At 71.7% G+C, this 225247-nt stretch carries 217 protein-coding genes, 7 tRNA genes, 1 pseudogene and 3 riboswitches (1 of these 228 only partly in view); of the genes and pseudogenes, 101 read left to right on the top strand and 124 right to left on the bottom strand.

Annotation, left to right across the window (positions count from 1 at the left end):
- Nucleotides 1-734 carry the beginning of an EcoAI/FtnUII family type I restriction enzme subunit R gene (hsdR, locus tag NYE39_RS13310; protein WP_341012946.1) on the bottom strand. Its footprint begins 1660 nt before the window's first position, so 734 of the gene's 2394 nt are visible here — the first part of the coding sequence; it begins with the start codon at nt 732-734; its stop codon lies beyond the left edge, outside the window.
- 87 nt (nt 735-821) lie between these two features.
- Between hsdR and menE the strand changes: the two genes are divergently transcribed.
- Both menE and NYE39_RS13300 read left to right on the top strand, forming a co-directional pair.
- On the top strand, nt 822-1970 hold the full coding sequence (gene menE / locus NYE39_RS13305) for an o-succinylbenzoate--CoA ligase (RefSeq protein WP_445667075.1): 1149 nt from the start codon (nt 822-824) through the stop codon (nt 1968-1970).
- A gap of 22 nt (nt 1971-1992) precedes the next feature.
- Complete coding sequence (locus NYE39_RS13300; RefSeq protein WP_072623660.1) at nt 1993-2883, top strand: 1,4-dihydroxy-2-naphthoate polyprenyltransferase; 891 nt, start codon at nt 1993-1995, stop codon at nt 2881-2883.
- 113 nt (nt 2884-2996) lie between these two features.
- Here NYE39_RS13300 and NYE39_RS13295 read toward each other — a convergent pair whose 3' ends face one another.
- Genes NYE39_RS13295 through rsmI form a run of 7 tightly spaced genes read right to left on the bottom strand, consistent with a single transcriptional unit; the run spans nt 2997 to nt 8845 of the window.
- Entirely contained in the window at nt 2997-3314 is a 318-nt protein-coding gene (locus tag NYE39_RS13295; protein ID WP_084449927.1) for a DUF4229 domain-containing protein, read from the bottom strand.
- A gap of 8 nt (nt 3315-3322) precedes the next feature.
- The gene (ccsB, locus tag NYE39_RS13290) at nt 3323-4291 is read right to left on the bottom strand and encodes a c-type cytochrome biogenesis protein CcsB (RefSeq protein ID WP_226282933.1); all 969 of its coding nucleotides are present in this window, start codon (nt 4289-4291) and stop codon (nt 3323-3325) included.
- Complete coding sequence (gene resB, locus NYE39_RS13285; protein ID WP_341012944.1) at nt 4288-5823, bottom strand: cytochrome c biogenesis protein ResB; 1536 nt, start codon at nt 5821-5823, stop codon at nt 4288-4290. The genes ccsB and resB overlap by 4 nt, the downstream gene beginning before the upstream one ends.
- 26 nt (nt 5824-5849) lie before the next feature.
- Nucleotides 5850-6626 (bottom strand): cytochrome c biogenesis CcdA family protein, encoded by a 777-nt coding sequence (locus tag NYE39_RS13280; RefSeq protein ID WP_341012943.1) that lies wholly within the window; start codon nt 6624-6626, stop codon nt 5850-5852.
- Nucleotides 6623-7213 carry a TlpA disulfide reductase family protein gene (locus NYE39_RS13275; protein ID WP_341012942.1) on the bottom strand — a complete coding sequence of 197 codons (591 nt, stop codon included), beginning with the start codon at nt 7211-7213 and terminating at the stop codon, nt 6623-6625. The genes NYE39_RS13280 and NYE39_RS13275 overlap by 4 nt, the downstream gene beginning before the upstream one ends.
- A gap of 9 nt (nt 7214-7222) precedes the next feature.
- Entirely contained in the window at nt 7223-7990 is a 768-nt protein-coding gene (locus NYE39_RS13270) for a histidine phosphatase family protein (protein WP_341012941.1), read from the bottom strand.
- Nucleotides 7991-8008: 18 nt separating this feature from the next.
- On the bottom strand, nt 8009-8845 hold the full coding sequence (gene rsmI, locus NYE39_RS13265; RefSeq protein WP_072626079.1) for a 16S rRNA (cytidine(1402)-2'-O)-methyltransferase: 837 nt from the start codon (nt 8843-8845) through the stop codon (nt 8009-8011).
- A 28-nt stretch (nt 8846-8873) separates the two neighbouring features.
- Here rsmI and NYE39_RS13260 point away from each other — a divergent pair, with 28 nt between their 5' ends.
- The 5 genes from NYE39_RS13260 to NYE39_RS13240 all read left to right on the top strand — a co-directional run bounded on the left by NYE39_RS13260 (nt 8874) and on the right by NYE39_RS13240 (nt 14211).
- Nucleotides 8874-10421, top strand: coding sequence for a dolichyl-phosphate-mannose--protein mannosyltransferase (locus NYE39_RS13260; protein WP_341012940.1), 1548 nt, complete (start codon nt 8874-8876; stop codon nt 10419-10421).
- A gap of 84 nt (nt 10422-10505) precedes the next feature.
- Nucleotides 10506-12026, top strand: coding sequence for a TM0106 family RecB-like putative nuclease (locus tag NYE39_RS13255; RefSeq protein ID WP_341012939.1), 1521 nt, complete (start codon nt 10506-10508; stop codon nt 12024-12026).
- Between the two features lie 27 nt (nt 12027-12053).
- Nucleotides 12054-12854, top strand: a complete 801-nt coding sequence (locus NYE39_RS13250; protein ID WP_341012938.1) for a DUF3152 domain-containing protein — start codon at nt 12054-12056, stop codon at nt 12852-12854.
- A gap of 9 nt (nt 12855-12863) precedes the next feature.
- Complete coding sequence (locus NYE39_RS13245; RefSeq protein ID WP_341012937.1) at nt 12864-13451, top strand: hypothetical protein; 588 nt, start codon at nt 12864-12866, stop codon at nt 13449-13451.
- A 58-nt stretch (nt 13452-13509) separates the two neighbouring features.
- The gene (locus NYE39_RS13240; protein ID WP_341012936.1) at nt 13510-14211 is read left to right on the top strand and encodes a YcnI family copper-binding membrane protein; all 702 of its coding nucleotides are present in this window, start codon (nt 13510-13512) and stop codon (nt 14209-14211) included.
- Between the two features lie 23 nt (nt 14212-14234).
- On the opposite strand, the gene NYE39_RS13235 is transcribed toward NYE39_RS13240, so the two are convergent.
- The 4 genes from NYE39_RS13235 to NYE39_RS13220 all read right to left on the bottom strand — a co-directional run bounded on the left by NYE39_RS13235 (nt 14235) and on the right by NYE39_RS13220 (nt 17443).
- Nucleotides 14235-14822 (bottom strand): dihydrofolate reductase family protein, encoded by a 588-nt coding sequence (locus tag NYE39_RS13235; RefSeq protein ID WP_341012935.1) that lies wholly within the window; start codon nt 14820-14822, stop codon nt 14235-14237.
- Between the two features lie 31 nt (nt 14823-14853).
- Nucleotides 14854-15363, bottom strand: coding sequence for a DUF1990 family protein (locus tag NYE39_RS13230; protein WP_341012934.1), 510 nt, complete (start codon nt 15361-15363; stop codon nt 14854-14856).
- A 10-nt stretch (nt 15364-15373) separates the two neighbouring features.
- A complete protein-coding gene (locus NYE39_RS13225) occupies nt 15374-17083 on the bottom strand; it encodes a hypothetical protein (RefSeq protein WP_341012933.1) in 1710 nt (569 codons plus the stop codon).
- A 284-nt stretch (nt 17084-17367) separates the two neighbouring features.
- Nucleotides 17368-17443, bottom strand: a tRNA-Ala gene (locus tag NYE39_RS13220).
- 89 nt (nt 17444-17532) lie between these two features.
- On the opposite strand from NYE39_RS13220, the gene NYE39_RS13215 reads away from it, so the two are divergent.
- On the top strand, nt 17533-18795 hold the full coding sequence (locus NYE39_RS13215) for an AI-2E family transporter (protein ID WP_341012932.1): 1263 nt from the start codon (nt 17533-17535) through the stop codon (nt 18793-18795).
- Between the two features lie 14 nt (nt 18796-18809).
- Here NYE39_RS13215 and NYE39_RS13210 read toward each other — a convergent pair whose 3' ends face one another.
- From NYE39_RS13210 to NYE39_RS13200, 3 genes are read right to left on the bottom strand one after another with little or no spacing between them, the layout of a single operon-like run.
- Nucleotides 18810-19655, bottom strand: a complete 846-nt coding sequence (locus NYE39_RS13210; RefSeq protein ID WP_341012931.1) for a hypothetical protein — start codon at nt 19653-19655, stop codon at nt 18810-18812.
- A gap of 41 nt (nt 19656-19696) precedes the next feature.
- On the bottom strand, nt 19697-20350 hold the full coding sequence (locus NYE39_RS13205) for a GNAT family N-acetyltransferase (protein WP_341012930.1): 654 nt from the start codon (nt 20348-20350) through the stop codon (nt 19697-19699).
- The gene (locus NYE39_RS13200) at nt 20347-21744 is read right to left on the bottom strand and encodes a UTP--glucose-1-phosphate uridylyltransferase (RefSeq protein WP_341012929.1); all 1398 of its coding nucleotides are present in this window, start codon (nt 21742-21744) and stop codon (nt 20347-20349) included. The genes NYE39_RS13205 and NYE39_RS13200 overlap by 4 nt, the downstream gene beginning before the upstream one ends.
- Before the next feature lie 23 nt (nt 21745-21767).
- On the opposite strand from NYE39_RS13200, the gene NYE39_RS13195 reads away from it, so the two are divergent.
- Nucleotides 21768-22343, top strand: a complete 576-nt coding sequence (locus NYE39_RS13195) for a 5-formyltetrahydrofolate cyclo-ligase (protein ID WP_192911409.1) — start codon at nt 21768-21770, stop codon at nt 22341-22343.
- Here the strand turns inward: NYE39_RS13195 and NYE39_RS13190 are convergent.
- Complete coding sequence (locus NYE39_RS13190) at nt 22309-24885, bottom strand: penicillin acylase family protein (RefSeq protein ID WP_341012928.1); 2577 nt, start codon at nt 24883-24885, stop codon at nt 22309-22311. The genes NYE39_RS13195 and NYE39_RS13190 overlap by 35 nt on opposite strands.
- A gap of 49 nt (nt 24886-24934) precedes the next feature.
- Between NYE39_RS13190 and NYE39_RS13185 the strand changes: the two genes are divergently transcribed.
- The 4 genes from NYE39_RS13185 (at nt 24935) to mscL (ending at nt 27726) form a co-directional block, all read left to right on the top strand.
- Nucleotides 24935-26455, top strand: a complete 1521-nt coding sequence (locus NYE39_RS13185; RefSeq protein ID WP_072623644.1) for a potassium/proton antiporter — start codon at nt 24935-24937, stop codon at nt 26453-26455.
- A gap of 11 nt (nt 26456-26466) precedes the next feature.
- A complete protein-coding gene (locus NYE39_RS13180; protein ID WP_072623643.1) occupies nt 26467-26778 on the top strand; it encodes an FmdB family zinc ribbon protein in 312 nt (103 codons plus the stop codon).
- Between the two features lie 41 nt (nt 26779-26819).
- Complete coding sequence (locus tag NYE39_RS13175; RefSeq protein ID WP_072623642.1) at nt 26820-27254, top strand: hypothetical protein; 435 nt, start codon at nt 26820-26822, stop codon at nt 27252-27254.
- 109 nt (nt 27255-27363) lie between these two features.
- Complete coding sequence (mscL, locus tag NYE39_RS13170; protein ID WP_192911406.1) at nt 27364-27726, top strand: large conductance mechanosensitive channel protein MscL; 363 nt, start codon at nt 27364-27366, stop codon at nt 27724-27726.
- Nucleotides 27727-27757: 31 nt separating this feature from the next.
- On the opposite strand, the gene NYE39_RS13165 is transcribed toward mscL, so the two are convergent.
- Genes NYE39_RS13165 through NYE39_RS13155 form a run of 3 tightly spaced genes read right to left on the bottom strand, consistent with a single transcriptional unit; the run spans nt 27758 to nt 32815 of the window.
- Nucleotides 27758-27928 (bottom strand): hypothetical protein, encoded by a 171-nt coding sequence (locus tag NYE39_RS13165; protein WP_159451192.1) that lies wholly within the window; start codon nt 27926-27928, stop codon nt 27758-27760.
- Nucleotides 27925-31566: a DUF4011 domain-containing protein gene (locus NYE39_RS13160; RefSeq protein ID WP_192911405.1), complete on the bottom strand. Its 3642-nt coding sequence runs from the start codon at nt 31564-31566 to the stop codon at nt 27925-27927. Before NYE39_RS13160 ends, NYE39_RS13165 begins: the two co-directional genes overlap by 4 nt.
- Before the next feature lie 10 nt (nt 31567-31576).
- Nucleotides 31577-32815 carry an MFS transporter gene (locus tag NYE39_RS13155; RefSeq protein ID WP_192911404.1) on the bottom strand — a complete coding sequence of 413 codons (1239 nt, stop codon included), beginning with the start codon at nt 32813-32815 and terminating at the stop codon, nt 31577-31579.
- A 60-nt stretch (nt 32816-32875) separates the two neighbouring features.
- On the opposite strand from NYE39_RS13155, the gene NYE39_RS13150 reads away from it, so the two are divergent.
- A tRNA-Arg gene (locus NYE39_RS13150) sits at nt 32876-32947 on the top strand.
- An 8-nt stretch (nt 32948-32955) separates the two neighbouring features.
- Here NYE39_RS13150 and NYE39_RS13145 read toward each other — a convergent pair.
- Nucleotides 32956-34431 carry an HNH endonuclease signature motif containing protein gene (locus NYE39_RS13145; RefSeq protein ID WP_341012927.1) on the bottom strand — a complete coding sequence of 492 codons (1476 nt, stop codon included), beginning with the start codon at nt 34429-34431 and terminating at the stop codon, nt 32956-32958.
- Nucleotides 34432-34621: 190 nt separating this feature from the next.
- Between NYE39_RS13145 and NYE39_RS13140 the strand changes: the two genes are divergently transcribed.
- Genes NYE39_RS13140 through mnhG form a run of 6 tightly spaced genes read left to right on the top strand, consistent with a single transcriptional unit; the run spans nt 34622 to nt 40709 of the window.
- Entirely contained in the window at nt 34622-37441 is a 2820-nt protein-coding gene (locus NYE39_RS13140; protein ID WP_341012926.1) for a Na+/H+ antiporter subunit A, read from the top strand.
- A complete protein-coding gene (locus NYE39_RS13135; protein WP_341012925.1) occupies nt 37438-37881 on the top strand; it encodes a Na(+)/H(+) antiporter subunit C in 444 nt (147 codons plus the stop codon). The genes NYE39_RS13140 and NYE39_RS13135 overlap by 4 nt, the downstream gene beginning before the upstream one ends.
- Nucleotides 37878-39509: a Na+/H+ antiporter subunit D gene (locus tag NYE39_RS13130; RefSeq protein ID WP_341012924.1), complete on the top strand. Its 1632-nt coding sequence runs from the start codon at nt 37878-37880 to the stop codon at nt 39507-39509. Before NYE39_RS13135 ends, NYE39_RS13130 begins: the two co-directional genes overlap by 4 nt.
- Nucleotides 39506-40072 carry a Na+/H+ antiporter subunit E gene (locus tag NYE39_RS13125; RefSeq protein ID WP_341012923.1) on the top strand — a complete coding sequence of 189 codons (567 nt, stop codon included), beginning with the start codon at nt 39506-39508 and terminating at the stop codon, nt 40070-40072. The genes NYE39_RS13130 and NYE39_RS13125 overlap by 4 nt, the downstream gene beginning before the upstream one ends.
- Nucleotides 40069-40335, top strand: coding sequence for a monovalent cation/H+ antiporter complex subunit F (locus NYE39_RS13120; RefSeq protein ID WP_341012922.1), 267 nt, complete (start codon nt 40069-40071; stop codon nt 40333-40335). The genes NYE39_RS13125 and NYE39_RS13120 overlap by 4 nt, the downstream gene beginning before the upstream one ends.
- On the top strand, nt 40332-40709 hold the full coding sequence (mnhG, locus tag NYE39_RS13115; protein WP_341012921.1) for a monovalent cation/H(+) antiporter subunit G: 378 nt from the start codon (nt 40332-40334) through the stop codon (nt 40707-40709). The genes NYE39_RS13120 and mnhG overlap by 4 nt, the downstream gene beginning before the upstream one ends.
- Nucleotides 40710-40769: 60 nt before the next feature.
- Here mnhG and NYE39_RS13110 read toward each other — a convergent pair whose 3' ends face one another.
- The 3 genes from NYE39_RS13110 to NYE39_RS13100 form a co-directional block, all read right to left on the bottom strand.
- A complete protein-coding gene (locus tag NYE39_RS13110; RefSeq protein ID WP_341012920.1) occupies nt 40770-41669 on the bottom strand; it encodes a C40 family peptidase in 900 nt (299 codons plus the stop codon).
- 2 nt (nt 41670-41671) lie between these two features.
- A riboswitch (cyclic di-AMP (ydaO/yuaA leader) is annotated at nt 41672-41847 on the bottom strand.
- A 125-nt stretch (nt 41848-41972) separates the two neighbouring features.
- Complete coding sequence (locus tag NYE39_RS13105) at nt 41973-42689, bottom strand: metal-dependent transcriptional regulator (RefSeq protein WP_341012919.1); 717 nt, start codon at nt 42687-42689, stop codon at nt 41973-41975.
- Nucleotides 42690-42696: 7 nt separating this feature from the next.
- A complete protein-coding gene (locus tag NYE39_RS13100) occupies nt 42697-43893 on the bottom strand; it encodes an MFS transporter (RefSeq protein ID WP_072623629.1) in 1197 nt (398 codons plus the stop codon).
- Nucleotides 43894-43964: 71 nt separating this feature from the next.
- On the opposite strand from NYE39_RS13100, the gene NYE39_RS13095 reads away from it, so the two are divergent.
- Both NYE39_RS13095 and NYE39_RS13090 read left to right on the top strand, forming a co-directional pair.
- Nucleotides 43965-44702 (top strand): SDR family NAD(P)-dependent oxidoreductase, encoded by a 738-nt coding sequence (locus NYE39_RS13095; protein WP_192911400.1) that lies wholly within the window; start codon nt 43965-43967, stop codon nt 44700-44702.
- Between the two features lie 12 nt (nt 44703-44714).
- Nucleotides 44715-46010 (top strand): hydroxyacid-oxoacid transhydrogenase, encoded by a 1296-nt coding sequence (locus tag NYE39_RS13090; RefSeq protein ID WP_341012918.1) that lies wholly within the window; start codon nt 44715-44717, stop codon nt 46008-46010.
- A 6-nt stretch (nt 46011-46016) separates the two neighbouring features.
- On the opposite strand, the gene pdxH is transcribed toward NYE39_RS13090, so the two are convergent.
- The 3 genes from pdxH to NYE39_RS13075 are packed head-to-tail and all read right to left on the bottom strand — an operon-like array spanning nt 46017 to nt 50734.
- Nucleotides 46017-46721, bottom strand: coding sequence for a pyridoxamine 5'-phosphate oxidase (pdxH, locus tag NYE39_RS13085; protein WP_341012917.1), 705 nt, complete (start codon nt 46719-46721; stop codon nt 46017-46019).
- 21 nt (nt 46722-46742) lie between these two features.
- Nucleotides 46743-48722 (bottom strand): acyltransferase family protein, encoded by a 1980-nt coding sequence (locus NYE39_RS13080; protein WP_341012916.1) that lies wholly within the window; start codon nt 48720-48722, stop codon nt 46743-46745.
- Nucleotides 48719-50734: an acyltransferase family protein gene (locus NYE39_RS13075; protein WP_341012915.1), complete on the bottom strand. Its 2016-nt coding sequence runs from the start codon at nt 50732-50734 to the stop codon at nt 48719-48721. The genes NYE39_RS13080 and NYE39_RS13075 overlap by 4 nt, the downstream gene beginning before the upstream one ends.
- A gap of 91 nt (nt 50735-50825) precedes the next feature.
- On the opposite strand from NYE39_RS13075, the gene NYE39_RS13070 reads away from it, so the two are divergent.
- Genes NYE39_RS13070 through NYE39_RS13055 form a run of 4 tightly spaced genes read left to right on the top strand, consistent with a single transcriptional unit; the run spans nt 50826 to nt 55448 of the window.
- Nucleotides 50826-51935: a citrate synthase 2 gene (locus NYE39_RS13070; RefSeq protein ID WP_072623623.1), complete on the top strand. Its 1110-nt coding sequence runs from the start codon at nt 50826-50828 to the stop codon at nt 51933-51935.
- Nucleotides 51935-52831, top strand: a complete 897-nt coding sequence (locus NYE39_RS13065; protein WP_072623622.1) for an LppX_LprAFG lipoprotein — start codon at nt 51935-51937, stop codon at nt 52829-52831. The genes NYE39_RS13070 and NYE39_RS13065 overlap by 1 nt, the downstream gene beginning before the upstream one ends.
- Nucleotides 52828-53946: a phosphoserine transaminase gene (serC, locus tag NYE39_RS13060; protein WP_072623621.1), complete on the top strand. Its 1119-nt coding sequence runs from the start codon at nt 52828-52830 to the stop codon at nt 53944-53946. The genes NYE39_RS13065 and serC overlap by 4 nt, the downstream gene beginning before the upstream one ends.
- Before the next feature lie 8 nt (nt 53947-53954).
- On the top strand, nt 53955-55448 hold the full coding sequence (locus NYE39_RS13055; RefSeq protein WP_341012913.1) for a glycosyltransferase family 39 protein: 1494 nt from the start codon (nt 53955-53957) through the stop codon (nt 55446-55448).
- A gap of 60 nt (nt 55449-55508) precedes the next feature.
- On the opposite strand, the gene NYE39_RS13050 is transcribed toward NYE39_RS13055, so the two are convergent.
- The 3 genes from NYE39_RS13050 to NYE39_RS13040 form a co-directional block, all read right to left on the bottom strand.
- The gene (locus NYE39_RS13050) at nt 55509-56792 is read right to left on the bottom strand and encodes an MFS transporter (RefSeq protein WP_341012912.1); all 1284 of its coding nucleotides are present in this window, start codon (nt 56790-56792) and stop codon (nt 55509-55511) included.
- Entirely contained in the window at nt 56789-57226 is a 438-nt protein-coding gene (locus tag NYE39_RS13045) for a MarR family winged helix-turn-helix transcriptional regulator (RefSeq protein ID WP_072623618.1), read from the bottom strand. The genes NYE39_RS13050 and NYE39_RS13045 overlap by 4 nt, the downstream gene beginning before the upstream one ends.
- A gap of 162 nt (nt 57227-57388) precedes the next feature.
- On the bottom strand, nt 57389-58873 hold the full coding sequence (locus NYE39_RS13040; protein WP_072623617.1) for an NCS2 family permease: 1485 nt from the start codon (nt 58871-58873) through the stop codon (nt 57389-57391).
- 73 nt (nt 58874-58946) lie between these two features.
- Here NYE39_RS13040 and NYE39_RS13035 point away from each other — a divergent pair, with 73 nt between their 5' ends.
- Nucleotides 58947-59132 (top strand): DUF2530 domain-containing protein, encoded by a 186-nt coding sequence (locus NYE39_RS13035; protein ID WP_072626077.1) that lies wholly within the window; start codon nt 58947-58949, stop codon nt 59130-59132.
- Here NYE39_RS13035 and NYE39_RS13030 read toward each other — a convergent pair.
- Together NYE39_RS13030 and NYE39_RS13025 are read right to left on the bottom strand one after the other, a co-directional pair.
- Nucleotides 59129-59866 (bottom strand): DUF3027 domain-containing protein, encoded by a 738-nt coding sequence (locus NYE39_RS13030; RefSeq protein ID WP_072623616.1) that lies wholly within the window; start codon nt 59864-59866, stop codon nt 59129-59131. The genes NYE39_RS13035 and NYE39_RS13030 overlap by 4 nt on opposite strands.
- A 1-nt stretch (nt 59867) precedes the next feature.
- Nucleotides 59868-60263 carry a cold-shock protein gene (locus NYE39_RS13025; RefSeq protein WP_072623615.1) on the bottom strand — a complete coding sequence of 132 codons (396 nt, stop codon included), beginning with the start codon at nt 60261-60263 and terminating at the stop codon, nt 59868-59870.
- 126 nt (nt 60264-60389) lie between these two features.
- Here NYE39_RS13025 and NYE39_RS13020 point away from each other — a divergent pair, with 126 nt between their 5' ends.
- Nucleotides 60390-61700 carry an MFS transporter gene (locus NYE39_RS13020; protein WP_072623614.1) on the top strand — a complete coding sequence of 437 codons (1311 nt, stop codon included), beginning with the start codon at nt 60390-60392 and terminating at the stop codon, nt 61698-61700.
- Nucleotides 61701-61714: 14 nt separating this feature from the next.
- Nucleotides 61715-63913: a helicase-associated domain-containing protein gene (locus NYE39_RS13015; protein ID WP_083545961.1), complete on the top strand. Its 2199-nt coding sequence runs from the start codon at nt 61715-61717 to the stop codon at nt 63911-63913.
- A gap of 15 nt (nt 63914-63928) precedes the next feature.
- Here NYE39_RS13015 and NYE39_RS13010 read toward each other — a convergent pair whose 3' ends face one another.
- Nucleotides 63929-64867, bottom strand: a complete 939-nt coding sequence (locus NYE39_RS13010) for a hydroxymethylglutaryl-CoA lyase (protein WP_072626075.1) — start codon at nt 64865-64867, stop codon at nt 63929-63931.
- Nucleotides 64868-64937: 70 nt separating this feature from the next.
- Between NYE39_RS13010 and NYE39_RS13005 the strand changes: the two genes are divergently transcribed.
- Together NYE39_RS13005 and NYE39_RS13000 are read left to right on the top strand one after the other, a co-directional pair.
- Nucleotides 64938-65375 (top strand): hypothetical protein, encoded by a 438-nt coding sequence (locus NYE39_RS13005; RefSeq protein WP_072623613.1) that lies wholly within the window; start codon nt 64938-64940, stop codon nt 65373-65375.
- A 2-nt stretch (nt 65376-65377) separates the two neighbouring features.
- Nucleotides 65378-67012, top strand: coding sequence for a DNA repair helicase XPB (locus NYE39_RS13000; protein WP_072623612.1), 1635 nt, complete (start codon nt 65378-65380; stop codon nt 67010-67012).
- Between the two features lie 4 nt (nt 67013-67016).
- Here NYE39_RS13000 and ehuA read toward each other — a convergent pair whose 3' ends face one another.
- The 4 genes from ehuA to ehuB are packed head-to-tail and all read right to left on the bottom strand — an operon-like array spanning nt 67017 to nt 70057.
- Entirely contained in the window at nt 67017-67772 is a 756-nt protein-coding gene (gene ehuA / locus NYE39_RS12995; protein WP_072623611.1) for an ectoine/hydroxyectoine ABC transporter ATP-binding protein EhuA, read from the bottom strand.
- A gap of 34 nt (nt 67773-67806) precedes the next feature.
- On the bottom strand, nt 67807-68475 hold the full coding sequence (ehuD, locus tag NYE39_RS12990) for an ectoine/hydroxyectoine ABC transporter permease subunit EhuD (protein ID WP_072623610.1): 669 nt from the start codon (nt 68473-68475) through the stop codon (nt 67807-67809).
- Nucleotides 68475-69173: an ectoine/hydroxyectoine ABC transporter permease subunit EhuC gene (ehuC, locus tag NYE39_RS12985; protein WP_341012911.1), complete on the bottom strand. Its 699-nt coding sequence runs from the start codon at nt 69171-69173 to the stop codon at nt 68475-68477. Before ehuC ends, ehuD begins: the two co-directional genes overlap by 1 nt.
- A complete protein-coding gene (gene ehuB, locus NYE39_RS12980) occupies nt 69170-70057 on the bottom strand; it encodes an ectoine/hydroxyectoine ABC transporter substrate-binding protein EhuB (protein ID WP_072623608.1) in 888 nt (295 codons plus the stop codon). Before ehuB ends, ehuC begins: the two co-directional genes overlap by 4 nt.
- Nucleotides 70058-70234: 177 nt before the next feature.
- Here ehuB and NYE39_RS12975 point away from each other — a divergent pair, with 177 nt between their 5' ends.
- The 5 genes from NYE39_RS12975 (at nt 70235) to NYE39_RS12955 (ending at nt 76285) form a co-directional block, all read left to right on the top strand.
- The gene (locus tag NYE39_RS12975) at nt 70235-70948 is read left to right on the top strand and encodes a response regulator transcription factor (RefSeq protein ID WP_072623607.1); all 714 of its coding nucleotides are present in this window, start codon (nt 70235-70237) and stop codon (nt 70946-70948) included.
- A gap of 7 nt (nt 70949-70955) precedes the next feature.
- Nucleotides 70956-72428, top strand: a complete 1473-nt coding sequence (locus NYE39_RS12970; RefSeq protein WP_192911385.1) for a sensor histidine kinase — start codon at nt 70956-70958, stop codon at nt 72426-72428.
- Between the two features lie 86 nt (nt 72429-72514).
- Nucleotides 72515-73768, top strand: a complete 1254-nt coding sequence (locus NYE39_RS12965) for a S1C family serine protease (protein ID WP_341012910.1) — start codon at nt 72515-72517, stop codon at nt 73766-73768.
- A 250-nt stretch (nt 73769-74018) separates the two neighbouring features.
- Entirely contained in the window at nt 74019-75935 is a 1917-nt protein-coding gene (locus NYE39_RS12960; protein WP_164513551.1) for a DUF2339 domain-containing protein, read from the top strand.
- A gap of 53 nt (nt 75936-75988) precedes the next feature.
- Nucleotides 75989-76285 carry a WXG100 family type VII secretion target gene (locus tag NYE39_RS12955; RefSeq protein WP_072623604.1) on the top strand — a complete coding sequence of 99 codons (297 nt, stop codon included), beginning with the start codon at nt 75989-75991 and terminating at the stop codon, nt 76283-76285.
- Nucleotides 76286-76354: 69 nt separating this feature from the next.
- Here the strand turns inward: NYE39_RS12955 and NYE39_RS12950 are convergent, their stop codons facing one another.
- The 15 genes from NYE39_RS12950 to NYE39_RS12880 all read right to left on the bottom strand — a co-directional run bounded on the left by NYE39_RS12950 (nt 76355) and on the right by NYE39_RS12880 (nt 94285).
- A complete protein-coding gene (locus NYE39_RS12950; protein WP_072623603.1) occupies nt 76355-78889 on the bottom strand; it encodes an ABC transporter permease in 2535 nt (844 codons plus the stop codon).
- The gene (locus tag NYE39_RS12945) at nt 78889-79629 is read right to left on the bottom strand and encodes an ABC transporter ATP-binding protein (protein WP_072623602.1); all 741 of its coding nucleotides are present in this window, start codon (nt 79627-79629) and stop codon (nt 78889-78891) included. Before NYE39_RS12945 ends, NYE39_RS12950 begins: the two co-directional genes overlap by 1 nt.
- A 100-nt stretch (nt 79630-79729) precedes the next feature.
- Entirely contained in the window at nt 79730-81385 is a 1656-nt protein-coding gene (locus NYE39_RS12940; RefSeq protein WP_341012909.1) for an alkaline phosphatase D family protein, read from the bottom strand.
- A 53-nt stretch (nt 81386-81438) separates the two neighbouring features.
- Nucleotides 81439-82197: an SRPBCC family protein gene (locus NYE39_RS12935; protein ID WP_341012908.1), complete on the bottom strand. Its 759-nt coding sequence runs from the start codon at nt 82195-82197 to the stop codon at nt 81439-81441.
- A gap of 10 nt (nt 82198-82207) precedes the next feature.
- The gene (locus NYE39_RS12930) at nt 82208-83059 is read right to left on the bottom strand and encodes an FAD binding domain-containing protein (RefSeq protein ID WP_341012907.1); all 852 of its coding nucleotides are present in this window, start codon (nt 83057-83059) and stop codon (nt 82208-82210) included.
- Nucleotides 83056-85572, bottom strand: coding sequence for a xanthine dehydrogenase family protein molybdopterin-binding subunit (locus NYE39_RS12925; protein WP_341012906.1), 2517 nt, complete (start codon nt 85570-85572; stop codon nt 83056-83058). Before NYE39_RS12925 ends, NYE39_RS12930 begins: the two co-directional genes overlap by 4 nt.
- Nucleotides 85569-86063: a (2Fe-2S)-binding protein gene (locus tag NYE39_RS12920; protein ID WP_192911378.1), complete on the bottom strand. Its 495-nt coding sequence runs from the start codon at nt 86061-86063 to the stop codon at nt 85569-85571. The genes NYE39_RS12925 and NYE39_RS12920 overlap by 4 nt, the downstream gene beginning before the upstream one ends.
- Nucleotides 86064-86148: 85 nt before the next feature.
- Entirely contained in the window at nt 86149-87279 is a 1131-nt protein-coding gene (locus NYE39_RS12915; RefSeq protein ID WP_341012905.1) for an XdhC/CoxI family protein, read from the bottom strand.
- Nucleotides 87272-88402 (bottom strand): vWA domain-containing protein, encoded by a 1131-nt coding sequence (locus tag NYE39_RS12910; protein WP_341012904.1) that lies wholly within the window; start codon nt 88400-88402, stop codon nt 87272-87274. Before NYE39_RS12910 ends, NYE39_RS12915 begins: the two co-directional genes overlap by 8 nt.
- Complete coding sequence (locus tag NYE39_RS12905) at nt 88399-89271, bottom strand: AAA family ATPase (protein ID WP_072623595.1); 873 nt, start codon at nt 89269-89271, stop codon at nt 88399-88401. The genes NYE39_RS12910 and NYE39_RS12905 overlap by 4 nt, the downstream gene beginning before the upstream one ends.
- Before the next feature lie 82 nt (nt 89272-89353).
- Nucleotides 89354-90988, bottom strand: a complete 1635-nt coding sequence (groL, locus tag NYE39_RS12900) for a chaperonin GroEL (protein WP_072623594.1) — start codon at nt 90986-90988, stop codon at nt 89354-89356.
- Between the two features lie 246 nt (nt 90989-91234).
- Nucleotides 91235-91804 (bottom strand): hypothetical protein, encoded by a 570-nt coding sequence (locus NYE39_RS12895; protein ID WP_341012903.1) that lies wholly within the window; start codon nt 91802-91804, stop codon nt 91235-91237.
- Between the two features lie 100 nt (nt 91805-91904).
- Nucleotides 91905-92369, bottom strand: a complete 465-nt coding sequence (locus NYE39_RS12890; protein WP_341012902.1) for a hypothetical protein — start codon at nt 92367-92369, stop codon at nt 91905-91907.
- A 151-nt stretch (nt 92370-92520) separates the two neighbouring features.
- Complete coding sequence (locus NYE39_RS12885) at nt 92521-92820, bottom strand: DUF3263 domain-containing protein (protein ID WP_094078806.1); 300 nt, start codon at nt 92818-92820, stop codon at nt 92521-92523.
- 106 nt (nt 92821-92926) lie between these two features.
- Nucleotides 92927-94285: a pyridoxal phosphate-dependent decarboxylase family protein gene (locus tag NYE39_RS12880; RefSeq protein ID WP_341012901.1), complete on the bottom strand. Its 1359-nt coding sequence runs from the start codon at nt 94283-94285 to the stop codon at nt 92927-92929.
- A gap of 108 nt (nt 94286-94393) precedes the next feature.
- On the opposite strand from NYE39_RS12880, the gene NYE39_RS12875 reads away from it, so the two are divergent.
- The 7 genes from NYE39_RS12875 (at nt 94394) to NYE39_RS12845 (ending at nt 99269) form a co-directional block, all read left to right on the top strand.
- Nucleotides 94394-94627, top strand: coding sequence for a three-helix bundle dimerization domain-containing protein (locus NYE39_RS12875; protein ID WP_072623590.1), 234 nt, complete (start codon nt 94394-94396; stop codon nt 94625-94627).
- A 67-nt stretch (nt 94628-94694) separates the two neighbouring features.
- Entirely contained in the window at nt 94695-95372 is a 678-nt protein-coding gene (locus tag NYE39_RS12870; RefSeq protein WP_341012900.1) for a uracil-DNA glycosylase, read from the top strand.
- Nucleotides 95369-96187: an SGNH/GDSL hydrolase family protein gene (locus tag NYE39_RS12865; RefSeq protein WP_341012899.1), complete on the top strand. Its 819-nt coding sequence runs from the start codon at nt 95369-95371 to the stop codon at nt 96185-96187. Before NYE39_RS12870 ends, NYE39_RS12865 begins: the two co-directional genes overlap by 4 nt.
- A gap of 73 nt (nt 96188-96260) precedes the next feature.
- A complete protein-coding gene (locus NYE39_RS12860; protein WP_072623587.1) occupies nt 96261-96662 on the top strand; it encodes a TOBE domain-containing protein in 402 nt (133 codons plus the stop codon).
- On the top strand, nt 96659-97426 hold the full coding sequence (gene modA / locus NYE39_RS12855) for a molybdate ABC transporter substrate-binding protein (RefSeq protein WP_341012898.1): 768 nt from the start codon (nt 96659-96661) through the stop codon (nt 97424-97426). The genes NYE39_RS12860 and modA overlap by 4 nt, the downstream gene beginning before the upstream one ends.
- On the top strand, nt 97423-98202 hold the full coding sequence (locus NYE39_RS12850; RefSeq protein WP_192911368.1) for an ABC transporter permease: 780 nt from the start codon (nt 97423-97425) through the stop codon (nt 98200-98202). The genes modA and NYE39_RS12850 overlap by 4 nt, the downstream gene beginning before the upstream one ends.
- Nucleotides 98199-99269, top strand: a complete 1071-nt coding sequence (locus tag NYE39_RS12845; protein ID WP_072623584.1) for a sulfate/molybdate ABC transporter ATP-binding protein — start codon at nt 98199-98201, stop codon at nt 99267-99269. The genes NYE39_RS12850 and NYE39_RS12845 overlap by 4 nt, the downstream gene beginning before the upstream one ends.
- Here NYE39_RS12845 and NYE39_RS12840 read toward each other — a convergent pair.
- Both NYE39_RS12840 and NYE39_RS12835 read right to left on the bottom strand, forming a co-directional pair.
- Nucleotides 99262-100389 (bottom strand): LCP family protein, encoded by a 1128-nt coding sequence (locus tag NYE39_RS12840; protein ID WP_192911367.1) that lies wholly within the window; start codon nt 100387-100389, stop codon nt 99262-99264. The genes NYE39_RS12845 and NYE39_RS12840 overlap by 8 nt on opposite strands.
- 18 nt (nt 100390-100407) lie before the next feature.
- On the bottom strand, nt 100408-101034 hold the full coding sequence (locus tag NYE39_RS12835; protein WP_192911366.1) for a PepSY domain-containing protein: 627 nt from the start codon (nt 101032-101034) through the stop codon (nt 100408-100410).
- A 135-nt stretch (nt 101035-101169) separates the two neighbouring features.
- On the opposite strand from NYE39_RS12835, the gene NYE39_RS12830 reads away from it, so the two are divergent.
- Nucleotides 101170-102330: an acyl-CoA dehydrogenase family protein gene (locus NYE39_RS12830; protein ID WP_084451422.1), complete on the top strand. Its 1161-nt coding sequence runs from the start codon at nt 101170-101172 to the stop codon at nt 102328-102330.
- A 13-nt stretch (nt 102331-102343) separates the two neighbouring features.
- Here the strand turns inward: NYE39_RS12830 and NYE39_RS12825 are convergent, their stop codons facing one another.
- Nucleotides 102344-103684: an MFS transporter gene (locus tag NYE39_RS12825; protein WP_341012897.1), complete on the bottom strand. Its 1341-nt coding sequence runs from the start codon at nt 103682-103684 to the stop codon at nt 102344-102346.
- Between the two features lie 143 nt (nt 103685-103827).
- Between NYE39_RS12825 and NYE39_RS12820 the strand changes: the two genes are divergently transcribed.
- From NYE39_RS12820 to NYE39_RS12810, 3 genes are read left to right on the top strand one after another with little or no spacing between them, the layout of a single operon-like run.
- Nucleotides 103828-104748, top strand: a complete 921-nt coding sequence (locus NYE39_RS12820) for a hypothetical protein (RefSeq protein ID WP_192911364.1) — start codon at nt 103828-103830, stop codon at nt 104746-104748.
- Nucleotides 104745-105122 carry a GntR family transcriptional regulator gene (locus tag NYE39_RS12815; protein WP_192911363.1) on the top strand — a complete coding sequence of 126 codons (378 nt, stop codon included), beginning with the start codon at nt 104745-104747 and terminating at the stop codon, nt 105120-105122. Before NYE39_RS12820 ends, NYE39_RS12815 begins: the two co-directional genes overlap by 4 nt.
- A 20-nt stretch (nt 105123-105142) precedes the next feature.
- The gene (locus tag NYE39_RS12810; protein WP_226283374.1) at nt 105143-105397 is read left to right on the top strand and encodes a hypothetical protein; all 255 of its coding nucleotides are present in this window, start codon (nt 105143-105145) and stop codon (nt 105395-105397) included.
- A gap of 4 nt (nt 105398-105401) precedes the next feature.
- Here the strand turns inward: NYE39_RS12810 and NYE39_RS12805 are convergent, their stop codons facing one another.
- From NYE39_RS12805 to NYE39_RS12795, 3 genes are all read right to left on the bottom strand, one after another.
- Complete coding sequence (locus tag NYE39_RS12805) at nt 105402-106064, bottom strand: hypothetical protein (protein WP_192911362.1); 663 nt, start codon at nt 106062-106064, stop codon at nt 105402-105404.
- Nucleotides 106065-106138: 74 nt separating this feature from the next.
- Nucleotides 106139-106999: a dihydropteroate synthase gene (folP, locus tag NYE39_RS12800; RefSeq protein ID WP_341012896.1), complete on the bottom strand. Its 861-nt coding sequence runs from the start codon at nt 106997-106999 to the stop codon at nt 106139-106141.
- Nucleotides 106996-107952, bottom strand: coding sequence for a glucosyl-3-phosphoglycerate synthase (locus NYE39_RS12795; protein WP_341012895.1), 957 nt, complete (start codon nt 107950-107952; stop codon nt 106996-106998). The genes folP and NYE39_RS12795 overlap by 4 nt, the downstream gene beginning before the upstream one ends.
- Before the next feature lie 32 nt (nt 107953-107984).
- On the opposite strand from NYE39_RS12795, the gene NYE39_RS12790 reads away from it, so the two are divergent.
- Entirely contained in the window at nt 107985-108395 is a 411-nt protein-coding gene (locus NYE39_RS12790) for a hypothetical protein (protein WP_084451433.1), read from the top strand.
- Between the two features lie 469 nt (nt 108396-108864).
- On the opposite strand, the gene pyrE is transcribed toward NYE39_RS12790, so the two are convergent.
- On the bottom strand, nt 108865-109398 hold the full coding sequence (gene pyrE, locus NYE39_RS12785; protein WP_072623573.1) for an orotate phosphoribosyltransferase: 534 nt from the start codon (nt 109396-109398) through the stop codon (nt 108865-108867).
- Nucleotides 109399-109802: 404 nt separating this feature from the next.
- Here pyrE and NYE39_RS12780 point away from each other — a divergent pair, with 404 nt between their 5' ends.
- The 3 genes from NYE39_RS12780 (at nt 109803) to istB (ending at nt 113857) form a co-directional block, all read left to right on the top strand.
- A complete protein-coding gene (locus NYE39_RS12780; RefSeq protein ID WP_083545956.1) occupies nt 109803-110294 on the top strand; it encodes a lactococcin 972 family bacteriocin in 492 nt (163 codons plus the stop codon).
- A 1242-nt stretch (nt 110295-111536) separates the two neighbouring features.
- Nucleotides 111537-113084, top strand: a complete 1548-nt coding sequence (gene istA, locus NYE39_RS12775; protein ID WP_341012641.1) for an IS21 family transposase — start codon at nt 111537-111539, stop codon at nt 113082-113084.
- The gene (gene istB, locus NYE39_RS12770) at nt 113081-113857 is read left to right on the top strand and encodes an IS21-like element helper ATPase IstB (protein ID WP_341011666.1); all 777 of its coding nucleotides are present in this window, start codon (nt 113081-113083) and stop codon (nt 113855-113857) included. Before istA ends, istB begins: the two co-directional genes overlap by 4 nt.
- Nucleotides 113858-113967: 110 nt before the next feature.
- On the opposite strand, the gene NYE39_RS17315 is transcribed toward istB, so the two are convergent.
- On the bottom strand, nt 113968-114252 hold the full coding sequence (locus NYE39_RS17315; RefSeq protein ID WP_445667074.1) for a GNAT family N-acetyltransferase: 285 nt from the start codon (nt 114250-114252) through the stop codon (nt 113968-113970).
- Here NYE39_RS17315 and NYE39_RS12765 point away from each other — a divergent pair.
- The gene (locus NYE39_RS12765; protein ID WP_083545953.1) at nt 114200-114577 is read left to right on the top strand and encodes a tyrosine-type recombinase/integrase; all 378 of its coding nucleotides are present in this window, start codon (nt 114200-114202) and stop codon (nt 114575-114577) included. The genes NYE39_RS17315 and NYE39_RS12765 overlap by 53 nt on opposite strands.
- Nucleotides 114578-114597: 20 nt before the next feature.
- Here NYE39_RS12765 and NYE39_RS12760 read toward each other — a convergent pair.
- The 6 genes from NYE39_RS12760 to NYE39_RS12735 all read right to left on the bottom strand — a co-directional run bounded on the left by NYE39_RS12760 (nt 114598) and on the right by NYE39_RS12735 (nt 120499).
- Nucleotides 114598-114670 (bottom strand) — tRNA-Thr (locus NYE39_RS12760).
- Nucleotides 114671-114744: 74 nt separating this feature from the next.
- The gene (locus NYE39_RS12755) at nt 114745-115470 is read right to left on the bottom strand and encodes a transglycosylase family protein (RefSeq protein ID WP_341012894.1); all 726 of its coding nucleotides are present in this window, start codon (nt 115468-115470) and stop codon (nt 114745-114747) included.
- A gap of 254 nt (nt 115471-115724) precedes the next feature.
- Nucleotides 115725-116519, bottom strand: a complete 795-nt coding sequence (locus NYE39_RS12750) for a transglycosylase family protein (protein ID WP_072623569.1) — start codon at nt 116517-116519, stop codon at nt 115725-115727.
- Nucleotides 116520-116686: 167 nt separating this feature from the next.
- A complete protein-coding gene (locus NYE39_RS12745) occupies nt 116687-118285 on the bottom strand; it encodes a threonine/serine exporter family protein (protein ID WP_341012893.1) in 1599 nt (532 codons plus the stop codon).
- Nucleotides 118282-119997, bottom strand: a complete 1716-nt coding sequence (locus NYE39_RS12740; RefSeq protein ID WP_341012892.1) for a serine/threonine-protein kinase — start codon at nt 119995-119997, stop codon at nt 118282-118284. The genes NYE39_RS12745 and NYE39_RS12740 overlap by 4 nt, the downstream gene beginning before the upstream one ends.
- A 73-nt stretch (nt 119998-120070) precedes the next feature.
- A complete protein-coding gene (locus NYE39_RS12735; RefSeq protein ID WP_192911357.1) occupies nt 120071-120499 on the bottom strand; it encodes a CBS domain-containing protein in 429 nt (142 codons plus the stop codon).
- An 88-nt stretch (nt 120500-120587) separates the two neighbouring features.
- Here NYE39_RS12735 and NYE39_RS12730 point away from each other — a divergent pair, with 88 nt between their 5' ends.
- From NYE39_RS12730 to NYE39_RS12715, 4 genes are read left to right on the top strand one after another with little or no spacing between them, the layout of a single operon-like run.
- Nucleotides 120588-122024 carry an alpha,alpha-trehalose-phosphate synthase (UDP-forming) gene (locus NYE39_RS12730; RefSeq protein WP_341012891.1) on the top strand — a complete coding sequence of 479 codons (1437 nt, stop codon included), beginning with the start codon at nt 120588-120590 and terminating at the stop codon, nt 122022-122024.
- Between the two features lies 1 nt (nt 122025).
- Entirely contained in the window at nt 122026-122778 is a 753-nt protein-coding gene (otsB, locus tag NYE39_RS12725; RefSeq protein ID WP_072623565.1) for a trehalose-phosphatase, read from the top strand.
- A 20-nt stretch (nt 122779-122798) separates the two neighbouring features.
- Complete coding sequence (locus NYE39_RS12720) at nt 122799-124082, top strand: DUF4032 domain-containing protein (RefSeq protein ID WP_404813230.1); 1284 nt, start codon at nt 122799-122801, stop codon at nt 124080-124082.
- Entirely contained in the window at nt 124079-124771 is a 693-nt protein-coding gene (locus NYE39_RS12715) for an RDD family protein (protein ID WP_072623563.1), read from the top strand. The genes NYE39_RS12720 and NYE39_RS12715 overlap by 4 nt, the downstream gene beginning before the upstream one ends.
- Before the next feature lie 66 nt (nt 124772-124837).
- On the opposite strand, the gene rlmB is transcribed toward NYE39_RS12715, so the two are convergent.
- Together rlmB and cysS are read right to left on the bottom strand one after the other, a co-directional pair.
- Nucleotides 124838-125791, bottom strand: a complete 954-nt coding sequence (gene rlmB, locus NYE39_RS12710; RefSeq protein ID WP_072623562.1) for a 23S rRNA (guanosine(2251)-2'-O)-methyltransferase RlmB — start codon at nt 125789-125791, stop codon at nt 124838-124840.
- Nucleotides 125791-127224, bottom strand: a complete 1434-nt coding sequence (gene cysS / locus NYE39_RS12705; RefSeq protein WP_072623561.1) for a cysteine--tRNA ligase — start codon at nt 127222-127224, stop codon at nt 125791-125793. The genes rlmB and cysS overlap by 1 nt, the downstream gene beginning before the upstream one ends.
- 40 nt (nt 127225-127264) lie before the next feature.
- On the opposite strand from cysS, the gene NYE39_RS12700 reads away from it, so the two are divergent.
- On the top strand, nt 127265-127600 hold the full coding sequence (locus tag NYE39_RS12700; RefSeq protein WP_072623560.1) for a hypothetical protein: 336 nt from the start codon (nt 127265-127267) through the stop codon (nt 127598-127600).
- 9 nt (nt 127601-127609) lie between these two features.
- On the opposite strand, the gene NYE39_RS12695 is transcribed toward NYE39_RS12700, so the two are convergent.
- Together NYE39_RS12695 and NYE39_RS12690 are read right to left on the bottom strand one after the other, a co-directional pair.
- Complete coding sequence (locus tag NYE39_RS12695; RefSeq protein ID WP_341012890.1) at nt 127610-128239, bottom strand: MBL fold metallo-hydrolase; 630 nt, start codon at nt 128237-128239, stop codon at nt 127610-127612.
- Complete coding sequence (locus NYE39_RS12690) at nt 128236-129324, bottom strand: S-(hydroxymethyl)mycothiol dehydrogenase (RefSeq protein WP_072623558.1); 1089 nt, start codon at nt 129322-129324, stop codon at nt 128236-128238. The genes NYE39_RS12695 and NYE39_RS12690 overlap by 4 nt, the downstream gene beginning before the upstream one ends.
- Before the next feature lie 93 nt (nt 129325-129417).
- On the opposite strand from NYE39_RS12690, the gene NYE39_RS12685 reads away from it, so the two are divergent.
- Together NYE39_RS12685 and NYE39_RS12680 are read left to right on the top strand one after the other, a co-directional pair.
- Complete coding sequence (locus NYE39_RS12685) at nt 129418-129624, top strand: hypothetical protein (protein ID WP_072623557.1); 207 nt, start codon at nt 129418-129420, stop codon at nt 129622-129624.
- A complete protein-coding gene (locus tag NYE39_RS12680; protein WP_072623556.1) occupies nt 129621-130319 on the top strand; it encodes a type 1 glutamine amidotransferase in 699 nt (232 codons plus the stop codon). The genes NYE39_RS12685 and NYE39_RS12680 overlap by 4 nt, the downstream gene beginning before the upstream one ends.
- On the opposite strand, the gene ispF is transcribed toward NYE39_RS12680, so the two are convergent.
- On the bottom strand, nt 130314-130826 hold the full coding sequence (ispF, locus tag NYE39_RS12675; protein WP_072623555.1) for a 2-C-methyl-D-erythritol 2,4-cyclodiphosphate synthase: 513 nt from the start codon (nt 130824-130826) through the stop codon (nt 130314-130316). The two genes, NYE39_RS12680 and ispF, sit on opposite strands and share 6 nt — an antisense overlap.
- Nucleotides 130827-130880: 54 nt before the next feature.
- Between ispF and NYE39_RS12670 the strand changes: the two genes are divergently transcribed.
- Nucleotides 130881-131945, top strand: coding sequence for an NAD(P)-binding domain-containing protein (locus tag NYE39_RS12670; protein WP_341012889.1), 1065 nt, complete (start codon nt 130881-130883; stop codon nt 131943-131945).
- 21 nt (nt 131946-131966) lie between these two features.
- On the opposite strand, the gene ispD is transcribed toward NYE39_RS12670, so the two are convergent.
- A complete protein-coding gene (ispD, locus tag NYE39_RS12665) occupies nt 131967-132635 on the bottom strand; it encodes a 2-C-methyl-D-erythritol 4-phosphate cytidylyltransferase (protein WP_341012888.1) in 669 nt (222 codons plus the stop codon).
- Between the two features lie 44 nt (nt 132636-132679).
- A complete protein-coding gene (locus tag NYE39_RS12660) occupies nt 132680-133162 on the bottom strand; it encodes a CarD family transcriptional regulator (protein ID WP_007927253.1) in 483 nt (160 codons plus the stop codon).
- Nucleotides 133163-133316: 154 nt separating this feature from the next.
- On the opposite strand from NYE39_RS12660, the gene NYE39_RS12655 reads away from it, so the two are divergent.
- Complete coding sequence (locus NYE39_RS12655; protein WP_072623552.1) at nt 133317-133832, top strand: hypothetical protein; 516 nt, start codon at nt 133317-133319, stop codon at nt 133830-133832.
- A gap of 76 nt (nt 133833-133908) precedes the next feature.
- On the opposite strand, the gene NYE39_RS12650 is transcribed toward NYE39_RS12655, so the two are convergent.
- Both NYE39_RS12650 and NYE39_RS12645 read right to left on the bottom strand, forming a co-directional pair.
- The gene (locus NYE39_RS12650) at nt 133909-134589 is read right to left on the bottom strand and encodes a response regulator transcription factor (protein ID WP_072623551.1); all 681 of its coding nucleotides are present in this window, start codon (nt 134587-134589) and stop codon (nt 133909-133911) included.
- On the bottom strand, nt 134589-135800 hold the full coding sequence (locus tag NYE39_RS12645) for a sensor histidine kinase (RefSeq protein ID WP_341012887.1): 1212 nt from the start codon (nt 135798-135800) through the stop codon (nt 134589-134591). Before NYE39_RS12645 ends, NYE39_RS12650 begins: the two co-directional genes overlap by 1 nt.
- A gap of 153 nt (nt 135801-135953) precedes the next feature.
- On the opposite strand from NYE39_RS12645, the gene phoU reads away from it, so the two are divergent.
- Complete coding sequence (gene phoU / locus NYE39_RS12640; RefSeq protein WP_072623550.1) at nt 135954-136628, top strand: phosphate signaling complex protein PhoU; 675 nt, start codon at nt 135954-135956, stop codon at nt 136626-136628.
- A 3-nt stretch (nt 136629-136631) separates the two neighbouring features.
- Here phoU and NYE39_RS12635 read toward each other — a convergent pair whose 3' ends face one another.
- Genes NYE39_RS12635 through NYE39_RS12620 form a run of 4 tightly spaced genes read right to left on the bottom strand, consistent with a single transcriptional unit; the run spans nt 136632 to nt 139957 of the window.
- Nucleotides 136632-137366, bottom strand: coding sequence for a phosphoglyceromutase (locus NYE39_RS12635; RefSeq protein WP_072623549.1), 735 nt, complete (start codon nt 137364-137366; stop codon nt 136632-136634).
- Between the two features lie 22 nt (nt 137367-137388).
- Entirely contained in the window at nt 137389-137913 is a 525-nt protein-coding gene (locus NYE39_RS12630; RefSeq protein WP_072623548.1) for a type III secretion system chaperone family protein, read from the bottom strand.
- Nucleotides 137910-139163 (bottom strand): D-inositol-3-phosphate glycosyltransferase, encoded by a 1254-nt coding sequence (mshA, locus tag NYE39_RS12625; RefSeq protein WP_185222254.1) that lies wholly within the window; start codon nt 139161-139163, stop codon nt 137910-137912. Before mshA ends, NYE39_RS12630 begins: the two co-directional genes overlap by 4 nt.
- A 41-nt stretch (nt 139164-139204) precedes the next feature.
- Nucleotides 139205-139957: a hypothetical protein gene (locus NYE39_RS12620; protein ID WP_185221408.1), complete on the bottom strand. Its 753-nt coding sequence runs from the start codon at nt 139955-139957 to the stop codon at nt 139205-139207.
- Nucleotides 139958-140017: 60 nt separating this feature from the next.
- Here NYE39_RS12620 and NYE39_RS12615 point away from each other — a divergent pair, with 60 nt between their 5' ends.
- Nucleotides 140018-140839 carry a class I SAM-dependent methyltransferase gene (locus NYE39_RS12615; RefSeq protein WP_185221407.1) on the top strand — a complete coding sequence of 274 codons (822 nt, stop codon included), beginning with the start codon at nt 140018-140020 and terminating at the stop codon, nt 140837-140839.
- Here NYE39_RS12615 and NYE39_RS12610 read toward each other — a convergent pair.
- The 7 genes from NYE39_RS12610 to ygfZ all read right to left on the bottom strand — a co-directional run bounded on the left by NYE39_RS12610 (nt 140827) and on the right by ygfZ (nt 145358).
- On the bottom strand, nt 140827-141192 hold the full coding sequence (locus tag NYE39_RS12610) for a phosphomannose isomerase type II C-terminal cupin domain (RefSeq protein WP_072623546.1): 366 nt from the start codon (nt 141190-141192) through the stop codon (nt 140827-140829). The two genes, NYE39_RS12615 and NYE39_RS12610, sit on opposite strands and share 13 nt — an antisense overlap.
- Nucleotides 141193-141238: 46 nt before the next feature.
- On the bottom strand, nt 141239-141532 hold the full coding sequence (locus NYE39_RS12605) for a DUF2516 family protein (RefSeq protein WP_185221406.1): 294 nt from the start codon (nt 141530-141532) through the stop codon (nt 141239-141241).
- A 9-nt stretch (nt 141533-141541) separates the two neighbouring features.
- Complete coding sequence (gene dtd, locus NYE39_RS12600) at nt 141542-141970, bottom strand: D-aminoacyl-tRNA deacylase (RefSeq protein ID WP_185221405.1); 429 nt, start codon at nt 141968-141970, stop codon at nt 141542-141544.
- The gene (locus tag NYE39_RS12595; RefSeq protein ID WP_341012886.1) at nt 141967-142956 is read right to left on the bottom strand and encodes an asparaginase; all 990 of its coding nucleotides are present in this window, start codon (nt 142954-142956) and stop codon (nt 141967-141969) included. The genes dtd and NYE39_RS12595 overlap by 4 nt, the downstream gene beginning before the upstream one ends.
- Nucleotides 142957-143013: 57 nt before the next feature.
- The gene (locus tag NYE39_RS12590; protein ID WP_341012885.1) at nt 143014-143640 is read right to left on the bottom strand and encodes a hypothetical protein; all 627 of its coding nucleotides are present in this window, start codon (nt 143638-143640) and stop codon (nt 143014-143016) included.
- Entirely contained in the window at nt 143637-144263 is a 627-nt protein-coding gene (locus NYE39_RS12585; RefSeq protein ID WP_341012884.1) for a helix-turn-helix domain-containing protein, read from the bottom strand. The genes NYE39_RS12590 and NYE39_RS12585 overlap by 4 nt, the downstream gene beginning before the upstream one ends.
- Nucleotides 144264-144338: 75 nt before the next feature.
- Nucleotides 144339-145358 carry a CAF17-like 4Fe-4S cluster assembly/insertion protein YgfZ gene (gene ygfZ, locus NYE39_RS12580; RefSeq protein WP_341012883.1) on the bottom strand — a complete coding sequence of 340 codons (1020 nt, stop codon included), beginning with the start codon at nt 145356-145358 and terminating at the stop codon, nt 144339-144341.
- Between the two features lie 54 nt (nt 145359-145412).
- On the opposite strand from ygfZ, the gene NYE39_RS12575 reads away from it, so the two are divergent.
- A complete protein-coding gene (locus tag NYE39_RS12575) occupies nt 145413-146411 on the top strand; it encodes an LCP family protein (RefSeq protein ID WP_072623539.1) in 999 nt (332 codons plus the stop codon).
- Here NYE39_RS12575 and NYE39_RS12570 read toward each other — a convergent pair whose 3' ends face one another.
- Both NYE39_RS12570 and NYE39_RS12565 read right to left on the bottom strand, forming a co-directional pair.
- Nucleotides 146412-146909 carry an FABP family protein gene (locus NYE39_RS12570; RefSeq protein ID WP_072623538.1) on the bottom strand — a complete coding sequence of 166 codons (498 nt, stop codon included), beginning with the start codon at nt 146907-146909 and terminating at the stop codon, nt 146412-146414.
- Between the two features lie 34 nt (nt 146910-146943).
- Nucleotides 146944-147786, bottom strand: a complete 843-nt coding sequence (locus NYE39_RS12565) for a hypothetical protein (RefSeq protein ID WP_125932757.1) — start codon at nt 147784-147786, stop codon at nt 146944-146946.
- Nucleotides 147787-147826: 40 nt separating this feature from the next.
- On the opposite strand from NYE39_RS12565, the gene NYE39_RS12560 reads away from it, so the two are divergent.
- The 8 genes from NYE39_RS12560 to pstB all read left to right on the top strand — a co-directional run bounded on the left by NYE39_RS12560 (nt 147827) and on the right by pstB (nt 156918).
- Nucleotides 147827-148531, top strand: a complete 705-nt coding sequence (locus NYE39_RS12560; RefSeq protein WP_072623536.1) for a response regulator transcription factor — start codon at nt 147827-147829, stop codon at nt 148529-148531.
- Nucleotides 148528-149421, top strand: coding sequence for a mycothiol synthase (mshD, locus tag NYE39_RS12555; protein WP_226282894.1), 894 nt, complete (start codon nt 148528-148530; stop codon nt 149419-149421). Before NYE39_RS12560 ends, mshD begins: the two co-directional genes overlap by 4 nt.
- Before the next feature lie 5 nt (nt 149422-149426).
- On the top strand, nt 149427-151706 hold the full coding sequence (locus NYE39_RS12550) for an RNA degradosome polyphosphate kinase (RefSeq protein ID WP_341012882.1): 2280 nt from the start codon (nt 149427-149429) through the stop codon (nt 151704-151706).
- Nucleotides 151707-151708: 2 nt separating this feature from the next.
- Nucleotides 151709-152665, top strand: a complete 957-nt coding sequence (locus NYE39_RS12545; RefSeq protein WP_072623534.1) for an NUDIX hydrolase — start codon at nt 151709-151711, stop codon at nt 152663-152665.
- Between the two features lie 194 nt (nt 152666-152859).
- Nucleotides 152860-153972: a phosphate ABC transporter substrate-binding protein PstS gene (gene pstS / locus NYE39_RS12540; protein WP_205703091.1), complete on the top strand. Its 1113-nt coding sequence runs from the start codon at nt 152860-152862 to the stop codon at nt 153970-153972.
- Nucleotides 153973-154091: 119 nt separating this feature from the next.
- Nucleotides 154092-155051 carry a phosphate ABC transporter permease subunit PstC gene (gene pstC / locus NYE39_RS12535; RefSeq protein WP_226282872.1) on the top strand — a complete coding sequence of 320 codons (960 nt, stop codon included), beginning with the start codon at nt 154092-154094 and terminating at the stop codon, nt 155049-155051.
- Nucleotides 155051-156115 (top strand): phosphate ABC transporter permease PstA, encoded by a 1065-nt coding sequence (gene pstA / locus NYE39_RS12530; RefSeq protein WP_072623532.1) that lies wholly within the window; start codon nt 155051-155053, stop codon nt 156113-156115. Before pstC ends, pstA begins: the two co-directional genes overlap by 1 nt.
- A 23-nt stretch (nt 156116-156138) precedes the next feature.
- Nucleotides 156139-156918 carry a phosphate ABC transporter ATP-binding protein PstB gene (gene pstB / locus NYE39_RS12525; RefSeq protein WP_072623531.1) on the top strand — a complete coding sequence of 260 codons (780 nt, stop codon included), beginning with the start codon at nt 156139-156141 and terminating at the stop codon, nt 156916-156918.
- A 99-nt stretch (nt 156919-157017) separates the two neighbouring features.
- Here pstB and NYE39_RS12520 read toward each other — a convergent pair whose 3' ends face one another.
- The 7 genes from NYE39_RS12520 to NYE39_RS12490 form a co-directional block, all read right to left on the bottom strand.
- Nucleotides 157018-158019: an inorganic phosphate transporter gene (locus NYE39_RS12520; protein WP_341012881.1), complete on the bottom strand. Its 1002-nt coding sequence runs from the start codon at nt 158017-158019 to the stop codon at nt 157018-157020.
- Nucleotides 158020-158024: 5 nt separating this feature from the next.
- Nucleotides 158025-158654 carry a DUF47 domain-containing protein gene (locus tag NYE39_RS12515; RefSeq protein ID WP_341012880.1) on the bottom strand — a complete coding sequence of 210 codons (630 nt, stop codon included), beginning with the start codon at nt 158652-158654 and terminating at the stop codon, nt 158025-158027.
- Nucleotides 158655-158885: 231 nt separating this feature from the next.
- Nucleotides 158886-159488, bottom strand: coding sequence for a hypothetical protein (locus NYE39_RS12510; protein WP_341012879.1), 603 nt, complete (start codon nt 159486-159488; stop codon nt 158886-158888).
- Nucleotides 159489-159490: 2 nt separating this feature from the next.
- Nucleotides 159491-160213: an enoyl-CoA hydratase/isomerase family protein gene (locus NYE39_RS12505; RefSeq protein ID WP_072623528.1), complete on the bottom strand. Its 723-nt coding sequence runs from the start codon at nt 160211-160213 to the stop codon at nt 159491-159493.
- 24 nt (nt 160214-160237) lie between these two features.
- Nucleotides 160238-161296, bottom strand: a complete 1059-nt coding sequence (locus NYE39_RS12500) for an ABC transporter substrate-binding protein (protein ID WP_341012878.1) — start codon at nt 161294-161296, stop codon at nt 160238-160240.
- Nucleotides 161293-162093 carry an ABC transporter ATP-binding protein gene (locus NYE39_RS12495; RefSeq protein ID WP_341012877.1) on the bottom strand — a complete coding sequence of 267 codons (801 nt, stop codon included), beginning with the start codon at nt 162091-162093 and terminating at the stop codon, nt 161293-161295. Before NYE39_RS12495 ends, NYE39_RS12500 begins: the two co-directional genes overlap by 4 nt.
- Nucleotides 162090-163148: a FecCD family ABC transporter permease gene (locus tag NYE39_RS12490; RefSeq protein ID WP_341012876.1), complete on the bottom strand. Its 1059-nt coding sequence runs from the start codon at nt 163146-163148 to the stop codon at nt 162090-162092. The genes NYE39_RS12495 and NYE39_RS12490 overlap by 4 nt, the downstream gene beginning before the upstream one ends.
- A gap of 41 nt (nt 163149-163189) precedes the next feature.
- A riboswitch (cobalamin riboswitch) is annotated at nt 163190-163367 on the bottom strand.
- A gap of 71 nt (nt 163368-163438) precedes the next feature.
- Here NYE39_RS12490 and NYE39_RS12485 point away from each other — a divergent pair.
- Nucleotides 163439-165133, top strand: coding sequence for a S8 family peptidase (locus NYE39_RS12485; RefSeq protein WP_072623524.1), 1695 nt, complete (start codon nt 163439-163441; stop codon nt 165131-165133).
- Nucleotides 165134-165184: 51 nt separating this feature from the next.
- Here NYE39_RS12485 and NYE39_RS12480 read toward each other — a convergent pair whose 3' ends face one another.
- Both NYE39_RS12480 and NYE39_RS12475 read right to left on the bottom strand, forming a co-directional pair.
- On the bottom strand, nt 165185-166378 hold the full coding sequence (locus NYE39_RS12480; protein WP_192911339.1) for a MarP family serine protease: 1194 nt from the start codon (nt 166376-166378) through the stop codon (nt 165185-165187).
- Between the two features lie 24 nt (nt 166379-166402).
- A tRNA-Lys gene (locus NYE39_RS12475) sits at nt 166403-166475 on the bottom strand.
- 621 nt (nt 166476-167096) lie between these two features.
- Between NYE39_RS12475 and NYE39_RS12470 the strand changes: the two genes are divergently transcribed.
- Entirely contained in the window at nt 167097-167312 is a 216-nt protein-coding gene (locus tag NYE39_RS12470; protein WP_072623522.1) for a hypervirulence associated TUDOR domain-containing protein, read from the top strand.
- Nucleotides 167305-167841, top strand: coding sequence for a DUF488 domain-containing protein (locus NYE39_RS12465; RefSeq protein ID WP_027588059.1), 537 nt, complete (start codon nt 167305-167307; stop codon nt 167839-167841). The genes NYE39_RS12470 and NYE39_RS12465 overlap by 8 nt, the downstream gene beginning before the upstream one ends.
- 256 nt (nt 167842-168097) lie before the next feature.
- On the opposite strand, the gene NYE39_RS12460 is transcribed toward NYE39_RS12465, so the two are convergent.
- The 6 genes from NYE39_RS12460 to NYE39_RS12435 form a co-directional block, all read right to left on the bottom strand.
- Nucleotides 168098-168553 (bottom strand): hypothetical protein, encoded by a 456-nt coding sequence (locus NYE39_RS12460; protein ID WP_341012875.1) that lies wholly within the window; start codon nt 168551-168553, stop codon nt 168098-168100.
- Entirely contained in the window at nt 168553-169155 is a 603-nt protein-coding gene (locus NYE39_RS12455) for a winged helix-turn-helix domain-containing protein (protein ID WP_341012874.1), read from the bottom strand. The genes NYE39_RS12460 and NYE39_RS12455 overlap by 1 nt, the downstream gene beginning before the upstream one ends.
- A gap of 158 nt (nt 169156-169313) precedes the next feature.
- Complete coding sequence (locus NYE39_RS12450; RefSeq protein WP_341012873.1) at nt 169314-169571, bottom strand: hypothetical protein; 258 nt, start codon at nt 169569-169571, stop codon at nt 169314-169316.
- Between the two features lie 29 nt (nt 169572-169600).
- Nucleotides 169601-170092, bottom strand: coding sequence for a hypothetical protein (locus NYE39_RS12445; protein WP_341012872.1), 492 nt, complete (start codon nt 170090-170092; stop codon nt 169601-169603).
- A 312-nt stretch (nt 170093-170404) separates the two neighbouring features.
- Nucleotides 170405-171013, bottom strand: coding sequence for a TlpA family protein disulfide reductase (locus NYE39_RS12440; RefSeq protein WP_341012871.1), 609 nt, complete (start codon nt 171011-171013; stop codon nt 170405-170407).
- A 26-nt stretch (nt 171014-171039) separates the two neighbouring features.
- Nucleotides 171040-171675 (bottom strand): recombinase family protein, encoded by a 636-nt coding sequence (locus tag NYE39_RS12435; RefSeq protein WP_341012870.1) that lies wholly within the window; start codon nt 171673-171675, stop codon nt 171040-171042.
- Between the two features lie 317 nt (nt 171676-171992).
- A riboswitch (TPP riboswitch) is annotated at nt 171993-172089 on the top strand.
- On the opposite strand from NYE39_RS12435, the gene thiM reads away from it, so the two are divergent.
- From thiM to NYE39_RS12415, 4 genes are all read left to right on the top strand, one after another.
- On the top strand, nt 172081-172908 hold the full coding sequence (gene thiM / locus NYE39_RS12430) for a hydroxyethylthiazole kinase (protein ID WP_072626064.1): 828 nt from the start codon (nt 172081-172083) through the stop codon (nt 172906-172908). (Overlaps the previous riboswitch by 9 nt.)
- The gene (gene thiE, locus NYE39_RS12425) at nt 172905-173552 is read left to right on the top strand and encodes a thiamine phosphate synthase (protein WP_006590956.1); all 648 of its coding nucleotides are present in this window, start codon (nt 172905-172907) and stop codon (nt 173550-173552) included. The genes thiM and thiE overlap by 4 nt, the downstream gene beginning before the upstream one ends.
- The gene (thiD, locus tag NYE39_RS12420; protein ID WP_006590957.1) at nt 173549-174394 is read left to right on the top strand and encodes a bifunctional hydroxymethylpyrimidine kinase/phosphomethylpyrimidine kinase; all 846 of its coding nucleotides are present in this window, start codon (nt 173549-173551) and stop codon (nt 174392-174394) included. The genes thiE and thiD overlap by 4 nt, the downstream gene beginning before the upstream one ends.
- On the top strand, nt 174391-175092 hold the full coding sequence (locus NYE39_RS12415; protein ID WP_017824196.1) for a TenA family protein: 702 nt from the start codon (nt 174391-174393) through the stop codon (nt 175090-175092). Before thiD ends, NYE39_RS12415 begins: the two co-directional genes overlap by 4 nt.
- A gap of 213 nt (nt 175093-175305) precedes the next feature.
- Here the strand turns inward: NYE39_RS12415 and NYE39_RS12410 are convergent, their stop codons facing one another.
- From NYE39_RS12410 to NYE39_RS12385, 6 genes are all read right to left on the bottom strand, one after another.
- Nucleotides 175306-176544, bottom strand: coding sequence for an HAD-IIA family hydrolase (locus NYE39_RS12410; protein WP_341012869.1), 1239 nt, complete (start codon nt 176542-176544; stop codon nt 175306-175308).
- A 290-nt stretch (nt 176545-176834) separates the two neighbouring features.
- Nucleotides 176835-177467 (bottom strand): recombinase family protein, encoded by a 633-nt coding sequence (locus tag NYE39_RS12405; RefSeq protein ID WP_017824194.1) that lies wholly within the window; start codon nt 177465-177467, stop codon nt 176835-176837.
- Between the two features lie 81 nt (nt 177468-177548).
- Complete coding sequence (locus tag NYE39_RS12400) at nt 177549-178820, bottom strand: TniQ family protein (RefSeq protein ID WP_341012868.1); 1272 nt, start codon at nt 178818-178820, stop codon at nt 177549-177551.
- Nucleotides 178817-179749, bottom strand: a complete 933-nt coding sequence (locus NYE39_RS12395) for a TniB family NTP-binding protein (RefSeq protein WP_445667073.1) — start codon at nt 179747-179749, stop codon at nt 178817-178819. Before NYE39_RS12395 ends, NYE39_RS12400 begins: the two co-directional genes overlap by 4 nt.
- Nucleotides 179746-181455, bottom strand: coding sequence for a Mu transposase C-terminal domain-containing protein (locus NYE39_RS12390; RefSeq protein WP_072623515.1), 1710 nt, complete (start codon nt 181453-181455; stop codon nt 179746-179748). Before NYE39_RS12390 ends, NYE39_RS12395 begins: the two co-directional genes overlap by 4 nt.
- 322 nt (nt 181456-181777) lie before the next feature.
- Complete coding sequence (locus tag NYE39_RS12385; RefSeq protein ID WP_341012866.1) at nt 181778-182365, bottom strand: recombinase family protein; 588 nt, start codon at nt 182363-182365, stop codon at nt 181778-181780.
- Nucleotides 182366-182684: 319 nt separating this feature from the next.
- Here NYE39_RS12385 and merA point away from each other — a divergent pair, with 319 nt between their 5' ends.
- The 5 genes and pseudogenes from merA (at nt 182685) to NYE39_RS12360 (ending at nt 188473) form a co-directional block, all read left to right on the top strand.
- Nucleotides 182685-184130, top strand: coding sequence for a mercury(II) reductase (merA, locus tag NYE39_RS12380; RefSeq protein WP_192911334.1), 1446 nt, complete (start codon nt 182685-182687; stop codon nt 184128-184130).
- A gap of 45 nt (nt 184131-184175) precedes the next feature.
- Nucleotides 184176-184832 carry an organomercurial lyase MerB gene (merB, locus tag NYE39_RS12375; RefSeq protein WP_072623514.1) on the top strand — a complete coding sequence of 219 codons (657 nt, stop codon included), beginning with the start codon at nt 184176-184178 and terminating at the stop codon, nt 184830-184832.
- Nucleotides 184833-184924: 92 nt separating this feature from the next.
- Entirely contained in the window at nt 184925-186274 is a 1350-nt protein-coding gene (locus NYE39_RS12370; protein ID WP_072623513.1) for a dihydrolipoyl dehydrogenase family protein, read from the top strand.
- A gap of 126 nt (nt 186275-186400) precedes the next feature.
- A pseudogene (locus tag NYE39_RS12365) lies at nt 186401-188248 on the top strand (glycoside hydrolase family 15 protein).
- Nucleotides 188249-188323: 75 nt separating this feature from the next.
- Nucleotides 188324-188473, top strand: a complete 150-nt coding sequence (locus NYE39_RS12360; protein ID WP_341012865.1) for a hypothetical protein — start codon at nt 188324-188326, stop codon at nt 188471-188473.
- Here the strand turns inward: NYE39_RS12360 and NYE39_RS12355 are convergent.
- Together NYE39_RS12355 and NYE39_RS12350 are read right to left on the bottom strand one after the other, a co-directional pair.
- A protein-coding gene (locus NYE39_RS12355; protein WP_341012864.1) for an IS3 family transposase occupies nt 188465-189762 on the bottom strand; the annotation gives its coding sequence in 2 pieces (ribosomal slippage) (nt 188465-189468 and nt 189468-189762; 1299 coding nt in all). The two genes, NYE39_RS12360 and NYE39_RS12355, sit on opposite strands and share 9 nt — an antisense overlap.
- 84 nt (nt 189763-189846) lie before the next feature.
- Complete coding sequence (locus NYE39_RS12350; RefSeq protein ID WP_072623507.1) at nt 189847-190377, bottom strand: glyoxalase superfamily protein; 531 nt, start codon at nt 190375-190377, stop codon at nt 189847-189849.
- Nucleotides 190378-190971: 594 nt separating this feature from the next.
- Between NYE39_RS12350 and NYE39_RS12345 the strand changes: the two genes are divergently transcribed.
- Entirely contained in the window at nt 190972-192228 is a 1257-nt protein-coding gene (locus NYE39_RS12345) for an NAD(P)/FAD-dependent oxidoreductase (protein WP_341012863.1), read from the top strand.
- 65 nt (nt 192229-192293) lie between these two features.
- On the opposite strand, the gene NYE39_RS12340 is transcribed toward NYE39_RS12345, so the two are convergent.
- Nucleotides 192294-193550, bottom strand: coding sequence for a DUF445 domain-containing protein (locus NYE39_RS12340; protein ID WP_341012862.1), 1257 nt, complete (start codon nt 193548-193550; stop codon nt 192294-192296).
- A 41-nt stretch (nt 193551-193591) separates the two neighbouring features.
- Here NYE39_RS12340 and NYE39_RS12335 point away from each other — a divergent pair, with 41 nt between their 5' ends.
- The 8 genes from NYE39_RS12335 (at nt 193592) to NYE39_RS12300 (ending at nt 201228) form a co-directional block, all read left to right on the top strand.
- On the top strand, nt 193592-195028 hold the full coding sequence (locus NYE39_RS12335; RefSeq protein WP_341012861.1) for a GuaB1 family IMP dehydrogenase-related protein: 1437 nt from the start codon (nt 193592-193594) through the stop codon (nt 195026-195028).
- A 4-nt stretch (nt 195029-195032) separates the two neighbouring features.
- The gene (locus NYE39_RS12330; protein ID WP_341012860.1) at nt 195033-196082 is read left to right on the top strand and encodes a PHP domain-containing protein; all 1050 of its coding nucleotides are present in this window, start codon (nt 195033-195035) and stop codon (nt 196080-196082) included.
- 97 nt (nt 196083-196179) lie between these two features.
- Nucleotides 196180-196252: transfer RNA gene (locus NYE39_RS12325), tRNA-Glu, on the top strand.
- Nucleotides 196253-196288: 36 nt separating this feature from the next.
- Nucleotides 196289-196362 (top strand) — tRNA-Asp (locus NYE39_RS12320).
- A 26-nt stretch (nt 196363-196388) separates the two neighbouring features.
- Nucleotides 196389-196462, top strand: a tRNA-Phe gene (locus NYE39_RS12315).
- Nucleotides 196463-196810: 348 nt separating this feature from the next.
- A complete protein-coding gene (locus tag NYE39_RS12310) occupies nt 196811-197029 on the top strand; it encodes a hypothetical protein (RefSeq protein WP_341012859.1) in 219 nt (72 codons plus the stop codon).
- Between the two features lie 174 nt (nt 197030-197203).
- Nucleotides 197204-199030, top strand: a complete 1827-nt coding sequence (locus NYE39_RS12305; RefSeq protein ID WP_341012858.1) for a glycosyltransferase family 2 protein — start codon at nt 197204-197206, stop codon at nt 199028-199030.
- A gap of 41 nt (nt 199031-199071) precedes the next feature.
- Nucleotides 199072-201228 carry a glycosyltransferase family 4 protein gene (locus tag NYE39_RS12300; protein ID WP_072623500.1) on the top strand — a complete coding sequence of 719 codons (2157 nt, stop codon included), beginning with the start codon at nt 199072-199074 and terminating at the stop codon, nt 201226-201228.
- A gap of 68 nt (nt 201229-201296) precedes the next feature.
- On the opposite strand, the gene NYE39_RS12295 is transcribed toward NYE39_RS12300, so the two are convergent.
- The 3 genes from NYE39_RS12295 to NYE39_RS12285 form a co-directional block, all read right to left on the bottom strand.
- A complete protein-coding gene (locus NYE39_RS12295) occupies nt 201297-203414 on the bottom strand; it encodes an acyltransferase family protein (RefSeq protein WP_341012857.1) in 2118 nt (705 codons plus the stop codon).
- Nucleotides 203411-204511, bottom strand: a complete 1101-nt coding sequence (gene wecB, locus NYE39_RS12290; protein ID WP_185221382.1) for a non-hydrolyzing UDP-N-acetylglucosamine 2-epimerase — start codon at nt 204509-204511, stop codon at nt 203411-203413. Before wecB ends, NYE39_RS12295 begins: the two co-directional genes overlap by 4 nt.
- 86 nt (nt 204512-204597) lie before the next feature.
- Nucleotides 204598-205734, bottom strand: coding sequence for a hypothetical protein (locus NYE39_RS12285; RefSeq protein ID WP_341012856.1), 1137 nt, complete (start codon nt 205732-205734; stop codon nt 204598-204600).
- Nucleotides 205735-205767: 33 nt separating this feature from the next.
- Here NYE39_RS12285 and NYE39_RS12280 point away from each other — a divergent pair, with 33 nt between their 5' ends.
- The gene (locus NYE39_RS12280; RefSeq protein ID WP_072623497.1) at nt 205768-206310 is read left to right on the top strand and encodes a hypothetical protein; all 543 of its coding nucleotides are present in this window, start codon (nt 205768-205770) and stop codon (nt 206308-206310) included.
- Here the strand turns inward: NYE39_RS12280 and NYE39_RS12275 are convergent.
- Entirely contained in the window at nt 206292-207716 is a 1425-nt protein-coding gene (locus NYE39_RS12275) for a glycosyltransferase (protein WP_341012855.1), read from the bottom strand. The genes NYE39_RS12280 and NYE39_RS12275 overlap by 19 nt on opposite strands.
- A 125-nt stretch (nt 207717-207841) precedes the next feature.
- On the opposite strand from NYE39_RS12275, the gene NYE39_RS12270 reads away from it, so the two are divergent.
- The 3 genes from NYE39_RS12270 to NYE39_RS12260 are packed head-to-tail and all read left to right on the top strand — an operon-like array spanning nt 207842 to nt 211741.
- Nucleotides 207842-209098: a nucleotide sugar dehydrogenase gene (locus NYE39_RS12270; RefSeq protein WP_072623495.1), complete on the top strand. Its 1257-nt coding sequence runs from the start codon at nt 207842-207844 to the stop codon at nt 209096-209098.
- Nucleotides 209095-210000 carry an ABC transporter permease gene (locus NYE39_RS12265; RefSeq protein WP_341012854.1) on the top strand — a complete coding sequence of 302 codons (906 nt, stop codon included), beginning with the start codon at nt 209095-209097 and terminating at the stop codon, nt 209998-210000. The genes NYE39_RS12270 and NYE39_RS12265 overlap by 4 nt, the downstream gene beginning before the upstream one ends.
- Nucleotides 209993-211741 carry an ATP-binding cassette domain-containing protein gene (locus NYE39_RS12260; protein ID WP_341012853.1) on the top strand — a complete coding sequence of 583 codons (1749 nt, stop codon included), beginning with the start codon at nt 209993-209995 and terminating at the stop codon, nt 211739-211741. The genes NYE39_RS12265 and NYE39_RS12260 overlap by 8 nt, the downstream gene beginning before the upstream one ends.
- Before the next feature lie 75 nt (nt 211742-211816).
- Here NYE39_RS12260 and NYE39_RS12255 read toward each other — a convergent pair whose 3' ends face one another.
- Nucleotides 211817-212959 (bottom strand): glycosyltransferase, encoded by a 1143-nt coding sequence (locus NYE39_RS12255; protein ID WP_226282861.1) that lies wholly within the window; start codon nt 212957-212959, stop codon nt 211817-211819.
- Between the two features lie 203 nt (nt 212960-213162).
- On the opposite strand from NYE39_RS12255, the gene NYE39_RS12250 reads away from it, so the two are divergent.
- Nucleotides 213163-213360 (top strand): DUF3073 domain-containing protein, encoded by a 198-nt coding sequence (locus NYE39_RS12250; RefSeq protein WP_084452915.1) that lies wholly within the window; start codon nt 213163-213165, stop codon nt 213358-213360.
- Between the two features lie 22 nt (nt 213361-213382).
- On the opposite strand, the gene NYE39_RS12245 is transcribed toward NYE39_RS12250, so the two are convergent.
- From NYE39_RS12245 to NYE39_RS12230, 4 genes are all read right to left on the bottom strand, one after another.
- Nucleotides 213383-213982, bottom strand: coding sequence for a response regulator transcription factor (locus NYE39_RS12245; RefSeq protein ID WP_192911319.1), 600 nt, complete (start codon nt 213980-213982; stop codon nt 213383-213385).
- A gap of 8 nt (nt 213983-213990) precedes the next feature.
- Nucleotides 213991-215121, bottom strand: a complete 1131-nt coding sequence (purM, locus tag NYE39_RS12240) for a phosphoribosylformylglycinamidine cyclo-ligase (protein WP_341012852.1) — start codon at nt 215119-215121, stop codon at nt 213991-213993.
- Complete coding sequence (gene purF, locus NYE39_RS12235; RefSeq protein WP_341012851.1) at nt 215118-216641, bottom strand: amidophosphoribosyltransferase; 1524 nt, start codon at nt 216639-216641, stop codon at nt 215118-215120. Before purF ends, purM begins: the two co-directional genes overlap by 4 nt.
- An 85-nt stretch (nt 216642-216726) precedes the next feature.
- On the bottom strand, nt 216727-216960 hold the full coding sequence (locus NYE39_RS12230) for a hypothetical protein (protein WP_072623489.1): 234 nt from the start codon (nt 216958-216960) through the stop codon (nt 216727-216729).
- 22 nt (nt 216961-216982) lie between these two features.
- Here NYE39_RS12230 and NYE39_RS12225 point away from each other — a divergent pair, with 22 nt between their 5' ends.
- Complete coding sequence (locus NYE39_RS12225) at nt 216983-218041, top strand: Gfo/Idh/MocA family protein (protein WP_341012850.1); 1059 nt, start codon at nt 216983-216985, stop codon at nt 218039-218041.
- A gap of 58 nt (nt 218042-218099) precedes the next feature.
- Here NYE39_RS12225 and NYE39_RS12220 read toward each other — a convergent pair whose 3' ends face one another.
- Complete coding sequence (locus tag NYE39_RS12220) at nt 218100-218477, bottom strand: sterol carrier family protein (protein WP_084452907.1); 378 nt, start codon at nt 218475-218477, stop codon at nt 218100-218102.
- Between the two features lie 146 nt (nt 218478-218623).
- On the opposite strand from NYE39_RS12220, the gene NYE39_RS12215 reads away from it, so the two are divergent.
- The gene (locus tag NYE39_RS12215; RefSeq protein ID WP_341012848.1) at nt 218624-220969 is read left to right on the top strand and encodes a bifunctional metallophosphatase/5'-nucleotidase; all 2346 of its coding nucleotides are present in this window, start codon (nt 218624-218626) and stop codon (nt 220967-220969) included.
- 26 nt (nt 220970-220995) lie between these two features.
- Nucleotides 220996-221811, top strand: a complete 816-nt coding sequence (locus NYE39_RS12210; RefSeq protein WP_341012847.1) for a spermidine synthase — start codon at nt 220996-220998, stop codon at nt 221809-221811.
- Nucleotides 221812-221859: 48 nt separating this feature from the next.
- Here the strand turns inward: NYE39_RS12210 and purL are convergent, their stop codons facing one another.
- From purL to purS, 3 genes are read right to left on the bottom strand one after another with little or no spacing between them, the layout of a single operon-like run.
- Nucleotides 221860-224133, bottom strand: coding sequence for a phosphoribosylformylglycinamidine synthase subunit PurL (purL, locus tag NYE39_RS12205; protein ID WP_341012846.1), 2274 nt, complete (start codon nt 224131-224133; stop codon nt 221860-221862).
- Nucleotides 224130-224801 (bottom strand): phosphoribosylformylglycinamidine synthase subunit PurQ, encoded by a 672-nt coding sequence (purQ, locus tag NYE39_RS12200; protein ID WP_084452899.1) that lies wholly within the window; start codon nt 224799-224801, stop codon nt 224130-224132. The genes purL and purQ overlap by 4 nt, the downstream gene beginning before the upstream one ends.
- Nucleotides 224798-225088, bottom strand: a complete 291-nt coding sequence (purS, locus tag NYE39_RS12195; RefSeq protein WP_084452897.1) for a phosphoribosylformylglycinamidine synthase subunit PurS — start codon at nt 225086-225088, stop codon at nt 224798-224800. Before purS ends, purQ begins: the two co-directional genes overlap by 4 nt.
- Nucleotides 225089-225247 lie beyond the last annotated feature (159 nt).

Below are 225247 nucleotides of genomic sequence, written 5' to 3'. Positions count from 1 at the left end.
CCACCGAAGGCCACCCGGAAGGTCTTGTCCATGGGATCGGCGACCAGCGCGTCGCGGTCTGCGAGGTAGAGGACCCGGTAGTTGCGCTCGGGGGTGACGACCCGCGCATGCTCCCGCACCAGATGCACGATCTGCATGGCGGTGAAGGTCTTGCCCGTGCCCGTGGCCATGAGGAGCAGAACCCGGCGCTCACCTCGAGCGATCTCGGTGAGCACCCGGCGGATCGCGACGGCCTGGTACCAGCGGGGCTCCTGCACATCTCCTGAGGCCAGCCTCTGCTGCCGGTTGAAGCCACGCGCCTGCAGGTCCGCTCCACCAGGGTCGAGGTCGTGCAGCCGAACGAAGCTCGACCACGCTTCCGGCGGAGTAGCAAATCCGTCGACACGACGCTCATGGCCCGAGACCATGTCCCGCTCGATGATCTCTGCACCGTTGGTGGAGTACGCGAGCGGCACGTCGAGCTGCTGCGCGTACCGCACCGCCTGCTGCAGGCCGTCCGACGCCGATCGGTAGGCGCGCTTGGCCTCGACCACAGCCACGGGTACCTGGTCGACCTCGAGCACGTAGTCGACGAAGCCGTCACCCAGCTCTCGCCTGCGCCGCCCCAGCCGCAGGCTCCTGGTCGCCTTGACCGGGTACTGCTCTCGGATGTCCGCCGGGTCCCACCCGGAGGAGTGCAGCGCCGGCACGACGACGTCCCGACACGTCTCGCTCTCCAGAGGCCCCTGACTCACGAGGTCAATCTACGAGCGGAGTCAAGATTTCCACCGAGGACCTCGGGTGGCCGAGCACGCCAGCGACGATGGGAGAGGATGAGTCCCGTGCCGATCACCCCCCTCCCCCTCCCCGCCGGCCTGGCCGCGCTCGACGCGCTGCCCGCGCTCGAGCAGGCACTGACCGGCACCGCGCCGATCCACCCGCACGCGCCCGGCGAGACCCCGAGCCTGCCCGAGGGCGAGCTGCCCGCCGACCTGGCCGTCGCCATCGCGACCTCCGGCTCGACCGGCACGCCGAAGCTCTCGCTGCTCACCGCCGCCAACCTCATCGCGAGCGCCGAGGCGACCGCGCAGCGGCTCGGCGGGCACGGTCAGTGGCTGCTCGCGCTGCCGCCGCACCACATCGGCGGTCTGCAGGTGCTGCTGCGCAGCATCGCCGCCGGCACGACACCGGTGGCGCTGGACCCGTCGGGGGTCACCCCCTTCGCGCTGGTGGAGGCGACGGCCGGCATGCACGCCGAGCGGCGCTACACCTCGCTCGTGCCGACCCTGCTCGCCCGGCTCGTCGACGACCCGCTCGGGCTCGAGGCGCTGCGACGCTTCGACGCGATCCTCGTGGGCGGGGCCGCCACTCCCGGGGCGCTGCTCGACCGCGCGCGCTCAGAGGGCGTGCGCGTGGTGACCACCTATGGCATGTCCGAGACCGGCGGTGGTTGCGTCTACAACGGCCAGCCGTTGCAGGGCGTCGCGGTGCGCACCGACGCCGCCGGTGCCCTCGAGATCGGTGGCCCGGTCGTCGCCCACGGCTACCTCGGCGCGGACACCGGCGCCTTCCGCAGCGAAGGGGGCCAGCGCTGGTTCCGCACCGGCGACCTCGGCAGCGTCGACGACAAGGGTCGGGTGAGCGTCACCGGCCGCGCCGACGACCTCATCAACACCGGCGGCCTCAAGGTCGCACCCCGCGTCGTCGAGGAAGCCGTCCTCGCCCACGTGCCCGCCGTGACCGAGGCGGTCGTCGTCGGCGTCCCCGACCCCGAATGGGGCCAGGCCGTCGCGCTCGTCGTGGTCACCTCGCCCGGCGGCCCGCCGGTCGGCCCGGTCCCCGACGCCGGGGTCGGCGAGATCCGCGAGATGCTCCGGCCGCACCTCGAGGCCGCCGCGCTCCCCCGCCGCGTCGTCGTCGTGCCCGAACTGCCGATGCGCGGGCCGGGCAAGCCGGACCGTGCCGCCGTGGCGCGTCTGCTCGGGGGCTGACCGCCTCGTAAGATCGCCTCTCGTGGCCACCATCAAGCAGTGGGTCGCCGGCGCCCGTCCGCGAACCCTCCCCGCAGCACTCGCCCCCGTCATCGTCGGCACCGCCGCCGCAGCAGCCAACCGGGACGTCGAGGAGGGGACGAAGGGGGCCAACCTCGGCCTCGCGCTGCTGGCCCTGATCGTCTCGTGCTGCCTGCAGGTCGGCGTCAACTACGCCAACGACTACAGCGACGGCATCCGCGGCACCGACGAGGAGCGGGTCGGGCCGGTGCGGCTCGTCGGCCAGCGCCTCGCCGACCCGGCCAACGTCAAGCTCATGGCCTTCACCTTCTTCGGCATCGGCGCCTTCGTCGGGTTCGCGCTCGTCGCGCTCAGCCAGGCGTGGATCATGATCCCCATCGGTGCCTTGGCGATCCTCGCGGCCTGGCGCTACACCGGCGGCGACAACCCCTACGGCTACCGCGGCCTCGGCGAGGTCTACGTCTTCATCTTCTTCGGGCTTGTCGCGACGCTCGGCACGCAGTACACCCAGATCGGCTCGATCACCGCGGTCGGTGTGCTCGGCGCGATCGGCGTCGGCGCCCTCGCCAGCGCGATCCTCGTCGCCAACAACCTGCGCGACATCCCCACCGACTCGGTGACCGGCAAGACCACGCTCGCGGTCCGGCTCGGTGACACGCGCACCCGTCAGCTCTACCTCGGGCTCTTCGGCGTGACGATCCTGTGCACCCTGCTCATGGCGATCTGGCGCCCGTGGGCCCCGATCGGCCTGCTGGGCCTGGTCATCGCCTGGCCCGGGATCCAGGCGGTGCGCTCCGGCGCGACCGGCAAGGCACTCATCCCGGCCCTCGGGCTCACCGGCTTCGCTGAGCTGATGTGGGCGATCTGGCTCTTCGCGCCGCTCGCGCGCTGACCCCCCTTCGGCACTCCGCAAGAGAAACTGCCCCTTGGCAAGAGTTTGAAACTCTTGCCAAGGGGCAGTTTCTCGGGTGACCCGGAAATCGTGGGGCGAGCGAGGTCCCGACCTCAGCGGAAGGTCTCGGGCTCCTCGGCCTCGGACCCGGTCTCGGCCTTGCCCTCGCTCGATCCCCGGCCGTCCTCGACGGCCTCGTCGGTGTCGGGGCGGGCGGCCCGGGCGCGGGCCTTGGCCTCCTGGCGGTCCTGGATCTGCTGGACCATCTCGGCGCGGAAGGGCTTGAGCACGACCATCGAGATGAGCATCGAGGCGATCGCCGCGGTGACGACGAGCCAGGGCAGCTCGGTGGGCTCGCGCAGGCCGACGAGCCACAGGGCCGCGAGGCAGCCGAAGAAGATCATCAGGCGGAGCAGGGTGTAGCGGACCATGTAGTGCCTCACTGGGCGTAGCTGTGCATGCCGATGAAGTAGAAGTTCACGACCGTGTAGTTGATGATGATGCACACGAAGCCCGCGATGGCGATCCAGTTCGCCGTGCGACGTGGGGTGTTCTTCGTCGCGCGGGCGTGCAGGTAGGCGGCGTAGACCGTCCAGATGACGAAGGTCCACACCTCCTTGGGGTCCCAGGTCCAGTACGCGCCCCAGGCCTCGCGGGCCCAGATGGCGCCGGCGATGAGGGTGAAGGTCCACAGCGGGAAGCCGATGATGTGCAGGGAGTAGGAGAACCTCTCCAGCGCCGGAGCTGACGGCAGCTTGCGCCAGAACCGCTCGCCACCGACCTCGCGGTCGCTGAGCAGGTAGAGCCCGCTGACGATGGCGCCGACGGTGAGGACACCGACGGCGAGGGTGGCGACGGTCACGTGGATCGGCAGCCAGTAGGACTGCAGCGAGGGCACGACCTCGTCGGCCTCGACGTACCAGGAGGTCGAGGCGATCATGAGCAGCAGCACCACGAAGGCCGTGACGAAGACCCCGAGCCAGCGCAGGTCACGCCGCGACTTGGCCACGCTGAACGTCGCCATGGCGAAGAAGGCTGCGCCGATGCTGAACTCGAAGAGGTTGCCCAGGGGGAATCGGTCCACCGCGAACCCCCGCAGCGCGAACGACAGCAGCAGGAACCCCGCACCGAGCCACGAGAGGGAGCCGGCGACACCGGCGGCCTTGCGCGCCCGCATCGGGGTCTCCACAGCGGTCGCGGTGCCGGTCTCGGCGGGTGCGTCGCCCCCTTCGTCCGTGGCAGGAGCGCCCACAGCAGCAGGGACTTTGGCTGCCACCTCGTCGCGCTCGCGCACCGGCACCGCCTGCGCGAGGTACAGGGCGTAGCCGAGCATCGCCACGGTGATCACCAGCGCGGCCGCGGCCAGCGAGTAGTTGGCGTACTGGGCCAGCATCGCGTTCGTCATCATGTCCTCGATTCTCCCACGAGCTCGTCGCGGATCTCCTGGACCACCCCGAGGATGCCCTCGTCGTCGTCCTTGCTCATACCAGCGACCTCCACCCGCACGACCTCGCCCACCTGGACGAGACGCACGAAGACGCGGCGGCGCTTGATGGTCAGGGTCGTGATCAGGCCAGCCAGCGCAGCGAGCGCCGACCACAGGGTCAGCCCCTTGCCCGGGTCGTGCCGCACGGAGAGGCCGGCGAAGCGCTCCACCCCGTCGAAGCTGATCGTGCCGCGCCCGTCGGGCAGCTTGGCCCCCTCGCCGGGCTCCAGCCACAGCCGCAGCTGGTCGGTGCCGTCGGCATTCTCGACCTTGGCCATGGAGTCGGTGTCGAGCGTGAAGACCGACTGCGGCGCCCCGCCGGGGTAGAGCTCGCCGGTGTACATGCTGAGCGCGAGCGCCGGGCTGCGGGTGTCGGGGAAGACCGAGATCGGGCCCTGGTCGGGGTCGATGTAGGAGGTCGGCAGGAAGAGCCCCATGAAGCCGAACTGCTCCGGCGAGGCGGCCCCGACCTTGATCGCGCCGGTCGAGCGGTAGTTGCCGTCCTGCGCGAGGAAGGGGGTGGCCCCCGAGTACAGGACCTTGCCGTCGGCGTCCTTGACGGTGACGACAGGCGCGTAGCCGTTGCCGAGGAGGAAGACGGTCGCGTCCTCCATCTCGAGGGGGTGGTTGACCTTGATGACGTCGCTGAACTCATCGCCGTCGGCGGTCGTGCCCGTGACGTGCGCCTCGAAGTCGCGCGGTTGCCCGAAGGTCTGCGTCCCGGGCTCGCGGTCGTTGAAGTCCGCGGTCATCTTCGTGACCGTCATGCCGAAGGGGGCGAGGTCCGACTCGTCGACGAGCGGCCCCGGCGCGAAGGTGTCGTAACGCGTCACGGTGTTGACGAAGGAGTCCCCGGCGGGGACGACGATATCGGCCTTCCAGCCCCACAGGTGCCCGACGGCGACGCCGATGATCAGCGTGACGAGGGCGGTGTGGAAGACGAGGTTGCCCGTCTCCTTGAGGTAGCCGGTCTCGGCGGAGACGGAGGCGTCGTCGTGGCTGGCGACGCGGTAGCGCCGCCGGCGCAGCACGCGGGTCGCGGCCTCGCGCACCTCGGCGAGGTCGCCCTCGACCTCGCCGGCGGCGTGGGCCTCGAGCCGGGCGAGCCGCTTGGGCGCACGAGGAGGCTTGTCGCGCATGGCCTTCCAGTGCACGGCGGTGCGCGGGACGATGCACCCGATGAGCGAGATGAAGAGCAGCAGGTAGATCGCGGAGAACCACGGCGAGCTGTAGACCTCGAAGGCGCCGAGCTTGTCGAGCCACGGCCCGGTCGTCTCGTGCCGGGAGATCCAGTCCTCGGTGCGCGCCGGGTCGATGCTGCGCTGCGGGAAGACCGAGCCGGGGACGGCGCCGATGGCGAGGAGCAGCAGCAGGAAGAGCGCCGTGCGCATGCTCGTCAGCTGCCGCCAGCCCCACCGCAGGTAGCCGACGACGCCGAGCCGGGGTTGGGTCACGGTGGACCTGTCGGGCCGGTCCGCGCTCACAGGATGACCTCCGTGTCGCTGATGAGATGGATCTGCAGCCACTGGGTCATCGCGTCCCAGCCGCCGGTGAGCAGGAGCAGGCCGACGGTGATGAGCAGCACCGCTCCGGCGATCTGGATGGCCCGCTGGCGACGGCGCAGCCACGCCGAGACCGGCGCCCAGCGCTCGTAGGCCGCGGCGATGAGCAGGAAGGGCAGGCCCAGACCGAGGCAGTAGGCGACGGCGAGGACGACTGCGCGGGTCGTCGACGCGTCACCGGTGAGGTTGAGGGCGAGGACGGCGCCGAGGGTCGGCCCCATGCACGGGGCCCAGCCCAGGCCGAAGACCGCGCCGAGCAGGGGCGCCCCGGCCAGCCCGGTCGCCGGTTTGATGGGCAGGCGCAGGGTGCGCTGCGAGCCGGCGCCGAGGAAGACGAGGGCCATGAGGATGACGAGCACGCCGCCGACGCGCGTGAGCAGCTCACGGTGCTCGACGAGCGCCCGCCCGGCGGTCGCGACGAACATCGACGCGAGGACGAAGACGACGCTGAAGCCGAGGATGAAGAGCAGGGTCCCCAGGACCATCCGGCCGCGGCTGCGCTCCTCGAGGGCGACGTCGGACAGGCCGGTGACGTAGCCGAGGTAGCCGGGCACGAGCGGCAGCACGCACGGGGTGGCGAAGGAGACGAGGCCGGCGAGCGCCGCGACGAGCACGGCGAGGGGCAGCGCCCCGTCGGCCACCTGGTCGCTCAGTCCGCTGGCGAGCGCCGGGAGCGAGGTGTATGCCGTAATCATCCCTTTTCGGCCAGGGTGTCCTCGACGAGCCCGACGAGCGTCGAGGTGGTCACGGGCCCGAGGACGACGGCCGCGATCCGACCCTCACGGTCGAGCACGGCGGTGGACGGCGTGGCGGTCATCTTGCCCTGCATGGCCAGGGCGCTCTGGCCGGACTTGTCGTAGACGGAGGGCCAGGTGAAGCCCCACTCCTGCGCCTGCGCCCGGCCGGTCTCCTTGGAGGACTCGCGGAAGTTGATCCCGACGAACTCGACGTCCTCCCCCTTCGTCTCCTGCTGGGCCTCGACGAGGTGCGGCGCCTCCGTGGCGCACGGACCGCACCAGCTCGCCCAGCTGTTGACGACGACGACCTTGCCGCGCTCGTCGGCGCTGTCCCAGGTCTTGCCGTCGATGGTCTCGCCGGACAGCTCCACCGGCTTCGCCCGGTCGGCCTCGGCGATGAGGCGCGTCGAGCCGTCGCCGTTGCGGGAGCCGAACTCCTTGGCCGCCTTTTCGGAGGGCGAGTCGCTACAGGCGGCGACGCCGCCGGCGAGGGCCAGGGCGCTCGCCGTCGCGACGAGGGTGCGGGTGATGCGGTGTCGTCTCATTGAAGGGGGTCACGCTCCAGGGGTCTTCGCCGCGTGCGCGTAGAGGTGCGCGGCCGGCTCGCTGTAAGTGACGTCGACGATCTCGTCGCCGACGAAGGTCACCGAGGTGAGGGAGGCGAGGTTGCACTCGCGGCGGCGCGGGTCGTGCCACAGCGGGCGCTGCTCGAGGACGCTGCGGATGGTCCAGATCGGCAGCTGGTGGCTGACGACGAGGACCTCGCGGCCGCGGGCGTGGTCGCGGGCATCCTCGATGGCGGCCATCATTCGCTTGCCGATGGCGCGGTAGTGCTCGCCCCACGTGGGCTTGGTCGGGTCGCGCAGCCACCACCAGCGCCGCGGGTCGAGGAGGAGCCGCTTGCGGAAGCGGCGACCCTCGAACTTGTTGCCCGCCTCGATGACCCGCGGGTCGACGACCGCGGTCAGGCCATGGCGCTCGAGCGTCGGGGCCGCGGTCTCGGCGGTGCGCACGAGCGGGCTGTGGACGACGAGCGCGAGGTCGGCGTCGGCGAGGTGCTCGCCGACGACCTCGGCCATCTCTCGGCCCAGGGGCGAGAGGTGGTAGTCGGGCAGGCGGCCGTAGAGGATCTTGTCGGGGTTGTACACCTCGCCATGGCGCAGCAGGTGGACGACGGTGCGCTCGGTCCCGGGGTGGACGCCGTGCTCGGCGTGGGCCTCACGGGCGCCGGCGGCGGCCTCTCTCGTGGCCTCCGCGGCGACGGCGGAGGACTCCTCGTCGAAGGGCAGGTCGGTGCCGGAGTCGGGCATCGGCTCGGTCATGGCCGGGATTGTCCCATCTCAGTCTGAGTGCTCCCTGCGGTGGGCCAGCACGGCATCGTAGAGGGCCTTCTTGCTGTGCCCGGTGGAGACGGCGACCGCGGCGCACACGTCCTTGAGCCGGGCGCCCTTGTCCTTGCGGGCGATGACCTCGGCCACCGCGTCCTCGATCGAGATGCTCGTGCGCTCGGCACCGCCGACGACGACGGTGATCTCGCCCTTGACCCCCTCGGCGGCCCACTCGGCGAGCTCGGCGAGGCCGCCGCGGCGCACCTCCTCCCACGTCTTGGTCAGCTCGCGGCAGACCGCCGCCGGTCGGTCGGGCCCGAGGACCTGCGCCATCGCCTCGAGCGAGGCGGCGATGCGATGCGGTGCCTCGAAGAAGACCATCGTGCGTCGCTCCTGCGCGATCTCGGTGAGCAGCCGGGTGCGCTCGCCGGCCTTGCGCGGCAGGAAGCCCTCGAAGGTGAAGCGGTCGACCGGCAGCCCGGAGACCGCCAGGGCCATGAGCACCGCGCTCGGCCCCGGCACGCAGGTGACGACCTCGTCGGCGTCGATGCAGGCCCGCACGAAGCGGTAACCGGGGTCGGACACCGAGGGCATCCCCGCGTCGGTGACGAGGACGACCCGCTCCCCCGCGACGACCGACTCGAGCAGCTCGGCGGTCTTCGTCGCCTCGTTGTGCTCGTGGTAGCTCACGACGCGCTCGGGCAGGTCGACGCCGAGCTCGCCGGCCAGGCGTCGCAACCGGCGGGTGTCCTCGGCCGCGACGACGTCGGCCCCGGCGAGCTCCTCACGCAGCCGCGGGCTGGCGTCGCGGGGGTCTCCGATGGGCGTGGCGGCGAGCACGAGAGGCATGGCTCCATCCTCGCCTACGATGACGGCCATGGACCGGGGGGAGCAGCTGCGCGCGCGTCTGCTCGGCTTCCGTCCCACCGACGCCCTGTGGGGCTGGGCCGGTCCGCTGCTCTTCGCCGCGATCGGCGGCATCCTGCGCTTCTGGGCCCTCGGCCGACCCCACCAGCTGGTCTTCGACGAGACCTACTACGTCAAGCAGGGTGTCTCGATGCTCCAGTACGGCGTCGAGATGCGGTGGAAGGGCGAAGGGGAGAAGGTCGACCCGCTCTTCACCACCGGCAACCTCGACGTCTTCAAGTCCACCGAGGGCGACATGGTCGTCCACCCGCCGGTCGGTAAGTGGATCATCGCCGGCGGCGAGTGGCTCTTCGGCCCGACGTCGAGCTTCGGCTGGCGCTTCGCCGTCGCGCTCCTCGGCACGCTCTCGATCCTCATGGTCGGCCGGATCGCCCGCCGGATGTTCGGGTCGAGCTGGCTCGGGGCGATCGCGGCCTTCCTCATGGCCTTCGAGGGGCACCACTTCGTCCACTCACGCACCGGCCTGCTCGACATCATCGTCATGTTCTTCGCGCTCGCGGCCTTCGGCGCCCTGCTGATCGACCGGGACTGGTCGCGCGAGCGCCTCGCCGCCCGGGCCGCGGCACGCGGGGTCCGCGGTGCCGGCGCGATGCTGTGGTGGCGCCCGTGGCGGCTCGTCGCGGCGCTCTCCCTCGGCCTGGCCTGCGGCACGAAGTGGTCCGGCCTGTACTTCTTCGCCGCCTTCGGCCTGATGACCGTCTTCTGGGACCTGGGTGCCCGCCGCGCCGCCGGCACCCGGCACTGGGCCCTCACCGGCCTTTTCAAGGACGGCGTCTGGGCCTTCGTCACGATGACCGTCGTCGTCCTGGGCACCTACCTCGCCTCGTGGACCGGGTGGTTCGCCACGAAGACCGGCTACAACCGCACCTGGGCCATGGACCACCCCGGCGAGGGCGTCCAGTGGCTGCCGCCCGCCCTTCGCTCGTTGTGGCAGTACCACGTGCAGGCCTACGAGTTCCACGCCGGGCTGACCTCGCCGCACACCTACCAGTCCAACCCGTGGTCGTGGATGATCCAGTCGCGGCCGACGTCCTTCTTCTACGAAAACAAGGCGATGGGCGTCGACGGCTGCGAGGTCGACAAGTGCTCCAAGGCGATCACCTCGCTCGGCTCCGTGTCGATCTGGTGGCTCGCGACCGCCGCCCTGTTCTTCCTGGTGTGGCACTGGGCGATGCGGCGCGACTGGCGCGCCGGGGCGATCCTCGCCGGCTTCGTCGGGGGGTGGCTGCCGTGGTTCTTCCTGCAGCACCGCACGATCTTCACCTTCTACACGATCTCCTTCGAGCCCTGGGTGATCCTCGCGGTCGTCTTCATGCTCGGCCTGGCCCTCGGCCCGCCGGGCGCCGAGGCCCGCCGACGCCGCCTCGGTCACCTCGTCGTCGGCGCCTACCTGCTGCTCGTCCTGGCCAACTTCGCCTTCTACTGGCCGGTCTGGACCGCGCAGGTCATCCCCTACGACCACTGGCGCTGGCGCATGTGGTTCCCGAGCTGGGTGTGAGCCCGGGAGGTCTCGAGGGTCGACCGCCGGCGGCCTCCCACCTCGACCAACGGGGTGTCGGCGGCGCCTCGTACCCTCGAGGCCATGGACCTACCCCTCGTCGACGACCGGCCGCAGCCCGCGGTGCTCACAGCGGGTGACCTGCGCCGAGGTCGTGAGTGCGAGTTCGGCCTCCTCGTCGACCTCGACGTGCGGCTCGGCCGACGCGAGGCGGTCCCGGCCGAGGTCGACCCCGTGCGCGAGCGCTTCGGCGACCTCGGCCGTGACTACGAGCAGGAGGTCACCGACGAGCTGACCGCCGCAACCGGCGACGGCGTCGTCGACGCCGGGCGACTGTCGCCCGAGCAGCTCCTGCCGCTCCTGCGCGACCCCTCCGTGCGGCTGGTCCACCAGGCACCGGTCGCCGGCGAGCGCTTCCGCGGCCGTGCCGACCACCTGGTCCGACACGACGACGAGACCTGGGTCGTCGCCGAGACCAAGCTCGCCCGCAAGGCGCACACCCACGCCCTGCTGCAGGTGGCCGCCTACGCCGAGGCGCTGGCCTCCTCCGGGGTCCCGGTCGCCCCCTTCGTGCGCCTGATCCTCGGTGACGGGACCATCGTCGACACCCCGCGCGAGGAGCTCGCCGAGCCGCTGGGTGAGCTGCGCGACCGGCTGCTGGAGGTCATCGACACGCACACCGGCGAGACCGGCCCGGCCCGGTGGGAGGACCCGCGGTGGCGGGCCTGTCTCTTCTGCGACGCCTGCCGGGCAGAGCTGGCCGTCCGCGAGGACGTCGGGCTGGTCGGAGGGGTGCGCGCCACGACCCGGGCGCGACTGCTCGAGGCGGGCGTCACGACGATGACCGCCCTCGCCGAGCGCACCGAGCCCGTCGAGGGCATCGACGACGACCAGCTCGCCGTCCTGCGCAGCCAGGCGGGGCTGCAGCTCACCGAGCCGACTCCCGAGACCCCGCTGCCCTACGAGGTCTTCGCCCCCGAGGTGCTCGCCGAGCTGCCGGCGCCGAGCGACGGAGACGTCTTCTTCGACTTCGAGGGCGACCCGATGTGGCGGGGCTCGACGCCGACCGACACCGGGCTGGAGTACCTCTTCGGGTCGCTCACCGCGAGCGAGGAGTTCGTCGCCTTCTGGGCCCACGACCGGGAGCAGGAGCGGGCCGCCCTCGTCGGCTTCGTCGACTGGCTGCGCCACCGGCTCGAGCGCTGGCCCGACCTGCACGTCTACCACTACTCCGGCTACGAGCGAGCAGCCTTGTCCCGCATGGCCGCTCGCCACGGCGTCTACGAGGCCGAGGTGGCCCAGATCCTCGACGACGGCGTCTTCGTCGACCTCTACGCGGCGGTCAAGTCCGCCGTGCGCGTCGGCAGCCGCTCCTACTCGATCAAGCGGCTCGAGCCGCTCTACATGGGTGACGACCTGCGCGACGCCGACGGCGTCACCGCGGGCGGCGACTCGATCATCGAGTACAAGCGCTACCGCGAGGCGATCGCCGCGGGCGACGAGGCCGAGGCCGCCGCCCGCCTCGAGGACCTGCGCCAGTACAACGAGTACGACTGCCTGTCGACGCTGCGGCTGCGCGATTGGCTGCTCGCGCACGCGGGTTGACCACCGGGGCGGCCTACCCTGATGGACGTGTCCCCCCTTCGGTCCCTGGCCCCGGCGGGCGCAGCCCAGGCACGACGCCGACAGCTCGCGGCCGCCGGCCTGGCGCTGCTCGTCGTGGTCGCCCTCGTCGTCGGGCTGCGCTCGGCCTACGGCGCGCCCGACCGGGACGACCCCGGTGCCGGGGCAGCCGTCACGACGGCCACTTCCTCCTCCGCTCCCTCCACCACGTCGTCGAGCCCGACCTCGGCCTCCCCGACCCTGCCGGAGTACCGCTCGACGGGCCGCTACACCCGCATGCAGACCGGGACCCCGGTGCGCGGCCGGTCCGGGCGGGTGGTGACCTATCGCGTCGAGGTCGAGCAGGGCGCCGGGGTGACCACGCGCGAGTTCGGCCGGGTCATCGACCAGGCCCTCTCCCACGAGCGGGGGTGGACGGGTGACGGCCGGTGGCGCTTCCAGCGGGTCGCGCGGGCCCAGCCGGAGCTGACGATCCGGCTCGCGACCCCCGCGACCGTCGACAAGCAGTGCGAGGCGGCCGGCGCCGCCACCGACGGCTACACCTCTTGCCGCGCAGGGCAGTTCATCGTGCTCAACCTCGACCGCTGGTTCCTCGGGGTGCCGCACGTCGACGACCTCTCGCTCTACCGCACCTACCTCGTCAACCACGAGGTCGGCCACGGCCTCGGCCTGGGCCACGAGCGGTGCCCGGCCAAGGGCTGGCGGGCACCGGTCATGCTCCAGCAGACGCTCGGATTGCAGGGCTGCACGGCCAACCCGTGGCCGCTCGACGCCGACGGCAAGATGATCAGCGGGCCCCCCGCTGCCTAGGATCATCACGTGACCGAGCCGAGCAGGGGTGTGCTGCGGCTGGCGCGCACCCTTGCGTGGACGCTCGCGGCCGGCGGGCTGTCGACCGGCGCCCACCTCACTGCCGGAGGCGGGCTCCCTTCGACCGGCGGGATCGTGCTCGTCGTCGGGCTGCTTGTGTGGAGCGGCCTGCTCCTCACCCGCTGGCGGCTCGGCCGCGTGGCGCTGGCCGCCACGCTCGGCGGGGCCCAGGTGGTCCTGCACACCCTGCTCTCCGCCGGCCACCACGCCCCGACGTGCGCCGTCGGTGGTGGTCACCACGAGATGGTCGTCGGGTGCGTCGGCGGGGCCGAGGTGTCCCACACGAGCCCGGCGATGGTCCTGGCGCACACCGTCGCCGCGCTGCTGCTAGCCCTGCTCCTCGCCCGTGGCGAGGAGGCCGTGTGGTTCCTCGCCGGACTGCTGCGACCGGTCCTGCCGCGGCCTATCCGGCGGGTCGTCGACGCCGCGCCGTCCGAGATCCCGGCCCGCGCGGACCAGCGGCGACGGGCTCCCTTCGTCCTCGGTGGGGTGGGGCGGCGCGGTCCGCCGGTGCGGCCCGCTCCCACGCCTGCCTGACCCGTCCCTCGCCGTGAGGGCGCGGGCGGGCCCCGCACACCTCACCGAAGGACAACTCATGAACCGCACCACCCTGCGCTCCGGCGCTGCCCTGACCCTCGCCCTCGCCGCCACCGCCGCGACGGCACTGCCCGCCGCCGCCCACGTGCGCGTGATCCCCGAGGCGACGGCCTCCGGCGGCTACGCGGCGATCACCTTCCGCGTGCCCAACGAGTCGGACACCGCGTCAACGACCAAGCTCGTCGTCACCCTCCCCCAGGACCGGCCGCTCGCGACCGTCTCCATCCGCCCGGTCCCGGGCTGGACGGCGAAGGTCACGACGGCGAAACTCCCCGAGAAGGTCACCGCCAACGACCTCACGCTGACCGAGGCACCGCGGGCGGTCACGTGGACCGCCGACTCCGAGTCGGCCGGCATCGCGCCGGGCGAGTACGCGGAGTTCGCGATCAGCGCCGGCCCGCTGCCCACCCCCGGCGAGCTCGTCCTCCCGGCGAAGCAGACCTACTCCGACGGCGAGGTCGCCGACTGGTCGGACGTCGTCGAGGAGGACGGCGAGGAGCCGGAGCACCCCGCTCCGAGCTTCGAGGTCACGGCCGCCGAGGAGGGTGGCCACCACGCCACCACCGAGGACGACCTGAGCGAGGACGAAGGGAGCCAGACGGCCTCCGCCGACACCCTCGCGCGGGTGCTCGGCGGGCTGGCGCTCGTCGTGGCTCTCGTGGGCGCGGGCGTTGCCGTGGCAGGGCGACGCCGGGCCTGACCCGCCCCGGTGCGGCCCGGCGCTCAGGCGCCGGGCCGCACCACCCGGTAGCGCGAGGCGACGACGCCGTTGCCGAAGGTGCGGCTGCCCACGTGCTCGAGGTCGATCCGGTTCAACCCCTCGGGCCAGTAGGGCCGCCCTCCCCCGACGACGACCGGCAGGACGAAGGGGCGGTACTCGTCAACGAGGTCGGCGGCCTCGGCCGCCGCGGCGAGCTCTGCGCCACCGAGCGCGATCTCCCCTTCGTCGGACTCGGCTCGCAGGGCCGCGATCTCCTCGGCCAGGCCGCGGGTCGCCAGCCGGGTGTTGGTGCCGGTCACCTCGGTGAGGGTGCGGGAGAAGACGACCTTGGGCACCGCCCGCCACATCTGCGCCCACTCGACGGTGGAGTAGTCGGACTCTGGCTCCTGGTCGGCGGTCTCCCAGTAGCACATCGTCTCGTGCAGTCGGCGCCCGAGCAGGTGCACGCCGACCCCGCGCAGCTCGTCGGTGTGGGCGGCGAAGACCTCTTCGTCCGGCTCCGACCAGTCGAAGCCGCCGTCGGGTCCGACGATGTAGCCATCGAGCGAGATGTTCATCGAGTAGGTGACGAGGCGGGGCGTGGGTGCCATGGACCGACGCTACTGGCGAAGGGGGAGCCCGTCACCCCTCGTCGTCGGCGAGCGCCGACAGGTAGCGGCCGGTGATCCGCGACTGGACGCGCCGCCCCACCTGTCCCGCCAGGCGGGCCAGACGGGACGCCGGACGGGAGACGGCGGTGATGGCGAGGGTGACGTCGCCCGTTTCGCCCAGCTCCACGACGAACGACTCCTCGCCGCTCTCGGGGTGACCGGGCAGGGTGCCGTAGGCGAAGCCGCGACGGGTGGGCTCGTCGACCACGTCCACGACCCGCACTGGCGCGCGAACGCCTAGCCGACCCACGCCCAGGCGCAGTTCGGCGACCGCTCCGGTCTCGACCCGCGCGTGCAATGCCATCACCGCGATCCCGGCGCGACGGTGCATCTGCCAGGACAACAAAGCGTCGGCGGCCCGCTCGAAGCCGTCGCGCCCCGATCCGACCCGACGGCTGCGGCGCAGCTCGTCGAACCCGTCCGGCACCACGCCCGTGCGCGTGCACCCGACGGGGGCGTAGGTGACGGGGGGCTGGTCCATGTCTACGACCTCATCTTCGAACATCATCAGCATCGAGCTCGTCCAGGGTGAGAATGACAAGAGCTGAGGTCCAGCCGAGCGGCGCCGGCCCGCCTGGGTCGCCCTTCCAGTCGACCTTCTCGGGCAGAGAACCCCATTCCGTGCGATGCCTGTCCAGCCATGCGAGCCAGTGAAGCGCCGTCGACCTGTCGCCGGACGCCGCGGCGCTGTATGCGACAAGCGCGACTTCCGGTGTCCACGATGTCCCGTCCTTCTTCCACTCCGCACCCGGCGCGAGGCCTCCGGCCGGGCGAACGGCGTCCCGTTGGTACTTCGCCCAGGCATCGGCGACTCCCGGAAGAGGTTGGGGGTCGAAGGGAGGCATGAGCATGGCGCTCGACGCGTCGACACCTCCTTGGGTGGGCGATCGTTGGAAGCCCGGCCCAAAGATCTCGTTGACCTCAGCGCGCACTCCCTCTGCTGCCTGTTGAACAGTCTCGGCTCGCTGGGACTGGCCGAGCCTCCGGTAGTCGCTCGCGGCGAAGCGCAGGCCAGCGGCAACGGGTGCACTGGCGCCCAGGAGATATCGGTGGCTGGTCTGCTCCCAGTAGTCCTGCCCAGGTGACGGGAGGTGGCTTCCTCCGCCCGTAGACCTCAACAGCTGGTCGGTGCATCGGTCGCGGAGCCGGTCGATCTTCGACGTTGACCTGGCGTCCTGACTCGTCTCGTGGATCGCCCACAGCACCCAGCCGCACCCGTCAACTTGCGCCCGGCGGGGATCGAGGTAGACGCGTTCACCAGACAAGAGATACCGGGCGTCGAACCCATACATCGGGTCCAGGTAGAGAGTGCTGACACCCTCGAGCACACCTGTGGCCTCGAGCTCGTGCCCGGTGCGATGCAGTGCCACGGCCAGGAAGGCTCCGTCACGCGGCCAGAAGTAGCCCCACTTCTCGGATGGCCCTGCAGCCGGCAGCGCTCCGACCTTCAAGCCGTTGGTGGTCAGCAGGTGGAGGTCCCAGAGGGCGACTCGGCTCATCTCCTCGTACGGCCCGCCACTGCCAGGAATCGTCCCGTCCGCCAACCACACCGCGGCCTCGGGCGCGGGAGTGTCGCCCGCCGGAACATGGAAGCCCTTCCCAGCCACGGGGGTCGAGGCTCTGGGGTCAGTTGATTCGCCCGGCGCGGCGATAGCGGCACCAACAGCAACCACCGCGGCGAGGGCAGCGACCACGACCACCCTCCGCGACACCGGCGGGCGCCGAGCCCAGAGAGAGGTCGCGGCTATGCCAATAAAAGCCCCACAGGCCAAACCCATCCATGCGTGCACCAGATCCGGTGTCGAGCCGACTCTGGCCAGTGAGGGGACCACATACTGCAACACCTCGACGACAAGGGGAGTCCCGGCGGCCCAGAACAGCATGCGCGGCCGGCGGCCCACTAGCAGACCTGCCAGAAGCATCAGCACGATCCCCCCGAGTCGAGGGTCCGGCTGGAGCCACTGCCACGGCCACAACACGTGCTCAACCGGCAGGTCCCAGGTACGCGGGAGCCCCGACACCAGGCCGCGGCTCGGCGGAACAAGTTCCCGCACCACGATCGCTCCCAGCGGCCACGTGACCAGCCACGCCGTTGGGACACCCCGCCCTCGACCCCACATGACCGCCGCAGCGGCGACCCAGACCAGTGACCAGACGACCAGAGGCACGTCATAGCGGAAGAGCAGGTCGAGGCCAGTCACCGTCGCACCCTATGAGCGCTTCTCGCCATGCTTGGGGACGCCTTGCCGACGACGGTGGATTCCAGGAGCCGGACCAGTTCTCGCCCTCACGTCAACGTCCAGAATCAGGCGACAGGCTCGAGGGCGTGGCAGGTCGCACTTCCTGGGCACAGGAACCGATCGGGCGGGCGTCGACCTACTCAATGTCGAGGCGGGACCAACTCCCCTGCCGATGATGAGGGCGGCACTGTCGCGATGCGCCCCAGAACGGCGAAGGCCCCCGGCGCGACGCCGGGGGCCTTCGGTGGTGGAGCTGAGGGGATTCGAACCCCTGACCTTCTCATTGCGAACGAGACGCGCTACCAACTGCGCCACAGCCCCGAGAACGACGGCAACCATAACACCGGCGTGGCCGGGACTCGCAATCCGGGCGACTAGAGTCGGCAGACCATGGACCTGTGAGGAGCCGCATGAGCGACGAGCGCCGCCCGAAGGGAGTGCGGCTGCCCCGCATCCCCCGCCGCCTGCCCCAGCTGCCAGCGGCCCCAGCGCCTGAGCGGCAGATCGTCATCCAGACCACGCCCCCGACGCCATCGGCCCCAGCGACGGTCCCTCCGACCTTCCGGGCGGCCTCGGAGTGGGTGTGGCGCAGCCTGGTCATAGGCGTCGGGATCCTCGCGCTGCTCTGGATCATCTCGAAGCTGTCCGAGGTCGTCTTCCCGGTCATCATCGCGCTGCTCCTCGCGGCCCTCCTCGAGCCGCTCTACCAGCGGCTGCGCGTGGTCCTGCCCCGCGGGCTGGCCGCCGGCGTCACGGTGCTCGGCACCCTCGCCGTCCTCGTCGCGCTCTTCAGCTTCGTCGGCAACCAGTTCGCCGACCAGCTCGACGACATCGTCGGCCAGGTAACGCAGGGCATCGAGGAGTCGCGCGAGTGGATCGTCTCCACCTTCGGTCTCACCGAGGGCCAGATCACGACGTGGCTCACCGAGCAGTGGGCCAAGGTCGCGCAGGGCGAGGACCTCTCGGCCCGCGCGACCCAGGCCGGCCTGACCGTCGGCCACCTGCTCACCAGCTTCTTCCTGGCGATGTTCTCGCTCTTCTTCTTCCTCTACGACGGGCCCGGCATCTGGGCGTGGATCGTGCGCCTCTTCCCGCGCGGCGCCCGCGCCAAGGTCCTCTCCTCCGGCGCCATCGCGTGGAACCAGCTCAAGGCCTTCACTCGCGCGACGATCCTCGTCGCCGGCGTCGACGCGCTCGGCATCGGCCTGGGTGCCTTCGTCCTCGGCGTCCCCTTCGCCTCCGGCATCGCGCTGCTCGTCTTCATCGGGTCCTTCGTCCCGATCGTCGGAGCGCTCGTCTCCGGCTTCATCGCGGTCGCGCTGGCCTTCGTCGCCAAGGGGCCGGTCACCGCCCTGATCATGCTCGGTGTCGTCATCGCGGTGCAGCAGCTCGAGTCGCACGTGCTGCAGCCGCTGCTCCTCGGCCGGGCCGTGCGGGTTCACCCGCTCGCGGTGATCCTCGGCATCGCCACGGGCATCATCGTCGGCGGCGTCATCGGGGCCCTCGTCGCGGTCCCGACGGTCGCCGTGCTCAACGCCGTGGGCCACAACCTCCTCGACCCCGAGCCCGAAGACGTCGACGACCCCGCAGACCTCGTCGAGTCACGGGAGCAGGACGCGGAGATCCGTGAGGACGTCGCCGAGGACGACGAGCGCAGCCGCCTCGAGTCCTGATGGACGAAGGGGGCTCAGCCCCAGCCGGCGATGGCCGGCAGCTCGTCGTCCTCGACGTCGATGACCTGCGGCACGTCGTCTGCGGCCGCGGGTGCAACCGGAGCGGCGGTCGGCGCGGGAGCCGGCTCGGGCCGGTGGGCCGCGGCCTTCATCGTGTAGACGGGGCGCGGCACGGGGGTGGGCTGCCAGGTGCCCGGCTCCGGCTCGGCCTCGGCGACCGGGGTCGCGACCTCGGTCTCGGGCTCGGCGGCCGGGGCGGCGGCGGCGACGTCGTAGATGCGCTCGGGCGCGCGGGGCGCGGCGGCCGGAGCAGCGCTGGCCCGGGGGGCGCTCGGGCGTGCGGTGGCCCGCTCGCGTGAACGAGCCGCGGCCCGCTCGGCGGCACGGGCCCGACGCTCGACCTGCACGGCCTGACGCAGCCAGCCGAAGGCCGCGACGGTCCCGACGAGCCAGGCGAGCCCGACCCACCAGGGCAGCGGGCCGAAGGCCGCGACGAGGACGACGACGGGCAGCAGCACGACCATCGAGAGCAGCACCAGACCGCGCACCCGACGGGGAGCACCGACGGCCGGCTCGGCGAGGCGGCCGCGCTGGGGCGTCTCGGCGCGCTGCGGAGCCTCGGCGTGCTTGACGGTCACCTCGGGTCGCGCGGCACGCACCGGAGCGACGGAGTAGGAGCGCGGCGTCGGCTCGGCCGACTCACGACGCAGTCGGTGGTCGTCGAGGACCCGCATGGCAGCGGAAAACCGGTCGACGGACCGCACGGTGGAGAGGTGGTCGCGGCGCTTGATCCAGTACTGGAGGAGATAGACAGCCCAGATCGCCACGACGAGGACGAAGATGAGGCTGCTCGGCTGCACGAGGCCAACGCTATGAGGACGAGCACCGCGCGTGGCGCAGGCTACTCGGTGTGTCGCGCACGTGACGGATGTTGTGAGTGTGACAAGCGTGCCGTGAGCCCTCCGGGACCGAGCTCCTCGCGCACGACGGCGAAGCTGCAGTGGTCGCGCCAGTCGCCGTCGATGTGGAGATAGGCACGCCGCAGGCCCTCCTCGCGCAGCCCCAGCTTCGCCGCGACGGCCAGGCTCGCGGGGTTGTCCGGGCGGATCTCCAGCTGCACCCGGTGCAGGTTGCGGCCGCGCGGGTCCATGAGGTGGTCGGCGATCGTGGCGACCGCCGTCGGGGCGATGCCCCGGCCGGCGACCTCCTGACCGACCCAGTAGCCGAGGCTCGCCGAGCGCAGCGCCCCCTCGACGATGCTGCTCGCCGAGACCATGCCGACGATGCGGTCACCGACCACGATGACCAGGCTGAGCCCACCACCGGAGCGGGCCTCCGCCCGCAGCGCCCGCACATAGCCCCCGAAGTCGGCCGCGATGTCGCGTCGCGCCGGCCCGCCGGGCGGCACGGTGGGGTCCCACGGACGCAGCCAGTCGGCATTGCGCTCCCGCAGCGCGACGAACTCGGCGCGGTCCCCCCTTCGCACGGGACGAAGGGAGATCTCCTCGCCCGCAGGAGTGGTCCCGGTAAGGACGACCTCGCGCGAGCGCCTCACTGCGGCAACGTGACCCGGCCCTCGAGCCGGGTCCCGTCCGCCACCGTCGTCGGCTCGCTCGCGACGACCTCGACATCTCCCACGGCCACGACGTCGGCACCGAAGGTCACATCGCCCTCGACGGCGAAGCTCGTGCACTCGCGCAGCGAAGGAGCCCCGGCGGGGAAGCGGGCGTCGAAGTCGGCGAGGAACTTGTAGCTGCCGTCGAGGCTGACCCGCGGGTCCTTGCGCTCGATCCGCGAGACGACCCGCCAGGCCTCGTCGAGCTCGAAGACGTCGCTGCGCACGAGGAGCAGCTCGTTGGTCGTCTTGACCGGGCGGAAGCGCGAGCGCGGCACGCGCAGCGCGACGCTGCCCTCGAAGGCCTCGACGGCCGTGCCCATCGCCGACTCGATCTGGATGATCGGGGTGGAGTCGGCGCGCGTGGGGTCGACGGTCTTGCGGTTGATGATGATCGGCAGGCCGAGGACGCCGTCGCGCTCTCGCAGCAGGGCGTCGAGCTCGTCGAGGCCGACCCACAGGTTGTTGGTGTTGAACCAGCCGTGGCGCGAGGTGTCCTGGAAGAGATCCTCCTCGCCGTCGACGACCATGGCCGACTCGCGCAGGACGATCCGTCCGTCGCTGCGGCGCACGGCGACGTGACCACCCTTGCGGTCGTTGGCCGTGCGCTCGGCGACCTCGGCCGCGAAGGGGATGCCCTCGGCGAGCAGCCAGGCCGCGATGTCGGGGTCGCAGGTCGCGCCGAGGTTGTCGGAGTTGGAGATGAAGGCGTAGCGGATGCCGGCAGCGCGCATCTGGTCGAGCAGGCCGGAGGCGGCGAGCGAGACGTAGACGTCGCCGTGGCCGGGCGGGCACCACTCGAGGGTGGGGTCGTCGGGCCAGGTCACCGGCGCGAGGGTCGCGGCGTCGAGCTTGGGCTCCATGCTCTGCACGAAGTCGAGCGGCAGGTCCTGGCGCGCCAGCTGCGGGTAGCGCTCGAGGATCTCGAGCGACTCCTCGCGGGTGCGGAAGGAGTTCATCAGCACGAGGGGCGGGCGGGTGCCGTAGCGCTCCTCGAGGGCGATGAGCTGGCGGGCGATGATGTCGAGGAAGGTCAGCCCGTCACGCGCGACGACGGCCGACTTGGGCCCGGACATGCCCATGCTCGTGCCGAGACCGCCGTTGAGCTTGATGACCGCGACCTTGGCCATCGCGGCCCGGCGCTCGTCGTCGCTCACCTCGATGGCGGCGAGCTCGGGCGGGTCGACGAGAGGCTCGATGCTCTCCTCGGGGATCGTGCCCTGGGCGCCGTCGGCGAGCTGCTGCCAGTAGTCCTCGAAGACCGCCACAGCCCGCGGGTCCACCCCGCGCGCGGTCATCCTGGCGACGGCCTCGTCTCGCCCTGCTGCTCCCATGACGGTCACCCTACGATGCGCTCATGGCACCCGCCCGGAGGACGAAGGGAGAGATCCGTCGCCTCCTGCGGGCCCGGCGGCGGGAGCTGGCGGCCGCTCGAGACCTCACGGCAGACGGGGCGGCGCTGGCCGAGCACCTCCTCGACCACCCGCCGGCGGGCTGGCCCGGGGCGGCCGGGCGCACCGCCCCGACGACCGTCCTGTCCTACGAGTCGCTGCCCCACGAGCCGCCGACCGCCGGGGTCAACGCCGCCCTGCAGTCGGCCGGCCACCGCGTGCTCGTGCCGATCACCCTGCCCGACATGCAGCTGGAGTGGTGCGACCTCGCCGACCCCGACCGCACCCCGCTGGGCATCGATTCCCCCACGCGCGCCGACCTCGTCCTCACCCCGGCGCTGGCCGTCGACACGGCCGGCACGCGGCTCGGGCAGGGCGGCGGCTGCTACGACCGGGTGCTGCCGATGCTCGCGGAGGGCACCCCCTTCGTCGTCCTGCTCCACCCCGGTGAGGTCACCGACGAGCCGCTGCCCGCCGATGCCCACGACGTGCCGGTGGCTCTCGTGCTCACTGCGGACGGGTGGAGCCGGGCACGAGCGTGAGGGTCTCCTCGGTCGACTCCTCGACGGCGCGACGGGTGCTCGGCCAGGGATAGGTCTCGCCCGCGAGCCAGGCCTGCGTCTGGTCGTCGTAGTGGTCGCTGAAGGGGTGCCCCGAGGCCCCGGTCTGGTTGACCCACCGGGAGGCGTCGAGGTCGCCGAGGTCGACGACCATGCGCATCGACGGCGCATTGGTCACGCCGAATCCCTCGGGCGCGGTCCAGGCCATCGCGTTGACCGTCGAGGTGCCGCCGGCGACCGGGTGCGACCCGCCGTTGACAAGGCGGCGCACCGGCCCGGGGACGTCGTCGCCGCCGAGCACCTGGTGGCGGAAGGTCACCCGGTGCAGCTGGTCCCACCGCCACGTCGTCGGGTCCTTGCCGAGCTCGCGGGTCAGCTCGAGCCGGGCGTCGACGAGCGCGCGCCGCAGGATCTCGTCGCGGCCCTCGAGGACGCCGGGCGTCGTCCGGTCGTCCCACCAGCCGCTGCGCGGCTTGTCGAGCAGCTGCTCGATCGCGGTCCAGTAGGCCGACTCCCCGCTCGCCGGCAGCTCGGCGGGCAGGTCGTCGTCGAAGGTCAGCCGCACGAGCTGCTGCCACACGGCGTTGAAGTACATCGCGGCCGCGGCGTGCGAGCCCCCACCGGACGGCTGGCTGTCGTCCCAGTCGCGCAGCAGGTCCCGCGCGTCCTCGGTGAAGTCGTCGTCGAGGTCGATCTCGAGCAGCCGGTCGACGAGCACCGGCGCCAGCCCGTGGTGGGTGTCGAGCTGCACCCGCGCCATCTTGTCCGGGCTCACCCGCTCCTCGCTGAGCAGCAGGTCGCGGATGCGCTGCGACCGGTAGCCGTGGTCCCACTCCGTCGTGAGGAAGGGGGTGGTGCTCGCCGTGACCTGCTGGTTGGCCGTGACGACCAGGCCCTCCTTCGGGTCGAGCGTCCACGGCAGGTCCTCGAAGGGCACGTAGCCCGTCCAGTCGTAGGTCTCGTCCCAGCCCGGCGCCGGCAACCAGCCCGGCGGGTGGTCACCGACCCCCTGCCGGATCGGCACCCGGCCGGGCGCCTGGTAGCCGATGTGGCCGGCGGTGTCGGCGTAGACGAGGTTCTGGTTGGGTACGGCGAAGTCCTGTGCCGCAGCGCGGAACTCGTCGAAGTTGCTCGCGGTGTTGAGGCCGAAGATCGCGTCGGCGGTGCGCCCCGGCTCGAGCGCGGTCCAGGCGAGCGAGACGGCGTAGCTCTGCGTGCTCCGGCCCTCGACCTCGACCTCCTCCCCCGCCTCGGCGACCGTGGGGACGACGTCGGAGAGGATCGGACCGTGGCCGGTCGAGCGCACGGTGATCCGCTCCGTCTTGCCACCAGCGACCCGGATCCGCTCGACGCGGGTCTCGAGCGGCACGAGACGCCCCTTGCGCAGGTAGCGGTCGTCGGTGATCTGCTCGAGGTAGAAGTCGGTGACGTCCGGCCCGAGGTTGGTCAGGCCCCAGGCGATGTCGCGGTTGTGCCCGATGACCACGCCCGGCACCCCGGCGAAGGTGTAGCCCGACACGTCGAAGGGGCAGGCGTCGCTGACCTCGCGGCAGTGCAGCCCCATCTGGTACCAGATGCCCGGCTGCGTCACCCCGAGGTGCGGGTCATTGGCGAGCAGCGGCTTGCCCGTGGTCGATCGCTCCGCGCTCACTGCCCAGGCATTGGACCCGACACCCTCGCCGTGGCCGAGGAGCGGTGGGACGGCGTCGATCGCGGCGACCGTCTCGGTCATCGCGGTGCGGGCCTGCGAGGCACGAAGGGGGACTCCCTCCCCCTTCGTCGTGAAGGCGGGACGCTCCTGCGTCGACGGCCGCCAGTCGCTGCCGGACAGGATCGGGGCGTGCTCACGGGTCGGGTAGGCCGGGTAGAGGTCCTCGATCATCGCGTCGCTGACCCGGCCCTGGAGCAGCGCGCGGGTCAGCTCGCCGTCGTAGTTGCCGCGCAGGTCCCAGGCCATCGCCTTGAGCCAGGCGAGCGAGTCGACCGAGGTCCAGTGCTCGACCTGGTACTCCGGGAGGGTGAGGTCGAGGACGGTGTACTCCAGGGCCATCGACGCCGTGGAGCCGTGCTCGTCGATCCACGCATTGACCCCGGCGGTGTAGGCCGAGAGGGCCTGACGGGTCCGCGGGTCGAGCGTCGGCAGCTCGGCCTCGGCGACGCGCCGCCAGCCCATCGTGCGCACGACCTTGTCGGTCTCGACACCGGGTTCGCCGACGAGCTCGGCGAGGCGACCGGCGGTGATGTGCCGCCGCAGGTCCATCTCGAAGAACCGGTCCTGCGCCTGCACATAGCCCTGCGCCCGCATGAGGTCGCCGGTCGTGTCGGCGTAGACGTGGGGCACGCCCTGCGCGTCGCGCAGCACCTCGACCTTGCCGTCGAGCCCGGCCAGCTCGATCGTCCCGCTCGTCTGCGGCAGGGGTCGGCGGCCCTGACCGATGACGACGCCGGCGAGGACCACCGCGGTGACGAGCACGAGCGCCAGCACGACGACGAGCGTGCGGCGGACCTTACGCACGAGGCTCACCCTGAGAGACTATGCGCAGACGACGGGCGGAGGTGGTGTTCCGGTGACGATGGGCGATCCTGCGGCCGCGGGCTTCGACCTGTCACAGCTCTCGCTCGTCCTGCTCGCCGGGTCGCTCGTGCTCGTCGTCGCCGTCGCCGCCGTGCGGCTGGCCACCCACTCGGGCCTGCCGACGCTCCTGCTCTACCTGGCCATCGGCCTGGCGCTGGGGCGGGAGGGGCTGGGCATCCCCTTCGACTCCGAGCAGATGGCGCAGGTACTCGGCTACTGCGCGCTCGTGCTCATCCTCGTCGAGGGCGGCCTCACGACGAAGTGGTCCTCGATCCGCGCGTCGGTCGCCCCCGCGCTCGCCCTCTCGACCGTCGGCGTGCTCGTGTCCGTCGCCGTGGTCGCCGTCGCGCTGCACCAGATCCTGCACACCGACTGGCGGATCAGCCTGCTCATCGGCGCGATCCTCGCCTCCACCGACGCGGCCGCGGTCTTCTCCGTGCTGCGGGTGGTGCCGCTGCCGCGGCGGCTGTCCGGGATGCTCGAGGCCGAGTCCGGCTTCAACGACGCCCCCGTCGTCCTGCTCGTCACCGCCCTCTCGCTGCAGATCGCCCACCCCGCAGACGCCGAGCCGTGGTGGGCCATCGGCCTGCTCGCCGTCGCCGAGCTCACTGGTGGGGCGCTCATCGGTCTGGCGATCGGGTGGCTCGGCGGCAAGCTCATGCAGCGGCTGGCCCAGGGCACGTCCGGGCTCTTCTCCCTCGGGGTGGTGGCCATCGGGGTGCTCGCCTACGCGGCGGCCGCGACGGTGCACACCTCGGGCTTCATCGCCTGCTACCTCGCGGCGCTCGTCCTGGGCAACATGCACCTGTCGCACCGCCAGTCCGTCACCGGCTTCGCCGAGGCGCTCGGCTGGCTCGCCCAGATCGGCCTCTTCGTCATGCTCGGCATGCTCGCCCGCCCCTCCGGGATCGTCGAGGAGATCCCCCGCGCGATCGTCGTCGGCCTCGTCCTGCTCCTCGTGGCCCGGCCGCTGTCGGTGCTCGTCTCGCTCACCCCCTTCGGCATCCCGTGGCGCGAGCAGGCCTTCCTCTCGTGGGCAGGTCTGCGCGGGGCCGTGCCCGTCGTCCTCGCCACGGTGCCGGTGACCAACTCCGTGCCCGGCGTCGAGTGGGTCTTCGAGCTGGTCTTCATGCTCGTCGTGATCTTCACCCTCGTGCAGGCGCCCCTGCTGCCGTGGGTGGCCCGTCGGCTGCGGGTCACCGAGCCGGCGCTGGCGACCGGGGTGGTCGTCGAGTCGGTCCCGCTCGAGCAGCTCGGTGCCGAGATGCTCGAGGTCGCGGTCGTGCCCGGCTCTCGTCTGGCCGGCGTCGAGGTCTACGAGCTGCGACTGCCCCGCGGGGCCAATGTCTCGCTCGTCGTCCGCGACGAGGCGACCTTCGTCCCCGACGCGCACACCCGGCTGTGGACCGGCGACCGGCTCCTCGTCGTCACCCCCGGGGCGGTCCGCGAGGCGACCGAGGCCCGTTTCCGTGCCGTGTCGCGGGCAGGTCGACTGGCCGGGTGGCGGATCGACGTATGATATGGCCCGATATGCCTACCTATGCCTACGCCTGCGCCGACTGCGGCCACGCCTTCGACATCGTCCAGTCCTTCAGCGACGACGCGCTGACGGTGTGCCCGCAGTGCGACGGCACCCTGCGCAAGCAGTTCAACGCCGTGGGCGTCGTCTTCAAGGGCGGCGGGTTCTACCGCAACGACTCGCGCCCCAGCGACTCGTCCTCGAGCTCCAGCGACTCGTCCTCCTCGAGCGCGTCGGGGTCGTCGAGCAGCTCCTCGAGCGCGTCGAGCTCCAGCTCGTCCACAAGCTCGGGCACTGCGACCGCGTCGTCCACCGCCAGCTGACGCCTGCCCCGACCGGCCCGCCGCGCCCCTAGCGTCGGGCCATGGCCGCATCCGCTCTCGCCCAGCACCTGCCCTCGCTCTTCGGGCCCTCCCGACGTGCCGCGTGGCGCCTCTCGCTCGCCCGCCGGGCCCTCGCCGCCCTGTCGATCCTGGTCGCACTGCACCTGGCGCTCGGCGCGCTCGCGCCGGCCGAGAGCCTCGCCCCGAGCTCCTCGACACCCGCCGGCCCCGAGCTCTCCCTACCGCTGGCGATGCCCGCAGACCACCTCTCCCCCGGCGACCGGGTCGGCGTCTACCTCCCCGGCCGTGCGGAGCCCGTCGTCGCCTCGGCCCGGTTTCGCGGGGGCGACGAGGACGCGTCCGGGCGCAGCGTGGCTCGGATCACGCTGCGCGACAACGACATCGGCGCGATCCTGCGCCAGATGGGGGTCGACGGGCCGACCCAGGGCGGCTTCGTGCTCGTCCGCCACGGGTGATGCGACACGACGGGGAGCGCATGGCCGCCAAATGGCCTCCCCATGGTCCACACTGAAAGACGAGCGGCCTCGGTCGCGACCCCTGTTACCCAGTTGAAGGGAGACCCTCGTGAAGGGCTTCAAGGACTTCCTCATGCGCGGCAATCTCGTCGAGATCGCCGTCGGTCTGATCATGGCGACCTCGTTCGGCGCGGTCGTCGCGTCGTTCACCAGCCTGCTGCTGGCCGCGATCGCCAAGGTCATCGGCGCCAACCCCAACTTCGACGACTTCAAGCCGGCGGGCCTGCCGGTCGGTGCCTTCGTCACCGCCGTCGTCGCCTTCCTCATCCTCGCCTTCGTCGTGTACTTCTTCGTCGTGAAGCCGTACACCGCGATGCGTGAGCGCTTCGTCGCCGCCGAGGAGGAGACCACCGACGAGTCCGTCGAGCTCCTCCGCGAGATCCGCGACTCCCTGCGCGCCGGCCGCGCCTGAGTCACGCCACGAGCACGACCCGACGCCCGCCTCACTCCCAGTGAGGCGGGCGTTGCTCGCGCAGCCAGCGGTCGTGCTCGTCCTCGTCGGGGCGCTCGCCCCAGCCGCGGTCGGTGTCGTCGCGGGTCTGCTCCGGGCGGGTGCGCGGCCGAGGCGTCCGCGGCTGCTCCTCGGGTGCCTGCCCCTCGGGCGTCTCACTCATGACTGCTCCTGATCTCCGATGGCTTCGCGCACCGCTCGGGCGACCTGGGCCTCCTGACGTGCCGGGTCGGCGAAGATGTCCACGGCCCACAGCCGCAGGTGGTGCCACCCGAGGTCGGTGAGTCGCTCGACGAGGATCCGGTCGCGCTGCCGGGTCGACGCCAGGCCGGCGTAGCCGGGCCCGTCGACGTCGACGGCCAGGAGCATGCGCTCGGTGTCGCGGGGGTCGGCGACGGCGATGTCGATACGGTGCTCGCCCATGCCGACGCCGGTGCGCACCGACAGGCCGCCCTCGCGCAGCCTCTGGACGAAGCCGTCGAGCAGCGGGCTGAGCGCGGGAGGCTCGGCTTCCTCCTGCGGGGTCCGGTCGGCCAGACCGGCCAGCAGGGTGCGCAGCGCGCGATGCCCCGACCGGTCGCCGTGCTCGCCGGTGAGGTCGTCGGCCTCGAAGGTCGTCACCCAGGTCACGCTGAGACGAGCGCGCGTGGCCGCGAGCAGGACGAGCTCGCCCCCGGTGTCGCCGCTCAGGGCCCCGAGCCGTCGCACGACCCGGCCCTGCGGCGTGCGGCCGAACCCGACCGAGACGATGACCGCGTCGCGCTGCTCGCGCTGCCAGCGGTCGGCGGGCTTGATGAGCAGGGGCTCGGGCAGGTCGGCGATCGCCCGCGCGATGGCCGGGTCACCCTGGGCGAGCTCGGCCACGGCATCGGCGATCCGCTCGGTGTGCGCCCGACCGAAGGTCACGATGCCCACGGAACGCCCCGGGTGCCCGCTCAGCTGGCGGCGCAGCCTCTCGAGCACCGCCTCGACCTCGGCGGTCGAGCTCTCGACGAGCCCGGTGCGCTCGTCGAGGATGCCCAGGCCCTCGACGCGCACGAGGTGGACGTCTTCGTGGGCGAGGGGCGGCGGCGGGTGGACGAGCTCGCCGGCGGACGAGCCGTCGACGAGCAGGTTGGCGACCCGCGGGCGGGGGTAGGCGCTGTCCCGCAGCGCGGCGGTCGGGAGCACGTCTGCGGCGACGTCGGCGAGCGAGCGCTTCGGTGCTGCAGGTGCGGACACGCCGGCGTCCGCGGACCAGGTCGCGGGCGGCAGCTGGCCGCGGTCGCCGATGACGAGCAGCTGGCCGCCGCGGGCGATCCCGGAGAGGGTGCGGGCGAGCGAGGTGCGCGAGGCGTCGTCGACGACGACCAGATCGAAGCGCTCGTCTCCCGGCAGCACCTGCCCGATGACGAAGGGGGACATCGCCCAGGCGGGAGCCGCGGCGCGCAGCAGCCCGCCCCACGAGTCGAAGGCCCGGGTCCACGGCGGTCGCGCCACGATTCCCTCGTGGGCGGCGGCGACCTCACGCGCGGCGGAGCGGAAGCGCCGACCCTCGACGTGGAAGCGCTCCCGCTGCCGGGTAGCGATGCGAGCGACGTTGGCGCCCAGGCTCGCCCGGTCGGCCTCGACGAAGGTGCGCAGTGCCTCGTCGAGGCTCTCCCCGGTGATCGCCGAGTACCGCTCGTCGCGGCCGGCCTCGGCGAGGACCGAGGTCCACCAGACGAAGCGGACCTCGTCGGCGACAGCGTCGGGCGCGACCCGGCGGGCAGCGAGGTCGTCGAGCAGGTCGCCGAGACCACGGGCCCGCAGGTCGTCGAGATCCTCGATGACCTCGGGCACGGCACGCACGCCCGTCGTGTCCTTGGCGAGAGCGTCGAGGCGGGCGGTCAGCTCCTCCCACGGGGTGTCGAGCAGGTCGCCGCCCGCGTCGGTGTCGGCGAGCACGGACCCCACATGGGTCAGGTCGGCGTAGACGCGCTCGTAGGCGGTGTGCGCGCGGTCCATGTCGGCCGGGATGCGGGGGCGTCCGCCGCCACCGGTGAGGCGCGACCAGGAGCGACGCTGCTCGGCGGCCAGCCGCAGCGCGGCGTGGAGGTCCTCGGGCGGGCGACCCGGGCGCAGCAGTCGGCGGGCCTGACCACGCAGGCGCCGCCGCTCGATGGCGCCGAGCGCCTCGAGGTCGGGCGTGCCCTTGGGCGCGGTGGCCGCGAGCAGGTGGTCGAGCGGGGTGTCGAAGACCTCCGGCCGGAAGACCTCGAGGGTGTCGCGGATCTCCTCGATGCCGGCGAGGAACCGACCGAGGTCGGCCGGGCGCCCGGACCGCGGCTCGGCGATGTCGGCGAAGACGTCGCGCACCGTCGTGCGCAGCGACGCGAGGCTGCCGTCCTTGCCGCGCAACCGCTCCAGCGCCGCGAGCACCTCGTCGACGTCGGCCGTGGAGGTCAGCCGGGCGCCCTGCCAGGGCTCGTCGCTGCGCTCGGGGCGCCAGGCCTTGCGGGTCGCGACACCGGTGAGCTGCGCGGCGAGAGCGTCCCTCCCTTCGGCATCGAGGGCGGCGAGCGTGCGGCCGGTGATCCGGACACGGGAGCGGGGCGCCGGTCGGCACGTCGACAGACCGACGATCGCGTCCTGGGCGTCGGCGATGGACACGCCCCAGGGCTCACGCGGCTGGTGCATGGCGTGGGTGTGGCCGTCGAGGATGCGGGCGGCCGACGCCGCGCGCCGGCCCGGCTGGCTGAAGGAACGGTCTGAGTCCGGCAGCCCGCGGGGCCAGCGCTCGGTGACGATCGCGGGGTCGATCTCGGCGGCGGGGTCGGTGACGTGGACGAGCAGGTCCGCCAGGCCGGCTGGGCGCAGCTCGCCGGCGACGGCCTCGATGGCAGAGGCCTTTTCGGTGAGGAGCAGGACGGAGCGGCGCTCACCGGCGGCCTGCGCGATGACCGAGGCGACGAGCCGGGCGACACCGGTTCCGGGCGGCGCGTCGACGTAGAGGTCCTGACCGTCGGCGACGCGGTCGAGCACCGCCTGCTGGTCGGCCGTGACGTCGAGGACGGCGGAGTCGGCAACGCTCGGCGCCTCGGCCTCGGGCGAAGGGAGTGCCTCGCCCGCCAGCAGCGCCGCCGCCGGGCCCTGCTCGAGCGCACCCGACTCGGTGAGCCGGGAGAGGTCGGCGAGCGCCTCGGCCTTGCCGTAGGGGAAGGCCGCCAGGACGATCCGCGAGGAGATGGTGAGCTCGGGCAGGTCGGCGCACTGCTCCCGCAGGGCGTCGAGCACGGGCGTGGGGTTGAAGCCGCGACCGTCGCCGCGGCCGAGGTCGGCGAGGGCCTCGCCGTCGATGTCGCGCCTCAACGCCCGACGCAGGTAGGTCAGGAGCGCGGGGTTGATCTCGACCCGGGGGGCCAGGTCGAGGGCGAAGTCGGGCCCGGGCCGCAGCCGCCGCAGGGCGGCTCGGCGGAGCACGACCGGGGCGAGCGGGCGCTCCTCCTCGCCGGGCACGTGCCACGAGGCGGCGCCCATGGCGAGGAAGCAGGTGTGCACGCCGTGCTCCTCGGCGATCCGCTCGACGTGCTCGGTGAGGCTGGCCGCCCGGCGCTGGGCCCGCAGCAGGGCCCCGGGCTCACGGACGAGGTCGGACAGGCGGGCGTCGCGGCCGGAGAGGAGCATCGCCACGCCACCGGGGTGGGCGTTGGTCAGGTCGACGACGTGGGGATCGCGGGTCGGCCAGATGAGAGTGTTGGGGCCGCCGAGCTCCATCAGCTCGCGGCGCAGGGAGGAGACGTCGGCCGGCGCCTGGGCAGGGGTCGTCGGCACAGGAGTCACGACGCCAACGCTAACAACCGGAGCGGCGCCCCAGCGGGACCAACAGCCCGAGCAGCAGCGCCGCGCCGCCGGCGAGCAGCCCGAGCGCGGGATAGCCCCACCAGCCGACGACGACGCCCGCCAGGGCTCCCCCGCCACCACCGGCGAGGCCCATCGCGACGTCCGACAGTCCCTGGGCCGCAGGCCGCTGACGCAGTGGCACGGCGGCCGTCAGCAGGGTCGAGCCGGCGATGAGGGTGCAGGACCAGCCCATGCCGAGCAGCACCAGCGCCGCCGTCAGGCGAAGGGAGTGCCCGCTCGCGGTCGACGCGGCGAGCAGGCTCGCGGTGAGCAGCACCCCCGCACCGACCGCGATGACCGCCCGGGAGCCCCAGCGGTCGACGGCCCAACCGGTGAGTGGTGAGAAGGCGTACATCCCGACGACGTGGAGGGAGATGACCAGACCGATGATCTCGAGGCCGGCGTGGCCGTGCCGCATGTGCAGCGGGGTCATGATCATCACCGACACCATGACGACGTGACCGAGCGCCATGGCGACCACGCCCATGAGGGCGTCGGGTCGGGTGCGGATCACCGCCCAGCCGCGGGTCGCCTCCCCTTCGAGCCCGGCCGTCGGGTCCGGCTCGTCGTGGTCGACCTGCAGGCTGCGGGCGGTCAGGAGCGGGTCCGGCCGCAGCGCGGCCGTGAGGACGAGGGCGGCCAGGGCGATACCCACGAGCGAGAGGACGTAGGGCCCGACGAGCGCCGGCAGGTGTAGCTGGCGGGCGACCCACTGCCCCGGACCGGTGAGGTTGGGGCCGGCCACCGCCCCGATCGTCGTCGCCCAGACGACGACCGACAGGTGGCGGCCACGGTGCGCGTCGTCGGCCAGGTCCGTCGCGGCGAACCTCGCCTGCGAGTTCGCCGCCGTCGCCCCGCCGAAGAGGAGGAACCCAACGAGCAGCACCGCGAAGGAGCCCACCACCGAGGCGGCCACGATGAGTAGCCCGCCGAAGATCGCCATGAGGTACCCCGTGGTCAGGCCGGGGCGCCTCCCCTTCGCGGCCATGACCCGCGCGACGACGAGGGCGGCGAGCGCGCCACCCAGCGTCTGGGCGGTCCCGCCGAGGCCGGCCCAGGTCTCGCTGCCCGACACGTCGGCCGCGAGCAGGGCCCCGACCGCGGCGCCGGCGCTCACCCCCACGCCCCCGAGGACCTGCGACCCGGCGAGGGTGGTGACGGTGCGCCGCTGCAGGGCCGGGATGCTCACCGAAGGGAGTATGGCGCGTACCCTGTCCCGTGGCGTGGTCGCCTCACCGCACCGCGCCGGGCCTCCGTAGCTCAGGGGAAGAGCACTTCTCTCCTAAAGAAGGTGTCGCTGGTTCGAATCCAGCCGGGGGCGCCCAGCACCTACGCCGCGTCGAGCAGCGCCAGCAGCCGGGCCTCGAGCGCCGAGGGCTGCCCCACCACCGGCCGTCGCTCGCGTCGACCGAGGCCGAGCAGCGGTGGCGCGAGGCAGCGGACGTCACCCGCAGCGGGGGTCGTCAACCTCACCTCGTGCGACCCGCCTCCGGGGTCGAGCCCGGTCGAGATCACCTCGGCCCGCCAGCCGGGGGCCTCCTTGTCGAGGTTGTGCCGCTGGCAGACGCCCATGCCGTTGCTCGCGGAGGTCTCGCCGCCCCGGGCGACCGGGCGGACGTGGTCGACCTCGCGCACCGGCGCATCACACCACGGCACCCGGCAGGTCGCGTCGCGCAGCTCGATCAGCCGCCTCAGCCGCCCGGCGAAGATCCGCTGCCTCGAGTCGACGGCCACGAGATCGCGCCCGGCGGGCGCCGTCCAGAGCCGCCGCAACCAGAGCGCCGTCTCGCCGTCTCGGTCATCGCCCGCGTCGAGCAGTCGCAGGACGTGCTCGCGGGCGAGGTCACCGGCGAGCGCGCCGTGGCCCGGCACCTCGACCTCGTCGTCGGCGCCGCCAGCGCCGGCGCCGGCGCCCGAGCGCCCGCCCGGAAGGAGCACGCCCTCGCGCATCACGAGCCCGATCTCGACCGGCTGGGGCTGACCGGGCGCCCGCCCGGAGAGCAGCTCGAGCGCCGTGTCGGCCATCCACGCACCGCGACCCCGCGGGTCGGCGGCGGCAGCCGCATCGGCCTGCGGGTCACCGGTCGCCACGTGCCGCGCCTGCTCGGCCGCGCGCAGCGCGACGTGGGCGCCGACGACGTCGACGAGCGGCCCGAGGATCGACAGCCAGGCCATGCCGTCAGGCGCCGGGCGGACCGACACGTGCCGCGAGGCGGCGGCCCGACGCCGCCGCTCGACGACCGACTCCTGGTCGAGGTCGACGCACGCCCGGTGCGCCGCGGCAGCCAGCGCCCGGTCACCGAGGTCGCGCAACCCACCCGCCAGCCGGCGGTCGGCCTCGCGCCGGTGCTCCGGCGACAGGCAGGCCGTCTCGCGGACGACGATCGTCGCCCGCCACTCGCTGATCTCACCCGCGGTGAGCGCGGCCATCGTGCCGGGCAGCTCGTGGACGAGCGCCCGCGCGGCGCCGACGTGACGGTCGGCCTGACCCGGCGAGCACCGCCGCGCCAGCGCCACCTCGCTGCGGGTGGCCCGGCGTCGCAACGAGGCCTCGCGGCGGGAGATCTCCTCGGCGGCGGCCATCTCGGCCACCCGCGTGTCACGCTCCTCGACGAAGCGCGCGGTGGCGCGGGCCTGCGCGGCGGCCGCGGCCCCCTTCGTCATCTCGAGGAGGGCGACGACCTCGAGCAGCTCGACCTCGGTCAGCCCGTCGACGCCGGTGGCGGACACCTCGGCAAGGACGGTGCGCAGGCGCCCCGGGACCGTGGTCCCACTGACCTGATCGGTGATCGACTGCTGTGTCATGGCGCCTCCCCTCGCCCCTCCAGTATCGAACATGTGTTCGAAGAGTTCAAGAGGGTGGGCCGAGATTTCTTCGGGAGCTGCCGAGCCGGGCACCTACGGCACCGCGAGGACGCGCGTGCACCCCGGCCTCGGGGCGCCGGTCACCTGCCGTTAAACTGGCCTCCCGTCCCCGGACCCGTGAGAGGCCCTCGTGACCCTGCTGCTGCTTGCGCACTTCGCGGCGGCAGCAGTTGCGCCCGGCCTCGCCAAGTTCCTCAACCGACGCGCCTTCCTCGTCCTGGCCCTCGTGCCCGCCGCGGCCTTCGCCTGGCTCCTCGCCCAGACCGGCGACGTGACCGCCGGCCGGTCGATCGTCGAGGACATCGCCTGGGTCCCCTCGCTCGGCATGGACTTCGCGCTGCGGCTCGGCACCCTCCAGTGGCTCCTCGGGCTGCTCGTCACCGGCGTCGGTGCCCTCGCCCTGCTCTACTGCGCCTGGTACTTCAAGCCCGACGACCCCAGCCTGTGGCGCTTCACGGGCGTCTTCACCGCCTTCGCGGGCGCCATGCTCGGCCTCGTCCTCGCCGACAACCTGCTCGCGCTCTACATCTTCTGGGAGCTGACGACGGTCTTCTCCTACACGCTCATCGGGCACAACCCGGTGCGCTCGGCCAACCGCCGCTCCGCCACCCAGGCCCTGCTCGTCACGACCTTCGGCGGCCTGGCGATGCTCATCGGCACGGTGATCATCGGCGAGACGAGCAGCTACACGATCAGCGAGATGCTCGCCTCGCCGCCCCCGGCCGGCGCCCTGACGACGACGGCCGCCCTCCTCGTCCTCGTCGGCGCCCTCACCAAGTCGGCGCAGGTGCCCTTCCACTTCTGGCTGCCCGGCGCCATGGCCGCCCCGACCCCGGTGAGCGCCTACCTGCACGCAGCCTCGATGGTCAAGGCCGGCATCTACCTCATCCTGCTGCTCGAGCCGATCTTCGCGGACGTGCCCGGGTGGCGTCCGGTCCTGCTCGTCCTCGGCCTGTGGACGATGATCCTCGGTGGCTGGCGGGCCCTGCGTCAGGACGACATCAAGCTCCTCCTCGCCTACGGCACGGTGAGCCAGCTGGGCTTCATGACCGTCCTCGCGGGCGTCGGCACCCAGGCCGCCGGGCTGGCCGCCCTGGCCCTCGTCCTCTCCCACGCCCTCTTCAAGTCGGTGCTCTTCTTCAGCGTCGGCATCATCGACAAAGGGACCGGCACCCGCGACCTGACGCAGCTGCACGGCCTCGGGCGCACCGCACCGGTCCTCGCCGCCGCCGCAACCCTGTCCGCCGCCTCGATGGCCGGCCTGCCGCCCCTCGTCGGCTTCGTCGCCAAGGAGTCGGCGCTCACCGCCGTCATCGAGTCCGCCCACGGCCCCCTGTCGACGACCACCGGCTGGCTGGCCGTCGCCGGCCTCGTCACCGGGTCCGTGCTCACGGTCGCCTACTCCGCGCGGTTCGTCTGGGGTGCCTTCGCGACGAAGGGGGCGACCGGCGCCGCCCCGAGCCCCACCCCCTTCGCCGCCCCCCACGCGCTGCTCATCGCGCCGGTCCTGCTGTCGCTCACGACCCTGGCGTCCGGCTTCTTCGGTGACCCGCTCACCGAGCTCTTCCGCCCCTACACCGAGACGCTGCCGGGCGCCGAGCCCGAGCACCTCGCGCTGTGGCACGGCCTCACCCCGGCGCTCGGGCTGACCGTCGTGGCCATCGTCGCCGGCCTCCTGCTCTTCGTGGGGCGGGCCCCCTTCGCCCGGGTCCAGGCCGCGCTGCCCGAGGTGGTCAACGCCGAGCGCGTCTACCAGCGCTTCATGAAGGCCCTCGACCGCTTCGCCGTCGAGGTCACCGCCCTCGCCCAGGGCGGCTCGCTGCCGACCTACCTCGGCACGATCTTCCTCGTCGTCATCCTCCTGCCGGGCGTCGTCGCCGCCACCGCCCTGCCGGGCACCGAGGTCCGGCTGTGGGACACCTTCAGCCAGGCGGCCGTCGGGCTCTTCGTCATCGCCGCGGCGATCCTCGCCGTGCGCGGTCGCAACCGCCTCCAGTCGGTGATGTTCGTCGGCCTCACCGGCTACGGGCTCGCGCTGCTCTTCCACCTGCACGGGGCGCCCGACCTCGCCCTGACCCAGGTGCTCGTCGAGACCTTCTCCCTCGTGCTCTTCGTTCTCGTGCTGCGCATGCTCCCGCAGGACTTCCGCCGCCGCCCCCGCTCCGGCCGCCGCTCGCGCCGCCGGCTGTGGCGCCTCGCCCTCGCCGGGACCATGGGCGCGGCGATCTCCACCCTCACGGTCGTCGCGGCCAATGCCCGCATCCACGAGCCGATCAGCAAGGCCTTCCCCGAGCAGGCTTACGACTTCGGCCACGGACAAAATGTCGTCAACGTGACCCTCGTCGACATCCGCGCCTGGGACACCCTCGGCGAGATCTCGGTCCTCGTCGCGGCCGCGACCGGCATCGCCAGCCTGGTCTTCGTGCGCACCCAGGACGTCGAGCGCTCGTGGACCCGCCGGCGCAACCAGGGCCCGGTCACCGCGTCGATCCCCCGCGAGCGCCGCTCGGTCATCCTCGAGACCGCCACCCGGCTGGTCTTCCACGTGATGATCGCGCTCTCGCTCTACCTCCTCTTCTCCGGGCACAACCAGCCCGGCGGTGGCTTCGCCGGTGGCCTCGTCCTCGGTCTGGCGCTGCTCGTGCGCTACCTCGCCGGCGGTCGCGCCGAGCTCGACCGCGCCGCCCCGGTGAGCGCCGGTCTCGTCCTCGGGGCCGGTCTGGCCGTCGCGGCGATCTCCGCGCTCGCGCCGCTCGCCTTCGGCGGCACCGTCCTGCAGTCGGCGGTCGTGCAGTTCGACGTCCCCGTCTGGGGTCACGTCAAGCTCGTCACCGCGATGTTCTTCGACATCGGCGTCTACCTCATCGTCATCGGGCTCGCGCTCGACGTCGTTCGCTCGCTCGGTGCGGGTGTCGACAAGCAGGCCGAAGAGGACGGGGCCACCGCATGAACGCCGTCGCCCCCAACCTCAGCCTCGTCGTCGTCGCCGGCTTCCTCATCGCGACCGGCGTCTACCTGCTCCTCGAGCGAGCGCTCACCCGCCTGCTCCTCGGCATCGTCCTGGCGTCCAACGGCGTCGCCACGCTCTACCTCGTCGTCTCCGGACCGGCGAAGGGAGCCCCCTTCGTCGGTGCACGACCGGCCGACGAGATGAGCGACGCGCTCCCCCAGGCAATGGTGCTCACCGCGATCGTCATCGCCCTGGCCTCGGTCGGCTTCGTCCTCTCCCTCGCCTACCGCCAGTGGCGGATCACCGGCAGCGACGACGTCCCCGACGACGCCGAGGACGAGCTGATCAAGCGCCTCGCCGAACGCGACGAGGTCTCCAGCACCTACGACGACGACACCCAGTCCACGACCGAGGCCGAAGAGGAGGACGCGACCGCATGACCGTGGCCAACCTCCTGCCCATGCCGGTGCTGCTGCCGCTGCTCGGCGCCGCCCTCACCCTCGTCGCGCGCCGCCACCCCCGCGCGCAGGTCGCCATCAGCATCGCCGTGCTCGCCGCCAGCCTCGCCGTCGCCGCCACCCTCATGTGGTCCACCCACCACGACGGACCCATCGCGCTGTGGCTCGGGGCGTGGTCCGAGCCCTTGGGCATCGCGCTCGTCGCCGATCGGCTCTCGGCCCTCATGCTGCTCATCAGCTCCTTCGTCATCCTCGTCGTGCTCGTCTTCGCCATCGGGCAGGGCGTCGCCGACGGCGACGAGGACTCGCCGCTCGCGATCTACTTCCCGACCTATCTCGTGCTCTCGGCCGGCGTGTCCAATGCCTTCCTCGCCGGCGACCTGTTCAACCTCTTCGTCAGCTTCGAGATGCTGCTCTTCGCGAGCTTCGTCCTGCTGACCCTCGGCGGCAGCGGCACCCGGATCCGGGCGGGGACGACCTACGTCATCGTCTCGATGGTCTCCTCCTTCCTCTTCCTGTCGGCGATCGCCGGGGTCTACGCCGCGACCGGCACGGTCAACTTGGCGCAGCTCTCCCTTCGCCTGCCCGAGATCGACCCGACGGTCTCGCTGGCGCTGCAGCTGATGCTCCTCACCGTCTTCGGCATCAAGGCGGCCGTCTTCCCGATGTCGGCGTGGCTGCCCGACTCCTACCCGTCGGCGCCGGTGCCGGTCTCGGCCGTCTTCGCCGGACTGCTCACCAAGGTCGGCGTCTACGCGATCGTGCGCACCCAGTTCCTGCTCTTCCCCGAGTCACCGCTGCACCACCTGATCATGGGGGCCGGCCTGCTGACGATGATCATCGGCATCCTCGGGGCAGTCGCCCAGCCGGGGATCAAGCGGATGCTCTCCTTCACCCTCGTCAGCCACATCGGCTACATGCTCTTCGGCATCGGGCTGGCGAGCGAGTCCGGGGTGTCGGCGGCGATCTTCTACATCGCCCACCACATCACCGTGCAGACCGCGCTCTTCCTCATCTCCGGCCTCATCGAGCGGGTGGGCGGCTCGACGGTCATCGACCGCCTCGGCGGGCTCGCCGCGAGCACCCCGGTGCTCGCCGCCCTCTTCTTCGTCCCGGCGATGAACCTCGCCGGCATCCCGCCCTTCTCCGGCTTCGTCGGCAAGGTCGGCCTGCTGCAGGCCGGCACCCAGGACGGCAGCATCATCGCCTGGACGCTCGTCGTCGGCTCGGTCGTCACCTCGCTGCTCACCCTCTACGCCGTGGCCAAGACGTGGAGCGCCGCCTTCTGGCGGCCGCGCGCGGTCGAGGGCCAGGACCAGACCTTCGAGATGCCGACGCTCACCCCGAGCTTCGGGCGGCTGAGCGACGCCATCGGCGCCGCCGTCGCGGCCCAGCGCCCCTCGACCCCGATCGCGCCGCCGCCGGCGGTGACCCAGGTCGAGCGGCCGATGCCGCCGCTCATGCTGGGCGCGGCCGCCGCGGTCGTCGCCTTCAGCCTGGGCCTCTCGCTCTTCGCCGGCCCGCTCTTCACCTACACCGACGCGGCGGCCCGGCAGATGCTCTCCAGCGATGCCTACGTCCGCGCCGTCCTGTCCGAGGAGGCGCCGTGAGCGACACCGCTATCGACACGACCCCGGCGACCCGTCGGCGCGGCGGCTTCCAGCCCCGGGCGATCATCGGCCTGGCCGTCGTGTGGGTCCTGCTCTGGGACCGCATCACCCTGGGCAACATCATCAACGGCCTGATCATCGGCGCGGTCGTCACGCAGATCTTCCCGCTGCCCTCGATCCAGTACTTCGGCCGGATCCACCCGTGGCGCCTCCTGCTGCTCATCGGGCGCTTCCTCGTCGACCTCGTGAGCGCCGCGGTCCAGATCACCGGCGCCACCCTGAGCCGCCGCCCCAGCCAGGGTGGCTCGATCGTCGAGGTCCGGATGCGCACGCACTCGGAGTTCTACATGACGATCGTCTCCGCGCTCGTCTCCCTCGTGCCCGGGTCGATCGTCGTCGAGGCCCGACGCGGCGCCAACGTCCTCTACGTCCACGGCTTCCACGTCACCACGCCCGAGGGCATGGAGGAACTGCGACGAGACGTCCTGGCCGTCGAGACCCGGGTCGTGCGGGCCATCGGCACCCCCGAGGAGATCTCGATCTGCACGCAGGAGGTTGCATGAGCATCATCCTGTCGATCGGACTCGGGCTACTCTTCGCCGCCGCCGGCCTGGTCCTCGTGCGCATCGCGCGGGGTCCGACCAACCTCGACCGCGCCCTGAGCCTCGACGTGGTCATCGTCATCGTCATCGGCATCATGGCGACGCAGATCGTGCGCACCGGTGACGCCGGGACGCTGCCGATCCTCGTCGTCTTCAGCCTCACCGGATTCGTCGGGTCGGTCTCGGTCGCCCGCTTCATGGCCCGCAAGGACGATGCCTCGTGAGCTGGGCACAGATCCTCGACCTCGCCGGGGCGATCAGCCTGCTCCTCGGTGCCACGCTGGCCCTCGTCGGCGCGATCGGCCTGGTGCGCCTGCCCGACCTCTTCGCCCGCATGCACGCCGCCACCAAGCCACAGACCCTGGGTCTGCTGCTCATCCTGCTTGGCCTGGCGCTCACGGTGCGTACCTGGGCCTCGGTCGCCACGCTGCTCATCGTCGTCGGCGCCCAGGCCCTCACCGCCCCGGTCACCGCGCACATGCTCGGCCGCGCCGGCTACCGCACCGGCATCGTCGAGGACGACCTGCTCCACCACGACGAGCTCGGCGCCGCCTACCGACGGATGCAGGAGCAGGACCGGGCGCGCGAGCAGTCCTGACGACATGACGCAGGGGGCGAAGGGAGCGGCTGCTCCCTTCGCCCCCTGTCGGGTCGGCGGTCAGACCCGGCCGTAGCCGGAGACGCCGTCGAAGATCGGACGGATCGAGATCGACGAGCCGGTGCGCGGCGAGTCGATCATCATGCCGTCGCCGACGTAGATGCCGACGTGCCACGACGGGGAGCCGAAGAAGACCAGGTCGCCCGGCTGCGGGCTGGACACCGGGGTGGCGGCGGCCTGCTGGGCGGTGGTCACGCGCGGGATGGACTTGCCGGCCTTGGCGAAGACGTACTGCGTGAAGCCGGAGCAGTCGAAGCCCGCGGGGGTCGAGCCGCCGTAGACGTAGGGGGTGCCGATGTACTGCTTGGCGATCTCGACGACATTGCTCGAGGCGGCCGGGGCTGGTGCCGCGGTCTCGGCGGCGGGGGTCGAGGTGCTCGCCTGCGGGGCGGGCGACTGGCGCTCCTGCGAGCGGCTGGCGGCCTCGGACTCGCGCTCCTGCGCGGCCTGCTCGCGCTCGGCCTGCGCCTGCGCCTGCTCCTGCTCCTGCTCCTGCTCGCGCTGACGCTCCTGCGCGGCGGCCTCGCGAGCCTGCTCACGCTCGGCGCGCATGCGCAGCTGGTAGGGGGTGGGGCCGGTCGGCTTGGCGACGGGCTCGACCTCGATCTTGCCGAAGGCGGAGGTCGCGGCCGTCGAGGTGGCCGGGGCGCTCGGCGCGGTGACGGCCACGGCAGCCGGGGCGGCGGGGGCAGCAGCGGCCTGGACCGGGGTGGCGTCGACCTGGTCGGCGGCGGTGCTCGCCTGCGCGGGGATGGCGATGGCGGCGACGAGACCACCGGAGGCGGCGAGGACGGCGGAGCCCTTGGCCAGCGGGGTGCCCGTCTGGCTGATGACGGTGCCGATCTCGGTCAGGGGGTTGTAGCGCTCAGGAGCGCGGTGGCGCCCGACGTTGTGAGACACGATGTATACCTCTGTCCCGCCTGCGAGGTCAGCTGTCGGGTTCGGGCCAGAGGTGCGGCCCGGTCCCGCGGCACCGGACCGACCCAGCGGTCCGCACGCCCCGGGACTTCACCCCGAGGAGCATCCGCGATGCCCCATGAGTGGGTCCCCCGCTCCTGCCATGCGGTGTGCTCTCACAACCGTCGGTGCGGTGGCAGGACTTGGCGTCCGCGTGACGGATCCGCCCAGGGGAGACGGACCTCCCGGCCGTACCTGCCGATCACGAAAATGTCACACCGAGGTCACGGCACGGTACGCACGCGGTCAGGGCGCGATCTGCTCCACGAAGACGTGGACGGCCACGTCGCGCGGCAGCGAGACCGCGTCGGAGGAGGCTGCGCCGTCACGGGCGACGATGATGCGGTCGTCCTCGGGAGTGACGCGCACGACCTCGCGCGGGCGCAGCCGGGCCTCGGTGAGCAGCGCGAGCGCCTCGTGGTCCTCCTGCGCCGGCTCGCCGATGCGCCGCACGCGGAAGGGACCGGTCAGGCCGCCGTCGACGACGTCGGTGAGGCTGGAGAGCCCCTCGAGGTAGTCGTCGGCCGGAGCCTCATCGCCGCCGGCGAGCAGCTCGTCGAGGCCGGGGATCGGGGTGCCGTAGGGCGACTCGCGGTGCTCGGGGAGCATGGCGAGGATCTTGCGCTCGACGCGCTCGCTCATCACGTGCTCCCAGCGGCAGGCCTCGTCGTGGATGTGCTCCCACTCGAGGCCGATGACGTCGGCGAGCAGTCGCTCGGCGAGGCGGTGCTTGCGCATGACGCGGGTGGCGAGGAGCCGGCCCTCGTCGGAGAGCACGAGGCGACGGTCCTCGCCAAGGCTCACGAGTCCGTCACGCTCCATGCGCGCAATCGTCTGCGAGACGGTGGGACCCGAGTGCCCCAGCCGCTCGGCGATGCGGGCTCGCATGGGCGGGATGCCCTCCTCCTCGAGCTCGAAGATCGTGCGGAGGTACATCTCCGTGGTGTCGATGAGATCCTTCACGGCTCCATCATGCCTTGCCGCGCTCCCGGTCGGCCCGCGAGACCCACAGGCTCGTCCAGCCCAGCCCGACGAGCCCGGTCGCGCCGAGCACCACGGCCGCGACCGGCAGCGACACCAGGGCCGTCACCGCGCTCAGCCCGAGCGTGCCGCCGGCGTGGCCGAGCTCGCCCATGAGGCGCCAGGCGCCGAGGAACTGCGCGCGGTCGCGGTCCGGCGCCGCATCGGCCCCGAGGGTCATGACGATGCCGGACCCCAGACCATTGCCCAGGGCCATGACGAGGGCCACGGCGAGCAGCTCCCCCTTCGTGCCGGCGAGGGGCAGCGCGAGGAAGGACGTCGAGACCACCGACAGCAGCACCGCGACGACCCACACCCGGCCGAGGCGGTCCATGACCCAGCCTCCCGGGTAGACGAGGAGCAGCTCGGCGACGCCGGCGACGGCGAAGATCTGCGAGGAGTCGACGCCGTCGAGCCCGATGTGCACCGCCCACAGGGGCAGGATCACCAACCGCGACTGCCGCAGCGCGGAGATCACCGTGACGCCGATGCCCTGGGTGAGCAGGAGGCGCGCGTGCTGCCGCACGACCCGCAGGACCCCCGTGTGCGGCTCCCCGGCCCGGGCGCGCTCGTGGTCGCCGGTGAGGTCGGGTGCGGTGAGCACGGTGACCACCGAGCCGACCGCGAGGAGCACGGCCACGCCGTAGGCCCCCTGCAGGCCGAAGGGGGCGATCGCCACCGAGCCCAGGACCGGCCCGAGGAGCAGGCCCGCGCGCATCGAGCCGCCGAGCAGCGACATGCCGCGGGCGAGCAGCCGCTGCGGCAGCACGTCGATCATGTATCCCTGCCGGGCGAGGAAGAAGGCCGAGGACGCCAACCCGCTCAGCAGGAGCGCCACGCCCATGAGCCACAGCGAGGGCGCCCAGCCGGCGACCGCCAGGGCGACGATGTCGAGCAGCCCGGCGCGCACGAGCGTGGCCCGCTCCCCGATGCGGGCGACGAGCGCCCCGGCGGGCAGGACCCCGACGAGCTGGCCGACGCCGGTGAGGGCGACGACGAAGGCGGCCGTGCCGATGCTCGCCCCGAGCTCGTCGGCGCGCAGCGCCGCGATCGGCACGACGGCACCCGTGGCCGCGGCGGAGAGCAGAGTCGGCCCGAAGGCGGGTACGGCGATGCGCCTCCAGCCGAAGGTCTCGCTCTCGCTCATCCCGGCCATCCTCTCCTGCCGCGGTGTCGATACGTTGGGCGGTGTCAGCGTCGCCGCCCGAAGGAGACCCCATGACCCGCCCCCTCGCCCTCGTCACCGGCGCCAGCTCCGGCATCGGCGCCGCCACCGCGCGCGCCCTCGCGGCGGCCGGCCACGAGGTGGTCTGCGCGGCCCGCCGCACCGACCGCATCGCCGACCTCGCCGCCGAGATCGACGGGCGCGCGGTCACCTGCGATGTCACCGACCCCGACGCGGTGGCCGCCCTGGCCGCCGAGGTGGGCGACCGGCTCGACGTGCTGGTCAACAACGCCGGCGGCGCCTACGGCCTCGACCCCGTCGCGACCGGCGACGTCGAGGACTGGCGGGCGATGTACGAGGTCAACGTCATCGGGACCCTGCGCGTGGTGCAGGCGCTGCTCCCTTCGCTCGTGGCGGCCGAGGGGGTCATCGTCAACGTCGGCTCCATCGCGGGGCGCACCTCCTACGAGGGCGGCGCCGGCTACACCGCGGCCAAGCACGCGCTGGCGACGATGACCGAGACGATGCGTCTAGAGCTCGTGGACCAGCCGGTGCGGGTCACCGAGATCGCGCCCGGGATGGTGCAGACCGAGGGATTTTCGCTCACCCGCTTCAAGGGTGACCGGGAGCGGGCGGAGCAGGTCTACGCCGGCGTCGCCGAGCCGCTCGTCGCCGACGACATCGCCGAGGCGATCACCTGGATGGCCACCCGGCCGCGCCACGTCAACATCGACCTCATGGTCATCAAGCCGCGGGCGCAGGCCGCGGCCCACAAGGTCCACCGGGAGTAGGAAGGCACCGTCATGCCCACGTCACCGCACACGCCCGAGTCCGTCTTCACCTATGCCGCGCCGCGGCTGAAGTTCGGCCCCGGCGCCGTCACCGAGATCGGCCACGACGTCGCCGGGCTGGGCGCTCGCAGCGCGCTCGTCGTCACCGACCCCGGGCTGGCCGCGACCGGCCACCCCGAGCGGGTCGCCAAGGCCCTGCGCACGGCCGGGCTGCGGGTCGACGTGCACGACTCCGCCGCCGTCGAGCCCAGTGACGTGTCGCTGGTCGCCGCCGTCGAGCGGGCGAAGGGGGCGGCCCCCTTCGACGCCGTCGTCGCCGTCGGTGGCGGGTCGAGCATCGACACGGCCAAGGCGGTGTCCCTGCTGCTCACCAACCCGGGTGAGCTCATGGACTACGTCAATGCCCCGGTCGGGGGCGGGCGCGCGCCCGAGCAGTCGGTGCTCCCACTCGTCGCGGTGCCGACGACGACCGGGACCGGGGCCGAGTCGACGACCGTGTGCGTCCTCGACGTGCTGGCGTCCCAGGTCAAGACCGGCATCAGCCACGAGCGGCTGCGGCCGGTGCTCGCCGTCGTCGACCCCGAGCTCACCGCGACCCAGCCGGCGGGGGTCACCGCGTCGGCGGGCATGGACATCCTGTGCCACGCCCTCGAGTCGTGGACCGCGCGGCCCTACACGAGCTACGAGCACAAGACGCCCGAGCAGCGCGTGCCCTACTGCGGGTCCAACCCGATCTCGGACCTCTACGCGGAAAAGGCGATGCGGCTGCTCGCCGGCGCCTTCCGCGGGGCGGTGGCCGGTGAGGAGCAGGCGCGGGCCGACATGGCGCTCGCGGCGACCTTCGCGGGGATGGGCTTCGGCAACGCCGGTGTGCACGTCCCGCACGCCAACGCCTACCCGATCGCCGGGCGGGTCCACGACCTCGGCTCCGACTTCCGGCCGCGCGACTACGACGTCGACGAGGCGATGGTGCCCCACGGCATGGCGGTCGCGTCGACGGCTCCGGCGGCCTTCGCGATGACCTTCGCGGCCAACCCGCAGCGCCACCTCACCGCCGCCGCCTGGCTCGACCCGCAGGGCCTTGACGCCGACGTGTCCGAGCCGGAGCGCCTCTCGGCCGTGCTGCGCCGCCTCATGCGTGACATCGGCCAGCCCTCGGGCCTGGCCGAGATCGGCTACGGCGACGCGGACGTCGACGGCATCGTGTCGGGGACGATGCAGCAGCAGCGGCTGCTCGCGACGGCCCCGCGGGAGGTCACCGAGGAGGACGTCGCCGGCGTGGTGCGGGCGTCGATGCACCACTGGTGAGGCGACTCAGGGCTGCAGGCGCTCGACCTGCCAAGCGCCCGCGACGTCGAGTCCCCCGTCGGCGACCCGCGTCCAGCGGAAGCGGTCGTGCAGCCGGTTGCTCCGACCGGCCCACGCCTCGACCTCGTCGCAGACGATCCGCCAGCCGCCCCAGAAGTCGGGGCGCGGCACGTCCTGACCGGCGAAGCGCTCCTCGACCTCGGCCCAGGCGCGCTCCAGGGGCTCGCAGCCCTCGATGGGCTGCGACTGGTGCGAGACCCACGCGCTCAGCTGCGACCCGCGCGGCCGCTCGGCGAAGTAGCGGTCGATCTCGGCCTCGGCCACGAGCTCGGCCCGCCCGCGGAAGCGGACCGCGCGGAACATCGCCGGCCAGGTGATCGTCGCGGCGATGACCGGGGAGGCCTGCAGCTGCCGGCTCTTGGCCGACTCGAGGTTGGTGACGAAGCCCGGACCGCGGGCGTCGAGGAAGCGCATGAGCACCGTGCGCACGTCCGGCCGCCCCTGCTCGTCGACGGTCGCGACGGCGAAGGACAGCGGCTCCGGCACGTCGCCGCGGTCGGCCTGGCGGGCCCGTGCGGTGTCGATCCACGACGTCACCAGCGCGAAGGGAGCGCCCGGCACCTCCCCCTCGGCCAGCCCCTCCCCGGAGTAGTCGACGTGGTCCACCGTCGGTGGGGTGCGGGGGATCATGCCGTCGGGCGAGGCGCTCATGGCCGCCAGAATACGACCGGCCTACTGACGCGTCGCCTCGACCACCCGCGGCGTCAGCCAGGTCCAGACCATCGCGGCGCCCGCGGGCGAGAAGTGGACCGTGTCGGAGTAGAGCGGCACGCCGTTGATCTCCTCGCGGTAGCCGTCGCCGCACAGCGGCTCCCACAGGTCGAGGGCCTGCCGCTGCACCCCCGAGGTGCGCTGCGACCCGCCCTCGCCGCGCGCCCAGGCGCGGATGACGTCGTTGACCCAGCCGATATTGGCCGGGTCGGAGATCGGGCCGGCGAACTGCCGCAGCGACGGGTCGAGCCTGTCCGGGTCGACCTCGCGGCAGGGCATCGTCGCCACCTGCACGTGCGTCACCCCGGCCTCGTGGGCGCGCCGCTCGATGTCGTCGAGGGTCTCGGTGATGAGGGCCGCGTGGTCGGCCGAGCGCGACCCGACGGTGCGCCCGTCGACCTCGTGCTCACCGATGAGCTGCGGCCCGGGCAGGACGAGCAGGTCGCTCGCCCCGGCCTCCTCGACCTGCTGGGGCCAGTCCCGGCGCCAGTCGTCGCAGGCGGCGTCCTCCGGCATGGGCGCGCCGTCGGACAACAGCGGGGCGTCCACGAGGTCGCAGCCGATGCGCGAGAGGTTGGTCATCGTCACGCCCGGGTGGTCGTCGTCGCGCCAGCCCTCGCCGAGCGAGACCCCGACGGAGTCGCCGAGCAGGGCCATGTCGAGCGGCGGGTCGGCCGGGGTGACCTCGGCGTCGGCCGCGACGAGCGGGGGGACGTCGAGGTCCTCCTCGCTCACCGGGCGGGTGAAGACGAAGCCGGCGAGTACCGCGACGACGGCCACCCCGGCGACCGGGACCACCCAGGTGCGTCCCGGCCGCCGTCGGGGCAGCAGGGCGCCGAAGCCGTCCCGCAGGACCGGCACCTCGAGCCACCGGAAGCTCGCCCAGGCGACGGCGATCGTCACGGCGAGCTGTCCGAGCACGGAGACGACGAGCGGCAGCGGGTCGAGGAGCGGACCGAGCCACAGGTGGATCGGCCAGTGGTAGAGGTAGAGGCCGTAGGTCATCTGGCCGAGCAGCACCGCCGGCGGCCAGCTCGCGATCCGGTTGATCGTCAGCGGGCGTGGGTCGGTCGCGGCCAGGCCCATCATCGCGGCGCCGACGGCGAAGAGGAGCATGCCGCCGCTGGTGAAGAGCCACTCGCTGCGGGGCCCGACGACGAAGAAGGCCGAGAGCGAGATGGCGAAGCCGACGAGGCCGATGAGTTGAGTGACGTCACGCGAAGGGCGCCGCCCCAGTCGGCCGCGGTGGTCCCGCCCGAGCAGCACGGCGACCGCAGCACCCACGAGCAGTGCCTGCGCCCGGGTGTCGGTGCCGTAGTAGAGCCGGGCGAAGTCGACTCCCGAGCCGGCGAGGTGGGCCGTCCATGCGGCCGAGGCGACGGCGAGTGCCGCGACGACGACGAGGCGGGCGGTGCGGCTGGTGCGGAAGGCCGCGAAGAGCACGAGCACGAGCAGCGGCACGAGGAGGTAGAACTGCTCCTCCACGCCCAGGGTCCACGCGTGCTGCAGCGGCGAGGGGTTGCCCACCTGCTCGAAGTAGGCGTCGTCCCGGCTGATGAGCCGCCAGTTCTGGACGAAGAAGAGGGAGGCGAGCACGTCACCCGCGTCGCGGTGGCGGTGTGCCGACCCGGCGAAGAGCGCGGCAAGGAGCACGGCGGTGCACACGACGACGAGGGCCGGCAGCAGCCGCTCGGCGCGGCGGCGGTAGAAGCGCCACACGTCGATCCGGCCGGTGCGGGCCCGCTCCGAGATGAGCAGCCGGGTGATGAGGTAGCCGGAGAAGGCGAAGAAGTGGTTGATGCCCACCCAGCCGCCGACCAGGAAGGTCGCGCCGAAGTGGTAGAGCAGGACGAGGGTGACGAAGAGGCCGCGGTAGCCGTCGAGGGCGGAGAGGCGCTGCTCCCCCGTCGACGTCCGCAGCTGCTGGGTCAGGCTCCTCACGACTCGGCCCGCGCGTAGTTGCGGCTCACCTGGCCCAGGACGTGGTCCCAGATCATCGGGGTCGCCTCGGGCGAGAAGTGGAGATAGTCGTTGAAGACCTGGATGCCACCGATCTCCTCGGGGTAGCCGTCGGAGCACAGCGCCTGGTGCAGGTCGATCATCTCGACGTCGTCGTGGGAGTCGGCCCACTGCTTGACGAGCCGGTTGATCTGTTGCGGCTCCTTGTACTCCTTGACGATCTCGGGGCTGGAGTCGAAGACGACCCGGAACTCCTCGGGGATCGAGTCCTCGACCGGCTTGCGGCAGGGCACGTTGACGATCTGCACCTGCTTCGCGCCGGCGTCGAGCGCCTCCTCGCGCACCGTGTCGAGGCGCTCGCGGATGAGGGCCCGGTAGTCGGGGTCGTCGAGCCACAGTCGCTCGCCGTCGACGACGTGCGGGACGGCGAGCAGCGGCGAGGCCCAGACGAGCAGGACGTCGTCACCGCGCTCCTCGAAGCGCTGCGGCCACTCCTTCTTCATCGCGGTGCACTGCTCGTCGTTGCCCATCTGGAAGCCGGGCGCCCAGCTCATCGGCTCGGAGAGCAGGTCACAGCCCTCGCGCGAGTAGTTGTCGAGGCCGACGCCGGGGAAGGTCTCCTGAGGGAAGCGCTCGGTGAGGAAGAAGGGCACGGAGTCGCCGTAGACGCCGATCCTCGCCGGGGATCCCTCGCGGTAGGCGGGCTGGTTCGCCACGATCTTCGGCGGCGGGCCCTGCGGCACGACCTCGGCCGTGTCGGCCCCGGGCTCGGCGGACGGTGCCGTGCGGGCGACGGCGAGACCGCCCCCGGCGATGAGGACGATCGGCAGGACGGCCGCCACGGCCGGGGTGCGCAGGGACGGGACGAGCCCGCGGACCCCGCGCTTGATGACCGGCCGCTCGACGTACTGGTAGGACAGCTGGGCGATGACGACGGTCAGCGCGGAGCACATGACGAACTCGACGATCGCGTTGTCGGTGATCCGGCCGTTGCCGGCGGCCAGCCAGATCGGCCAGTGCCACAGGTAGAGGCCGTAGGAGAGTCGCCCGACGTGGGCGAGCGGTCGCCAGCCGAAGACGGTGCGCACCCAGCTCGGCCGCTCGTCGACGCACGCGATGACGAGCAGCGCGCTGCCGAGCGCGAAGAAGAACATGCCCCCGAGGTTGAACATCCAGCCCGAGTAGGGCCCGACGACGACGAAGGAGAAGACGCTCGAGACGACACCGACGACCCCGGCGACGGCGACGACCGGCCGCGGGAAGCTCGGGAAGGCCCCGCTGCGGCCGGGAGCCAGCCACACGCCGAGTGCGGCGCCGATGAAGAGCGCCTGCGCCCGGGTGTCGGTGCCGTAGTAGACGCGCGGGTAGTCGCTCGCGTCGTGGAAGCCGACGACCGCGGTCCACACCGCGCTCGCGACGGCACCGGCGAGCAGGACGAGGGTCATCCGGCGGCGGGTGCGGACCCAGAGCATCAGGCCGAGGATGACGAAGGGGACGAGGACGTAGAACTGCTCCTCGATGGCGAGGGTCCAGGCATGACGAAGGGGGGATGCCCCGCCCTGGGTGCCGAAGTACTGGTCCCCCTCGACGATCAGGCGCCAGTTCATGACGTAGCCGAGCGTGGCCAGCACGTCGCCGCCGATCTTGCGGCGGACGGCGTCGTCGGCCCAGAGCACGGCGTAGACGAGGACGAAGGTCAGGACGAGGAAGAGCCCGGGCAGCAGCCGTCGGGCGCGCCGGCGGTAGAAGCCCCAGACGTCGATGTCGCCCCGCTGCACCCGCTCCTCGACGAGCAGGCGGGTGATGAGGAAGGCCGACAGGACGAAGAAGAGGTTGATGCACACCCACATGCCGGCGAGCTGGTCGACCCCGAAGTGGTAGGCCATGAAGCAGAGCATGAACAGCCCACGCACCCCGTCGAGGGCCGGGCTGTACCCGAGCCGTGAACGCACCACCCGGAGCTCCTCGTCGATCGTCTGCGTGGCCCCGGGCATGCTACCGGCTGGTCGCCCCGGCATGGCCTCGTCGTCCGGAGCGTGCAGAATGGCCCTGAGATCACCTTGCGCACGAAGGAAGGCCACCGAGATGACTGACACCGAGGTCAAGCACGGGCTGGAGGGCGTCGTCGCCTTCGAGTCGGAGATCGCCGAGCCGGACAAGGCCGGTGGCAACCTGCGCTATCGCGGCGTGGACATCAACGACCTCGTCGGCAAGGTCTCCTTCGGGCGCGTCTGGGGCCTGCTCGTCGACGACAGCTTCGACCCGGGTCTGCCGCCCGCCGAGCCCTTCCCCCTCCCGGTGCACAGCGGCGACATCCGCGTCGACGTCCAGTCGGCCCTGGCCCAGCTCGCCCCGCTGTGGGGCTTCAAGCCCCTCCTCGACATCGACGACACCCAGGTCCGCGACGACCTGGCCCGCGCCTCGGTCATGGCCCTGTCCTTCATCGCCCAGTCCGCGCACGGCCAGAACTCCGCGATGGTCCCGCAGGCACGTGTCGACGAGGGCAAGAACATCGTCGAGCGCTTCATGATCCGCTGGCGCGGCGAGCCCGACCCCAAGCACGTCGAGGCCATCGACGCCTACTTCATCTCCGCGGCCGAGCACGGCATGAACGCCTCGACCTTCACCGCCCGCGTCATCGCCTCGACCGGCGCCGACGTCGCCGCCTGCCTCTCGGGCGCGGTCGGCGCGATGTCCGGCCCGCTCCACGGCGGCGCCCCCTCGCGTGCGCAGCACATGATCGAGGGCGTGGAGCGCACCGGCGACGCGACGAAGTACGTCAAGGACGCGCTCGACCGCAAGGAGCGCCTCATGGGCTTCGGTCACCGCGTCTACCGGGCCTACGACCCGCGCGCGGCCGTCCTGCGCGACACCTGCAAGCGCCTGGGCGCCCCGCGCTACGAGGTCGCCCTCGAGCTGGAGAAGGCGGCCATCGCCGAGCTCGCCGACCGCTACCCCGAGCGCAAGATGGAGACCAACGTCGACTACTGGGCGGCGGTCCTGCTCGACTTCGCGGATGTCCCCGGCGAGATGATGACGCCGCTCTTCGTCTGCGCCCGTACCGCCGGCTGGGCAGCGCACGTCCTCGAGCAGAAGCGCACCGGCCGCCTCATCCGCCCGAGCAGCAACTACGTCGGTCACGGTCCCCGGGCGATCTCCGACGTCGCGGGCTACGACCAGCTGCCCTCGGTCTGATGCGCACGGCCGCGATCGCCCTCACCGCCGCGACCGCCCTCGCCCTGTCGGCGTGCGGCGGCGACGGCGGTCCGGGACCGACGGCCGGGTCCGGTGACGACTCCGTCTCCAACTCCTCGACGCCGACCCCCGGCGGCAGCAAGGGCAGCACCCCCGGCGGGTCGAGCACGAGCTCGCCGCGCTCGACGAGCAGCAGCGGCTCCGACGAGCCGACCCTGTCCAACTCCACCAAGAGCTCCTCGACCAGCCCGTCGAGCTCGACCTCGACCAACACCGGCAAGCCCTTCGACCCGAAGGAGTTCACCGACCGGCTCGAGGCCGCCGTCGACGCCAACCCCACGGTCAAGATCGACGTGACGGCCAAGATCGCCGGCCAGTCCCAGGCCTCGGCCACCGGGGTGCAGGATCTCGAGGCCGACGCCCTCGACATGGACGTCTCCCTCGCCGGTCAGCAGCTGGGCTACAAGCTCGTCGACGGGCAGTACTACCTCGCCCAGCCGCCGAAGTGGGTCAAGGTCACCGAGGGCTCGACCAACCCGCTCATCAAGACCACGCTCGACCAGGTCAAGATCCTGTCGATGCGCCGCCAGCTCGACGCCTTCGTCGCCGGGGTGCACAAGGCGGGCAACAAGGGCACCGAGGACGTCGGTGGCGTGCCGACGACCCACTACACGGCGACCGTCGACACCAGGACCTCGCTGCGTGAGCTCGGCATGGAGCCAGCCGAGGGCGCTCCCGACACCGTCATCTACGACGTCTGGCTCGACGAGGACGACCTCATCCGCAAGATGGAGTTCACCCTCAACGGCGCCACAGCCCGGCTGCTCGCCTCCGAGTGGGGCGAGCCGGTCTCGATCACCAAGCCCAAGTCCTCCGAGCTCGCCGAGGTCCCATGACCGACATCACCATCCCCGAGGCGCTGCGCCCCCGTGACGGCCGCTTCGGCTCGGGCCCCTCCCTCGTGCGCGCCGAGCAGGTCGACTACCTCCGCTCGATCGCCCGCGACGTCATCGGCACCTCGCACCGGCAGGCACCGGTCCGGGGTCTCGTCCACGAGCTGCGCGAGGGTCTGGCGACGCTCTTCGGGGCCCCCGAGGGCTACGAGGTCGTCCTCGGCAACGGCGGGTCGACCGCCTTCTGGGACATCGCAGCCCTCGGCCTGATCCGCGAGCGGGCGCAGCACTGCGTCTTCGGCGAGTTCTCCGGCAAGTTCGCCGCCGTCACGCGACGCGCTCCCTTCCTCGCCGAGCCCGACGTGCGCTCGGCCGAGCCGGGCGGGCTGAGCCGACCCGAGGCGGTCGCCGGCGTCGACGCCTACGCCTGGCCGCACAACGAGACCTCCACCGGCGTCATGGCACCCGTCGAGCGCCCGGCCGGCACCGACGACGACGCGCTCGTCCTCGTCGACGCCACCTCCGGCGCGGGCGGCCTGCCCGTCGACATCGCGCAGACCGACGCCTACTACTTCGCCCCGCAGAAGTCCTTCGCCTCCGACGGCGGCATCTGGTTCGCCATCATGAGCCCCGCGGCGCTGGCCCGAGCCGAGGAGGTCGCCGCGACCGATCGGTGGATCCCCGACTTCCTCTCGCTGACCGCCGCGATCGACAACTCCCGCAAGGACCAGACGCTCAACACCCCGGCCGTGGCGACGCTCGCCCTCATGGCCGAGCAGGTCCGCTGGATGCTCACCTCGGGCGGCCTCGACTTCACGACCGCGCGCACGGCCGAGTCCTCCTCGCGCATCCACGAGTGGGCGACGAAGGGGGAGCACACCAGCCTCTTCGTCACCGACCCCGCGGCCCGCTCACAGGTCGTCACCACGGTCGACTTCGACGCCGAGGTCGATGCCGCGGCGATCGCGACCACCTTGCGCCGCAACGGCATCGTCGACGTCGAGCCCTACCGCAAGCTCGCCCGCAACCAGCTGCGCATCGCGACCTTCCCCGCCGTCGACCCCGACGACGTCTCCGCCCTGCTCGCCTGCATCGACCACGTGCTGGAGCGGCTCTGACCGCTCGGGTGCGCGCCCGGCACGTCGGGCTGCTCGCCGCCGGCGGCGTGGGCGCGTGGACGCTCGGGTGGCGGCTCGACGCCCACCACCTGCGCGGTGACGAGCTCTACTACCGCCAGGCCGCCCTCGACATGCTCGAGGGGCAGTGGCTGACCAATGCGCAGCACCCGCCGCTGGCCAAGCAGCTCATGGCCCTCACCCACCTCGGGCTCGGCGACACGGTCGTCGCCGACCGCCTGCCCGCAGCGCTCGCCGCGTGGGTCACCGGGCTCCTCCTCGCCCTCCTCGTGTGGCAGGTCGGGCGCCCCGGCCGGTGGACCGCCCTCGTCGGCATCGCCACGGCGCTGCTGTGGTGGACCCTCCCCTGGGCTCCCGGGCGCACCGCCACCCTCGAGTCGGTGATGACCTGCGGGCTCCTCGCCGCCCAGCTCGCCTGGACCCTCGCGGTCACGCGGCGCGACCCGCGCTGGCTCCTCGTCGGTGGCGCCCTCGCCGGGCTGGCCGCCGCGGCCAAGCTCACCGGCGCCCTCGCCCTCGTCGGGCTGCTCCCGGCAGCGCTGCTCCTGCTGCGGCACCGCCCCGCGCACACCGTCGTCCCCCTCGCCGCCGCGGCCCTGGTCGCCGCCGGGGTGACCTGGGTCTTCCCCTTCGTCCCGATGGAGGGCGAGGCGCTGCGGGCGATGACCACGCCGGTGACCTTCCAGCTCGGCCACGCCGAGGCCGGGCACACGGTCGTCGTCGCGGGGCAGACCCACCACCACGCGCCCTGGTGGACCTCGCTGTGGTTCGCGCTCCAACGGCTCGGGCCGCTCGCGGCTGCCGGGCTCGTCCTCGGTGCCCTCGTCGGGTTGGCCCGGCACGGGGCGCGGCTCGCGCCCGTCGCCACGACCCTGCTCGGCCTCGTCGTCGCGATGAGCCTCTCCCCCGTGCAGCTCGGCCACTACCAGTACGTCTGGTGGCCGCTGCTCCTCGCGCTCGCGGTGTGTGCGCTGGCGCCGAGCCACCGGGCCACCCGGCGTGGACCCGCCGGGCGGTGGGCCGGGCCCGTGGCGTCGGGCGGGGCCGCGCTCGCCCTGCTGCCCGCCGTCGTCCTCGCCGCTGACCACGTCGGCGCCGTGGCCCGCACCGAGCCCAGCGGGCTCACCCTCGCCCCCGACGTGCTCGCGCGCGAGGTGCCCGACGGGACGACGATCACGATCTGGTCCGACCCCTGGCCGACGCAGGTGGCGCTGCCCGGCCGTCGGCTGACGACGACGATGCCGGGCAGCCTGGCGCCCCGCGCCCTGCTCGTCGACCGCTCGTGGGCCGCCCGCTCGGACGCGATGGACCCGCACCTGTGGCGGGCCTGCCGGCCGGTGCCCTACGCCGAGCACCGGGTCGGCGACCTCGTGCTCTTCGTCCGGCAGGCCGACCCGCACCCGGCCTTCGTGCCGGACCCGGGCTGCGGCCCCCTTCGCCCGGCAGCGTCCGGGGGCGCGAGTCGGCCTACAGCGCCGCGATGATCGCGACGAGGACGAGGGAGGCGAGCACGACCCACGTCATGACCCGGCGGAAGCGCGGGGTCATCGGGCGGCCTGCGGCACGTCGTGGGTCGGCGCGGAGGAGACCCGCACCCGGGGTCGGCGTTGGCTGGAGTAGGTCACCTCGACATTCTCGTGCCGACCGAGCCAGATCGAGACCCCGACGAGCGTGATCCCGACCGCGGCGGCCCCGATGCCGATCGTCCAGCGCGGGCCGAGGACGTCGCCGACCCAGCCGATGATCGGCGCGCCGAGCGGTGTCCCGCCGAAGAAGATCGCCATGTAGAGGGCCATGACGCGGCCGCGCATCATCGGGTCGGTGCGCATCTGGACCATGGCATTGGCCGTCGTCATCGCCGTCAGGGCGGTCAGGCCGCACGCCGCGAGCGCCACCGCGAAGCTCGCGTAGGTCGGGGCGAGCGCGGCGCCGGCCGCGGCGAAGGTGAAGCCGACGAGCGAGAGCAGCAGCACCCGTAGCCGCGGCTCGCTGCGCCGGGCAGCCAGCAGCGCGGCGCTCAGCGAGCCGACCGCCATGATCGAGCCGAGCAGGCCGTAGTCCTCGGCGCCCCGTCCGAAGACCTGGGTGGCCATGAGCGCGATGGTGATCTGGAAGTTCATGCCGAAGGTGCCCAGGACGAAGATCAGCACCATGACGAGGATGATGTCGGGCCGGCCGCGCACGTAGCGCAGGCCCTCGCGGGCCGAGCCACGACCGGTCACCCGCGGCGCCGGGGTCAGCTCGCTCGCCCGCAGCGCGAGCAGCGCGACGATGACCGTGACGAAGGACAGCGAGTTGACGAGCAGCGCCTGGCCCGAGCCGATGCCGGCGATGACGAGTCCGGCGACCGCAGGGCCGATGAGCCGGCCGAGGTTGAAGGAGGCGCTGTTGAGGGCGACGGCATTGCTCAGCCGCTCGCGCGGCACCATCTCGGAGACGAAGGTCTGCCGCGCCGGGTTGTCGAAGGCCGTGGCGACACCGGTCATGAGCGCCAGCAGGTAGAAGTGCCACAGCTGCGCCGCCCCGGTGACGACGAGGACACCGCCGACGAGCGCGGTCAGGCCGAGCACCGCCTGGGTGAGCAGCAGCAGCGCCCGCTTGGGGAAGCGGTCGACGACCGCGCCGGTCCACGGCGCGAGCAGCAGCATCGGGAGGAACTGCAGGCCGGTGACAATGCCCAGCGCGGTGGCCGAGTGGTCGGTGAGCTCGGTGAGCACGACCCAGTCCTGGGCGACGCGGCCCATCCAGGTGCCGACGTTGGAGACGATCGCGCCGAGGGCGTAGATGCGGTAGTTGCGGATCGAGAGGGAGGCGAAGGTCGGGCTCATCGGGCGGCGATCCGCTGCAGCAGGTCGGTGGCGGCCCGCAGGGTCGCCTGCTCGTCGCCGGTGAGCTCGGCCACCCGCTCGGTCATCCACTTGTCGCGGCGACGGCGGGTGAGCGCCAGCGTGGCGCGCCCCTCGGCTGTGAGCTCGACGAGCACCCGGCGCCCGTCCTGCGGGTCGTCGTGCCGCTCGACGAGGCCGTCGTCGGCGAGGCAGCCGACCGTGCGGGTCATGCTCGGGGCCGAGACCTTTTCGACGTCGGCCAGGGCGCGCGGGGTGAGCGGCCCGTCCTCGAGCCGCGACAGGACCGAGAACTGGTGCGGCGCAATGGCGTCGGTGCTCTCGAAGCGGACCCGCCGACTGATCCGCATGCACGCGAGGCGCAGGTCCTCGCTCAGGCTGCTGATGGCCTCGTGGCCCACCTCGTCACCGGACACGGATCTCCCTTCGCTCGCCAGAACACGTTAGCACAACTCATTACCTGTGCTAACTAATCCCACCTGTCCCGGGATTCTCGGGTGACCCGGAAAACCCCCGCTTCGCAAGGGTTTGGAACTCTTGCGAAGCGGGGGTAAGTCCTGCGAAGGGGGAGGGGCCCGTCACTCGACGCCGAGGATCCCCTTGATCGGGTCGATGCCGAAGTAGAGGACGAAGAGCACGCCGACGAGCCACATCAGCGGGTGGATCGTCGCGACCTTGCCACGCACCACCTTGATGAAGACATAGCTGACGAAGCCGGCGCCGATGCCCGCGGTGATCGAGTAGGTGAAGGGCATGAGGATGATCGTCAGGAAGGCCGGGATGGCGATCTCCAGGTCGTCCCAGTCGATGTCCTTGACCTGCTGCATCATGAGGAAGCCGACGAGCACGAGCGCCGGGGTCGCGGCCTCGTAGGGCACGACGGCGACGAGCGGCGACAGGAAGGTCGTCAGCAGGAAGAGCACGCCGGTGACCACCGAGGCCAGACCCGTGCGCGCGCCCTCGCCGACACCCGAGGCGGACTCGATGTAGCTCGTGTTGGAGCTGACCGAGGCGGCACCACCGGCGACCGCGGCGAGCGAGTCGACGACGAGGATCTTCTGGCTGTTGGGCGGGTTGCCCTCCTCGTCGAGCAGGTCGCCCTCGGCGCCGACGGCGACCATCGTGCCCATCGTGTCGAAGAAGTCGGCGAGCAGGATCGTGAAGACGAGCAGCGCCGCGGAGACGATGCCGATCTTGTTGAAGGAGCCGAGGAGGTTGAAGTCGCCGAGGAGGCCGAAGTCCGGGGTCGCGACGAGCGAGCTCGGCAGGCTCGGGACGTTGAGCCCCCAGCCGGTCGGGTTGACCAGCTCGCCGGCCTCGTTGGTCTGGCCGCCGATGTCGAAGACCGCCTCGACGACCATCGCGAGGATCGTCGTGCCGAGGATGCCGTAGAGGATCGCGCCCTTCACCCCGCGCACGTGCAGCGTGATGATGATGAAGAGGCCGATGACGAAGACGAGCAGCGGCCAGCCGGCGAGGAAGCCGCCGACACCGAGCTCACCCAGCGGGCCGCCCTCGGCCTTGCGCACGAAGCCGGCGTCGACGAGACCGACGACGGTGATGAAGAGGCCGATGCCGACGCTGATCGCCGTCTTGAGCGGTGGCGGCACGGCGTGCAGCACCGCCTTGCGGAAGCCGGTGAGCACGAGCAGCAGGATGATCAGGCCCTCGAGGACGATCAGGCCCATCGCGTCGGCCCAGGTCATCTCGGGCAGCTTGGCGATGCCGAAGGCGACGAAGGCGTTGAGCCCCAGGCCTGCCGCGAGCGCCAGCGGGTAGTTGGCGACGACACCCATGAGGAGGGTCATCACGCCGGCGACGAGCGCGGTGCAGGCCGCGACCATCGCGAGGTTGGGCCCGTCACCGCCGCCGAGGAAGCCTCCGGTCGAGTCCTCCTGGGTGCCGATGATCAGCGGGTTGAGGACGACGATGTAGGCCATGGTGAAGAAGGTGGCGAACCCACCACGGACCTCGCGGCTGACGGACGAGCCGCGTTCGGTGATCTTGAAGTACCGCTCGAGAGCGGAGCCCTCCGTCGACGGGCGGGCAGCAGGGGTGCTCATGGGCCGACATCGTATTGCCGTGGCGGCCGTGCTCCTGCATCCGATCCCCCTGCCCCGCACCTACGCTGGGGCCATGACCCGGATCGTCCTCGTGGGCTCGCTGCTGTGGCTGCTCGCCCTCGTCGCGACCCTCGTCGTGCCCGGTTGGCACACCGGCGACCGGTCGTGGTGGCCGTGGACGTGCGTCGCCGGCCTCACCCTGGGGTTCCTCGGCTGGGCCTACCTGCGCCGCCGCCGCGGTAATGCCGAGCAGGCCTAGAGGACCTCGAGCACCTCGTCGTCGAGGATCGGCTCGCCGACCTTCTCCGGCTCGGGGGCGTCCATGTCGATCTCGGAGTGGGCGCCACAGCCGTGGTCGCGGCTGACGACGCCGCCGTCGCTCGGGCTCCACTCGTTGGCGCAGACGCCGAAGACCGAGCGCAGGGCGCCCGCCATCGGGATGAAGTAGCCGCACCCCGCGCAGCGCGCGGGAGCCTTGGTCGCGACCTCGGCGTTCGGACCGTGGGCGCCGTCGTACCAGCGCAGGGCGGCCCGGGCACGGCCCTCGGCGGACAGCACCCGCGGGCGCCCGAGACCGAGCTCCCACAGGGCCACCGCGTCGACGTCCTCGTCACCCGTGGCCTCGAAGCCGGGCTCGAGGTTGGGGTCGTCGTCGATCTTGGGCGTGACGTCGCCGGGGCCGACGTCGCCGGGGGCGAGCCGGTCGGCCCACGGCAGCCACTCCGGCGAGAGGATCGCGTCGTCGCCGGGCAGCAGCTGGGTCTCGCAGACGGTCGCCGTCTTGGCGCGCGGGGCGCGGGTGACCGTCACCGCCCACGCCCACCCGCCGTAGCCGGGCAGGGTGGCGGCGAACCAGTGGGTGCCGAGGCGCTCGCCGTCGAGGGTGAAGCCGACGTGCTCGCCGACGCCCTCCCCCTTCGTCGCCTCGAGCAGCTCGCGACGGGCCGGCTCGACGGCGGCCGCGAGCACGGCATCGGACTTGGCGCGTGCCATCTCAGCCCTCCAGGTCGTCGGCGACGCGGCGCAGGACCTGGGCGACCTTGGCGCCCTGCGCCTTGTCGGGGTAGCGGCCGCGGCGCAGGCCGTTGCCGATGCCGTCGAGGAGCTTGATGACGTCCTCGACGATCGCGGCCATGTCCTCGGCGCCCTTGCGGTCGCGCTGGCGCAGGTTGGAGGTGACGCTCGGCGGGGTGTCGAGGACCTTGACCGCCAGCGCCTGGGCGCCGCGGCGGCCCTCGACGATGCCGTAGTCCACGCGGGTACCGCCCTTGAGCGTCGTCGTGCCCTCGGGCAGGGCATTGGCGTGGAGGAAGATGTCCGCGCCGTCGTCCCCGGAGATGAAGCCGAAGCCCTTCTCCGCGTCGTACCACTTGACCTTGCCAGTGGGCACCGTGCACCTCTTGCTCGCATACGAAAGTGTGTGGGCGCACCGGATCGCGCACCACCCCCAAGGGTAACCCGAGCAGGCCGAAAGCCAGTGGTCGGCCGTCGGTGCCGTGGGGCAGCATTGCCCCTCGTGACCACGCTGCCCAAGGACCTCCCCGCCGACGAGATCGGGTCGGGTCTGGCCGGCTTCTGGCGGGCGCTGCCGCGCGAAGGGAGGTTCCTCCTCTCGACCGTCGCCGTCCAGCACCTCGGGCGGGGCATGACCTTGCCCTTCACGGTCATCTACCTGCACGAGGTGCGCGGCTTCTCCCTCGACACCGCGGGCTCGATCATGGCCCTGCTCGCGCTGGTGGCCGCCCTGGCCGCGGCACCGATGGGCGCCCTCACCGACCTCCTCGGCGCCCGGTGGATGCTCATCGTCGCCGGCGTGTGCCAGAGCCTCGGGGCGGTCGCGCTCGCCTTCGCGACGAGCCTGCCGATCGCGGTCCTCGGCGCGGTGCTCATGGGCCTGTCGCAGAGCATCGGCTGGTCGGCGTCCAACACCTTCATCTCCGCTCTGGTGCGAGGGCCCTTGCGGCAGAGGTACTTCGGGGTCAACTTCGCCCTGCTCAACCTCGGCATCGGCGCGGGTGGGCTCATCGCCGGGGCCTTCGTCGACGTCGCCCGGCCGGTGACCTTCGAGACGATCTTCCTCGTCGACGCCGTCCTCGTGCTCATCCCCGGCATCTGGCTGCTCGGCCCCCTTCGTCATGTGCACGCCCGCGCCGAGCACCCCGACGACGGCTCCGCCACCGCGAGCTACGCGACGGTCCTGCGCCTGCCCGGCATGCGCTGGGTGCTGCTGCTGGCGCTCGTCACGAGCTTCGTCGGCTACGGCCAGCTCGAGGCCGGCATCCCGGCCTTCGCGCACGGGGTGGCGCAGGTGAGCACCTCCGTCGTCGGGCTGGCCTTCGCGGCCAACACCGCCGTCATCGTCCTGCTGCAGTTCTGGGTGCTCCAGCGCATCGAGGGCCACCGGCGCACCCGCGTCGGCCTCGTCATGCTCGGCATCTGGGCGGTCGCGTGGCTCGCCCTCGGGCTGAGCGGCCAGCTCCCGGGGAGCCTCGCGGCCTCCGTGCTCGTCGTCGCCTTCCTCACCCTCTTCGGCCTCGGCGAGACCCTGCTGCAGCCCACGCTCCCCGCGATCACCAACGACATGGCGCCCGACCACCTGCGGGGCCGGGTCAACGCCGCCCAGTCCACGGCCTTCATGGCCGGCGGGGTGCTCGGGCCGCTCGTCGCCGGGGTGCTGCTCGAGCGCGACCTGTCGACGACCTTCGTCCTCGTCGTCGTCGCCGGGCTCGTCGTCACGGCCTGGCTCTTCCTGCGGCTGGAGCGGATCGTCAGCCCCGCGGTCAACGGACTCCCGGTGACCGCGACCGACGAGCCGTCCGTGCACTGAACTACCGTGGGTCGGTGCGTTCCCTCGCCGAGGACATCCGCGACCGCTCCGACGCCGAGCTGGTCGCGCTGCTCGAGCTGCGACCCGACCTGGCGCGACCCCAGCCTGCCGATCTCACCGCCCTGGCCGCCCGGGCGAGCACCCGCGCGAGCACGGCCCGCGCCGTCGACCACCTCGACCTCGACCACCTGAGCGCCCTGCAGGCCTGTGCAGTCACCGGCTCGACGGACCCGGCGACCATCGCCCCCTTCGTCGGGGTGGACGAGCACGAGGCCGCCACCCTCGTCGACGACCTGACGGCCGCGGCCCTGCTGTGGCGCTCCCCCGACGGCCCGGTCCTGGCCCGCACCGTCACCGACGTCCTCGGCCCGCACCCCGCGGGGCTCGGCCCGAGCGCCGCGACCCTCGGTCACGCGCTGCCCCTCGACCTGCCGACGACCCTCGCCGACCTCCCCGCCGAGCAGAGCCAGGTCCTGGGCCACATCACCGCGCACGGTCCCACGGCCGCCGTCCCCGGCGACCCGGAGGGACGCACCGGCCGGGCCGTCGCCGCGCTCGTCGACGCCGGTCTCCTGGCCGCCCTCGACGCCGAGCACGTCGTCGTGCCGCGCGAGGTGGGGCTGGCCGTCCGCGGCGGCCGCCTGCACCCCGAGCCGCGCGAGCAGGCCACGACACCCCCGAGCTACGACCCCGACGACGTCGACCGGGCCGCAACCGCCTCGGCCACCGAGCTCGTCGCCCTGGTCGACGAGCTGCTCGACCACGCCGATGCCCTGCGCCCGCGGGTCCTGCGCAGCGGCGGTCTCGCGGTGCGCGACCTGCGCACCCTGGCCACCCGCATCGACCTCGACGAGGCCGCCACCACCCTGCTCCTCGAGCTCGCCCTGGGCGCGGCCCTGCTCGCCGACGACCACGCGCTCGACCCGACCTGGCGCCTCACCACCGTCGTCGAGGACTGGCGCGCCCTCGCACCCGCGCGGCGCTGGAGCGCGCTCGCCCTGCCCTGGCTGCACTCCCTGCGCGCCACCGTCGTGCCCGCCCCCGAGGACGGCGGGCGGGTCAACGCCCTGTCCGAGGGCATGGTCTGGCCGCCGGTGCGGGCGCTGCGCCACGAGGTGCTCGAGATCCTCGCCGCGCTCCCGGCCGGCAGCGCCCCCGACACGGCGACCGTCGTGCACCTGCTCCACCAGCGCCGTCCCCGCCGCATGCCCCACCAGGCCGACGAGGTCGTGGCCGCGCTGCTGCGCGAGGGCGAGTCCCTCGGCGTCACCGGTCGCGGGGCCCTCGGCTCCTTCGGCCGGCTGCTGCTCAGCGACGAGGCCGCCGCGACCGAGCGGCTGGCCGAGCTCGTCCCCGACCCCGTCGACCAGCTGCTCCTGCAGGCCGACCTCACGGCGATCGTGCCGGGCACTCCGGTGCCCGAGCTCGCGGCGATGCTCCGCCGCAGCTCGGTGCTCGAGTCACGAGGCGGCGCGAGCGTGCACCGCTTCACCGAGGCCGCGCTGCGCGGGGCGCTCGACGCCGGGTGGACCGCCGACGACCTGCTCGAGTCGCTCGCTCGCTTCAGCGCCACGCCCGTGCCCCAGCCGCTGGACTACCTCGTGCGCGATGTGGCCCGCCGCCACGGGCAGCTGCGGGTCGGCAGCGCCGGCAGCTATCTGCGCAGTGACGACCCGACGCACCTCGAGGCGCTGCTCGGCCACCGCGACCTCGGCCACCTCCAGCTGCGGCAGATCGCCCCGACCGTCCTCGTCTCGCCGGCCGGCCCCACGACCCTGCTCGACGCGCTGCGCGAGATCGGCGCCGCGCCGGCGCTCGAGGGATCCGGCGGTGTCGTGAGCAGCACGCCCACCGGGTCGCGGATCACGCCGCGCACCGCTCGCCCCGTCCTCGAGGTCCGCCCCGAGCCGGCACAGGAGGTGCTCGAGCGCCTCCGCGCCGGCGAGGCGCGCGCCGCCGCCCAGCGCACCGCCGGCACCCCCGACGGGCCGAGCATCCCCGCTCTCGACCCCGCGAGCAGCTCGGCGCTGCTGCGCGAGGCAGCCGCCGACCGGCTCGCCGCGTGGATCGGCGTCACCGACGCCGTCGGCGCCACCCGCCGGCTGCTCTTCCACCCCCTCGCCGTCGAGGGTGGCCGCGTCATCGGCGAGGTCGACGCGATGCCGCAGACCTACTCGCTGCACCGCATCACCGGCGTCGTCATCGACGGCTGAGCCGGGCTCGCCGGGTCACCCGCCCGACAGCGCCTTGACGACCCGCGAGGGCGAGGCCTTGCCGAGCTGCTGCGCCATCCACGCGCTCGTCTCGACGAGCGCGTCGAGGTCGACACCGCTCTCGACACCCGCCCCGTCGAGCATCCACACGAGGTCCTCGGTGGCCAGGTTGCCCGTCGCCGACTTCGCATAGGGGCAGCCGCCGAGCCCGCCGGTCGAGGCGTCGACGACGGTCACGCCGGCGCGCAGGGCCGTGAGGGTGTTGGCCAGGGCCTGCCCGTAGGTGTCGTGGAAGTGCACCCCGATCCGGTCCACGCCGACCCCGCGCCGGTCGAGGGCGGCGAGCAGCGCCTCGACGTGCCCGGTCGTGCCGGTGCCGATCGTGTCGCCGACGGAGAGCTGGTCGCAGCCGAGGTCCATCAGCTCGGCGCAGGCATCGGCCACCTGGTCGACGGGCACCGGCCCCTCCCACGGGTCGCCGAAGCACATCGACACGTAGGCGCGCACCCACAGACCGGCCTCCTGCGCCCGGCGGACCACGGGAGCGAACATCTGCACCGACTCCGCCCGCGAGCGCCCGAGGTTCTTCTGCGCGAAGGTCTCCGTCGCGCTGCCGAAGATCGCGACCGCCCCCACACCGGCCTCGAGGGCGCGGTCCAGGCCGCGTTCGTTGGGCACGAGCACGGGCCGAAGGGGGCCCCGCCCCACCTCGTCGAGATCGGCGAGGAGCTCGGCCGCGTCGGCGAGCTGCGGGACCCACCGCGGCGAGACGAAGGAGGTCGTCTCGACCGTCTCGAGCCCCGCCGCGACGAGTCGGCGGACGAACTCCGCCTTGACGGGGGTGGGCACGCTCGACGACTCGTTCTGCAGGCCATCACGCGGGCCGACCTCGTAGATCGTCACCCGTGGGGGCAGGTCGCTGGCGGGCTCGGTCTGCGGCAGTGCACGACTCATGGGGCCCATGATCCCCCATCACGTACCGTGGGCTCGGGCCGCAGTCGTCGGCCCGGGAGGACAGCACAGGATGAGCAACGACCCGTACCCGAGCCAGCGGCCCGACCCGAGCGGCAGCGACCCCTACTCGAGCGACCCCTACCTCCCCGTGGGCCGACCCGACGAGACCCGGCCGCCCGCTCCCTACCCGGCGACCCCGGCACCCCAGCAGGCGCCGCCGGCCCTGCCGCCGCCGTATGCCTACGCCTATGCGCCGCCGCGGCCCATGGGCGCCTCGGTCATCGTCCTGGTCATCCTCTCGGCGATCATGACGATGTCCGGCTACTGCTGCTGGGTCGGCATCCCGTCGCTCGTCATGGGCATCGTCGCCATGACCAAGAACTCCTCCGACCCCGAGGGCGCCGACCGGCTGACCCGCTACGGCTGGATCACCTTCGCCGCGCTCTTCGCCATCGGGCTGCTCGCCGTCATCGGCTTCTTCGCCGTCGTCGCCCTGAGCGAGGCCTGAGCGTGGCCCCCGACGGTGCCCTGATCGTCCAGAGCGACAAGACGCTCCTGCTCGAGGTCGACCACGAGCGGGCAGCCGACGCGCGGCGGGCCATCGCCCCCTTCGCCGAGCTGGAGCGCGCACCGGAGCACATCCACACCTACCGGGTCACGCCGCTCGGCCTGTGGAATGCCCGCGCCGCGGGCCACGACGCGGAGCAGGTCGTCGACGCCCTCATCACCCACTCGCGCTACCCCGTGCCGCAGGCGCTGCTCGTCGACATCGCCGAGACGATGGACCGCTACGGCCGGCTCGTGCTGGAAAAGGATGGTGAGCAGCTCGTGCTGCGCGCCACCGACCGGGCCGTGCTCACCGAGGTCATGCGGCACAAGAAGATCACGCCGCTGCTCGGCGCCCAGCTCTCCCCCGACGAGGTCGTCGTCCACCCCTCCGAGCGGGGCACACTCAAGCAGGAACTGCTCAAGGTCGGCTGGCCCGCCGACGACCGGGCCGGCTACGTCGACGGCGAGGCCCACCCCATCGACCTCACCGAGGACGGCTGGACGCTGCGGCCCTACCAGCAGCAGGCGGTCGACGGCTTCTGGGACGGTGGCTCCGGCGTCGTCGTCCTGCCGTGCGGCGCGGGCAAGACCCTCGTCGGAGCCGGCGCGATGGCCGCCGCGAGCGCCACGACGCTCATCCTCGTGACCAACACCGTCAGTGCCCGGCAGTGGAAGCAGGAGCTGCTCGAGCGCACCTCGCTCACCGAGGACGAGATCGGCGAGTACTCCGGTGCCCGCAAGGAGATCCGGCCCGTGACCATCGCGACCTACCAGGTGCTCACGCTCAAGCGCAAGGGCGTCTACCCGCACCTCGACCTGCTCGACGCCCGCGACTGGGGCCTGATCGTCTACGACGAGGTCCACCTGCTGCCGGCGCCCATCTTCCGGATGACGGCCGACCTGCAGGCCCGTCGCCGGCTCGGGCTGACGGCCACCCTCGTCCGCGAGGACGGCCGCGAGGCCGACGTCTTCTCGCTCATCGGCCCCAAGCGCTTCGACGCGCCGTGGAAGGACATCGAGGCGCAGGGCTACATCGCGCCCGCCGACTGCGTCGAGGTGCGGGTGACGCTCAGCGACTCCGAGCGCATGGCCTATGCGACGGCCGAGCCCGACGACCGCTACCGGCTCGCCTCGTGCTCACCGGTCAAACTGCCCGTCGTCCGCTCGCTCGTCGAGCAGCACCGCGGCGAGCCGACCCTCGTCATCGGTCAGTACCTCGACCAGCTGCACGAGCTCGCCGAGCAGCTCGACGCCGACCTCATCACCGGCGAGACCTCGGTCAAGGAGCGCCAGCAGCTCTTCGCCGACTTCCGCGAGGGCCGCTCGAGCCTGCTCGTGGTCTCCAAGGTGGCCAACTTCTCCGTCGACCTGCCCGAGGCGAGCGTCGCCATCCAGGTGAGCGGGACCTTCGGCTCACGCCAAGAAGAGGCCCAGCGCCTCGGGCGGGTCCTGCGGCCGAAGGGGGACGGCCGCACCGCGCACTTCTACACCGTCGTCACCCGCGACACCGTCGACGCCGAGTTCGCCGCCCACCGCCAGCGCTTCCTCGCCGAGCAGGGCTACGCCTACCGGATCGTCGACGCCGACGACCTGTAGACCGTCACAGGATCGAGGTCAGGAAGCGCTTCGTCCGCTCGTGCTCGGGGTTGCTGAGGATCGCGTCCGGGGTCCCCTGCTCGAGGATCTGGCCGTGGTCGAACATCATCACCTTGTGCGAGACGTCGCGGGCGAACTGCATCTCGTGGGTGACGATGAGCATCGAGATGTCCGTCGAGTCCGCGACATCGCGCAGCACGCCGAGCACGTCCCCGACGAGCTCCGGGTCGAGCGCCGAGGTCACCTCGTCGAGCAGCAGGATCTTCGGGTCCATCGCCAGGGCCCGGGCGATGGCGACCCGCTGCTTCTGACCTCCGGACAGGCGGCTGGGGTGCTCGTCGGCGCGATCCTTCAGGCCCACCTGGTCGAGCAGCGCCAGCCCCCGCTCACGGGCCTCGTCCTTGCTCCGCCCGAGGACGTGCACGGGCGCCTCGGTGACGTTGTCGATGACCGACATGTTGGGGAAGAGGTTGAAGTGCTGGAAGACCATGCCGATCTTCTTGCGGGTCTGGGCAACCTCCTTCTCCCGCAGGCGGACCCGCTTGCCGTCGCGGCGGTCGTGGGTCAGCGGCTTGCCCTCGATCCAGATGTAGCCGCCGGTGAGCTCCTCGAGCGTCATGACGAGCCGCAGGATCGTCGTCTTGCCCGAGCCGCTCGGGCCGATGAGCGTCACCCGCTCGCCCTGCGCGACGTCGAAGTGCAGGTCCGACAGCACCGTGTGGTCCCCGAAGGACTTCTCGACGTCCTCGAAGCGGATCACGGGGGTGGACGAAGGGGGCGTCCCCCCGGTCGGGTCAGTAGACAAGAGCTTTTTCCAATCTGCGGACGGCGAAGGCGGTGACGAGGCTCGCGACGAGGAAGATCAGCCCCGCGATGGTGAAGGCCTCGTTGTAGCGGAAGGTGTTGCCGCCGGCCTGCTGGGCGACGGTGACCATCTCGAGCACCGTGATGGCGAAGAGGTAGGGGGTGTCCTTGAACATCGAGATGGCCCAGTTGCCCAGGGCCGGGAGCGTCGAGCGGAGGGCCTGCGGGAGGATGATGTCCCGCCAGGTGCGCCCCTGCGGGAGGCTGAGCGCGCGGGCCGCCTCCCACTGGCCGGTGTCGACCGAGCGGATGCCGGCGATGAAGGACTCGGCCATGTAGGTCGCGTAGTGGATACCGATGACCACCGTCCCGACCCAGAGCATGTCCCAGTCCACGGGCACGAGGAACTTCGCGAAGACGAGCTGGACGATGAGCGGCGTCATCCGGATGACGTCCATGACCCAGCGCACGGGACGCGACAGGAGCGTCGGTGCGACCTGGGTGATCACGGCCAGGAGCAGGCCCACGACGACGGCGACGGCCGTGCCGACGACGGTGATGAGCAGGGTGGCCGTGAAGAAGGCCTCGATGATCTCGGGCGCCAGCTCACGGGCGGCCTCCCAGCTCCAGAACTCCTCGAAGGTGATGGCGGGCCTCATCAGAGCGCCACCCCCGCTCCGGCGTGGGCACTGCGGGTGGGCAGGCCGAGTCGACGACGGGCACGCTTCTCCAGCTGTCGCAGACCGGAGGAGAAGACGAGCGCGAAGAGGTAGTAGATGATCAGGCCGATGCCGTAGGCGAAGATCGTCGTCGTGTTGATGCGCAGTTGGTCGATCTCGTAGGCGAGGTCCTGCAGCCCGATGAAGAGCGCCACGGCCGTGCCCTTGATGAGCATGACGAGCAGGTTGTTGTAGCCGGAGAGCATGAGCACCCAGGCCTGCGGCCAGATGATCCGACGCATGCGGGTCAGCGGCGACATGTTGAGGGCCTTGGCGCCCTCCCACTGGCCGCGGTCGACGGCATTGATCGAGCCGCGCACGATCTCCGCGCCGTAGGCGCCGTAGTTGAGCCCGAGCGCGATGACGCCGGTGAGCACGGCATCCCAGCTGACCCCGAAGAGCGGCATGACGTAGTAGAGCCAGAAGAGCTGGACGACGAGCGAGGTCCCGCGGAAAAACTCCACGACGATCGTCGCGAGCCACCGCAGGGGTGCGACGGGGCTGATGCTCAGCAGGCCGAGGGCGACCGAGACGACGAAGGCGACCAGGGCCCCGCCGAGCGTGAGCTGGAGCGTGACGAACACGCCCTCGCCCAGTCTCGGCAGGGCATCCCGGAGCGCGTCGAGATGATCGGTCACTTGGCGTCCGGCAGCTCGCCCTTGCAGAGCTGCTCGGTCGTCAGGTCGCCCTTGGGCCGCTCGGCGTCGGTGAAGCCGAACTCGCCGATGACGTCGGTGTAGGCCTTCTCGTCGCCGGTGATCTTGGCGAGCTCCTCGTTGTAGGCATCGCGCAGGGTGTCGTCACCCTTCTTGAAAACGGTCGCGCCGGCGCCGACCTGCTCCTTGCCGTCGACCACGGCGACGAAGGAGTCGGTGACCTCGACCTTGACGTCGGGGTTGTTCTCGTCCATGGTCCGCAGGGAGATCCCGGTCAGCGCGAAGACGTCACTGCTGCCGCGCGCCACCGCGTCCATGCCGTCCTGCGGGGACTTGACCTGGGTGGCCTCGATGTCGAGCGACTTGGCGTAGTCGGTCTCGATGGCGCCGCTCATCGTCGCGAGCTTGGCGCCGGACTTCTTGACGTCGTCGAGGTCCTTGAGGTTCTTGGGGTTGCCCTCGGGCACCATGAGCGCCGTCGTGTAGAGGATCTCCGGGTCGCCGAACGAGGCCTCCTTGCAGCGGTCCGGCAGGATCGACATGCCCGCGGAGATGGCGTCGTAGCGGCCGGCCTTCAGGCCCGGGATGAGCGCATTCCACTCCGTCTTGACGCCCTTGACCTCCTTGATCCCCAGGTCCTTGAAGATCTTCTCGTGCAGGGCGATGGTGGCCCCGGTGAGTTCCCCGTCCTTCTCGAAGGAGTAGGGCTCCTCACCGGCGAAGGCGACGGTGATCGTCCCCTCCTCCTTGAGCTCGGCGAGCTTGTCGCCCGACCCGCCGTCCGATCCGGAGTCGGAGCCGCAGGCGGCCAAGGTGAGAGCGAGGGTCAGCGCTGCGGTTCCGGCCAGAGTTCGTGAGTGACGCACGTGTTTCCTCCCCTCGGAGGTTCTTCGCCGGGCCCCTCCCGGTCCTCCGAGTCCCTCCACCCGACCAAATCAACGGCGCGAAGGGGGGGTTCCCGCCCCCTTCGTTGTCACTCCGTGACCCCACCGCGCCCAGCGCTCGTTCAGCCGACACCCAGACAACGGGCGCACACTCGACGGGTGAGCACTCCCACCACCTCCGTCGACGCCCCCCACCTGCTGGTCGTCGAGGACGAGCCCAACATCCGCGAGCTACTCGCCACGTCGCTGCGCTTCGCCGGCTTCGAGGTCGAGGTGGCCGGCGACGGCGCGAGCGCGCTCGACGCGGTGCACCGCATGGAGCCCGACCTCATCGTCCTCGACGTCATGCTCCCCGACACCGACGGCTTCGAGGTCGCCTCCCGGCTGCGCGCCTCCGAGCGCCACCAGCCGATCCTCTTCCTCACGGCGCGCGACTCGCTCGACGACAAGCTCAAGGGCCTGACCGTCGGCGGCGACGACTACGTCACCAAGCCCTTCTCCCTCGAGGAGGTCATCGCCCGCATCCGGGTCATCCTGCGCCGCACGACCGACATCCCCTCCACCGAGTCGGTGCTGCGCTTCGCCGACCTCGAGCTCGACGACGAAGCCCACGAGGTCCGCCGCGCCGGACGGGTCATCGACGTCTCGCCGACCGAGTTCAAGCTGCTGCGCTACCTCATGCTCAACCCCAACCGCGTCCTGTCGAAGGCCCAGATCCTCGACCACGTGTGGGACTACGACTTCCGGGGCGAGATGGGGATCGTCGAGTCCTACATCTCCTACCTGCGCCGCAAGATCGACACCGAGGGCCTGCCGCCGCTCATCCACACCAAGCGCGGCTTCGGCTACGTGCTGCGCCTGCCGCCCGAGTGACCCGCCCATGAGCCTCGAGCGCGTCACCGCGCCCGTCGTCCGCCGGTTGGAGGCGATGCCGCTCACCTGGCGGCTCGTCGCCATCCTGCTGACGCTGCTGCTCGCGGCGCTGCTCGCGACCTCGGTGACGACGGCGTGGCTGCTCCAGCGCGACCTCGAGGCCAATGTCGACGAACAGCTGCGCACGGTCGCCATCCCGGTCGCCGAGGACAGCTCCGGGCTGTCGACCGGGGGCGAGACGCCGGACTTCTACCAGCCGCGTAGCGGACCGACCAACCTCTTCTTCGTGCGCCAGCCGGCCGACGGCGACGCCTGGCAGTACCGCTTCCCCACGGGCGTGAGCTCCCGCCCCGACGTGCCGGTCATTCGTGCAAACGACGCGCGGGCCATCACCAACCAGCCCTTCACCGTCGAGTCGCTGGACGGCACCGTCCAGTGGCGCTTCATCGCCGGCCGCTACGAGGACGGCTCGACCTTCGCCGTCGGCATGCCGCTGTCCGGGGTCAACAAGGTCATCGGCCGCTACGTCATCGTCACCGCCTCCGTCGGTCTGGGCGCCCTGGCGACCTGCGGGGTCCTCGGCTGGTTCGCGACCCGCCGAGCCTTCCGCCCCCTTCGCCGCATCGAGGACACCGCCGCGGCCATCGCCGCCGGCGACCTGACCCGACGTGTCCCCGTGCGCCACAGCCATGACGAGGTCGCGAGCCTGAGCGAGTCGCTCAACTCCATGCTCGGTCAGGTCGAGCGCAGCTTCGCCGTGCAGGAGGCGTCCGAGACCAAGATGCGCCAGTTCGTCGCCGACGCGAGCCACGAGCTGCGCACCCCGCTCGCGACCGTCCGCGGCTACGCCGAGCTCTACCGGCAGGGCGCCGTCCAGGGCCCCGACCAGACGACCCAGGCGATGGAGCGGATCGAGGGCGAGGCCTCGCGAATGACCGGGCTCGTCGACGACCTGCTGCTGCTGGCCCGCCTCGACGACCAGCGCCCGCTGGAGCTCGAGGACGTCGACCTCGTCGTCCTGTCCGCCGAGACCGTCCACGACGCCCGCGCCCGGGCTCCCCACCGCTCGATCCAGCTCGCCGGTCTCGACGGCGACCTGCGGCCCGCGGTCGTCCGCGGCGACGACGGCCGGCTGCGGCAGGTACTGAGCAACCTCATCGGCAATGCCCTCATGCACACCGCCGACGACGTGCTCGTCGAGGTCCGCACCGGCCAGGTCGGCGACCGAGCGGTCCTCGAGGTCCGCGACCACGGCGCCGGCATCGACCCCGAGGTGGCCGCCCGGGTCTTCGAACGCTTCTACCGGGTCGACAAGGCCCGCTCGCGAGCCCGCGGTGGCAGCGGCCTCGGCTTGGCCATCGTCGCGGCGATCGTCGCCCAGCACTCCGGCACCGTCGCGGTCCGCGAGACCCCGGGCGGCGGCGCGACCTTTCGCGTCGAGCTGCCCGGCGCGACACCGGCGCGCCCCGGACACGTCTGATCACAGCAATCTGACAGGTGGGGCCAAGGACGAACAGAAGTCCGCGGCGCAGAGTGGGTCGCACAGCCTCGAGAAGGAGCCCCACGATGGACCAGCCCACCGCGCCACTGCCGCCGCAGCACCCTTCGTACGCCTCGGCGCTCGCCGCTCCCCCGCCGCCGCGCATGCCGCGCCACCGGGGACGCCGGATCGGCGAGCTGACCGCGGTCGCGGTCCTCACCGCGGCCCTGGCCAGCGGTGGCACCTGGGGTGTCATGTCGCTCACCGACGACGGCACGACCGCCGCCTCGTCGACGAGCGCGAGCACGTCCGGTGACTCCGCCGCCAGCGTGGTCCCGGTGAGCAGCGCCTCCAAGACCAACCCCGACTGGAACGCCGTGACCGCCGCCGTCACGCCGAGCGTCGTCTCGATCACCGTCTCGGCGGGCGGCTCCGGCGGCGAGGGGTCCGGGGTAGTCCTGGACAAGGAGGGGCACGTCCTCACCAATCACCACGTCGTGAGCGGGGCGGGCGACGACGCGACGATCACGGTCACCCTCTCCGACGGCAAGACCTACCGGGCGAGCATCGCCGGTGAGGACGCCTCGACCGACCTGGCGGTGCTCACCCTCGAGGACCCGCCCGATGACCTGCAGCCGATCACCGTCGGCTCCTCCTCGGGCCTGGAGGTCGGCGACCCGGTCATGGCGGTCGGCAACCCCCTCGGCCTCTCCGGCACGGTGACCACGGGCATCGTCAGCGCCCTCGACCGCCCCGTGACGACCAGCTCCACCGAGAGCGAGCAGCAGGACCCCTTCGGCCAGCAGCAACAGCAGCAGTCGAGCCAGGTCGTCACCTCGGCGATCCAGACCTCGGCGGCGGTCAACCCGGGCAACTCGGGGGGCGCGCTCGTCGACGCGGCCGGTCGCCTCGTCGGCATCAACTCCTCCATCGCCAGCCTGGGCAGCAGCAGCGGTCAGTCCGGCAGCATCGGCATCGGCTTCGCGATCCCCGTCGACGAGGCCCAGTGGATCGCCGAGCAGCTCATCGAGGACGGGCAGGCCGAGCACGCCTTCCTCGGGGTCACCCCCAGCGACGGCACCGCCGAGCTCGGGTCCGCGACCCGCTCCGGCGCCCAGATCCGCTCGGTCTCCGACGGCAGCCCCGCCGAAGCTGCCGGCCTGCAGGAGGGAGACCTCGTCGTGGGCGTCGACGACAGCACGGTCACCTCGGCCGAGTCGCTCGTCGGGATCATCCACTCGCACCGGATCGGGACCAAGGTCTCGCTCGCCGTCGTCCGCGACGGCGAGGAGCAGACCATCGAAGCCACCCTCGGGACGGCCCCGACGTCCCAGGGGTGACCTGGGGAGCCGCGTGCTCAGCAGACTCTCAGGTCGATGCCAGCGGTGTCCCATCCCGGTGTCGCACGATGGTCTCAGGAGCACAGGACATGGAAGCAACGGTCGCTCGATCGTCTCCTCCCCCGACGAAGCACCGACTTCCTCCGGCTCCCACAGGGGTGCTACCCCCGCCTTCGGGTGTGGCGTCTGAAGGCGGCGCTGAGTAGCCGAACTCATGCCCCCGGTGTGCTGGCAAGAGCACACTGGGGGCATGAGCATGTCAGGAGACCCGGTCCTCGAGCGGGTGCGCGCGATCGAGGACGACTTCGCAGACGCGATGTCGCGCATGTACGGCGTCGGCAACGAGCTGGCCAGGCTCCGCGCCCACCTCGCCACCGAGGCCTCCCCCGAGCACTGGACGCGGGTCGCGGCCCCCGAGGTCCCCCCTTCGCCCTCGCCCGTGGCCACCGCTCCCGCCGCGGCGCCCGTCGCGGCCGGCCACGTGACGCCTCCGCCGCGGGTCGCCCCGCCGATGGGGCCCTCGATGGCGCCGCCGCCCTCGCCTCCGCTGCCGCCCACCGAGCCGTGGTGGCAGCGGGACGGGATCATCGCCAAGGCCCTGGCGGCCGTCGGCGCCGCGATCACCCTCATCGGCGTCGCCTTCCTCCTGGCCTTGGCGATCCAGCTGGGGTTCTTCGGTCCCCTCGCCCGGGTCATCAGCGGCGGACTGCTCTCCCTCGCGCTCGTCGGCGCCGCGGCGCTCGTGCGCTCCCGGCAGACGAGCACCGTCGGCGCCCTCGGTCTGGCGGCGACCGGCATCGCCACCGCCTACCTCGACGTCCTCGCGGTCACCTACGTCTACGCGTGGGTCCCGCTCGGCGTCGGACTCGTGCTCGCCGGCCTCATCGCCCTCGGCGGCGTCCTGCTCGCCCGCGCCTGGGACAGCCAGCTGCTCGCTGTCATCGCCGTCCTCGGCGTCGCGCTCATGGCCCCCTTCGTCGGCGTCGAGCACGAGCTGCTCACCGGCGGCTTCCTGCTCGTGCTCACCGCAGCGACCTGGCCGGCGCAGATCGGTCGCGACTGGTGGGCCCTCGAGCTCTCCCGCGTCATCCCGACCGCGCTCTTCCTCACCGCGCTCGCCGTCGCGCACGACGAGCAGGGCATCGCCGCTGCGCTGGCCATCGCCTTCGCGCTCCTCGTCATGGCTACGACGCTCGCAGGGGCCCGGGTGGGCCGGCTGCCGGATCAGCTCGGGCTCCTCGTCCCGGTCGGCATCGGCCCGCTCTGGTTCGCCGGCATGGCCTTCGACGGCCGGTGGACCGGCACCGGGCTGCTCGTCATCGCCACCTGCCTGCTCGTGCTCGTCGCCGGTCTCGTCGGGCACGACGAGCGCACCGCCCTGGTGCACCGTGTCCCCGAGCTCGCACTGGCCGCGGCGGGCGTCACCTCGCTCACCGCCGCCGTGCGCGGCGCCGACGGCAACGGCTGGACGCCGGTCGTCGGGCTGGCGCTGTGCCTGCTCTGGGCCGTCGCCGCGCTCGTCCTGCGGCACCGCACGACGCTCTTCGTCTCGTGGGCCCTGTCGACGCTGGGCCTGATCGGCGCGACCACGCTCCTGCCCCACGTCGCGCTGCGCAGCCTCGCCGACGAGGTCGGGCCCACCCACCTGCTGGCGACCGTGCTCCTCGTGGCGACGCTCGCTGTCACCGCACGGGCGAGCGACGTGCTCGTGCCGGACCTCTCGCCGGCGCTGCCGCGCGTCCTCGTCGCCCTCTCGGTGCTCGTCACCGGCGGCGCCGTCGTCCTGCTCGGCGCGCTCGTCGGCCAGCTCGTCGACGACGCCCGCGGGGGCTACACCGCGGGCCAGGCGGGCGCCACGGTCGTGTGGATGGCCACCGCCGCGGTCCTGCTGCTGCGTGGTCTGCGCGGCTCGACGATCGCCGTGCCGGCCGGCCTGGGTCTCGCCGCGCTGAGCGTCGGCAAGCTGCTCCTCTTCGACCTGTCCTTCCTCAGCGGGCTGGCCCGGGTGCTGTGCTTCATCGTCGCCGGCCTGATCCTGCTCGGGATGGGCGCCGGCTACGCCCAGGCGCTCGAGCGGTCGCGCCGCGGCGGTGGCGGCCCCGGCACCGGGCCGACCCCTCCTGTGGATAACCCGGCGGTGCCGGTCCCGGTTCCTCCTACGGTCTAGGGAGACGTCGGGCCGCAGGGGCCCGGCCGATCACCAGCCGAAGGGGAACCACCATGGCCAGCTTCACCGTCGACACCGCCCAGGTCGCGAGCAGCGCCTCCGACGTCTCGCGCATCTCCGAGGACGTCGAGACGACCGTCGCGAGCATGATGTCGCGCCTGCTGTCGCTGCAGAACGAATGGCAGGGCGAGGCCTCGTCGTCCTTCCAGGACCTCATCAACGACTGGCGCGCGACCCAGCGCACGGTCAAGGAGAGCCTCGACGAGATCGGTCGGGTCCTCGGCGAGGCCGGCCGGACCTACGACGACACCGAGACCTCGGTCAAGAGCACGATGCGCCCCGGCCGCTGACCGGCCCGACCACGACGAAGGGGGACGATGACCTGTCCGGTCACCGCCCCCCTTCGTCGTGCTCGCAGGTCACTCCGTGCTGATCGCCTGCAGGACGTCCATGCGCGAGGCCCGGCGGGCCGGCAGCAGGGCCGCGAGGACGCCGATGACCCCGGCGAGGGCGACGAAGACGGCCATCTGTGCCCATGGGATCGCCAGCTCGGTGATGCCGTCGTCGACGAGCGAGCGCTGGATCGCCACGCCCGCGACCACCCCGAGCACGATGCCGAGCAGAGCACCGAGCAGCGCGATGGTCACCGACTCGAGGGTGATCATCCGCCACAGCTGCCGGCGGGAGAGGCCGACCGCCCGCAGGAGCCCGACCTCACGGGTGCGCTCCATGACCGACAGGCCGAGCGTGTTGACGATGCCGAGCACGGCGATGACGATCGCCAGGCCGAGCAGGGCGTAGATGAGGAAGAGCAGCTGGTTGATGCTCGAGCGCTGCTCGTCGGCGTAGCCGGCCTGGTCCTTGAGCGTGACGAGCGGCTGCTTGTCGACGATCTGCTCGATCCCGGACTCGACCTGGGCCTTGTCGACCCCCTCGTCGACGAAGATGAAGGCCCAGTTGTCCGCGGCCGAGCCGCCCATCGACTCGACGGTGTCGACCGACATGAGGACGTCCGGCGAACCGATCGCCTGGATCTCGTCGTAGAAGCCGACGACCGTCAGGTCGCGGGTCGTCGAGCCCATCTTCACCTCGACGGTGTCGCCGACGGAGCGGCCGCCCTCGTGCTTCGTCGAGAGCATCACCGAGTCCTTGTCGAGATCGGCGCTCCCGTTGGTCGGCTCGATCTTCTCGACGTCCTCGAAGCTGCGCGGGTCGATCGCGGTGACGAAGAGCTGACCACCGTCGACGCCAGCACTGCTGAAGCGCACCGGCGAGACCTCCCGGACCCCGTCGACCTCGGCCACCCGCTCGGCGACCGTCGACGAGAAGGGCTGGCCGACGGCATTGCTGAGGATGTAGTCGGCGCGGAAGGTCTCCTCGATCTGCTTGTCGACGCTCGCCGTGGTGCTCGTGGCGACGACCCCCATGAGCGCGACGAGCGTCATGCCGATCATCAGCGCCGATGCGGTCGCCGCGGTGCGACCGGGGTTGCGCACGGAGTTCTGCTCGGCCATCCGGCCGATGCTCCCGAAGGCCGTGCGGTAGACCCAGCCGAGCCCGGAGATCACCGGACGCCCGACGAAGGGGGCGAGGAAGGCCGTGCCGAGGACGAGCCCGACGATGCCGCCGCCGATCCACCACAGCTCGCGGGTGTCGGCGACGAAGAGCCCGTAGAGGAAGGCGACGACGCCCAGCACGAGCACGCCGGCCTCGAGGCCACGGCGGATCGGGTGGTGCCCGATGCCCGTGTCGACCGAGTCGCGCATCGCCGCGACCGGCGGCACCGACCCGGCTCGTCGGGCCGGCACCCAGGCCGCGAGCATCGTCACGACGATGCCGACGGCGTAGGCCGCGATGACCGTTCGGGGCGTGAAGACCAGTCCGGTGCCCGACAGGTCGAGCCCGAAGGTGGCGAAGAGCGCCTGGATGCCCAGGGCGAGCACCACACCGAGGGCCAGGCCGAGGGTCGCGCCCACGACGCCGATGATGAAGGCCTCGAGGAGGACGCCGCGCACGATCTGCCGGCGAGAGGCACCGATGGCCCGCAGCAGGGCCAGCTCCCGGCCACGCTGCGCGACGAGGATGCTGAAGGTGTTGATGATGAGGAAGGAGCCGACGAAGAGGGCGATGCCGGCGAAGACCAGGAGGAAGGTCGTGATGAAGCCGAGTGCCTGCTGCACGTCGCTCTGGTTTTCCTCCGCGAGCCCCTTGCCCGTCCAGCCCTTGTAGCCCTCGGGCACGAGCGGCTCGACCTGGGTGAGCAGCTCCTGCTGGCTCACGCCCTCGTCGGCGGTGACCCAGACGGAGGAGTACTGGTCCTTGCCGTCCATGTAGTACTTCTGCATGGTCTTGGTGTCGAAGACGACGACCGAGGCGCCGGCCATCCCCCCTTCGCCGAAGGTCATCGTGCCGACGAGCTCGGCCTCGATCTCGGGGGTGTCGCCGGTCGTCACGAGACTGATCCGGTCGCCGACCTCGTGGCCGGCCCGCTCGGCGGTCACGGAGTCGACCATGACCTCGCCCTCGCGCTGGGGCTCGCGCCCCTCGTCGATGACGAGCGGGTCCTCACCGAGTTGGTTGGGCGCGTCGGTGTAGTTGAAGGCCAGGGCGGGTGCCCCCTGCCCGCCGACGACCTTGCCGTTGTCGCCCACGACGAAGACCCCGACCGCGTCGACCGAGCCGTCGGCGCGCGCCGCGCCCGGCAGCTCGGCCATCTTGTCGACGTCGGCGGCGGACATGCGCCCGCCACCCGTGCCACCGTACTCGTCGGTCTGCTCGGGCTGGACGACGACGTCACCGACGGTGCCGTCCATGATCCCGTCGAAGGTGCGCCCGAGGGTGTCGGTGAAGATCAGCGACCCGGCGACGAAGGCGGTCCCGAGGACGATCGCCATGGCGCTCATCAGCAAGCGCGCCTTGCGCGCCAGCAGACTCTTGAAGGTGGCCTTGAGCATCAGTGCGCCCCGTCGGTCAGCGCGACCATCCGCTCGAGGACGGTCTCGCGGTCCGGCTCCCACAGCTCGTCGACGATGCGCCCGTCGGCGAGGAAGAGGACCCGGTCGGTGTGGCTCGCGGCCACGGGGTCGTGGGTGACCATGACGATCGTCTGGTCGAACTCGTCGACGCTGCGGCGCAGGAAGCCGAGCACCTCGGCGCCGGAGGTCGAGTCGAGGTTGCCGGTGGGCTCGTCGGCGAAGATGATCGCGGGCTTCGACACCAGGGCCCGGGCGCAGGCGACGCGCTGCTGCTGGCCGCCGGACAGCTCGTTGGGCCGGTGGCCGAGGCGGTTGCGCAGGCCGACGGTCTCGATGACGAGGTCGAACCACTCGCGGTCGGGCTTGCGGCCGGCGATCGCCAGGGGCAGGAGGATGTTCTCCTCAGCGGTCAGCGTCGGGATGAGGTTGAAGGCCTGGAAGATGAAGCCGATCCGGTCGCGGCGCAGCCGGGTAAGGTCCTTTTCCTTCAGCCGGGTGATGTCGGTGTCACCGATGAGGGCCCGCCCCCCGCTCACCGCGTCGAGCCCGGCGAGGCAGTGCATGAGGGTGGACTTGCCGGAGCCGGAGGGCCCCATGATGGCGGTGAACTGCCCCGCACCGATGTCGAGGTCGATCCCGTCGAGGGCGGCGACCTGCGCCTCGCCCTTGCCGTAGACCTTGCGAAGCTCGTGCGTGCTGGCGGCAACCTGCGTGCCCATGTCCCCTGCTCTCGTCCGTCGTGGATGTCCGACGACCAATCTAGGGTCCACGCTCGGCGGCCGTCATTAGGGTTTACCCCCGACGCCTCCCTGCGGCCGGCTACACCTCGACCGTGGCGACGACCCGCAGGCGCGGGTGCTCGTCGTCGCCGTCGACGACGTCTCCGGTGATCCACCGCAGGGTCACGTGGCCGTCGTGGACCTCGGCGACGGCGAGGTTGTTGTCGAACCACGGCCCCTCGGTGAGCTCCCACGGGTAGCGCAGCTCGGGCACCCCGGCGGTCCGGGCCGCGAGCCAACGCATCGGGCGGACGAGCCCCTTGGCCATCTGCGACATCAGCACGCGCAGCGCGCGGGGCATGGGGTTGCGGATCGGGCTGCACACGGCCTGCACGATCCGGCTGCTCGCCCCGTGACCGGCGGGGTCGGTCACCTCGGCGACGTAGGAGTGGTGCACGTCGCCGGAGAGGAAGGTGATCGTGCCCGGCGGTCGGCCGCGCTCCCCGCGGGCGACGGACATGACGAGCTCGAAGACCTCGACGAAGCCGGACTGGAAGGCACCCCAGTGCTCGAGGTCGACGACCTGCCGCAGCGCCTCGGTCGCGCGGTGCACCGGCTGCGGCCGGTCCGGACCGGCGAGGGACTCGCTGATCGACTCGGCGTCGTGCAGCCCGGGCGGCAGCAGGAAGGGCAGCGAGGTCCCGACGAAGAGGTGGTCGAGGTCGCCGGTCATCTGCTCGTCGAGCCAGGCGAGCTCGTCGTCGTCGAGCATCGAGCGCCGCTCCGGCTCGAGCACCCGGGCGGCCCGGGAGTCGAGCATGATCAACCGCGACCCGCCGAGGGCCCGGGTGTAGCTCCAGCGGTAGCTCTCGGGCTCACGGTCCACCCGCTCCGCGAGGGCCCGAAGGGGGCCGGTCAGGTCGACCTCGCCCGGCCCGGCGCCGTCGAGCCGGGCCCAGATCTCGTCGCGGGCGAGCTCCTCGGGCGCGAGGTTGCCGATGTGCTGGTGCACCCAGTAGCTCGTCAGCCCCGCGACCAGCCGCTCGTGCCACCACGGGGTGCGGTTGATCTCCTGGTGCCACGACCACGAGGTGTTCCAGTCGTCGCGGATGTCGTGGTCGTCGAAGATCATCGCGCTCGGCACGACCGACAGCACCCACCGGATCGCTGGATCGCTCCACGCGAGCTCGTAGAGGTGCGCGTACTCGGCGTAGTCCTTGATCTCCTCGCCCGGCGGCTCGTCGAGGCTGCGCCGCGAGGCGATGAAGTCACGCATCTGCGGGCTCGTCTCGTCGGCGTAGACCTGGTCACCGAGGAGGGCGAGGACGTCGGGTCGTGGGGACTCCCCCTTCGCCAGGGACAGGGCGAAGGTGCGCAGCGCGTCGACGCCGTGGCTCGCGTGGTGCTCCGCGTCGTGCGGGACGCTCGTGCGGCAGGAACCGAAGGCGAGCAGGGGCGCCCGCTCGTGGTCGAGCGTCGCGATCGTCGGCTCCGGGAAGGTGCCGTCGGCGAGCGGCCAGACCTGCGCGTCGTCGACGTGCACGGAGTAGGCGTAGGTGCGCCCGGGGGCCAGCCCGCCGACGACGACCAGGGCGTAGTGGTGCCCCTCGACGACGAAGGTCGCGGCGTCGTGCGCGTGGCCGTCGACGACGACCGACACCCGCGCCGGGCCGGAGGTCTGCACCCAGATCGAGGCGTGGTGCTTACCGACGAAGCGCAGGAGGGGACCGAGGACGAGCGGGGACGTGGCGGTCATCCGCTCATCGTCTCGCCCGTGGCTGTGAGTCGGCTGGCCGGGGGTGCGTCAGCTCACCCCTTGCGACGCCGCAGGGCGATGATCAGGAGGACGAGCGGGGCGAGCGCCGCGGCGATCTGGGGACCGTAAGCCCGCAGCAGCACCGGAAGGGCGGTCGCCCCGAGGTCGATCGCGTCATCGGACGAGCTCGCCGGGCGCGCGGCCGGCGAGGACACGGCCGGCGAGGACACGGCCGGTGAGCTCGCGGCGGGAGCCGCAGCGGATGCGGGAGCCGTGGCTGCCAGCGTCGTGGTCGACCGGGTCGGCGTCTGCGCAGGCGATGTGGCCGCCGCCTCCTCCTCACCCGTCGGCTCCGGGGTGGCCTCGGGGGCGGCGAAGCGGCCCGCCAGGCAGTCGACGAACTGCCCGAGGAGCTTGTCGGAGACGTCCTGCATCACGCCACGGCCGAACTGCGCGGGCTTGCCCGTGATGTTGAGGTCGGTGACCACCTCCACCTTGGTGCTCGCCGCACCCTCGGGGGCCATGGTCACGACGACGTCGGCGCCCGCGGTGCCGTTGCCCCGCTTGTCCTTGCCCTTGGCGGCGATGCCCATCCGGTGAGCGGCCTCGTCCTTGTCGACGAAGTCGCCGCTCCCCTTGTACACGAGCGCGATCGGACCGAGCTTGACCTTGACCGTGCCCTCGAAGGAGTCGGCGTCGGCGTGGGTCACCTGGGCACCGGGGAAGCACCCGGCGACGGACTCGATGTCGTTGAGCGCGGCCCAGGTCTCGTCGATGCCGGCGGGAACGGTGAAACTGTGGGTCAGTTGCACGAAGGTCCTCTCATCCTGCGGCCGTGAGCACGGCACGCCTCGTCAGTACGGTGGCCAGGTGCCGGCGGTAGTCGGCATCGCCGTTGAGGTCCGACGGCGGCTCGGTGCCCTCGCCGGCCAGTTCGCAGGCCGCCCGCACGCCCTCGGCGGTGGGCTGGTTCCCGACGAGCGCGGCCTCGACTGCGCTGGCTCGGACCGGGGTCGCGCCCATGTTGGTCAGGCCGACCCGTGCCTCAGCGATCGCGCCATCCTCGACCCGCACCTGCGCGGCGACCGCGACGATGGGCCACTGGTGGGCGACCCGCACGAACTTCTCGTAGTGCGAGCCCCACCCGTCGTAGGTGGGCACCCTGACGGCGGTGAGCAGCTCGTCCTCGCCGACCGCGGTCTCGAAGAGGCCATGGAAGAAGTCGGCCGCGGGGACGACCCGTCGGCCTGACGCTCCGGTGATGACGAGCTCGGCGTCCATGGCGAGCACAGGTGCCCCGCAGTCGCCGGCGGGGTCGGCGTGGACCAAGGCCCCGCCGAGGGTGCCCCGGTGGCGGATCTGCGGGTCGGCGACCTCGCTGATCGCCTGGTGCAGGAGTCGACAGCGTCCACTCACCCGATCGTCGGCGAGGATCTCGTGGTACGGCGTCATGGCCCCGATGGTGAGCGTCCGACCGTCGTCGCTGATGCCGCGCAGCTCGGGGATCCGACCGATGTCGATGATCATCTCGGGGGCGTTGAGCCGCATCCGCAGGACCGGGAGCAGGGACTGCCCGCCGGCGAGCACCTTGGCGTCGTCGCCATGCTCGCCGAGCAGCCCGAGCGCCTCCTCCACCGACGTCGGTGCCGCGTAGTCGAACTTCGCCGGGATCATCGGACCTCTCCTTCCGTGCTCATCGCCGGTCCCGTGGGTCCGTCGGCGCCTGCCATCCGGTCAGTCTGCCCCTGGTCACCAGTCGCCTCGTCGAAGTGGGGCGCCGCGGCCCCGGTCGTGCCCTCGCCACCGGACCCGGACCGGATCGCCTGCCACACCCGCTCGGGGGTGCACGGCATCTGCACGTCGTCGACGCCGAAGATGCGCAGCGCGTCGACGACACCGTTGACGATGCAGGGGGTCGAGGCGATCGTTCCCGCCTCACCCACTCCCTTGGTCCCGAGCGTGTTGCCCGTCGCCGCCGTCGTGGTGGTCGCGGTGTCGAAGCTGATGGTGTCGGCCGCGGTCGGGACGAGGTAGTCGACGAAACTGCCGCTCACGAGCGTGCCGGAGTCGTCGTAGACGGCCTCCTCCCACAGCGCCTGCGAGATGCCCTGGACGAGTCCGCCGTGGATCTGTCCCTCGACGATGAGCGGATTGATCACCTGTCCGACATCGTCGACGCAGGTGTACTTGCGCAGCCTGACCTCCCCGGTCTCGGTATCGATCTCGATGGCACTCAGGTGGGTGCCGTGCGGGTAGTTGAAGTTCACCGGGTCAAAGGTGGCCTCCGCGTCGATGCCCGGTTCGATGTCGTCCGGGTAGTCGTGCGAGGCGAAGGCCGCGGCCGCGATGTCGGTGATCCCCACGGACTGGTCCGTGCCCGCGACACCGAAGCGACCGGCCGTGAACTCTAGATCGTCGGGGTTGGCCTCGAGCACGTGCGCCGCGTAGCGCCGCGCCTTGTCGATGACCTTGTCCGCGGCACGGACCACGGCCTCGCCGCCGACGACGAGCGAGCGCGAGCCGTAGGTGTCGAGTCCCTTGTGCGAGATCTGGGTGTCGCCGTGCAGGATCTCGACGTCCTCGAAGGGGACACCCAGCCGGTCGGCGACGATCTGGCTGAAGGCCGTCTCGTGCCCCTGGCCGTGCGGGCTCACGCCGACGACGACCTCGACCTTGCCCGTGGCGAGCATGCGCACGCTCGCGTGCTCCCAGCCACCCGCGCCGTAGTCGAGGCTGCCGAGGACACGGCTGGGCGCGAGACCGCACATCTCGGTGAAGGTCGAGATGCCGATGCCCAGCTGCACGGGGTCCTTGGACTCGCGCCGACGACGCTGCTCCTCGCGCAGCTCGTCATAGCCGAACATCTGCTTGGCCAGGTCCGTGGCGGCCTCGTAGTTGCCGGAGTCGTACTCGAGACCGGCAACGGAGGTGAAGGGGAACTCCTCGTGGGTGATCCAGTTGCGCTCGCGCACCACGAGCGGGTCCTCACCGAGCTCGTGCGCCAGCTCGTCCATGATCCGCTCGATGCCGAAGGTGGCCTCGGGGCGACCGGCACCCCGGTAGGCATCGGTCCAGGCCTTGTTGGTGAGGACCGACTGCATCGAGAAGTGGTAGGCCGGGAACTTGTAGATGGCGTTGAACATGAAGGCGCCCAGGACGGGAACGCCGCCGCCGATGAGGGCGACGTAGGAGCCGAGGTCCGCGAGCAGGTCGACCTTGAGCCCGGTGACCTTGCCCTGCTTGTCGGCGGCGAGCGTCAGCCGCTGCCACTGGTCACGGCCGTGGTGGGCCGCCATGAGCGACTCCGAGCGGGTCTCGGTGTACTTGACGGGCCGGCCCAGCTGGCGGGCCACCCACCAGGCCAGCCACTCCTCCGGCGTCACCTGCAGCTTGCCGCCGAAGCCGCCGCCGACGTCCGGGGCGATGACCCGGATCTTCGACTCCGGGACGCCGGTCGTGGCCGCGAGCGCGAAGCGCACGATGTGCGGGATCTGGGTCGCCGTCCACATCGTCAGCTGCTCGCCGGTCGGGTCGACGACGACGGAGCGCGGCTCCATGAAGGCGGGGATGAGTCGCTGCTGGCGGTACTCGCGCTCGATGACGATGCCGTCCTGGCGTGCGGTGGCAATGGCCTTCTCGACGTCACCCCCGGTGCCGGCCTCGGCGGAGTCGAAGGTCCACAGGGCCGACTTGTTGGTGCCGAGGTCGGGATGCGCGAGGACGGTGTCCTCCGCCGCCTCCTTGAGGTCGAGGGCGGCGGGCAGCTCCTCGTAGTCGACGTCGATCAGCTCAGCGGCGTCGCGCGCCTCCGCGGCGCTGCGGGCGACGACGAGGGCGACGATCTCCCCGGCGAAGGTCACCCGGTCGGCCGGCATCGGCGGGTGCACCGGAGCCACCTGGTCCGGACTGACCGGCCACGCGTTGATGAGGACGCCGACCGATTCGTCGAGGTCGGCGCCGGAGTAGACGGCGACGACATTGGTCGCGCTGGCCGCCTCGCTCGTGTCGACGGACATGATCCGGGCGTGCGCGAAGGGGCTGCGGACCATCGCCATGTGCAGCATGCCCGGCAGCACGATGTTGTCGGTCCAGCGGGTGCGACCGGTGATGAGCCGCTGGTCCTCCTTGCGACGACGGTCGCGGCCGATCTCGGTGGTGGCGGGCCGGTCGGTGACCTCCGCGGTCATGACGCATCCCCAGCGGCACCTGCGGAGGCGGCCGAGGCACTCGCCGCGGTCTTCACCGCGCGGACGATGTTGTGGTAGCCGGTGCACCGGCAGAGGTTGCCCTCGAGCCCCACACGGATCTCCTCCTCCGAGGGATCGGGGTTGTCGCGCAGCAGGTCGGCGGACTGCATGATCATGCCGGGGGTGCAGTAGCCGCACTGGAGGGCATGGCACTCGTGGAAGGCCGCCTGCACCGGATGCAGCTCGCCATCCCTGGCCATGCCTTCGATGGTCGTCACCTCGCAGCCATCTGCCTGGACGGCGAGGACGTTGCAGGACTTCACGCTCCTGCCGTCGAGGTGGACGGTGCACGCTCCGCAGTTGGAGGTGTCGCACCCCACCACCGTGCCGGTCTTGCCGAGGGTCTCGCGCAGGTAGTGCACGAGCAGAGTCCGGGGTTCGACGTCGTCCGCGACGCGGGCGCCGTCGACGACGAGCTCGATATTGGCCATGGAGCGCTCCTGATCTCAATCACGACAGTGTGATCTGGCTCATGCTAGCCACGACCGCGTCGGGAGTCACCCCCTTCGCAACGACTCATTCCCCGCCCGACTGGTGGATCCGTCCTGCGCGCCCGGCCAGCGGTCGACCGGAGCCGCCCCACCGCTCGGCGACGAACTCGGCCGCGATGCTGATGGCGGTCTCCTCGGGCGTGCGGGCCCCGAGGTCGAGCCCGATCGGGCTGCGCAGCCGGGCCAGCTCCTCGCCGGTGACGCCGACCTCGCGCAGCCGCGCCTCGCGGTCGTCGTGGGTCCGCCGCGAGCCCATCGCGCCGATGTAGCCGACCTCGGGCAGGCGAAGGGCGACCTCGAGCAGCGGGACGTCGAACTTCGGGTCGTGGGTGAGCACCGCGATGACCGTGCGGCCGTCGATGCGCCCGGCCTCCTCCTCGGCGGCCAGGTAGCGGTGCGGCCAGTCGACGACGACCTCGTCGGCGGCGGGGAACCTCGTGCGGGTGGCGAAGACCGGTCGCGCGTCGCACACCGTGACGCGGTAGCCGAGGAAGTCGCCGACGCGGGCGACGGCCGCCGCGAAGTCGATGGCGCCGAAGACGAGCATCCGCGGTGGTGGGGCGAAGGCCCAGACGAAGACGCGCATGCCCTCGCCCCGGCGTTCGCCGTCGGGGCCGTATCCGAGGGTGGCGTTGTGACCGAGGGCGAGCTGGCCGAGCGCGTCGTCGCGGACGGCGGCGTCGACCCGCGCGGAGCCGAGGGTGCCGGTCGGCTCCTGATCGGGGCGCACGAGCATCCGCCGGCCGAGCCATGCCTCGTCGGGGTGCTCGATGACGGTTGCGACGGCCACCGGCCGGCCGGCCTCGACATCGGCGGCGATCTCGCCGAGCTCGGGGAAGGTCTCGCGGTCCATGACCTCGACCCAGACGTCGAGGATGCCGCCGCAGGTCAGCCCCACGGACATCGCGTCGTCGTCGGAGATGCCGTACCGGTGGAACTGCGGCCGGCCGGACTCGACGACCTCTTGGGCCGACTCGTAGACCGCGCCCTCGACGCAGCCCCCGGAGACCGACCCGACGGCGGTGCCCTCCGGCCCGACGAGCATCGAGGCCCCGGGGGGCCGTGGCGCGGAGCGGAAGGTCGCGACGACGGTCCCGACCCCGACGGAGTGGCCCTGCTCCCACCACTGCATCAGCTCGGGCAGCACCTCACGCATGGGCGATCACCTCCAGCAGGTCCTCGAATGCTCGCAAGGAGTGCCCCGCGACGAATTTGTCCACGTGCGGCAACGCGGCGACGATGCCGACCTGCACAGGACGGTACCCCTCCTTGCCGCGATGGGGGTTGGCCCAGACCAGATGGTGGGACATGCGGTGCAGCCGGGACAGCTGCACGGCGAGCTCGGCCCCGTCACCGCGCTCCCAGCCGTCGCTCACGACGACCACGACCGCTCCGCGGGCGAGGTAGCGGGTGTGCTCGCGGGTGAGGAAGACCTGCAGGACCTGCCCCAGCCGGGTGCCGCCGGACCAGTCCGGCACGGCCTCCCCCACACGCACGAGGGCCCGCTCGGGGTCGCGGGTGCGCAGCGCCTCGGTGACCCGGGTGAGGCGGGTACCGAGCGTGAAGACCTCGACGGCGCCGGAGGACCCGCCCTGGCGCGGTGCTTGGGCGACGGCGTGCGCGAGTCGCAGCAGGGCGTCGGCGTAGGGCCGCATCGAGCCCGAGACGTCGACGAGCAGCACGACCCGGCGGGTGCGGGTGCCGCGGCGACGGTGGTGGACCCGGGCCGGCTCGCCCATATGCCGCAGCATGGCGCGAAGGGTGGACCGCACGTCGATCTCCCCGCGCCGCCAGGCGGTGCGCCGGGTGGCGCGACGCACGGGCAGCCGGGGGCGCAGCTGCCCGATCATCCGGTCGAGCAGCGCCTTGCCCTCCGGCGACAGGGCCGCCACGTCGCGGTGGCGCAGGACCTCGACCTCGCTCGCGGCCACGTGCAGTGCGTCGGCCTCCCCTTCCACGCCGTCGGCACCGTCGTCCTCGGGCAAGGGGGAGACGAGCTCGTTCTGCTCCTCCCTGTCGACCCTCCGCGGCAGGTCGTCGCGCCCGGCGAACCATTCGGCGTACACCTGCTCGAAGCGCACGATGTCCTCGGGCCCCGCGCACAGGGTCGCGCGGCCGGCGAGGCGCACCTGCGCCAGGCCCCCGGCGCCGACGAGCGCGGCCGCCTCGAGGAAGGTCGTCGCCCTGTCGTGGGTCACCGGCACCCCGGCCGCCCGCACCGCATGGGTCAGCCCGAGGAGGATCTCGTCGACCTTGCCGGCGTACTGGGGTGCCGTCATCGGGCGAGCACCCGGTCCAATGCCTGCCTCACCCGCTCAGCGTCCTCGCGGTACTTGATCACGGCGCCGAGTGTGCGGGCGGCGGTCTCGAGGTCGAGCTCCGGCGACCCGAGACGCTGCAGGGCGGCGACCCAGTCGAGGGTCTCGGCGACGCCCGGCGGCTTGACGAGGTCCTCGGTGCGCAGCCGCTGCACGGCCGCGACGACCTGACGGGCGAGGGTCTCGCTCACCTCGGGGATGCGGCGGCGCACGATCGCCACCTCCCGGTCCAGACCGGGGTGGTCGATCCAGTGGTAGAGGCAGCGGCGCTTGAGTGCGTCGTGCAGGTCTCGGGTGCGGTTGGAGGTGAGCACGACCGTCGGCGGCACCTGGGCGCGGACGGTGCCGAGCTCGGGGATGCTCACGCTCCAGCTCGAGAGGACCTCGAGCAGGAAGGCCTCGAACTCGTCGTCGGCCCGGTCGATCTCGTCGACGAGCAGCACCGCCGGGGCCCGCCGCAGGGCCTGCAGGACCGGCCGCTCGAGGAGGTAGCGCTCGTCGAAGAGCGAGCTCTCGGCCTCGGACGCCTCGAGCCCACCACTCGCGTGGAGCGCCTCGAGGGTGCGAAGGTGGAGGATCTGCCGCGGGAAGTCCCAGTCGTAGAGGGCCTGCGAGGCGTCGATGCCCTCGTAGCACTGCAGCCGGACGAGGGGCACGCCCTCGAGCTCGGCGAGGGCCTCGGCGAGCGCGGTCTTGCCCGTGCCCGGCGCCCCCTCGAGCAGCAGCGGCCGGCGCATCTCCCGGGCGAGGAAGACCACGGTGGCGAGGTCCTCGTCGGCGAGGTAACCCGTGGCACCCAGCCGGTCCGCCAGCTCCTGCGGTGACGTCATGCAGGAAGGGTACGCCGAAGGGCGGTCCCCCGTGACCGGGGAACCGCCCTTCGCGCGTGGTGCAGGTGGTGCGGGGGTGGGCTCAGAAGCCCATGCCGCCCATGCCACCCATGTCGTCGCCACCGGGCATGGCCGGGGCGGCCTTCTCCGGCTTGTCCGCGACGACGGCCTCGGTGGTGAGGAAGAGCGCCGCGATGGAAGCGGCGTTCTGCAGCGCGCTGCGCGTGACCTTGGCCGGGTCGATGATGCCCTGGGCGATCATGTCGACGTACTCACCGGTCGCGGCGTTGAGGCCCTCGCCCGCAGGCAGGTTCTCGACCTTCTCGGTGACGACGCCGCCGTTGAGGCCAGCGTTGGCCGCGATCTGCTTGAGCGGGGCACCCGCCGCGACGCGCACGATGTTGGCGCCGGTCGCCTCGTCACCCTCGAGCGAGAGCTTGTCGAAGGCGGCCTTGGTCGCCTGCAGGAGCGCGACGCCACCACCGGCGACGATGCCCTCCTCGACGGCGGCCTTGGCGTTGCGCACGGCGTCCTCGATGCGGTGCTTGCGCTCCTTGAGCTCGACCTCGGTGGCCGCGCCCGCACGGATGACGGCGACGCCGCCGGCGAGCTTGGCGAGGCGCTCCTGGAGCTTCTCGCGGTCGTAGTCCGAGTCGCTGTTCTCGATCTCGGCCTTGATCTGGTTCACGCGGCCGGCGATCTGGTCCTGGTCGCCAGCACCCTCGACGATGGTCGTCTCGTCCTTGGTGACGACGACCTTGCGGGCGCGGCCGAGCAGGTCGAGCTCGGCGGTCTCGAGGGAGAGGCCGACCTCCTCGGAGATGACCTGGCCACCGGTGAGGATGGCGATGTCGGCGAGCATGGCCTTGCGGCGGTCACCGAAGCCCGGGGCCTTGACGGCGACGGACTTGAAGGTGCCCTTGAGCTTGTTGACGACGAGCGTCGACAGCGCCTCGCCCTCGAGGTCCTCGGCGATGATCAGCAGCGGCTTGCCAGCCTGCATGACCTTCTCGAGGACGGGCAGGAGGTCCTTGATCGAGCCGATCTTGGAGTTGGCGATGAGGACGTAGGGGTCCTCGAGCACGGTCTCCATGCGCTCGGTGTCGGTGACGAAGTAGCCGGAGATGTAGCCCTTGTCGAAGCGCATGCCCTCGGTGAGCTCGAGCTCGAGCCCGAAGGTGTTGCTCTCCTCGACGGTGATGACGCCTTCCTTGCCGACCTTGTCCATGGCCTCGGCGATCTTGGCGCCGATCTCCTGGTCAGCGGCGGAGATGGAGGCCGTGGCAGCGATCTGCTCCTTGGTCTCGATCTCCTTGGCCATCGCGAGCAGCTCGTCGGACACCGCAGCGGTGGCCTTCTCGATACCGCGCTTGAGGGCCATGGGGTTGGCGCCGGCCGCGACATTGCGCAGGCCCTCGCGCACGAGCGCCTGGGCGAGGACGGTGGCCGTCGTCGTGCCGTCACCGGCGACGTCGTCGGTCTTCTTGGCGACCTCCTTGACCAGCTCGGCCCCGATCTTTTCGTAGGGGTCGTCGAGCTCGATCTCCTTGGCGATGGACACGCCGTCATTGGTGATCGTGGGGGCGCCCCACTTCTTCTCCAGGACGACATTGCGGCCCTTGGGGCCGAGGGTGACCTTGACAGCATCGGCGAGGGTGTTCATACCCCGCTCGAGACCGCGACGGGCCTCCTCGTCGAAAGCAATGAGCTTTGCCATTCGGGTGGTTCCTCCACGCGAATCGAAGGGTGCGACCGGGGGTGCCCGCGACGGACGGAGTGCGACCACCCGGCTCACGTCACCGTGCGATCGCGCCCCTCACCTGACCGGTCAGGACTGTCACTCTCACAAGGAGAGTGCTAAGGCCCATTATTGGCACTCTCACCGAGCGAGTGCAAACGCCGTGGCGGACGACGGAGTGCGGCCAACCGGCCGCACTCCGTGGTCGTGGGTTCGTGGGTGACCTCAGCGCACGGTCTCGTAGCGGTGGATCCAGGCCTCCCCTCGGGTGCTCCACCGCACCCGGGCTCCGCCGACGGTGCCGGACACGTTGGCGTCGACCTCACGGCGCACCGCCCCACCGTGGTTGCTCGTGCGCTGGGCGCCGTCGGCGAAGAGCGTCAGGTCAGCGGCGAAGAGCCGGCTACCGGACACGAGGGTCCCGTCCACCACGGCCGAGCGCATCGTCGAGCTCACCCGGTAGTCGGCGCTCCGGGGCCGCAGGTATCTCGTGCTGCGGTGGGTGCACCGGCTCGACTGCCACGTCTGGGTGACGGTGGCGCCGGTCGGGCAGAAGAAGGAAGTGATCTTCATGGCTGAGGCCGGCCACGGCATTCCCTCGGTGTCGGTCTGGTAGGTGAACCGGTGCTGGTTGCCCCGCGCCCCGCTCATCGCCCCGTCGAGCATGACCCGGACGGTGACGTGCTCGGCGAGCACGCGCGTCGCGTCGGCCGGCGCGGCCTGGGCACTCGCCCCGGTGGCGACGAGACCCACGGATGCGGCGGTCACCAGCAGTGTGCGTGTCGTGGTCTTCATGTCTCTCCCCTGTCTGTCATGGGGTCGTCGACGGTGACGACCCTCACAACGAGAGACGCACGAAGGGGGGCGGACGGTTGCGTCGACCGGCGGGCGGTGGTCAGGCGCGCGGGTGCAGCCCCTCGAACCCGGCGCGCATCTCGCCGTCGGCGTCGGAGGAGACCGGGTCGTCGACGTCGGCGACGAAGACCGCCACGAGCTCACGGGCCGGGTTGTCGCGGGCCTCGGTGAGCAGTCCGCGCCAGGCGCCGAGGTTGGGGTGCTCGACGGTCGTGCACGCCCGCGCGGGCTCGAGTCCCTCGACGGCTGCCTGCAGCTGGTCGACGGAGACGTCGAGGGTGGCAGTGGCGCCGTCGTGCCGCAGCACGGAGGCGAGGACGACGGCCGCCAGCCCGTGGCTGCCGCCGGGGAGGTTGACGTGCGGGAACTGCACGTCCGGGTCGCTGGTCGCGGGGGTGATGCCCACGGCCCAGGCCACCGGCGGCGTCCAGCCGTCGAGGCGCTCGGCGAGGTGGGCGCGGATCGCGGCGAGGCCCTCGGGGGTGCTCCAGTCCATGTCGCTCATGGCCCCACCCTGCCAAGTCCGAGGGCGGCTCCGGTACCCCCTGCGCACCGGAGCCGCCCTCGGCGTCCCTCCCGTGGAGTCAGACGTGGCCGGGGCGGCTCCGGTTGGCGCGGACGCGAATCCGAGACCGATCTGTGATCTGGAGCGGCGCTCAGACCTCGAACCCGAGGCGGCGGGCGCTACGGGTGCGCTGCCTCTGGTCGCGCAGGCGGCGCAGACGCTTGATGAGCATGGGGTCCTCGGAGAGGGCCGCGGGGTTGTTGATCAGGGCGTTGAGCACCTGGTAGTAGCGGGTGGAGCTCATGTCGAAGAGCTCCTTGATCGCCTGCTCCTTGGAGCCGGCGTACTTCCACCACTGGCGCTCGAAGGCGAGGATCTCGCGGTCGCGGTCCGAGAGCGGGACCGAGGGGGTCGGCGCGGCGGTCTGGTCTGCGAGGTTCACGCGTCGCACTGTACCGGCGTAATCACACGCCTGTCATTCCCTTCGGCGTGTCGGCTGGACAGCGCGGACGAAGGGGGTCACTCGCGCCCCCTTCGCCCCACCCGTCACAGCACACTCAGCCCATGGAGTCGAGGATCGCGACGATGTCCTCCGTCGTCGTCTGCGGGTTGACGATCGCGAAGCGCGCCAGCGTCTCGCCGTCGTGGTTGGTCGGGACGACGAAGGCGAACTCCTCGTCGAGGATCCGGTCGGACCACGCCTGGTAGTCGGCCGCGGTCCAGCCCTTGCGCCGGAAGACGAGGACGGACAGGAAGCGCTCGCCGACGAGCTCGAGGTCGTCACGACGGGCGACCTCCGCCTCTGCGAAGGCGGCGACGCGCAGCGTCTGCTCCACCGAGTCGCTGTAGGCCTGCGTGCCGTGCGTGGCGAGGGAGAACCAGAAGGGCAGCCCGCGGGCCCGCCGAGTCAGGCCGACGGAGTAGTCGGTGGGGTTCCAGTCGGTCGCCTCGGTGAGCACGTCGAGGTAGCCGGCGTGCTGGGTGTGGGCATTGCGGGCCGCCGCGGGGTTGCGGTAGATCAGCGCGCAGCAGTCGAAGGGGGCGAAGAGCCACTTGTGCGGGTCGACGATGAAGCTGTCGCAGTGCTCGATGCCCGCGTAGAGGTGGCGCACCGACGGTGCCGCCAGGCCCGCGCCGCCGTAGGCACCGTCGACGTGGAACCAGATGCCGAGCTCGCGGCAGACCTGCGCGACCGACTCGAGGTCGTCGACGATGCCGAAGTTGGTCGTGCCCGCGGTCGCGACGACCGCGAAGTAGGTCTCCGGCCCGTTGGCCAGGAGCACCTCGCGCAGCCGCTCCCCCGTGAGCCGGCCTCGCTCGTCGGGCTCGACGGTCGTCAGCTCGGCGTCCATGACGTCGCACGCCGACTGGATCGACGAGTGCGCGCCGTGGGTCGTCGCCACCCGGAAGGGCCGCTGCCCCGGGGCTGCGGTGCGGCGCGCCTCGGTGCGGGCGGCGACGAGGGCGGAGAGGTTGCCGATCGTGCCGCCGGGGACGAAGACGCCGCCCGCCGACTCCGGCAGACCGACGAGGTCGGCGATCCAGCGCAGCGCCTGATTTTCGGCGTAGACGGCACCGGAGCCCTCGAGCCACGACCCGGCGTAGATCGAGCTCGCCCCGACGACGAGGTCGAACATCGCGGCCGCCTCGGTGGGGGCGCACGGGATGAAGGAGAGGTAGCGCGGGTGGTCGACCGACAGGCAGGCCGGCGCGAGCACCTCGGCGAAGAGGTCCATCGCCTGCTGACCGCCCAGGCCGTCGCGGGTGATCGTCTGCCCGGCCTGCTCCTGCAGCTGCGCGGGCGTCAGCGTGCGGTCGAGCGGCACCGGGTCGAGCTCGAGCCGCTCGCGGGAGTAGTCGAGAACCGTCTGCGCCAGCTCGGCGAGGGACATGTTGTCGTCAGCGAATCCGTGCACGCGTGCACTCTAGGCGCGCCGCGCACTTCACCACGTCGTCCACCTTCTGTTAACCTTTTGTTCACCAAGGCACACCGTCTGGTTCACCCGGCCCACCAGGAGGCCCACATGTTCACGATCAACGTCGACCACGTCGCCGCCAACATCGCTGCCGACCTGTGCGTGCGCTACCCCCAGGTCGCCTGCGAGCGCATCGAGGCCATGGTCGCCTCCGCCCGCGAGCGGATCGAGCCGACCAACACCCACCCCGAGTTCATCGCGCCGCTCATCGAGCACGCCGTGCGCATCGAGCTGCACGACCTGGCCGGCGCCCCGGTGCCGCCGACGAGCGCCACCTGCTGATCCCCCTTCGCACCGCGACGATCCCCCCGGCACCCCTGCGCCGGGGGGATCGTCGTACGTTGGGGGCGTGCCCACGCGACCGCTGACCGAGCTCGTCCACCCGTCGTGGGCACAGGCACTGGAGCCGGTGGCACCCGCGATCGCCGCGATGGGCGACGTCCTGCGGGCGGAGCTCGACGCCGGCCACGGCTACCTGCCGGCGGGCGAGCACGTGCTGCGCGCCTTCACCATCCCGCTCGAGCAGGTGCGGGTCCTCGTCGTCGGCCAGGACCCCTACCCGACGCCCGGGCACGCGATCGGTCTGTCCTTCGCCGTCGCACCCGAGGTGCGGCCACTGCCGCGATCGCTGACCAACATCCACCGGGAGCTCGTCGACGACATCAAGATCCCCCAGCCGACCAACGGCGACCTCAGCCCATGGGCGCGGCAGGGTGTCATGCTGCTCAACCGCTGCCTCACGGTCCGGCCGGGCGCACCGGGCAGCCACCACGGCCGCGGCTGGGAGACCGTCACCGACCGGGCGATCGAGGTCCTCGCCTCCCGCGGCGGACCGCTCGTCGCGATCCTCTGGGGCCGTCAGGCCCGCAACCTCGCCCCGGCGCTCGGCGACGTGCCGCGCGTCGAGAGCGCCCACCCCTCTCCCCTGTCGGCCCGCAACGGCTTCTTCGGCTCGCGGCCCTTCAGCCGCACCAACGAGCTGCTCGCCCGCCAGGGCGCCGACCCGATCGACTGGAGCCTGCCGTGACCGACCCGACCGTCCCCGCCGAGCACCCCTGGCGCCGCTACGTCGCAATCGGCGACTCCTTCACAGAGGGCATGGTCGACACCGACCCGCGCCACGAGGGCCGCTTCATCGGCTGGGCCGACCGGCTCGCGGCCGAGCTCGCAGGCCGCACCGGCGGAGAAGAGCTGCACTACGCCAACCTGGCGATCCGCGGCCGCAAGCTCGACGACGTCGTCGGTCGTCAGCTCGACGAGGCGATGACGATGGCCCCCGACCTCGTGTCGATCGTCGGCGGCGGCAACGACATCCTCCGGCCGCGCGTCGACCTCGACGCCATCGCCGCCCGGCTCGAGGAGGCCGTCGCGCGGATCCGGGCGACCGGCGCCGACGTGCTCCTCGCGACCCCGACCGACCCGCGCGGGGCGGGACTCTTCTCCGCCCTGCGCACCCGGCACGCGGTGCACACGGCCAACCTCTACACGATCGCCTCCCGGCACCGGGCGCACGTCCTCGGCCTGTGGGGCATGCAGTCGATGCGCGACCCGCGCATGTGGGGCGAGGACCGCATCCACCCCAGCACCGAGGGGCACCAGCGGCTCACCCAGGCGGCTCTCGCGGCGCTCGGCCTCGGCGCGCGGGAGGGGTGGGACGAGCGGCTGCCCGCTGCGCCGCCGGTCACGGCTGCGCAGCGCCGTGCGGAGCGCGCGCGGTGGGCCGTCTCCTACGCCGGCCCGTGGGTGCAGCGCCGGCTCACCGGCCGCTCCTCCGGCGACTCTGTGACGGCCAAGATCGGGCGACCGACCCCCTTCGGCCCGCAGAACCTGCCCACCGACTGACCCGCGCCCGAAGTCGCATTGCCCTACGGCAATGCGACCACTGTGCTGCATCTGCGGCTGATACGTTCCTCTCATGACGCAGATGCGGGTGTCCGAGGCGGCCGAGCTGCTCGCCGTCTCCCCCGACACCATCCGACGGTGGATCGACGGCGGGCGCCTCACGGCGACGAAGGGAGCGGGGCCCGTCCTCGTCGACGGCGCCGACCTGGCCCGGCTGGCGCAGGAGATCGCCCAGCCACCGGCCATCGGCAGCGTGCGCGACGAGTCCGCCCGCAACCGCATGCGCGGCATCGTCACCGAGGTCCTGCGCGACGGGGTCATGGCGCAGGTGAGCCTGCAGGCCGGCCCCTTCCGCGTCGTCTCGCTCATGTCGCGCGAGGCCGCCGACGAGCTCGGCCTCGAGCCGGGCGTCGTCGCGGTCGCGTCGATCAAGTCGACCAATGTCGTCATCGCCACCCCGGGGAGCCCCGCATGAGCCGTCGCACCCTCACGACCACGACCGTCGCCGCGCTGGCCCTCGCCCTGGCGGCGTGCGGCTCCGACTCCGGCGACGGGTCGGGCGGCGAGGACGGCACGACCACCATCCACGTCGCGGCCGCCGCCTCGCTCACCGAGGCCTTCGAGGAGATCGCCACGGACTTCGAGGCCGAGCACGAGGGCGTCGAGGTCGAGTACCAGTTCGCCGGGTCCTCCGACCTCGCAACGCAGATCGAGGGCGGGGCGCAGATCGACGTCTTCGCCTCGGCCGACGAGGCCAACATGGACAAGGTCGCCGACTCCGTCGAGGACCCGCAGATCTTCGCCACCAACGTGCTGACGATCATCACCGAACCCGGCAACCCGAAGAAGATCAGCGGGCTGGACGACCTCGCCGACCCCGACCTGGCCGTCGTCGTGTGCGCCGAGCAGGTCCCCTGCGGGGCCGCGGCCACGACTCTCACCGAGCAGCAGGGCGTCACGCTCGACCCGGCGAGCGAGGAGTCCAAGGTGACCGACGTGCTGACCAAGGTGAGCAGCGGCGAGGCCGACGCGGGTCTGGTCTACGTCACCGATGCCACCGCCGCGGGCGAGGACGTGGAGACCGTCGAGACCGAGGGCGCCGACGAGGTCGTCAACAGCTACCCGATCGCGACGCTCACCGACGCCGCCGCCGCTGACCTCGCCGAGGACTTCGTCGCCCACGTGACCGGCCCCGAAGGGCAAAAGGTGCTGCAGGACAAGGGCTTCGGCACCCCGTGAGACCACCCGCCTGGCTGTGGGTCCCGGCGGCGGGGGCCGTCCTCGTCGTCGTCGTCCCGCTGCTCGGCCTGCTCACCTCCGTCGACGTCGGGTCGCTCTGGCCGCTGCTGACCTCCGAGGCGTCGCTCGACGCACTCCTGCTGTCGTTGCGCACCGCCGTCGTCTCGACCCTGCTGTGCATCCTGCTCGGTACCCCGCTCGCGATCCTGCTCGCCCGGGGCCGCTGGCCGGGTCGGTCCGTGCTGAGGGCGCTCGTCCTCGTCCCGCTCGTCTTGCCACCGGTCGTCGGCGGTCTGGCCCTGCTGACGACCTTCGGTCGCCGGGGCCTGCTCGGCGAGCACCTCGTCGCCGCGGGCGTGACGATCTCCTACACGACCACCGCGGTCGTCCTCGCACAGACCTTCGTCGCGCTCCCCTTCCTCGTGCTCTCGCTCGAGGGCGCCGTCCGCTGCCTCGACCCACGCCAGGAGCAGGCCGCGGCGACCCTGGGTGCGAGCCCGTGGCGCCGCCTGACGCGGGTCACCCTCCCGCTCGTCGGACCGGGGCTGCTGTCGGGCTCGGTGCTGGCCTTCGCCCGGGCGCTCGGCGAGTTCGGCGCCACGCTGACCTTCGCCGGGTCCGCGCAGGGCCGCACCCGCACGCTGCCGCTCGAAATCTACCTCCAGCGGGAGGTCGACCAGGACGCCGCCATCGCCCTCTCGCTCGTCCTCGTCGTGCTCGCGACGCTCATCGTCGGTGGCGTCTACGCCCGGACGACGAAGGGAGGACCGGCGTGAGTCTGCAGGTCACCGCCCGCTGGGCCCAGCGCGGGCTCGACGTCGACCTCACCCTGCCGGCGGGGCGGCACGCGCTGGCCGGGCCCAACGGCGCCGGCAAGTCCTCGCTGCTGTCGGTCATCGCCGGGCTGGCCCCGGCCGACAGGAGCCGGATCGTCCTCGGCGGCCGCAGCCTCGACGGCGTGCCGCCGCACCGTCGCCGGGTCGTGCTGATGAGCCAGGCGGCGCAGCTCTTCCCCCACCTTGGCGTGCGGGACAACGTCGCCTTCGGCCCCCGCAGCCTCGGTCACGGTCGACGAGCGGCCCGGGCGCTCGCCGACCACTGGCTCGAGGTCGTGGGCATGAGCGCCTTCGCCGACCGGCGACCCGGTGGGCTCTCCGGCGGCCAGGCCGCCCGGGTCGCCCTCGCCCGGGCCCTGGCTGCGGAGCCGGCGGCGCTGCTGCTCGACGAGCCGCTGGCCGCCCTCGACGTCGAGGCGACACCGCAGATGCGGGCGGTCCTGTCCGACGTGACCCACGAGCGCGACGACCTCGTCGTCGTGCTGGCCACCCACGACGTCCTCGACGTGCTCACGGTCTGCGACGGCGCCGACGACACCCTCACGGTCCTCGGCGAGCAGGTCGAGCACGGCCCGGTGCGCGCCGTGCTCGACCGACCGCGCAGCGGGTTCACCGCAGACCTGGCCGGGGTCAACCTCGTGCGCGCACGGGCGGGCTCCGGGTCCGGGGCGCAGGCCCGCGACGACACCGGGGCGCGCACGGTGGTCGCCACCGGCCCGCACGACGTGACCGGCGACTGCTGGGTGACCTTCGCCCCCGACGCGGTCTCCCTGCACCGCGACCGGCCCGAGGGCTCCCCGCGCAATGTCTGGCCGGGTCGGGTCTCCCGGGTCGAGGCCCACGCGGGCCGGGTGCGCGTGGGGCTGGAGTCCCCCTTCGTCATGAGCGCCGAGATCACGCCCGCCGCGCTGACCGAGGTGCCCCTGCGGCCGGGCGCGAGCGTGTGGGTCTCGGTCAAGGCGACGCAGGTGCGGGTGCACCCGGCGCACGCCGGGGCGCTCAGCTGAGCCGGCCGTCGCGGAAGTCGCGGAAGGCCCGGCGGGAGTCCTCGTCCAGACGCACGATCGACTGCCCGGACTGCATGCCCGTCGGGCCCTGGGCCACCGCCGTGCCGACCCGGGTGGGATCGACCCGGAAGAAGGCCGCGGAGACGAGGAGCATGTCCTGCGCCGACAGGTTGCTGCTCGCGTGCTCGTCGATGACGGTGAGCGCCTCGGGGATCGAGCCCGGCCCGCGCAGCCGCGCCTGGATCGCCGCGGAGGCCAGGAGCAGGCCCTGGTTACGGGAGCGGTCGAAGTCGCCACCCGGCAGTGACTTGCGCTCACGGGACCAGGCGAGCGCCTCGCGGCCGTCGAGGTGGTTGTAGCCCTTCTTCACCTGGCCGCCGGACAGGTGCGAGTCCATCGCCTCGGGCGCGATGAAGTTCAGCCCACCGAGCTCGTCGACGATCGCCTCGAAGCCCTCGAAGCCGGTGACGACGTAGCCGTCGACGTCGATGCCGCTGATGCTGCTCACGGACTCGGTCTGCCCGCTCGGCCCGGCGAAGACCATCGAGGAGTTGAGCTTGCCCTGTCCGTGCCCGGGGATCGGGACCCACAGGTCGCGGGCGAAGCCCATGAGGCCCGCGCCGCCCGTGCCGTCGACCCCGAGGAGCTGGATCGCGTCGGCGCGTGAGCGCTCGACGTCCTGGCCGGGGCGCGCGTCGGAGCCGATGACCAGGACGTGCCTGGCCCCACCGAGGTCGGCCTTGCCGCGGGTCCCGCCGAGGCTCGGCCACCACCCGCCGACGACCTTCCAGCCCTGGCGGCCCTTGGGCTGGACGGCGAGGGTGACGTCGTCGCCGGCGGTGACGACGGCGACCTTCGAGCCGCGCCAGGTGCCGAGCGAGGCCTTGCCGCGCAGGGTCGCCGAGCCGTACTTCTTCGCCACGGCGGAGGTGAGCGCCGCGGGCGCGCCGGTGACCTCGGCCGCGGGTGCGGCTGCGCTGCTGGAGGTCGGGGTGGGGGTGGAGCTCGACGAGGTCGCAGGGTCCGACGAGGGGGTCGGCGACTCCTCGGCGGAGCAGGCCGCGACCGCCAGCGCGAGGGCGGTGGCGGTCGCGGCGGTACGGGCGAAGGGAGGTCTCACCCCTCCACCGTAGGCCGGTCAGCTGTCGTCGTCGTTGTCGTCGTCCTGCTCGACGGTCGCCTTGCCCGAGGTGACGTCGACGCGGACCTCGACCTCGTTGCGGTCGGCGGTGTCGACGGTGACCTGCCAGAAGTGCTGGCCATCCTCCTTCTCGAGCTCGGCGTCGTCGAGAGAGCCGTCGGCCTCCTCGAGGGCGGCCTCGATCGCCTCGACGAGGGTGATCTTCGCGGCGGCCAGGCCGGCGCGGTCGTCGTCGTCGAGGTCGTCGTCGGCGTCCTCGACCCGGGCCGTGCCGTCGGCGGCGACCTGGACCTCGGAGGAGGTCTTCCCCTTCGCCACGTCGACCTCCCAGGTCTCGTCGTCGTCCTGGTCGTCGATCTCGTAGGCGGTGCCGTCGGCCTCCTGCTCGGCCGCCTCGATCGCCGCGTGCCACGTGTCGGACCCCGAGCTGCTCGCCGGGGCGGTCTCGCTCGTGGCGTCGTCGGAGGAGGTCTGGTCGGCAGAGGTCTCGTCGGAGGTCTGCGCGGCGCTCGACGTCGTCGTGGCGTCGTCACCCGGGGCGGGGTCGGACTCGCCACAGGCGGAGACACCCACGGCGAGTGCCGCGGTCAGGGCGATCAGGGCGGGGCGGCCGATGTTCTTCATGTCGTCCACCATCCCCTGCACCGAGCCCGGGGACCAGCCCGAAGGGCGATTCTGAAGGATCTCTCACGGACCCCTCACCTCCCCCTCATCCACGCGGCCGACCACCTCCCCGATGCACCTCCTAGAGTGGCCCGCATGGCAGCAACGAGGCTCATGCCCACGGACATCGGTGACGATCTCATCGAGCTCACCCGGGCGATCTGCGACAAGACCTTGCGACCCCAGGTGGACGACGTCGAGGCGCGCGCGGCCACCGAGGAGGTCTTCCCGCGGGAGGTCTTCCGCACCCTCGGGCGGGCGGGGCTGCTCTCGCTGCCCTATCCCGAGGAGCTCGGCGGTGGCGGCCAGCCCTACGAGGTCTACCTGCAGGTCGTCGAGGAGATCGCCTCCGCCTGGGCGGCCGTCGCGGTCGGCGTCTCGGTGCACTCGCTGACGGCCTATGCCGTCCACACCTACGGGACCCCCGAGCAGCAGGCAGCGCTCCTGCCCGACATGCTCTCGGGCGAGACCCTCGGCGCCTACGCCCTCTCCGAACCGCTCGCCGGCTCCGACATCGGCGCGATGACCACCCGGGCGACCCCGGACGGCGACGACTGGCGCATCCGGGGCCGCAAGGCCTGGATCTCGCACGCCGGTCACGCCGACTACTACACGACCTTCGCCCGCACGAGCGACGACGGGGGCCGCGGCGTCAGCTGCTTCGTCGTCCCGGCCGACGCCGAGGGCCTGTCCTTCGGCACCCCCGAGCGCAAGATGGGCCTGCACGGCGACACCGTGCGCGAGGTGATCTTCGAGGACGTGCCGGTGGCCGGCGACCGGCAGGTCGGCGACCTCGGGCGCGGGGTGCCCATGGCGCTCGCCGGGCTGGACGCCGGCCGCCTGGGCATCGCCGCCGTGGCGACCGGCCTGGGCCAGGCGGCCCTCGACGTCGCGGCCCGCTACGCGAGCGAGCGCGAGCAGTTCGGCCGGACGATCGCGAGCAACCAGGGCCTGGCCTTCCTCCTCGCCGACATGGAGGCCGCGGTGACGAGTGCCCGCGCGACCTACCTGCACGCAGCCCGGCTGCGCGACGCGGGGCGGGCCTTCGGCAAGGAGGCGGCGGTGGCCAAGCTCGTCGCGACCGACGCGGCGATGCGGGTGACCACCGAGGCGATCCAGGTGCTCGGTGGCGCCGGCTTCACCCAGGACTTCCCCGTCGAGCGCTACTTCCGCGAGGCCAAGGTGACCCAGATCTTCGAGGGGACCAACCAGATCCAGCGGCTGGTCATCTCGCGCCAGCTGCTCGCCGGGCTCTGACCCCCTTCGCCTGTCACTCCTCGTGGTCCCGGGAGATGCCGGGCAGGAGGGCCTCACCCCGACGCAACGCGTCCATGGCGCCCGGGCTCTGCGCGACGCGGTCGAGGCTGCGCCGACGGTAGCGCCAGATCATCCAGGCGCCGAAGCCCCAGAGGAGGAACTGGACGCTCATGGCGATGCGGAAGTCGTCAAGGGTGTAGGTCGACGGGCCGCCGGGGGCCAGCCGGTCGAGGACGAGGCCGATGAGGGCCATCGTCACGAGCGAGGCGACGAAGCCACCCATGTTGACCACGCCGGAGGCCCGACCCAGCCGGTCGCTGCGGTGGAAGGTGCGGGCCAGGTCGAAGGCGATCATCGACCCGGGGCCGCCCACCGCGGTGACGGCGACGAGGACGACGAGCAGCCACAGCGGCGCCCGGCCCGGCAGCGCGAGGACGACCGCCCACACCAGGGCGATCGCCCCGACGACGCCGAGCGCGACCACCGAGCGGTAGTAGGGGTTGCGGCCGGTCCAGCGCCCGATCGTCGGACCGGCGACGAGCGCGACGAAGGTCATCAGGGTGAGCAGCGTCGAGGCCGTGGTCGGTGACAGCCCCTGCCCCGAGACGAGGAAGGGGTAGCCCCACAGCAGCGCGAAGACCGTGGGCGCGAACTGCGAGGTGAAGTGCACCGACAGCCCGAGCCGGGTGCCGGGGTCGCGCCAGACCTCGGTGAGGCTGTGCCGCAGGGCGCGCAGCTTGATCCGCTCGACCTCGCCGCGCTCGTAGGGCGAGTCCTTGATGACCGCGAAGGCACCGAGGAGCAGGATGACGCCGAGCGAGGCGGCCAGCGCATAGGTGCGGGTCCAGCCCATGCCGTGCAGGGCGGCGCTCAGGGGGACGGCCGCGGCGACGGCGCCCATCTGGCCGATCATGCCGGTGATCTGGGTGATGACCGGCGCCTGCCGCACGAGGAACCACACGGCGACCAGCCGCAGGACGGCGGTGAAGACCATCGCGTCGCCGGCACCGACCAGGGCCCGGGCCCCCAGGCCCATGGCGAAGCTGTCGGCGACGGCGAACCACAGCTGCCCGACGGTCATGCAGACCAGGCCGCTGATGATCAGCGCACGCGAGCCGAAGCGGTCGAGCGCCACCCCGACCGGCACCTGCATCGCCGCGTAGACCGCGAGCTGGAGCACGGTGAAGGTCGCGAGCTGGCTGGCGTTGATGTCGAAGCGGTCGGCCGCGAGCAGCCCCGCGACCCCGAGAGAGGTGCGGTGGAAGACTGCGAGGACGTAGACGGCGAGGCCGGCGCCCCAGATGGCGTAGGCGCGACGCCGCCCGATGTCGTGCAGCTGTCGGGTCCCGGTCACTGGATAGATGGTACGAATCCGTGCGCCGTGCAGGCAATTGCGTCCACGGACCGAGGTGCGACAACTTGTCGCACGCACTTGACACAAGGCGAAGGGAGGAGGACCGTCGTTTTGTCGCACTCATCTGATACAAGGAGCTCGCCATGGCCATCGCGCTCGTCCTCCCCTTCGTCCTCGTGGCGGTGCTCGCGGCGCTCGTCGGGTGGCTGCTCACCCGCTCGCGCGCCCCGCTCACGGCACCGGAGCACGCGGCCGTGGTGCACGCGCACCGCCGCTCGACCCGATGGTTCGTCTGGGCCGTCGCCGTCGCGCTGGTCGTGACGGTCGCGCTCTTCGCCCTCGCCGGCGTCTCGCTGGGGCGGGTCGCCGCCCTCGCTCCGGCGGTCGGCGGCATGACCCTGCTCCTGGTCATGTGCATCGGCGAGCTGCGCAGCCCGCGGCAGACGACGCTCACGCGCACCGCGGTGGCCCGACCCCGACGGGTGCGCGACCTCATCGGCGCCGGCCCCCTCGCCCTCGCGACGATCTCGGTCGCCGCGCTCACCACGACCCTCGTCGTCGGCACGGCCATGGGCTCGGCCGACGACCTCGGCCGGGCCGGGCGCGCGCTGACGACGGTGTGCGGGGACGTCACGACGGTCCGCGGCCCGTGGCCCGGGAGCTACTACGCCATCCCGATCGCCGCCGCCCTCCTCGTGGGTCTGGTGGCCGCCGCTGTCACCTGCCGCACGATCGCCGCCCGTCCCGCCCAAGGGGCCGAGGAGGCCGACGTCGACGACGCCGTGCGACGGTGGTCGACGCGGTCGGTGCTGCTCACCCTCGCGCTCGTGTGCTGGGCGACTCTCGTCCCGCTGCTGCTGCTCATGACGGTTGCGCACTCCGGCGGCAGCTGCACGACCCCCTCGACGCGAGCCCTCCAGCTCACCTTCGGCGCGGGTTCGCTCGTGTCGGTGGTGGCTGCGATCGGGACCTTCGCCGCGCTGTGCACCGGGCCGCGCCTGCGGCCGGGGCAGGCGCCGCCACCCGGCAGCTCCGACCATTCGCCCGTGGGGGTGCCGCTGTGAGCGACGTCGTGACGATCGACCTCGTCGACCCGACTCCCCCCTTCGAGCAGGTGCGCCGCCAGCTGACCCTGCTCATCGAGACCGGCCAGCTCGTCACCGGCGAGCGCCTGCCGTCCGTGCGCCAGCTCGCCGGTGACCTCGGTCTGGCGACCGGCACCGTCGCGCGCGCCTACCGCGAGCTCGAGGCCGCGGGGCTCGTCGTTACCCGGCGCGGGGGCGGCACCCGGGTCGCTGACCGACCAAGCTCGGCGAGCGCGGCCGTGACGTCGCTGCTCGAGGAAGCCGCCCGCGAGTACCTCGCCCGGGCCAAGGCCCTGGGCGCCGGACCCGACCGCGCCATCCAGGTCGTCGAGATCGTCTCGCGCCGCCACTGACCGCACCACCGGGGATACCCATGGACCGCATCGCCACCGCATCGGCCGACTTCGCCGTCGACCGCGCCACCCGCGAGGACGTCGCCGACATCGCGACGCTGCGGCGCGACGAGCAGGGCACGCCGGTCGGCACGCTGCAGCTGACCTTCGTGCCCGGCCTGGGCCGCGGCGGTGCGATGCGGATGACGAGCGACAAGCGGCGCCCCGAGCCGCACCGCTTCTACGAGCGGCTCGGCTACGTTGCGACGCACGAGGGCTTCACGCCCGAGGTATGACGCCTCAGGCCCAGCGGGCGAGCAGGTACTGCACGCCGAAGGGGGACTCCTCGGCGACGAGCTCCCCGGCCAGACCGTCGGTCGCGGCGGCGAGGACCTGCAGGGCGGCCCGACCGCGCATCCACAGCCGGTCGCACGTCGCGGGGTCGAGGGCGGCCAGGGCGGTGGTGTCGGCGGCGGCGAGCGCACGCGCCAGCCCCTCGGCGAAGGGAGCCGCGTCCGGCTGGAGATGGCCCGGCGCCTTGTCGGTGAGCGTCGCCGGGCCGTCGGCGACGACGACCAGCACGGCTGGCGGGCCGGTCGCCAGCTCGCGGCCGAGCGCCGCGCACTCCTGCGACGACGCGTCGGCGGCGACCGACTGCAGGAGGATCTCGCCCCCTCCAGAGGGGGCGAGCTGGCGTCCGATCTCGAGGTCGGTCGGCAGCGCCCCGTCGGGCACGCGGCCGGTGGTGAAGCGGGCTGCGCCCGAGGGCGCGTCGCCGGGCCACACGCGGGTGGTCGCACCCGAGCCGACGACGACGAGACGGTCGGCCCCCTTCGCCCCCGTCGTGGCGGCGACGAGTGCGGCAGCCCGCTCGCGCAGGTCCGCCAGCGGGTCCGCGGTGCCGCCGATGCCGGGCAGCAGCGCCGGGGCGGCCGGTACGACGACGGCGGCGGCGAGGCTCATGCTGGTCGACCGCGATGGGTCCGTCCCTGCGGGCACGGCTCGTTCCTCGCTCGTGCCCTCGCTCCGCACCCCGCTCACGCGAGCCCCCGGATCGTGCGGGCCGGCGCGCGCTCGCCGCGCAGGGTGGCGACCATGTCGAGCACCTGGCGGGTCTCTCTGACCTCGTGGACGCGGTAGATCCGCGCGCCGAGCCACGCGGAAACGGCAGTCGTCGCGAGCGTGCCGATCAGGCGCTCGTCGACGGGGCGGTCGAGGGTCTCCCCGACGAAGTCCTTGTTGGACAGCGACACCAGCACGGGCCAGCCGGTCTCGACCATCTCGTCGAGGCGCCGAGTGACCTCGAGGGTGTGGTGGGTGTTCTTGCCGAAGTCGTGCGCCGGGTCGATGACGACCGACTCACGGGCGACGCCGGCCGCGACCGCCCGCTCGGCGTAGCCGAGGACCCCATCGATGACGTCGGCGACGACGTCCCGCTCGAAGCCGGTGCGGAAGGGCCGGGTGCGGGGCTCGACCCCGCCGGTGTGCGTGCAGATGATCGCGGCGTCGTCGGCGGCGGCGACGTCGACGAGGCCGGGGTCGGCTCCACCCCAGGCGTCGTTGAGCACGTCCGCGCCTGCGGCACAGACGGCTTCGCCCACCTCGGCCCGCCACGTGTCGACCGAGATCACCAGCTGCGGGTGGGCATCGCGGACGCGGGCGACGAGCCCGGCGACCCGGTCGATCTCTTCGGCGACGTCGACGTCACCCCCGGGCGCGGCCTTGACCCCGCCGATGTCGACGATGTCGGCGCCCTGCTCCACGACGAGGTCGACGCGCTCCATCGCCTTGTCCTCGGCGAAGGTCGCGCCCTTGTCGTAGAAGGAGTCGGGCGTGCGGTTGACGATCGCCATGACGAGCATTGCGTCGTCGGCGAAGGAGCGGCGGCCGAGTCTCATCGTGCTCCTGCGGGGTAGCCGGGCTGGGTGATCGCCGGTGGCCGCTGGCGAAGGGGGACAGGCCGGGTCCGCCAGCCGCCCTCCCGGGTGAACTGCTCGAGCGTCTCGCTCGCGACGGCGACGTCGACCGGCTCGCCGTGGCGGCGGGCGTGGACGACGGCGAGCAGCTCGGCGGCCATGACGGCGAGGTCGTGGTCGCGCTGGTGCCGGTGGGCGCGGGCGCCGAGGTCGACCTGGGCGATCGCGTCGAGACCGTGGCGGGTGTGGGTGTCGAGGAGGGAGGCGATCTCGACGCCGTAACCGGTCGGCACTGTCAGCGACTCCATGAGCGAGCGGCGGGCCGCCCACTCCCCTGCCAGGGGCTGGACGACGCCGGTGAGCTCGGGCCACCACAGGTCGAGGGCCGGGCGGGCGACGAGCTCGGTGACGCGGCCGCCCTCGGTGCTTGGGGCGCGGCCGGGCACGTCCATGACGCGGTCGTACCAGCCCTTGACGAGCAGGGTGCCCGGGTCGGCGGTCATGGCACCGACGAGCCCGGTGACGAAGTGCGGTCCCCACTCGGTGAGGTCGGCATCGACGAAGACGAGCAGGTCGGCGGTGGTGACGAAGAGCGACTTCCACAACGCCTCGCCCTTGCCCGGGTGGGAGCCGAGGTGCGGCGCGATGTCGGCGGCGCGGTGCACGGTCGCCCCGGCGTCGGCGGCGACGCGCGGGGTGTCGTCGGTCGAGTCGGAGTCGATGACGACGAGCTCGTGGACGAGCGGCTGGGTCTCGACGAGCTCGCGGCGTAGGCCGGCCACCACATCGCCGACCGTAGCGGCCTCGTTGCGGGCCGGGACGACGACGGCGACGGACTCCCCCTTCGCCTCGAGGCGGGTGACGAGGTCGGCGGCGTCGAAGTCCGTGTGGACGTGGCTGCGCGCCGACAGCCACTCACGGGTCGACGGGCGCATGCGGCTCATCGTATGCAGGCATCATGGAGCCCATGCGACGACTCCTGGCGATCCTGCTGCTGCCGCTGCTGCTGACCGCCTGCTCCGACCCCGGGTCCGCTCTGTCCCGCGCCGAGAGCACCGGCGTGCTCAACGTCGGCGTCGTCGACAACCCCCCGCGCACCGTCCCGACCGACGGCGGCGACGTCACCGGCCCGGCCGCCGACCTCATCGGCGACTACGCGGACTCCATCGGGGCGCACCCGAGCTGGCAGGTCGGCGAGCTCGAGGCGCTCGCTGCCGCCGTCGAGCGCGGCGAGGTCGACGTGATCATCGGTGCCGACGGCGAGGCGAAGGGAGTCACCCCCACCTCCTCGTCCGGAGACGCCGGCGCGGTCCTCGTGGGTGAGCAGGAGACCCCGCTCAAGGAGTCGATCGACGCCTGGCTGGCCCAGCGCGACTGACGCCTACGGCGCGTCACGCGGCAGTTCGCCCAGTCACGCCATCGGAACCGCCGAATTTCCGGGCCTTGTGCCCGAGTCACACCATGAACTGCCGCGCGACATGCCACCGCAGCTGGTGCACGTGGAGCTGGCGAAGGGACTCGAACCCTCAACCACCTGTTTCCCTGCGGTGGTCCTCGGATGGGTTCTGCTGGGACTCGGATTCCCTGTGTTTCCAACGGTGTTCGCGTGCATGCATGGAGCCGTCTCGGACTGGATCGGTCCTTCTCTGGACCAAAGAGGAGGCGTAAGTGGAGGGCTGGCCGGATCTAGCCACGGACCCTGTAGCGGAGCAGAGGAGCCTGCCGGAGTGGCCGGGTCAAGGGTGGACGGAGTCCATCACGGAGTGACGCGGAGCGCCCTTGATGCGGTCCGGAGGTGGGCGGAGAGTGAAGCGGAGGGTCGGAGGCGTGAAGGTGACTTGGTCCCTCTACGCGTGCGCTCGGTCCAGGTCGGCTCGGGTCAACAGGTAGCGCGTGGTCAAGTCGACGTCGGACAGCGCGTCGCCGGGATTGGGGCTGCGGTCAATCGCGCAGACGACGGCCTCGACCGTCGCGCCCGCCTCGCGCAGGGCAAGGGTGGCGTCTCGGACCGCACCACCGGTGGTGATGATGTCCTCGACGAGGGTCACGCGGCGTCCGTCGACATCTGCACCCTCGGCCAGCCGCTTGGTTCCGTACTCCTTGGCCTTCTTCCGGACGAAGAGTGCGGGCGTGGCGGTGAGGCTGCTGAGCATCGTGGCGAGAGGGATGCCGCCGAGCTCCAGGCCGCCAAGAAGGTCTGTGTCTTCGGGAATCAGCGGGACCATGCTCTCGGCGACTCGCCGAAGGAGGTGCGGGTCGGATTCGAAGAGGTACTTGTCGAAGTACTCGGTGGCGACCTGACCACTACGAAGCGTGAAGGTGCCCGTCAGTCGGCAGGCCCGGTCAATGTCACGGGCAAGTTCGCTGAGGAGGTCGGCCACGAGGGCAGTTTCCCATAGGTCTTGCTCAGCAGAGTTGGCGTCTGACTTCCCACTCGGACGCCGTTTCTGTGCCGTGCGGGCTCGGCCCGCCGGCTCGCGCCGAAGGCGCGCTTGAGTCAGTGGAGAAACTTCTCACCGGGCCGCGGTGAGCCTCAGTGGCCCTCGGGTGGCAGCGCGACGAAGAGTCAAGGCCTGTGGACGGTCGGTACCTCAGTTCGCGCAAAGCCGGCCAACTCCGGGATGCAGCACGCGCATCCGAGCGCAGCAGTGGGTGTGCGGTTCGCCCAGCGCGCCCGAGCACGGTTCGTCGAGAGGTTTCTCGTGATCTGGCCTAGTGTTCGCAACATCAGGACTCCGCGCCCGGCGCGGGCCGCGGGGTCACCGCACAAGAGGGGGGTTTGAACATGAATCGAAAGTCCGCCGCATCCCTGATCGCGACGCTGACCATGGCACTCGGGACCCTGGCCCTGCCCGGCGCAGCCGTCGCGGAGTCACCTCGGAAGGCTAGCGATCCGCAGAGTCACCATGTGGGCGCTGACGTCGAGACAACTGGATCGATCAAGGTCATCGATAGCGGGGAGACCGCTACCGGCGGCTATGTCACCTTCACTGGCGAAGGAACGGTCACCGTTGACGGCAAGCAATCTTCCCCCTTTGCGCCTGCTGCAACGGTGCGCGTGGGTGGCGGAGAGTGGCGCTACGGAACCACCGTAAACGCTGGAGGTCAAAAGACTTGCTTCTCCAAGTACTACCACTGGTACAACCGCCACAGCGCCACTGCCTCGATGGACGGCTACACCGACACCGTGACCCAAGGCGCTAAGGGCTGGGCCGAGGCCTACGTTATCCGCTGGACCAGCAACACCTGCAAGGTGTACTGGAGCAACTCGGCCTGACCTGGTTTGAGTATGAACGAGTTGGGTTGATGACGCGTCATGCACAGCGTCATCAACCCAACCTCTTGTTCGACCCGAGGAGATCTGATCTACCGTGCGACGGATCCACTGGTACTTGCTTGGAGGCGGGCTACTTCTAGGTCTGGTCAACGTGACCGCAAACTACGGGCTCTTCCCCGGGGCCGTTTACATCTCCAAGCTTGTCGGGAATAGCTGGGGGTGGCTCGCGGCTTCCTTCCTCGCAGCCTGGGGGGGAGCGTCTTGGCCTTCGGCCACCAAGCGCAGTTTATTCACGCTGTTGCCAGCCATAGCGGCGTACTACCTATTCGACTACATTCTCGCTGAACAGGTAACCGGAACTGGAAGTTCCAAGTCTCCCGCCATCGTCATTTTCTGGACCATCGCGGCTCTGGTCGTCTCCGCGGCGATTGGTGGGTTGACACGTCTAGTCAGAAGACGCACGTGGATATCCGTTCCCGCCGCCGCCGCCCTTCCCGCGTTCGTCTCCTACGGCGCTTTCGATGCATACGGCTTTCTTTCTCAAGACCCTTGGATGGATCCTGAGCTCTTGCAGGTGACGCGGATTCTGTGGCCCGTGGCCGCGGGTGTCGCTTTCGCCGTCGCAGTCATACGCATCGTTGCTCTCACGTCGCGCACCGCGGCTCACCGGCCGGGCGAACACGCCTCCGGGGCAGCGCGCCTCGATTGCGACCTAAGCAAATAGGCCGACCCATGTCGATTCGGCAAGCTAGGCGATGTGCTGGGCGTAGCCGGGGGAGTTCTTTGTCAGACTTGTAATTGGCGTGTCATGCGACGTATTGATCCCCTCCTGATTCTTGGCACGTCTCCCCGTTGCGCCGCCAGCAGTCTGCGAGTCACCATTCACTGCCACCGCCCGCTGAGGGTCCACGAAGGGCCACAGCAGAATAGGACCTCGATCCGTGTCGATGGGTGGTTTCACCGATCGTCTCCCACCCACGATCTTCGTACAGTCGCAGGGCCGCCCGATCTTTTGCTAAAACTTCTAGGATTGGGATCAGGCTCAAGTGTCGGCGGCCACGAGAAACTGCCCGGAGACGGCCACGAAACTACCCGGTGGCGGACATGAGAACTGCCCGCTGACGGTCATGGGATCTGCCCGACACGACGTCGTCTGCCTCGCCGTGCTGCGTGGTTGAGGCCCCTTCCTCGGGTGCGATGAGCGGTGCTGAAGCGCCCGATCGCTCCCGAGGAAGGGATGAGTTGAAGTCTGCCGAGGAGATCATGAGAATTCTGGATGCCTACGACCTGACTGGGTCGTTGCGTGATGCCGGGGAGCTGGCCGGCTGCTCGCACCACACGGTGAAGCACTACGTCGAGCGGCGTGCCGCTGGCGGCGAGCTGGACCGGGCCGCGCAGCGGCCGCAGGTGATCGATGAGTACCTCGCGAAGGTCGAGGAGTGGGTCGAACGCTCGAAGGGCAAGGTCCGCGCCGATGTGGCCCACGAGAAGCTGCTTGCGATGGGCTACAAGGGTTCGGAGCGCACCACCCGCCGGGCGGTCGCGAAGGTCAAGGCGTCCTACCGGGCCGGGCGGGTGCGGGTGCACCGGCCGTGGGTCACCGAGCCGGGGATGTGGCTGCAGTACGACTATGGCGACGGTCCGGTCGTCGACGGCGCGAAGACCGTGCTGTTCGTCGCCTGGCTGGCGTGGTCGCGGTTCCGGGTGGTGATCGCGCTGCGCGACAAGACGATGCCGAGCGTGTTCGCCGCGCTGGACCAGACGTTCCGGCGACTGGGTGGGGTGCCGACCTACGTGTTGACCGACAACGAGAAGACCGTCACGGTCGAGCACATCGCCGGGATCCCGGTCCGCAACGCCCAGCTCGTCAGCTTCGCCGAGCACTACTCGGTGGTCGTGCACACCTGTGTCCCGGCGGATCCGGCGTCCAAGGGCGGCACCGAGTCGTCGGTGAAGATCAGCAAGGCCGACCTGGTCCCCAAGGACACCAACCTGCTCGTCGAGTACGCGACGTTCGCTGAGCTCGAGGCCGCCTGCGAGGCGTTCTGTCAGAAGGTCAACGCCCGCCCGCACCGGCTCACCAAGCGGCCACCGGTCGAGATGCTCGCCGAGGAAGCCACCCGGCTGCACCCGGTCCCCGCGGTGCCGCACACGGTCGCGTTCGGCACCACCCGGCAGGTGCCGACCAACACCCCGATGGTGACCTTCGAGTCCGGCCAGTACTCGGTCCCCCACGTCCACGACGACCAGTCCCTACTGGGCGCCACGGTGTGGGTCCGCACCCAAGGAGTCGGGGTCGACGAGCAGGTCGTGATCGTCCACGTCGGCGCCGATGGTCCGGTCGAGGTCGCCCGCCACGCCCGGGCCACCCCGGGCACGCCGAAGATCAACGACGAGCACTTCCCGCCCCAGCCCGAGGGACCGCTGGACCGTCGGCCGCGGGCGAAGAACGCTGCTGAGTCGGAGTTCCTCGACCTGGGCGAGGGCGCGAGGTTGTGGCTGGTCGAGGCCGCCGCCGCGGGCACGCCGCGGATGCGGGTCAAGATGGCCGAGGCACTTGCCCTGGCCAAGCTGTTCGACCCCGTCGAGGTCGACTGGGCACTGGGCCATGCCGCGGTCCATGGCCGGTTCGCCGAGGCCGACCTGTCCTCGATCCTGGACCACCACGCCCGCCAACCCGGCGCCGGTGAGCACCGGGCCAGCGAGGACTCCTCGCTGACCCAGGGCACCAGCGCCTGGGCACGGCTCGGCCAGCAGTCCGCTACGGACACCGACGAGGTGATCGCATGAAGACCACGACCACCGCGCCGCCACTGCCAGCCGACCTGGAAGACCTGCTGCGCAGGCTGCGGCTGCCGCACATCCGCCGCCACGCCCCGGAAGTCGTCGCGACCGCGAAGGCCCAACGCTGGGAACCGGCCGAGGTCCTCAAGGCGCTGTTCGCAGAGGAGGTCGCCGGCCGGGAACGCTCCGCACTCGCCACGAGGCGTGCAGCGGCGGGGTTCCCGACCGGGAAGACCTTCGACGCATGGCAGCCCGACGCGTCCTCGATCCCGGCGCCCACCCAGCAGGCACTGCGGACCCTGGAATGGGTCCACCGACGAGAGAACCTTGTCGTCTGTGGGCCGTCGGGGACCGGGAAGACGTTCCTGCTCGAGGCGCTCGGCCAACAAGCCGTCGAGACCGGTCTGAAAGTCGCCTGGTTCACCCTGGAAGACCTCGGCGTCCTACTGCGCCGACACCGCGCGGACGACACGGTGTCGAAGGCGATCGCCCGCGTCCTGCGCGCCGACCTGGTCATCGTTGATGACATCGGGCTGCTGCCGGTTGCCGCCGACGCCGCCGAGGGCCTCTACCGGCTCGTCGACGCCGCCTACGAGAAGCGCTCGGTCGCGATCAGCTCGAACCTGCACCCGTCCGGATTCGACGAACTCATGCCCAAGACGCTGGCCACCGCCACCGTCGACAGGCTGCTGCACCACGCCCACGTCTGCCAGACCAGCGGCGACTCCGTGCGCCTCACCCAAGCACTGGCTGGCCAAGGGGTGAGCCCGTTGAGCTGAGCACCCTGGTCGGTGGTGGCCGCAGCCCCCATGGGCAGATCCCATGGCCACCACCGGGCAGTTCTCGTGGCCGTCAGCGGGCAGGTTTCATGTCCGCCACTGGGCAGTTCTCACTGGCCCTTGACACTCAAGTCGCTCGCAGCAACCGCGACGGTTCTCATCAGTTCACCGCCAACGCCGCGACCCCTTGCCGCTGGCAGCACGAAGAGACGAGCCACGACGGCCGAACGCTCGACGGGCATGCCTCTTTGAGCCATGATCTCGACGGCGTCCTCGCGGTCCCCTGGGCGCGTGAGCGCCACATGCCCTACGGGGTGCCCGTCAATACGCGACACCCACTGACTGCGGCGGCGCGCTGAGGTCGGGGTCGGGCCGGAGGAGCCGGTCTTCGGCACGGTCGACGGTGGCTTCCGGGAGCCGCGCTCGGTCAGCCGGTGGCTCTACGAGGTGCGGCTCGACAGCGACCTGGAGTGGGTGACCTCGCACGCCTGGCGCAAGACGACGGCGAGCATCCTCGACGGGTCGGGGGTCACGGCGCGGATCATCGCGGACCAGCTCGGCCACTCGCGGGTGTCGATGACGCAGGACGTCTATCTGGGCCGTGGGGAGCATGATCCTCGGGTGCTGGCGCCGCTCGAAGCGGCGGACCCGCAACCCCCTTCGCCGGGCCAAAGTGGAGGCGAAAGTGGAGGCTTCGGCCTTCCGGAGGGTGGGGAGTGAGGTGTTTCCCTTGATTTCAGAGCTGGCGAAGGGACTCGAACCCTCAACCACCTGTTTACAAGACAGGTGCGCTACCAATTGCGCCACGCCAGCGGGCCCGGACGACGAAGACCGGGACCGCGGCATCGTAGCCCGCGGTCCCGGTCCTCACCGAGCCGGTCGTGCGCTCAGAGCACGTTGTTGTTCAGCCAGGTCTGCAGGCGGGAGGTCGTCTGCGGCCCCCACTTGCCGTCGACGTCGGCGCCGACCTTGCGCTGCAGCGCCCGCGTTGTCATCGGGCCGATGACGCCGTCCTGCGCGGTGCCGACGCGGGCCTGGAGGGCGCGCTTGTCACCGGCGTCGAGGTAGCCGTTCATCGGGCGGCCGCCCCACTTCTCGATGCCGGCGTTGGTCCGCGGACCCTGGACGCCGTCGACGACGAGCTTGCCGCCGGTCGAGGTCACCGGCGGGCGCGTGGTGTCGCGCGACGGGCGGGTGCCACCGGAGTAGGGGTCGACGGCCAGACCGTTGGCGACGGTCAGGCCGGCGCGCTGGGAGCACACGGGCCAGGCGCCGGGGCCCTGGACCTTGAGCACCTCCTGGGCGATCTCGATCTGCTGCGCCTTGCTCGCGCGATTGGCGGTGTAGGCGTACTTCTGCCCACCGAAGCCCTTCCAGGTCTGGAAGGAGAACTGCAGGCCGCCGTAGTAGCCGTTGCCGGTGTTGATGCTCCAGTTGCCGGTCGACTCGCAGGCCGCGACGCGGTCCCAGACCGTGTCGGATGCGCCGGCGTTGGAGGCGACGACCAGACCACCGGCCACGATCGCGCCGGCGGCGACGGCGCCCCCGGCCACGCGCAGACGTCGGCCGCGGCGACCGACGCGCTGGTCGGGAAAGTCGTTGGTGCTGAACATGAAGGTCCCTCTCCTGGGCTGAGCGCGGCAGGGGTCCCCGCGCAGGTCCGAGAGAGACGCTAAGGACACTCCAGTCACACAAACAACACCTGCCACGTAAATACAGACCTGTAACTTCAGGCCCTCGGCCACCATTCGTCACCACCCTGAGCGCCCCGTCCGGGCACGACGAAGGGGAGAGGAGACCAGTGGTCTCCCCTCCCCTTCGCGGAGGTGATCGGGCCGATCAGGTCAGCCCGTCAGCCGCGTCTCGCTCAGCGACCGTTGAGGTAGGTCTGCAGCGCGGACGTGGTCTTGGGACCCCAGACGCCGTCCTGCGTGGCGCCGACGACCGACTGCAGCGCAGCGGTGGTCTTCGGGCCGATGACGCCGTCCTGAGCCGTGCCGACCTTGGCCTGGAGGGCCTGGACGTCGGTGGAGCTCAGGGTGCCGTCCTGCGCGACGCCGACCCACTTCTCGATGGCGGCGTTGGTCTTGGGGCCACGGACGCCGTCGACGACGAGGCTGCCGGAGGTGGCCTCACCGCGAACCTCCGAGCGGGAGGTCTGCGTCGGTGCCTGCTGCTGCGTCGGGGCCTGCTGCTGCGTGGGGGCCTGGGTCGTGGTGCCCGAGCTGTCGCCACCGGAGGTGGACGCCACGGCGGCACCGCCGTTGGCCTTGGTCAGGCCGGCCTTCTGCGAGCAGACGGGCCACGCGCCGGGACCCTGCACCTGCAGGACCTTCTGCGCGATCTCGATCTGCTGGGCCTTGGTGGCCTGGTGCGCGTTGGCCGCGTACTTGCCGCCGCCGAAGCCGTTCCAGGTCTGGTTCGTGAACTGCAGACCGCCGTAGAAGCCGTTGCCGGTGTTGATCGACCAGTTGCCACCGCTCTCGCACTGGGCGAGGGCGTCCCACACGGAGGACGAGGAGGCGGCCGGGGCGGCGGAGGCGCCCTGCGCGGTCGCGATGGTGCCCACGGTGGCGGTCGCGCCGGCCACGGCGACACCGGCGATGCGGCGGCGAGCGGGCGACGACTGCTTCGTCTGGGCGTGCTTGGGGGAGTAGAACATGGGGGTGTGGTTCCTTCCACGGAGTTCAGGGGGCTTCGTGGTCGAAGCTGCCAGGAGGTCTGGCGTCATTCGCGGACGGCGGGAACGTTACCTTCCCGTGACCAAATGAGTCAAACACGTGACCTGAATTGGTCAGGACCGGGTCAGCTCGTGCGCTATCGGGCGGGTCAGACGATGTCCCAGCCCTCGTCGGCCCGGGCCGTGCTCTCGGACTCGACGGCGGCCTTGCGTCGCTGCGCCACCGGGGCGTCGAAGGGGGCGGCCAGCCGGTCGCCGAGGGTGGTCCCGGTGGCGATCGCCATGATCACGCCGAGCGCCCCGAGGACGCTGAAGAGACCCTGCACGGTGTCGGACCCGTCGGCCATCGTCGAGGGACCGGTCATGTGGTACAGACCGACGAAGATGCCCAGTCCGGGGAAGAGACCGAAGGTCGCCGGCACGGCCACCGTGAGGGCGGGTGCGTCCATGCGCAGTGCGATGAAGCGGGCCATGAAGCCGATGAGCGCCGCCGCGACTCCGGTGGCGGTCACCCGCCCTACACCGGCCTGGGTGAGCAGGGCCGCGACGGCCACACCCATCGTGCACAGCAGGGCCGCCGGCAGGAGCATGCGCCGACTGCCCTGGAGCGTGATCGCCCCGGCGAAGCCGATGAGCACGGCGCCGACGATGACGACCGGCAGCGTGGCCGAGGCCCAGGCGAGTTTGTCGATCGGCGGCGGCTCGAGCCCGAAGTCGAGCACCCCACCGAGCTCGAGACTCATGCCCAGGCCGCCGGCGACCCCCACGATGAGGCCGAAGGTGTGCAGCATGACCGCGAAGATCCGCGCCGACCCGGTGACCGGGAAGCCCGACAGCACGTCCTCCATCGCCGAGATGAGCGTGCGTGAGGGCAGCAGTGCGACGATGCCGCCGGCCACGATGAAGGCGAAGTCGGACGGTGAGATCGGCAGGATCGAGTAGGTGCCGAGGACATAGGCGACGAAGGCGACGAGCGTCGCCACGGCACCGCCGATCGCCCCGAGGTAGAAGTCGGGCAGGTTGAGCCGGTCGATGAGCGTGGCGAGACCGATCGTCAGACAGGCCGAGAGCAGCGCCACGAGCACCGCGAAGTCGCTCGCCCCGAGGATGAGGGCGACGCCGGCCGCCACTCCGCCCTCGGCGAGGGTGACGAACCAGCGCGACCACATGCGCGGTGTGCGGCTGATCTCCCGCAGCCGGGAGTCGGCCTGCTCGAGGTCGATGTCGCCGGAGACGAGGTCGTCGACGAGGGCGTGCACCATCGCCAGCCGGGCGAAGTCCAGGCGCGGCTGACGCACGACACGCAGCCGGCTGATCGTCTGCCCCGACGGCGTGCGGCACTGCATGTGCATCGACTGCATCGTCAGGTCGACATCGAGGTCCTCGAGCCCGGCCGCCACGCCGACGGCGATCGTCGCGGACTCGACACCGCTGGCCGACGACCCCGAGCGCAGCATGATCTCGGCGACCCGCAGGGCGAGGTCCATCGCGTGCGCGGCCGCCTGCTCCTCGGCGACGGCGCGGGTGACGCGGGGGTCGCGGTAGGGGGTGCCGCGCAGCGAACCGCGCAGCGGGATCGTCTCGGTCGGCTGCTCGCCGCGCAGGCTCGGGCGACGGCGCGGCTTGGGCTGGGGCCACTGCGGAATCGAGCCGGTCGTCGGGTCGACGGCCTCGGGTTGGGCTCCCGGCCGCCGCCGCGGTCGCGGACGGGGTCGCGGTGGGGGCGGAGGGGGTGGGGTGCTCGTCATCGCGCGGGCAGCTGCTCCGGGCCGGGCAGGGGCGAGCTGACGCCGGGCCACCACGAGACCTCGAGGGCACCGACGGCCAGGGCGCCGAGCACACCCACGGCGAAGACGACGAGCACCGCGGTGAGCACGACCCGCGCGGCCGGGACGCCGGTCACGCCGCGGACGAGGCTGCGGCTGCCGCGCCGCAGGCCGGGGCCGCCGGGGCCCCACCAGGCGACGAGGAGGGCGAGCAGCGACCCGACCGCGAGCGGCACGGGCGCGGCGAGCCGCACGCCGAGGCCGTCGACCGCCGACTGGGCGAGTGCCGCCGCGAGCAGGCCGGCAGCGCCGACGGCGATCGGCAGGAGGGCGGCGACGATCGTCTTGAGGCCGGCGGTGAGCAGGTGCCACGGCGAGGCCATCGCGGCGACGACCCCGTCGCTGCGGCGCCGGCCGGACTGGTGACGCCGGCGCACCGTCGAGGTCATCGAGGTGTCGACGGTGCGGGCGAGCCACGACCAGAGCACGGCCAGGCCGAGGCCGACGAAGGGGACGGCCGTCGCCAGGGCCACGGCGGCGGCGAGAAGCGCCGCGAGGACCTCGCTGCGGCGCGGCTTGCCGATGCGGGGGTCGCCGGGGCGGTCACCGGGCATCCCGGCAGGGGCGGTGCCCGGCCACGGGGTGTGACCGCTCTGCGCGACGGGCGCCGGCGTCGGGGTCGGCGCGGGAGCCGGCCGCGGGTCGGTCCAGTCGCCGCTGCCCCAGGGCGCCGGCGGCTCGGCGCGCCGGACGGGGGCCGGCGCGGCTGCCACCGGCGGCAGGGTGCGCGTCGCGTCGGCCTGCAGCGCACGGGTGCGCTGCGGCAGCACGTCGGTCACCGGGCGCCCGCGGGACCAGGCCTCGAGCGCCATGAGCACCTCGTCGGCGTCGGGCCGCAGCTGCGGGTCGGGAGTGAGCGCCGCGTAGAGCAGCGGCGCGAGCTCAGGGTCGACGTCGCGCAGGTCGGCGTCGCCGCGGCACACCCGGGCGAGCACGGCCTCCATGCCACCCCGGCCGAAGGGGGAGCGCCCGGTCGCCGCGAAGACGAGCGTCGCCGCCCAGCCCCACCAGTCGGTGGCCGGCGTGACGTCGCCGCCCTCGACGAGCTCGGGCGAGAGGTAGCCGGGGGTGCCCATGACGAGGCCGGTCATGGTCATGCGTGAGGTGTCGGCGACGTGGGCGATGCCGAAGTCGATGACGACCGGGTCGCCGTCGAGGATGAGGACATTGCCCGGCTTGAGGTCGCGGTGGATCACCCCGACCTCGTGGATCGAGCGCAGTGCCTCGGCCAGACCCCGGGCCAGACGCAACAGCGACTCGGCGTCGAGCGGGCCCTGCTCGCGGACGAGCTGCTCGAGGCTCGGGCCGGGCACGTAGCGGGTGACGATGTAGGGCTGGTCGGCCTCGAGGTCGGCGTCGAAGACGGGGGCGATCCGCTGCGAGCGCACCCGCGCGAGCGTGTCGACCTCACGGGCCAGACGCGCCCGGGCGTCGTCGTCGTGGGCGACGTGGGTCCGCAGCACCTTGACCGCGACGGCGCGGCCGCGGGCGTCGAGTGCGAGGTGGACGATGCCCATGCCGCCCTGGCCGAGCTGCTGGAGCACGCGGTAGGGACCGATGGTGTCGAAGTCCGCGACGCTGACGTCTCCGCGCTCGTCCGGGGCGGGGTCGTCCCCGAGGAGCTGTGTCGTCATGGGATCAGGGTAGAAGGCCCTCCTTGGGAGATGTCGGAGCACCTCCTGTGTGCGCGCTGTGGCGACCGGATCGTTACTGGGTGATGTAGGCCTCGAGCTGGTCGCGCTCGGCGGCGAGGTCGCGGATGCGCTGCTTGACGATGTCACCGATGCTGACGATCGCGACGAGCTTGCCGTCACGCACGACGGGCACGTGGCGGATGCGACGGTCGGTCATCTCGCCGGCCAGATCCCGCACGTCGTCGTGCTCGCCGCAGGTGTGCACCTCGGCGGTCATGATCGCGCTCACCGGCCCCTCGAGGACCCCGAGCCCGTCGCTGTGGAGACGGCGCACGACATCTCGCTCGGAGACGATCCCGTCGACGCTGCCCTCCCCCGCGGAGACGACGACGGCCCCGATGCGGTGCTCCGCGAGGAGCGCGAGGAGCTCGCCGACGGTGGACTCGGGTGCGACGGTCACGACGTCGGTGCCCTTGCTGCGCAGTACGTCCGAGATCTTCATGTACCGACGGTAGTGGCCCCGGACCGCGGATGGAAGGACGAGCCCGGGTGCATAGAGTGGGGCCATCGAGCTCCGGAGGGTGCCCACCGTGTCAGACCAGCGCACGTACGACCTCGTCATCGCCGCCAACCGCCTCCCCGTCGACCGGGTCGTGGCCCCCGACGGCAGCTCGCAGTGGCACCGCTCCCCCGGCGGGCTCGTCACCGCCATGGACTCGGTGATGCGTGGCCGCGACGGGGCCTGGGTCGGCTGGGCCGGCGAACCGGGAGAGGCTCCCGCCCCCTTCGCCGAGGCCGGCATGTGGCTGCACCCGGTGCCGCTCGACGCGCAGGAGCTCGAGACCTACTACGAGGGGTTCAGCAACGACACCCTCTGGCCGATCTACCACGACGTCATCGTCCCGGCGCACTTCCACCGCGAGTGGTGGCAGGCCTACGAGCGGGTCAACGAGCGCTTCGCGGAGGCGGTCTGCGAGGTCGCCGCGCCGGGGGCCAAGGTCTGGATCCACGACTACCAGCTCCAGCTCGTCCCCGCCCTCGTGCGCCGGCGCCGCCCCGACGTGCGCATCGGGTGGTTCAACCACATCCCCTTCCCGCCCGTCGAGCTCTTCGCCCAGCTGCCGTGGCGCTCGCAGATCATCGAGGGCCTCCTCGGCGCCGACTACCTCGGCTTCCAGCGGGTCGCCGATGCGCAGAACTTCCTGCGCGCCGCCCGGCGCCTCGACGGACGCGCGACCCGGGGCGACACGGTCATCGCCCGCGACGCCGACGGCGCCGAGCGGGTCGTGCGCGCCTCGGCGGTGCCGATCAGCATCGACTACACCGACCTGGAGTCGCTGGCCCGCAGCGAGGCCGTGCAGGAGCGGGCCCGGCAGATCCGCACCTCGCTCGGCGAGCCCGAGGTGGTCATGCTCGGCGTCGACCGGCTCGACTACACCAAGGGGATCCGCCACCGCCTCAAGGCCTACGAGGAGCTGCTCGCCGAGGGCACCCTCCGGCCGCCGGAGGTGACCTTCGTCCAGGTCGCCACGCCCAGCCGCGAGCGCCTCGAGGCCTACAAGCGTCTGCGCACCGAGGTCGAGACGACCGTGGGCCGCATCAACGGCACCTACGGCACCCTCGGCTCCCCCGCGGTGCACTACCTCCACCAGTCCTACCCACGCGAGGAGATGGCGGCGCTCTTCCAGGCCGCCGACGTCATGCTCGTCACTCCGCTGCGCGACGGGATGAACCTCGTCGCCAAGGAGTACGTCACCTGCCGGCACGACACCGGTGGCGCGCTCGTGCTCAGCGAGTTCACCGGGGCCTGGCACGAGCTGCACCAGTCCTTCGTCTGCAACCCCCACGACATCGAGGGGCTGAAGCAGACGATCCTGCGGGCGCTGCGCACCGACGACAAGGAGCGCCGTCGCCTCATGCGGGCCCTGCGCCGCCGCGTCGCCGACAACGACGTGCAGCGTTGGGCCGACCGCTTCCTCACCAACCTCGACACCGCACCGCACAAGCCCGGCCGGAAGGGAGCCTGACGTGCCCCTGCCGCAGGTGGTCACCACCGCGCTGGCCACCGTCGCCGCCGCGCCCCGACTGCTCGTGGCCACGGACTTCGACGGGGTGCTCGCTCCCTTCGTCCTCGACCCGATGGACGCCCGGGCGCAGCCGGGCACCCTGGCGTCGCTCACCTCGCTGGCGGCCCTGCCGGCGACGTGGTCGGCGGTCGTCTCCGGGCGCGATCTGGCCACCCTCGACGAGCTCACCGGCCTCACCGGGTCTGCCGTGACCCGCATCGGCAGCCACGGCGCCGAGTCCAGCCGCGGCGGGCCCCTGCCCGACGGCACGGCCGCCGCGCTCGCCACGCTGCGCGGCGCGGTCGAGGCGGCGGTGGCCGCCCGCGACCCGCGGATCCGCCTGGAGCACAAGCCGACTGCCGTCGTGCTGCACACCCGCGGCCTGCCCGACGAGGCGCTGTCGACGGCCGCCGCGATCGCCGACGAGGCCGCCGCCACCGAGGGCGTGACGCACCTCGCGGGCAAGGGCGTGCACGAGCTGAGCGTCCTGCAGGCGGACAAGGGCACGGCGCTGCGAGACCTGGCCACCGAGCTCGACGTCGACGCCGTCGTCTACCTCGGCGACGACGTCACCGACGAGCACGCCTTCGCCGTGCTCGGCGCCGGTGACCTCGGGATCAAGGTCGGGCCCGGCGAGACGGCCGCCGCCGTGCGGGTCGACGACGCGGCGGCGGTGCCCGAGGTGCTGGCCGCGCTAACCTCCCTTCGCGCCTGAGGCTGCGCCACACTGGGTCGATGGGCCCACCCGGGGCCGCGAAGGGAGGAGCCGTGCCGCTCGACATCTCCGCCGCGCGCCCGGACCCGGCCCTGCTCGACCTGCCGTGGTCGACCCCCCTCAAGGACTGGCCCGCCGACCGGCTCGCCGCGCTGCCCCGCGGCATCTCCCGGCACGTCGTGCGCTTCGCCCACCTGTCCGGCGGCATCGTCGCGGTCAAGGAGATCAAGGCCGAGCTGGCGCGCAACGAGTACCAGCTGCTGCGGCAGCTGCGCCGACTCGACCTGCCGTGCGTCGAGCCGCTCGCGGTCGTCACCGGGCGCACCGACGCCGACGGGCAGCCGCTCGACGCCTGCCTCGTCACCCGGCACCTGCAATTCTCCCTGCCCTACCGCCTCGTCTTCAGCCAGAACCTGCGCGCCGACACTGCCGTCCGGCTCGCCGACGCCCTGGCCGTCCTCCTCGCCCGGCTGCACCTGGCCGGGTTCTTCTGGGGCGACGTGTCGCTGTCCAACACGCTCTTCCGCCGGGACGCCGGCGCCTTCTCCGCCTATCTCGTCGACGCCGAGACCGGCGAGCTGCACGACCGGCTGAGCACCGGGCAGCGCGAGCACGACCTCGACCTGGCCCAGACCAACATCGCCGGCGAGATGATGGACCTCGCCGCGGCCGGCTACCTGCCGGAGGAGCTCGACCCCATCGAGATCGCCCACGACATCATCGAGCGCTACCGCGGGCTGTGGCAGGAGCTTACCGGCGACGAGTGGTTCGACGCCGGCGACCGCTGGCGGGTCGACGAGCGGATCCGCCGGCTCAACGCCCTGGGCTTCGACGTCGACGAGCTGGCGATCACCACCGACCTCGACGGCACCCACCTGCGGATCGAGCCCAAGGTCGTCGACGCCGGGCACCACAGCCGGCGCCTGCTGCGCCTCACCGGTCTCGACGTGGAAGAAAACCAGGCCCGCCGCCTGCTCAACGACCTCGACTCCTACCGCGCGGCCATGGACCGGCAGGGCGACGACGAGGCGCTCGTGGCCCACGACTGGCTCACCCGGGTCTACGAACCCACCACGCGCCGCATCCCGCCCGAGCTGCGCGCCAAGCTCGAGCCCGCCGAGATCTTCCACGAGATCCTCGAGCACCGGTGGTACATGGCTGAAAAAGTGGGGCACGATGTGCCCATCGAGGACGCGATCGCCGACTACCTGCGAGAGGTCCTGCCGAGCAAACCCGACGAGCAGTCGGTCCTGGGGACGGACACCCAGATGCTGCCCGTCGTCGACAAGGGAGAGATGAGATGACCGACCCGACGCAGGGGGGCCTGCCGGGCCAGCCGCCGCAGGGCGCGCCGATGCCGCCGCAGGGCTCACCGACGCCGCCGCCGGGAGCACCCACCCCACCGACCGGCGCACCGCACCCGGGGCCCCCTTCGCCCTACCCGGCGGCTGGTGGCAGTGACCCGGGCAGGCCGGGGTCGCGGGCCTGGGTCGAGCAGCGCTACGGCCGCACCGCAGGCTTCGGTGACCGGATCCTCCCGGGGATCATCGACAGCCTGCTCGGCATGGCCGCCGCCTTCATCCCCGTGATCCTGGGCATCGTGTGCATCGTCGCCGGCATGCCCGACACCTACGACTGCGGCGTCTACTACACGCGCACCTGCGAGGTGCCCGGCTCCGGGTCCGGCGGGCTCGTCGGCCTGGGCATCCTGCTGATCTTCCTGTCCTTCCTCGCCGCGATCGCCATGGCCGCGTGGAACCGCGTGTGGCGGGTGACCAAGACCGGCCAGAGCATCGGCAAGAAGGTCACCGGCCTCAAGGTCATCGACGCCGAGAGCGGCAAGCACCCGCAGCTCGGCCCGGCCGCCTTGCGCGAGCTCGTCCACCAGGTCGCCGGCATCATCAGCTGGATCTGGATGCTCGTCGACGACGACGACCGCACGCTGGCGGACATCGTCGGCAAGACGCACGTCGTGCACGTCGGCAAGGACTGACCCACCACGGGCGAAGGGGGCCGCGAGCGTCATGCTCGCGGCCCCCTTCGTCATGTCGGCGGTGGGTCAGCCGGCGCCCCGTACCCGGGCGATCTCGTAGAGCGTGACGCCGGCGGCGAGGCCGGCGTTGAGCGACTCGACGCTGCTGCTCATCGGGATCGACACGATCTGGTCGCAGGTCTCGCGGACCAGGCGCGACAGGCCCTTGCCCTCTGACCCGACGACGACGACGAGCGGCGAGGTCGCCAGCTCCAGGCCGGGCAGCTCGACGTCACCGTCCATGTCGAGGCCGATGACGAAGAACCCGGCCTTGCGGTAGTCCTCGAGCGCACGCACGAGATTGCTCGCCTGCGCCACGGGGATCCGGGCGGCGGCACCGGCGGAGGTCTTCCACGCCGAGGCGGTCATCCCCGCGCTGCGACGGGCCGGGACGACGACGCCGTGCCCGCCGAAGGCCGCGGTCGAGCGCACGATCGCGCCGAGGTTGCGCGGATCGGTGATGCCGTCGAGGGCGACGACGAGCGGGACGCCCGGGATCTGCGAGTCGACGAGGTCCTTGGGGTGGGCGTAGTCGTAGGGCGGCACCTGGAGGGCCAGGCCCTGGTGCACCGCACCGTCGGTGAGCCGGTCGAGCTCGGCCCGCGGCGTCTCCATGATGGGGATGCCCGCCTCTGCGGCCAGGGTGAGCGACTCCTTGACCCGGTCGTCGCTGTCGATGCGGTGCGCGACGTACATCGTCGACACCGGTACCTCGGTGCGCAGCGCCTCGAGGACGGAGTTGCGTCCGGCGACCATCTCGGTCGAGCCGGACTTCTTGCGCGTCGGCGTCGGACGGCCCGAGGCCCGCTTGTCGGCGGCCTTGGACATCTTGTAGGCCTTGTGGTTGGGGCGCTCGCTCGCCTTGGGCGTCGGGCCCTTGCCCTCGAGCCCGCGGCGGCGCTGGCCGCCGGAGCCGACCTGCGCCCCCTTCTTCGATCCGGTGCGACGCACGGCGCCGCGACGCTGGCTGTTGCCGGCCATCAGTGGTCCTTCCTGCCGAGGGTCCAGCGCGCGCCGCGCGGGGTGTCCTCGATGGTGATGCCCGCGGCGGTGAGCGCGTCGCGGATCTGGTCGGCGGTCTCGAAGTCGCGGGCCGCGCGGGCCTTGGCCCGGGCCTCGACCTGCAGCTGGACGAGCGCATCGAGGGCCTCGGTGAGCTCGGCCTCGCGGCTGCCACCGGCGCCGCCCCACGTGCCCGCCAGCGGGTTGATACCGAGGACGTCGGTCATCGCGATGACCGTGGCGGCGATCTCCGCGGCCTCCTCCCGGCCCCCTTCGTCCAGGGCGGTGTTGCCGGCGCGGACGGCATCGTGGATCACGGCGAGCGCACCGGCGACGCCGAGATCGTCGTCCATCGACGCGGCGAAGTCGGCGGGCAGCTCGACGGCCGGGTCGGCCTCGACGACCGCCTGTCCGGGCAGCGCCCGCCGCAGGAAGCCGGCGATCCGCTCGACCGCCGCGCCCGCCTCCTCGAGGGAGCCGGGGTGGTACTCGATCATCGAGCGGTAGTGGGCGGCGGTGAGGAAGTAGCGGACCGTGAGCGGGTCGTGCTCCTGCACGAGCTGCTGCACCTCGAGTGCGTTGCCGAGGGACTTGCCCATCTTTTCGCCCTTGACCGTCACCCACCCGTTGTGCAGCCAGTAGTGGGCGAAGTCGAGCCCGGCCGCACGCGACTGGGCCTGCTCGTTTTCGTGGTGGGGGAAGCGCAGGTCGATGCCGCCGCCGTGGATGTCGAAGGTGTCGCCGAGGTACTTGCGGGCCATCGCCGAGCACTCGAGGTGCCAGCCGGGGCGACCCTCGCCGTAGGGGGTCGGCCAGTTCGCCGTGGCCGGTTCCTCGGCCTTGCGGCCCTTCCACAGGGCGAAGTCGCGCGGGTCGCGCTTGCCGCGGGGGTCGGCGTCCTCGGCCGCGACCATGTCGTCGAGGCCCTGGTGGCTCAGCTCGCCGTAGTCGGCCCAGCTGCGCACGTCGAAGTAGACGTCGCCGCTGCCGTCAGCCGCCGGGTAGGCGTGACCGCGCTCGACGAGCAGGTCGATGAGCTCGACCATCTCGGGGACGTGCCCGGTCGCGCGCGGCTCGTAGGTCGGCGGCAGCACGCCGAGCAGGTCGAGCGCCTCGCTCGTGTAGCGCTCGTTGCGGTAGCTGAGCGCCCACCACTCCTCGTCGGTCTCGGCCGCCTTGCGCAGGATCTTGTCGTCGATGTCGGTGACATTGCGCACGAGGGTCACGTCGTAGCCGTGGCCGCGCACGAGCCAGCGGCGCAGCACGTCGAAGGCGACGGCGAAGCGCAGGTGACCGATGTGCGGCGCGCCCTGGGTCGTGAGCCCACAGATGTACATCCCCACCCGGCCGGGGGTCACGGGGACGAAGTCGCGCTGCTCGCGCGTGGCGGTGTCGAAGAGCTGCAGGGTCACGGGCTCAAGGCTAACGGGCGCAGGTGGTTACCTTGACCTCGTGACGACCCAGATGCCGTCGTGGGTGCTCCTGCTGCACGGCGTCCTCATCACGCTCCTCCTGATGAGCGTGCTCGTCGTGCTCGCCGTCCGCGAGGAGACGACGTACCGGACGTGGCCGCTGGGCGGCCTGCTCGTGGCGACCCTCGTGCCGCTCGGCCCGGTCGTCGCCAACGTCCTGCCGAGCCCGTCCGGCCTGGCCCCCGACAAGGAGACCCTTGCCCGCGCCGGGGCCGACGAGAGCCAGGCCGCGGTGGTCCGGTGGCTGGGCGCCCCCTTCGCCATCGTCGAGATGGCGATGCTCGTGACGGTCTGCTTCCCGGCACTCGCGGCCTGACCCTGCGGCTCAGTGACCGCGGTCGAGCCACTCCTGCACGTGGGGTGCCTCGGCGCCGATCGTCGTGTCATCGCCGTGACCGGTGTGCACGACGGTGTCCGAAGGGAGGGTCAGCAGCTTTTCGCGGATCGACTCCACGATCGTCGGGAAGTCGGAGTACGACCGCCCCGTCGCGCCGGGTCCGCCCTGGAAGAGGGTGTCCCCGGAGAAGAGGGCCCCGAGCTCGGGGGCGTGCAGGCAGCAGGCGCCCGGCGCGTGACCGGGCGTGTGCAGCACCGTCAGGTCGGTGCCGGCCACGGTGATGACCTGGCTGTTCGCCAGCGCACCGTCGGGCGCCCGGTCCGGGTAGGTCATCTGCCACAACGGCGCCTCGTCGGGGTGCACCAGGATCGGCGCGCCCGTCGCCTCGGCGACCTGCGCCGCGGCGTTGACGTGGTCGTTGTGCGCGTGGGTGCACACGATCGCCGTGACGGTCCGCTCGCCGATCGCCTCGAGGATCGGTCCGGCCTCGTGTCCTGCGTCGATGACGATCACCTCGGAGTCGTCGCCGACGAGCCAGACGTTGTTGTCGACCTCCCACGAGCCCCCGTCGAGCTCGAAGGCGCCGGAGGTGACGACCTTGTCGATGCGTGCGGTCACAGGACCACCACCGAGCGCAGCACGTCGCCGGAGTGCATCTTGTCGAAGGCCGACTCGATGTCGCCCAGACCGATCCGCTCGGTGACGAAGGCGTCGAGGTCGAAGCGCCCCTGGCGGTAGAGGTCGACGAGCATCGGGAAGTCGCGACTCGGCAGGCAGTCGCCGTACCAGCTGGACTTGAGGGCGCCGCCGCGACCGAAGATCTCGATCATGGGGAGGGTGACCTCCTTGTCCGGGGCCGGGACCCCGACGAGGACGACCCGACCGGCCAGGTCGCGCGCGTAGAAGGCCTGCTCGTAGGTCTGCGGCAGGCCGACCGCGTCGACGACGACATCGGCACCGAAACCGCCCGTCAGCTCACGGACCCGCTCGACGGTGTCCTCGGTGCTCGCATCCACGGTGTGCGTGGCACCGAAGCCCTTGGCGATCTCCAGCTTCCGCGGATCCATGTCCACCGCGATGATCGTCGTCGCACCCGCAACCTTCGCGCCCGCGATCGCCGCATCACCGACACCACCGCACCCGATGACCGCAATCGACTCACCACGAGTGACCTCACCGGTGTTGACCGCGGCACCGAAGCCGGCCATCACACCGCAGCCCAGCAGGCCCACGGCCGCCGCGTCGGCGTCCCCGTCGACCTTGGTGCACTGCCCCGCAGCGACGAGGGTCTTCTCGGCGAAGGCGCCGATACCCAGCGCGGGGGTCAGCTCCTCGCCGCTCTCGGCGATGGTCATCTTCTGGGTCGCGTTGTGCGTGTCGAAGCAGTACTGCGGCTTGCCCTTCCGGCACGCGCGGCACTGACCGCACACCGCCCGCCAGTTGAGGATGACGAAATCACCGGGCGCCACCTCGGTGACCCCCTCGCCGACAGCCTCGACGACACCCGCGGCCTCGTGGCCGAGGAGGAAGGGGAACTCGTCGTTGATCCCACCCTCGCGGTAGTGCAGGTCGGTGTGGCACACCCCGCACGACTGGACCTTGACCACGGCCTCACCCGGGCCCGGGTCGGGCACGACGATGTCGACGAGCTCGACATCGGCTCCCTTCGAACGAGCGATGACTGCCTTGACGGTCTGCGGCACGGTGCAACTCCTTCGTGTGGCGGAGACCGGTGGCCCGGCTCTCACGCCCCTATCTTGGCCCATCACGTGACGACCGCGACATAGGGTCGGCCCATGGGACTCGACGTCGCCTTCCGTCACCTGATCACGCAGGTGGGATGGGCCGCTCCGTTGGCCGTCGCGGCACTCGTCATCGGCGGGTGGGCGCTGCTGCGTCGTGACGAGGGGATGTGGTGGAAGCTCGTCGTCGACGGCGTCGCCGCGCTCCCCGCCGCCGGCGCCGTCTCGGGTCGCCTCGGCACGCAGGGCACGTCGCGATGAGCCTGCTCGTCGTCCAGCACCAGACGACCTGCCCGCCGGGCCGGGTCGGGACATGGCTGCGCGACGCCGGAGTCAACCTCGACGTGCGCCGGCCCTACACCGGCGAGGCGCTGCCAACCGACCTGTCGGGCCATGACGGCCTGCTGGTGCTCGGCGGCCAGATGGGCTGCCGCGACGACGAGGTGGCCCCGTGGCTGCCGGCCGTGCGTGACCTCATCAGCACCGCGGCGAAGGGGGGCACGCCCACCCTGGGCATCTGCCTCGGGCACCAGCTCGCTGCCGTCGCCCTCGGCGGCGAGGTCGGGCGCAACCCCGGTGGCCGGACCGTCGGCGTGCTCACCGTCGGCGAGACCCCGCAGCTCGCCGACGACGCGGTCCTCGCCGGCGCGACCGGCGCGCCGGTGCCGCAGTGGAACGACGACATCGTCACCCGGTTGCCGGAGGGCGGGGTCGCCCTCGCCGACAACGAGCGCGGCGACCTGCTGCTCGCCCGGCTGGCCCCGACGGTCTGGGGCGTGCAGGGCCACCCCGAGGCCGACCTCGTCATCGTCACCGCGTGGGCGGTCTCGGACTCGGGGACCCCGGGCGTCGAGGGCATCGACCTGCCCGCGGCGCTGGCCGCGGTCCGTGATGCGCAGCCGGCCATCGAGGCCGCCTGGCGCCCGGTGACCGAGGCCTTCGCCGCGCGCCTATGACCCCTGGGCGACCGCGACGACGAGGGCGGTGGCCACGGCCGCGGCGCCCTCTCCCCGGCCGGTGAGCCCGAGCCCGTCGGTCGTCGTGCCGCTCAGGCTGACCGGTGCACCACAGGCCGCGGACATCACCTGCTGGGCCTCGTCACGTCGGCTGCCGATCTTGGGCCGGTTGCCGATGACCTGGACGGCGATGTTGCCGACCTCGAAGCCCGCCTCGCGCACGAGCCGGGCGGCCTCGGCGAGCAGTCTTGTGCCGGAGGCTCCCTCGAGCTCCGGGCGACCGGTGCCGAAGTGCTGGCCGAGGTCGCCGATGCCCGCCGCGGCGAAGAGCGCATCGCACGCCGCGTGGCAGGCGACGTCGGCGTCGGAGTGCCCCTCGAGCCCGACCTCACCCGGCCACAGCAGCCCGCCGACCCACAGCTCGCGCCCGGAGTCGGGCGCGGCGAAGGCATGGACGTCGACACCGATCCCGGTGCGCGGCAGCCCGGTCAGCTCGTGTGCACTCATGGCGACAGTCTCGCAGCCGGGATCAACCACGGCCGCACCTGCGTTGGACGCAGCGTGACCCCCTTCGACTCCCTCGTCATCGGTGCCGGTCAGGTCGGGCTCTCGGCGAGCCACCACCTGTGCCGGCTCGGGATCGAGCACGTCGTCCTCGACGCCAACACCCACGCCGGCGGCGCCTGGCAGCACCGGTGGGACTCGCTGACGATGGCCGACGTGCACGGCGTCGCCGACCTGCCCGATGCCCCCGCGCCCGGCGCGAGCAGCACCCGGGCCAACGAGGTCATCGCCTGCTGGTTCGACGACTACGAGCAGTCGCACGACCTGCCGGTGCTGCGCCCGGTCCGCGTCGAGCGGGTCACCGACGAGGAGGGCCTGCTCGTCGTGCACGCCGAGGCGGGCACGTGGACGACGCGCACGCTGGTCAACGCGACGGGCACGTGGACCCACCCCTTCGTCCCGACCTACCCCGGGCAGCGCGACTTCGCCGGTGAGCAGTGGCACACCGTCGCCTACCCGGGGCGTGAGCACTTCCGCGGCAGGCGCGTGCTCGTCGTCGGGGGCGGCGCCTCCGCGGTGCAGTTCATCGGCGAGCTCGCGACGATCGCGCACGTGCAGTGGGTGACGCGGCGGCCACCGGCGTGGTCCGCAGAGTTCTCCGGGCGGCGGGCCATCGAGATGGTCGAGCAGCGGGTGCGCGAAGGGAGGCCCCCGGCCAGCGTCGTGTCCGTCACGGGCCTGAGCCTGCGGCCGCAGGAGATGGCCGCGGCCCGGACCGGCGTCTACGAGCGGCGGCGCGAGATGTTCGAGCGGATCGAGCGTCACGGGGTGCGGTGGGCCGACGGGAGCACCGAGGCCTTCGACGCGATCCTGTGGGCGACCGGCTTCCGCCCCGCCGTGCGACACCTCCCGCCGCTGGGTCTGCGCAGCCCGGAGGGCGGCATCGCGCTGCTGCCGGGGTCGCGCGACGTGCAGACCTCGGTGACGGCCGCGGCGGACCCGCGGGTGCAGCTCGTCGGTTACGGGCCTTCGGCGAGCACGATCGGCGGCAACCGCGCCGGACGCGCCGCGGCCCTGGCCGTGCGCGCCCAGCTGGCCGGCACCGGCCCTGCATTGCCGTAGGGCAATGCAGAGTCGGTGGCGTCAGTGGTCGGAGAGGAGCCGCTCGGCGCGCGCCAGGTCGTCGACGGTCGTGATCTTCAGCCCGAGAGCGTCGCCCTCGACGACGATCACGTCGTGGCCGAGCGCCTCGACGAGGGCGGCGTCGTCGGTCGCCGCGGCGCCGGAGGCGTGGGCGGCGGTGAGCAGCGCCCGGTCGAACCCCTGCGGGGTCTGCACCGCGCGCAGCGAATCGCGCAGCGGGGTCGCGGTGATGAACCCGCCGGCATCGACGACCTTGATCGTGTCGACGACGGGCACCCCGGGGATCGCCCCGGCAGCACCGGCGGCCAAGGCGGCCAGCACCCGCTCGAAGACGACGACCGGGGTCAGGCAGCGCGCCGCGTCATGCACGAGGACGACGGAGACGGCATCGCTGAGCGCCGCCAGACCGGCCGCGACCGAGTCGGTGCGCTCGGCACCACCGGCGACGACCGTGACGTCGACCCCCTCGGGGCGAAGGGGGTCCACGCGCCCCGTCGCCTCGGCCACCAGGTCCTCGGGCACGACGACGACGAGCTCGTCGACGGCGGCCTCGAGCACTCCGGCCACCGCCCGCTCGAGGATCGTCGTGCCGACGACCTCGACGAAGGCCTTGGGCCGCTCGGCCCCGAGCCGCGTCCCCGACCCGGCGGCCACCACGACGACGCCCACACCGCGGTCGGTGTGGGCGTCGGACTGCGTCAGCAGCGAGTCGTTCAGGACGCGAGGACCTCGTCGAGGATGACCTCGGCCTTGTCCTCGTCCGTCTTCTCCGCGAGCGCGAGCTCGGAGACGAGGATCTGGCGGGCCTTGGCCAGCATGCGCTTCTCACCGGCCGAGAGGCCGCGGTCCTTTTCGCGGCGCCACAGGTCGCGCACGACCTCGGCCACCTTGATGACGTCACCGGAGGCCAGCTTTTCGAGGTTGGCCTTGTAGCGGCGCGACCAGTTGGTCGGCTCCTCCGCGTGCGGGGTGCGCAGCACCTCGAAGACGCGGTCCAGACCCTCCTTGCCCACGACGTCGCGGACACCCACGAGGTCGCAGTTCTCGGCGGGCACCTCGATGGTCAGGTCACCCTGGGCCACCTTGAGCTTGAGGTACTGCTTGTCCTCGCCCTTGATCTTTCGAATCTTGATCTCTTCGATCAGAGCAGCCCCGTGGTGGGGGTACACGACCGTCTCGCCGACCTTGAAAACCATGTGGAGATTTCCCCTTTCGCGGCCTCCAGATTATCACGGCGTGTCGTACGTCGCACAGTGCTCCACCCCGCCACAATGCCCTCTCGCGCGCGCGTGGAGAGTACGAGCGTGGCCCGGCGCATCCCACGCGCACGCCCCCGCTAGGCTGTCGCCCGTGAAGCGCCATCTCCTCACCCGCACCCCCGCCGTGGCCCTGGCGGCCCTGCTCGCCGCCGGCACCGCAGGCTGCTCGGTCAACTCCCCCTTCCAGACCTCCAAGACGCAGTCGATCTCCGACGGTGTCGCGGTCGAGCTGGACGACGTCCACGTCAACAACCTCGCGCTCGTCAGCGGCGAGGCCGGCGGTGACGCGACGGTCACCGGCGTCGTCGAGAACACCTCGAGCGAGGACCTGACCTTCACCCTCAGCGCCGGTGACGCCAAGGTCGAGGCCGAGGTCCCGGCCCACCGCCTGGTCAACCTCAGCGACGACGACAAGCTGACGCTGGAGAGCCTCGAGGCCGGCCCGGGCGACATGACCGAGGTCGAGATCAGCACCGGCGGGTCGACCACCCCGGTGAGCGTCCCGGTGCTCGACCCCGCGGGCTACTACGAGGACTACGCCCCCGAGGGCTGGACCCCCACCCCGACCGAGACCCACGAGGAGTCGGAGGAGTCCGGCGGCCACTGAGGCCCCACCCCGACCACGACGTGAGGCCGGCACCCCGAGCGGGTGCCGGCCTCACGGGTGTCCGGGCGAAGGGAGGTCAGGCCTCGAACTTGTAGCCCAGTCCGCGGACGGTGACGATGTGCACCGGCTTGGCCGGGTCGGGCTCGACCTTGGCGCGCAGCCGCTTGATGTGGACGTCGAGCGTCTTGGTGTCGCCGACGTAATCGCTGCCCCAGACCCGGTCGATGAGCTGCACGCGGGTGAGCACCCGGCCGACATTGCGCAGCAGCATCTCGAGCAGCTCGAACTCCTTGAGCGGCAGCGAGACCTGGGTGCCGTCGACGGCCACGACGTGCCGGTCGACGTCCATGCGGACCGGACCGCCCTCGATGGTCGACGGCAGTAGCTCCTCGGGCTCGTTGTTGCGCCGCAGCACCGCCTTGATGCGGGCGAGCAGCTCGCGCGAGCTGTAGGGCTTGGTGACGTAGTCGTCGGCGCCGATCTCGAGGCCGACGACCTTGTCGATCTCGCCGTCCTTGGCCGTGAGCATGATGACCGGCACGTTGGACTTCTGCCGGATCGCCCGGCAGACGTCGATGCCGGAGAGGCCGGGCAGCATCAGGTCGAGCAGGACCAGGTCGGCACCCTCGGAGTCGAAGGCGGTGATGGCGTCGGGTCCGGTCTCGGCGACCTCGACGTCGTATCCCTCCTTGCTCAGGAGGTACGACAGGGGGTCCGAGAAGGACACCTCGTCCTCGACCACGAGGATGCGTGTCATCAGCGGGGCTCCTTTGTGAGGGGTGGTGGAGTGGGGTCGGTGTGGGAGTCGGAGGTGGGCTCCGACGAGCCGGCGGCCTCGAGCGCCTCGAGGGTCTCGGGCGCCATGGGCAGGCGGATGGTGAAGGTCGAGCCGTGCGCGCCGTCGCTCCACACGCGCACGTCGCCCCCGTGGTTGGCGCAGATGTGCTTGACGATCGACAGCCCGAGGCCGGTCCCCCCGGTGGCGCGCGAGCGGGCGGCGTCCATGCGGTAGAAGCGCTCGAAGATGCGCGTCTGCTCCGGCTCGGGGATCCCCGGCCCCTGGTCGGTCACGGCGATCTCGATGGTGCCGTCGTGCAGCCGCGCCCCGACGCCGACCGCGGTGCCCGGGTCGGAGTAGGAGATGGCATTGCCGACGAGGTTGCGCACAGCCGTGACGAGCATGTCCTGGTCGCCCCGGACGTAGAGCTCCTCGGCGACCTTGTCGGTCAGGGTGATGCCCTTGGCCCCGGCCTCGAGCCGCAGGTGCTCCAGGGCGAGGGCGACGACGTCCTCGACGTCGACGAGCGCGGGGTCCTGCAGCACGGGCGTGCCCTGGAGCCGGGAGAGCTCGACGATCTCGCGGATCAGGCTCGACAGACGGGTGGCCTCGCCCTGCATGCGCCGCGCGAAGCGGTCGACGGCCTCCGGGTCGTCCTTGGCGTCCATGACCGCCTCGGCGAGCAGGGAGATACCGCCGACGGGGGTCTTCAGCTCGTGGCTGACGTTGGCCACGAAGTCACGGCGGGTCTCCTCGACCCGGCGCCCCTGGGACTGGTCGTCGACGAGCAGCAGGAGGTGGCGCACGCCGAGCGGCGCCACGCGGGCGGCGACGTAGGAGGTGGTCGTCATGCCCGGCCGGTCGATGTCGAGGTCCTGCTCACGGATCACGCCGTCACGGGCGACCTGCTCGACCATCGTCTGGATCGCCGGGTGGACGAGCCGTCCGTGGCGCACCAGACCGTAGGTCACGGCCGCCGGGGAGCTGGTGACGACCCGCCCGTCGCGGTCGAGGACGACCCCCGACGAGCGGAGCACGGCGAGGACGTCACCGACGCCTCGGGGCACCTCGGGCTCGGGCTCCGGCGCGACGGCCCGCTCCCGGTCGCTCATCGTGATCGCAGCCCACACGAGGAAGGCGATGAGCAGCCCGGCAACACCCCCGAGAATTGCCGCGGTCGTTGGCTCCACGTCACCGAGAGTACTTCTCCGGTCGGGCATGCTGGGACCGGGCCGTGACCGCCGAGACGCGCACCCGCGATGTTCACCTGCGCGCCCGCAGGCGTTCACCCCCTCGGCGTACACAGGCCCTTGGATCTCTGCCACACCAGCGAAGGGGACGCCATGCGTCAGTTGTTCCACGACGAGCTCGAGCAGATCGCCAGCGATCTCGTCGCACTCTCCGAGCTGGTCGCCGCGGCCATCAGCGACTCGACCCGGGCCCTGCTCGACGCCGACGTCCAGCTCGCCGACCGCGTCATCGAGGGCGACAAGGCTGTCGACGCCCGGCGCAACGACCTCGACGCCCGCTCGGTCGACCTCCTCGCCCGTCAGGCGCCGGTCGCCAGCGACCTGCGCACCGTCGTCGCGTCGATGCGCATGTCAAGCGACCTCGAGCGGATGGGGGACCTCGCCCGGCACGTCGCCCAGGTCGCGCGCATGCGCTACCCCGAGCACGCACTCCCGGACGAGCTGCGCGAGACCTTCGCCGACATGGGCCGGATCGCCGAGGACCTCGTCCGTCGCGTCGGCGAGGTCATCCGCTCCCAGGACCTCACCCAGGCGCGCGACATCGAAAACGTCGACGACGCGCTCGACGCCCACCACCGCGAGATGTTCACCCGTCTGGCGGAGGGTGCCTGGCAGCACGGCACGACGAGCGCCGTCGACGTCGCCCTGCTCAGCCGCTACTACGAGCGCTTCGGCGACCACGCCGTCACCGTCGCCCGCCGCGTCGGCTTCCTCGTCACCGGCGACGCCGGGTCGATCGAGCTGCCGGAGGAGTCCGAGCGGGCGTGACCGTCAGCGGCCCTGGTTGGCCACGGCGGCCGCCTCGGCGGCCGCGGCCTCGGGGTCGAGGTACTCGGCCGGCCGGGTCGGCATGAAGTCCTCGCCGAGGTCGTAGACGAGCGGCATGCCCGTCGGGATGTTGAGGCCGGCGATGTCCTCGTCGCTGATGCCGTCGAGGTGCTTGACCAGGGCACGCAGCGAGTTGCCGTGCGCGGTGACCAGGACGGTCCGACCGGCGGCCAGGTCCTCGCGGATCGGGCCCTCCCAGTAGGGCATGAGCCGCGCGATGACGTCCTTGAGGCACTCGGTGCGCGGGACCTCCGGCAGGTCGGCGTAGCGCGGGTCGTCGGTCTGGGCGTACTCGTCGTCGGGCTCGATGGCCGGGGGCGGGGTGTCGAAGCTGCGCCGCCAGAGCATGAACTGCTCGTCGCCGTACTTGTCGCGGGTCGCGGCCTTGTCCAGGCCCTGCAGGGCACCGTAGTGGCGCTCGTTGAGACGCCAGTCGCGACGCACCGGGATCCAGTGACGGTCGGCCGCGTCGAGCGCGAGGTTGGCGGTGGTGATCGCCCGGCGCAGTACCGAGGTGTGCACGACGTCCGGCAGCAGACCGGACTCCTTGATGAGGCGGCCGCCGCGGACGGCCTCCTCGCGGCCCTTGTCGATGAGGTCGACATCGACCCATCCGGTGAAGAGGTTCTTCTCGTTCCAGTCGGAACGGCCGTGGCGCAGCAGGATCAGAGTCGACATGGGGCCAGCGTATCGACGCCGCTCACTCCGGCGTTGACCCGTCCGTGTGCTCCAGGACGGACCGGAAGGCCTCGAGGTTGCGCAGGGACTCACCGCGCGAGACCCGCCAGTCCCACTCCTTCTGCATGGAGCTGCGGAAGCCGAGCAGCAGCAGCTCGTTGAAGGGCGCGTCGGCGGCGTCGAGGACCACGCCGAGCACCTGGTCGACGAGTTCCTCCGTCACCGCGCGAAGGGGGATCCGCCCGCCGACGTAGACGTCGCCCGAGGCGTCGATCGAGTAGGCGAGCAGCGGCATCCGCAGGTTGCGCCGCAGCAGGTGTCGGTAGAACTCCTCGTGGTTTTCGTCCGCATTGCGGATGACGAAGGCCGAGACCGACAGGGCCTGCTCGCCGACGACGAGGGAGACGACGGTCTTGAGCTTCTTCTCCCCCGGCAGGGTGACGACGAGCTCACCGTCGCGGGCACCCCCTTCGTGCTCGAGGTCGGCGTCCTCGACGGTGCGCCGCACGACGGCCAGGGCCTGCTCTCGGTCGGTCTGCTCGGTCATCGGGCCACCTCCAGGGGCTCGGGTGTCAGGGTCGCGGCGCGCTCGGCGACCGCGCCGGCGTAGACGTCGAGGAGCCGGTCGACGGTGCTCGCCCAGCCGAAGCCCTCGGCGTGCGCACGCGCCCGGCGACTCAGCTCGGCCGCCCGGTCGGGGTCGTCGAGGACGGCGAGCAGCTCGTCGGCCCACGTGCTCGGGTCGTGGCCCGGCACGAGGATCCCGGCATCGCCGACCGCCGTGGGCAGACCACCGACGTCGGCGGCGAGGACGACCGCGCCGGAGGCCTGTGCCTCGACGGCGACGAGGCCGAAGGACTCGGTGTAGGAGGGCACGGTGACGACGTCGGCGGCGCGGTACCAGTCGGCCAGGCGGGTGCGGCTCACCGGCGCAGCGAGGTGCAGCACGTCGGCGACCCCGAGCTCCTCGCCGAGGCGCTCGAGCCGGTCGGGGGCGGTCAGGCCGCGCCCGGAGGCCCCGCCGAGGACCGCGACGACGAGCCGCTCGCGCAGCTCGGGCCGGCGCTCGAGCAGCTCGGCCGCCGCCCGCACGAGCACGTCGGGCGCCTTGAGCGGCTGGATCCGCCCGACGAAGAGCAGCACGACGGCGTCGTCGGCGAGCCCGAGCCGGGCCCGGGCCGCGCGCTGCTCCCCCGGCACGAAGAGGTCGAGGTCGACGCCGGGGGGCACGACGACCACCCGGTCGGGGTCGGCGTCGTAGTAGCCGACGAGCTCGCTCGCCTCGCGCTCGGTGTTGGCAACGAGCCGGTCGGCGATCTCGACGACCTGGGCCTCGCCGATCTCCCGGCCCGGAGGCTCGGGGACGTCATCGGCGGCCAGCTGACGGTTCTTGACCCGCGCCATCGTGTGCATCGTGTGGACGAGGGGCACCTGCCAGCGCTCGGCGACGAGCCAGCCGACCTGACCGGAGAGCCAGTAGTGCGAGTGCGCGACGTCGTAGTGCCCCGGGGGGACGCGGGCGATCTCGCGCATCATCCCGGCAGCGAAGGCGCACAGCTGCCCCGGCAGGTCCTCCTTGACCAGGCCCTCGTAGGGGCCGGCGTCGACGTGCCGCACCGTCACCCCGGGCATCATCTCGACGACGTCGGGCAGGTCGGCGGCCGTGCGCCGGGTGAAGATCTCGACCTCGACGCCCCGCGCCGCCAGCTCGCGCGCGGACTCGACGACGTAGACGTTGAGACCGCCGGCGTCGCCGGTGCCGGGCTGGGCCAGCGGCGAGGTGTGGACGCTGACCATCGCCACCCGCCGGATCCCGCGCGTGCCTGCGCTGTACTCGCTCACTCCTCCATCATCCTCCGATAGCTCGTCACCGTCACTGTCGCCGATGACGACCAGACGTGCAGGTCCGTGTGACCCATCCGACGCAGGTCGACACCGCGCGCGCTGCCCCGCGGCCCGACCCCGACGAGGGTCCCGAGACTCGTCGAGTAGGCCTCGGTGACTGGGCCGGGGCCGCTGCCGACCCACCACGCCCGCTGCCGCAGCAGCCGCTCGGGCAGCCCGGACCCGAGTCCACGGGTGGCCAGCTCCTGGTGGGAGTGCACGACGAGGGCGTCGGCTCCCTTCGCCTCGGCCGTGAGGGTGACGTGCAGGCCCTCGAGGCGCACGGTGAGGGTGATCGGGAGCTCGCGGTCGTCGCCGGTGAGCCGGCCCGACCACGTGGCCTCGCCGGGGCGGATCGCCAGCCGGTCGATCTCGAGGTCGGCCAGCGTGTGGGTGACCTCCTCGCGGCGCTGCTCCCCTCGGCCCTCGACGCGGCCGAGGAGCGCCGAGACGGGCGAGCCCATGCGCACGGTGCGCAGGAGCCGGTCACCGCGGTGGGTGACCCGCAGGCCGCTGTCGTCGAGCTGGACCGCCCGGCCCCTGCCGAGGGTCACCACGCCCGCGGCCTCGGGGGCGACGACGAGCAGACCGGGCTGGACCGGCCGCAGCCCCGAGTCACGGCCGAGCGCCGGCGGCACCCACGTGACGGCGGCCAGGGCGAGCGCCCCGCACAGCGACACGACGAGCGCCACCATGCTCCGGCTCACGCGTCGGTCGGGGTGCCACACACCGTCAGCCTAGTGACGGGGACCGCCTACGCTGCCGGGGTGGTCAGCCAGCGCCCCCTGGGCAACATCACCCGCGGGACGACCAACCCCAACCGGTTGCGTCGTTGCGACCGCTGGCTGCTCGCGACCCACCGCCACCGCCTGACGAAGGGGGACCCGCCGCACCTGGTCGACCTCGGCCACGGCGCGAGCGGGGTGACGACCCTCGAGTGGGCCGACCGCGTGCGCACCGTGCGGCCCGATGTGCAGGTGACCGGGCTCGAGATCGACCCGGAGCGGGTCGCGACCGCGCAGGCCTGGGCGCGGCCCGGGCTCGACTTCGCCCTCGGGGGCTTCGAGGTGCCGCTCCCCGGCGACCGGCAGGTTCGGGTGCTGCGGGCCTTCAACGTGCTGCGGCAGTACGACGAGACCCAGGTCGAGGGCCCGTGGCGCACGATGCTCGACCGGCTCGACCCGCTCGGGGTCCTCGTCGAGGGCACGTGCGACGAGCTGGGCCGGCTCGGCAGCTGGGTCACGCTCGACGGCGACGGTCCGCGCACGCTCACCCTGTCGTGGCGGCTGCGTGACCTGGGCCCCGACCGGCCGCCCTCGGTCGTCGCCGAGCGGCTGCCCAAGGCGCTGATCCACCGCAACATCCCCGGTGAGCCGGTCCACGAGCTGCTCCTGCGGCTCGACGACGCGTGGCGGCGAGCCTCCCCCTTCGCGCCGTACGGGGCTCGGCAGCAGGCGGTGGCCGCCTGGGGTGACGTCGCCCGGCAGGTGGCGGTCGTCGGCGGGGCCGACCGGTGGCGCCTCGGCGAGCTGACCGTGCCGTGGTCGGAGGTCGCGCCGCGCGGCGGACCGCTCGCTCAGCGCTGGTAGTCGTCCTCGAGCCGCACGATGTCGGCCTCGTCGAACTCGCCGTAGCCGACCTCGAGGACCCGCCCGGGGACCTCGGCGCTGTTGCCCATGCGGTGCCGGGTCCCGACGGGGATCCAGACCTGCTCACCGGGCTGCGCGCTCCACGTGCGCTCGCCGACGGTGACGTCGATCGGGCCGTCGAGGACCTGCCAGAACTCCGCCCGCAGGGCGTGGGTCTGCAGCGACAGCCGCTGCCCCGGCTCGACGGTGATGACCTTGACCGTCGTCGGCTCGTTGAAGGTGAACTGCTGGAAGCTGCCCCACGGACGCTCGGACACGAACATGTCCTCGCGCGGGTCCGGCAGGTCGGTCACGGGTCCCCCTGGCTGGTGGTGCGGTGCGTGGCCATTGTGCCCGAGATCAGCGCCGCCGACCGAGGACCTCGTCGATGGCCGGGCGGACGTCGGCGAGGTAGACGCCCGCCACGACGATGCCGATGATGCCGAGCAGCCCCACGCCCCCGACCGAGGCCACACCCATGAGCGTGGCGATCGCCAGGGCCGCGACCCAGAAGGTCTTGCTCTGCTTGCTCGTCGCGGTGAAGGCATCGGCGCGCTGGCGCACGGCGTGGAACAGCGCGAAGACCTCGGCTCCGAGAGCCAGGAGGCTGAGCACGAGGACGATCGTCGCCTGGACGCTGGTGAAGAGCTGCACGACCTCAGCCTAGGCGGGCACGTCGACGACGATCGTCACCGGACCGTCGGCGTGGATGTCGATCGCCATGTCGGCACCGAAGCGACCGGTCGCCACCTCGACCCCGCGCTCACGCAGGCCCGCGGCCACCGCGTCGACGAGCGGCTCGGCGACGGCGCCGGGAGCGGCGGCATTCCACGAGGGCCGACGCCCCTTGCGCACGTCGGCGTGGAGGGTGAACTGGCTGATGACGAGCACGCCGCCACCGCTGTCGGTCACCGAGGTCTCGTCGGCCATGATCCGCAGCTCGGCGATCTTGCGCACGGTCGTCGCGACCTCGCCGGGGCCGTCGTCGTGCGTCACACCGACGAGCGCGACGAGCCCGGGCCCGATCTCGCCGACGACCTCGCCCTCGACACGCACCCGGGCCGCGGTGACCCGCTGCAGGACGGTCCTCACGGGGCCGTCAGGTCGAGGACCTCGACGGCGCCGACGGGGCGACCGTGACCGAGGACCGGCTGGTCGGCCAGCTCGCGCAGGCCCGGGGTGTCGGCGCCCAGCGCGAGGAGGGCGTGGGCGAGCAGCCCCCGGCGCGCGCGGGCGACCGGGGCACCGTCGGCGACCTTGACCGCGACACCGTGGCCATCGGGCAGCCCGGCGGCGTAGACCGACTCGGCGCCGTCCTTGGCGATGAGGCCGGGCACGGCCTCCATGAAGGCGGTGACGTCGCGGCCGGTGCCGCCGACCATGTGCGGGGCGGTGCGCATGGCCTCGGCGACCCTCCCTTCGTCGGTGGTGGGGTCGGCCGCGGCGAGCCGACCGAAGGCCGCCGCCAGACCCGACAGCGGGACGGCGAAGAGCGGTGCGCCGCACCCGTCGACGGTCGTGTGGGTCACCTCGCCCACGATCTCGGCGACGGTGTCGCGGATCGCGACCTGGAGCGGGTGCTCGGGGTCGAGGTAGGTCTCTGTCGGCCACCCGTGGAGCGTGCAGGTGACGAGCATGCCGGCGTGCTTGCCGGAGCAGTCCATGGCGACCGGGGTCGGCGCCTGCCCGGCCGCCAGCCAGCGGGCGTGCTCGAGCTCGCCGAGCGGCAGCGAGGGGGTCGTGCGCAGGGCGTCGAGCCCGAGGCCCGCGGTCGCCAGGATCTCGGCGACGGCGTCGCGGTGGACCGCCTCGCCGGAGTGGCTGGAGCAGACGAGCGCCAGCAGGTGGGGCGGCAGGTCGAGCCCCAGGCGCACCATGGCGAGCGCCTGGATCGGCTTGAGCGAGGAGCGCGGGAGCACGGGGTCGTCGACCCGGCCGTGACGAAGGGGGGTCCCCCCGGCGGCGTCGGTCGCGACGAGCGTCGCGCGGTGGGCGGACTCGACGAAGCCCCCGCGGGTCACGTGGACCAGCACGGGGGCTGCGTCGAGGGCTGCGGTGTAGGAGGCCTGTGCGGTCACCTGCCGGAGGTTACGTCACCACAGCATCGGCTGCTCTGCAGCCGGGGGGCCACCCCTTCAGTCGCCGACCTTCTCGGTCGCCTTGGTGGCGGCCGTGGTGGTCTTGGCGGCCGTCTTCTTGGCGGCGGTCGCGGTCGACTTGGTCGCGGTGCGGGTGCGGGTCGCGGCCTTCTTGGCGGTGGTGTTGGTGCGCTTGGCCGCGGTGGTGGTCCGCTTGGCGGAGCCGGAGACGGCCTTCTTCGCCTTGGCGGTGTCGACCTTGACGTCGACGTCCACGGAGTCGGCGACGGCCTCGGCGGCCTTGACGGCCTCCTTGCGGCCGATGGTCAGGGTGGCCTTGGCGGAGCGCTCGACGTCGGCGACGGCCTTCTTGACGGTCGTGACGACACCCTTGCCGAGGGCGACGGTCGCCTCGGCCTGGCCCACGAGGTCCTTGGTGGCCTTCTGGTTCTTGATCCGGGTCACGAGGGCCTCGCCGCGCTTGGTGAGGTCGACGTAGTACGCCTGGGCGTCCGACGGGGCGGCCTTGACGCGGGCCTGGACCTTCTTGGGCTCCAGCTCGGCACGCAGGGCGGCGATCTGGTGGGTGTAGCCGCGGAAGGTCTCGACCGTGAGGTCGGTGGCGCCGATGGTGGCGTAGGTCTGGTCGGTGACGACCTTCTTGACGGTGGTGGTGACGCTCATGAGGTTCTCCTTGTGGTGGTCGTGCGAGACGAGGACTGCGACCCGCGCTTGGCGGCCGGGGCCGCGGCCTTCGAGCCCGACGACGCCGTCGAGCCCTTCTGACGGGACGTCGCCTTCTTGGCGGCGGCCGTGGTGGTGACCTTCTTCCCCGAGGCCGCGGGGGCCCCCTTCGCCTGCTTGGCCGCCTTGTGCGTCGCCCGGGACCGCGGGGTGGGCCTGGCGGGCTCGGCAGCCGGCTGCGTCGGGGCGGGCTCCGCACCGACGAAGGACTCATAGATCTCGAGCAGGGTCTGGCGCTGACGCGGGGTCAGCGCGGGGTCGGTGCGGATGGCGGCCCGGGTGGTCGCCCCGGCCTCCGCGACCGCGTCCTTGGGGTCGAGCAGACCCGCCTGGACGTAGAGGGTCTCGGCAGAGATCGACAGCCCCTTGGCGATCTGCTGGAGGATCTCGGCGCTCGGCCGCTTGACCCCCCGCTCGATCTGGGAGAGATAGGGGTTGGAGATCCCGGCCAGCGCCGAGAGCTGCCGCACGGAGAGCTTGGCGAGGACACGCTGCTCGCGCAGGTAGTCGCCCAGCGAGTTGCCGAGCGTGCCCGGCAGTCCCTCCAGCGGATTCTTCGACATGCCTCCATTGTGCTTGCCGTAGTTAGCACAATGCAAGCCAAAGACAGCAGTGGTGACCGGAGTCACCACGGACCGTCAGCGGGGGACGATGACCGTCTGGGCTGCCGCGACATCGGGGGTGACGAGCAGGTCGGCCGCGTCGTCGGTGATGCGCTTGAGCACGGCGAGGGCGATCGGGCCGTCCTCGTGGTGCCGGGCACGTGAGGTCACCCGGCCGACGACCTTGTCGCCGAGGAGCACGTCGGCGCCGACGTCGGGGAGGGTGTGGCCCGACCCGTCGAGGTGGAGGAAGGCCAGCCGGCGGGGCGGTCGGCCGAGGTTGTGGACCCGGGCGATCGTCTCCTGCCCGCGGTAGCAGCCCTTGTGCAGGTGGACGGCGGTGCGCAGCCAGTCCAGCTCGTGGGCGATCGTGCGGTGGTCGGTCTCGGCGCCGAGACGGGGCCGCCAGGCGGCAATGCGCAGGGCCTCGGCGGCCCAGGTGCCGACGAGCTCGCGGTCGCCGACGGTCGAAGGGAGGTCCGCCACCGGGACGATCACCTCGCGCCAGCGACGCTCCCGACCGGGGTGCTCTTCGGGTGCGGGTCCGTAGAGGGCGGAGTCACCCGCGAGCCGCGGCCAAGGGTCGAGCCAGGTCGGCGGCTCGCCCTCGGCCCCCTCGCGGGCGACGCCCTCGCCGAGGACGGCGTAGTCGTCGCTGACGTCGGCGACCTCGACGCGCAGCATGAAGCGCATCGAGTCCAGCCACGCCGCGAGCGCCGGCGCGGTGCCCGGCTCGACGGTGAGCCAGGTCGTCTCGCCGTCGTCGACGACGTGCAGGGCGTGCTCGACGTGCCCCTTGGGGGTGAGCACGAGCGTCTCGGTCGACGTGCGCGGCGGCAGGTCGACCAGCTGCTGGGAGGTGAGCGAGTGCAGCCACGACAGGCGGTCGGGGCCGGTCACGGTGACCACCCCGCGGTGCGAGAGGTCGACGACCCCGAGCCCCTCGGTGAGCAGTCGCTGCTCACGCAGCGGGTCGCCGTAGTGGGCGGCCACGCCGGTGTCGGGCCCGTCGCCGGGGACGGCGCCGGAGGTCTGGAGCAGCGGTGACGCGGTCATGGCACCAATCTACGACCTGACCGAGCCGGCCCCCCGCCCCCGTACCATGGCGGCATGCTCGAGGAGTTCGACGACGACACCACCGATGAGTCCACCCGCCGCCGATCCCGCCGCCGCATGGGGTGGGGGCGCCGGCTCACCGTGTCCGTGCTCGCCTTCCTCCTGCTCGTGGTCATCGGCATCGGTGGCTACGCGTGGTTCCTCAGCAGCAAGGTCGACCGCAACCTCGCCCGCGAAAACCTCCTGGGCGATGCCCGCAGCCAGACGGAGACGACCACCGGCAAGAAGCTCGTCGACGACGCCGGCACCAACTACCTGCTCATCGGCTCCGACGCCCGCCCGGGCGAGACCGCCAGCCGCGCCGACGTCATCCAGCTCGTTCACGTCGACGCCGACCACGACAACGTCTGGATCATCCACTTCCCGCGCGACCTCTACGTGCCGGTCCCGGGCCACGGCGAGGACAAGATCAACGCCGCCTACGCCTACGGCCAGTCCCCGCTGCTCGTCCAGACGATCCAGGACCTCGTCGGCGTCAAGATCAACCACGTCGCCAAGACCGACTTCGAGGGCTTCAAGCAGCTGACCGACTCGCTCGGCGGCGTCCGGGTCAACAACGCCCAGGCCAGCCCCAAGTACGCCGAGGGCCCCCTGGACCTCGACGGCGACCAGGCCCTCGAGTACGTCCGCGAGCGCAAGACGCTCGCCGAGGGCGACATCTCCCGCGGTCAGCGCCAGCAGGCCTGGCTCAAGGGGATCATGTCGGAGACGCTCACGCCCGGCGTGCTGCTCAACCCGAGCAAGCTCGGCGGGGTCATCGACGCCGGCACCCAGCACACGATCGTCGACGAGGACCTGACGACCGGGACGATCCGCAGCGAGGCGATCAAGCTGCGCGGGGTCCGCGGCAGCGACATCCACTTCGTCACCGCACCCTTCAGCGGCTACGGCACCGCCCCCAACGGCGGCTCGATCGACATCCTCGACGAGGCCGGCATGGCCGACCTGAGCGATGCCCTGCGCACCGACCACATGGAGAGCTACCAGGAGTAGCTAGCCGTCGACGCGCTTGAGCTCGGCGGACAGGTGGCTGGTCATGGGCTGGCCCATCGCGCTCATGTCCATGACCCACATGAGGTTGGACTTGACCAGGCCGTACATCCGCTTGGCGGCGGCGTACTCCTTGGCGTGGGGGCTGCGGATGACGCCATCGGTCTGCAGCTCGATCCGCCCCGGCTCGACGGTGCCGTAGTACATCTCCACGATGCCGGTGGGGTGCACGAGGAGCAGCTCGGCCTCCCCTTCGCCGCCGGGACGCCAGAAGCCGAGCTCGGTGCCGGACGGACGCACCTTGTTGCCCTGCTCGTCGAGGATCCACGAGCGGCTCTCCCACCGCAGGAAGGGGCGCTCGTCGTGGGTGACGACGATCTCCTGGCCGAAGTTGGCCGACTCGATCGTCGGGTAGCCGAGGACGCCGGCGCCCTCCCAGCGGCCGACGAGCCAGGCCAGGGGTGCGATGTCGGGATGGATCGTGGGGTCGAGGGTGAACACCCGCCCATCGTAGAGCGGACCCGCCCGCGACCGGTCAGGCGAGCGGCAGCCTGGCGACGAGGTGGACGAGCGGGCCGGCGATGAGCACGGACGCCGCCCCCGCGGCGATGGCACCGGGCAGCGACTCGATCGCGCGCTGCTGCGACAGGGCCCGGCGCAGGGCCGCGGCCGAGCCCGCGGCGATGACGCCGAGCAGGGCCGACCACGCGGACACCGAGCCGGAGAGCAGCAGGTGGGCCAGCAGGCCGGCGAGGCCACCGGCGAGCATCGCCGCCGGGATCATCCAGGCGCTCGTGCCGGGACGCTCCAGCACGAGATCGGTCAGGGCCGCGACGGCCAGGCTGACGCCGACGATGACGACGGGGCCGTGGTTGTCGGCGTAGACGGTGCTCGTGAGCAGTCCTCCACCACCGATGAGCAGGATGCCCAGGGAGGTGCCGGCCAGCGCACGGGCCAGCTGCACGCGAGCCGGTGCCTGCAGCAGCGGGTGCAGGCACATGGCGATGATGCCGACCGCGAGCGCGGCGGGCACGTGCTCGAGGTAGGGCTCCTCGTCCTGGAGCGCGAGCGCCCCGCCCAGCGAGACGGCGGTGAGGCCGAGGACGACCGTGGTGCCCAGCGGGGTGCGTGAGTCGACGAGCGCCGGCCAACCCACGGCGAGGAGCAGCCCCGCGACGGTGACGGCGACGACCTCGACGAAGCGGTCGCCGGTCGCGGCCGCGGCGGCGAGGAGCAGTGCGGTGACGACGGTCGCGGCCGCGACGACGACGCGCGGGCGGGCCGCCGGAGCCTGGGGATCCGCAGCGGCCCGGCCGCCGGCGCGCAGGGCACGTCGGGCGGCTCGGGTCTCGGGTTCGGCAGGTACGGGCGTGGTCACCCGGCGAGGGTAGCGGGCTCGCCACATACTGTGTCCCGTGATGGCCCGACTCCTGCTCCTCACAGACGACCTGGCGCCGAGCGCCGAGGTCCTTCCAGCCTTGGGGCTGCTCGGTCATCAGGTGCGCACCCTCCCGGCCGAGGCCTCGGCCATCGTCGACGCCCCTGCCGTCGACGTCGTCCTCGTCGACGCGCGCACCGAGCTGGTCCAGGCCCGCTCGCTGTGCCGGGTCATCCGCACCGCCGGCACCACGGCCCCGGTCATCGCGATCCTCACCGAGGGCGGCCTCACCGCGGTCAACGCCGAGTGGGCGGTCGAGGACATCCTCCTCGAGGGCGCGGGCCCGGCCGAGGTCGAGGCGCGGCTGCGCCTGGTGATGACCCGGTCCGATGCCGACGACGAGGACACCGACGAGCGGATCGTCGCCGGGGACCTGACGATCGACGAGGGCACCTACTCCGCCCGGCTGGGGGACCGACTCCTCGACCTGACCTACAAGGAGTTCGAGCTGCTCAAGCACCTCGCGCAGCACCCCGGCCGGGTCTTCACCCGGGCCCAGTTGCTCCAGGAGGTCTGGGGCTACGACTACTACGGCGGCACCCGCACCGTCGACGTGCACGTGCGGCGCCTGCGGGCCAAGCTCGGCAGCGAGCACGAGCAGCTCATCGGCACGATCCGCAACGTCGGCTACCGGTTCGTGCCGGCACACGACGACCAGACCGACCACGAGGCGGTGTCCCTGTGACCGTGACCATCACCCCCTTCGACGTCCTCGAGCCGAGCATGCTCGAGCAGGTGCGCACCGCAGCCGCGGCCGCCGCCGAGGTCGACGGCGTCGAGCCGCTCAGCGAGGCCTTCGTCCTCGCACTGCCCCGGGCGGGTGACCACGTCGTCGCCACCGACGGCGACCGGCTCCTCGGCTACGCGGCGTGCGCCGACGACGGGTCCGTCGAGGCCTTCGTCGACCCCCGTGATCGGGCGAAGGGGGTCGGCGCGGCTCTGCTGACGAGCGTCCTGGAGCGCCGACCCGACGCCCGGCCGTGGGCGCACGGGGACCTGCCGGCCTCCCGCGCGCTGGCCGAGAGCCTCGGCCTGCACGTCGTGCGCCGGCTGCTCGTGCTCTCCCGCGCGGTGCGCCCGGGCGACGAGGTCGACCCGACGCTGCCGGAGGGGCTGCGGCACCGCACCTTCCGACCGGGGCAGGACGAGGCGGCGCTGCTCGCCGTCAACGCTGCGGCCTTCGTCGACCACCCCGAGCAGGGGGCCCTCGACGAGGCAGGTCTGGCCGAGCGCGCGGCCCAGCCGTGGTTCGACCCCGAGGGCGTGATCCTCCTCGAGGACGGCGACCCGAGCCGGCTCGCCGGCTTCCACTGGACCAAGATCGACCCGCCGGGCGGCGACCTCGGCGAGGTCTACGTCGTCGGGGTGCACCCCGACTGCCAGGGGCACGGCATCGCCGGGCCGCTCACCGGCCTGGGGCTGGCCCACCTCGCCCGCCGCGGGGTGCGCGAGGTCGAGCTCTACGTCGAGGGCGACAATGCACCGGCGCTGGCCACCTACGGCCGGGCGGGCTTCGAGCGCAAGGCGCTCCACGTGATGTATTCACGCGAGGTTCACCCCCCGATGGCAGGATGAGCGACATGTCGGATGCCTCCGCCCCAGCCCCACGGCCGGCCGTGCGCACCCCGCGGCCCAGCGCGGCCACCGGGGACGTCTCGATCAGCTCCTCGGCGCCCGACGCGACGCCCGAGCTGCGCCCCCGCGCGGCCAACGGCCGCTTCACCCGGGCCGGCTCCTACGAGGACGTCGCGGCACCCGACCTGCCGGTCGACCGCTTCCTCGACCGCGAGATCAGCTGGCTGCAGTTCAACGAGCGGGTCCTGCAGCTGGCCGCCGACGAGAGCGTCCCGCTGCTCGAGCGCGCCCGGTTCCTCGCGATCTTCACGAGCAACCTCGACGAGTTCTTCATGGTGCGGGTCGCCGGCCTCAAGCGCCGCATCGCCACCGGCATCGCGGTGCGCAGCCCCTCCGGGCTGGAGCCGCGCGAGGTGCTCGAGCAGATCGCCCGCATCGCCCACGACCTGACCCTCATGCAGACCCGCATCTTCGACGAGAGCGTGCGCCCCGCCCTCGCCGAGGAGGGCATCAACATCGTGCGCTGGAGCGAGATCGAGCAGGCCGAGCAGGACCGCCTGGGTGAGCTCTTCCGCGACCAGATATACCCGGTACTCACCCCGCTCGCCGTCGACCCGGCCCACCCCTTCCCCTACATCTCCGGCCTCTCGCTCAACCTCGCGGTGATCCTCATCAACCCCAAGACGGGCAAGGAGCACTTCGCGCGGATCAAGATGCCGCCTTCGCTCCCGCGCTTCCTCAAGGTGCGCCGCGCCCAGGCGTCGGTGACCTCCGACCTCTTCGAGGCGCGCTTCGTGCCGCTCGAGCACGTCATCGCCGCGCACCTGCACCACCTCTTCCCCGGCATGGAGGTCCACGAGCACTACTCCTTCCGGGTCACCCGCAACGAGGACCTCGAGGTCGAGGAGGACGACGCCGAAAATCTCCTCGCCGCGCTGGAGAAGGAGCTGACCCGACGGCGCTTCGGCCCGCCGGTGCGCCTGGAGGTCGAGGAGGACCTCGACGACCACGTCATGGAGCTGCTGAGCCGCGAGCTCGGGATCTCCGCCGACGAGGTCTACCGGCTGCCCGCCCCGCTCGACCTGCGGGGGCTCAACGAGATCGCCGACCTCGACCGCACCGACCTGCACTTCCCTCCCTTCGTCGCCCGGACCAATGCCGACCTGGCGCCGGCGGAGTCCGCCAAGGCCGCCAACCTCATCGGACGGATCGCCCGTCAGGACGTGCTACTGCAGCACCCCTACGACTCCTTCTCGACGTCGGTGCAGGCCTTCATCGAGCAAGCGGCCGCCGACCCGCACGTCCTGGCGATCAAGCAGACGCTCTACCGCACCAGCGGCGACAGCCCGATCGTCGACGCGCTCATCGACGCCGCGGAGGCGGGCAAGCAGGTGCTCGCCGTCGTCGAGATCAAGGCGCGCTTCGACGAGCAGGCCAACATCGAGTGGGCCCGCAAGCTCGAGCACGCGGGCGTCCACGTCGTCTACGGCATCGTCGGTCTCAAGACCCACTGCAAGCTCGCCCTCGTCGTGCGGCAGGAGCCCGACGGGGTCAAGCGCTACTGCCACGTCGGCACGGGCAACTACAACCCCAAGACGGCCCGGCTCTACGAGGACATGGGCATCCTCACCTCCGACCCCGAGGTCGGCGAGGACCTCACCCGGCTGTTCAACCAGCTGTCCGGCGTCGCGCCGCGCAGCAAGTTCAAGCGGCTGCTCGTCGCGCCCCGGCACATCCGCGACGGTCTCGTCGAGCGGGTCGAGCGCCAGGTCGAGCGCCAGCAACGCACGGGCGACGGCTACGTCGCGGTCAAGGTCAACTCCCTCGTCGACGAGGGGACGATCGACGCGCTCTACCGAGCGAGCCAGGCGGGGGTGCGGGTCGACGTCTGGGTCCGCGGCATCTGCGCGATCCGGCCGGGTGTCCCCGGCCTGAGCGAGACGATCCGCGTCCACTCCGTCCTCGGCCGCTTCCTCGAGCACTCCCGGATCTTCCTCTTCGGCACCGGCGCCGACCGCGAGGCCTGGATCGGCTCCGCCGACCTCATGCACCGCAACCTCGACCGGCGGGTCGAGGCTCTCGTGCGGATCAAGGAACCCCGCCACATCGACCAGGTCTTCGACCTCGTCGAGCGGGGCATGTCCGGCGACTACGCCCACTGGAGCCTCGACGGCGACGGCCGCTGGACGCGAGTGCACCAGGGTGCCGACGGCGCCCCGCTGCCCGACATCCAGGCCGCCCTAATCGCCATGCACGCCAAGCGTCGCCGCAAGGCACGGCGCTGACGATGGCCACCGTCCTGGCCGCGGGGACCCTGCCATGGCGTCGTCGCCGAGGACGCCTGCAGATCGCCCTCGTCCACCGGCCCCGCTACGACGACTGGTCATGGGCCAAGGGCAAGCTCGACCCCGGCGAGACCTTCCCCGTCGCCGCAGCGCGGGAGACCCTCGAGGAGACCGGGCTCCGCGTGCGGCTCGGGCACCCGCTGCCGACGACGACCTACACCGTCGCCTCGAAGTCGGGCCCGGCGGTCAAGGAGGTGCGCTACTGGGCCGCCGAGGTGACCGGCGGTGACGGCGGCCTCGTCCACGAGGTCGACGAGGTGGCCTGGCTCGAGGCCGGCGAGGCCCTCTCGCGGCTGACCTACCCCCACGACGTCGCCCAGGTCGAGGCGCTCATGGCCGCCGACGCCCGGGGCACCCTCTCGACCTGGCCCCTGGCCGTCGTGCGCCACGCCAGGGCCCACCCCCGGTCCTCGTGGACCGATGACGACTGGCTGCGCCCCCTCGACGACCGGGGCCGTGAGCAGGCGGCCGACCTGGCGCCCCTGCTCGCCGGCTACGGCATCGAGCGCCTCGTGAGCAGCCCCTCAACGCGCGCCACCGACACCCTCGCCCCCTACGCCACCGCGAGCGGCGAGCGGCTGCGGCTCAAGCCCGGCCTGTCGGAGGAGGGCCATGCCGCCGACCCGGCGAAGGCCCGCCACCACCTCGGCCGCCTGCTCGAGCGCGGCGTGCCCGCTGCCCTGTGCAGCCACGGACCGGTCCTGCCGGACCTCGTCGCCCTGCTCCTCGAGCGCAGCGACCCCTCCCTCGCCCCGGGCCTCGTCGGCCGGTCGGTCATCGAGGACGCCCTGACGACCGGCCTGGCGAAGGGGGAGGTGTTGCTCGTGCACGTCGTCGGCACGGGCGACGAGGCCCGGATCATCGCGGCCGAGCGACACCACCCGCGCGACCGCGGCTGACGCGCGCGTTACCCCGCCCAGCCGCACTTCGCGACCCGACCACGCACTGTGCAGCCGTGATTCACCGACTGTTCACCGATCGCGACCCGTCCGGTCACCAGACGTGCCTACCTTCGATGAGTACGACCACGGCGGTCGCGACGGACTGCCGTCGCGGAGCACGTGGCCAACCCCTGTAGAGAGGTTCGACAGACGTGATCCGTTCCACCCGCAGCCGCAAGGCCCTGACCGCCACCGCTGCTCTTGCCCTGACCTTCACCATGGCCGCCTGCGGCGCCGGCAACGAGGGCGGCGACTCCTCGTCCGGCGAGGGCGGCGACGCCTCGTCCGCTGCCGGCACCATCAAGGGTGCTGGCGCCAGCTCGATGGAGAAGGCCCAGAACGAGTGGATTGCCAAGTTCACCGAGGAGGCTCCTGACGCCACCGTCGAGTACGCCCCCGACGGCTCGGGCACCGGCCGCGAGAAGTTCATCAACGGCGCCGTGAACTTCGCCGGCACCGACTCCGCGATGGACGACGAGGAGATCGCCTCGGCCAAGGAGAAGGGCTGCACCGGCGAGACGATCCAGTTCCCGGTCTACGTCTCCCCGATCGCCGTCGCCTACAACCTCAAGGACGTCGAGGACCTCAACCTCAGCGCCCCGGTCATCGCCGACATCTTCTCCGGCAAGATCAAGAAGTGGAACGACCCGAAGATCGCCGCTGACAACAAGGGCGTCGACCTGCCCGACACCAAGATCACGCCGGTCAACCGCTCCGACGAGTCGGGCACCTCCAAGAACTTCTCCGCCTACCTCTCCGAGGCCGCTGCGGACAACTGGAAGCACGAGCCCGAGGACGTCTGGCCGATCAAGGGTGGAGAGGCCGCCAAGGGCACCTCCGGTGTCGTCGACACCATCGGCGCCGGCGAGGGCAACATCGGCTACGCCGACGCCTCCCAGATCGGTGACCTCAAGGCCGCCAAGATCAAGGCCGGCGACGAGTTCATCGAGTACAGCCCCGATGCCGCCGCCAAGATCCTCGAAAGCGCCAAGCGCGTCGACGAGAGCAGCAAGACCAACTACGCCGTCGAGCTCGACCGCGGCAACGCTGGCGAGGGCGTCTACCCGGTCGTCCTGGTCTCCTACGCCGTCGCCTGCAGCGACTACGAGGACAAGGAGGTCGCCAACACGGTGAAGTCCTACCTCGAGTACGCGGTGTCCGAGGACGGCCAGAAGGCCTCCGCCGAGGCGGCCGGCTCGGCCCCGCTCAGCGAGGCCGCGACCAAGAACGCGACCGACGCCCTGGGCCAGATCAAGACCGACTGACCTCAGTGACCCTCAGGGTCGATCTGATCGGCCCTGTGGCTGCAGTGCAGTCGCAGGGCCGATCGGCCTGTCGGCCCTCACTCAACTTCCCCACCCCCTGAAGGAAGCAGCAGGACACCGTGAGCAGCACCCCAGCAGTGGACTCCCCCGGACGGAGCGAGCTGAAGTCCGGACGCCGGTTCGGCGACGCGATCTTCAGCGGTCTGTCCGTCTCGGCCGGAGCCGTCATCCTCCTCGTCCTCGTGGGGGTGACCTTCTTCCTCTTCTTCGGGGCCAAGGACGCCCTCGTGGCCGATCCCTCCGAGGTCCGTGGACAGGAGGGCCTGCTCGCCTACGTCGGGCCGCTGATCTTCGGCACCCTGCTCTCCTCGATCATCGCGCTGATCATCGCGGTGCCCCTGTCGATCGGCATCGCGCTCTTCATCAGCCACTACGCACCGCGTCGCCTCGCGGCGGGCCTGGGCTACGTCGTCGACCTGCTCGCGGCCGTGCCCTCGATCATCTTCGGCCTGTGGGGCTTCCAGATCGCGCAGAGCGCGGTCCCGTCCTTCGAGTTCCTCCACGAGCACCTGGGCTTCATCCCGCTCTTCGGTGGCGAGTCGGTCACGACGACCGGACGCACGATGCTGATGATCGGCATCGTCCTGGCGATCATGATCCTGCCGATCATGACGGCCGTGAACCGCGAGGTCTTCCTGCAGACCCCGCGCCTGCACGAGGAGGCCTCGCTGGCCCTCGGCGCCACCCGCTGGGAGATGATCCGCCAGACGGTCATCCCCTTCGGCAAGTCCGGTGTCGTCTCCGGGTCCATGCTCGGCCTGGGCCGCGCCCTCGGCGAGACGATGGCCGTCGCGATCATCCTCTCCTCGAGCGGCGGCGGCTACTCCTGGGAGCTGCTGACGCCCAACACCCCCGGCACCATCGCCGGTGACATCGCGCTGAACTTCCCCGAGTCCTTCGGTGTCGAGCGCAGCACCCTCTTCGTCTCGGGTCTGGCGCTGTTCATCGTCACCTTCCTCGTCAACATGTTCGCCCGGTGGATCATCTCCCGCCGATCCGAGTTCTCTGGAGCCAACTGATGACCGCCACCACCCACGACGACGTCCAGGCGGAGGGCCGCCTGGGCCAGCCCGCCCGGCTGGTGATCCTCGCCGGTGCGGCCGTCGCCGCCATCGCACTGCTGGCCGTGGTCGGCGGCCTGAGCCCGCTCACCGTCATCCTCGTCGGCGCGCTCTTCTACTGCATCGCCATCTACCTCGTCTCGCGCAGCATCGAGGGCTCCCGGCACGCCATGGACCGTCTGGTCACGGGCGTCGTCACGACGACCTTCCTGCTCGCCATGGTGCCGCTCGTCTCGGTGCTGTGGACGATCCTGTCCAAGGGCTTCGCCCGCTTCGACGTCGAGTTCTTCACCTACTCGATGCGCGGCGTGGCCGCCGGCGACACCGGCGGCGCCTACCACGCGATCATGGGCACGCTCATCACGACCGGGATCGCGACGCTCATCTCCGTACCGATCGGCCTCTTCGCCGCGATCTACCTCGTCGAGTACGGCAACAAGGGCCCGATGGCCCGGGGCCTGACCTTCTTCGTCGACGTCATGACCGGCATCCCGTCGATCGTCGCCGGCCTCTTCGCCATCGGCTTCTTCACGATGATCCTCGACGACGAGGCCTACCAGGCCGGGATCGTCGGCGCCGTCGCCCTGTCGGTGCTGATGATCCCGACCGTGGTGCGCTCCAGCGAGGAGATGCTGCGGCTGGTGCCCAACGAGCTGCGCGAGGCCAGCTACGCCCTCGGCGTCTCCAAGTGGCTGACGATCGTCAAGGTCGTCCTGCCCACCGCCATCGCCGGGCTCGCGACGGGCATCACCCTGGCCATCGCCCGCGTCATGGGTGAGACCGCTCCCCTGCTCATCACGATGGGTGCGGCCAAGGCCGTGAACTTCAACCCCTTCGACGGCTCGATGTCCGCCCTGCCGCTCTTCGCGTACAGCTCCTACGCCAACAACGGCAGCGACCCGACCGGTGGCCTGCTCGACGCCGCCTGGACCGCAGCGCTGGTCCTCATGGTGATCGTCATGGTCCTCAACATCGTCGCCCGGCTCATCTCCAAGTTCTTCGCCCCCAAGACCGGTCGCTGACGCGACAGACAAGGAACCACGACGTGTCCAAGCGCATCGACGTCAAGAACCTCGACATCTACTACGGCGACTTCCTCGCCGTGAAGGACGTCTCCGTCACCATCGAGCCCCGGTCGGTCACCGCCCTCATCGGCCCCTCGGGCTGCGGCAAGTCGACCTTCCTCCGCTCGCTCAACCGCATGCACGAGGTCATCCCGGGCGCCCACGTCCAGGGCGAGGTCGTCATCGACGGGGAGAACCTCTACGGCAAGGGTGTCGACCCGGTCATGGTCCGCCGCAAGGTCGGCATGGTCTTCCAGAAGCCCAACCCCTTTCCCACCATGTCCATCCGCGAGAACGTCCTCGCCGGCGTCAAGCTCAACAACAAGCGGATCAAGAAGTCCGACGCCGACGAGCTGGTCGAGACCAGCCTGCGCGGCGCCAACCTGTGGAACGAGGTCAAGGACCGCCTCGACAAGCCCGGCTCGGGCCTCTCGGGTGGTCAGCAGCAGCGGCTGTGCATCGCCCGCACCATCGCGGTCCGGCCCGAGGTCGTCCTCATGGACGAGCCGTGCTCGGCCCTCGACCCGATCTCCACGCTCGCCGTCGAGGACCTCATCGCCGAGCTCAAGGAGAACTACACGATCGTCATCGTGACCCACAACATGCAGCAGGCGGCCCGGTGCTCGGACCGGACCGGCTTCTTCAACATCGAGGGCACCGGCAAGCCCGGACAGCTCGTGGAGTTCGACGACACCCAGAAGATCTTCAACAACCCGAGCGAGAAGGCGACCGAGGACTACATCTCCGGCCGTTTCGGGTGACAGACCTCCCCTTCGTCGGGGAGCGAAGGGGGCAACGGCGAGGCCGGCGGATCCGACAGGGGGATCCGCCGGCCTTCGTCGTCCCGGGAGGGTGGGGTCTCAGACGCCGGTGAGGGGCCGCAGGACCCACATGAAGAGGACGGCGGTCAGGCCCGCACCGGGGAAGGTGAAGATCCACGCACCGACGATGTTCTTGGCCACGCCCCAGCGGACCGCCTTGAGCGATCGGGTGGAGCCGACGCCCATGATGGCTGCGGTGATTGCGTGCGTCGTCGAGATCGGGGCCTTGAGCATCGTCGCGACGTAGAGGATCGAGGCGGCGGTCAGCTCGGCCGCGAAGCCCTGCGGCGGGTCCAGGTGGATGATGCCGCGCCCGAGGGTGCGCATGATCCGCCAGCCGCCGGAGTAGGTGCCCATCGAGATGACGACGGCCGACATGACGAGGACCCACATCGGGATGTGGTGGTCGTCGGAGGACTGGTAGCCCGAGACCGTCAGGGCCAGGACGACGACTCCCGCGGTCTTGGCGGCGTCCTGCATGCCGTGGCAGAAGGCCATGGCGGCCGCCGAGGCGGTCTGCGCCATGCGGAAGCCGCGCTTGGTCCGGCCGGGGTTGGAGTCACGGAAGATCCGCAGGATGAGCTTCATGACGAGGTAGCCGACGAAGATGCCGACGATCGGCGAGACGACCATCGGCACGACGACCTTCTCGAGGATGCCCGTCCACTTCACCGTCGCGCCGGCCGCCAGCGCCGCCCCGCCCAGACCGCCGATCAGGGCGTGCGAGGACGAGGACGGCAGACCGAACCACCAGGTGAGCAGGTTCCACCCGATGGCGCCGAGCAGGGCCGCGGCGCACAGGACGAGACCGAGGTGGCCGTCGGGCGCCTCGATGATGCCCTTGCCGACCGTCTCGGCGACCTTGGCACCGAAGAAGGCACCGACGAGGTTGGCCACGGCCGCCATGAGGAGCGCCGCCCGCGGCGTCAGGGCGCGGGTCGAGACCGACGTGGCGATCGCATTGGCCGCGTCGTGGAAGCCGTTGGTGTAGTTGAAGCCCATCGCCAGGAGGGTGACGACGGCCACGGGGAGCCACTCCACGAGGGTCAGGACTCCTTGATGGCGATGCTCTCGACGCGGTGCGCGACACCCTCGAAGGCGTCGGCCCCCTGCTCGAGGCGCTCGATGATGTCCTTGTGCTTGATGACCTCGATCGGGTCGGTCACCGCCCCGTCGAAGAGGTCACCGAGGAGGGTGCGGTAGATGACGTCGCCCTCGTTCTCCAGCCGGTTGATCTCGACCCAGTACTCGGGCAGGGACTTCATGCCGGCCAGCCGGGGCATCGCGTCGGCGGTCAGCTCGGCCATGCGCACGATGACGTCCATCTGCCGGGTGACGTCGGGCATCAGCCCCTCCATCCGGTAGAGGACGATGTGCTGCCCGACCGACTCGAGGATGTCGGTGCAGTCGTCGAGGGCCGCCGCCAGCTCGAGGATGTCGACGTGGTCGAAGGGGGTGACGAAGCTCGAGTTGACCTTGTGGATGATCGCGTGGGTCGCCTCGTCGGCCTCGTGCTCGATGTCCTTGAGCCGCGGGAGCATCTCGGCACGATCGGCCGGCGGTGCGGCGATGAGCTGGGTGAGGAGCTCGGCAGCGGTCACCGCATGGCCGGCGCTGTCGGCGAGGAGCTGGAAGAAGGCGTCGTCCCGGGCAGAAGCCGGTCTGAAGAAGGCCACGGTGTGGGTCTCCGGATCAGGGGATGGAGTCAGTGGTCGGTGCACAGCCTAGAACCGACTCGCCACCTGTGCGTCATCGGGAGTTCACACGGCACCGTGGGGAGTGCGCCGGGTCGGGAGCGCCTCACGGCGCACGGCCGCTCGTAGCGGCGAATTTTGGGACCCGGGGCTACCGCGACCCGGCGCACCGACACAGCGTAACGGCGATGAAGGTCACGATGTTCCCGCGGCTCAGTCCAGGCTGCCGACGCGCCACAGCCGGGCGCTCGCCTCGAGGTCCTCGGCGGTGCCCACCATGGCCGCCGCGGCGGTGACGTCACCGTCGTCGAGGCTCGCCCGACCGGTGGCCACGACGCGGCAGAAGGCCGCGGCGCGCTCAAGCGCCACGGCGAGGTCGCCGTCGAAGATGCCTCCGAGGATCCGGTCGGACAGGTCGCGCACCTCGTCGGCACCCGGTGGGTCGACGACGCCGGCGATCGCGTGGTTGACCTGCGCCACGGCCATGCCGGCCGCGTACTCGCGCGCCGCCACCTCGGGCCCGCGCTGGATCCAGGCGCGCAGCACGTAGACCCGCCACAGTGCGCCGGGCAGCGAGCGGGCCGGGCGGTCGGCCCACAGCTGGGCCAGGGTGTCGATGCCGACGTCCTCGACGAGGCGCACGAGGCGCGCGGTCGTCTCCGGCGAGGCACCGCCGCGTCCGGCCTCGACGACCGTCTGCGCCGCTGCGTGGGCCGCGGCGGCCGTCTCGGCGGGGTCGGGCAGGGTGCCGCCGTGCGCCTCCATGGCGTCGGGACCGAAGTGGAGCGGCCGGCGGGGACGGCCCGGCTCGCCCACGGTCAGGCCCGGTTGCGGTTGAGCAGGGCGCGCACGAGGGTCACGGCCTCGGACTGCGAGAGCTCGGTGCGTGAGGTCTCCCAGGACGCGTGCAGCAGGCGACGCATCTCGGAGTTGGCCCACAGGTGCTTGCCGCCGAGGTTGTCGGCGGCGTCCTCGAGCGCGGCCGGCACGTCGCCCTCGGGCGCGAGCTCGGCGATGCCCCAGTCGTCGGCGGTCGCCGCGTCGAGGGTGCGTCCACCGAGGCCGAAACTCAGAGCGCGCTGCTGCCCGATGGCCCGGGGCAGCAGCCAGGCCAGGCCCGGGTCGGGCGCACCGGTGCCGCCCTTGGGGGCGACGCAGAAGGTCGCGTCGTCGGCGCAGAAGGCGAGGTCACCGGCGAGGACGAGGCCCAGACCGGACCCCATGGCGCGGCCGTGGACACCCACGAGGACGAGCTTGCTCGAGGAGTTGAGCAGGGCGAAGAGCTCCTCGAGGGCGGCAGCGAGCTCGAAGACCGCGGTCGTCGGGTCGTCCGCCGACTCGGCATCGCTCGTGTCGGACCCCAGGCAGAAGTCCGCGCCGTTGGCCGTGAGCGTCATGATGTCGACATAGGGGTCCCCGAGCGCCCGCTCGACGGCCTCGCGCAGGGCGCGGGCCATCTCGAGGTCGAGCGCGTTGCCGGCCTCGGGCCGGTCGAGGACGATGCGGGCAAGGCGGTCGGATGCTTCGTACGTGACTCCCACACCATGCACCTTAGTCACCACGGCTCAGTTCTTCGATGCCCTCGGCACGAGGTCGTGCTCGGGCTCGATGTCGCTGGCGGGCACGAGACCGTGCTCCTCGAGGGCCTTGCGCAGCTGCTCGGCGGAGTTGATGTTGAGCGGGCTGCTCGTCCACGCCGGGATCGGCAGGTTGAGGAAGCGCTCCTCCGTGACCGCCGGCAGGTCCTTGGTCGCCGGGTTGCTCTTGAGCACCTCGACCTTGTCCTCGAAGCTCTGCCCGTCGTAGTCGACGAAGGCGAAGAAGTCCGGGTCGGAGGAGACGAGCTGCTCCCACGAGACCTCGGTCCAGGTGTCCTCGACCTCGGCCGTGGCATTGCGCGCTCCCGCGGCCTCGATGATCGCCTGCGGGCCCCCGAAGGAGCCGGAGGTGAAGATCTGCTTGGTGCCGGAGTCGAAGACGAAGACCGTCGGGGCCTTCGTGGGCTGCGGCGCGGCCTCGAGGGCCTTGAGCCGCGCATCGATGTCGGCGTTGACCTCCTCGGCCTCCTCCTCGTGGCCGGTGATCTTGCCGAGGTTGTCGATGTCGGCCGACAGCGCCTCCCACGGCGCCATCGTCCCCCGCTTGCCGTCGGCCTGGCGGCAGCTCTCGGACAGGACGTACGGGGCGATGCCGCGCTGCTCGAGCAGGTCAGGGGTGAGGTTCTTCTCCTCGGAGTAGCCGTAGTTCCAGCCGGCGAGCATGACGTCCGGCTTCTGCGCGATGACGTTCTCCATCGTCGGGTAGTCCTTCGTCGCCACGGGGAGTGCGTCGACGACGTCCGCGCCGTAGGCGGTGGAGAGCGCGGCCTTGGTGTCGCTCAGCCCGCTGACGCCGGCCACCTGGTCCTGTGCGCCGAGCGAGAGCACCATGGCGAGCAGGTTGCCGTCACCGCCGACGTAGATCCGCTCCGCAGGCGAAGGGAGGGTCACGTCGGTGTCGCAGTTGGAGATCGTCACCTCGCCGTCGGCGGCGGTGGTGTCGGTGCCGCTGTCACCGCCGCAGGCGGCGAGCAGGCCCGCCGCGAGGACCGCGACGGTGGCGTGGGCAGGGCGAAGGGGGATCATGCGTGGGCCTTCTGGTGGGCGGGGACGGGCGCTCCTGCGCCCACGACGAGGTGGACCCGACCGGTGGCCGGGTCGGTGAGGTGCCGCGCCTCGACGTCGAAGACCTCGCGCAGGACCTCTGGGGTGAGCACGTCGGCCGGGTGACCGACGCCGTGCAGGCGGCCGTCGTGCAGGACCGCGACGGTGTCGAAGTGGGCGGCCGCGAGCTGCAGGTCGTGCACGGCGGCGATCACGGTGCACCCGAGCGAGCGCACCGTCTCGAGCAGCTGGATCTGGTGGTGCACGTCGAGGTGGTTGGTCGGCTCGTCGAGGACGAGCAGGTCGCTGCCCTGCGCGATGCCGCGGGCGAGCATCGCCCGGCGGCGCTCGCCACCGGACAGGTGCTGGCAGGGGTGGTCGACCTTGTCCGCGAGGTCGACGTGCTCGAGGGCGGCGAGGACGAGGTGACGCTGCCCCTTCGCGTCGAGGGCCCACGGCGGCCGGTGGGGGATGCGGCCCATGGCGACCATCTCGCCGACGAGGAGGTCCTCGGGCGGTCCGTCCTCCTGCGCGACGTGGGCCAGGCGGGTCGCCCGCTGCCGCGGGGTCAGGTCGGCCATGTCGACACCGTCGACCTGCACGGTCCCGGCGACGGGGCGGCGCAGGCCGGTGAGGGCCCGCAGGAGCGTCGACTTGCCGCTGCCGTTGCGCCCGACGATCGCGAGCATCGAGCCGCGCGGCACGTCGAGATCGACGTCGGAGACGATGGTGCGCCCGCCGATCGCGGCGGCGAGCCCGTGGCAGGTCAGGTGGCTCATTCGCCGCCTCCCGAGTAGGTGTAGTGACGGCGGCCGAGCAGCAGCAGGAAGACCGGCGCCCCGACCAGACCGGTGACCACGCTGAGCGGGATCTCCTGGGGCGCCACGACGGTCCGGGCCGCGACGTCGACCCAGAGCATGAAGAGGGCGCCACCGACCGCGGCGACCGGCAGGACGACGCGGTGCCGTGCCCCGACGACGATCCGGGCCAGGTGCGGGACGACGAGACCGACGAAGCCGATGCCCCCGGACACCGCGACGAGCACGCCGACGAGCACGGAGACGAGGACGAAGAGGGCGATGCGCAGGCCCTTGACCGGCACGCCGAGCGCCGAGGCCACGTCGGCGCCGGCGGCGAGCGCGTCGAGCCACGAGTGCAGCGCGACGAGCAGGAGCGTCGCGAGCACGACGACGATGACCGACGGCAGGATCTGCTCCCACACCGAGCCGGAGAGGCTGCCGAGCAGCCAGAAGAGCACCGACTGGGTCGCCCGCGGGTCGGCGCTGAAGAAGACGAGGAAGCTCGAGACGGACGAGAAGGCGGCCGACATGACCACTCCCGTGAGCACGAGCCGAAGGGGGGTGATCCCGCCCTGGGCCATGGAGATCCCGAAGACGAGGGCGGTCGCGAGCAGCGCGCCGCCGAGGGCGCCGGCGGACAGCGCCCAGATGCCCAGACCGCTGAAGACCCCGAGGACGATGACGAGCGTGGCGCCGACGCCGGCGCCCGAGGAGACCCCGAGCAGGTAGGGGTCGGCGAGCGGGTTGCGCACGAGCGTCTGCATGCACGCACCGGCGATGGACAGCCCCGCGCCGACGACGACGGCCATGATGACGCGCGGCGCGCGCAGCTCCCAGACGATCGTGTCGTAGGTCGGGTCGCCGCCCCGGCCGCCGGCGAGCCGCGCGCGCAGCACGTCGACGACGCCGGAGACGCTGAGCGGCTCGGAGCCGAAGGCGAGCGAGACCACCGCGCTCACCGCCGTCGCCACGACGAGCGCGACGAGGAGCGGGACGGCGGGGACACGTCGTCCGCCGGGACGGTCGTGGGACACCGGGGTCTCCAGATGCATCGGGGGCCTGATCGCGAGGCCCGGTCGGATGTGACGAGCCAGCAGGTCTTCGGACTCGGGATCATCCCGACGGGGCGCCTTCCCGGGCTGGTTGCCCAGTGGCGTCGCACCCCGCCAGTCACCCTCACCGCTGCGCGACAGTCCCGGACTCGCACCGGGTTCCCTCTGCACTGGTGTGCGTCTGGCTCGCCCCCGACCCTACGGCACCGCCTGCCGCGACCTCCCTTCGCCTCCTAGACTCGGGGCACACCGCACGCACAGAGGGGACCACCATGCGCGGACGCAGGACCTGGGGTGCGCTCGTCGCGCTGACGCTGACGGTGGGCGGCTGCTCGCTCATCGAGGGCGACGACGACGCGACCTCGTCGCCCACCTCGAGCAGCGCCACGAGCCGGCCGAGCTCGACGCCGGCGCAGTCGAGCTTCGAGCTCTTCGACCCGCCGCGCGAGGGCCGCGACTGGGTGGTCCTCGTCGAGGACCCGGGCGACACCGACCGGGTCGCCGACGAGCTCGAGGCCGGCGGTCTCGCGCTCACCTCCGTCAACACCGCGGTGGGCATGGTGACCCTGCGCAGCGAGGACGACGACGTCGCCGAGCGGGCGAAGGGGGTCGACGGCGTCACCGACGCGGTGACCGACCGCAGCGCCTCCTGGACCCCCGAGCCGCCTGCCGAGCCCGACCCGGGCGACACGACTCCCGCAGCGGACCTCCCTTCGCCCCCGGACGTGCCGGAGGGTGGCGACCCCCTCGACGGCTGGCTTTGGGGCATGGAGGCGGTCAATGCGCGCGGCGCCCACGAGGTGACTCCCGGGCGCCCCGAGGTGCGCGTCGGGGTCATGGACACCGGCATCGACGCCAGCCACCCCGACCTGGCGCCCGTGCTCGACAGGGGCCTGTCCAAGAGCTTCGTCAGCGACATCCCCGACATCGACGGCGAGTGCGAGCACGAGAGCTGCATCGACCCCGTCGGCGAGGACGACGGCGGGCACGGCACCCACGTGGCCGGCACGATCGCCGCCGCGGCCAACGACCTCGGCGTCACCGGCGTGGCCCCGGGCGTGACGCTCGTCGACCTGCGGGCCGGGCAGGACGCCGGGCTCTTCTTCCTCGGCCCCACGGTCAACGCCCTGACCCACGCCGCCGACCAGCGGCTCGACGTGGTCAACATGAGCTTCTACGTCGACCCGTGGCTCTACGCCTGCGAGGGCGGGGCGCCGGGCGACAGCCCGGAGCAGGCCGCCTTCCAGGACGTCATGCTCGAGCTCGTCCACCGGTCGCTCGACCTCACCCACGAGGCCGGCGTGACCCTCGTGACCTCCGCCGGCAACGACGGCGCCGACATGGGCGACCCGAGCCGCGACAGCTCGAGCCCCAACTACGGCGGCGACCCGCGCAACCGGACCATCGACCCAAAGACCTGCGAGCGACTGCCGCTGGCCGGCGAGCACGTCATCTCGGTCGCCTCGGTGGACGAGGGCAATGTGCGCTCGACCTTCAGCAACTGGACCTCGACGCCCGACGACGGCCTCGTCGACGTCGCCGCCCCCGGCGGCGAGGAGACCTCGGGCCGCGGCGGCATCCTCTCCGCGGCCTCGCGCTCCGTGGTCACGGCCGAGGGCCTCGTCGACGCCGAGGGCCGGGTCACCGAGACCGGCGCCGACATCGTCGTGCGCAGCTGCCCCGAGTCGATCAGCGGCAACGACCCCGACCCCGACGGCCGGTGCGGCCTCTACGTCTGGAACCAGGGCACCTCGATGGCCTCGCCCCACGCCTCGGGCGTCGCCGCGCTGATCATCAGCGCCCACGGCGACCGGATGGCCCCGGACGACGTGGCCGAGCGGCTCGGCGAGAGCGCCACCGAGATCCCCTGCCCCGATGACGAAGGAAGCGTGCGTTGCGTCGGCGACGACCAGCGCAACGGTATCTTCGGCGAGGGCGTCGTCAACGCCGACCGGGCGGTGCGCTGACCCCTCCCGGTCGCTGAGGAGGTCGCGCAGCGACCGTCTCGAAGCGCTGCCTCAGCGCACGCACTCGCCCGTCCCGACCTCGGCGCTCGCCCGCAGGCCGTCCTCGACGACCGGGCGGGTCTCCTCGAGGGTGAGCACGTATCCGGTGCGCTCGTCGGTGGGTGACTTCGCGAAGACCGTGCCCACGACCTGGCCCGTCGGGGACAGGAGCGGGCCACCCGAGTTGCCCTGCTGGACCTGCGCATTGATCGAGTAGATGTCGCGGGTGACGCCGAGGGACCCGTCGATGCCGGCCCCGCGGGCCTGCAGGACGTCGCGGACCCGGCCGGCCTCGAGGTCGTAGGGGCCGCCGAGCGGGAACCCGGCGACGACGACGTCGTCGCCGTGGGCCTGCCGCTCGCCGGTGGGCAGGGCCGGCGCCTCGAGGTCGGGCACGGCGAGGACCGCGACATCGCGCTTGGGGTCGAAGGCGACGGTCGTCGCGGCATAGGAGCGCCCGGTACCGCCGACCTGGACCCGGGGTCGGTCGACGCCGGCGACGACGTGCGCATTGGTCACCACCCGCTGGTCGGCGGCCACCCACCCGCTGCCGGTCTGGGTGCGACCGCAGGCGCCGCCCGCGACCCGGACGACCGACTGGCCGGCCGCCTCGATGCCGCGCCCCTGCGTCACCCCCTCGGCCGGGGCGTCGACGGGCCGGATCTCCTCGGGCGCCACGCCCGCGAAGACGCGCGGCAGGCCGCTGTCGAGCGAGCGGTAGGCGCCCGCGACGGCACGGTCGGCCGACGCCGGCATCACGCGGTCGATGCCCTGCAGGACCCGGGAGTCGGAGACGGCCGGCGGCGTCGACGAGAGCCCGCCGACGACCGCGGACGCGGCCAGCCACACGAGCCCCGCGCCGACGACGAGGGCGCCGGCCGCGCCGAGGAGGGAGTCGGTCACGCGCACCGACCGGCTCTCGAGCCGCGATCGCCAGCGTGCCCCGATCGCGGCCCCGAGCTGCTGGCCGAGCAGCGCCGCGACGGCGGCACCGCCGACGAGGAGGGCGATCCGGGCCGCTGGGTCACCGTCGGCCGGCGACCACCGGTCGAGCAGGGGCGGCAGGCCCCAGAGGGCGAGCAGCCCACCACCGAGCAGCCCGACCAGCGCCAGCGCTCCGGCGACCAGCCCGGCGCGGTACATGCCCGCGGCGTAGAGGGCGAGCGCGAGCACCAGGACCAGGTCGAGTGCGAGGGCTGAGGTCACAGTGCGCTCCTGGGTGCAGGTGGGTGGGCCCCGTGGGACTCGAACCCACAACCTACGGATTAAAAGTCCGCAGCTCTGCCAATTGAGCTAGAGGCCCGGGGGATGGGGACTTTAGTCGGGACATCCCTGGGAACTTTCATGGGGAGAATACGCGGATGTAGGTGGTGGATCGCGACAGGGCGGCCCTTGGTCTCGCCTGGGACCGCCCTGTTGCTGCATTCCAACCGTGAAGCATCAGCTTCGCCGTGATCGGACTCCGACTGGCATCGTCAGGGATGTCTGCTCCGCTCACGCTGCAGCGACCGCATCAGAGGAGTTCCCAGCAACCAGTCCGCTGAGGTCAGGTCCGCAACTGGGGTCGCACCGAATGCCTCGGTCCGTGCTGGACATCCGTGTCTTCAGCACACTCGCACCTCGACGCCACCCGACTGAGGTCGAGGTCCCGCTTCGACACGTTCGTAAGACGATGATCCTCGAGCATCACTCTTCAGGCGGCCAGATGCGCATGCCCCGCCAGAACGTCAAGGGCAGAGGCTTGGCGATCCAGATAATCCACGCTGGAGGCATCGACAAAGCCTTCGACACGTCGGGGCGCGTAGAATTGTGACGGAGTCGACGCGTCGTCGCTGTGCTTCGCGCAGTGGGGAACGGAGCGGACTCGCCGTTGCTACCCTGCGTGGCACCGGACGAATTTCATCAGGCCACGGAGGGAACGAAGATGCCTGAAAGATTCAACATCGGTGACCACGTCACGTGGAATTCGGAGGCGGGGCACGTCTCGGGCACGGTGACCAAGGTGCACACGAAGGATTTCGACTACAAGGGCCACACTCATCGTGCGTCGGAAGACGACCCGCAGTACGAGATCAAGAGCGACAAGACCGACCACATCGCCGCCCACAAAGGCAGCGTCCTGACTCTGGTCGATGAGTGAGCCTTTCTTCACGATCGGTCACTCGACGCGAGCGCTCGACGAGTTCCTCGAACTGCTGCGTGACAGCGGGGTCGAGCTGATCGTCGATGTCCGGAAGCTCCCGGGGTCGACGCGGTATCCGCAGTTCGACCAGGACGCGCTCGCGTCGTCGCTCGAGGCGGCGGGCATCGGATACCGACGCGCCGATGGCCTGACTGGTCGCCGCCCGGTGAGCCGGGACGTGCCGTTTGCGATCAACGGCTGGTGGGAGAACCGCAGCTTCCACAACTACGCCGACCACGCATTGTCCGAAGAGTTCAAACAGGCTTTGACAGAGCTGCGGGAGCAGGGGAGCGCCCAGCGCGCGGCCGTGATGTGCTCGGAGGCGGTCTGGTGGCGGTGCCATCGGCGGATCATCGCCGATCATCTCCTCGCCCACGACGATCAGGTGCACCACATCCTCGGCGTCGATCACGTCGATCCGGCGCAACTGAGCCGCGGCGCGGTCATCGGGCCCGACGGCACGGTGACGTACCCGGCCGACGAATGACCAATGCGCCATTCGCTTCCGCACCCCGACCAGGGCTCGAAGACGCCCCGCCGATTTGGATCGCCCCGGGTTCAGTGGAGGCTGAGTTCTGCCGCCGAGGGGTTCTCGGCAAGGTCGTGCGGGTGAGCTTAGTGCAGGGTCTCGTATTCGGCTGGGGGTCGGTTGTCGCACCAGGTGTGGAGCTGGGTGTGGTTGAACCAGTCGACCCATTCGGCGGTAGCCGTGGCCCAATCGCCCGCGCCACCGATGCGGGCCCCTAGAACATGCCGAGGTTGGGCAGCAGCTTGTCCGCGTGGTCGATCATCTTGCGGGTGGCGGCGATCGCGTCGCGCAGCTCGGCGTCGGTGACCGCGACGTCCGGGGTTGAGGGGTACTCGACCTCGTTGCGTCGCCGGCGCATCCAGCCGAAGTCTCGGAAGCCGTCGCCGAACTGTGCGCGCATGGCCTCCTGCACACCCACGTGACCTCCAGAGCGAGTCGGTCGCAAGCCCTGCTGGGCGAGCAGTGCCGTGCACGCCAGCCGTGCGGCGTCGTAGACCAGAGTGAAGGCCCCTGAGGGGTCGTCGGCCGCGTTCTCGCCCGTGCGCAGTCGTGTGCGCGCCTCGTCGAGCAACCGACCGCCATCGGTCGCAGACCCCTTGATGCCTTCCAGGTCGCCCCTGGAGACCATCGCCTCGATGTCGCTCTCCCCGCGCGACCACCGCGGCGCCATCACGCCACCTGCGCCGGCTCGGCGACGTGCCCCAGGGCCACGACGTAGGGCTTGTGCCGGACGTCGTCGACGAGCGGGTCCGCCGCGTCATCTGACCAGCTGGAGACGGGACGGATCACGGGGTTGACCTCGAACCCGACCCGCTCCTCGACGCGGCCGGCGGCGTCGTAGACCGAGGCCCGGTCGACGTCGCCGAGGACCAGCACGTCGACGTCGCCAGGCTCCCCACCCGGGTCTCCGTGCCAGCGAGCGGCCCACGAGCCGTACAGCACGACTGCATCCGCGCCGAGGTCGGCGAACTCGTCCGCGACGATCTCCAGGGGTCCGTAGGTCATCGCGACCAGTTGGGTGAGCGTGGGCGTCAGTCGCCCTCGGGGGTTGGCGCGCAGCAGCGTCGCACGGCCCACGCGCCGGGAGGTGAAGACGCCGGCCTCGACCAGGCGGGCAACTTCACCCGACGCAGTGCTCTGCGGGATGCCGGCGACCTTGGCCAGTTCGGTCTGGGTGACCTCGCGGTCAGGGTGCAGCAGGACCGCAGCCAGGACCTTGCCTTGGGTGTGCGATCGCAGAATCGGCAGAAGGGGAGGGGCTTCGCTTCGCATGACTCGATGCTATCACTGGTTTATGCGTTATGTTCGCATTTTTCGCTGACGTGAACGGTTTATGCGTTTTGTTGACACCTAGGCGTCAAGCCCGTGATCGGCGAGCGGCCCGCCAGGCAACCTCCCCACCCATGAGGTCGACGTCGCCTGGGGCTGAGCTAGCCGGCGGAGGCGCTGTCAGAGACGGCGTCTGCTGCTTCGCGAATTTCCCGGGAGAGCTTGCTCAGCGTGTCGTGAGATCCGCGGTCCTCTTTTTCCCCGACCCGCTGAAACTCGCTCTTGTAGTAGTCGCTGTGCTCACCCAGGAAGTACGCGACTGCGTCGAGCGCTTCCTTGCGTTGCGCGGCGGTCAGTCCTGCCTTCGCCAATTCCTCGGAAAGATCATCGGGAGTCGGCAAAAGCTCGTAGTAACCCATGGGTGAATGCTAGCCACGCGGAAGGGTGCTCACTGCGACACCTCCAGAGTTCCCGGGTGCCACGCGATGATGTCGTCGCGGCGGACGCGAATCCACGACTCAGACGTGAGGTTGGAGGGGTGGAAGAGGAACCGTGCCCAGCCCAAGGTTATGAAGTACTCGGACGGCGATTCCTCGTCGAGGAAGGCCCTCTCCTCTTCGGAGGGCTCGACACCTGCTTCGCGGTCGTCTTGGAACTTCCGCGCCCGCTGGGCATAGTTTTTGGAGTCCCTCCCGTATGGCTCGAACGGGGGTCCTCCGTCTGCGGGGACGGGCGCGAGGTTGTGGGCGTATTGCCACTGAGGGACAGGGGTTCCGGTGACCAATCCACCTGGGGTTAGGAGAGTCACCGCGTTCTCCCCTTTCGCCACGGGTTCAGTGGCGGCGTCAACGAGTGAGATAAGGACACTGAGATACTTGTCATTCCACGCACCTCGCCCACGAGGAGTGCTGGCGCCACTGGGGGAACTGTCGTCGTTCATCTCGATCTCCAATCTTGATCGTGGCCCGCATACGCTGGCGAGGCCTACTTCCCTACTTCTGATCCTGCCGCTGTCCTGTGACAGCGCAAGGTGTGGCTGCGGAATGGCCTTCAAGCACATACAACAAGGGCTATGCCAAGTGCGCCGTGCTGAACGGCGGAACCAAGATGCGGGTGCAGGTCCAGTGCAACTCGTGGACGTCCTGGCACGAGGGAAACTGGGTATGGGGAAGTAACGTCTGGTCAACCTACGCCTGCGACCCTGGCGAGACGGTGTACAAGGTGAAGTACCAGATCGTCTGAGTCAGATGATCTAGCCCTCTCTTAAGGCGTCTCGGACCAGCCCGACCAAGGTGTTCTTGTCGATCGCGCCCAGTACGACTGCTGCGATCCGACCCTCTCGGTCCAACACGGCGGTGGAGGGTTGCGCCGCGAGTTTGCCCTGCATCTGCAAGGCGGTCTCGCCCTTCGCGTCGTAGATGGAGTCGTACGGCAGGCCCCATGACCGCGCTTGGGCTCGACCGGTGTCGAGGGATGATTCCCGGTAGTCGATGCCAATGAACTCGACGTCGGACCCCTCCTTGCGGAACTCACGATAGGCGGCGACCAAGTCTGGGGCCTCTTCGTGACAGGGTCCGCACCAGGACACCCACAGGTTCACCACAACCACGGAACCGAGGTGCTCATGAATGCCCCAGGGCCTGTCCTTGAGCGTCGTTCCGCTCAGGGTGACTGCATCGTCTCGTTCCCCAGGGGCAAGGAGGTGCAGACTGCCATCGCCCGAGATATAGCCGCGGTCTGGTTGTCTCTTGGCCTGCTCCGCGGCAGAGTTCGGATCGCTTGAGCATCCAGAGAGCAGTCCGACGACCGACGCTGCCGCGCCGAAGCACACGTGGCGTCGAGAAACGGGTGAAGTGTTCATGTCGCAGGTCAATCTACGCGCTGGGATCAATTGAGCGAGACGCCTCTCGCGTCTTCGCCTGGCGGACGAGTCCCAGCGCCGTGCGCAGCGCGGACACCCGCCTTGGCGCGCTTGAGCGTGCGGTACACGGTTGCCCGAGAGACGTTGTAGTCCTCGGCGAGCTGGCCCACGGTCGCGGTGCCGGCTTCGTAGTCCTGGAGCAGCTTCTTCGTGCGCCGCTCGTTGAGCTTCGGCGGCTTCCCGTTGAGCCGGCCCTGCTCGCGCGCGATCGCCAGGCCCTCGAGCGTGCGCTGCCGGTTCAGGTCGGCCTCAAACTCAGCGACCATCGCCAGCGCGTTGAACAGGAACTTCCCGACCGGGTCCTCCGCGTCGTGCAGCGACGATCCCAGCTGGAGGGCAGCTCCCTTCTCGTAGACCTGACCGACGAGGTCGCGCGCGTCGGGCACCGACCGTGCGAGGCGGTCGAGCTTGGTCACCACGAGCACGTCCCCCAGACGAAGGGCGGCGATCGCCTGGGTCAGTCCGGGCCGGTTCTTCATCGACCTCCCGGTGCGCTTGTCGGTGTAGATCCGATCGGCGTCGACGCCCAGGTCGGCCAGACCCTTCAACTGAGCAGCGAGGTCCTGCCGCTCAGTTGAGACGCGGGCGTAGCCAATGAGCATCGCCCCTCCTATCGTCGCGTTTGACGGGTGTTACTGCGATCCTAACGCGGGCGGGTCGAATGCGACACCCTCGCGTTGATCCGTGCGGTGAATGTCAGTTTTCGAAGTCCACTGCACGAGTGTCCGAAGTCGACTGCACATTTTAAGGTTGCGCAGCCGTTGTCTGGTGAGGCGCCATGGTGAGGGCTGCGGCGGCCAAGGAACGCCGTAGCGCAGCCGGGCACTGGTGACAGCACGCCCGGACGGTCCGAGGCGCGACCCTTTTGCGATCGCTGAAGCGAGGGCACGGTGCTGGGAACGGTGCGGATGTTAAGCTGGTGAATGACGCGGGGTGCCGTGCTGGTACGGCTGAGATCACACCCGTTGAACCTGATCTAGTTCGTACTAGCGAAGGGAACGTCGCCGATGTCGGCACCTTCTTCCGTCCCTACTGTCCCACTCGATGCTGCCGCTGTGGGCGAGGCCTTGGCTGCGATGCGCGGGCATGCCCCGCTGGTGCAGTGCCTAACCAACGTCGTCGTCGCTCAGTGGACAGCGAACGTCCTGCTCGCGGTCGGCGCCAGTCCATCGATGGTGGACAACCCGGAGGAAGCCGGGCCGTTCGCCGCCGTCGCCGACGGGGTCCTGGTCAACCTCGGCACGCCCCAAGAGGCGACGGTGGCTGCGATGCACGGCGCGGTCAGTGCCGCCGCGGCGGCCGGCACCCCGTGGGTGCTCGACCCGGTCGGGGTGGGTGGGCTCGCCTGGCGCAGCCGGGTTGTCGTCGACCTGCTCGCCCACGCCTCCCCGGCACTCGTCCGTGGCAACCCCTCAGAGATTCTCGCTTTCGCCGGTGGGGGCAGCGGTGGGCGGGGTCCGGAGAGCGTCGACGCCGCCGAGGATGCCCTCGACGCCGGCCGGGCGCTGGCCCGGGAGCACGGCACCATCGTCGCGGTCTCCGGGGAGGTCGACCACCTCACCGACGGCACCCGGCTGGTGCGGGTGGCCAACGGCCATCGATGGTTGACCCAGGTCACTGGCGGTGGGTGCGCGCTGGGCGCGCTCATGGCTGCCTTCGCCGCCACCACCGACGACCCGCTCCTGGCCGCCACGGCCGCGACCGCGACGTACACCGTGGCCGCCGAGGTCGCGGCCGAGCGTGCCGCCGGGCCGGGGAGCTTCGCCGTTGCGCTGCTGGACTCTCTCGCCACCCTCAACCCGCAGGAGCTGACCGAGAAGGTGGTGCTCCGGTGACCCGCCGACCGGTGAACCTCAGCCTCTACCTGGTCACCGACACCGGTTTGTGCGGCCCACGGGGGGTGCCCGCGACCGTGCAGGCTGCGGTCGCGGGCGGAGTCACCGTGGTGCAGTTGCGTGACCCGGGCGCCACCGACGCCCACTTCGTCGCCCTCGGCGTGGCGGTCCGCGAGGTGCTGGCGGGGACCGGGGTGCCGCTGATTATCGATGACCGGGTCCACCTCGTTCAGGACATCGGCGCCGACGGCGTCCACGTCGGTCAGCGCGACATGCCGCCTGCTCAGGCCCGGCAGTTGCTCGGGCCGGACGCCATGGTCGGGCTGTCGGTCAGCACGATCGAGCAGGTTCGCACAGCACGCGGGCTCGGTGACGGCGTCTTGGACTACCTCGGCGTTGGACCGGTGTGGCCGACGGCGACCAAGCCTGACCACGGCACTCCGATCGGCCCGGGCGGGGTGGCTGCGGTGGCCGCCGCGAGCCCGTGGCCGGTCGTCGCCATCGGCGGCATCACCACGAAACGCACCGGCATGCTGCGCCACAGCGGCGCCGCCGGCGTGGCGGTCGTCTCGACGGTGTGCGCCGCGGAGGAACCAGCCGTGGCGGCCGCGAGCCTGCGGGCCGCGTGGGACGGGCAACCGTGAACCCCCGCCCACCGATCGCGCTGACGATCGCCGGCTCCGATCCCTCCGGCGGGGCCGGTATTCAAGGCGACCTCAAGACCTTCTCCGCACTGGGTGCCTACGGCACCGCGGTGCTCACCTCACTGACCGCCCAGTCCACCCAGGGAGTCACCGGTGTCCACGTCGTCCCCGCGGACTTCGTCCGCGCCCAGCTGGACACCCTCGTAGACGACGTGGCGGTTGACGCCGCCAAGATCGGGATGCTCGCCTCCGCGGCCACCATCGAGACCGTCCTCGCCTTCCTCGACAAGCGCTCCGACGCGGTGCCGGTTGTGGTCCTCGACCCCGTCATGGTGTCCACCGCCGGTTCCCGGCTGCTGGCCGAGGACGCCGTCGAGCCGATGCGCCAACTCCTGCCGTACGTCTCCCTCATCACGCCGAACGTCCCCGAGGCCGCCGTGCTGCTCGACGCCGACCCCGCCGAAGACCTCGACACCATGCGCGCCCAGGCCATCGCGCTCCGGGAGCTGGGCGCCGCGCGGGTGCTGGTCAAGGGGGGCCACCTCGGCGGCGACGCACACGCCACCGACCTGTGGCTCGACGACGCGGGCGAGCAGCTGCTGACCGGCCCGCGGGTAGCCACGGTCAACACCCACGGCACCGGGTGCGCCCTGTCCTCCGCGATCGCCGCACTCGCCCCGCGCACCGGGTCCCTGCTAGAGGCCACCCGCCAGGCCAAGACTTGGCTCACCGGCACCCTGCGGGCCGCCGACGCGCTCCACATCGGCCACGGACCCGGCCCCGTGCACCACTGCCACGACATCTGGAAAGACGAGAACGACTGGAAGGACAGCGACCGATGACCAGCCCACACACCTCCATGCCCGAGACGATTCGCGACCACGACGACACTGGCGTGTTCAGCACCGTGGCGTGGCATCGCACGGCCAGGGTCCGCGAGGCGATCGACGCGCTGCCCTTGTTGCACCAGCTGAGCGACGCGACCCTGGCGGAAGAGACGTTCCGGCACTACCTCGCCCAGGACGCGCTCTACCTGGCCGACTACGGCCGGGTCCTGGCCGCGGCCGCCGCTCAGGCCCAGGCGTCGGAGGAAATGGCATTCTGGGCGCAGGCCGCGCGGGAGGTGGTCGAGGTCGAGCGGCAGCTGCACGCCACCCACGTCACCGACCTCACCGCCGCCGAGCCCTCACCGACCACGGTTGCCTACACCTCCTACCTGCTGAGCCTCGCGACAGCGGGAAACTACCCGGTCCTCGCGGCCGGCATCCTGCCGTGCTTCTGGGTCTACGACGACGTCGGCACCCGTTTGAAGGCCGCCGTCGGTGACCTGAGCACGCACCCGTACGGGGACTGGATCGCCACCTACGGCGATCCAGACTTCACCGCCGCCACCGACACCGCCCGGGACATCGTGGACCACCTCGCCGACCAGGCCAGCCCCGGCACACTGGCGCGCATGCACACCGCGTTCCACCGCGCCACCCAGTACGAGTGGATGTTCTGGGACGCCGCCCACCGGCAGGAGACCTGGCCCATCTGAGGTCATTGGTCGGTGCGCCCTTGGGCGCGCGCTCATCATGATCTTTCGAGAGCTGGTCGCCGCCCTGGAGACTCCTACCGTCCGGTGGTGTTGCTCGGACGGTGGGAGACCGGACCCGGGGTTGATCAAGGTAAACGGCGCGCTCAGGCCGGTGCTCCGCACGAGAAGCGCCAGCGCTTTTGACACCATGCGCCCCGAAGGGGATGCGTCCTATCAGTCGATGAGTCCTGTGTCGCCTGAGAGGGCGTCGGTGAGCCACCGCGGGTGCATGGGGAGCAACGGTGCCGGAAGCTCATCCGGGGAGAAGAAACCCGCCTGTGAGGTCTCCACACCATCAGGGTGCATCTGACCGCCGCGCGGGAGGCAGGCGAAGGTGGTGGTGACGAACTGGGTCACTCTCCCGTCGGGATAGGCGAAAACCTGCGAGGCGGGGTCCGAGTACACCCCCACCAGCCGCTGCACTTGCACCTGCAAGCCGGTCTCTTCGGCGACCTCCCGCACCGCCGCCTGGGCGGCAGTCTCGCCCACCTCGACGTGTCCCGAAGGCAGTCCCCACAGCCCGTTGTCCAGCCTGCGCCCCAGTAGCACGCGCCCGGCCTCGTCGAAGACCACCGCGGCCACACCCGCCCGCACCTCGTCCGGCCACGGGTACGGCGACGGGCGCATCGGGCCGATGTCAAGGGCCGGATCAAACAGCCCGGCCAGGCCCGTGACCGTGGCCTCCGCAACGGTGGGATCACACTGCCGACGGCCGCTGCTCGGCGTCGCGGGAGCGACGAGGATCGCCGGCAGGCCCGCGCAGTGCGCCCCGACGACGTCCGTAGCCGGGGTGTCCCCCACGACCACCACTCTCGTCGTAGCAGGGAGCCCGCGCTGGGCCAGGCGGAACATCTCCGGTCCCGGCTTGCCCACCACGACCGGTCGGCGCCCACTGGCGGTCTGGATCGCTGCGACGACCGCGCCGGTGGCCGGCCACGGGCCGCTCGCTGTGGGGAACGTGGCGTCCACGTTCGTGGCCACGAACGGCACGCCGGTACGCAGGAGGGCGGTGGCCTGGGCGAGGTCCCGGTAGGTCACCGTCTCGTCGCAACCGACCACCACCGCCTCGGCCCCAGACCCCTCCACGGATTCCACGCCTTGGGCCGCGAGTTCGCCGCGGAGGCCATCACTGCCCACCACATAGGCGCGGGTAATGCCCTGCTGGCGCAGCCAGCACGCCGTAGCCCACCCGGAAGATACGATCTCCTCGACGGCGGCCCTCACGCCCAGGCGGCCCAGACGGTGGACGACGTCTTTGCGGGACGGGCGGGGATCGTTGGTCACGAACCGGACCACCCGGCCCCGACTCCGCAGGCTGGCCAAGGCTTCGGTCACGCCGGAAAGCAAGGTGTCTCCGACGTAAACCACGCCGTCAAGATCAAGCAGAAAAACATCGAACTGGTCAACGAGCACAACAACCTCCGAGGTCAAGGGACAGTCAGCGCGCATGCTGGCGCTGAGCCATCCCCCTCGGGCATTTTGTGCCAATAGGTGCCCTCCCGCCTGTTCGGCGGAAGCTGCAGCGCTCGGTCACAGACCCCCAGCCGGCTGGGGCGGAACCCTAGCTGCCTTCTCCCGGCTCGCCCACAATCCTAACCGACCCGACACGAAGTAGCTGAGCGGTGGAAGTCCCCCCGCGGGCGTGCGAGAGTCGCGGGAACGTACCCCGCTCATTGACGTTCGTAGGTTCCGGACAACAGAGGTTACCTGGCTACCTTGCTGCGGTCCTTGGCCAGGAGCTTGCGTCCGTCCTCGCGGAGTTCGCCGGTGGGTGAGACGTGGCGGTAGAGGGTCTGGCGGGTGATGCCGAGTTCCTTGCAGAGGTCACCGACGTTGGTACCGGGCTTTCCCATGGAGGCCATGGCGAGGCGGAGCTTGGCGGGGGTCATCTTGTAGGGGCGTCCGCCTTTGCGGCCGCGGGCCCGGGCGGCGGCTAGGCCGGCGATCGTGCGTTCGGAGATGAGTTCGCGTTCAAACTCGGCCAGGGCGGCGAAGATGCCGAAGACGAGCTTGCCGGATGCGGTGGTGGTGTCGAGGGCCGCGCCTTGCCCGGTGAGGACCTTCAGGCCGATGCCGCGTTGGGTGAGGTCGTGGACGATGTTGACCAGGTGACGCAGGTCGCGGCCGAGCCGGTCCAACTTCCACACCACCAGGGTGTCCCCGTGACGTAGGGACTTCAGGCACGCCGCAAGCTCGGGACGGTCCTCCTTCTTGCCCGAGGCCCTGTCCTCGTACAGAGCCTCCGGGTCGACGCCCTCAGCTAGGAGCGCATCCCGCTGCAGGTTCGTGGTCTGCGATCCGTCGGCCTTCGAGACGCGCATGTAGCCGACCAGCACGAGGTGCCTCCCATCTATCACTTATACGACCGATTACGTGACACCGATATCCCCGTCTGCTCGCCCGGGGGCACTTGTCACTTAATCCGTCACCCAGTCTAAGTCACGCGAAGGGTCCGCGGGAGCCAATACGGGACAGTCGACGTTGGGTCGAGCTGAGTCTCGCGCGCACCTCGCCTCAGAAGGCGTCAGTGGGAGGTTGTCGTGGGGGATGCCGAGGGCAATCAGGTCAGCGCGGGCCCGCACGAAGGCGGCCTCGCTATCGGTCCAGGCGGTGAGGACGGTCAGGAGCTTCCGGGCGGCTGCCGGGTCGTCGCGGGCGAGGGCGATCGCCTCGTGCAGCGCATCCTTGGCCTTCTGCCAGTGGTCATCCGGTCCGGGGGCCGCTCGTGTGTCAGCGGGAACAGACGGTTCGGGGGTCAGGAGCGGAGCGAGGGTGCCGTGTGCGGCGATCTCGCCGGTTTCGATCAGGTGCACGGCGGTGGCTGCGGCCTTGAGGAACTTCTGCTGGTGCGGCCAGGCCAGGTCTTCGTAGGGCCGCCAGGCACCGACGATCCCCGCGCGGACGGGGTGGCCGGTCGAGTGCCAGATGTGTTCGAGGGTGCGCCGGGAGTGGGCATCCAGCTTCGAGACGGGGGTGGACAGCTCGTCGATAAGCGCGCGCAGCAGCCGAAACCAGACGCCGACATGCACTGGGCGGCGAGGCAGGGTGACGGCGCCGGTGGAGAGGCCCTGGTGGGTACGCACGTCCATGGCGCGAACGGCCGCTGAGGCGGGCGTGGTGTGGGTGTTCGCCTCTTCCCACCCGAGGAAGGAGCCGGCGGCGCCGAGGGTCGGCGCCAGGTGGCAGCCGTGCTCGGGGCAGCTGAGCGTCAGCGGAAGCTGGGAGGCGAGAGTGAAGAACGGCGCGGTCGTCACACACAGCGGGCAGGCTCGGCGCATCGGACCTGCTGTGGGTAGCCAGGCCCGCCAGCCGGGCACTGGCCGTCGGTCTGGTAGTCCGGTCGCCCACAGCAGCGAGTCCTGATGGACGTAGGTCTCGAACCCCACCCCGGGCTCTGGCTCCGGGCCGAGGGTGTCCAGCAGCCAAGGCACCTGCCCGGCGATCGTCATCCGGCGGATGTCGCCGAGTGGGACGCCGGTGCGGTCGGCCAAGATGAGCAGCGCCCCGGCGGGTGGGTCCAGGTCCAGGTCAGCGCGGGTCAGGCTGGTCGTGTCGGTGCCGGGTGGGGCCACGTCGTGGCGGAGCAGCTCTTCGACCGTCATGCCGTATGGCTTGGCCAGCCGGGTCACCCAGGAGGAGAGGACCTCTCCCTCGCGTGGTGGCGGGTGCAGCGGCCAGCGGCGCGTCATGTCAGTTCGCGCTCGAACGTCCGGCGTCGTTCGGTGGGACCGACGTAGGGCGCGATGCGCAGGGTGCGCTGGTTGATCGCCTCCTCGCCGGACTCGATGGCGGCCACCGCGGCATCGGTGAGCAGGTGGGTGAGTTCGCCGATGGTGCCCTCGCTGCGGGTGAGCAGGTAGCGGGCCATGTCCTCGGTCGTGATCGGTGAGGGCCGGTGCAGCGGGAAGGACGCGGCGAAGCTGGCCAGCAACGAGCAGGCCTCCTCGCCCGCCTCCCACCGGGGCAGGGTGAGTGGTTCGAAGCGGTTCTCCAGCTGGTCATCGGAGCGGATCGCCAGGTAGGCCTTCTGGGTGCCGGCCCCGACCAGCGGGATGCGCAGCTCGTTGCCCAGGAAGCGCAGCAGGTTGAGGAACTCCCGCCGGGTGTGGGCCTGTCCGGCCAGGACGTTGTGCAACTCGTCGATGACCAGGACCCGCACCCCGACCGCCCGCAGGAGGCCCAAGGCGGCTTGTTCCATTTCGGCCACCCGTTGCCGGGGGCGTAGCGGTGCACCGAGGGCAGCCAGCAGGGCGACGTAGAACCGGCTGACCGAGGGTTCGGTGGGCATCTGCACGGCCAGCACCGGCACCTGCTCCCGTTCGGGGTGGGAGGTGGGCGGGTGAAGGCGGCGGAATTTCTCGATGATCATCGACTTGCCGTTGTTCGTCGGGCCGATCAGCAACAGGTTCGGCATCCGCTGCTTGCCCGGCCAGGTGTAGAGGGTCTCCAGCCACTCCAGCGCCTCCGTGGCGCGGGAGTAGCCGATCCACCGGTCGGCGCGCACGTGCCGCACACGCTCCTGTGCCGGCAGCCGCGCGATCGACCGTGCGCTGGCGTGTAGATGCTCCAGTCCGCCATTCGCGACGTCTTCGCTGGCCCAGCCCTGGGCTTCGCTCACCATTGCTCAATCACCTCGAACGGCGCCGCAGAGCCCACGGGGGAAGCACTGCCCGGCTCCAGCGCGGTGGCCGGGAGATCTTCGGGCGGGACTGACGCAGCAGGTGCGGCCCGTGAGCGCGTCGCGGCACCGGCCTTGTCGCGGCGTTCGGCGTCGCGGCGGGCCTTGCGCGTGCTCGACCGCGCGGTGACGGTGATGGCGCGCATCTGCTCGACCATCCGAAACAGCGCCTGCTCGTCGACCTGCGCCCGGCCCTCGTGGCGGAGTCGCTCAAGTGCAGCGCGGTGCTCCCACACGCTCATCGCTGGACGCGACAGCGTCCGGTAGGGCACCGACAGATAGGTCTCGCCCTCGGGGTCAAGGACCCAGATGCGGCTGATGTCGCGCGGGTCACGGCGAATCACGAACCGGTCCAGCCGGTCGCGGCGGGCGATCCACGGCTTGAGCGCGTCGCTGAAGTAGTGCACGTGGTCGATGACGAACCCGGTGCGCGTCAGCCTCCGGCGGAACACCGGCAGAAAGTCGACCAGGAACGCGCTCTCGTTGGCCACCGTCACCGCGGGCGTCTCGGCATTGCCGGCCACCCAGCGGGCCTGTGGGGTCTGCCCCGTCGTGCCATGCACTCGCCCGTGATAGCTCGCCACCGCCAGCGCCAGCCACTTCTCCAGCTCCGCGACCGTCAGGGCAGCCTTGGCGTCGGAGTCGTAGCTGCCGCGCTGGGCCGGGTTGGAGAACGTCGTGCCGGGCAGCTCGTGGACCATCTCCATCAGCGTGCCGATGACCCGCTCGATAACCCCGCCATAGTGCGGGCGCCCCACTGGCCGGTAGTCCAGCGTGATCCCGTGCTCCTGGCAGCCCCGACGCAGAGCCTCGCTCTTGAACTCCGCGGCGTTGTCCAGAAACAGCTCGCCCGGCTTGCCGGCCATCGGCCAGTCCACCTCGATCCCCAGCCGCTCGACCCAGGCCCGCTTGTCGGTGACCATGTTCGCCAAGCACAGCCCAACCGACAGCGCCGAGGGGGCCTCCAGCGTGACCACCAGACCCACGATGGATCGAGAGAAGACGTCGATCGCGACCGTCACGTACGGCCGCCCGATCGGCAGGCGGTGCCGCTCGTCGACCACGATGAGGTCCACCACGGTGTGATCGATCTGGACCTGCTCCAGCACGCGGGTGACGGGCGGCACCCGTCCACCGGCCGACTCCAGCGACCGGGCCGCATCTGCTCCCTCGCGCGCCTTCATCGCGGCGAGCGGATCCAGGGCGGCGATGCGGCGCACGATCACGCCACGTGACGGGGCCGGCAGTCCCCGCGTACGGCAGACCCGGATGACCTCTCGGTGGATCGCGGTGATCTTCTTCCGCTGCCGGGTCAGGTAGTGCTTGCGCAGTACCTCCCGGATGACCACCTCGACCGCGCTCGGCAGTCGCTGCCCTCCCCGCCCACCGCTGGAACGACCCGGGATCAGGTCCGAGACCACGCCCTGCCCCTCGCGCCACCGACGCAGCAGGACATACACCTGCCGCCGCGAGATACCCAGCCGCTCGGCCGCCACCTCTGCGGCGACCGCTCCACCGGCCGTCCCGGCCACCGCCAATGGGCCGATCACCTCGGCTCGGCGAACCGCCAGCGCCCACACCTCATCGGAGACGGTCAGCAGACCGCGCTCGGCAACCCTGCCCTCGTCGACTGCATCGTCGTGCACACGACTATGGAACCACCGCGCACCGCTCGTGCACAGGGGTACGGACACGCCGCAAACTCACACCCGCGTGCAGACAGCCCAGAAAACGCAGGTCGCCGGTGCAGTCGACTTCGGACAATGACAGCGGTCGACGGCGATTGTCGAGAAGCGCTCTAAATTGGAGCAACGCGATTTCTATCTAAGATACGAAGATTCTGGTTGGGCGCACTCCGCCGATGAGGCCGTGTGGCGTGATGTCGCGTCCAGCCAAGGTGGTCGGCGCTACTGGCTGTCAAAGGCCGATGGCTCGTTGATATTCAGCCCTGGCGGGTATCTGGCGCGGTCAGGAGTCCTGTGACTGGGCGGTGGCGTTGTGGCGGTAGAACGTGGCGCGGGACCACCCCACGAGTCGGGCAGCGTCTGTGGCGGTGCGTCCTTTGGCGCGGGCATCGTTGACGATCGCGAGCTTCTCGGCGATCACGGCTGGCTCGACGCGGGGTCGCCCGAACTGGGTGCCGGGGGCTTTGGCTGCGGCGATGCCGGCATTGACCCGTTCTGTGATCAGCTCCCGCTCGTATTCAGCCAGAGTGGCGAGCATGTTCAGCATCAGCCGTCCACTGGTGGTGGCTGGGTCGATGCCGTCTTGGATGGAGCGGATGCCGATGCCGGACTCGCGCAGCAGGGTCACCGTGTTCAGCACGTCGATCAGTGAGCGTCCCAGCCGGTCCACTCGCCAGACCACGACCGTGTCTCCAGCGGTGGCGTACTCCAGGAGTCGGCGCATCCCTGGCCGTTGCACTGCGTTCTTGCTGCCCGAGGTGACATCCGAGAAAACGTCCCGAGCCTCGACCCCGGCCTTGGTCAGCGCGTCCAACTGCAACTGCGCGTCCTGACTGGCCGTGCTGATTCTCGTGTACCCCAGAAGTCTCACCCACCCATCCTGCCTCAGAAACCCTTCCGGTGATGTCGTCTGAGACGTTTCTCGTCGAGACACTTTTCCGAGACACTCCTGCAGCCGCAGAACCGCGAGAGCTCGGTCCTCGGCAGCGACGTCAGATCGTGTCTCATCAACCTGTCCATTAGTAAGACACTCGATATGCGCTCCGATGGAGTGAGAAGGATTATTTGTGGGCTGTTATCGAAGTGAGCTCTTGACCTTCCTCCATTGGGGAAGGTGCACAGTGGGTCCAGTACACCAATGAGGAAGGTGTCTGCCGGACGTTCTTCCTCGACGATTCGTGGAGGTCCTTGTGTCCGGAACTGCAACACCCGAGTTCGATCTGGCCATCATCGGTTCCGGTGGTGGGGCGTTCGCCGCCGCGATCCGGGCGACCAGCCTGGGCCAGCGGGTGGTGATGGTCGAGCGGGGCACGATCGGGGGCACCTGTGTGAACACCGGGTGCGTGCCCTCGAAAGCACTACTGGCCGCCGCCGACGCCCGCCATGTGGCCCTGGACGCTCCCGGTCGGTTCCCCGGGATCAGCGCCTCGACCGGCCCGGTGGATATGCCCGGCTTGATCGCGGGCAAGGACGAGCTGGTGGAGGGGATGCGCTCGGAGAAGTACGCGGACCTGATTGAGGACTACGGGTGGGACCTGCGCCAAGGTGACGCCACTTTCACCGGTGACGCCCAGGACCCGGTGCTGGAGATCACGAACACAGACGGGGCCGTGGAAACCGTGCGGGCCCGGCACTACCTGGTGGCCACGGGTTCGACCCCGTGGGCCCCGCCAGTGGATGGTCTGGAGGAGGTCGACTACCTCACCTCCACGACGGCGATGGAGCTGCAGGAGGTCCCGGAGTCGTTGATCGTGCTCGGCGGCGGCTACGTGGCCTTGGAACAGGCCCAACTCTTCGCCCGGCTGGGCTCGAGGGTCACCGTGCTGGTCCGCTCCCGGTTGCTGTCCAAGGAGGAACCGGAGGTCTCGAAGACGCTCATGGGTGTCTTCGCCGATGAGGGCATCCAGGTGGTGCGCCGGGCCGCGGTCGAGTCCGTGGCCACCGACCCGGCCACCGGCGGCGTCATGGTGGCCGCCACCACGGGCGCCGGCCGCCAGGAGTACACCGCGGCACGGCTACTGGTGACCACCGGCCGCCGGGCGGTCACCGAAGGGCTGGGCCTGGAGACGGTCGGGGTCGCCACCGGGGACCTTGGGGAGATCACCGTGGAGGACACGCTCGCGACCTCCCACCCCCGGATCTGGGCGGCCGGGGACGTCACCGGGCACCCGGAGTTCGTCTATGTGGCCTCGGCCCACGGGGTCACCGCGGTGGAGAACGCCTTCAACGACGCCGGGCAGCGGATTGACTACACCCACCTGCCCCGGGTCACATTCACCTCCCCGGCCGTGGGCGCGGTGGGGATGACCGACAAGCAGGCCACAGCCGCCGGGATCCGGTGTGAGTGTCGGGTGCTGCCCCTGGAGTACGTGCCGAGGGCGCTGGTGAACCGTGACACCCGCGGGTTCGTGAAGATCGTTGCCGACGCCGACACCGGGCGGATCGTCGGGATCACCGCCGTGGCCAAGGAGGCCGGGGACCTGGCCGCGGCCGGGGTCTACGTCCTGTCCGCGGGCATGACAGTGGACCAGCTGGCGACCCTGTGGTGCCCGTACCTGACGATGGCCGAGGGCCTGAAGATCGCCGCCCAGTCCTTCCGCACCGATGTCTCCAAACTGTCCTGCTGCGCCGCCTGAGAGCCGGGCCCCCAGCAGCGACCCGGACCACGGAAAGGAATGACCATGACCGAGCACCACCCCCACGAGGTCACCGAGCGGCTGGCCTCCGCCGAAACCGGGATGCAGCCGTGGCTGTGGGTGCCGGCGCTGCGACTGCTGGCCCAGGGCGACCCGGTGGACGTCCAGGATCTGGCGGGCGCGGTGGGACGACCGGTCGAGGAGGTCCGCGCCGCCATGGAGACCGTGCCTGATGTCGAGTACGACGGTGAGGGGCGGATCATCGGCTGGGGCCTGACCCAGCGGGCGACCCCGCACCGCTTCGAGGTCGACGGGAAACAGCTCTACACCTGGTGCGCGATGGACACCCTGATCTTCCCCACCCTGTTGGGGGCCCCGGCCCGGGTCGAGTCGGCTGACCACGCCACCGGGGCGCCGGTGCGGCTGCGCGTCGGCGCCTCCGGGCCCACCGGCGTGGAGTCGGCCACCGCCGTGGTCTCCCTGGTCAACCCGGACGACCTCAGCTCCATCCGCTCGGCATTCTGCCACCAGGTCCACTTCTTCGCCTCCGCCGAGACCGCTGCCCCCTGGCTGCGGGACCACCCCGGGGCCACTGTGATCCCCGTGGCCCAGGCCTACCAGCTAGCTACCACCATGGCCGAGCAGATGCTCACCCAGGGCTCCACCGGGACCCCCGGCAACGGGTCAGGCGGCTGCTGCTGACACCTCACATTCTGCCCCGGCACGGGCTGGGACGACACGACGAGCTCGACGAGTAGAACCGAAGGATCCACCGAATCTGAAGGAGAAACATCATGAGCGAACATTTCGACGTGGCTGTGCTGGGCATGGGGCCCGGTGGTGAGGTCGCGGCCAGCCGCCTGATCAAGGCCGGGAAAAAGGTCGCCGTCTTCGAACGGGAGCTGATCGGTGGGGAGTGCGCCTACTGGGCGTGCATCCCCTCCAAGACGGTGCTGCGCCCGGCCGAGGCCCGCACCGAGGTCCACAAGGCTGCCGGGGTCTCCGGGGCCGAGGTGGACTGGGAAGCCACCAGCAAGTACCGGGACTACATGATCCGCGACCTCGACGACTCCGCCCAGGTCGAGGGTCTGAAGAAGCAGAGCGCCACCGTCATCAAGGACGAGGCCCGCCTCACCGGACCCGGGCGGATCCAAGCCGGGGAGCGGGAGATCACCGCCGAGCACATCATCATCGCCACCGGCTCCGAGGCCGTGATCCCCCCGATCGAGGGGATCGAAGAGATCACCGCCTGGACCAACCGGGAGACCTACACCACCCACGACCTGCCCGAACGCGTCGTCATCGTCGGCGGCAGCGCCGTCGGCGTGGAGACGGCCACGTTCTTGGCCCGCTTCGGCGTGCAGGTCACCCTGGTCCACCGCGGGGACCGCCTGCTGGGCCGGGAGGACCCCCGGGTGGGGGAACTCGCCCACGACTACCTGGCTGAAGCCGGGGTCGACATCCGTCTGAACGCCTCGGCGGCCAAGGCTCACCGTAACGGTGAGGACAGCGTCATCACCCTCGAGGACGGCAACGAGGTTGCCGGCGACGTGGTGATCTTCGGCACCGGCCGCAAACCCCGCACCGACGGCTTGGGCTTCGAGGATGCCGGGGCGCGACTGGGTGAGCACGGCGAGGTCCTCATCGACGAGCACGCACGGGCCGGGCAGAACCTGTGGGCAATCGGCGACGTCACCGGTGTCATGCCGTTCACCCATGTGGCGAAGTACCAGGGGCGGATTGCCGCTGATGCGATCCTGGGCCGGGCCCACGCCGCGACCTATGAGGGAATCCCGCGGGTGGTGTTCTCCGACCCGGAGATCGCCGCCGCCGGGCTGACCACCTCGCAGGCGGAGCAGCGCGGGATCCGCACCGCCGCCACCGAGCTGGACCTGGCCAATGCCATTGCTCGGCCCTGGACCTACGAGCAGGACCCGCGCGGGCACCTGGGGCTGCTGGCCGACAAGGAGCGGAAGGTGCTGATCGGGGCGTGGGCGATCGGGCCCATGGCCGGGGAGTGGATCCACCAGGCCTCCCTGGCGATCCGTGCCCAGCTGCCGCTGGAAACCTTGTTGGACCAGGTCGCCCAGTTCCCCACCTACCACGAGGCCTACCAGACCGCTCTGGAGAAGCTGGAAGTCTAACGCCACCGACCCCGAGTCCACCCTCCGTCCCGCCCCGTCCAGGTAAGGATCGCCGTGAACGTCCCGGAAGCACCTGAAGACCCGCCCATCCCGGAGCCGACCGGACAGGATGTGGATGCCGCCGGTATGCGAGGTGGCTTTCCGGACATCGGGGCCTTGGCCCCGCTCGGTGACGGGCTCTCGGCCGCCCTGGTCGGCCCGGACGCGGCCGTGGAGTTCTTCTGCCCGCTGCGCTTCGACGCCCCCGCACTGGTGTTCCCGGTGCTGGACCGCCGGCGCGGGGGCCGGTTGCGGTTCGGCGCGGTCGAACCTTCCGGTGCCACGCTGCCGGTGACCCGGCGGTGGTACCAGCCCGGCAGCGCGGTGATGGTCCTGGAGTGGGGCGGGGCCTCCACGGTCTTGGCGCGGATGAGAATGGCCATGACCTGGCCGCCCCCGCAGCACGGCCAGGAGATCCTGTGGGTGCTCGAGGGCGTCAACGGGTCGGTGGATGTCGAAGCGGTTCTGAAACCCCGGCCCGGGTTCGGGACCACACCCGTCGACCTGACCGTCAGTGACGGACGGGCCACCCTCGCCTCCGACGCTGAACCGGTGCAGTTCGCCGTCTCCGGCCTGGAACTGGACGACCGAGACGCGGACAGCGCCGGCGGTCAGGCAGTGCTCCATGCCGGGGACCGGTGGTCCGGGCGCCTGATGATCGGGGCCGGGGAGGGCCCCTGCACAGCGGAACCGGAAGAAGTGGCCGCCGCGCTGGAGGCCACCGACGAAGCGTGGCGGCAATGGTCCCAGCACCTGGCCTACGAGGGCCCGGCCCGGGACGCGGTGATCCGCAGCGCGATCACCCTCAAGCAACTGATCTACGCCCCCAGCGGGGCCGTGACGGCCGCGGCCACCACGTCCTTGCCCGAGCAGATCGGCGGGGAACGCAACTGGGACTACCGCTACACCTGGTTGCGCGATGCCAGTTTCACCCTCAACGCCCTCTACCAGCTCCAGTGCTACCCCGAGGCCAACGCCTACGCCCGCTGGTTGTGCACTGCCACCGCCGGGGCGGGTCTGCCGCTGCGCGTGCTCTAACGGGTGGACGGGACCACCGAGATCCCCGAGTCCTCCCTGGCGGAGGTGACCGGCTACCGCGGCAGCACCCCGGTGCGGGTAGGCAACGCCGCCGAGACCCAGTTGCAGCTGGACAGCTACGGTGAGCTGCTGGACTGCCTGAGCATCTGCGAGGTTTTCGGCGATGACGTGATGCGCACCGAATGGCCGCACTTCCGCCAGCTCGTGGATTTCGCCGCCGATCACTGGCACGAGCCCGACAGCGGGATCTGGGAGGTCCGCAACCACCCACGCCACTTCGTCCACTCCAAGGCCCTGGCCTGGACGGCCCTGAACCGCGGCTGCCAGCTGGTGGAAGCCTACGGACTGGACGGCGACCTTCCCCGCTGGCGCACAGCAGCAGACCAGTGCCGCCAGGAGATCTTCGACTCCGGAGTCACCGACGGGCACTTCACCCGCGCCTACGATGACCCCTCCATGGACGCGAGCCTGCTGATGCTGCCCATCATCGGCTTCATCGACGGCGACCACCCGATCATGACCAAGACCATCGAAGCCGTCCGCGCCCAGCTCACCCCCCACCCCACCGTCCACCCCGGGCTGCTCTACCGCTACCGCCTCGACGGGCCCAACAGTCTCGGCGACGGGCTGGCCGGCACCGAAGGGTCCCTCACCATCGCCAGTTTCTGGCTCATCGAAGCCCTCGCCCTGGCCGGAAACACCCGCGAAGCCAACGAACTCTTCGAAACCCTGGTTGCCCTGGCCGGGGACCTGGGCTCGTTCGCCGAGGAGATCGACCCCGCCACCGGCACCCAACTGGGCAACACCCCCCAGGCTTTCACCCACATCGGCCTCATCAACGCCGGCCTACGCCTGGCCCGAACATCCGACAAAGGACAGACACCCCGCTCCACCTGAACCGGCATCAAAGGGGCACCGCCGCTGATGCCGGTGAAGGACCTCGAAGAAGGAACACCGAAAAGGAGAAGAGCAATGAGCGATGTTGAAATCGGCCGCCCGGAAGGCCGCACCCAGTACAGCGACAAGCCCATGGAAATCTACGAACAGCAACGACGCCCCGGCGAGCCCCTTGGCGCAGGAGAGTTGAACCGCCCCGGTGTGTCCGGAGACCTTCTAGTTTGAGACTCCAGCGTTTGCTGGGGCCTGGTGGTGAGCGTAGTGAGCCTGCTCGGCCTGCACTGGGGTGAGGTCGTCGCAGTACTCGTGGGGTCGGCGGTGGTTGTACCAGTCGACCCACTCGGCGGTGGCGATCTCGAGGTCGTCGAAGCCCTTCCACGGCCGCTGTCGCTTGACCAGCTCGGTCTTGTAGAGCCCGATGATCGACTCTGCCAGCGCGTTGTCGTGCGACGAGCCGACGAGGCCGGTCGAGGGCTTGATTCCCGCGGTGTCGAGCCGTTCGGAGTAGGCCACGGACATGTACTGGGCGCCGTGGTCGTGGTGGGCGATCAGGCCCGTCAGGTCACCGCCACGATCTTCGCGGCCGCGGGTCCAGATGGCCTGCTCGACTGCGTCCAGGACGAGCTGGCTGGTCATCGTGGTCGACACCGACCAGCCCAGGATCCGCCGGGCGTAGGCGTCGATGACAAAGGCGGTGTAACACCAGCCCGACCACGTCGAGCAGTACGTGAAGTCGGCCACCCACAGCCGGTCCGGCGCCAACGGCTCGAAGTTGCGATCGACCAAGTCAAGCGGTTTCGGGGCCTTCGGGTCGCTGATCGTGGTGCGCTTGACCTTCCCGCGCACCGCGCCTGCCAGCCCAAGCTCGCCCATGAGCCGCTCGACGGTGCAGCGCGCGATCGGCGATGCGTCGGCTGCCCGCTGACGGTTGAGCGTCAGCCACACTTTCCGTGCGCCGTAGACGCCGTAATTGGCCGCGTGGACCTGCTCGATCATCGGCTTCAGCTCCTCGTCGCGCACCTGCTGGGCGCTCGGCTGGCGGCCTCGGTGCTCGTAGTAGGTCGCGGGGGCGATCTTGCAGCCGAGCTCGGTGAGCGCGGCGCAGATCGACTCGACACCCCATCGCAGACCCTGCCCGTCGGCGTCCTCGTGCTGCTGACCGACGTGCTCGTCGATGTAGCGCACGATCAGCGCTGTGGCCGGTCGAGTTCGGCCGCGAAAAAAGCCGACGCGCTCTTGAGGATCGCGTTCGCGCGTTTGAGCTCGGCGTTCTCCCGCTTCAGCCGCTTCAGCTCTGCCGACTCCTCGGACGTGACCCCCGGGCGCTGGCCGGCGTCCACCTCAGCCTGACGACACCACTTGCGCACCGTTTCCGGTGTGCCCACCCCCAGCAGCTCGGCGACCCGGCTCATCGCGGCCCACTCCGACTCGTGCTCGGCCCGGACCTCGGCGACCATCCGTACCGCCCGCTCACGCAGCTCGGCCGGATACCTCTTCGATGTACTCCCTGACATGACTCCATCCTTCCCAAGGAACGGAGCCTCCGGACACGCCGGGGCGGTTCAGGGGATCGTCACCGCACGCTTGATCTGAGGGTCCTACTCAAGCGGCTGGCAGAGCCGCAAAGTGTTGCCGAACGGGTCCGGGACCACGATGGTTGGGCCGCCGGGGAAGGATGGGTCAATGTCCGGGCGGAGCTTGGGGTGTGGGCGTGATCGAAGGTCGGCCAGCAGGGCGTCGATGTCGAGTACCGGTATCCAGGTCACGGATCCGGGCACTCCGTCACCGTGGTGCTCCGAGAGGTCTATGACTGTGTCGTCGCGTCGTGCCCTGACGTACAGGGGAAACCCCGGTTCGAACCGGTGCTCCCACTCCGGCGTGAAGCCGAGGTAGTTGAGGTAGAACTCCCGTGCGAGTTGCTCGTCTTGCACTCGGATCACGGGTATTGCTCCGCCGAGGCCAACTGTAGAAGGCGTAAGTGCGGCGTGCGCGGTGTTCCAGTCTCGGTACCCAAGTTGTTGGGCGACCACCTCGAGTGCCTGGCTGTGCGTGACCGACACGTCCAGCGTGGCGAGTGAGGTGCGCAGCGCCCGGGCGGAAGCCTTGGCCTGGTCGAGGGTCGTCGTCATGCCGAGTCGCTCTCTGGGTGTGCCGTACAGCCGGTGCTCGCGTTACCGACCAAGACACCCTTGGAGGGAGCGCACGGACGGAAAGGATGTCCCGATCACTTCACCTCACCGATGACCGGCGCGAGCGGCGGGCGTGATCGTCAGCCCCCAGCAATGTACCGGGAGCTGACCCGCCAGCGCCGGTCGCAGCTGAGCATCGAATGAGATACGCCAGCAGCACTGTGCGGAATCGCTCCATCGTCTTATGGGAGGAGCGCCACCATCGAACTGGCCCCGGCTGATACGGCGGCGGTGATGACAGCTCAACGCTCGCATGTCGTTCCGCTCCACGACCTTGGGCGTCCGAGGTTGATGCCGATCGCGTCCCAAACGGACTCGACCTCGCCCCCAGCAAACCTGGGACTTTCCGCGCCACCAGCTAAAGTCCCCATCCCCCAGAGGCCCGGCGCGCACAGCGTAGTGGCCCGGACGAGGGCCGGCGGCGGCGCTCCCTTCGCTCCGTCCTCAGGTGCCTCTTTGCCCATCCGACGTGATCTGCGGCACAGTGGCCTGATGCCCCGCGGAGACCCTGCGGGCCGAGCCCGAGAGGACGCGATGAGCACCCTGTATCCCGCGCCGAAGAAGGTCGCCGTCATCGGCGCCGGCATGGTCGGACTGTCCACCGCCTGGTTCCTGCAGGAGCACGGCGTCGAGGTCGAGGTCCTCGACCGGGACGGCGTCGCCGCCGGCTCCTCGTGGGGCAATGCCGGCTGGATCACCCCCGGCATCTCCACGCCGCTGCCGGACCCGGCCGTCCTCTCCTACGGGATCAAGGCGGTCATCTCCCCCGCGTCCCCGGTCTACGTGCCGGTGACGGCCGACCCGCGGCTGCTGCGCTTCCTCGCGACCTTCACCCGCAACAGCACGATGCGGCGGTGGAGCCGCTCGATGCGTGCCCTCGTGCCGATCAACGGTCACGCGATCAGTGCCTTCGAGGACCTCGCCGCTGGCGGCGTGGACTCCCCTGCGCGAGAGGCGCGCTCGTTCATCGCGGGCTACGAGACCAAGGAGCAGACCGAGTTCCTGCTCACCGAGCTCGAGCACATCGCCGACTCCGGTCAGGACGTCGGCTTCGAGGAGCTCACCGGCGACGAGGTCCGCGCCGCCGAGCCGACCTTCTCCGACCGGATCGGCGCCGGCATCCGACTGCTCGGCCAGCGTTACCTCAACCCCGGCGAGTACGTCGCGGCGCTCGCCGACTCGGTGCGGGCGCGTGGCGGCACGATCCGCGAGGGCGCCGAGGTCACCGGCATCACCGACGAGACGAAGGGGGTGCGCCTGGCCGTCCGCGGCGGCGGCGACGAGCGCTTCGACCGGGTCGTCGTCGCCACCGGCACCTGGCTCGACCACCTCGCCCGCCCCTTCGGCGTGCGCATGCACGTCCAGGCCGGCCGCGGCTACAGCTTCAGCGTCCCGATCGACCACACCCCGCAGGGCCCGGTCTACCTGCCCGCCCAGCGCGTCGCCTGCACGCCCCTGGGCGACCGGCTCCGGGTCGCCGGGATGATGGAGTTCCGCAAGCCCGACGCGGCGCTCGACCCGCGCCGGATCACCGCGATCGTCGACGCGGCCCGCCCCTACCTCACCGGCGTCGACCTCGACGACCGGCAGGACGAGTGGGTCGGCTCGCGCCCGTGCACCTCCGACGGGCTGCCGCTCATCGGCGTGACGAGCTCCCCGCGGGTGTGCGTCGCCGGCGGCCACGGCATGTGGGGCATCACGCTCGGCCCGGCCACCGGCCGCCTGCTCGCCGAGGCGATGGTCACCGGTCGTCCGGCGGCGGAGCTGACCCCCTTCGACCCCCTGCGCTGAGCGACGGGTCGGTGTACGAGGGTGAGCCCCGGCGCACCGCGATACATCAACTCGGCTGCGAGAGGTCAGGCGATGAGCACCGCGACGGTGTGAATCGCCAGACCGGCGAGCGCGCCGACGACGGTGCCGTTGATCCGGATGAACTGCAGGTCCCGACCGACGAAGAGCTCGATCCGCTCGCTCGCCTCGTCGGCGTCCCAGCGCTCGACGGTCACCGAGATGACCTCGGCGAGCTCGTCGCCGTAGGTGTTGACGAAGAAGGCCACGATCTCGCCGAGGTGAGCCTCGAGGCGCTGCTGCCAGGCCTCGTCGTGCGCGAGGTGGTCCCCCAGGTGGGCGAGCAGCTCGTCGCCGCGCCGCCAGAAGTAGGAGTCGCGGTCGGCCATCGCGCCCATGAGCGAGGTGCGCAGCGACTGCCACACGGCCACCGCGCTCGTCGAGACCTGCGGGTGGGCGAGCAGCCGCTCCTTGAGCGCCTCGGCGCTCGCCATGACCTCGGGGTCGTGCTGCAGGTCGGCGGCGAGTCGGCGGAGCAGGTCGTCGAGGGCGGAGCGGGCTGGGTGCCGCGCGTCGGAGCGCATCTCGTCGAGCCAGGTCAGCGCCTGACGGTAGGTCCAGTCGATGACCTTGTCGTCGACCCACTCGGGGGTCCACCACGGCGCCTTGTCGCCGACGACCTGCTTGAAGAGCTCGGGGTTGTCCCGCAGCCAGCGGCTGATCTCGTCGATGCCGAGGTCGACGAGCCCGGTGTGGCTGCCCCCGTCGACGACGCCCTCGAGGAGCGATCCCGCGATCGGGCTGATCGGCTCCTGCGACAGCCGCGGCAGGAGGAGCTGCTCGAGGAAGTCACGGACGTCGTCGTCGTCGACCCGCTCGAGCGCACGCGTGCCCCCACGCGCGACCTCCGTGAGCACCCGCTGCCGGTGGTCGGCACCGCCGAGCCAGGCGCCGAGGCGCTGCGCGACGTGCGCCGAGGCCAGGCGGTCGCGGGCGATCTCCTCGGTGAGGAAGTTGTCGGCGACGAACTCCTGCAGGCTGCGCCCGAGCTCGTCCTTGCGCTTCTTGACGAGCGCCGTGTGCGGCACGGGCAGACCGAGCGGGTGGCGGAAGAGCGCGGTCACGGCGAACCAGTCGGCGAGGGCGCCGACCATCGCCGCCTCGGCGGCGGTGTTGACGAAGCCCCACACCCCGCCGTGGTCGAGGCGCAGGGTGGCGACGAAGACGATCGCAGCGAGGACGAGCAGGCCGGTGGCGACGAGGCGCATGCGGCGCAGGCCGGCCCGGCGCCGCTCGTCCGCCGGGGACTCTTGGAGGAAGCTCACGCCCCGATGATCCCCCATCGCGCGGCCTACACTGGACTCCCGTGGAGTTCCTCAACGGCCTGATGCCTCAGTTCGACCTGACCTACGACGACGTCTTCATGGTGCCGCGGCGCAGCGAGATCGCCAGCCGCCACGAGGTCGGCCTGACCACTGCCGACGGCACCGGCACGACCATCCCGCTCGTCGTCGCCAACATGACGGCCATCGCCGGGCGCCGCATGGCCGAGACGACCGCCCGCCGCGGCGGCCTGACGGTCATCCCCCAGGACATCCCCGTCGAGGTCGTCGCCGAGGTCATCTCCTGGGTCAAGAGCCGTGACCTCGTCCACGACACCGCGATCACCTTCGAGCCGACGGTGACCGCCGGCGAGGCGCTGGCGCTCATCACCAAGCGCGCACACGGCGCCGGCATCGTCGTCGAGGACGGTCGCCCGGTGGGCGTCGTCACCGAGCGCGACCTCGACCGCGTCGACCGCTTCACCCAGGTCCGTGACGTCATGTCGCCCGAGCCGATGACACTGCCGGCCGACGCCGACCCGCGCGCCGCCTACGAGGAGCTGCACCGGGCCCGCCGCCGCCTGGCGCCTGTCGTCGACGCCGACGGCCGCCTCGTCGGCATCCAGACGAGGAAGGGGGCGGTCCGCGCGAGCATGTACACCCCCGCCGTCGACGCACAGGGCCGGCTGCGCGTCGCCGCAGCCGTCGGCATCAACGGCGACGTCGGCGGCAAGGCCGCCGCGCTGCTCGACGCGGGCGCCGACGTCCTCGTCGTCGACACCGCCCACGGGCACCAGACCAAGATGCTGGACGCGCTCGCCGCGGTCCGCGCCCTCGACCCGCAGGTCCCCGTCGTCGCGGGCAACATCGTCTCGGCCGCCGGCACCCGCGAGCTCATCGAGGCGGGCGCCGACATCGTCAAGGTCGGCGTGGGCCCGGGGGCGATGTGCACGACGCGGATGATGACCGCCGTCGGCCGCCCGCAGTTCTCCGCGGTCCTCGAGTGCGCGGGCGCTGCCCGCGAGCTCGGCAAGCACGTGTGGGCCGACGGTGGCGTCCGCCACCCCCGCGACGTCGCCCTCGCCCTGGCCGCCGGCGCGAGCAATGTCATGATCGGCTCGTGGTTCGCCGGGACCCTCGAGTCCCCCGGCGAGCTCGTCACCGACCCCGACGGGCGCAGCTACAAGGAGTCCTTCGGCATGGCCTCCGCGCGGGCGGTGCAGAACCGCACGGCGAGCGATTCCCCCTTCGACCGCGCCCGCAAGTCCCTCTTCGAAGAGGGCATCTCCAACTCCCGGATGTACATCGACCCGGCCGGGCCCGGCGTCGAGGACGTCATCGACGAGATCATCGGCGGCGTGCGCAGCTCGTGCACCTATGCCGGCGCCACGTCGCTCGAGGAGTTCCGCGAACGGGCGCTCGTCGGGCTCCAGTCGACAGCGGGCTTCGCCGAGGGCCGACCGCTGCACACCTCCTGGTGACGTCGTGAGGTCCCTCGAGCCGCTGCAGGCGCCCGTCGACCCGGTCGAGGCGCTGCGCCGGGTCGGCTTCCTCCTCGAGCGCTCCCGGCAGCACAGCCGGCGGGTCGAGGCCTTCCGCGGGGCCGTGGCCGTCCTGCGCGACCTCGACGAAGGGGAGGTCCGCCAGCGGGTCGAGGACGGCACCGTCACCGAGCTCGCCGGCATCGGTAAGTCCACCGCCGGCGTCATCGAGCAGGCCGTGCGCGGCGAGCTGCCCGACTACCTCGCCCGGCAGCAGGAGGAGCACGGCGGGCCGCTCGTCGAGGGCGGCGAGGACTACGCCGCGGCGATCATCGGCGACTGCCACCTGCACTCCGACTGGTCCGACGGCGGCAGCCCGATCGACGAGATGGTCCTCACCGCCGTCGAGCTGGGCCAGGAGTGGATGGTGCTCACCGACCACTCGCCGCGGCTGCGGATCGCGGGCGGCCTGTCGGCGCAGCGCCTCGGTCAGCAGCTGCAGCTCCTCGCGGCGATCGACGACTCGCTCGGCGACGCCTTCACCCTCATGTCCGGCATCGAGGTCGACATCCTCGACGACGGCGACCTCGACCAGACGCCCGAGATGCTCGACCGGCTCGACCTCGTCACCGCCTCGGTCCACTCGAAGCTCAAGATGGCCAGGGTCCCGATGACCCGGCGCATGGTCGCGGCCGTGAGCAACCCGCGGGTCAACGTCCTCGGCCACTGCACCGGCCGCCTCGTCACCGGTTCCCGGGGGACGCGGCCGCAGAGCGACTTCGACGCCCGCGCGGTCTTCGAGGCGTGCGCCGAGCACGACGTCGCCGTCGAGATCAACTCCCGGCCCGAGCGCTGCGACCCGCCGGACGAGCTCGTCGCCCTGGCCCTCGAGATCGGCTGCCTCTTCGCCGTCGACTCCGACGCGCACGCCCCCGGGCAGCTGGAGATGAAGGCCTACGGGGCCGAGCGCGCCGAGCGCCTCGGGGTGCCCCTGGACCGCATCGTCACGACGTGGGACGCCGACCGTCTGCGGGCCTGGGCACGGCCCGGATAACTCGTTTTGGCGATCCGGGTCGAGTCTGCGTATGCTTTCCGAGTCCTCGACGGATTCGGGTGCTGCCTGCTGCGTAGCGAGGGGTTCTCGGAGACGGGTCCCCATCGTCTAGCGGCCTAGGACCCCGCCCTTTCACGGCGGTAGCACGGGTTCGAATCCCGTTGGGGATACGCACAGCAGTATCGTGCACATGCCTTGCACACCAAGGCCCTGTAGCGCAGTTGGTTAGCGCGCCGCCCTGTCACGGCGGAGGTCGCGGGTTCGAGTCCCGTCAGGGTCGCTCGCTGGTCCGGTTCGGACCGGCTCGGCCAGGTAGCTCAGTTGGTACGAGCGTCCGACTGAAAATCGGAAGGTCGGCGGTTCGACCCCGCCCCTGGCCACCGGAGTTTCGTCTCGAAGGGCGCCACCGCACAGCGGTGGCGCCCTTCGACGTTCTCGGCCGCGGCCACCGTCGATGTCACGATGCCACCATGACCGCCCGCTCCTGCTGGCCGGCTGCGGCGCGTCCGATGCCGGGGAGGGGACGAGCACCTCACCGAGCGCCCCCGACGTCATCACCGCCACCGCCGCGCCGACGCCCTCGGGCGACTGACTGCGACCGGCCCCAGAGGAGGCCTTCGACGACCGCCCGGACGCCTCCGACCGGGGCTGCCACACGGAGCAGGGCACCGAGGTGCGCTCGTGCGCTCGACGCCCTGGGTCGCGAGCACGACTGGCACGTCGTGACGATGACGAGGTCCACCTGCGCGTGGGCCGATGCCTACGTCAGCAGCGACCAGAAGCCCGACACCGAGTGCCACGAGTGGGGCACCCGGGCGAAGGAGGAGGTCCTCGAGCTCGAGCCCGACCTCGTCGTCACCTCGCTCGGGCACAACATGGCCGCCACGAGCCCTACGGCCACGACCGTCAGCGCCTCCGGTCTCGTCGACGGCCTCGTCAGCCGGTGAGACGAGCTCGCCGATGCCGGGATCCCCGTCGCGGCCCTCACCGACACCTTCGTGCGGGCCGCGGCACCTGCGCTCGAGGCACCGCTGCGCGACCTCGTCACCGGCTCGCGCTGACCACGCCGGGCCGTCGCGCCCTTCGTCGACCGGGCCGGTGACGTGGAAGACTGACCGCTCGTGAGCCGATCGACGACAGCTGCCATCCCCCTCCGCGTGCGGCGGGCGGCACGTGCCGCACTGGCCGAGCTCCGCCCGGCCGCGTCACCGCAGACACCGACGGAGCCGGCCGCCGCACCGAAGCCCCGACCGAGCGCGCCGACGGCGACCGAGCCGCAGCCCGCCAGCGAGCCCGCGACCACCGCGACCGCCGTGACCGCGCCGCACTCCCCCGTGCCGACCCTCGCGCTCACCGTCGCCGTCGCCGCCAGCCCACGCCTGGCCGACCTGCTGGCTCCCGAGTGGGACCAGCGCCCCGTCGAGCGCCGCAGCCACGCCGAGGCGCTCGAGGGCGCCGACCTGCTCCTCCTCGAGGGCCTCGAGGGCTCCGTCCCCGGCTGGGGTGACGGCAGCGCCCTCACCGACCTGCTCACCGCGGCGAAGGGGGCCGGCGTCCCGTCGGTCTTGTGGGTCACCGACGACACCGCCCCCGGCCCGTGGGTCGCGGACGTCGACGTCGTCGGCACCTCCACGACGGCCGCCTGCGAGGCCTTGGTCGCCACCGGCCGCGAGGTCCACGACTGGGCCCCCGCAGCCCAGCCGCGCGCCCTCGGCCCGGCCCGTGAGGACGCGACGACCCGCCGCCGCTCGGGCGCCCTCGTCGTCGTCGACGGTCTGTCCCGACTGGGTGACGACTCCTCCCTTCGTCTCGTGGCGGACGCCCTCACGCCGATGCAGCGCTCGGCCACGCACCTCACCCGCCGACCCGGCAAGTCCTCCGTCGTCACCCTTCCACCGGCCCTGGCCGAGCGCGCCGGCGACGATCACCCGCTCGGCGACGCCCGGGTGCTGCTCGACCTGTCGGCCACCACCCCGGCCGCCGCGTGGACCACCGTCGCCGCCGCCGCGGCGCAGACCCCCGTCGTCGGCACCACCACGCACGCCGACCTGCCCGCCGAGGTCGACGCGCTCGTCCCCCGCGTCGAGGACGCCAAGTCGCTGCGGAGCGAGCTCGTCGCGCGGGTCAACCAGGAGGAGCTCGTCGCTCGCGAGGGGCTGCGCCTGCAGCGCGCCGTCCTCGCAGGGCACACCGGCGCCCACCGCGCCCGCGCCCTCGCGAGCGCCGCCGGGCTCGACGTGCCCGCCATCGCCCCCGCGACCATCTCCGCGGTGGTGCCGACCAACCGCACCCACGAGCTCGACAACGTCTTCGCCAACCTCGGCCGTCAGGACCACCCGGCGACCGAACTCGTCCTCGTGCTGCACGGCCTCGACACCGACGACGCCGAGCTGCGCCGCCGGGCCACCGAGGCGGGCGTGCGCGACCTGCAGATCGTCCACGCCGACGCCTCGCTCACCCTCGGCGCGTGCATGAACCTCGGCGTCGACGCCGCCGGCGGGCAGTACATCGCCAAGATGGACGACGACAACATCTACGGACCGCGCTACCTGTCGGACCTGCTCGCCGCCTTCGCCTACACCGACGCCGGGATCGTCGGGAAGTGGGCGCACTACGTGTGGCTGCGCTCCACCGGCGCCGTCGTCCTGCGCTACCCCGACTCCGAGCACCGCTACGAGCGGCGCATCCAGGGCGGCTCGATGCTCTTCGCCGGTGACGTCGCCCGCGAGGTGCGGTTCAGCGACATCCCGCGCGCCGTCGACTCCGACATCCTCGACCGCTCGATGGAGCAGGGCGTGCGCGTCTACTCCGGCGACCGCTACAACTACGTGTCGGTGCGCGGCGACGACCGGCACTCGCACACCTGGACGGTCACCGACTCGACCTTCCTCACCGCGACCGGGCGCCTGCTCTTCTACGGTGACCCGACGACCCACGTGAGCCTCTGACCCGCGGCGACCCCGCGCCCCGACGACGACAAGGACCCCCATTGGCCCCCATCGACAAGAATGCTGCGAAGTCCCAGGGCAAGCGCGCCGCCCGCGCGGTCGTGCGCCGCGTGCGTCTGGACCCGCTGGCGACCCTGCCCAACCAGGGCGGCTCCGTCGGCAAGCGGGCGATCTTCGCCCAGGCCCGCCTGCTCGTGCTGTCGGGGCGACAGTTCGAGCAGGGGCTGCGCCTGCTGGCCCGGGTCCCCGAGTCGGCCCTCGGCGCCACCGGGCACGGCCTGCGCGCCTGGTCGCACCTGTCCCTCGGCCAGCTCGACGAGGCCGTCGAGGAGGCCTGGGCGGCCGTGCGCCTGCAGCCCGACTCCGAGGCGATCGGCCTGTCGATGGCCGTGGCCCAGCGGGCCAACCACAAGGACCTCATCACCCGGGTCAACGAGCTCGCGGCGACGACGACCCCGCGCACGACCAAGGACGCCGAGCGGATCCTCGGGTGGTACACCTCCAAGGACGTCGACCAGGCCGAGGCCTTCCTCGCCAATGTCGACAGGTGGAAGGTCAGCCACTCCTCGCACTCGCTGGAGCTGATCCGCACCGAGACCGCGATCCGTGCCGCGGGCGAGCCCGACGACCAGCGAGCCACGGCCCTCGAGGTCGGGCGCAGCGGCAAGGCCGGCTTCCGCTCGGCCACCCGCGCCCTGGGCACCCTCAAGGGCTGGGACGAGCTGCGCGAGCTCTACCGCGAGCACGACCTCGAGACCATCGCCGCCGTGCCCAACAAGACCTCGCTCTCGCTGGCCCAGCGGGCCGCCCGTGCCGGCTGGCTGGACACCGCCCAGGTGATCACCGGGCGGCTCATCGAGCTCGGCCACAAGAAGTCGCGAGCCACCCACGACCAGGTCTCCGACCAGATCCACATCGGCCGCACCGGCTGGCCCGTCGACGAGGCCCGCGAGCGCTCCTACGAGCCCCGCCCGCGCGCCGTCCTGTCGGTCCTCGCCCAGTCGCTGCCGCACCGCTCCGGCGGCTACGCCACCCGCAGCCACGGCATCCTCACCGGCCTGCAGGGCCTGGGCTGGGACATGCTCGCCGCGACCCGACTGGGGTTCCCCTACGACTTCTGGGGCCAGGGCGACACCCGCGAGGTCGAGCCCTTCGACGTCGTCGACACGATGACCTACCGCCGCCTGCTCGAGCCGGGCGAGCGCGAGTACCGGACCACCCCGATGGCCGGCTACATCGAGCGCTTCGCCGAGCGCCTCGAGGAGGTCGCCCGCGAGCACCGCGCCGCCCTGATCCACGCGAGCAGCTTCCAGAACAACGGCCTGGCCGGGCTGCGTGCCGCCCGCCGGCTCGGCATCCCCTTCGTCTACGAGATGCGCGGTCTCGAGGACCTGATGAAGATCTCGCGCAACCCCGAGTTCGGCCGGACCGACGCCTACCGCTACATGACCGGCCTCGAGCTGCACATCGTGCAGCAGGCCGACCTCACCTTCGTCATCACCGAGGCGCTGCGCGAGGAGATGATCCGTCGTGGCGGCCCCGCCGACCGGATCGCCGTGCTGCCCAACGGCGTGCACACCGCGCAGTTCGAGCCCCGTGAGCCCGACCAGGAGCTGCTCGACGAGCTCGGCCTGCGCGACAAGACGGTCATCGGCTACGCCGGCGGGCTCGTCGACTACGAGGGCCTTGACCTGCTGCTGCTCGCCGCCGCGGAGCTGAAGAAGACCCGCGACGACTTCGCCGTGATCATCGTCGGCGACGGGCACTTCGAGGGGCAGCTCCACCGTATGGCCCGCGAGCTCGACCTCCTCGACGTCGTCACCTTCACCGGGCGCGTCCCGCACGAGCAGGTCGCCCGCTACCTGTCGATCTTCCAGATCACCCCCTTCCCGCGCCTGCCGCTGCCGGTGTGCGAGCTGATCAGCCCGATCAAGCCCTTCGAGTCGATGGCGATGGGCAAGGCCTGCATCTCCAGCTCGGTCGCGGCCCTCACCGAGATCGTCAAGCCCGACGAGCGCGGCCTGGTCTTCGCCAAGGGCGACGCCCAGGACTTCGCCCGGCAGATCGCGCGCTACCTCGACGACCCGGCGCTGCGTGAGCGGATGGGTCGGCAGGCCCGCGAGTGGGTCCTCGCCGAGCGCGACTGGAGCGATGTCACCAAGATCGCCGACGAGGCCTACCACCGCCTCCTCGGCTGACCGCCCGTGCCCAGGACGAAGGGGGCGCTCACCTCGCGGTGAGCGCCCCCTTCGCCGTGCTGGTGCTGCTAGGGAATGTCGTCGACGGAGATCTCGCTCGAGTTCTTCGCCGTGAGGTCCTCCGCAGCCAGGGCCCGGTAGAGCATCGGGGTGAGCGTGCGGATGTAGGTCGCCGTCACATGGCTGCCCTGGCGGTAGACGAGCGAGTCGCCGATGACCGGCGGGCAGGTCTCGCCCGGCGGGCAGATCCACTGGTTGAGGTCGACGAAGGGGGTGTCCGTCGCCTCGGCGGCGGCCTCCAGCGGCTTGGAGCCGCGGCCCTTGCGGCCATTGCCCTCAGCGGGGAAGTCGCACGCCGAGTAGTCCTCGGGGTTGTCCTCCACGCAGGTGTAGACCTGCCCCTGCGGGCGGGGGCTGTCGGCGAGGACGACGACCTCGGTGCCCTTGGCACGCAGCTCCTTGATCGCCTCGGTCATGCCGGCGCGCAGCTCGGGCGAGCTGCCCGCGCCCTGGGAGACCAGAGCGATGTCGGGAGCGCCCTCGGCGTCGAAGTGCGCGTTGGCGTTCTTGCCGAACTCCTCGCAGTCGTCCTTGGCGCCGTCATAGGTGAAGGCGCAGGCCGACTTGAGGTAGAGCTCGAGGCGCCACCCCTCGTCCTTGGCGATGGCCTCGACCGCGGGGAACCACTGCCCCATCTTGGAGTCGCCGAGCATGGCGATCGTCTGGTCGCCGTCGGTTTCGCCGTAGATGCAGGTCGTGTCGACCTCGGTGTCGCCGGGCTGCACCTGGCAGTCGTCGTCGTAGTAGCGCGGGACGTCCTCGGGGGCGACGGCCGGGTCCGGGGTGGTCTTGCCCGATGTCGCCACGACGTCGCCGAGGTCCTCGCGCACCTTCCACGCGTCGCTGTCGGGGTCGGCCACGAGCGCGGTGGCGCCCCGGACCTGGGCGTCCTCGTCGAGCTTGGGCACGGTCGCCCAGACCGCACCGCCGACGAGGGCGGTGACGAGCATGGACGCGCCGCCGAAGAGCAGACCGCGGGAGGCCTTGGCGCTCAGCCCGGGGTGGAAGCGCACCGGGTCCTCGACGAGGTGCTTGGTGATCCAGGCCAGGACGATCGAGAGCAGGCCGATGAGCACGAGGTGGCGGATGCGCACCTCTGGCCAGGTCTGCTTGGCGATGGTGATGAGCGGCCAGTGCCACAGGTAGATCGCATAGGAGATGCCGCCGATCCACACCATGGGCTTCAGGCTCAGCAGACGCGCGGTGACCGTGCTCTGCGAGGCGCAGCCGGCGGCGATGATCAGGGCCGCACCGACGGTCGGGGCGAGCGCCCACGAGCCGGGCCACGGCGTCTTGCCGGTGAGGAAGAAGGCCGACCACAGCACGAGCAGCAGGCCCACGCCGCCGAGGACCTCGGCGGCGATGCGCGGCAGCGCGGTGAGCCGCAGCACGAGGAAGGCGAGGAGTGCACCGATCGCCAGCTCCCACACGCGGGTCGTCGTGTAGAAGTAGGCCGTCGCCGGGTCGCTCTTGGTGTGCACGACCGAGTAGGCGAGCGAGGCCGCGGCGATGACCGCGAGCACGCCGAAGAGCAGCGGCTTGGGCCGCAGCCGGGTGCGCCGGGCGACGAAGAGCCCGAGGATGATGATCAGCGGCCAGACGACGTAGAACTGCTCCTCGACCGACAGCGACCAGTAGTGCTGCAGGGCCGAGGGGGCGGCGTCCTCCGCCAGGTAGTCGACCGACCTGATGGCCAGCGCCCAGTTGATGACGTAGAAGGTCGCAGCGATGACGTCGGTGCCGAGGTTGAGCCGGTCTGGCCCGGGCAGCAGCGCCCACCCGAGGACTGCGGTCACGATGAGCACGAGCGAGGCCGCGGGCAGCAGGCGCCGGGCCCGCCGGGCGTAGAAGTCGGCGATCGAGATGCCGCCGGTCTTGACGCTCTCGCGCAGCAGCAGCGAGGTGATGAGGAAGCCCGAGATGACGAAGAAGATGTCGACGCCGACGAAACCGCCGGGCATGAAGGGGATGCCGACGTGATAGATCAGGACGGTGCCGACGGCGACCGCCCGCAGACCCTCGATGTCGCCACGGAGGTTCTTCTTCCCCTTCGCCCCGTGGTGCGCCTCCGCCGCCGCCTCCTTGGTCTCGGCCGTGGCCGTGGTGTCCCCTGGTCCTGCGGTCACGCCTCGCCTCGTCGGCCGGCGGACACGGACGCCGCGAGCACCTTGGCGATGCGCTCACCCGCGTGGCCGTCCCACAGCGGGGGGGTGTCCCACTCGCTGAGGGGACCGACCGCGAGGACCTCGCGGACCCGCTCGGCGAGGACCTCGCGGGTGACGAGCTGGTTGGTGCCGTGCGTGATGGTCACGGGCCGCTCGGTGTTGGGACGCAGCGTGAGGCAGGGGACGCCGAGGATCGTCGTCTCCTCCTGGACACCGCCGGAGTCGGTGACGACCGCGGCGGCACCGCGGACGAGGCCCATGAACTCGATGTAGCCGAGCGGGTCGATGACGCGCATGCCCGGGTGGTCGAGGAAGCCGGCCTCCTCGAGGCGGGCGCGACCGCGCGGGTGCAGCGGGATGACGACCTGCGCCTGGTCGGCGACGGCGTGCATCGCGGCGACGAGGGCCTTGACGTCCTGCGGGTCGTCGACATTGCCCGGGCGGTGCAGCGTGGCGACGATGTAGTCGCCCTCGATGCCGACCTCCTGACGCACGGCGTCGGCGTCGAAGCGGGGCTTGTTCTTGAGCAGGGTGTCGATCATCGGGTTGCCGACGAAGTGGATCTTGTCGGGGTCGGTGCCCTCGTTGCCCAGGTGGCCGATCGCGTCGGTGCTCGTCGTGAGGAGCAGGTCCGAGAGCTTGTCGGTGACGAGGCGGTTGATCTCCTCGGGCATCGTCATGTCGAAGGAGCGCAGGCCGGCCTCGACGTGGGCGAAGGTGATGCCGAGCTTGCTCGCCACGAGGGCAGCGGCCACGGTGGAGTTGACGTCGCCGTAGACGACGACGAGGTCGGGGCGGCGCTCGGTGAAGAGCTCCTCGAGGGCGATCATCACCTTGGCCGTCTGGGCGCCGTGCGCGCCGGAACCGACACCGAGATTGACGTCGGGCTTGGGGATGCCCAGCTGGCGGAAGAAGACGTCCGACATCTTGTCGTCGTAGTGCTGGCCGGTGTGCACGAGCAGCTGCTCGACGTCGTATCCGGCCAGGGCCTCGAGGACCGGGGCGGCCTTGGGGAAGTTGGGACGCGCACCGGTGACGTGCACAACAAGGGGAGCCATGTCAGCCCTTCGCTCTCGGGTGGGACGTACAGCCAGTCAGTGTGTCACGGGCGCCCGGGGCCCTCTGCCCCCACACGCCGGACCGCTCAGGTGCCGAAGTCGGGGTGCCGCAGCAGTCCGAGCCACTGCTCGCGGGCATTGGCGAGGAAGTGCCCGGCGTCGGCCGACCACGTGTGGCCGTCGCCGGCGTGCCGCACGTAGACGTAGCCGATGTCGTGCGGGCGGTAGATCATCGCGCCGGCGGCGGTCGCCGTCCGCATGAGCGCGCTGTCGACGGCCCGGGGCACGTCGGCCCAGCCACCGAGGTCGCGCAGCTCGTCGGCGCCGACGAGGATCGTGCCGCCGGCCACCCGGTGGACCGCCGACTCGGGGGTCCCGATGACCCGCCGCACGGTGGTGTCGAGGGACTCGACGTGCACGACGGTGCTGCTCTTGCCGACGACCGGTGCCCCCGACACGTGGCGGGCGATCGCCAGGTCGAGCAGGTGGTCGGGGCCGTAGTGGTCGTCGTCGTCCATCTTGGTGAGCAGCTGCCCGTCGGCGGCGTCGGCCGCGAGCTGCAGGGCGTGGCCGAGGCTGCGGTCGCCCGGTGCGGCGACGACCGTGACCCCGATGTCGCCGAGGTCGGGCACGGGCAGGGCATCGGGGTCGCCGCCGTGGACGGCGATGACGACCTCGTGCGGGGGCAGGGTCTGCGCCCGGATCATCGCCGTGATCGCGCCGAGCAGCTGCGGGCGGCGGGTCGCGAGCAGGACGGAGATCGTCGGGGTCAGCTCGTGGTGCACCCGTGGCGCGAGGACCTGGCGCCGCTGCCGCACCGCCGCGACGTCGAAGGCGAGGTCGCCGGGCCGTCCATGGGCCGCGCCCGGCACGACCGCGTGCACCCGGCGGGCCACGACGGCGGGCAGGTCGCCGACGACGAAGGTGCCGCGGGCGACGGCGCGGGTGACGAAGTCGGCGAGCGCCGCGGTCGTCCCGGCGTCGGGTGCCGGCCCCGAGGGCTCGGCCTCGACGGACAGGGCGTGGACGTGGTCGAGCCGGGAGAGCCCGTCGACGAGTCCGCCGGCCTGCGTCCACGCACCGCGAAGGGGGCGACGCCACGGGCTGGTGAGGGTCCAGCCGGCGCCGGTCAGGTCGAGGTGGGCGCGCCGGTCGCCGTCGGGGCCGGGAACCCGGCCGACGGGGGTGTCCCCGGCCGCCGGTGTCGTCGCGCGCGTGGTCATGGACCCCACGCTAGCCGTCACTATCCTGCTGTCATGCCCACTCGCGCCGCGCCGTCCACCGTCGTCGTCGACGGTGACGCCCCCGACGCCGTCGACCGGCTCGAGGAGGCGATCGCTTCGGCGGAGACCGTCCTCGTCCACCGGGCGGGCACGACCCTCGTCGACGGGGCCCTCGAGCGGCTCGTGCGGGTGCTGCACCGACCGCACCGCCGCCTGGTCCGGGTGCACAGCGACGCCGGCCCCTGCTACCTCGCGCGCACCGAGCTGCTCGTGGCCGCGATGCGGTACGGCGTCGAGGTCGACGAGCTCGTCGCCGACGCCCCCGGTCTCGACCGTCGCCTCGCCGAGGCCTCCGGCGCCGTGCACCTCGACGGGCCGACCCCACTGCACGACCCGGCCGCCGGCCGGTGGCGGGTGTGGGTCGACGGTGCCGTCGTGGGCGTCGGCGCCTCGCCCGATGCCCGCGAGGCCGCGCGGCGGCACAGCGCACCGACCGTGCTGCTCGGGCTGGCCCGCCGCCGCGCCGGGCGGTTGCGCCGCGAGGCCGTGCGCCTGCGTCAGCGGCCGGGGCGGTAGATCCAGCGCGCGATCTCGGTCCGCACCCGCCGGTACTCCGGCGAGGCACCCTCGACGAGGTGCTCAACGGGCTCGTCGCCGACCCGCTGCGGCGGCAGGTCCTCGGTGACGTGCAGGGGGCGGGCCCCCCTGCACGGCGCCGTCACACTCCCGGCGACGAGGTCGACGCGGGTGCGCGGGTCGGGCAGGGCTCGGCGCCACGCGGGCGGCCCCCACGGGGCACCGGCGGCCAGGCCCTGCGGCGCCGGGGCACCCTGCGCGAGGTCGACGAGGAGGCGCGCGGTCTCGGCGCCACCGGTGGTGTCCGGCAGCTCGCGGCAGGCCGCGCGCAGCCCGTCGGCCACGTCGGGGTCGACCAGCTGCGTCACGGCCGAGCGCATGCCGTCGGCGTCACCCGGGTCGACGCTCAGGCAGGCACCCGCGGCCGCGAGCGTCGCGGCCCGGCTGGGCTGGTCGTCGGTGCCCAGCGACTGGCCGGGCACGAGCACCGTCGGCACGCCGGCCCCGAGGAGCTCGTGCACCGAGTTGTAGCCGGCGGCGCTCACCGCGCCGTCGAAGGCGGCGAGCGAGCGTGCCAGCGGGTAGGTGTCGGTGAGCAGGTGCACGTCCTCGCCGTCGCGGCCGATGCCGTGACGGGCCAGGGCCGGGCTGGTCACCGCCACCTGCCAGTCGGGAGCCTGCCGCCGCAGCACGTCGAGGGCCACGCGCACGGGTGACGCCACGTCCTCGAGGGCACCGGTGCCGGGCGTGAGCAGCAGCGCCGGCCTGTCGGGGTCGAGCCCGAGCGCCTGCCGCGCCGCCCCCCGGGCGTGGCGGCGGATCGCGCTCGCGATGGAGATCGGGGCGACCCGCGTGGCATCGGTGCGGCGTGCCGTGGGGCCGCGGTCGCCGGCCGCGGCGAAGTCACCCGGCTCGACGACGAGGTCGAAGGCACTGGCGTGAGCCAGCCACGGCTCCCCCACCCCCGGGCGCCACATGCCCCGCCGCATCCAGACGAAGGGGGTCCCCTCCAGCCGTCGCCGCGCGGCCAGCAGCCCGGCGTAGGGAACGACCCCGTCGAAGAGCACGAGGCGGCCACCGGTCTCGGCCACGAGCGCCCGGAGGCGGTCGGCGAAGTACGGCTCCCAGTTGTAGGCGGGGTAGAGCTCCCGCAACCGCCGGGCCGCTCCCCCCTTCGGCAGCCATCCGCTCTTGCGGCTGGGGCAGTACTCCGTGCGCACCCCCGCCAGCTCCGGCAGCGCGCCGGACGCGACGGCCGAGCGGACCGTCGGCAGTGCGCCGGAGAGGGACATGAGCACGGGGTCGATGTCGTCGGGTGCACTCAGCGCGACGGTGAGCTGTCGGGTGAGGTGCCCCATGCCGACGCCGTTGCTCGTCGCCAGCAGGACAGGGAGGCGGGCCGACATGCCGCCCACTGTATGACGGTGATGGTCAGCGCCCCGACAGGACCGGCCGGTATGATCGCGCCAGCCACCGGGGACCCGGTTGCACCCCGGGACCCCGGGGAGCACGACTACGAGAAGGATGCACAGTGGCGGACGTCGCGATCATCGGCCAGGGATATGTCGGCCTTCCCCTGGCCCAGGAGGCCTCCAAGGTCGGGGTCAAGGTCCTCGGCTTCGACATCAACCAGGGTGTCGTCGACGCACTCAACTCCGGTGTCTCGCACATCGACGACCTGTCCGACGACGACATCCGCGCGATGCTCGACGCCGGCTTCGAGGCGACGACGGACCCCTCCCGCCTCGACGAGGTCAAGACCATCGTCATCTGCGTCCCGACCCCGCTGTCCGAGGACGGCGGCCCGGACCTCGGCCCGATCAACTCGGCCGTGGGGACGATCGCCGAGCACCTGCAGCCCGGCCAGACGATCATCCTCGAGTCCACGACCTACCCGGGCACGACCGACGAGGTCGTCCGTCCGGCCCTCGAGGCCGGCGGCCTCGAGGCGGGCAAGGACTTCTTCCTCGCCTTCTCGCCCGAGCGCATCGACCCGGGCAACGAGCAGTTCGGCGCCAAGAACACCCCCAAGGTCGTCGGCGGCCACACCCCCGCCTGCGGTGACGCCGCAGCGGCCTTCTACGGCCAGTTCGTCGACACCGTCGTGCGGGCCAAGGGCACGCGCGAGGCCGAGACGGCCAAGCTCCTCGAAAACACCTACCGCCACATCAACATCGCCCTGGTCAACGAGATGGCGCGCTTCTGCCACGACCTCGACATCGACCTGTGGGACGTCATCGCGGCGGCCAAGACCAAGCCCTTCGGCTTCCAGGCCTTCTACCCCGGGCCGGGCGTCGGCGGTCACTGCATCCCGATCGACCCCAACTACCTGTCGTACAACGTGCGCGCCAAGCTGGGCTACCCCTTCCGCTTCGTCGAGCTGGCCCAGGAGATCAACGCGACGATGCCGGCCTACGTCGTGCAGCGGGCACAGAACATCCTCAACGAGGACAGCAAGTCGCTGCGCGGCTCGACCGTCCTCCTGCTCGGCGTGACCTACAAGCCGGACATCGCCGACCAGCGCGAGTCGCCGGCGGTCCCGCTGGCCCAGCAGCTCATCGCGAAGGGGGCCACCGTCCAGTACTTCGACGCCAAGGTCGCCGACTGGCGAGCCGTGCCCGAGGCGGAGCGGGTCGACGACCTCGACGCCGCCGTGGCCGCTGCGGACCTCACGGTGCTGGTGCAGAACCACAAGTCCTTCGACGTCGAGGCCCTCGCGTCCACGGCCCAGCGCTTCTTCGACACCCGCGGCGTGGCCGAGGACAGCGACAAGGTCGAGCGCCTGTGACGGAGGCCCCCTCGCGGGCCCCCCTCCCCCCGGCTCTCTCCACCGAGGAGGCCGCGGAGCTCGCGGCCAGGCACGGGCTGCGGACGCTCAGCGAGCGTCCGCCGCTCGGCCGCTACCTCGCCGACATCTGGCAGCGACGCTCCTTCGTCTGGACGCTCGCCTCCGCCGAGTCCTACGCCAAGAACGAGGACAACCGCCTCGGGCAGGTGTGGGCGGTGCTCAACCCGCTGGTGCTCATCGCCAGCTACTACGCGATCTTCGGCCTGCTGCTGCGCACCGATCGGGGCATCGACAACTTCGTCGGCTTCCTCGCCATCGGCGTGGTGATGTTCACCTTCACCTCGTCGGTCATCACCCGCGGCGCCAAGGCGATCACCGGCAACCTGTCGATCGTGCGGGCGCTGCACTTCCCGCGCGCGATCCTGCCGATCTCGATCATGGTGACCGAGCTGCTCGCCTCGATCCCGGCCTTCCTGCTGCTCGGCGCGCTCATGCTGCTCACCGGCGAGACCCCCGACTGGGAGTGGCTGCTCTTCCCCGTCGCGATCCTCCTGCAGGGCCTGGCCCTGCTCGGCTGCGCCTTCATCGGGGCGCGCCTGGTCAACGCCTCCCGCGACCTGGGCAACCTCATCCCGGTCATCGTCCGGCTGCTGCGCTACGCCTCCGGCGTCTTCTTCCCGGTGATCCACTACGCCGAGAACCTGCCCGAGACGATCGCCACCGGCGTCGTCTACCAGCCCTTCGCGCTCATGCTCAACCTCGGCCGGCAGGCCCTGCTCACCGGCCCGGGCAACGACGTCGTCCTGCGCGACTGGCTGATGATGGGCGGCTGGGCGCTCGGCCTGTCCGCGATCGGGCTGGTGCTCTTCTGGTGGGACGAGGCGAGGTACGGCCGTGGCTGAGCACACCCCCGACGTGACGATCGGCGACCCGACGGTCATCGTGAGCCACCTCGACGTCAAGTACGCCGTCTACGGCGGCGGCCGCAAGGGCAGCCCCTCGGCCCAGAGCGAGTCCCGCTCCCTCAAGGACGCCCTCGGGCGCCGCGAGCCGCGCGTGCGCGAGGTCCACGCGGTCAAGGACGTCAGCTTCGTCGCCCGGCACGGCGAGTCGATCGGCATCATCGGCCGCAACGGCTCCGGCAAGTCGACCCTGCTGCGCGCCGTCGCCGGGCTCATCCCCCCTTCGGCCGGACGGCTGTGGGTCTCCGGCGAGCCCTCGCTCCTCGGCGTCAACGCCGTGCTCATGAGCAAGCTCAGCGGCGAGCGCAACATCTACGTCGGCGCCCAGGCCCTCGGCCTCACCAAGGAGCAGATCCGCGAGCGCTTCGACGACATCGTCGAGTTCTCCGGCATCGGCGACGCGGTCTACCTGCCGATGAACACCTACTCCTCCGGCATGGGCGCCCGGCTGCGCTTCGCGATCAGCACGGCCGCCGCACCCGACGTGCTGATGATCGACGAGGCCCTCGCGACCGGTGACGCCGACTTCCGCGCCAAGAGCGCCGAGCGGATCACCCGCATCCGCGAGCAGGCCGGCACGGTCTTCCTCGTCTCGCACTCCAACGGCAACATCCGTCAGATCTGCGACCGCGTGCTGTGGATGGACCAGGGCCGGCTCATCGCCGACGGGCCGACCGACGAGGTCCTGCCCCTCTACGAGGCCACCCTGCCCAAGCGGTCGAAGAAGAAGGCCGCGCCGCTCGCCGAGCCCGAGGTCCCCGGCACCCGGCGCTTCGGTGGCGAGTCCCGCGTCGACGTGGCGACCTCGCTCAGCCGGCACACCTGGGAGCCCGGCGTCGAGGGCGCCTTCGTCGTCAGCGTCCACAAGGTCGCGACGGCCCGCGTCGTCGCACCGATCGCCGCCCGGCTCGGCTGGCCGCTGCTGTGGGTGCGCCCCGGCTCGGTGCCCTCGGCCACCCGCGACGAGCTGCGGCGGCTCGAGCCGCAGCGGGTCGTGGTCGTCGGCGGCGACGAGCTGGTCAACCCCAGCACCCGCGAGCGCCTCGAGGACCTCTCCGACGCCCCGGTCGAGTCGATCGGCGACGAGGACCCCGGCGTCACCTCGGCCGCGCTGCTGCGCGCCTTCCCCCCGCAGGACCGCTCGGTCGTGCACGTCACGCTCCCGCACAGCGGTGGTCGGGCACCGGCCATCTCGCAGATGGCCGCGCAGACCGGGCGCGCCGTCGTCGTCTGCGAGGAGACCCACGTCCCCGACGAGCTCGTCGACGCGCTGGCCGAGCTCGCTCCCGGCCAGCTCATGCTCGACGGCAACGAGGAGGACTGGTCGCTCGAGATCGTCCAGCGGCTGCAGTCGGCCACCGGCGCCGAGATCACCTTCGGCCCCACGGGCGGCCCGATGGCCCTCGCGGCCGACCTGAGCGCCGACGCCCCGGAGGGCGGCCGGGTGCTCGTCTCGGCCCACACGACCGGAGTCGAGACCCTCTCCGCGATCGTCGCCTCGGCCCACTCCGACAGCCCGCTGCTGCTCCTGCGCAGCGACCGGGTCCCAGCGGCGGTGGGGCGCGCTATCGAGCGGCTGGCACCCCGCGAGATCGGTCTCGTCGGCACGACCGAGGGCCTCTCCCCCGCGCTGCGGGCCGAGCTCGGTGCCCTCGTGCCCTCGTCGACCTCCGAGGCCTGACTCCTACGCCGGGTCGATGCACGGCGGTGCGCTGGGACGCACCCGCATACATCGAGCCGCGGCGCAGGCTCCGCGTCAGAGGCGCGGGGAGCGGGCGGCGGCGACCTCGGTGAGGGCCGCGACGAAGGCGGGCCCTCCCTTCGCCCAGTCGTAGCGCTCGCGCACGAGATCGCGACCGCGCTCCCCCATCGCTGCGGCCTCGTCGGGGGCACGCCACAGCCGCACGGCCGCGTCAGCCGCCGCCTGCGGGTCGTCGAAGGGCACGACGACCCCGCCGCGGCACTCCTCCACCAGGTCACGGGCCAGGGGCAGCGGGGTGGTGATGGCGGGGACGCCGTGGGCGAGGTACTCGACGACCTTGGTCGGCATCGAGCCGCGGTAGTTGGGCAGGTCGCGCAGGAGGGCGAGCCCGGCGAGGGCACCGTCGACCATCGCCATCGCCCGGTCGGCGGGCTGGAACCCGTGCCACACGAGGACTCCCTCTGCGGCCCCGGCCGCCATCGCCGATCGCGAGGCCTCGTCGCGGGCCGGACCGACGACGTCGAGCGTGATGGCGCCGTCGGAGGCGGCGTGGGCCAGCCGCGCGACCTCCACCATGGTCTCGCTGCCGCGGGCGAGCGTGAGGTTGCCGACGTGCACCAGCCGGGCCCCGCCTGCCGGGGGCACGTGCGGGGGCACGACGACCGCATTGGGGACGACCGCGTGATCGCGGCGGAACCGCCCGGCGTAGGCGTGCTCCGCGAGCAGCAGGGGGTGCCGACGCTCGACGAGCCGCTCGGCCCCGCGCCAGGCGGCGGCCACCGGGCGCCGCAGCGCCGCCGGGAGCCAGTCCTTGACGACGAGCGCGCCGGCCGGGTCCTCGTGGACGTCCCAGACGAGGTGCGGCACCCCCAGGCCCGCCAGCGCGGGTACGAGCTCGGGGTCGTGGACGAGGACGACGTCGTGGTCGGGGGCCAGCTGCCGCACGCGGGCGCGGGCGGCCCGGGCGGCGCCCAGCCGATCACGTCCGGCGGCCCGGGGCAGGTCGAGGCAGGTCAACCCGTCGGCGGCCTCGGGGACGGGCAGGTCGTGGGGGGCGAAGGGGGCGAGATAGGTCACCTGCCACCCCGCCGCGAGCAGCGCGGAGATCTCGCGGTGCCGGATCCGGGAGTCCTCCGGGTGGTGCACCACGGTGACGACGAGGGCGCGAAGGGAGGCCCCCAGCGGCGTCGTGCCCACATCAGCTCCCGTCGTCGTGCGTCCGGGGGCGATCCTACGGTCTCCCGGGCCGGACCGATGGGACGGAACAGCCGCAGACCATGTACCGTTGGCCCCACGAGAAAGCACACAGATCCGGGTCCGCTCTGGTAGTTCTGCCGTCCCCCTCAGGGCGGCGGGAGGATCAGCGCCGACCCGCACGAGCGCAATGAGGGGGTCACGCCATGGGGCGCGGCCGAGCAAAGGCGAAGCAGACCAAGGTTGCCCGCGAGCTGAAGTACTACTCGCCGGACACCGACCTGCGAGCGCTGGAGGCGGAACTTCACGGTCAGCCGAGTCAGCAGACGACGCGCGGTTCACGCGACGACGTCGACGAGGCGGACGACGACGACTACGACGCCTGGACCTCGCGCGAGCGCTGATCGCGCGACGAGCCACCTCTCGTCAGATCAATCCCTGACGCCGCGCTTCTGCGGCCGCCGCCTCGCGGCGCCGCACCCCGAGTCGGCCATAGGTGTGCGACAGGTGTGACTTCACGCTCGACAGACTGAGGTAGAGCCGCTCGGCGATCTCCTGGTTGCCCAGCCCCGCGGCGACGAGCCGCAGGACCTCGACCTCGCGGACGGTCAGGGGCGGAACCTCCCTCCGCACCCGCTGCACGAGGGGTCCGGTCGTCGGCTGGTCGATCTCGGCGACGTCACCTCGGGCCGCGGCCCGGATCGCGGCACCGATCTGCACCGGGGTGCTCGACGCCGCGAGGCAGCCATGGGCTCCCGCGGTGATGACCTCGTCCGTCAGGTCCACGTCGTCGGTGAGCACCACCCAGGCGGGCCCTCGGGCCACGCGCGTCGCGCGCACGACGTCGATCGGGCCGTGTCCCCGGTCGAGGCCCCCGTGCAGGAGGACGACGTCGACCCCGGGGGTGGAGATGACCTCTCCGACGGTCGCGGCCGGCGGGCACGGCTCGAGGTCGGGCTCCGCCGCGAGGACGGCCACGAGAGCCACCCGGCGCCACTCGTCGGCATCGGCGACGAGCACCCGCACCGCGGGTGTCAGGCGTGCTCCCCGACGACCTGCACGGCACCACCGTGCACACCCTTGGACCCCTGGACGACCTCGACCCCGGCGACCGGGTCGGTCGTGGCGGCGTCGGCGACCTCGCCGAGGACCCAGGCGTCGATGCCCGCCGCCCGCGACCGGGCGATGGCGGCGTCGACGCCGGCCTGCGGCAAAGCGGCGACGAAGCCGATGCCCATGTTGAGGGTGCGCTCGAGGTCTGCGCGGGGCACCGCGCCGAGCTCACCGACGAGGGAGAAGATCGGCGGCGGGGTCCACGACGCCCGGTCGACACGGGCGATCGTGCCCTCCGGCAGCACGCGGGCGAGGTTGGCGGCCAGCCCACCGCCGGTGACGTGGCTCAGGGCGTGCACGTCGATGCCGTCGGCCCGCACGAGGTCGAGCAGGGCTCGCGCGTAGATGCGGGTGGGCTCGAGCAGCTCGTCACCGAGGGTGCGACCGAGCTCGTCGACGTGCCGGTCGAGCTCCCACCCGGCGGCGGCGATGACCCGGCGCACGAGGGAGTAGCCGTTGGAGTGCAGACCGGAGGAGGCGAGGGCGACGACGACGTCACCGGCGGCGACGCGGTCGGGCCCGAGGACCTCGTCGTGCTCGACGACGCCGGTCGCGGCGCCGGCGACGTCGTACTCGTCGGGGTCGAGCAGGCCCGGGTGCTCGGCGGTCTCGCCGCCGACCAGCGCGACACCGGCGAGCTCGCACCCCTTCGCGATGCCTCCGACGATCGCGGCGATGCGCTCGGGCACGACCTTGCCGGTCGCGATGTAGTCGGTCATGAAGAGCGGCTCCGCGCCGCACACGACGATGTCGTCGACGACCATGCCGACGAGGTCCTGACCGATGGTGTCGTGGCGGTCCATCGCCTGGGCGATGGCGACCTTGGTCCCCACGCCGTCGGTGGAGGTGGCAAGGACCGGGCGACGCATGCCCTGCAGGGCGCTGGCGTCGAACATGCCGGCGAAGCCCCCGAGCCCGCCGAGCACCTCGGGGCGGGTGGCCCGGCGGATCGACTCCTTCATCAGGTCGACGGCCTTGTCGCCGGCCTCGACGTCGACGCCGGCGTCGGCGTAGGTGATCGGGGTCTGCTGCGTGGTCTCTGGGGTCGTCACGGGCGTCGCACGGCTTCCTGGGTCGGGGTGAACTCGAGCTCGAGCAGGGACTTGCCGAGGCGGTCCTCGCTCGGCAGCTCCATCGGGTAGGTGCCGGAGAAGCACGCGGTGCACAGCTCGTCGCGCGGCTGGTCGGTCGCGGCGATCATGCCGTCCTCGCTGATGTAGCCGAGCGAGTCGGCCCCGAGCGAGGTGCAGATCTCGTCGACGCCGAGCCCGGTGGCGATGAGCTCGGCGCGGGTGGCGAAGTCGATGCCGAAGAAGCAGGGCCACTTGATCGGCGGCGACGAGATGCGCACGTGGACCTCGGCGGCCCCGGCCTCGCGCAGCATCCGCACCACGGCGCGCTGGGTGTTGCCGCGGACGATCGAGTCGTCGACGATGACCAGCCGCTTGCCCTTGATGACGTGGTGCAGGGGGTTGAGCTTGAGCCGGATGCCGAGCTGTCGGATCGTCTGGCTCGGCTGGATGAAGGTGCGCCCGACGTAGGCGTTCTTGACCAGGCCCTGCCCGAAGGGGATGCCCGACTCCTGGGCGTAGCCGATGGCGGCCGGGGTCCCGGACTCGGGGGTCGCGATGACCAGGTCGGCCTCGACCGGGTGCTCGCGGGCCAGCGCGCGGCCCATCTCGACGCGCGCCTCGTGCACCGTGCGGCCGTGGATCGTCGTGTCGGGGCGGGCGAGGTAGACGTACTCGAAGACGCACCCCTTGCGCCGCGCGGGAGCGAAGCGCTGCGTGCGCAGGCCGTCCTCGTCGATGGCGACGAGCTCGCCGGGCTCGACCTCGCGGACGAAGGAGGCGCCGACGATGTCGAGGGCAGCGGTCTCGGAGGCGACGACCCAGCCGCGCTCGAGCCGACCGATGACGAGCGGGCGCAGGCCCTGCGGGTCACGGGCGGCGTAGAGGGTGTCCTCGTTCATGAAGACGAAGCAGAAGGCGCCCTGCAGCTTGGGCAGCAGCTCCATGGCCGCCGACTCGAGGGACTGGTCCTGCTCGTCGGCGAGCAGGGCGGTGACCAGCGCGGTGTCGGTCGTGTTGCCGCGGCGCAGCTCTCCCTTCGACACCCCCCGCCAGGTGCCGTCGACCTCGGGGGTCGCGGCGCGGTCCTCCACCATCTCGAGGAGCTCGGCGGAGTTGATGAGGTTGCCGTTGTGCGCGAGCGCGACCGTGCCGGCGTCGTGGCCACCGAGGGTGGGCTGCGCGTTTTCCCACGTGGACCCGCCGGTCGTCGAGTAGCGGCAGTGGCCGACGGCGATGTGCCCGCGCAGGGTCGACAGGCTGCGCTCGTCGAAGACCTGGGAGACCAGCCCCGTGTCCTTGTAGACGAGGATCTGCTGGCCGTTGCTCGTGGCGATGCCCGCGGACTCCTGACCGCGGTGCTGCAGGGCGTAGAGGCCGTAGTAGGTCAGCTTGGCGACATCCTCGCCCGGCGCCCAGACACCGAAGACACCGCAGGCGTCCTGGGGTCCCTTTTCACCGGGGAGCAGGTCGTGGGACAGGGTTCCGTCTCCGCGTGGCACGAGGACCAGTCTCCCACAGGGCCGACCCGCGGTGATCCCCTCCTCACCCGTCGCACCTCCGCGAGGGCCTGCCGGGCGAAGGGAGTTACTTGCGATAGGTGAAGAGGGCGGCGACGACCGCGCCGAGGAGTCCTCCGACGCACAGACCCAGGACGCTCATGTAGCCCAGGGTCGCGCTGGGGTCGTAGGTGATGTCGAAGCCCTCGTTGCGGTTGGGGCCGAAGTACGAGATCAGCCCGAAGACGATGAAGCCGATGATCGCCCCCGTCACGATGAAGGGGATCGGCTTGGGGTTGCTCCGGGGACGCTGCGCACTCACCCCGCCATCGTAGGTTGGTGACATGAGCAGCCAGCGCCCGCATGCCGACGTCCCCGGGATGAAGCTCCCCACCCCGCGCACCCCCGACCCGGCATCGGCGCCCGCGCTGCGGTGGGGTCTGCTCGGCGCCGGTTGGATCGCCTCGCAGCTGGCGATCTCCCTCCGGGGCACCGCCCAGACCGTCGTGGCGGTCGGGTCGCGCGACCTGCAGCGAGCCCAGGGGTTCGTCGACGAGCACGTGCCCGGTGCCCGGGCCCACGGCAGCTATGCCGACCTCGTCGCCGACCCCGATGTCGACGCGATCCACGTGGCCAGCCCGCACAGCGAGCACCTCGAGCACGCGCTGCTGGCGATCCGCGCCGGCAAGCACGTCCTCGTCGAGAAGCCCCTCGCGCCCACCGCCGACGAGGCGGCTCAGATCGTCGCCGCGGCGCGCGAGGCCGGCGTCTTCTGCATGGAGGCGATGTGGACCCGCTTCCTCCCGCACGTCGACGTCCTGCGCCAGGTGCTCGACGCCGGCCTGCTCGGCGAGGTGAGCACCGTGCTCGCCGACCACTCGATCCCGCTGTGGCCCGACGGCCCCGAGCGCCTGGCGAGCCCCGACCTCGCGGGCGGCGCCATGCTCGACCTGGGCATCTACCCGCTGTCCTTCGCCTCGCTGTGCCTCGGCGGCGTCACCTCGGCCGCCGGTGTGGGCTCGCTCACCGACCGCGGGGTCGACCGTCGGGTCGCCTTCGTCGTCCAGGGCCCGAGCGGTGCCGTCGCCTCGTGCGCCACCGACATGTCGGTCTCGTCGCCGACGACCGCCTCGGTCAACGGCACCTGGGCGCGGCTGGAGCTGGAGACGCAGTTCTACACGCCGACGACGATGCGGCTCGTCGGCGCCGACGGGGTCGTCCTCGACACGATGGAGGGCGACCCGGTCGAGAAGCACCGCGGTCTGAGGCACGAGGCCACCGAGGTGGCGCTGCGGGTCGCCGCCGGCGAGACGGAGTCGCCGATCATGCCGCTCGACGAGAGCGTGCGGATCCTGCAGGTCGCCGGGGAGCTGCTCGGCTCCCTTCGGCCCGCATTGCCGTAGGGCAATGCAGAGAGTGCGCGCATTGCCCTACGGCAATGCAGAGAGTGCGCGCATTGCCCTACGGCAATGCGGCGAGGGGGAGGTGGGCGGACAGGTCGGTGCGCTGGCCGCTGACCCGCACCCGGCCCGAGGACACCGCCTCGGCCCACCCGAGGTCGCCGACGACGAGCTCCAGCCAGCTCTGCGCGTCGGTCTCGACGACGGCCGGCGGGGTGCCGCGGGTGTGCACCGGCCCCTCGACGCACTGCACCGCAGCGAAGGGGGGCACCCGCACCTCGACGCTGCGCCCGGGAGCGGCGTCGCCGAGGTCGGCGACGGTGTGCCGCACCGCGGTCGCGAGGGTCGTGCGGTCGACCGCCGACCGGTCGTCGCTGGCGGCCCACGCCCGCAGCGCGGCCCGGCCCTGCTCCACGGGGATGCGTCGTCGTCCTGCCACGACCCCAGTCTCGCACCGCCCAAGGTTCACCGAACGGTCAGGGAACCTTCCCCCTTCGTCCTGCAGATGTATCCCGGGTACGGCACCATCTGACCCGGTGTGCCCGATGTCGGGCTCGTCACACACCCTGCCCCGGAGGAACCCTCATGTCCCTGAAGAAGAGAGGCGCGTCGCTGCTCGTCGGCGCGGGTGCGATCACCGCACTCGTCGCCACGTCCGGCACCGCCCACGCCGCCGACCCCGTCGAGCCGGGCGGGATCGACCCGTCGCTGACGACGATCAACCTGCTCAACATCAACGACTTCCACGGTCGCATCGACACCGACGGCACGGGCGCCTCGGGCAAGGCCTTCGCCTGCACCGTCGTCGAGACCCGGGCCCAGCTCGGCGAGGACTCGACGGCGCTGCTGTCGGCCGGGGACAACATCGGGGCCTCCCCCTTCACCTCCGCCTCCCAGGAGGACCTGCCGACGATCCAGTTCCTCAACACCCTCGGCCTCGAGGCCAGCGCCGTCGGCAACCACGAGTTCGACCGCGGCTTCTCCGACCTCACCGGCCGCGTCAGCCAGGCCGCGGACTTCGACCTGCTCGGCGCCAACGTGTACGAGCGCGGCACGACCACCCCGGCGCTCGACGAGTACTCGATCGTCGAGGTCGGCGGGCTCAAGGTCGGCGTCGTCGGCGCGGTCACCCAGCAGACCCCATCGCTCGTCTCGCCGCAGGGCGTCTCGGGCCTCGACTTCGGCGACCCGGTCGAGGCGGTCAACCGCGTCGCGGCCCAGCTCAAGGACGGTGACGCGACCAACGGCGAGGCCGACATCGTCGTCGCCGAGTACCACGAGGGCGCGACCGAGGGCGACGACCTCACGACGCTCGACGCGCAGGTCGCCGCAGGCGGCGCCTTCGCCGACATCGTCAACGACACGGCGCGCGAGGTCGACGCGATCTTCACCGGCCACACCCACAAGGGCTACGCCTGGGACGCCCCGGCGCCCGACGGCGGCACCCGGCCGATCATCCAGTCCAACTCCTACGGCGACACCCTCGGCCAGCTGCAGCTCGGCTTCGACGAGGAGACCGGCGAGGTGACGCAGTACTCGGCGACCAACGTCGAGGTCGCCGACCCGACCGACACGTGCGCCAGCAACCCGACCTACGTCTCCGCGAGCGCGATCGTCGACGAGGCCGTCGCCTCCGCCGGCGAGCTCGGCAAGAAGGTCATCGGGACGGTGAGCGACGACATCACCACCGCCCACAACGACGGCGCCCGGGACAACCGCCAGCGCGAGTCGACCCTCGGCAACCTCACCGCCGACATCTGGCTCGACGCGCTCAACCAGCCCGGCCGCGGCGGCGCCGACATCGGCATCATGAACCCCGGCGGCCTGCGTGACGAGCTGCTCCACGAGCCCACCGGCGACGAGGAGCCCGGCGAGGTCACCTACGCCGAGGCCGCGTCGATCAACCCCTTCGCCAACACCCTGATGACCGTCGACCTCACGGGCGCGCAGGTCGTCACCCTCCTGGAGCAGCAGTGGCAGCCGGAGGGCTCCTCGCGGCCCTTCCTCAAGCTCGGGCTCTCCGACAACGTCACCTACACCTACGACCCGGACGCCGCCGCCGGCAGCCGGATCTCGTCGGTGAGCATCGACGGCGAGCCGCTCGACGAGGGCGCCACCTACACGATCGCCTCGGGCTCCTTCCTCATCGGCGGCGGTGACAACTTCACCGTCCTCGCCGAGGGCAGCAACGCCAAGGACACCGGCCTCATCGACACCGACGCCTTCGTCAACTACTTCGGCGCGCGTGACGAGGTCAGCCCCGACCACCGCAAGCAGGCCGTCGCGATCACCGACCAGCCGAGTGAGCTGACGGCCGGCGACGAGGTCTCCTTCACCGCCTCCGGCTTCGACCTGACGTCGCTCGGCTCGCCGACCAACTCCGAGGTCGAGGTCTTCGTCGGCGACGACTCGGTCGGCACCTTCCCGATCACGGCCGGCCTGATCCAGGGCGTCCCGACGCGCAACGGCACCGCGGACATCAGCTTCACCGTCCCGGAGCAGGCCACCGCTCCGGCGGGCAGCGCCGCCGACGACGACGGCACCGCCTCGCAGGTCCGTCTCGTCGCCTCGCCCAGCGACACCGAGGTCAGCTTCCCCGTGACGATCACGGCGGACGAGCCGACCTCGACGACGACCGACCCGACGACGTCCACGAGTGACCCGACGACCTCGACGTCGAGCGACCCGTCCACCTCCACATCCACGTCGACGAGCGGGACGGGCACGAGCACCGGCACGCCGACGGCCACGTCGACCTCCGGCACCGCGCCGGGCACCGATGACGACGTCACCGGTCCGGTCGTCGAGACCGACGACACGACCCCCGGCCCCGGTGCGGGTGTCGTGGGCTCGGGTCTGGGGCTGCTCCTCGCAGCCGGCGCGGCCCTGGCGATCGCCGGCGCACGCCGCACCGCGGGTCGTCGTCACTGACCCCCTTCGTGTGTGAGGGTTGGCGCATGGCCGAGGTGGAGTTCGTGGCGGACGAGCACGGGGGCGTCACGGTGATGCGTGACGGGCATCCGCAGAGCCACGTCGACGTCGATGACCCGGAGCACCTGGTCTTCGAGTACGTGCAGCACATGGCGGCCGTCCTCGACGCGGTCCACCCCGCCCCCGACCCGATCGGCGTCACGCACGTCGGCGGTGCCGGCCTGACCCTGCCGCGCTGGGTGCACGCCACCCGCCCCGGCTCCCCGCAGATCGTCCTCGAGCCCGACGAGACCCTCACCGCCGCCGTCCGCGAGCAGCTGCCGCTGCCCCGTGGCCACCGGATCCGCGTGCGGCCACAGCTCGGCCGGCCGGGGGTCGAGGCGCTCAAGGACGCCTCGGCCCATGCGGTCGTCGTCGACGCCTTCGACGAAGGGAGGGTCCCCGCCGATCTGCAGACGGTCGAGTTCTTCGGGCACGTGGCGCGGGTGCTGCGGCCCGACGGCGTGCTCGTCATGAACTCCCCCGACGAGCCGGGCTGGCGGCACCTCGCCGATGTCGTGGCGGGGGCGCGGGCCGCCTTCGGCCACGACGGGTCGCTCGCGCTCGTCGCGATGCGTGACGTCATCAAGGGGCGCCGCTACGGCAATGCCGTGCTCGTCGCGGCCCACCGACCGCTCGATGTCGACGAGATCCGGCGGCAGGTGGGGCGCTGGCCCTTCCCCTCCGGCGTGCTCGGTGCGGCGGAGCTCGCCCGCCGTACCGCCGGTGGGCGGGTGCTCACGGACGGGGAGGAGCGGCCGGCGCCGACCGCCCCCGACCCGGGGGCCTGGCGGGTGCGCTGACGAGGCCGCGGGACGACCTGGGGCATATCAGGTGGACGCGCGACGCCGTCAGCCGAAGTAGCGCGCCATCGTGCCGGTGTGCGCGGCCCCCATCTCCTCCAGGCCGAGGTCGAGGACGTCCTTGACCTTGAGCCGGTCGGCATCGGTCGTGCCGAGGCGCGCGACGGGGACGCCGTGCGCCTCGGCGATGCCGACGACGGTGACCAGGTCGCTCTCGCTGCGCACGGTGACCAGCGCCCTGGCCGTCGACTCGGAGTACAGCGCCGTGAAGGCGTCGATCCCGTCGCGGTCGAGGACCGGCGACAGGTCGACCGAGGCCCCGGTGCCACCGGTGAGGACCGACTCGGCGAGCGCCACGGCCAGGCCGCCGTCGGACAGATCGTGCGAGCTGGCGAGGACACCGCGGCGCACCGCGTCGACGAAGAAGGAGGCGAGCGCCTTCTCGGCGGCGAGGTCGACGACGGGCGGCTGCCCGCCGAGGTGCCCGTGCAGCGCGTGCGCCCACTCGCCACCGTCGAGCTCGTCGCGGGTCTCGCCGAGGAGCAGGACGATCTCCCCCTTCGCCCGGAAGCCGGAGGCGACGGACGTCGCGACGTCGTCGATGACGCCGAGCACGCCGACGACGGGCGTCGGGTGGACCGCCGTCTCACCGGTCTGGTTGTAGAAGGAGACGTTGCCGCCGGTCACCGGGATGCCGAGCTCGAGGCAGGCGTCGAAGAGGCCGCCGATGGCCTGCTGGAACTGCCACATGACGCCCGGGTCCTCCGGCGAGCCGAAGTTGAGGCAGTCGGTGACGGCCAGCGGCAGGGCGCCGGAGGTCGCGACATTGCGGTAGGACTCGGCGAGGGCGAGCTGCGCCCCGGCGTAGGGGTCGAGCCGGCCGAAGCGGCCGTTGCAGTCGGTCGAGACCGCGACACCCAGACCGGACTCCTCGTCGACGCGGACCACGCCGGAGTCGTGCGGCATGGCGCGCTTGGTGTTGCCCAGGACGTAGCGGTCGTACTGGTCGGTGACCCACGTCTTGTCGCAGATGTTGGGCGAGGCGAGCAGCGCCAGCAGGTCGGCACCCGGGTCCGCGGGACGGGGAAGGGAGGAGCTGCTGTCGGCCTGCACCGCGTCGAGCCACTCCGGGCGGGCGATCGGACGCTCGTAGACCGGGCCGTCGTGGGCGACGGACCGCGGCGGCACGTCGACGATGGTCTCGCCGTGCCAGGTGATGACGAGCCGGTCGCCGTCGGTGACCTCGCCGAGGACGGCGGCCTCGACGTCCCACCGGCCGGTGATCTCGAGGAAGGCGTCGAGCTTGTCGGGCGCGACGACGGCCATCATCCGCTCCTGCGACTCCGACATGAGGATCTCCTCCGCGCGGAGGGTCGAGTCGCGCAGCGGCACCTTGTCTAGCTCGATCTGCATGCCGCCGTCGCCGGCGGAGGCCAGCTCGGAGGTCGCGCAGGACAGGCCGGCGCCACCGAGGTCCTGGATGCCCTCGACGACGCCCGCGGCGTAGAGGTCGAGGCAGCACTCGATGAGGACCTTCTCCGCGAAGGGGTCACCGACCTGGACGGCGGGCCGCTTGGCAGGGCCGCCCTCCTCGAAGGTCTCCGAGGCGAGGACGGAGACGCCACCGATGCCGTCACCGCCCGTCTTGGCGCCGAAGAGCACGATCTTGTTGCCGGTGCCGGACGCGTTGGCGAGGTGGAGGTCCTCGTGGCGCAGCGAGCCGACGCACAGCGCGTTGACGAGCGGGTTGCCCTGGTAGCACTCGTCGAAGACGATCTCGCCGCCGATGTTGGGCAGGCCGAGGGAGTTGCCGTAGCCGCCGATGCCCTTGACGACGCCGGGCAGGACGCGCGCGGTGTCGGGGTGGTCGATGGCGCCAAAGCGAAGGGGGTCCATCACCGCGATCGGGCGGGCGCCCATCGCCATGATGTCGCGGACGATGCCGCCGATGCCGGTCGCGGCGCCCTGGTAGGGCTCGACATAGCTCGGGTGGTTGTGCGACTCGACCTTGAAGGTCACCGCCCAACCGTGGCCGATGTCGATGACACCCGCGTTCTCCCCGATGCCGGCGAGGGTCTTGCCCAGGGGGGTCTCGGAGGGCAGGTCGCCGAAGCGCTTGAGGTGGACCTTGGAGGACTTGTAGCTGCAGTGCTCGGACCACATGACTGAGTACATCGCCAGCTCGGCGCTCGTCGGGCGGCGGTCGAGGATCTCGCGGATGCGCTCGTACTCGTCGGCCTTGAGACCGAGCTCGGCCCACGGCTGCTCGGTGTCGGGGCTGCCCTGCGCGACGGCCACGGTGTCGAGGTTGCTGACGGTCACGCGGACACCACCTGCTCGAGGACGGACGTGAAGAAGGTGCGGCCGTCGAGGCTCGGGCCGAAGCCCTCCTCGACGGCGTGCTCGGGGTGCGGCATGAGGCCGACGACGTTGCCCCGCTCGTTGGTGATGCCGGCGATGCCGCGGGAGGAGCCGTTGGGGTTGTCGCCGACGTAGCGGAAGGCGACCTGTCCCTCCCCTTCGAGCCGGTCGAGGGTGGCCTCGTCGGCGACGAACTGGCCGTCCTGGTTCTTCAGGACGATGCTGATCTCCTGGCCGGCCTCGAAGCCGCTGGTCCAGGCGCTCTCGGCGTTGTCGACGCGCAGGACCTGGTCCTTGCACAGGAACTTGCGGTGGTCATTTTGGATCATCGACCCGGGGAGCAGGTGCGACTCGGTGAGGATCTGGAAGCCGTTGCAGATCCCGAGGACCGGCATCCCTCCCTTCGCCGCGGTGATGACCTCGCCCATGACCGGGGCGAAGCGTGCGATGGCCCCGGCCCGCAGGTAGTCGCCGTAGGAGAAACCGCCGGGGACGACGACGGCGTCGACGCCGTGCAGGTCGGCGTCGCCGTGCCACAGGGCGATGGCCTCGCCGCCGCACAGGGTGACGGCGCGGCGGGCGTCGGAGTCGTCGAGGCTGCCGGGGAAGGTGATGACGCCGATCTTCACGCGCCGGCCCCGGTGATCGGCGCCTGCTCCGGCTCGTCGCTCGTCAGCTCGTGGACGCTCACGACGTCCTCGATGACGGGGTTGGACAGGAGGGTCTCGGCGGCCTCGCGGGCCTGCGCGAGGTGGGCCTCGGTGACGTCACCGTCGACGGACAGCACGAAGCGCTTGCCCTGCCGCACGTCGGTGAACTGGTCGATCCCGAGCCGGGGCAGCGCCCCCCGGACCGCCTGGCCCTGGGGGTCGAGGATCTCGGGCTTGAGCATGACGTCGACGACGATGCGTCCCACAGGTGTCTCCTGGTGCGAAGGGGGTGGTCCGCCCGTGAGTCTAGTTGGCGGGGTCGCCGCCCCTCTCCCTCGCCCACGTTCGCCGAGCCCTTCCAACGTTCGTCGAGGTGCGAAGCCGCCCGCGGCTGAGCCTCGAGACGCGGCGAGGACGAAGTCCCC

Source organism: Janibacter sp. FSL W8-0316 (assembly GCF_038004165.1).
Lineage (GTDB): Bacteria > Actinomycetota > Actinomycetes > Actinomycetales > Dermatophilaceae > Janibacter > Janibacter indicus.
The sequence above is the reverse complement of the archived record's forward strand: the minus strand, read 5'-3'. Positions and strand labels throughout refer to the sequence as shown.

Bases quoted from the DNA above. Each gene is read 5' to 3' on its own strand.
- NYE39_RS13295 (WP_084449927.1), bottom strand. From the start codon at position 3,314: ATGGTCCGCTACACCCTGCTCCGCCTGATGATCTTCTTCGGCTGCCTC.
- ccsB (WP_226282933.1), bottom strand. From the start codon at position 4,291: ATGATGACGAACGCGATGCTGGCCCAGTACGCCAACTACTCGCTGGCC.
- NYE39_RS13280 (WP_341012943.1), bottom strand. From the start codon at position 6,626: ATGATTACGGCATACACCTCGCTCCCGGCGCTCGCCAGCGGACTGAGC.
- NYE39_RS13275 (WP_341012942.1), bottom strand. From the start codon at position 7,213: ATGAGACGACACCGCATCACCCGCACCCTCGTCGCGACGGCGAGCGCC.
- NYE39_RS13270 (WP_341012941.1), bottom strand. From the start codon at position 7,990: ATGACCGAGCCGATGCCCGACTCCGGCACCGACCTGCCCTTCGACGAG.
- rsmI (WP_072626079.1), bottom strand. From the start codon at position 8,845: ATGCCTCTCGTGCTCGCCGCCACGCCCATCGGAGACCCCCGCGACGCC.
- NYE39_RS13260 (WP_341012940.1), top strand. From the start codon at position 8,874: ATGGACCGGGGGGAGCAGCTGCGCGCGCGTCTGCTCGGCTTCCGTCCC.
- NYE39_RS13255 (WP_341012939.1), top strand. From the start codon at position 10,506: ATGGACCTACCCCTCGTCGACGACCGGCCGCAGCCCGCGGTGCTCACA.
- NYE39_RS13240 (WP_341012936.1), top strand. From the start codon at position 13,510: ATGAACCGCACCACCCTGCGCTCCGGCGCTGCCCTGACCCTCGCCCTC.
- NYE39_RS13235 (WP_341012935.1), bottom strand. From the start codon at position 14,822: ATGGCACCCACGCCCCGCCTCGTCACCTACTCGATGAACATCTCGCTC.
- NYE39_RS13230 (WP_341012934.1), bottom strand. From the start codon at position 15,363: ATGGACCAGCCCCCCGTCACCTACGCCCCCGTCGGGTGCACGCGCACG.
- NYE39_RS13215 (WP_341012932.1), top strand. From the start codon at position 17,533: ATGAGCGACGAGCGCCGCCCGAAGGGAGTGCGGCTGCCCCGCATCCCC.
- NYE39_RS13200 (WP_341012929.1), bottom strand. From the start codon at position 21,744: ATGGGAGCAGCAGGGCGAGACGAGGCCGTCGCCAGGATGACCGCGCGC.
- NYE39_RS13195 (WP_192911409.1), top strand. From the start codon at position 21,768: ATGGCACCCGCCCGGAGGACGAAGGGAGAGATCCGTCGCCTCCTGCGG.
- NYE39_RS13185 (WP_072623644.1), top strand. From the start codon at position 24,935: ATGGGCGATCCTGCGGCCGCGGGCTTCGACCTGTCACAGCTCTCGCTC.
- NYE39_RS13180 (WP_072623643.1), top strand. From the start codon at position 26,467: ATGCCTACCTATGCCTACGCCTGCGCCGACTGCGGCCACGCCTTCGAC.
- NYE39_RS13175 (WP_072623642.1), top strand. From the start codon at position 26,820: ATGGCCGCATCCGCTCTCGCCCAGCACCTGCCCTCGCTCTTCGGGCCC.
- NYE39_RS13165 (WP_159451192.1), bottom strand. From the start codon at position 27,928: ATGAGTGAGACGCCCGAGGGGCAGGCACCCGAGGAGCAGCCGCGGACG.
- NYE39_RS13145 (WP_341012927.1), bottom strand. From the start codon at position 34,431: ATGACACAGCAGTCGATCACCGATCAGGTCAGTGGGACCACGGTCCCG.
- NYE39_RS13135 (WP_341012925.1), top strand. From the start codon at position 37,438: ATGAACGCCGTCGCCCCCAACCTCAGCCTCGTCGTCGTCGCCGGCTTC.
- NYE39_RS13130 (WP_341012924.1), top strand. From the start codon at position 37,878: ATGACCGTGGCCAACCTCCTGCCCATGCCGGTGCTGCTGCCGCTGCTC.
- NYE39_RS13120 (WP_341012922.1), top strand. From the start codon at position 40,069: ATGAGCATCATCCTGTCGATCGGACTCGGGCTACTCTTCGCCGCCGCC.
- NYE39_RS13100 (WP_072623629.1), bottom strand. From the start codon at position 43,893: ATGAGCGAGAGCGAGACCTTCGGCTGGAGGCGCATCGCCGTACCCGCC.
- NYE39_RS13095 (WP_192911400.1), top strand. From the start codon at position 43,965: ATGACCCGCCCCCTCGCCCTCGTCACCGGCGCCAGCTCCGGCATCGGC.
- NYE39_RS13090 (WP_341012918.1), top strand. From the start codon at position 44,715: ATGCCCACGTCACCGCACACGCCCGAGTCCGTCTTCACCTATGCCGCG.
- pdxH (WP_341012917.1), bottom strand. From the start codon at position 46,721: ATGAGCGCCTCGCCCGACGGCATGATCCCCCGCACCCCACCGACGGTG.
- NYE39_RS13075 (WP_341012915.1), bottom strand. From the start codon at position 50,734: ATGCCCGGGGCCACGCAGACGATCGACGAGGAGCTCCGGGTGGTGCGT.
- NYE39_RS13070 (WP_072623623.1), top strand. From the start codon at position 50,826: ATGACTGACACCGAGGTCAAGCACGGGCTGGAGGGCGTCGTCGCCTTC.
- NYE39_RS13065 (WP_072623622.1), top strand. From the start codon at position 51,935: ATGCGCACGGCCGCGATCGCCCTCACCGCCGCGACCGCCCTCGCCCTG.
- serC (WP_072623621.1), top strand. From the start codon at position 52,828: ATGACCGACATCACCATCCCCGAGGCGCTGCGCCCCCGTGACGGCCGC.
- NYE39_RS13050 (WP_341012912.1), bottom strand. From the start codon at position 56,792: ATGAGCCCGACCTTCGCCTCCCTCTCGATCCGCAACTACCGCATCTAC.
- NYE39_RS13040 (WP_072623617.1), bottom strand. From the start codon at position 58,873: ATGAGCACCCCTGCTGCCCGCCCGTCGACGGAGGGCTCCGCTCTCGAG.
- NYE39_RS13035 (WP_072626077.1), top strand. From the start codon at position 58,947: ATGACCCGGATCGTCCTCGTGGGCTCGCTGCTGTGGCTGCTCGCCCTC.
- NYE39_RS13030 (WP_072623616.1), bottom strand. From the start codon at position 59,866: ATGGCACGCGCCAAGTCCGATGCCGTGCTCGCGGCCGCCGTCGAGCCG.
- NYE39_RS13010 (WP_072626075.1), bottom strand. From the start codon at position 64,867: ATGAGTCGTGCACTGCCGCAGACCGAGCCCGCCAGCGACCTGCCCCCA.
- NYE39_RS13005 (WP_072623613.1), top strand. From the start codon at position 64,938: ATGAGCAACGACCCGTACCCGAGCCAGCGGCCCGACCCGAGCGGCAGC.
- ehuD (WP_072623610.1), bottom strand. From the start codon at position 68,475: ATGAGGCCCGCCATCACCTTCGAGGAGTTCTGGAGCTGGGAGGCCGCC.
- NYE39_RS12970 (WP_192911385.1), top strand. From the start codon at position 70,956: ATGAGCCTCGAGCGCGTCACCGCGCCCGTCGTCCGCCGGTTGGAGGCG.
- NYE39_RS12965 (WP_341012910.1), top strand. From the start codon at position 72,515: ATGGACCAGCCCACCGCGCCACTGCCGCCGCAGCACCCTTCGTACGCC.
- NYE39_RS12960 (WP_164513551.1), top strand. From the start codon at position 74,019: ATGAGCATGTCAGGAGACCCGGTCCTCGAGCGGGTGCGCGCGATCGAG.
- NYE39_RS12955 (WP_072623604.1), top strand. From the start codon at position 75,989: ATGGCCAGCTTCACCGTCGACACCGCCCAGGTCGCGAGCAGCGCCTCC.
- NYE39_RS12950 (WP_072623603.1), bottom strand. From the start codon at position 78,889: ATGCTCAAGGCCACCTTCAAGAGTCTGCTGGCGCGCAAGGCGCGCTTG.
- NYE39_RS12945 (WP_072623602.1), bottom strand. From the start codon at position 79,629: ATGGGCACGCAGGTTGCCGCCAGCACGCACGAGCTTCGCAAGGTCTAC.
- NYE39_RS12940 (WP_341012909.1), bottom strand. From the start codon at position 81,385: ATGACCGCCACGTCCCCGCTCGTCCTCGGTCCCCTCCTGCGCTTCGTC.
- NYE39_RS12930 (WP_341012907.1), bottom strand. From the start codon at position 83,059: ATGATCCCGGCGAAGTTCGACTACGCGGCACCGACGTCGGTGGAGGAG.
- NYE39_RS12925 (WP_341012906.1), bottom strand. From the start codon at position 85,572: ATGACCGCGGAGGTCACCGACCGGCCCGCCACCACCGAGATCGGCCGC.
- NYE39_RS12920 (WP_192911378.1), bottom strand. From the start codon at position 86,063: ATGGCCAATATCGAGCTCGTCGTCGACGGCGCCCGCGTCGCGGACGAC.
- NYE39_RS12915 (WP_341012905.1), bottom strand. From the start codon at position 87,279: ATGCGTGAGGTGCTGCCCGAGCTGATGCAGTGGTGGGAGCAGGGCCAC.
- NYE39_RS12910 (WP_341012904.1), bottom strand. From the start codon at position 88,402: ATGACGGCACCCCAGTACGCCGGCAAGGTCGACGAGATCCTCCTCGGG.
- NYE39_RS12905 (WP_072623595.1), bottom strand. From the start codon at position 89,271: ATGACGTCACCGCAGGAGCTGGCGGACCGGCTGGGTGCCACGGGTTAC.
- groL (WP_072623594.1), bottom strand. From the start codon at position 90,988: ATGGCAAAGCTCATTGCTTTCGACGAGGAGGCCCGTCGCGGTCTCGAG.
- NYE39_RS12895 (WP_341012903.1), bottom strand. From the start codon at position 91,804: ATGAAGACCACGACACGCACACTGCTGGTGACCGCCGCATCCGTGGGT.
- NYE39_RS12890 (WP_341012902.1), bottom strand. From the start codon at position 92,369: ATGAGCGACATGGACTGGAGCACCCCCGAGGGCCTCGCCGCGATCCGC.
- NYE39_RS12875 (WP_072623590.1), top strand. From the start codon at position 94,394: ATGTTCACGATCAACGTCGACCACGTCGCCGCCAACATCGCTGCCGAC.
- NYE39_RS12860 (WP_072623587.1), top strand. From the start codon at position 96,261: ATGACGCAGATGCGGGTGTCCGAGGCGGCCGAGCTGCTCGCCGTCTCC.
- modA (WP_341012898.1), top strand. From the start codon at position 96,659: ATGAGCCGTCGCACCCTCACGACCACGACCGTCGCCGCGCTGGCCCTC.
- NYE39_RS12835 (WP_192911366.1), bottom strand. From the start codon at position 101,034: ATGAAGAACATCGGCCGCCCCGCCCTGATCGCCCTGACCGCGGCACTC.
- NYE39_RS12830 (WP_084451422.1), top strand. From the start codon at position 101,170: ATGGCAGCAACGAGGCTCATGCCCACGGACATCGGTGACGATCTCATC.
- NYE39_RS12820 (WP_192911364.1), top strand. From the start codon at position 103,828: ATGGCCATCGCGCTCGTCCTCCCCTTCGTCCTCGTGGCGGTGCTCGCG.
- NYE39_RS12810 (WP_226283374.1), top strand. From the start codon at position 105,143: ATGGACCGCATCGCCACCGCATCGGCCGACTTCGCCGTCGACCGCGCC.
- NYE39_RS12805 (WP_192911362.1), bottom strand. From the start codon at position 106,064: ATGAGCCTCGCCGCCGCCGTCGTCGTACCGGCCGCCCCGGCGCTGCTG.
- folP (WP_341012896.1), bottom strand. From the start codon at position 106,999: ATGAGACTCGGCCGCCGCTCCTTCGCCGACGACGCAATGCTCGTCATG.
- NYE39_RS12795 (WP_341012895.1), bottom strand. From the start codon at position 107,952: ATGCGCCCGTCGACCCGTGAGTGGCTGTCGGCGCGCAGCCACGTCCAC.
- NYE39_RS12790 (WP_084451433.1), top strand. From the start codon at position 107,985: ATGCGACGACTCCTGGCGATCCTGCTGCTGCCGCTGCTGCTGACCGCC.
- NYE39_RS12780 (WP_083545956.1), top strand. From the start codon at position 109,803: ATGAATCGAAAGTCCGCCGCATCCCTGATCGCGACGCTGACCATGGCA.
- istB (WP_341011666.1), top strand. From the start codon at position 113,081: ATGAAGACCACGACCACCGCGCCGCCACTGCCAGCCGACCTGGAAGAC.
- NYE39_RS12755 (WP_341012894.1), bottom strand. From the start codon at position 115,470: ATGTTCAGCACCAACGACTTTCCCGACCAGCGCGTCGGTCGCCGCGGC.
- NYE39_RS12750 (WP_072623569.1), bottom strand. From the start codon at position 116,519: ATGTTCTACTCCCCCAAGCACGCCCAGACGAAGCAGTCGTCGCCCGCT.
- NYE39_RS12745 (WP_341012893.1), bottom strand. From the start codon at position 118,285: ATGACGAGCACCCCACCCCCTCCGCCCCCACCGCGACCCCGTCCGCGA.
- NYE39_RS12740 (WP_341012892.1), bottom strand. From the start codon at position 119,997: ATGACGACACAGCTCCTCGGGGACGACCCCGCCCCGGACGAGCGCGGA.
- NYE39_RS12735 (WP_192911357.1), bottom strand. From the start codon at position 120,499: ATGAAGATCTCGGACGTACTGCGCAGCAAGGGCACCGACGTCGTGACC.
- NYE39_RS12720 (WP_404813230.1), top strand. From the start codon at position 122,799: ATGGGCCCACCCGGGGCCGCGAAGGGAGGAGCCGTGCCGCTCGACATC.
- NYE39_RS12715 (WP_072623563.1), top strand. From the start codon at position 124,079: ATGACCGACCCGACGCAGGGGGGCCTGCCGGGCCAGCCGCCGCAGGGC.
- rlmB (WP_072623562.1), bottom strand. From the start codon at position 125,791: ATGGCCGGCAACAGCCAGCGTCGCGGCGCCGTGCGTCGCACCGGATCG.
- NYE39_RS12685 (WP_072623557.1), top strand. From the start codon at position 129,418: ATGGGACTCGACGTCGCCTTCCGTCACCTGATCACGCAGGTGGGATGG.
- NYE39_RS12680 (WP_072623556.1), top strand. From the start codon at position 129,621: ATGAGCCTGCTCGTCGTCCAGCACCAGACGACCTGCCCGCCGGGCCGG.
- ispF (WP_072623555.1), bottom strand. From the start codon at position 130,826: ATGAGTGCACACGAGCTGACCGGGCTGCCGCGCACCGGGATCGGTGTC.
- NYE39_RS12660 (WP_007927253.1), bottom strand. From the start codon at position 133,162: ATGGTTTTCAAGGTCGGCGAGACGGTCGTGTACCCCCACCACGGGGCT.
- NYE39_RS12650 (WP_072623551.1), bottom strand. From the start codon at position 134,589: ATGACACGCATCCTCGTGGTCGAGGACGAGGTGTCCTTCTCGGACCCC.
- phoU (WP_072623550.1), top strand. From the start codon at position 135,954: ATGCGTCAGTTGTTCCACGACGAGCTCGAGCAGATCGCCAGCGATCTC.
- NYE39_RS12635 (WP_072623549.1), bottom strand. From the start codon at position 137,366: ATGTCGACTCTGATCCTGCTGCGCCACGGCCGTTCCGACTGGAACGAG.
- NYE39_RS12630 (WP_072623548.1), bottom strand. From the start codon at position 137,913: ATGACCGAGCAGACCGACCGAGAGCAGGCCCTGGCCGTCGTGCGGCGC.
- mshA (WP_185222254.1), bottom strand. From the start codon at position 139,163: ATGGTCAGCGTCCACACCTCGCCGCTGGCCCAGCCCGGCACCGGCGAC.
- NYE39_RS12590 (WP_341012885.1), bottom strand. From the start codon at position 143,640: ATGAGCGTCACCACCACCGTCAAGAAGGTCGTCACCGACCAGACCTAC.
- NYE39_RS12585 (WP_341012884.1), bottom strand. From the start codon at position 144,263: ATGTCGAAGAATCCGCTGGAGGGACTGCCGGGCACGCTCGGCAACTCG.
- ygfZ (WP_341012883.1), bottom strand. From the start codon at position 145,358: ATGACCGCGTCACCGCTGCTCCAGACCTCCGGCGCCGTCCCCGGCGAC.
- NYE39_RS12575 (WP_072623539.1), top strand. From the start codon at position 145,413: ATGCTCGAGGAGTTCGACGACGACACCACCGATGAGTCCACCCGCCGC.
- NYE39_RS12560 (WP_072623536.1), top strand. From the start codon at position 147,827: ATGGCCCGACTCCTGCTCCTCACAGACGACCTGGCGCCGAGCGCCGAG.
- NYE39_RS12550 (WP_341012882.1), top strand. From the start codon at position 149,427: ATGTCGGATGCCTCCGCCCCAGCCCCACGGCCGGCCGTGCGCACCCCG.
- NYE39_RS12545 (WP_072623534.1), top strand. From the start codon at position 151,709: ATGGCCACCGTCCTGGCCGCGGGGACCCTGCCATGGCGTCGTCGCCGA.
- pstA (WP_072623532.1), top strand. From the start codon at position 155,051: ATGACCGCCACCACCCACGACGACGTCCAGGCGGAGGGCCGCCTGGGC.
- NYE39_RS12500 (WP_341012878.1), bottom strand. From the start codon at position 161,296: ATGATCCCCCTTCGCCCTGCCCACGCCACCGTCGCGGTCCTCGCGGCG.
- NYE39_RS12495 (WP_341012877.1), bottom strand. From the start codon at position 162,093: ATGAGCCACCTGACCTGCCACGGGCTCGCCGCCGCGATCGGCGGGCGC.
- NYE39_RS12485 (WP_072623524.1), top strand. From the start codon at position 163,439: ATGCGCGGACGCAGGACCTGGGGTGCGCTCGTCGCGCTGACGCTGACG.
- NYE39_RS12470 (WP_072623522.1), top strand. From the start codon at position 167,097: ATGCCTGAAAGATTCAACATCGGTGACCACGTCACGTGGAATTCGGAG.
- NYE39_RS12465 (WP_027588059.1), top strand. From the start codon at position 167,305: ATGAGTGAGCCTTTCTTCACGATCGGTCACTCGACGCGAGCGCTCGAC.
- NYE39_RS12460 (WP_341012875.1), bottom strand. From the start codon at position 168,553: ATGGCGCCGCGGTGGTCGCGCGGGGAGAGCGACATCGAGGCGATGGTC.
- NYE39_RS12455 (WP_341012874.1), bottom strand. From the start codon at position 169,155: ATGCGAAGCGAAGCCCCTCCCCTTCTGCCGATTCTGCGATCGCACACC.
- NYE39_RS12450 (WP_341012873.1), bottom strand. From the start codon at position 169,571: ATGGGTTACTACGAGCTTTTGCCGACTCCCGATGATCTTTCCGAGGAA.
- NYE39_RS12445 (WP_341012872.1), bottom strand. From the start codon at position 170,092: ATGAACGACGACAGTTCCCCCAGTGGCGCCAGCACTCCTCGTGGGCGA.
- NYE39_RS12440 (WP_341012871.1), bottom strand. From the start codon at position 171,013: ATGAACACTTCACCCGTTTCTCGACGCCACGTGTGCTTCGGCGCGGCA.
- NYE39_RS12435 (WP_341012870.1), bottom strand. From the start codon at position 171,675: ATGCTCATTGGCTACGCCCGCGTCTCAACTGAGCGGCAGGACCTCGCT.
- thiM (WP_072626064.1), top strand. From the start codon at position 172,081: ATGTCGGCACCTTCTTCCGTCCCTACTGTCCCACTCGATGCTGCCGCT.
- NYE39_RS12415 (WP_017824196.1), top strand. From the start codon at position 174,391: ATGACCAGCCCACACACCTCCATGCCCGAGACGATTCGCGACCACGAC.
- NYE39_RS12400 (WP_341012868.1), bottom strand. From the start codon at position 178,820: ATGACGCGCCGCTGGCCGCTGCACCCGCCACCACGCGAGGGAGAGGTC.
- merB (WP_072623514.1), top strand. From the start codon at position 184,176: ATGACCGAGCACCACCCCCACGAGGTCACCGAGCGGCTGGCCTCCGCC.
- NYE39_RS12370 (WP_072623513.1), top strand. From the start codon at position 184,925: ATGAGCGAACATTTCGACGTGGCTGTGCTGGGCATGGGGCCCGGTGGT.
- NYE39_RS12360 (WP_341012865.1), top strand. From the start codon at position 188,324: ATGAGCGATGTTGAAATCGGCCGCCCGGAAGGCCGCACCCAGTACAGC.
- NYE39_RS12350 (WP_072623507.1), bottom strand. From the start codon at position 190,377: ATGACGACGACCCTCGACCAGGCCAAGGCTTCCGCCCGGGCGCTGCGC.
- NYE39_RS12345 (WP_341012863.1), top strand. From the start codon at position 190,972: ATGAGCACCCTGTATCCCGCGCCGAAGAAGGTCGCCGTCATCGGCGCC.
- NYE39_RS12310 (WP_341012859.1), top strand. From the start codon at position 196,811: ATGACGAGGTCCACCTGCGCGTGGGCCGATGCCTACGTCAGCAGCGAC.
- wecB (WP_185221382.1), bottom strand. From the start codon at position 204,511: ATGGCTCCCCTTGTTGTGCACGTCACCGGTGCGCGTCCCAACTTCCCC.
- NYE39_RS12285 (WP_341012856.1), bottom strand. From the start codon at position 205,734: ATGACCACGCGCGCGACGACACCGGCGGCCGGGGACACCCCCGTCGGC.
- NYE39_RS12280 (WP_072623497.1), top strand. From the start codon at position 205,768: ATGCCCACTCGCGCCGCGCCGTCCACCGTCGTCGTCGACGGTGACGCC.
- NYE39_RS12275 (WP_341012855.1), bottom strand. From the start codon at position 207,716: ATGTCGGCCCGCCTCCCTGTCCTGCTGGCGACGAGCAACGGCGTCGGC.
- NYE39_RS12250 (WP_084452915.1), top strand. From the start codon at position 213,163: ATGGGGCGCGGCCGAGCAAAGGCGAAGCAGACCAAGGTTGCCCGCGAG.
- NYE39_RS12225 (WP_341012850.1), top strand. From the start codon at position 216,983: ATGAGCAGCCAGCGCCCGCATGCCGACGTCCCCGGGATGAAGCTCCCC.
- NYE39_RS12215 (WP_341012848.1), top strand. From the start codon at position 218,624: ATGTCCCTGAAGAAGAGAGGCGCGTCGCTGCTCGTCGGCGCGGGTGCG.
- NYE39_RS12210 (WP_341012847.1), top strand. From the start codon at position 220,996: ATGGCCGAGGTGGAGTTCGTGGCGGACGAGCACGGGGGCGTCACGGTG.